Source organism: Microbacterium sp. MMO-35 (genome assembly GCF_037147555.1).
In the GTDB taxonomy this organism is placed as follows: Bacteria; Actinomycetota; Actinomycetes; order Actinomycetales; family Microbacteriaceae; genus Microbacterium.
Genome location: NZ_JBBCVH010000006.1, coordinates 1 through 223,281, shown reverse-complemented (window position 1 = coordinate 223,281; position 223,281 = coordinate 1). Strand labels below are relative to the sequence as shown.

Here is a 223,281-nt window from a genome sequence, read left to right as displayed (position 1 = left end):
CACCGTTTCCACGGTGTAACGGTCGGGAGCATCATCCGTCATCAGCGTCGCAGGCAGCGACCCGACAAGAATGGAATCCAGACCCAGCAATTCGGGGCTCTTCCCCGCGATCTTTGATTGTGTACTCATGAACGGACGTTACGCCCCCAACCTGTGCGGGCTCACAGGCGTAACAGAATCGGCGTGAGGTTCGTCGGTCCCGGGGGCCTGGTCGGTGCAGCCGGCCGCAATGCTGGGACCGTATTCGTCGCGCTGTTGTAGAAGACGTTCTCAACAGCCGCCGCTGCCCTCCCCGCAACGACCTCCGTTTCGCGGGAAGCTACGGTGACGGCCATCAGACGATGTCCGCACGCTCGCCCCCCACCAGGCTCGCGTCTGCGACCGAGAGCCACTGGTGTAAGAATTCGACAGCTCGCGTGAGACAAGTCGCCGCTCAAGGTCGACCTGTCCTGCGCGAGATTACGCGCTCTTCACGTCTCAGCTCACGACAACTCCCGTGAGATCGAACAGTCGCCCACCCGAAGCCGCGCCGCCCCCTCCCGCTCGCCCCCTCACGACGCGGCGGGGTGCTGCTTCCAGGTCTCTGCGGCCGGAGCAGGGGCCGGAGAGGAGAGCGCCCGCGCCTTCAGGGTCTCGAACTCCGCCTCGGTGATCGTGCCTTCGTCGCGGAGCGCCTTGACCCGGGAGATCTCCTCGGCGGGCGTGCTCGCGTGGGGCATCCGGCGCAGGAAGTCGTCGGTGGCGCGCCACCGCTGCTCCGCCTCCCGGTTCGCGCGGGCCTGCATGCCCGGTCCGCGGAAGATCAGGTACGCGAGCAGCGCCACGAGCGGGACGAAGACGAGTCCGATCACCCACAGCGCTTTCGCGACGCCGCCGAGCGTGTGGTCCCGGAACAGGTCGGCGACCACCGCGAACAGCGCGAACAGGTAGGCGGCGAACGCGACGATCGCGAACATCGTCCAGGTCAGCGACCAGAAGCCGTCGTAGCCGTACAGCATCATGACGACACCTCGGTCTCGCTGTCGGCCCGGCCGTCCTGGGGGCGGACGACGAGGACGGGGGAGTGCGCGTGGCGGACGCAGGCGGCGCTGACCGAGCCGAGCAGGAGACCGACGAAACCGCCGTGCCCGCGGTTGCCGACGACGAGCATCTCGCAGCTCCGGCTCATCTCGATCAGCGTCGCCGCCGGCATGCCGCCGACGACGGTGCGCGTCAGGCGAGAGGGCGGGGTGTCGCCGAAGGCGCGGTCGATCGTCGTGGACAGCGTGTCCTCCGCGACGATCTCGGGCGTCCACTCCACCACGAGCTCCGCGCCGGTGATCGACGAGTAGTACCAGGTGGTGACGGCTTCGAGGGGGACGTCGAGCGCGTCCGCGAGGCGGGCGGCGTAGCGCAGGGCCGCGACGGAGGATTCCGATCCGTCGATGCCGACGATGATCCGGTGGGTGTCGATGGTGTCCATGACCCGAGGCTCCTCCCTGCCGGCGTCCCCCGGCGGGACGAAAGTCACCCGGAGCCGGAGCCGGAGCCGGAGCCGGAGCCGGAGCCGGAGCCGGAGCCGGGGTCGAGGCCCGTGGGCGGGCGCGACCGGGCGGCGCGCTCAGCCCTCCGCGTGAGGCTCAGCCCTCCGCGTGAGGCTCAGCCCTCCGCGTGAAGAGCAAGGGGGCGGACGACGAGGACGGGGGAGTGCGCGTGGCGGACGCAGGCGGCACTGACCGAGCCGAGCAGGAGACCGACGAAACCGCCGTGCCCGCGATCGCCGACGACGAGCATCTCGCAGGCCCGGCTCATCTCGATCAGTGTCCGCGCCGGAGGTCCTGCAGCCACGGTGCGGACGAGACGGGCGGGCGGAGCATCTCCGAAGGCGCGGCCGACGGCGTCGGCCAGAGTGTCCTTCGCGTCCTCGTCGGGCGTCCACTCCATCATGACCCTGGCCTCCGTCGCCGACGAGTAGTGCCAGGTCGTCACGGCCTCCAGCGGCAGGTCCAGGGCGTCGGCGATCCGCGCGGCGTAGCGCAAGGCGGCGACGGAGGAGTCCGATCCGTCGACGCCGACGATGATCCGGTTCGCGATCGTGTCCATGACCCCTACGTTCCCTCGGTGCGCACGCGGACGTCGGGACGAAAGTCACCCCGGTCCGCCCCCGCGATCCGGGCTCGGCCCTGCGCGCTCGGATCGCTTCTCGGCGTCCAGCCGCTCCAGCACCTCCCGCTGCCCGGCGAGCAGGCGCAGCTGCTCCTGCTGCAGATTGGTGAGATAGGTGAGGGTGCGGTGATCCGCCTCCGCCTTCGCATCCTGCTGGGACTGGATGACGTTCTGGCCGACCATGATCACCGGCAGCAGGACGAGCTGCAGGAAGTTCTGCGAGATCCAGGCGATGAGCGTGATCATGCTCGTCGTCACGATCCACGACGGGAACAACGACCGCAGCCCCGGGGAGAACGCGACGAGGATCGCGGGCAGGGAGAGCAGGGAGAGCAGGGCGAACGCGTAGGCCGACCACATGGATCCCATCACGGCCGTGATCCTCACGGCGAGGCGGGTGTTGAAGCGGGTGACGGCCGACGTCGGCGCGGCGCGGAGTTCGGCCGGGTGCACCACGTACGCGTTCGGCGCCGGCCGGCCTCCGTCCGAGCTCATCCCGGCCTCCTGTCGGTCCGCCGTCATCGTGCGTCAGTCCGCGTCCTCGACGTCGAAGTCGAAGACGAGGCGGGCGGGCACGGACCCGTCCAGCACCTCCTGCATCGACGTGGCCGCCGTGGACAGATCTCGCGTCTGGGCGACGACGGTCGTGCGTCCGAGCGCGTGCAGCCGGAAGACCTCGGCGAGATCCGCCCTGGTGCCGACGATGGATCCGATGATCTCGATGCCGTTCAGCACCGTGTCGAAGACCGGGAACGTCAGGCTGCCGTCCTTCGGCAGGGACACGAGCACGAGCCGCCCGCCGCGGGCGAGGGCCCGGTACGACTGGTCGAACACGGCGGGGGCGACGGCGAGCACGATGCACGCGTCCGCGCCTCCGAGGGCTCTGATCGCCTCCACGGGATCCGACTTCGCGGCGTCGACGACGTGGTCGGCGCCGAGCATCGTGGCGAGCTTCAGCTTCTCCTCGCTCACGTCCACGGCGATCACCTCCGCCCCGACCAGCCGCGCGTACTGGATCGCGAGATGGCCGAGCCCGCCGATCCCGAACACCGCGACGCGCTCGGACGGGGTCACCCGCGCGGCCTTGATCGCCGCATAGGTGGTCACGCCCGCGCAGGTGAGCGGGGCGGCATCGAGGGAGGTCACCGATTCGGGGACGGGCACCGCGAAGCGGGCGTCGACGACCGCGTACTCGGCGTGCGCGCCGTTCACCGCGTACCCGGTGTTCTTCTGCGCGAGGCAGAGGTTCTCGCGCCCGGTCACGCAGTACCGGCAGGATCCGCACGCGGATCCGAGCCAGGCCAGCGCGACCCGCGTGCCGATCGCGGGGGCGGAGACGCCCGCGCCGAGCCCGTCGACGCGGCCGATGCCCTCGTGCCCGGGGATGAAGGGCAGCGACGGCTTGACCGGCCAGTCGCCGTGCGCCGCATGGATGTCGGTGTGACAGAGGCCGCTCATCTCGATGCGCACGAGCACCTGGCCGGGGCCGGGGACGGGCACGGGCACCTCCTGCACCGCGATGGGCTCCGTGAACGACGAGACGACCGCGGCGCGCATCGTCGCGGCCGGCGTCCGCGCCCCGGCCACCGCAGCCGCGGGGGCCGGGGAGGCTGCGGGCGCGCGTTCGCCGCGTGCGTCCTCCGCGCCGCGGGCGGCCTCGGCACCGCGGGCGTCGGCCTCCGCACCGCGGACGGACGGCTCCGGCGCCGTCGCGCCCTCCGCCGTCGCGCCCTTCGTGCGTCCGAACCCGCCCAGCGGGACGACCTCCTCCAGCCGAGGCACCCGCACGTTCCAGTCGAGATCCCGCCGGATCCGCCGGCGCAGCGCATCCGCGGCCGTAGGCTCCCCGTGCGTGAGGAAGACCTGTGCGGGGGCCTCGGGTGCGGTGCGCATCCACTCGACGATCTGGCCCGCATCCGCGTGCGCCGACATCATCTCGAGCGAGTGCACCTCGGCGAGGATGGGGATGTCCTGCCCGTAGATGCGCAGGGTGCGCTCGCCGCGCTGCAGTGCGTCGCCGCGTGTGCCGCCCGCCTGGAATCCGGTCAGGACGATCGCGTTGCGCGGATCCGGTCCGTACGAGGCGAGGTGGTGCAGGATCCGTCCGCCCTCGAGCATGCCGCTCGCGGAGATGATGATCGCGGGGCCGCCGCGGGTGTTGAGCGCCTTGGAGTCCTCGACGCTGCGCACCAGGGTCGCCGTCTCGTACATGCGGCGGAACTCGTCGGGTGCGATGCGGTGCTCCTCCGGATGACGGGCGTACATCTCGGCCGCGCTGACCGCCATGGGGCTGTTCAGGAACAGCGGCACCTGCGGGATCCGCCCGGCGGTGCGCAGACGGCTGAGGTGCAGCAGCAGCGACTCCGCCCGGCCGATCGCGAAGGCGGGCAGCAGCACGACCCCGCCGCGGGCGCAGACCCGGGTGATGATGTCGGCGAGCGCCTCCTCCGCGTCCACGCCGGGGTGCGTCCGGTCGCCGTACGTCGACTCCGCCACGAGGACGTCGGTCGCCTCGAGCGCACGCGGCGGTCGCATCAGCGGATCGTCGGTGCGCCCGAGATCGCCGGTGAAGTGCACGCGGGTGCCGTCCACCTCCAGCAGCACCTGCGCCGCGCCCAGGATGTGCCCCGCCGGGACGAACGAGACGCGGGCGTCGCCGACCTCGACGACGGCGTCGAACGGATGCGGGGCGAAGTGCTCGAGCGCCGCCATCGCGTCGCTCTCGGTGTACAGGGGCAGAGGGTGCGCATGCTTCGAGCTGTGCCGGCGCTCCGCGTAGGAGGCCTGCTCCTCCTGCAGCCGGCCGCTGTCCGGCAGTACGAGGGTGCTGAGTTCGGCCGTGCCGGTGGTGCTGTGGATCTCGCCGTCGAACCCGTCGCGCACGAGCGCCGGCAGGTAGCCGGTGTGATCCAGATGCGCGTGCGTGACGACGACGGCGTCGATGCTCGACGGTTCCACGGGGAAGCGCGCCCAGTTCCGCTCCCGCAGGGACTTGTACCCCTGGAACAGCCCGCAGTCGATCAGGATCCGGCTCCGTCCCGTGTCGACGAGGTAGCGGGATCCGGTGACCGTGTCGGTCGCTCCGAGGAATGTCAGCGTTGCGCTCATGCAGGCGAGACAACACCCCGCGGGCCGCCAGGACCGGGACTTTGGTCACCCGGTGAGCCGTCGTTCACGGGCGGGACCGGATCCGGGTGCCGAGGATCCCCGCCACGACGTCCTCCGCATGTTCGAGCGGCCCGATGACCGCGGACCTGCCGGTGGCCAGCGCGAACTCCGACGCCGCCTCGACCTTCGGCCCCATCGAGCCGGAAGGCAGATCGAGTGCGGTGGCCGTGGCGGGGGTGAGCTCGGGCAGCACGGTCGCCTCCGGCGATCCGTAGTCGGCGATCACCCCGGGGACGTCGGTGAGGATGGCCAGGAGCTCGGCGTCCAGCTGCTGCGCGATCAGCGCGGCGGTGCGGTCCTTGTCGATGACCGCGTCGATCGTCCGGAGGCCGCCGGCGTCCTCGATGACCGGCACGCCGCCTCCGCCGCCCAGGACCACCGTCCTTCCGGCGCCGAGCAGGGTGCGGGCGTCGTCGAGCTCGAGGATCCTCCGCGGGCGCGGTGAGGGGACGACGCGACGCCACCCGCCGCCGTCGGCGGCGATGCTCCATCCGTGCGTCTTCGCCAGGGCTCGTGCCCTGCGCTCGTCGTACACGGCGCCGATGAGCTTCTCGGGGCGGTGCATCTCGGGATCCTCGGGGTCGACGAGGACATGGGTGACGAGGGTGGACACCGGCCTGGTCGTCCCGGCGCTGCGCAGGGCCACCTGCAGCAGCGAGCCGATCATGCCCTGGGTCGCCGCGCTGAGCAGCCCCAGCGGGTAGGGCGCGCCGAGCGCCGGATCCTCGGCGGACTCGCGTGCGAGGAGCCCCACCTGGGGTCCGTTGCCATGCACCAGTACGAGCTCGTGAGCGTCGGCCAGGCGCGCGAGGGCCGGAGCCACGGCGGCGAGGCGCGCCGACTGCGCGGACGCCTCCGGGCGCTCGCCGCGGTGCAGCAGCGCGTTGCCGCCGAGCGCGACCACCAGCCTCATCGCTCCTCGATCCCCGGCGCGCCCTCGGCGAGGCTGTGCAGCATCACGGCGGCGATGGTGTGGCGCCGGTTCTCCGCCTGGTCGAACACCAGGGATGCGGACGAGCGGAACACCTCGTCGCTGACCTCCATGCCCTCGAGGCCGGTGAGGCGGAACAGCTGGTCGCCCAGCGCCGACCGGCGGTCGTGGGTCGAGGGCAGGCAGTGCAGGAAGCGGACGTCGGGGTTCCCGCTGCGCTCGAGGAGCGGGCGGTCGACGCGGTAGGGACGGAGCAGGCGGATCCTGTCCTCCCAGGCGCCGCGGTCCTCGCCCATGCTCAGCCACACGTCGGCGTAGACGAAGTCGGCATCCCTGATCGCGTCGCCGACGTCCTCGGTGATGAGGATCCGCCCTCCGGACTGCGCCGCGCGCTCCTGGGCGATCGCGACGATCCCGGGCTCGGGGGAGAGGGATCCGGGACAGGCGATCCGCAGATCCATCCCGCGCATCGCCCCGCTGACGAGCAGGCTGTGCACGACGTTGTCCCTGCCGTCGCCCGCGAAGCACACCCGGGCGGGCGGCCCGGCGGGATCATGATGCTCCTCGATCGTGAGCAGATCGGCGAGCGCCTGCGTCGGGTGCCAGGTGTCGGTGAGCGCGTTCCACACGGGCACGCCGGCGTGGTTCGCGAGCGTCTCGACGGAGCCCTGGGCGAAGCCCCGGAACGCGATCGCGTCGTAGTAGCGCCCCAGCACGCGGCCGGTGTCCTCGACGGATTCGCTGTCGCCCAGATGGCTGCTCGCGGGGTCGATGTACGTGCAGTGCGCGCCGAGGGCGTACGCCGCCGTCTCGAACGCCGCCCTCGTGCGTGTCGAGGGCTTCTCGAACAGCAGCGCGATCAGGCGGCCGGCGAGGCGCGGGGCGAGACCCGTGCGCCCGGCCGCCTTCACCGTGCGGGCCAGGGACAGGAGCGTCTCCACCTCCGCGGCGGACAGGTCGCTGTCCTTGCGGAGGTGACGAGGGGCGTCCGGCGCCGTCGTCGCGTTCACAGCCCGGCCGAATCGCGCTGGATCGGGCACGACATGCATCGGGATCCGCCTCGGCCCCGCCCGAGCTCGCTGCCGCCGATCGTGATCACCTCGATCCCGTTCCGCCGGAGCATCGTGTTGGTCGCGACGTTGCGGTCGTACCCGATCACGACGCCCGGTGCGACGGCGAGGAAGTTGTTCGCGTCGTCCCACTGCTCGCGCTCGGCGGCGCGGGCGTCCTGCTCCGTCGTGAGCAGGCGCAGCCCCTCCACGCCGAGGGCCTCGCCGAGCAGGTGGCGAAGCGGGAGCGCCGGGCCGATCGCCAGACGGTCGTCGCCCTCATCGGGCGAGATCATGTGGCCGTCCAGCCGGGCGGGGTCCAGCGCCGAGGACAGGATGAACGTGCGCTCGTCGAGCATCGTCATGAGGGTGTCGAGGTGCATCATGGCGTGCGCCCGGGGGATCGGGACGGCGATGACGCGACGCGCCTGACCGGAGCGGAAGAGCTCCTGCGCCAGGATCTCCACCGCTGCCGGGGCCGTTCGCTCGCCCATCCCGATGAGGACGACGCCGTGACCGAGCACGTGCACGTCGCCCCCCTCGAGAGGGGCGAGAGCCCGGAGCCCGTCGTCGTAGCGGTTGATCATGGGCTGCCGGAACAGCGGGTGGTAGTCGTAGATGATCCTCGCGTTCTCCGTCTCGCGGGTGCGCGCGGCGCGAGCCATCACGGTCACCGCGACGCCTCGATACACCCAGGCGGAGCTGTCGCGCGGGAACAGGGTGTTCGGCAGCGGCGGGAGCAGGAACCCGCTGCGCTCCCGCGTCTGCCACAGCAGGCTGTCCGTCGGCGCGATCTCGAGCTCGTCGAAGGCGATGCCGCCGATCATCATCTCGGCGAGGGCGGCCGCGGGCTGCGCCTGCAGTCGCTCGCGCACCAGCGGGGCGAGGGCGGGGCCGAAGCGCTCCGGCGTGCAGAGCGTGCCCAGGAGATCCGTCCGTGCGGCCGGGACCGCGAGCGCCTCGGCCAGGAGCGTCTGGAACTCGTGGACGACCACGCCGTGCGAGCGCAGGACCTCCGCGAACGCATCGTGCTCGGCACGGGCGCGCGTGCCCCACAGCACGTCGTCAAAGAGCAGCTCCCGGCAGTTGCCGGGGGTGAGCCGGTCGAGCTCGCGTCCGGGGCGGTGCACGATCACCTGACGGAGGACGCCGACCTCCGAGTGCACGCCGAGCTCGGCCGCGGCGATGCTCTCGCGTACCGGGGACGGGGAGACGGCGGGGACGCTCATGAGCGCGCTCCTCGTGCGATGGACGCGGACAGCTCGGAGGAGTGCGCGCGCTGGACGTCGTCGGGGATCCCGTGCTCCCAGGGATCCGGATCCACGGCGCCGTGACGCCGATGGGACGCCTTCATCCAGATGTACAGCGGAACGCCGAGCAGGAACGCGACAGCGCCGTAGAAGGAGGCCTCCGCGCCCGTGCCGATGAGGGACCAGAACGAGAAGGCGAGCGCGAGCACCGTGACCACGAGATCCCTGCCCAGATGAGGCCAGGAGACCGCGCGAGCCTTGGTGACGAGCCAGTACAGCTGCGCCGCCGCCGAGAAGAGGTAGGGGACCACCACGGTGAAGACCGTCAGCAGCACGACCATCGTGAACACCTGGGCGAAGCTCGTGTACGCGAGGACGGTGAGGGCGGTCGCGAGCACGGTCGAGGAGATGATCCCCACGAGCGGCATCCCGCGGTGCTCGCGCCCGAACACGCTCGGGAAGAGCCCTTCCCGAGCCGCGGCCTGCGGCATCTCGCCCACGATGAAGGTCCAGCCCACCAGGCAGCCGAGTCCCGAGACGATCGCGACGACCGCGATGACCTGGCCCGCCCACGTTCCGGAGAAGATCGCATCCGCGGCGTCGCTGAACGGAGCGGTCGACGTCCGCAGGCGCGCGTTGCTGACGGTGCCGAACACCGCGAGTGTGCCGAGGATGTAGACGATGCCGCTGATCAGGGTGCCGTAGACTGTCGCCCGGGGGACGTTGCGCTCCGGGTCGCGCACGCGACCGGCGGCGACCGATGCCGTTTCCATGCCGATGAACGCGAACAGGGCGATGGCTCCTGCGCCGGCCAGAGCCGACCAGCCGTCGGCGCCGGAGGAGTTGAAGGACCCGAAGTTCGCCGGGTTCAGGAAGAACAGCCCGAGCACGGCGATCGCGGCGAGCGGAACGATCTTCAGGACGGTGAAGACCACCTGCGCCCCGCCCATGCTGCGCAGTCCCATCGCGTTGATGGCGACCGGGATCCAGAGGCACGCGACCGCGATGACGATCGACCAGCCGATCTGATGGTCGGTGTTGACGAAGACTTCGACGTAGCCGGTGAGCGCGACGACGATCGCGGCGTTGCCCGCCCACGCGCTCAGCCAGTACGACCACGCGTTGAGGAAGCCCGCGAACTCGCCGAACGCCTCTCTGGCGTAGACGTAGGGTCCGCCGGATCCGGGGACGCGGGCCGTCAGCCGGCCGAAGACGATCGCGAGGGCGATCGCGCCGACCGTGACCAGCACGAAGGCGACGAGGCTGATGGGGCCGTACGCGGCGAGGGCCGAGGGAAGGCCGAAGACGCCGGTGCCGATCACCGAGCCGATGACGAGTGCGGATGCAGCGGGAAGACCGAGCTGCTTCGCCGAGGGGGAAGATGACGTGTCCATGGCCGCGATCGTCGCGCCGCGGACCGGCGCGATCCGGGTCCAAGGTCCCGCGGGGCGCTCTCGACGTCCCGGGAAGGGGATCTCAGGCGGGCAGCGGCACGGACCACCGCACCCGGGTGCCGCCCTCGGTGCGGTTCTCGACGACGCAGCGTCCGCCGTGCCGCTCCGCGCGTGCCTCGAGGTTCGCGGTGCCGCTGCGGGGGGCGTTCTCGGGCAGGCCGACGCCGTCGTCCTCGACGGTCACGACGACGTCGGTCTCCGAGACGAGCACCGCGACGGAGGCCGAGTGCGCGCGGGCGTGCCGGGTCACGTTCGCGAGGGACTCCCGGATCACGGCGGTCAGGTCGTCGGCGAGCGCCCCCGTGACGAGGAGGTCGACGGGCCCCGCGAACGTCATCCGCGGTCGCGGCGTCGCGCCCGAGACGAGCGCGAGCAGCCGTCCGCGCAGTCCCGGACCCGTGGTCGCCTGCGTCCGCAGCGCGAAGATCGCGGTGCGGATGTCGGTGATGGTCGCGTCCAGCTCCTCGATGTGCCGTTCCAGCGCCTCGGCCTGCGCGGGGTGCGCCGCCGCGAGGGCCTGGAGACCGAGGGCGGTCGCGAACAGCCGCTGGATCACGTGGTCGTGCAGGTCGCGGGCGATGCGACTGCGGTCCTCGACGAGGTCGAGCCGCTGGCGCTGCTCCCTGGCCCGCGCCAGGGACACGGCGATGCCCGCCTGCGAGGCGAAGTCCGAGATCGTGTCGAGCTCCATGCGGGTGTACGTGGAGCTGCTGCGGGAGACGCAGAGCGCACCGACCGCGTCGCCGCCGACGACCAGAGGCACCGCGACCGTGTGCCCGAACGGCCGGACGACGGCGTCCGCGGGATCCGGCAGATGCTCCACGATCAGCCGGCCCTCGGCGATCGCCCGCGCGGCGAGGGCGCCGGCCGCGGGGTAGTGGGTCCCCTCGATGGCGGCGCCGCCCGCGCCGCGCGCGATGTCGATGCGCAGACGGTCGTCGTCACCGGGGGTGATGATCGCGACGAGCTCGGTCGGCACGACGGTGGCCACGGCCTCGGCGACGATCGCGAGGGCATCGCCGGCGTCGGGTGAGAGCAGGGCGGCGGTCACCCCCGACAGCGCGGTGCCCAGCCGCTCGCGCCGGCGGGTCTCCGCGAACAGGCGCGCGTTCTCGATGGCGACGCCCGCGGTCGTCGCCAGGGCCTCGATGATCTCCTGGTCGTCGGCGGAGAAGAGGTCCTTCTCCGGATCCGTCAGATACAGGTTTCCGAAGGTCCGGCCCCTGATGCGGATCGGCACTCCCAGGAAGGCGTCCATCGGCGGATGGTGCTCCGGGAAGCCGACGGATCGCGGATCGTCCGCGATCCGCGGGATCCGGATGGTCTTGCCCTCCTCGATCACGGCGCCGAGCAGTCCGTGTCCCGCCGGCGGCGCTCCGATTTCCTGCACGACCTCGGAGGGGATGCCCTCGTGGATGAAGCGTTCGAGGAGCCCCTCGTCGTCGATCACGCCGAGGGCGCCGTAGCGGGCGCCGACGAGTTCGATCGCCGCCCCGACGATCCTGCGCAGCACCGCGTCGAGGTCGAGGTCCTCGCTCACCACGCGCGTGGCGCTGAGCAGTGCGCGCAGCCGCCCCTGGGCCGTGAGCACGTGCTGGGCGCGCGACATCAGATCCGCGATGGTCTTCTCGAGCTCCAGCCGAGGCACATCGGGGAACGTGATCGGGTCGTCATCCATGGGCTTCCCAGCGCTTGACGCTTCGAGTGTACGCGTGGCCCGCGGGACTTTCGACCCTCCGGGGGCGCAGCGCCGCGCGGAGGGTGAGAGCGTGCACTCCCGCACCCGACGAAAGGAACTCTCATGGCCATCCACACCGACACCGACCTCGACGTGCAGACGCTCGTGATGGACGAACTCGATTGGACACCCGATGTGGACGCCGCAGGAATCGGCGTCGCCGTGGTGGACGGGATCGTCACCCTCTCGGGCGAGGTCGGCAGCTATGTCGAACGCCTCGCAGCCAAGAAGGCCGCTCGGCGCGTGCGCGGGGTGCGGACCGTCGTCGACGATCTCACCGTGCACCCGAAGTCGGCGTGGCCCGTCACCGAGACCGACGTCGCGAAGGAGGTCGAGCGTGCGCTGCGCGCGGCGAGCAATGTGCCGCAGAGCGTGAAGGCGGACGTGCAGGGGCACAGCGTCACGCTCAGCGGAGAGGTCGACTGGGACTTCCAGCGCCATGCGGCCAAGCGCGCGGTGCAGCACCTGCGGGGCGTCGCGTCGGTCATCAGCAGGATCCAGATCGCCGCGCGGCCCTCGGGGACGGACACGGAGGAGCGGATCCGCAACGCGCTCACCCGCAACGCCCAGCTCGACGGACAGACGATCCACGTCGCCGTCCACGGGAACAAGGTCACGCTCACCGGAACGGTGAAGTCGTGGACCGAGCGTCAGCAGGCGGGCAACGCCGCCTGGGCATCCCCGCACGTCACCGACGTGGACAACCAGATCATGGTCCGCGCGTTCTGAGCATCGTGCGGGTCCGGGGCGGGCGTGCCCCGGACCCGCGTCCCCGGCGGAGAGCGGAGGAGTGACCCGTGTTCATCGACAGACAGGACGCCGGACGGCGGCTGGGCGCGGCGCTGCGGCACGCCGACGTCCGGGCCTCGGTCGTGCTCGGGCTTCCGCGTGGCGGCGTCCCCGTCGCCGCGGAGGTCGCCGCCGCGCTCGACCTGCCGCTCGACGTGATCGTCGTCCGCAAGCTCGGCCTGCCGACGCATCCGGAGGTGGCGATGGGGTCGATCGGCGAAGACGGAGTCCGCCTGCTCGATCCGGGCCTGATCCGGGACGCGGGCGTGAGCCGCGCGCAGCTCGACGACGTCGAGAGCCGCGAACGAGAGACCCTGGACCGTCGCGCTCGGCTGCTGCGCGGGGGCGCGGCCCGCCGCGACCTGACGGGTCAGGCCGTGCTCATCGTCGACGACGGCATCGCCACCGGGGCCACGGCGTCCGCGGCCTGCCTGGTCGCCCGTCGGCTCGGCGCCGCACAGGTGGTGGTGGCCGCGCCCGTCGGCGCACCCGACGCCGCGCGACGCATCGTCGGCGCGGACCGGGTCTTCTGCCTGGAGCAGCCCGAGGACTTCCGGGCCGTCGGCGCCTCGTACCGCCGATTCGATCAGACGACCGACGACGAGGTCGTCCGCCTTCTCGCACGAACAGGGACAGCATCATGACCGCCAGAGACGACCTCATCGACGACATCCGGGACCTCGCCCATCCGCTCGCTCGGGAAGGAGCGCTGGACGCTCTGGTCGACCGGGCACGAGGGCGACGCTTCGTCGCGATCGGCGAGGCCTCGCACGGCACGGGCGAGTTCTACCGGTGGCGCGCCCTCCTCACCCGTCGGCTGATCGAGGAGGCCGGGATCACCTGGATCGGCGTCGAGGGCGACTGGCCGGACTGCTGGCGGATCGACCGCTGGGTGCGCGGCCTCGCCGAGACCGACCGCGACGCCCGTGGAGTGCTGGCGACCTTCGACCGATGGCCGACCTGGATGTGGGCGAACACCGAGGTCGCCGACTTCCTCGACGGGCTCCACGAGCTCAACGCCTCCCGCCCGGCCGAGAACAGGGTCGGGTTCTACGGCCTCGACGTCTACTCGCTGTGGGACTCGCTGCAGCGGATCATGGCCTGGCTCGCGGTGAACGAACCCGACGCGCTGCCGGTGGCCGCGAGGGCATGGCGGTGCTTCGCGCCGTTCGACGAGGACCCGCACCGCTACGCCTGGGGCACCCGGCTGGTGCCGGCCTCCTGCGAGGACGACGTCGTCGAGCTCCTCACCGAGGTGCGCCGCCGTGCGATCGGCGACGGGGAGGAGGCGTTCGATGCGCGCCAGAACGCGTCGATCGTCGTCGAAGCCGAACGCTACTACCGCGAGATGGTGCGGACGGACCGCGGATCCTGGAACATCCGGGATCTGCACATGATGGACACGATCGACCGGCTGGCCGCGCATGAGGGACGGGCGTCCCGCGGGGTGATCTGGGCGCACAACACCCATGTGGGCGATGCGCGCGCCACCAGCATGGCCGCGGCCGGGCTGCTGAACATCGGCCAGCTGCTCCGCGAGCGGCACGGCGCCGACCAGGTGCTGCTCATCGGCATGGCCTCGCACTCCGGCACGGTGACGGCGGCGCGAGAGTGGGGCGTCGCCGAGGAGCGGATGCCGGTTCCGATCGCGCGGGCGGACAGCCACGAGGGACTCCTCCACGACGCGCTCGGCTCCCCCGCGGTCCTCGACTTCGGTGCCGAGCGGACTCGCGCCTGGCTGTCGCACGGCGCCGGTCATCGTGCCATCGGCGTCGTCTACGACCCGGCCCGCGAGCGCGGCAACTACGTCCCGACCGCCATGGGCGCGCGCTACGACGCGCTGCTCTGGTTCGAGCAGACGCACGCCCTCCTGCCCCTTCACCACGAGAGGCGCCCCGAGGAGGTCGAGTACGAGACGGAGCCGACCGGCTTCTGACGCCGCTCGGCGTCCGCTCACTGCGACTCGTGCTTCACGGCCCGGCCCGTCATCCGCGTGATCCGGAACCGCAGCGGCACGTCCCGCTCTCCGCCCGGCCAGGGCGAGACGCGCGCGACGAGCGCCGCGGCCTCCTCCGGTGCGGGGCGGGAGAGCGGTCCGCTCATCAGCACGCTCCAGGCCGCGCGCCCGAGGCTGTCCAGGTGGTCCACTTCGAACGACACGGTCGCGCCCGCGTCGGCGAGGACGCTGAGCGCCCCGTCGGATCCGGTCCGCAGGAGGAGATCGTGCCCGGAGACGGCATAGTTCATCGGGATGATCTCGACCACTCCTTCCCGCACATATCCCGCGCGGCCGACCGTGGTCGCCGTGAGCAGGTCGTAGCAGCGCTGCTCGCTGAGCACGTGGATCATGATCTTCTCCCTTCGGTGGACGGGCTCCCGTCAGCCGCCCTTCCCGCCAGCGTCCCCGATGCGCCGACGCCCGACCGTGACCTTCGTCCCGTCGTCCTCCGCGCCCGTCAGAAGCCGATCACCAGGGAGCCGGCCGCCCGCCCGCTCCGCAGCTCATCGATCGCCGCGCCCGTGTCGGCGAACGCGTACCGGGTGACTCTCGGCGTCAGCCGGAGGCTCTGCGCCAGGCGGAGGAATGCGGCGCCGTCGGCGCGCGTGTTCGCGGTGACCGTGCGCAGGTCCCGCTCCTGGAAGAGATCGCGGGCGTAGTCCATGGCGGGGATCGCGGTCATGTGGATCCCGGCCAGCACCACCGTGCCGCCGGGGCGCGTCGCCTCGAGGGCGAGCGGCACGAGCTCTCCGGCCGGCGCGAACACGATCGCCGCATCCACAGGGGTGGGCGGAACGGCCGTCGCATCCCCGACGAACACGGCGCCCACGCGCCGCGCCAGCTCCCGGTTGCGCTCGCCGCGTGTCATCGCGAGCACGCGCGCGCCCTGGGCGATCGCGAGCTGGGCCGTCAGGTGCGCACTGGATCCGAATCCGTAGATCCCCAGATCGCCGCCCGGCGGCAGGTTCGCGCGCGTCAGCGCGCGATAGCCGATGATGCCCGCGCAGAGCAGCGGCGCGATCTGCCTCGGATCGGCGTCCTGCGGCAGCCGGTAGAGGAAGGACTCGGGCGCCGTGAGGTACTCCGCGAATCCGCCGTCGGCATCCCATCCGGTGTACTGCGAGGCGGGGCAGAGGTTCTCGCGCCCCTCTCGGCACCACCGGCAGGTGCCGCAGGTCCGGCGCAGCCACGCGGCCCCGACGCGGTCGCCGGGGTGCAGCGCGCGCACGGCGGCTCCTGCCGCGACCACCGTGCCGACGACCTGGTGCCCGGGGACCACCCCGGGGCGGTGCGGCGGGATCTCCCGGTCGATGACGTGCAGGTCGGTGCGACACACGCCGCACGCCTCCACGGCGATCAGCACCTCGTCCGCTCCGGGGGACGGGACGCGCCGGGTCGTGGACGTCAGGGTTCCGGCGGCATCACTGGTCGCCCACACGCGCATCTCGGCGGAGGGCGCCGGGGCGGGCGCTGCGCGGAGCGAGGATCCGTTCACGCGCCGGCCCGGCTCTCAGCCACGATCCGTCTCGTCGTCGTCGGTGTGCATGATCAGCACGGGGCAGTGCGCGTGCGAGGCGCAGGAGGCGCTCACGGAGCCGAGCAGCAGGCCGGCGAATCCGCCGCGGCCGCGGCTTCCGAGCACGAGCATGCCGGCCGTCTCGCTGAGATCGATCAGCGTCCGTGCGGGCGGCCCGGACAGCACCGTCCGGGTGAGCGCGTCCGGCGGGGCGTCGCCGAACGCGGCGACGACCGACTGATCCAGGATCTGCTGCGCGTCCTGCTCCGGCTGCCACTCGATGACGAGCTCCGCGCCGGTCATGGGCGGGTAGGTCCAGGTCGTGACGGCTTCGAGCGGCGCGTGCAGCGCCTGGGCCAGCCGTGCGGCGTACTTCAGGGCGGCGATGGACGACGGCGAGCCGTCCACCCCGACGATGATCCGATCCATGTCCATGCGTTCAGCGTCACCGCTGCGGCTGCCCGGACGCGGGACGAAAGTCACATGGCTCGGCCGGGATCGGAGGGCTCGGGTCTGATCCGCAGGTCGTCGACCAGTGCGCGTACGCCGCGCACCCGCCGCACCGCCTCTCGTGCGGCGACCTTCTCGGCCTCCGAGCCGACCTCTCCCGAGAGCGTGACGGCGCCGTCGCGCACGAAGACGCCCACATCGACGGGATCGACCTCGTGAGCCCACTCGAGCTCGTCGGCGATGTCCTCCTTGATGTCGAGGTCCGCCCTGCGCGTCGCGTCCATGCGTCTTCCCCTCGAGTCGCCCGTGGCCTCCGGTCTGCGCCCCGGGGCGTTCACCGGTGCGTCGGCTCCGGCGCGTGCGCCGAGAGCTGAGCGGTGACGAGCTCGGTCAGATCGATCGGCTGCGTGGGCGGAAGCACCACGTCGGAGGGGCCGATCGGCGAGTTCGGGCGACGGAACCCGGCGCGGTTCATGATGCACCCGCGGTCGCCGGGGCTTCCGTGCCCTCGGTGCCGTCGCGGACGATCAGGACGGGGCAGTGGGCGTGCGCGGCGCACGCCGCGGACACCGACCCGAGCAGGAGCCCGGCGAACCCGCCGTGCCCTCGACTGCCCAGCACCAGCATGCCCGCGCGTCTGCTCAGCCCGATCAGGACGCCCGCGGCGGGGCCGAGCAGCACGGTCCGCTTCAGCGGTGGCGGCTCGGCGCCGAACGCCTGCTCGACGGCGGCGTCGAGGACGGATCTCGCGTCGTCCTTCGGCGACCACGAAGGCACCAGGTAGGTGTCCGCGAACGGCGGGGAGGACCAGGTGGTGACCGCCTCGAGCGGGGCGCCGAGCGCGTCGGCGATGCGCGCCGCGTACTGCAGCGCGGCGATCGACGACGCGGACCCGTCCACGCCGACGATCACCCGGTCGGCAGCAGCGTTCTCATCGTTCATGTCCCCACTGTCCCCGGCCGGATCCGGACCGATCGGGACGAAAGTCATACGGATCGGATCGGATCGATCGGTCCGCACGCCGCGCGGGCCGCGCGCGGAGGCCGTCGTGCTCCGGGTGACTTTGGTCCCGGCTCCGATGGCGTGCTGCTGCGAACGTGAGCGGAGGAGATGGGAGAGGACCCTCATGAACGGCAATCGCTTCGCAGAACGCACCATCATCGTGACCGGCGCAGGATCCGGCATCGGACGGGCGACCGCCCTCCGCCTCGCGAGCGAAGGAGCGCGGATCGTCGGCGTCGATGCGTCCCGCACCCGCTTGCAGGAGCTCGAGCGCGAGCTCGGGGACCGGGTCGCGACGGTCGACGGCGATCTCCTCCAGCAGCTCACGGTGGATCGTGCGATCGCCGCGGCGCGCGGCAGGATCGACGGGCTGGCCAACGTCGCCGGGATCATGGACGGATTCGAGCCCACGGCCGAGATCGACGACGCGACCTGGGAGCGCGTCATCGGCGTCAACGTCACCGGCATGATGCGGATGACCCGTGCGGTGCTGCCCGCGATGCTCGCCGCCGGTCGGGGCGCGATCGTCAATGTGGGCTCCGAGGCCGGGCAGCGGGGGTCGGCGGCGGGAACGCCATACACGGTGTCGAAGCACGCGGTGAACGGATTCACGAAGAGCACGGCGTTCTTCTACACGCCCCGCGGCGTGCGGTGCAACGCCGTCGCGCCGGGCCCGGTCGCGACCAACATCGAGGCCGCCTTCCGCTCGACCCTGGCGCAGGAGCGCCTGGGGCCGGTGATGCAGGCGACACTCCCGCCCGTCGCGCAGCCGGAGGCTCTCGCCGCGGCCATCGCGTGGCTGCTCAGCGACGACGCCTCGGATGTGTCCGGAGCGATCATCCCCGTCGACGGAGGGTGGGCGGCCATCTGATCCGGGTGCATGATGGCCTTGGCGAGCATGGACGCGGGGAAGGGGAGTCCCGATGAGCAGTGTGTTCCTCGTCGACGATCACGAGATCGTGCGGCAGGGGCTGGCGGGCGTGATCGAGGGTCAGGCCGATCTGACCGTGGCCGGCGAAGCGGGCAGCGCCCGCGATGCGCTCGCGCGGATCGCGGCGACGCAGCCCGACGTGGCGGTCCTCGACGTCCGCCTTCCGGATGGGAACGGGATCGACCTGTGCCGGCAGATCCGGCAGGATCAGCCGCGGGTGCAGTGCCTGATCCTCACGGCCTATGACGACGACGATGCGATGTTCGCGGCGGTGGTGGCGGGTGCGGCCGGCTACCTCCTGAAGAGCGTCCGCGCGGCGGAACTGCTCGAGGCGATCCGCGGCGTCGCGGCGGGCCGGAGGCTGCTGCACCCCAGCGCCGAGCGCACGGCGATGCAGCGGATGCGCGACGCCCCCGGAGAGGATCCGCGTTTCGGATCCCTGGGGCTGCGGGAGCGGCAGATCCTCGCGCTGATCGCGGACGGGCTGACCAATCGGCAGATCGGCGAGCGGCTGGGGCTTGCGGAGAAGACCGTCAAGAACTACGTCTCCGGGCTCCTCAGCAAGCTGGGTCTGGATCACCGCACGCAGGCGGCGGTGTTCGAGATCGAGCGGGGCCGCCACCGCGACGACTAGAGCGCGGCGTCGGAGCCCCAGCCCTCCTGCTTCTCGACTCAGCCCTCCTGCTCCTCGTGGCGCACGATGAGGACGGGGCAGTGCGCGTGCGCCGCGCAGGCCGCGCTCACGGATCCGAGCAGCAGCCCGGTGAAGCCGCCGCGGCCCCGCGTGCCCAGCACCAGCATCTCCGCATGGCGGCTCTCCGCGATGAGCACGGACGCAGGCGGGCCGGCGACCACCCGGGTCGTCAGGCCGGCCGGACGGCCCTCCGTGAAGGCGCGCGCGATCACCGCGTCGAGATGCGCTGCCGTCTCCTTCTCCGGAGAGCGGCCCGGTGTCGGATACAGGTCGATCAACGCGGCGTAGTCCCAGGTCATGACGGCGCGGATCGGACGACCGAGCGCACCGGCGAGCGTCACGGCGTAGCGGAGGGCGTCGACGGAGGACGCCGATCCGTCGACGCCGACGAGGATCGGAAGGTCAGCGGTGGTGTTCATGCCCTTCACCCTTGCCCGCCGCGCGGACGGCGGAAGGGACGAAGGTCACATGCGCGCCACGGAGGAGCGCGCCCTAGAGGGACGAGGATCGCCGCCCGAGCCGGTGCTAGCCCTTGTTGTCCGCGAGCAGCAGCACGCCGCCGAGGCCGATCATCATGCCGCCGCCGGTGCCGCGGACCGCGGCGAGCCGGCGGGGCGACCGTGCGAACCACGACCGCGCCGCCCCGGCGATCAGCGCCCACGTCGCATCGCAGGCGAAGGCGATGACGGTGAAGATCAGTCCCAGGATCATCATCTGCACCGGTACGGAGCCGGCGTGGAAGTCGACGAACTGCGGCAGGGCGGCGACGAAGAACACGATGGTCTTGGGGTTGGTGGCGCCGACGACGAACCCCTGCCGCAGCATCGCGAACGTGGACAGGCGGCGCGGACCGGTCTGGGACGCGTCCGCGAAGCCGTCGCGACGGTGGCGGATGGCCTGGATCCCGAGGTAGGCCAGGTAGAGCGCGCCGAGCACCTTGACCGCCGTGAAGAGGGCCACGGACTGGGCGACGATGGATCCCACCCCGAACGCCACAGCGGTGATCGGGACGAGGCTCCCGAGCTCGTTGCCCAGCACGCTCCAGAGCCCGGCGCTGCGACCCCAGGCGAGGGAGCGTCCGATGACGAACAGCACGCTCGGCCCCGGGATGGCGATGAGCACCAGCGAGGTGAGCGTGAAGGCGACGAGGGCTTCGGTGTGCGGCACGTGAAGAACCTAGTCCCCCGCGGGTCCGGGCGCCAGAGGCCGTCCACCGCGGCGGCCGGGGCACCCGGCTACGATGACGCCGTGACCGACGAGACCTCCCGGATCCACACGCTCGGCATCATCGGCGCCGGCCGCATCGGCAGCGTGCTCGCCCGGCTCGCGGTCGCGGCCGGATACCGGGTGCTGGTCGCGGGATCGTCGGATGCGGCTCGGATCGCGCGCAGGGCAGGTGCGCTCGGGGCGACGGCCGTCGACGTCCCGGAACTCGCCCGCGAGGCGGATGCGGTGCTCCTGACCCTGCCGCTCGGCCGGTACACGGCGCTGCCGGCGGAGCTGCTGCGCGGCATGCTCGTGATCGATGCGATGAACTACTGGTGGGGCTCGGACGGGCTCCGCGACGACCTCGACGACCCGCGCACGTCCACGAGCGAGATCGTGCAGCGGTTCCTGGCGGGCTCCCGCGTCGTGAAGGCGTTCAATCACATGGGCTATCAGGACGTCGAGGACGAGGCCCGCCCCGCAAGAGCCCCGGGGCGCAAGGCGATCGCCGTCGCCGGCGACGACCCGGCGGACGTGGCGCAGGTCGCCCGGCTGGTCGACGACCTCGGGTTCGACCCCGTGGTGGCCGGCGCCCTCGCTGCGGGCATCATGCTGGAACCCGGCGCGGAGGCGTTCGGCGCCGATGTCGACGCGACGGAGCTGCGGGCGATGCTGGAGCGCTTCTGGAGCTCGCAGCGCGGCCTCGTCGTCGCGAGGGCGCGCGGCACGGGATAGCGGTATTCTGCCCGGCCCCCGCCCCAGTAGTCTCTTTCTCGTGAGCACGGAGTGGACGCGTCGGGTCCTCGTCGTGGAAGACCAGTCCGCTCTGCGCGTGCTCCTCTGCGATCTGCTCCAGCGGCACGGGTTCGAGACAGCGGCGGCCGCCGACGCGGCGACGGCGACGCAGCTGTTCACGGAGTTCGACCCCGATGCGCTCCTGACCGACATCGACCTGGGCTCCCGTCCCTCGGGCGCCGAGCTCGCCGCGATGCTCGCCGAGCTCGCGCCGCATCTCGCGATCGTCTTCCTCAGCAGCTATCCGCGCGCCGCCGCCGGAGCCACCGCGATGGGCATCCCGCGCGCCCTGTTCGTCCCGAAGCAGACCCTCGACTCACCGCGGACGCTCATCGACGCGCTCGAGCAGGCGCTGTCGACGCAGCCCGTGCCGGACGCGGGCTCCGTGCTCTCGCGTGAGGGACTCGGCGCCCTCACCCGGCACCAGCTCGACGTGCTGGCGATGATCGCCCGGGGCTGGTCGAACGATCGCATCGCGACGGAGACCGGATCCACCGTGCGCGCCGTCGAGCGATCGATCAGCCGGATCTTCGACAGGCTCGGCGTCACCGGGGATCCCACCGTGAATCCGCGCGTGGCTGCCGCGGCGACCTACCTCGCCGCGTTCGGCCCCTCGCGATGAGAGGCCTTCTCGCCGCGGTGCACGGATCCCTCCGCGGCGGACGCTTCCTCACGATCTGGTCTTTCGTCGCGACCCTGCCCCTCTCCGCGACCGTGATGGCCCCCTTCGGCGCGGGCGTCGATGCGCCCAGCGCCTGGCCGGCGACCGCCGTGACGTGGCTGTGCTTCGCCGGCGCGCTGGGCGTGGTCGCGCTCGTGGAGCGACGCCTGCACCGGCCCCGCGCACGCGTCGTCGCCGTCGTCGGAGTGCTGCTCTGCAGCGGGCTGAGGCCGATCGTGCAGGATCTGTGGACCGCTGCCTCGGAGCTGCCGACGCCGCCGGCCTGGCAGCTCCCGTTCCGCATCGCGACGAACGTCCTGGTGTGGACGGTCGTGCTCGTCGTCGTGGCCGTGCTGGAGGCGGCGTTCCGCGGTCTGCGCAGCACCAACCGGCTGCTCGGCTCCGTCGCCGCCGAACTCGTGCAGGCGGAGGCGCGGTCTCGCGACTTCGCCGAACGGGCGCACCGGATCGCCCTCGCAGCGGCCACCCGCCTCCGCGCCGGGATCGTGGCCCTCGGCGCCGACGACGGCACCGCCGCGGCCGTCCGTCGTCTCGGTGCGGAGGGCTTCCGGACGTGGAGCCATCGGCTGCGCACGCTGGCCGACGAACCCGACGGATCGCCGGCGCCCCCGGGCCGGGGCGACGGCGCCGTCCCCGGCCCCGAGACGCGCGGGCGCGGGGCGGGATACCGGCTGCCCGCGACGGGCGTCGTCGTGCTGCTGTACGGCGCCACGATGCTGCCCTATGCCCTGCGCAGCCAGAGCGCGACCGAGCTGCTGCTCGGCGTCCTCGTGCTCGTCGGCGGCGGACTCGCCATCGACGCGGGATCGCGCTGCCGTGCCCTGGCCCGACGGCGCGCGGCGCGGTCCGCGGCCTTCCTGGCGCTGTCCGCGGTCCTGGGGATCGCGCTCTCGGCCCTCGCGGTCGCGCACGGGGCGCCGGTCGGGACCGCGGTCGTGCCGGCCGTCGTCTACTTCGCCTATGCGCTCTTCGCCGGGCTCTGCGCCGGGGCGCTGCATGCGCAGCGCCGCGAGCGGCGCCGGCTCTCGGGCGCGATCCGGAGCGCGCAGCGGACCGCGCGGGAGGGCACCCGGACGGCGCGGGAAGGACTGCGCCGCTCGGCGGAGCTGCTGCACCGGGACGGGCAGGGCGGCTGCGCCGTGTTCGCCCTGGCCCACCCGGATCCGACCCGGGCCGAGGTCGCCGGACTGCAGCAGGCCCTCGACGAGACGGTCTCGCGGATGGAGGCGATCCTGTCGGCCGGCGGTGCGGCAGGCGATCCCGGTGCGGAGCTGACCGCGCTGTTCGGCACCTGGGGGCGGGTGATGGACCTGCGGGTCGAGGAGTCGGAGGCGGCTCGGACCGCATGCGGCTCGGCCCCCTGGGCGGCGCGCGACGCCTACGACGTCATCGCCGAAGGGCTTCTGAACGCCGTGAAGCACGGCGTCGAGCGCCGCGCCGAGATCTCGCTCGACGTCATCGCCACCGGCGCCGGACCGCACCTGCGGGTGCGGGTGCGGTCGTTCGGGGCCGTGGTTCCCGGCGCGCAGCTGCGACCGGCCTCGCGGATGCGGGACCTCGATGCACGGCTGCTTCGCGCACCCGGCGGGGCCGTCCTGGAGGCCGTCCTCGCCCTGCCGCACAGTGCTGTCGTGTCAGCCGAACATCCTGCGGAGGCCCCTCGGCGGCGACCGTAATATCGGCGGCGGATCACCCGGACGCACCCGCTCCGGGGTCCGCGACGCGAAACGGACGCCCCCGTGAACGACCTGCACGAGCTCATCCCGCTGGCGGTCGGGATGTCGCTGTCCCCGCTCCCGATCGTCGCGATCGTGGCGATCGTGCTCGCACCGCGCGGGCGCAGCTCCGCCCCGGCCTTCACGGCCTCGTTCACGCTCGTGTCCCTCGTGCCGATCGCGATCGGGGCGATCGCCTCCGCGCACGTCTCCGCCGCCACCTCGGGCAGCCGGGTCGTCTCACTCGTGGTGTCGATCCTCGTCGCCGCGGGGTTCGCCGTGTTCGCGGCGCTGAGCTGGCGGTCGCGTCCCCGCAACGGCGAGCCCGCGGTGGCGCCCCGCTGGCTCGCCGCGATCGACGCCGTCACGCCGGCGCGGGCCGCGGGGCTCGGTGTGGTCATGGCGGCCGTGAACTCCAAGAACGTGCCCCTGGGGCTTAAGGGCGGCGCCCTCATCGGCGAGGCCCACCTGCCGGTCTGGGGGAGCGCGGCCCTCTGCCTCTTTCTCGCGCTCGTCGCGTCGTCGCTGCTGATCGTCCCCGCCCTCGTCGAGCTCGGCGGCTCACCCCGCGTCCGCTCCGCGCTGCAGGGTCTGAAGGGGCAGCTGATCGCGCACAACGCGGCGATGATGACGGTCGTGTTCGCGCTGCTCGCCGCCGACGAGGTGGCCCAGATCGTGCACCGGCTCACCAGTTGACCTCGTACGTCCCGTCCCCATGACCCCCGAGAGAGAAGGATCCATGTCGCACCAGGAACCCACCCCGTCCGCCGCGTCCGGCGACACCTCTGCCGTCGTGGCTCCCGCGGGGACCTTCCGGGGCGCCGCCGCCGGCGGCGTCCGCTCCTGGCGGGGCATCCGCTACGCGGTGGCGCCCGTCGGAGGGCTGAGATGGCGGGACCCGATCGCCGCGGAGCCGGTGGAGGGGGAGAGCGATGCCACCGTCTACGGTCCCGCGTGCCCGCAGAGCGCGAACCCGTCGGTACCGCTCGGCGACGACGTGGTGCTCGACGAGGACTGCCTCGTGCTGAACGTGTGGGCACCCGAAGGGGCGACGGCGCCGCTTCCCGTCATGGTCTGGCTGCACGGCGGCGCCTACACCTTCGGCTCCTCCAGCCAGCCGCTCTTCGACGCGACGTCGCTCGTGCGCACCGGCGACGTGGTCGTGGTGACCGTGAACTACCGGCTCGGGGCGTTCGGATTCCTCGACCTCGCCGGGCTCCTCCCGCACGGCGGGTTCGACCGCAACCTCGCCCTCAAGGACGTGCTGCTGGCGCTGCGCTGGGTGCAGGACAACGTCGCCTCCTTCGGGGGCGATCCGGATCGGGTGACGGTCTTCGGCGAGTCCGCCGGTGGCGGGCTCGTCACGACGCTGCTCGCCACCCCTTCCGCCGCGGGGCTCTTCCATCGCGCGATCGCGCAGTCGTCTCCCGCCTCGAGCATGTACGGCGTCGACCGTGCGCGCGACGTGGCGGAGCGCTTCGCCGCCGAGCTGGGCATCGATCCCTCGGATCCGTCCGCCGCGGACGCGCTGCGCGCGGTGCCGGCGGAGGACGTCGTGACCGCCGGGATGGCCGTCTACGCCGCCATCCCCGATGTGGCCCCCGGAACCCTGGCCTTCGCCCCGGTCGTCGACGGCGCCCTCCTCCCCGAGGCCCCGGTCACGGTGCTGCACGACGGCCGGGGGCTCCCGGTGCCCCTCATGATCGGGACGAACAAGGACGAGGCCGCCCTCTTCAAGTTCATGAAGTCGCCGCTGATCCCGATCACGGACGACCGGATCCGTCAGATGTTCGCGGACATGGCCGCCGACAACCCCGGCCTCGACATGCCCTCGGCGGCCCAGGTGCAGACCGCCTACGAGGACGTCCGGCAGCGCGCGATGGGACTCGGAATCGCCCGGGACATCGGCTTCCGCATGCCGACGCTGTGGATCGCCGAAGGGCACAGCGCGGTCTCCGACGTCTGGCTGTACCGCTTCGACCACGCCGCGCCCTTCCTGCGGCTGATCGGTCTCGGCGCCACCCACGCCACCGAGCTCCCCTACCTGTGGGGCAACCTGAGCGGCGGACCGAAGGATCCGACGTTCCGCCTCGGCGGGCGCCGCGTCGCCGAGGCGATCTCCGCGCGCATGCAGCAGCGGTGGACCGCGTTCGCGCACGGCCGCAATCCGGACGCGGCCGACGCGCCGGCGTGGCCCGCGTACTCCGTCGACGGCGCGGGCGGCGCCAGGGCGACTCTCGTGATCGAACGGCAGGACGCGATCGTCGACGACCTCGACGGTGCGCTGCGCCCCGCCTGGGGCGACCAGGTCCTCGACTTCCGCTGATCGGCCGGCCGGCGCATCCGCCCGGCGACATCTCCCGCATCTCCTCCCGTTCTCTCCGGCACCCTCCCCACTCCTAGGAGCCTCATGTCCGACGACTGCCTCGCCGCCCTCCCCGCGAGCCGCGCCCACCTGTCCTCCGCGATCTCCGCCGCCGGCCACGGGATCGCGCCCGCGCACTACGCCGCCGACTCCGCCGCCGGATCCGCGGCCGACCTGCTCGTCGTCGGCCGCATCTTGACGGGCGATCCGCTGGCGCCGGCGGCCGAGGCGATGGCCGTGTCCGGCGGGCGCATCATCGCGCTCGGATCCGCCGCCGACCTCGACGGGCTGACCGGCCCCGCCACGACCGTCCTGTCGCCCGACGGCGTGGTCATCCCCGGCCTCATCGAGCCGCACGCCCACATCTGGGTGTCGCTCATGACGCTGGACTGGACCGACGTCTCCCACGTCGCCTGCCCCGGGTTCGACGACGTGATCGCCGCCCTGAAGGTCGCGGCCGCCACGACGGCACCCGGCCAGTACGTGCTCGCCAAGCTATTCGACCCCAGCCTCTATCCGGGCGAGCCCGCGCTCACCCGGGACATGCTCGACCGCGTCGCGGCCGATCGTCCCGTCGTCGTGCTCAACGCGTCGATGCACTTCGCCTACGCCAACAGCGCCGCGCTCGCCGCGGCGGACATCTCCGACGACACCCCGGCGCCCGCCGGCGGCACGCTCGAGAAGATCGACGGGCGCCTGACCGGGATCGTCGGCGAGGCGCCGGCCGTGACGATGCTGCTGGCGGGCCTGCCGCGCCCCGACGCCGCCGATGTCGCGCGCGGCGTCCGCCGGCTCCTCACGGAGTTCGCGAGCCAGGGCGTCACCTCGGTCCGGGAGGCGATGACGGGCACCCTCGCCGGAGTCAGCGAGATCGCGCTGCTGCACCAGCTCAACGGCGCGCGGCGGCTGCCCGCCCGGGTCTCCACCGCGCAGTTCTCGGCGCTCGCCGGATACACGACGCCCGCCGAGGTCGCCGCCGCCTGGAAGGCCGCGGGCGTGACGCCGTTCAGCGGGGACGAGATGGTCCGCGCCGACGCGTGGAAGCTCGTCGCCGACGGATCCAACCAGGGCCGCTCCGGCTACTTCCTGCAGCCGTACCTCGGCGAGACCGCGGGAGGTCACGCGAACTGGACTCCCGAGGGGCTGCGCCAGGCGATGCGCGCGGGGCTCGACGACGGGTGGCAGCTGATGATCCACACCAACGGCGACGCCGCGGTCGAGCTCGCGCTGGAGGCCGCGGAGGAGCTCCTGCCCGGCACCGATCCGCACCTGCGGCACCGCTTCGAGCACGCCTCCGTGACGACCGACGATCAGCTCGCGCGGATGGCCTCCGCGGGGATCTCGCCGAGCTTCCTGATGGACCACGTCTACTACTGGGGTGCCGCGTTCCGCGACACGATCCTCGGCGCCGACCGCGCCGCACGCCTGGACCGCGTGGCCTCCGCCTACCGGGCGGGGCTGCGTCCGAGCCTGCACTCCGACTACAACGTGACGAAGGTGCACCCGCTGCACAGCGCGCAGACGGCGGTGCTGCGCCGCCTCGAGGCGGACGGGTCGGTGCTCGGACCCGACGAGTGCGCCACGCCCGAGCAGGCGCTCGCGGCGATCACCACCCACGCCGCCTGGCAGATCCACGCCGACGACCGCGGAGTCCTGCGCCCCGGCATGCGGGCCGATTTCGCCGTCGTCGACGCGGACCCGTGGACGACCGATCCGGCCGGCTGGGACGCGATCGACGTGCACGCCACCTACATCGACGGCGCCGTCGCCTTCTCCTCCTGACCCCTCGCGCAGAGAGCCCCCACGACATGAACGACACCGCCACCGCCGACGTCGCCCGCACGGCGTCGCGCCTCGCCGTCCCCCTCCTGGGCGTCCTGGCCGCCGTCCAGGGTGCCGCACCCAACATCGCCGCCACCGCGCTCGTCGGCGCCAGCCGCGGCCTCGACATGGTCGGCGGCCAGCAGGCGCTCGGCGCGTCGATGCAGACCCTCGCGATCGCGGCCTCCGTCATCACGACGGGGCTGCTCGCCGACCGGATCGGGCGCCGCAGGATGCTCGTCGCGGCGCTGCTGGCGAGCACCGCAGGTCAGGTCCTCGTCGCCGTCGCCCCGACGGCGCTCGTCTACATCGTCGGGCAGGCGGTCTCCGGCATCGGGCTCGGAGCCGTCTACGCCGCCGCCTTCGCGTACATCCAGGTGCTCGCGGCCCCCGGCCGGCTCCCCGCGGCCGTCGCCGCCTTCGCCGCCGTCGCCGGGGCCGCCGGCGTCGTGTTCACCTTCTCCGGCGGACTCCTCGCCGGCGCGGACTGGCGCCTCGCCTTCCTGCTCGTCCCTCTGCTCTCGGCTCTCGCCGTCCCGGCGGTCCTGATGCTGCTCCCCGCGGTCGCGCCGAGCGTCACGGAGCGGCGCGACGTGTGGGGGCAGCTCCTGCTCATGGCAGGGATGGTGGTCTTCCTGTACGGCGTCTCACAGCTGGCCTCGTCGCTGACGAACCCGGTCACCTGGGCCGTGATGGCCGCCGGGATCCTGCTGCTGGCCGCCTTCGCGTGGTCGCAGACGCGCGTGCGCCACCCGTTCTTCCCGGTGTTCCTCTTCCGGCGCCCGCTCTTCCTCGGTGCTCTGTGCGCGGGGTTCGTCTTCAACTTCGGCGTCGCCGCGGCCTTCCTCCAGCTCACGAACCTCTGGCAGTACGTGCTCGGGCTCACCCCCGCCGCGGTCGCGGTCTGGCAGCTGCCGGTGTCGGTCACCTCGATCGTCGGAGCGGTGATCCTCGGGCGCCTGATGACCCGCGGGATGACCCCGCAAGCCTCTCTGATGCTGGGCGGGCTGCTCGCCGCGGCCGGCTTCGTCGCCGCCGCCCTCGCGCGGAACGCCGACACCCCGCTCGCCTTCGTACCCGCGGGCGTGCTCGTCGCGTTCGGCGTCACCGCGGCGTCGCTCCCGTACGGCACGCTGATCCTCAGCGAGGCCCCGGCGGAGTTCTACGGCCCCGTCACGAGCGCGCGCACCACGTTCGGGCAGCTCTTCTACTCGCTCGGCACCGCGCTGTCGACGGTCGCGGTCACGCAGCTCACGATCTCCGGGATCACCGCGCGCCTGCACGCTGCCGGGATGTCGGCCTCCGATGTCGAGTCGGCGCTGGGCAGCGTCGGGGCCTATGCGAAGGACGGCACGCGCCCCGCGCCGCAGGTGTTCGAGGCCGCGACAGCCGCCTACCGCGACGGGTTCGGGGTGCTGATGACCGCGATCGCCGTGCTCGCCGCGATCGTGGCGCTCATCGGCGCACGACTGATCGCGCGGGGCGGACGCTCCGGGACCGCCGCCGGATGACCTCGCGACACGGTCCCCGATCCAGGATCCCGTTCCCCTCCCCTCACCGGCTTTCCCTCTCGGCGCACGCGGATCCCGTCAGCGGATCCCCTCAGCGGATCTCCTCGGGCTCCCCGGGCGGCGCTGCGCGCAGCGAACGCTCCAGTGCCGTGCGTGCGGCGGCGCTCACGGTCGGTGACGTGACGAGGAAGATCCGCCGCTCGAACACCGCGTCCTCGACGTCGACCGTGGCGACCGCATCCAGGTGCGCGGGCAGGGCCAGTTCGGGCACCAGCGCGGCGCCGAACCCCGCCGCGACATAGGCGGCGACCACGGCGTAGTCGTCGCTGCGCATCGCGATCCGCGGAGTGAACCCCGCCTTCTCCGCCGCGCGGGCGAGTGCCGCGTCGACGGGGTCGGCCTCGGTCGCGCCGGCGATCCACTCCTCCTCGCTCAGGTCGGCGAGCGGGGCGCCGGTGCGCCCCGCGAGGGGATGCTCCGGCGGCACGATGATCGAGAGCCGCTCCCGGCGCACCGGCGTCATCCGGAAGCCGGGCGGCAGCACCGTCGGCCGGCCCGGGGAGTCGTAGACGATCGCGGCGTCCAGGCGGAGGCCGACGATCGCCGCCATCAGCGGATCGAGCTCCGCTTCGCTCACGTCCGGGTCGAATCCCGCGTCCTGCAGCGCCCGCACCACCCGGGGGAGCAGTCGCGCTCCGGCGGACGGGAACACCCCGATCGCGATGCGCCGCCGGCCCGCGGCGATGTGCGCCCGCACCTCGTCGACGGCGCGCTGCGCCCGATCCAGGAGCGCCACGGCGTGCGGCAGCAGCGACTCGCCCACCTCGGAGAGCTTCGTGCCGCCGGATCCGCTCTCCACGACCGGTGCACCGAGTTCGCGCTCCAGGCCCTTGAGGTGATGCGCGACCGTGGGCTGGCTCCAGTGCAGCACCTCGGCGGCACGGAGGATCGAGCCCTGCGCGGACACCGCCTGCAGAGCCCGCAGCTGTCTCAGATCCAGCATGGATGCTCCATAGAGAGTATTGAGGATTGCAGATTTCTCGCTATTCCTCATCGTATCCCTCGCCTCGAAGATCGAAGAGTGAACGCAACGACCCCCTACGCCGACGCCATCCGCACACTCGCCGACCGCGACCTGCAGCGGCTCAACGTGCCCGGACATGCGGCGGATCCCGCGGCCGCTCCGCTGCTCGCCGGCTTCTTCGGCGAGGACGTGCTGCGCTATGACGTGGAGCCCCTCCTCGACGGCATCGACAAGGGGACCCCGAATCCGCTCGAGGAGGCCCGCGCGCAGGCGGCGCGCGCCTGGGGTGCCCGGCGCACCTGGTTCCTCACCAACGGCGCTTCGGAGGCGAACCGGATGACCGCGCTCGCGCTCTCCGCGTTCCGCACGCCCGACGAGATCGTGGTCGCGCAGCGCAGCGCGCACTCGAGCTTCTTCGACGGCATCATCCTCGGCGGGCTCGACCCGCGGTTCGTGCAGCCGACGATCGACGAGCACCACGGCATCAACCACGGGGTGACCCCCTCCGCGATGCGCGAGGCGCTGCACGGCGCGGAGGCGAAGGCGGCGTACATCATCAGCCCGAGCTACTTCGGCGCGGTCGCGGATGTCGAGGGCATCGCCGAGGTCTGCCACGAAGCCGGCGTGCCGCTGATCGTCGACGCGGCCTGGGCCGCCCATTTCGGCTTCCACCCCGACCTGCCCGCCAACCCGATCGCCCTGGGCGCGGACGTGATGGTGTCGTCGACCCACAAGATGGGCGGAAGCCTCACCCAGTCGGCCATGCTGCACCTCGCCGACGGGCCGTACGCCGACGAGCTCGAACCGCTCATCGACCGCGCGTTCATGTTCACCCAGTCCACGAGCGCCAGCTCGCTGCTGCTCGCCTCGCTCGACCTCGCCAGGGCGACGCTCGAGGACGGCCACGACCGCATCGCGGCATCCCTCGCCGCCGCCGCGGAGCTCCGCGACGCGGTGCGCGCGACCGGACGGTTCCCGATCGTGAGCGACGGTTTCGGAGCCTTCCCCGACATCGTCGACCACGACCCGCTGCGCGTGTCGATCGACGTGGGCGCGGCCGGGCTGCACGGCCACACGGTGCGCGAGGAGCTCCTGCGGAACGCCGGGATCATGACCGAGATCTCCACCGGCTCCTGCATCGTCGCCTTCATCGGCCCCGGCACGACCCCCGACGCGGCGCGGTTCGTCGCGGCGCTCGAGGCGCTGCAGCCGATCGGCGCGCTCGCCGCGCGCGGCGACGCCGGCTCCGTCGCGCTGCCCACGCCCGGCGCCGCCGTGATGCGCCCGCGCGACGCCGCCTTCGCCCACACCGAGATCGTCCCGGCCGCCGAGGCCGTCGGCCGCGTCTCGGCGGATTCGCTGGCCGCCTACCCGCCCGGAATCCCGAACGTGCTGCCCGGGGAGGTGCTGACCGCAGAGACGATCGCGTTCCTGCGGGGCATCGCCGCCACGCCCGGCGGCTACGTCCGCGGCGCGGCGGACGCGTTCGTCGACGGCGTGCGCGTGGTCGTGCAGGACCAGGGCTAGACCCGCCGATCGGGCACCCGTCCGCGACCCTCCGCAGGGTCGATGCGGAGCCCTGGCGTTCGCCGGGTCTACCGTGGGTGCACCCCCCGATCGGCACGAGGAGGCCCAGGGTCACCGGATCCTGAGCCGAGCGAGCGGGCGGCGAGCGACGGTGCCGCCGCCCCGAGAGGACAAGAGGTGTCATGACGTCGATCGCCCAGCAGCTGCTCCGGCGCAAGCCGATCCCCCGAGAATCCGCGGACTCCCCGCTCAGACGCACGATCGGTCTCTTCCCGCTCATGGCGATCGGCATCAGCGCCACGATCGGCACGGGAATCTTCTTCATCATGTCGCAGGCGGTGCCGCTGGCCGGACCCGCGGTCGTGTGGTCGTTCGCCATCGCCGGCATCGTCGCCGGCCTCACCGCGCTCTGCTACGCGGAGCTCGCCGGGGCGGTGCCGGTGTCCGGATCCACCTACTCCTATGCTTTCGCGACGCTGGGCGAGGGCACCGCGATGATCGTCGGCGCCTGCCTGCTGCTCGAGTACGCGGTCTCCGCCGCTGCGGTGGCGGTGGGCTGGTCGCAGTACGTCAACGAGCTCATCGGCAACCTGTTCGGCTGGCACCTGCCCGCCGCGCTCAGCAACGCGCCCGAAGAGGGCGGCGTCGTGAACCTGCCCGCCGTGATCCTGATCGCGCTCTGCGCCGTCCTGCTGGTGCGCGGCACGAAGGAGTCCGTCATCACCAACGCGATCATGGTGTGCATCAAGATCGGCGTGCTGCTCTTCTTCATCGCCGTGGGGGTGACCGGGTGGAACTCCGATCACTTCGCGGACTTCGCCCCCTACGGGATCAGCGGCATCGCGGCCGGCGCCGGCGTGATCTTCTTCTCCTTCGTCGGGCTCGACGCCGTCTCGACCGCGGGCGAGGAAGCGAAGAACCCCAAGCGCAACCTTCCGCTCGCGATCATCGGAGCGCTGCTCGTCGTCATCGCGCTGTACATCGGCGTCGCGCTGGTCGGCATCGGCGCCCAGGATCCGAAAAGGTTCGAGAACCAGGAGGCGGGCCTCGCCGAGATCCTCACCCACGTCATCGGAAGTTCCTGGCCCGGCACGGTGCTCGCCGCGGGGGCCGTGATCTCGATCTTCAGCGTCACCCTGGTCACCCTCTACGGCCAGACCAGGATCCTGTTCGCGATGGCCCGGGACGGCATGGTCCCGAAGGTGTTCGCGAAGGTGAACGAGCGCACCCGCACCCCCATCCAGAACACCGTCATCGTCTCGGCCGTGGTCGCCGTGCTCGCCGGAGTGATCCCGATCAACTTCCTCGCCGAGATGACGAGCATCGGCACCCTCGCCGCGTTCCTGGTGGTGTCGGTCGGCCTGATCATCCTCCGCGTGCGCGAGCCCCACCTGGAGCGCGGCTTCAAGGTCCCGCTGTACCCGATCACGCCGATCCTCTCGATCCTCGGCTGCATCTGGATCATCACGCAGCTGCGGCCCATCACGATCGCGGTGTTCGCGATCTGGGTCGTCGTGTTCCTGGTGTTCTACTTCTTCTACGGGCGACGGCGCTCGGTCCTGGAGCCCGGGAACGACCTGGGTGATCCGGACGTGCCGCTCACCGCGGTGGTGCGCCAGCCCGGCATCCGGGATCGGAGTGGATCATGACCCTCCTCGTCGGCGTCGACACGGGCCGCCGCTCGACCGCCGTGCTCGCGCTCGCCGCGCAGCTGGCGAACTCCCTGGACACCGATCTCGTCGTCGCGGCGGTCGTCGCGTCGCCGTGGCCGCCGTCGCGGGCGAGCGTCGACCACGAGTGGCGCGCGCATGACCGCGCCGCTGCGGAGCAGGTGCTCGACCATGCCGCGAGCGTGCTCGGGGGCGAGGTCTCGGCGCGCTTCGTGGTGCACGAGGCGGCGTCGTCCCGGCGCGGTCTGCTCGAGCTGGCGGGCGAGGAGTCCCCCGACGCGATCGTGCTCGGCTCCTCGTCGCGCGGCGAGCACGGGCGGATCTCGCTCGGCGCCGTGTCCGAGGCGCTGCTGCACGCCTCGCCGGTGCCGGTCGCCGTCGCCCCCGTCGGCTATCGCGCCGCGCTCGACTCCCGGATCGTCCGCCTGACCGCGGGTTACGGAGGAACGGAGGCCGCGGAGGATCTGGTCCTCGGGGCGGCGTCGATCGCCGCGCGGGCCGGCGGAAGCCTGCGGATCGTGTCGTTCGCGGTGCGACCGGAGGCCGAGACCGGCATCCTCGCGGGCGCCGGGGGACGGGCTGAGGATCCGGTGCTCGTCGAGTGGGTGGAGCTCATCCGGTCCCACGCCTCGGCGATCATCGACGAGATCGAGGAGCTGGATCCGCGTCCGCGGGTCGAGGAGGCGGTGATCGGAATCGGCGAGTCGTGGGCGGCGGCGATCGACGACATCGGCTGGACCGACGGCGATCTGCTCGTGGTGGGGTCGAGCGGCCTGAACCCGCTCGCCCGGGTCTTCCTCGGATCCCACGGTGCGAAGATCGTGCGCAACGCCGGCGTTCCGGTGCTCGTGGTGCCGCGCTCCGCGGCCTGGCCCTGAGATCGTCGGGCCTGCCGCTCAACGGGCCCCGGGTCTCGCGGCACGGTCGAGCAGGAGCGCCTGCTCGACCGTGTTCGCGGTGAGCCCGGCGGCCCGTTCGAGCTCCCGGCCCGCCTCCGCCGTCCGCCCGAGCCGCAGCAGCAGGTCGCCGCGCACGGCGTGCAGCAGGTGGTAGTCGTCGATCGCCCCGCCTGCGACGACCGCATCGACGAGCTCGAGTCCCGCCGCGGGGCCGTGCAGCTCGGCCACGGCGACCGCACGATTGAGCTCGACGATCGGCGAGGGGAACCGCGCGGCGAGCACGGCGTAGAGGCCCGCGATCCGTCGCCAGTCGGTTTGCGGCTGCGTCGGCGCCATCGCGTGCGCGGCGGCGATCGCCGCCTGCAGCGCATACCGGCCGGGCGGCCGCCCGCGATCGCGGGCGAGCGTGTGGGCGCGGGCGAGGGCGGCATAGCCGCGCCGGATCAGCAGGCGGTCCCACCGGGTGCGGTCCTGGTCGCGCAGCAGCACGGGGCAACCGGCAGCGTCGTACCGGGCGCGCAGCCGGGACGCCTGCAGCTCGAGCAGCGCCGCGAGGCCCGCGACCTCCGGTTCGGCGGGGAGCAGCCCGCTGAGGACGCGCGCGAGCCGCAGCGCCTCGGTGCAGAGATCGATCCGCATCCAGTCGTCCCCGGCCGTCGCCGCGTACCCCTCGTTGAACACGAGATAGACGACCTCGAGCACGGCATCGAGACGCTCGGCGAGCTCCGCACCGCTCGGCACCTCGTAGGGGATGTGCTCGTCCCGGATGGTCTTCTTCGCGCGCGAGATGCGGCGCACGATCGTCGGGGTGGCGGTCACGTACGCCCGGGCGATCTCGTCGGTCGTCAGCCCGCCGACCATGCGCAGCGTGAGCGCGACCTGCGAGGTGCGGGGGAGCGCCGGATGGCAGGCCGTGAACAGCATCCGCAGCAGGTCGTCGGAGATCTCCTCGTCGACGGCCGCGGCGGGATCGGACGAGCCCGTGTCGAGGGAGGAGAGGATCTCGCCCTCCAGCAGCGGCAGCTTGCGCGCGAGCGTCGAATCCCGGCGGATCCGGTCGATCGCCCGCCGCTTCGCCGTGACGGTGAGCCACGCGCCGGGATTGGCCGGCACGCCGTCGCGGGGCCACTGCTCCAGCGCCGCGACGTGCGCGTCCTGCGCCAGATCCTCGGCCAGGGTCATGTCGCCCACGAGGCGCGTCAGCACGGCCACGAGCTGCGGCCACTCGATCCGCCACGCCGCGTCGACCGCGCGCGGGACCGCGCGGTCGACGGGCGGGTCGGACGCCGTCATTCGCCGTCGAGCTCGCGCAGCTCGAGGGCCATCGTCCACTCGGGGCCGTGGATGCGCAGGAACCGCGTGCCCCATTCGACGGCCTCGTCGCGGGTCCGCGTCTGCAGCAGGCAGTAGCCGCCCACCATCTCCTTCGACTCGGTGAACGGCCCGTCGACGACGGTCACGGCCCCTCCGGCGAGCCGGAGCACGGCCCCTTCCTCGGGGGGACGGAGACCGGCCGTGTCCAGGAGCACGCCCGCCTTGGTCATCTCCTCGAGCAGGTGGCCCATCTCCTCCTCGAGCCGGGCGTCGGGCGCCCAGTCGGCGGGCAGTTCGTCGATGTCGGGACGGATCAGCAGCAGGTATCGCATGGTCCGATCCTCTCTCAGGCCACGCCGTAGCGCAGGTAGGTCGCACCGGCCGCGAACGAGCGGGACTCCTCGAGTCTCAGGTCGAGCTCGGTGCCCGCGGGGAACAGCGGCGTGCCGCCGCCGATCACGACCGGGTGCACGACGACGCGGAACTCGTCGATCAGGCCCAGCTCGAGGAAGGAGTGCACGAGCTTCGGGCTCGCGTAGATCGCGATCGTCCCCCCGGACTGCTCCTTCAGGGCGCCGAACTCCTCGGCGAGGTTCCCGCGCACGAGCCGGGTGTTGTTCCAGTCGGCCGACTCGAGCGTGGTCGACACCACGATCTTCTCGACCGCGTTGACCCACTCCGCGTGCTCGCGCTCCACCGGCGTGCTCTCCGCGGTCGGCTGGGTGCTCCAGTACCCGTACATCCCGAGATAGGTCTCCCGGCCGTAGACGGGCAGGTCGAAGTCCTCCTGGATGTGCTGCGCGTAGGCGGAGAGCTCCGCGTCGTACGCGCGGTTCGTCCACTCGAACCCCATCCCCTTGCCGCTGGACACGTACCCGTCGAGCGTCATGTGCTCGAATGCCACGATCTTGCGCATCTTCCTGTCCTTCCGTCGCGGGGCCGCCTTCCGGCCCCTTCACCTGTTCCGTCGAACGAGGCCATCGGATCCGGACACACGGGCGGGAATCTCTTCTCGCGGGCGGGCGCGTCGCCTCCGGTGACCGGCGACGGCGCGACCGAACTCAGGCTGGATTTCACAAAGCCCCCGGTTCTGCGGGTGAAATCGGCCGCGGGCACGGATCCGGCCTGAGTTGCGTCGAGTGCGGGGAGCCGCGCCGCGAAGCGGTCGGGCGGATTCCGGATCCGATCTCACGTTCCGGCCGTGGTGTGCGTCTTCAGAGCACAGACGGATACCAAGACGAGAGACTTCAGGGGGAGGGACATGAGACAGCCGTTCGAAGCAGTGGTGCAGCAGCACGGGGTCACCGTGCTGCGCGTCTGCCGGTCCCTGCTCGGGATCCACGACGCCGATGACGCCTGGTCGGAGACGTTCCTCGCCGCGATGCGCGCCTACCCGGGGCTCCCCGAGACCGCGAACGTCGAGGCGTGGCTCGTGACGATCGCCCGCCGCAAGTCGATCGACGTGCACCGGGCGGCCCGGCGAGCCCCGCTGCCCGTTGAGGAGCTGCCCGACGCGCCGAGTGCGCTCGGCATCCCCGGCGCGGGGGACGACGACCTGTGGGCGAGCGTCGCGGCGCTTCCGGGCAGGCAGCGGCAGGCGATCACCTACCGGTACCTCGCCGGGATGTCGTACGCCGAGATCGCGGCGATCCTCGGCGGGACGGTGGAGGCGGCGCGCCGCGCCGCCGCCGACGGCATGAAGACCCTCAGAAGGACCTATCCGGGCGTGAACCAGGAGGGAGCAAGACCATGAACGACCTGACGCACATCCCCGACGCCGACGCGGTCGGCGTCCTGCCGGCGTCCATCGACTCCGGCACGATGGCTGCGCTGCATCGTCGGCTGGAGGCCGCGGCGCAGACGGAAGGCCTCGTCGACGTCGCCTACACGACCGTCGACAGCCCGGTCGGGCCGCTGCTGCTCGCGGCGACCCCGCGGGGGCTCGTCCGCGTCGCCTATGCGATCGAGGACCACGACAGCGTGCTCGAAGACCTCGCGGTGCGGCTCAGCCCGCGCGTGCTCCGGGCGCCGAAGCGGCTCGACGCCGCCGCCCGCGAGCTCGACGAGTACTTCGCCCGCACCCGGGAGCGGTTCGACCTGGAGCTGGACCTGTCGCTCTCGCACGGCTTCCGGCAGCTGGTGCAGCGGCACCTCCCCGAGATCGGGTACGGGCAGACCCGCAGCTACAAGCAGATGGCCGAGCTCGTCGGCAATCCGAAGGCGGTGCGCGCCGTCGGCACCGCCTGCGCCACCAACCCGCTTCCCGTCGTCGTGCCGTGCCACAGGGTGCTGCGCACCGACGGCACGCTGGGCGGGTACATCGGAGGGCTCGAGGCGAAGACCGCCCTGCTCGCGCTGGAGGCCGCGGCATGAGCACGGCGACGGCCGAGGGGTGCGCGGCATGACGCTGTTCACCCCCGACATGGAGGCGCCCCGGGGCCCGGAGCGCCCCGGCCCCGGCGCCGTCCTGCTCCCGGGCTGGCTGACGCTCGATCAGCAGCAGTGGATCGTCGCCCGCTTCCGCGAATGGACGGCCGGACCCGTGCCGATCCGGGCCGCGAAGGTCCGCGGCCACGAGATGTCCGTGCGCACCGTCTGTCTCGGCTGGCACTGGCAGCCGTACCGCTACACGCGGGAGGCGACGGATGTGAACGGCGAGCGCGTGCTGCCGTTCCCCGACTGGATGGTGCGTTTGGGGCGCCGGGCGCTGGCCGATACGGGCCACTCGGATGAACAGGTGGCCGCGTACACCCCCGACACCGCGCTGGCGAACTTCTACGACGACGCCGCGCGCATGGGCATGCACCAGGACAGGGACGAGAAGTCCCTCGCCCCGATCGTGTTGCTGTCGATCGGCGACACCTGCACGTTCCGGTTCGGCAACACCGAGAACCGCGGCAGACCGTATACCGATCTGTCGCTGCGCTCGGGCGACCTCTTCGTCTTCGGTGGCGCATCGCGGCTCGCCTATCACGGCGTCACCCGGGTGCATCCCTCCACCGCGCCCGAGGGATGCGGCCTCGACAGCGGCCGCATCAACATCACCATGCGGATGACGGGACTCTCCGGCTGACCGTGGCCGGGCACGGGTCGGCGGAGCCGGCCGAGGGCGGCCGCCGGGGCTGACCCGCGCCGGCGTCAGTCCAGCGGGCGGCTCACGCCGAGCAGCAGGGCGGGGAGGGTGTGGCGCACGTAGCTCGACTCCGGGAACGACTTCTCGTTGCCGCCGGACAGGATCCACGACTCGAAGGAGCGCTCGTAGGTCAGGATCACGACCCGCACGCCCAGCGCGGGCTGCCACTCGAATCGGCGGCCGATCCGCGCGAGCAGCAGCTCGAAGGCCTCGAGGAGTGCGGGCAGGAACGCGCGCTCCGACTCGATCACGTCCTCGCTGCGTGCTCCGGTCGACGCCGCGAGCTGTCGTTCGCGGAGCCGGATCGTGAGCGAGCTCCAGTCGAGGGGGCGGGCGCGGGCGAGCGCGGCGGAGATCGCGACCTCCGGCGCCTCGTCCGGATGCTCATCCGGATCGAAGGACTCGGCGGCCGAGCGCACGCGCTGGGCGCACTCCTCGAGCAGCTCGTGATCGACGGCGTGCAGGAGATCGCGATCGCCCGGGAACAGCGTCCGGAAGGCGCCGTCGCCCAGGCCGGCTTCACGGCGCAGCTGGGCGGTCAGCGCCGGAAGGGATCCGTCCCAGGTCGGGAGCATGATCCGCGCCAGGGTGATCACGCGGGCGCGGCTCTGCCGGCGCGATGCGTTCACGCGCGACGAGTGCTCTTCGGTTGCCATCTCGGATCCGTCCTCTCCCTGATCGAGGGTAGCGGCGTCCGGTATGCCCGAGGTCCGGCCCCGGGGCGTCGGCGGCTGCGAGAGGATGGTGACGTGAGCTACGACGCGGAGGAGACCGTCTTCGCACAGGCGGGACGGCGGATCCGGCTCGAGACGAACGCGCAGTTCGACGCGCTGCTCGGGGCGTTCGAGGCCGCGGTCCCCGCGCTGCCGGAGGAGCAGGCCCTGGCCGAGGTGCGCGGCGGCGACTGGGCGGGGTTCGTGCGCGGGCTGCAGTGGGAGGCGCCGAGCGGGTTCGTCCGGGTCTGGACGTCGCGCCCCGATGCGCTCATGCAGCACGCCGGCGGCGGTGCGCGCAGCGCGGTCTGGCTGATCGCGCACCACGGGATCGCCGCGCGGCTGTTCCGGCACGACCCCGGCACGATGCTCTACGCGCCGCTGCGCATCGAGATGCACACCTCCGCCGCCGCGGGCACCACGCTGAGTTTCGAGGCGCCCGGCGCGCGGCTCGCCGGCTTCGGCGTCAACAAGATCACGCAGGCCGGCGCCGAGCTCGACCGCGCCCTCGGCGACCTCATCGAGGAGCTCGGGCTGCCCCGCCCGGCCGCGCTGCGGCGCTGATCGGGGCCGCCGAGCGGCGGCGCCGGCAGCACGTCGCCGGGCGCATCTGCCTCCTGCGCGGAACGCGATCAGCGCCGCGGATCCACCATCGTCATTCCCGCGACCGTCGCCCGGTCGAAGGCGGGCAGCAGCGCCGCGGCCTCTTCGAGGCCGATGGTGCGCTCGATGAGGCGCTGCGGGGCCAGACGCCCCTCGCCGATCAGCGCCATCATCGCGGGATAGTCGGCTGCGGCCATGCCGTGGCTGCCGAGCAGGTCGAGCTCCCAGCCGATCACGCGGTCCATGGGCACGCGGGGATGTCCGTCGACCGGGGGGAGCAGGCCGATCTGCACGTGCCTGCCGCGCCGGCGCAGCGAGTGGATCGCGTCGGCGAGGGTCTGCTCGCTGCCGACCGCATCCACGGAGATCTGGCTGCCTCCGCCGGTCAGCGCGGCGACGGCGGCCGGGATGTCTGTGCCGTCGGCGAGCAGTGCGTGCTCGGCTCCGACCTCGCGCGCCACGGCGAGCGCTTCGGGATTGCGGTCGACGGCGATCACCCGTGCGCCGAGCGCCCGTGCGATCATCACCGTGCTCAGGCCGACCCCGCCGGCCCCGACGACCGTGACCCACTCGCCCTCGCGCACCCTGGCGCGGCCCACGACGGCGCGGAAGGCCGTGGCGAACCGGCAGCCGAGGCTCGCCGCCGTGGCGAAGTCGACGTCGTCGGGAACGGCGACGAGGTTCACGTCGGCGGCATGGAGGGCGACGACCTCGGCGAAGGAGCCCCAGTGCGTGAAGCCGGGCTGCTGCTGATCGGGGCACACCTGAGCGTTGCCGGAGAGGCACCACTCGCAGCGCCCGCAGCCGCACACGAACGGCACGGTCACGCGGTCGCCGATCCGCCAGCGCGCGACCTGCGGCCCGACGGCGACGACGACGCCCGCGAGCTCGTGCCCCGGCACATGAGGGAGGGCGATGTCGTCGTGCCCGGCCCAGGCGTGCCAGTCGCTCCGGCACATCCCCGTGGCCGAGACCTGCACGAGAACGCCGTCTGCGGGAACCTGCGGTTCCGGGACCTCTCTCACCTCGGGCTGGGATCGGATCGCATCGAAGACGACTGCACGCATGCCCTCATCCTGTCAGGCTCGCGCGCGGCGCCGGGGCTCGCCCGAGCGGACGCGGCCTGACGCCGCTCAGGCCCGCCGGTACGCCGAGGCCATCGGGCAGTCGAACGGATCCCGCGCGGCCAGGCCCACCCGGTTCAGGTAGTCGATGACGATCGCGTAGGAGCGCCAGAGCGAGGTCTCGGTGTAGGGCACGTCGTGCGTGGCGCAGTAGTCGCGGACGATCTCGCGGGCCCGGCCCAGGTTCAGCCGCGACATGTTCGGGAAGAGGTGGTGCTCGACCTGGTGGTTCAGGCCGCCCATCAGCACGGTCGCCCACCAGCCGCCGCGGATGTTGCGCGACGTGCGCACCTGCTTGCTGAAGAAGTCCAGCCGTGCGTCCGGTGCGATCACGGCCATCCCCTTGTGGTTGGGGGCGAACGACGCCCCCATGTAGACGCCGAAGACCGCCAGCATCACTCCGAGGAAGGCGAACGCCATGCCGAGCGGGAGCAGCAGGAAGATCGGGGTCAGCACCAGCGCGAAGCGCGCGGCGACCATGCCGATCTCCGCCCAGCGGGCCTTCACCGGTCCGCGGCCGACGAGGTGCCGGAAGCTGAGGACGTGGAGGTTCAGGCCCTCCAGGGTCAGCAGCGGGAAGAACAGCCAGCCCTGCCGCAGCGTGATCAGCCGTCGGAGCCCGCGGGCCTGGACCGCGTCCTCCTCCAGGAAGGAGATCGTGTCGACCTCGATGTCGGGATCCTTGCCGACCCGGTTCGGGTTGGCATGATGCCGGCTGTGCTTGGAGTCCCACCAGGAGTAGCTCATGCCGACGACCGCGGCCAGCACGCGTGCCAGCCGGTCGTTCGCGGGCCCGGTGGAGAGGATCTGCCGATGCGCGGCCTCGTGCGCGAGGAAGGCGACCTGGGTGAACAGGATCCCGAGCGCTGCGGCCATGAGCAGCTGGAACCAGCTGTCGCCGAGCAGCACGAATCCGGTGGCGACCCCGGCGAAGGCGAACGCGATCGCGGCCCCGACCATCGCATAGAACCAGGGCGTCCGCCGCAGCAGGCCGGTCTCCCGCACCACCTGGGACACCTCGACGAAGGCGCGGGCGACCGGAGGGAAATCCCCCTGCGTGGCGTACGTCTGCCGGACGGGGCCGAGGCGGGAGGGGGGAGTGCCGACGGATGCGAGGGTCATGCGCGCCTAACGGGTCTCCGGCCGGAGCCGGGGCGGAAGCCAAGGGCGGGCGCCGATCGCTGGTGCTCACGCTACGCGGGGGCATATGCGTCGTGGAGCATGGGTCGCGGCGCAGGCCGCGGGCATTCCTCAGTCGCGCGGGCGCCCGGGTGACAGGGTGAGCCCCACGGACCCTTTCGGGGCGGATCCGGCAGGACGCGCACAGCAGTCGTCGTCGCACGGCTCGGGATCCCGCTCGCCGGTCAGCGCGGACAGGGGCGTCGCGCAGCAGGCGTCGCCGCGCCACGCCTCGATGCCCTCGCGCACGGCGAAGCCCGCGATCACGAGCGCGGCGACGGAGTCCGCCCAGGCCCAGCCGAGCAGGCTGTTCAGCAGCAGCCCGGCCAGGAGCGCGGCGGACAGGTACGAGCAGATCAGCGTCTGCTTCGAGTCGGCGATCGCGGACGCGGATCCCAGTTCGCGCCCGGTGCGTCGCTCGAACCAGCTGAGGAACGGCATCACCGCGAGGCTGAGGGCGGCGAGCGCGATGCCGATCGGCGAGTGCGCGGCCTCCCGGAGCCCGAACAGGGAGAGCCCGGCAGCCACGACCACGTACGCGGCGAGGCCGAAGAAGGAGATCGCGATGATCCGCAGGGCGGCCTTCTCGCGCCGCTGCGGATCCGGCGCGGCGAACTGCCAGGCCACCGCGGCGGCGGAGAGCACCTCGACGATCGAGTCCAGCCCGAACCCGATCAGCGCCGCGGAGGACGCCGCGCCTCCGGCGGCCAAGGCGATGACCGCCTCGACGACGTTCCAGGTGATGGTGATCGCGACCACGATCCGGATGCGCCGGCGCAGCACCGCGACACGGCCGGGCGCGACCGCGAGCGTCATGAGGCGGAGCCCGTCGCGCAGCAGCCGGGGACGGTGCAGGCCGGATCGAGACACGGCACGTCCTCGTCGACGGCGAGCGTCGTCTCCACCAGCGCGGTGAGCGCGGCGGCGAGATGCGGGTCGGCGATCTCGTAGCGCGTCCGGCGTCCCTCCGGCTCGGCGACGACGATGCCGCAGCCGCGCAGGCACGACAGGTGGTTCGACACGTTCGTGCGGGTGAGGTCGAGATCCCGCGCGAGCTGCGCGGGATAGCCGGGCGCCTCGAGGAGCGAGAGGAGGATCCGGGAGCGCGTGGGGTCGGCCAGGGCCCGGCCGAGCCGGTTCATGACGTCCACTCGAGTCGCGATGGTCAGCACACACTGACTATACAGCGAATGCTGACCAATCTTCTCCGCAGTCCTTCCGCGGCGCACCGGGGAGCGGGATTTACCGCATGTTCACAGCGGGCGCGCCCGGCGAAACGCCCCGGAAACATAGCGCGCGTCGGCCCGAAACGCGCCGGTGGGAGTCTGACTCCACCCGACGCTGCAGGAGCGTTCTCACTGAGAGAGGAGCGGACCCATGGATCAGGGGAATACCGCCTTCGTTTTGATCTGTGCAGCCCTCGTGCTGCTCATGACGCCAGGTCTGGCGTTCTTCTACGGCGGCCTCGTCAAGGCCAAGAGCGTCATCAGCATGATGATGCTGAGCTTCGGTGCGATCGGCCTCATCGGCGTGCTGTGGGTCATCTACGGCTACGCGATCGCCTTCCCCGGCAACCACGGCACGGTCGCGCCGTGGGCCATCGACTGGTCGTCGATCGGGCTCTCCAACCTGCTCGAGGTCCCCAAGGACGCCGCCTACCCGCCGCTCGCGTTCGTCGCCTTCCAGGCCACCTTCGCGATCATCACGGTCGCCCTCATCTCCGGCGCCATCGCCGACCGCGCGAAGTTCGGATCCTGGATGGTCTTCGCCGCCATCTGGGCGACCGTCGTCTACTTCCCCGTCGCGAGCTGGGTCTTCAACTTCGGCCTGAACAAGGACGGCTCCTTCGCCTACGGCGGCTGGGTCACGCACGGCCTGCAGGACATGCTGGGGGTCGGTGCGATCGACTTCGCGGGCGGTACCGCGGTGCACATCAACGCGGGAGCCGCGGCCCTCGCCCTCGCTCTCGTGCTCGGCAAGCGCCTCGGCTTCCAGAAGGGCGCCGACGTGCCCCACAACCCGCCGTTCGTGCTGCTGGGCGCGGGCCTGCTGTGGTTCGGCTGGTTCGGGTTCAACGCCGGCTCCGAGCTCGCCGCCGACGGCACGGCCGCCGTCGCCTTCGTGAACACGATCGCCGCCCCCGCCGCCGCGCTGCTGAGCTGGCTGCTGATGGAGAAGATCCGCAACGGCAAGCCGACCTCGGTCGGGGCCGCCTCCGGTGCGGTCGCCGGCCTCGTCGCCATCACGCCGGCCTGCGCATCGCTGACGCCGATCTGGGCGGTCGTGCTCGGACTCCTCGCGGGCGTCGTCTGCCAGCTCGCGATCGATCTGAAGTTCAAGCTCGGCTTCGACGACTCCCTCGACGTGGTCGGCATCCACCTCGTCGGCGGCATCATCGGCACGCTCTACCTCGGCGTCTTCGCCAACGGCACGGGCCTCATCTACAGCGGCAGCTTCGCGCAGCTCGCGGCGCAGGCGCTCGCGGCCGGTGCGGTGCTGGTGTACTCCTTCGTCCTGGCCTATGGCATCGGGTTCGTGATCGAGAAGACCCTCGGCTTCCGTGTGAAGGACGAGGACGAGATCGCGGGCCTCGACACCGTGGTGCACGGCGAAGAGGGCTACGTCCTCACCGGCGCGAAGGCCTGAACCCGGTGGCTGCGACGACCTTCGCTCCGGGGCCGGCCCCGACCAGGCTCACGCGCCTGCGGGACCTGCCCCGGCGAGGGCTCGTCGCGGGCGGCGGGCACGTGCGCGAGATCTGCGGCACCTGGGGCGCCAACGGCGAGCTGCACTGGATGCTGCAGCTCGTCGAGCTGCGCGGACCGGAAGGGATCCTGCACCTGCCGCCGGATGCGGCGCATGTGCTGGCCGGAATCGGCGGGCCGCAGGTCGGGATCGGGCCGGGAGCCGCCGTGGGCCTGCGCAAGGAGCGGGTGATGCACTACGCAGGGGCCTTCCTCGAGCTGCACCGCCCCCGGCTGCGCGCGGCGGAGCTCAGCCGGGTGCTGGTGCTGTCCTCGGCGCCGGCGCGCGCGACTCCGTCGCTGGTGTTCTCCGATCTGCACGGCACGACCCCGTTGCCCGCCGACGTGCGCGCGCTGGTCGTGCGATCGGGAAGGGTGAGCGCAGGAGGCAGCACCGCGACGGCGATGGAGGCGCTGGTGCTGCCGGATGAGACGAGGGGCGACGGCGCGGTTGTCCCCGGACCCGGGGCCGTCGCCGACGACGCCCGGGTCCTCCTGGTCGTCGGCTGACGGCCGCGGGCGGATCCGATCCCTGCGGATCCGCCCGCGAGGCGATCAGCGCCGCAACGCGGCGATGATGGCGAGGTGGTCGCTGCGTCCGGCCGCGGCGGTCTTCGCCGCCGCCTCGGCGAAGCCGCGCTGGAAGACGTGGTCGATCCGCACGGCGGGGAACGAGGCGGGCCAGGTGAACGACGGCGCGAGACCGCCGAAGCGCGCCTCGCCGAGTTCGCGGGAGATCGACGCGAGTGCCGGATCCGTCGAGACGGCGTTGAAGTCGCCGAGCGCGACGACGCGCGGGGTGCGGTCATCGCGGATCCGCTCGCCCAGCGCGGACAGCATGCCGTCGCGTGCGCTCTGCGCGCCGGGGCGCAGCGATGCGGCGTGCACGACGTAGACGCTCACCGGTCCGCTCGGCGCTTCCACGGTCACCCGCAGGGCCCGCTTCCACCCCAGCCCGAGGTCGAGCGCCTCCTGATCGACGATCGGGTACCTGCTCCACACGCCCACGGTGCCCACGCGGTACGCGTGCGGGTAGGCGTCGGCGAGCTCGTCCGCGATCGCCGCACCCGAGTCGGCGTCCAGCTCGGTGAACGCGAGGAGCTGCGCCCCGTCGGCGGCCAGTGTCCGCGCCGAGGCCGCCCCGGTGCCGGATCCGGCCTCGACGTTCTGCGTGGCGACGAGCAGTCCGTCTCCCGCTCCGGGGCCGCCCTGCCAGGGCACGGGCAGGAATCCCCACAGTGCGACGGTCCAGGCGACGACGGGGACCGCGGCGATCCAGGCGGTCCGCGGACGCACGAGCAGCGCGCCGACTACCAGAGGGACGAGCGCGAACCCGAGCCAGGGCAGCACGACGGCGATCGCGGTGCCGAGAGGGCCGGGGACCGCGCCGAGCAGCACGATCGCCACCAGCGCGACGGCGGTCACCAGCAGCGCGACGATCGCGCCCCGGCGGGGTGCGGTGCGCCGGGCCCCGACCGGATCCCTCGTCGCCTGGCTCATGGAACCATCCTTCCGGCATCGATCTGGGGATCGGCTGACGGCGCCGATGCCGCGGTGTCGGCGGGCGCGCGCAGAATGGATCCGACCCCGATCGTGCGAGGAGCGTCATGGATCCGTTCTGGAACGCGGGCAGCCGGCGCCGCCGGCAGCAGCCGGTCGTCGCCGTACACCCGGCGGACGACGCCCCGGGGCCGGGCGGGGACTGGCCGCGGAACATCCCCGCCGTCGCCCAGGTGCTGCGGGACGGCATCGAGCTGGATCCCGGCATCACGTTCCTCGTGGGCGAGAACGGCAGCGGCAAATCGACCATCGTGGAGGGCATCGCGATCGCGTACGGGCTGTCGCCCGAGGGCGGATCCCGGCAGGCGCGGCATCGCACCCGACCCACGGAGTCGCCGCTGTCGGACTGGCTCCGGATCCAGCGCGGCGTCGGAGCCGACCGGTGGGGCTTCTTCCTGCGCGCCGAGACGATGCACTCCTTCTACACCTACCTCGAGGAGAACCCGTCGACGGGTCTGCCCGACGTGCCGTTCCACGAGATGAGCCACGGCGAGTCGTTCCTCGCACTGCTCGGATCCCGGTTCAAGGACCCGGGGTTCTACTGCCTCGACGAACCCGAGGCGGCGCTCTCGTTCTCGTCGACGCTGAGCCTCATCGCCGTGCTGCGCCGCATCGCCGACGAGGGCGGTCAGGTGCTCTGCGCCACGCACTCGCCCGTGCTCGCCGCGCTTCCCGGCGCGACGATCCTCGAGGTCGGCGCGTGGGGCCTCCGCCCGGCGGCCTGGGAGGATCTGGAGCTCGTGCAGCACTGGCGCTCGTTCCTCGACGCGCCTGCGCGGTACACCCGGCACCTGCTCGACTGAGCGGGTGCCGCCGGGGCTTGGGGGCTCCGCCAGGGGCGGGGCGGCTCGTTCTGCCGTGTGTGACGATCAGCACAGGGTGTGACGATCGGCACACGTGTCGACCTGGATCCGTGTGCTGATCGGCGCGAGGTGTGCTGATCGTCACAGCCGAGCCGAGCCGAGCCGAGCCGAGCCGAGCCGAGCCGAGCCGAGCCGAGCCGGCGCCGGGGGTCGGCGGCCGGACGCGGCGGTGTCCGGGAGGGGCGCCGGGCGCGCTCAGAACGCCCGGGTGAGCTTCTCCGGGTTGCACACCTGGCGGAGCCCGTGGATGAGTCCGTCGTCGCCGAACTCGAGCGTGAGCACGTCGGTGCGGTCGGGGCGCAGGAACGCGATCGCCGGCTCGCCGTTGATGTCGAGCCGCTGCACGGAGAACGGCAGCGCGGGGTCGGCGATCGCCTTCTGCAGCACGCCGACGAGGAAGCGCCGCACATGATCGGCGCCGAAGATCGGGTTGCGTGCGGCGCTGACCCTGCCGCCCCCGTCGTTCCAGAGGATCGCGTCGTCCGCGAGCAGGGCGAGCACCCCCGAGACGTCGCCGTACTCGACGGCGGCGAGCAGCGCGCCGAGGGCGGCAGGATCCGCGGCGCGGGTCGTCGCCGGGTCGTCCGCAAGGCGCAGCCGGCGCTCGCCGCGCGAGATGAGCTGCCGCACCGCGGCCGGCGTCCGCTCCAGGATCCGCCCGATCTCCCCGGCCGTCATGCCGAACGCGCGGTGCAGGACGACGGCCGCACGCGCGTCGGGCGCCAGCTGCTCCGCCATGTGCAGCAGGGCGAGGGAGAGCAGTTCCCGGTCGGCGACCGCGTCCTCGGGCAGCCGCGAGGTCGCGACGGGCTCCGGCAGCCACGGGCCGACGTACTCCTCCCGCACGGCGGCGAGGGCGCGCACCCGATCGATCGAGCGCCGCACGCACACGGTCGTGAGCCACGCGGGCCACGACCGCACGCGTCCCGCGGACCCGGATCCGGAGGGCTCGGATCCCTCGCTGCGCTCCTGCTGCAGGGCCTCGATCGCGACTTCGGACACGACGTCCTCGGCGTGACCGTAGTCGCCGAGCATGCGGTAGGCGATGCCGATCAGGCGCCCCCGCTCGGCCTGCCACGCGCGGGTGGCGGGCGAGACGAGGGTCATGCGCTCACGGTACCGTCCTGGCGTCGCACCGCGCTCACACGATCGGGTGCTTGCCGTCGATCGGCGGCACCATGCGGGTGGCGATCGCGACGCGGTTCCACACGTTGATCGTGCAGATCGCCAGCACGAGGGCGCCGAGCTCGCCCTCGTCGAAGTGCTGCGCCGCCGCATCCCAGATCTCGTCCGTCACGGTGTCGGGTCCGAGCCGCGTGACCGCGTCGGTCAGCGCGAGCGCGGCGAGCTCCTTCTCCTCGAAGAAGCCCTGGGCGTGCTGCCAGGCGCCCACCGCGTGCAGGGTGCGCTGCGGGATCCCGCGCCTGGCGCCCTCGGTCGCGTGCATGTCGACGCAGAACCCGCATCCGTTGAGGATCGAGGCGCGCAGCTTGATCAGCTCGTACAGCCGGGGCTCCACGCTCTTGCGGGAGTACGCCTCCAGTCCGAGCACCGCGGCGTAGCCGAGCTTGTTGGTGCGGCCCATGTCGATCCTGGTCATCGTCGTTCCTCTCGTCGCCGGCGCCGGCGACGGATCTCGTCGCCGGGCGTGCGGCTCTCATCAGGGATGTCGGATCCGGGCGCGGAAGTGTGACAGGGGCCGGTGACCGCCGTGGATCCGGGCCGGGCGGATCCGGGCCGGGCTGATCCGGGTCCCGGCGACGATCCGCGGGCCGTCACGATCAGCACACGGTGCGACGATCAGCACACGCGTTGACGGGGATCCGTGTGCCGATCGTCACAGCGTGTGCTGATCGTCACGCTCCGGGGGCGAGACGGCAGGACGGGGCGGATCCGCGCCGTGGTGTCGGGACCCCGGCGTACGATCGCCGGGTGAGCTTCTCCGGTTGGATCGTGACGCCCGTGGGGCTGCTCGAGGTGCACAGCGACGGCGTCGCGGTGCGGCGGGTGACGTGGCCGCGCCCGGGGTTCGGAGCGCCCGCGGCTGCCGGTGCGACCGGGGGAGCGGCGCGGGATCCGCTGCTCGCCGAGGCGCTCGCCCAGCTCGAGGCGTACTTCGCCGGCGCGCTCTCGGCCTTTGACGTGCCGTTCGATCTCGGGGCGCAGCCCGACGTCACGAACGCGGTGCTGCACGCGCTGTACGACGGCGTCCGGCATGGCGAGACCGTCACCTACGGCGAGCTCGCCGAGCGCAGCGGCACCTCCGTGCCCGCGCGCGCGATCGGATCCATCATGGGGGCCAACCCGATCCCGATCATCGTGCCCTGTCACCGCGTGGTCGCGAGCGACGGACTCGGCGGCTACTCCGGCGGGACCCCGGGCGAAGGCCTGCGGACGAAGCGCTGGCTGCTGGAGCACGAGGGGGCGCTGCCGCAGGCGCTGTTCTGAGACCGGCGTCCGACGCGCCGGCCCCGTCCCCGGCGGACCGGATCCCCGTCCCGCCTGCCACGATCAGCACACGATGCGACGATCAGCACACGGATTCTTCGGATCCGTGTGCTGATCGTCACGGGCTGTGCTGATCGTCGCAGCCTGGGCGTCAGTGCGGGTGTCAGCGCAGGGCGTCCCGGCCGGACGAGCTCACTGTGCGACGAAGAACGGGATCGCGCCGGTGAGGATCCCGACGGCGAGCATCACGAGCGAGACCACGAGAGCGCGCCACAGCACCTTGCGGTGGTGGTCGCCCAGGTTCACGCTCGCGAGCGACACGAGCAGCAGGATCGCGGGAACGAGCGGGCTCTGCAGGTGCACGGGCTGGCCGGTGATCGACGCGCGGGCCATCTCGACCGGGTCGATGCCGAAGTGCGCGGCGCTCTGCGACAGCACCGGCAGGATCCCGAAGTAGAACGCGTCGTTCGACATGAAGAACGTGAACGGGATCGACAGGACGCCCGTGATCGGCGCGAGGAACGGGCCGAGCGACGGCGGCAGCACGTTCGTGATCCAGTTCGCCATCGCGTCGACCATGCCGGTGCCGGTCAGGACGCCGACGAGCACGCCGGCCGCGATCACCATCGACACCACGCCGACGATGCTCGGCGCATGGGCGACGATCTCGGACGCCTGGTCCTTGAGCTTGCGGAAGTTCACGAGCAGCGCCACCGCTGCGCCGACCATGAACACGTAGGGCAGGGGCATGATGTCGATGACGAGCAGCACCATCACCGCGACGGTGAGCACGAGGTTGAACCAGATCAGTCGCGGCCGCAGGGTCGCGCGGTTCGGGTCGAGCATGGTGTCCGCCATCGCCGTGTCGGCCGGGTCGACGCCCACCGCGGCGACCGGCCCGTGGCCGCCGGCGACGGTGACGATGTTGCCGGTGCGCAGCGACGCACGGGCGCCCGGCTTGGCGTCGGCGCCCCGGAAGATGGCCGGCACGGCGGCGAGCAGGCCGCCGTCGGCGGTGCCGGTCAGGCGGCTCTCGTCGAGAGCGCCGAGGCGGCGCCGCTCCTGCAGGCCGAGCATCCAGGCGAACCCGAGCGCGACGACCAGTCCCACGCCCAGCGAGGGCAGCATCGGCACGAACACGTCGGTCGGCTGCAGGCCCAGCGCCGTGGCCGCGCGCACCGTGGGACCGCCCCACGGCACGATGTTGAGCGTGCCGTTCATGAGGCCCGCGACGCAGGTGAGCACCACGGGGCTCATGCCCAGACGCAGGTAGATCGGCAGCATCGCCGAGGTCGTGATGATGAAGGTCGTGGATCCGTCTCCGTCCAGCGACACGGCGCCGGCGAGCAGCGCCGTGCCGATGATGACCTTGGCCGGGTCGTCGCCCAGCACGCGGGTGATCACCCGGATGAGCGGGTCGAACAGGCCGACGTCGATCATGATGCCGAAGAACATGATCGCGAACATCAGCAGCGCCGCGGTCGGGGCCATCTTGCCGATCGAGTCGAGGATCATGTCGCCGAGTCCCAGCCCTGCGCCGGCGAAGAGCCCGAACACCGTGGGCACGAGGATGAGCGCGACCATGGGCGTGAGGCGCTTGGTCATGATCAGGGTCATGAAGACCAGCACCATCGTGAAGCCGAGGATCACGAGCACCCATTCCGGGGGCGCGAACGCGATGTCGTAGGAGGGCTTGTCGTCGGCCGCGGCGAGCAGGCCGGTGAGAACCGTGGTCATGAGGTGACTCCTTCGTCATCCGTCTGTCGTCGTCGACGGACTCCGCCGAGACTAGGGAGGGCGCGCGCAGCGGATCCGATATCCCGCATTCCCGTGCGTTGTGCGCGTAGCGTGACTTCTGCGCATATTGCTCAACGAGGAGGACGGATGCCCCGCCGACGCCGGATGCGGTTCGCCACGCGGACGCTGCTGCTGCAGTTCGCGACGGTCGTCCTCGTCGTGGCGCTGTGCACCGGCGTCTATCTGATCCTGGCCGCCCAGCAGCTGCGCGCCGAAGCCGAGTCCTCCGCGCTGGGGATCGCCCGCACCCTGGCCGAGGATCCGGAGATCCGCACGGCCGTCGTGACCGCATCCGACGACCCGGGCACCCCGCGGGCCGAAGAGCTGCGGGACGGCTCCCTGCAGCGCATCGCGACCGCCACGGCCGCCCGCACCGGAGCGCTGTTCGTCGTCATCGCCGACGATCACGGGATCCGGCTCGCGCACCCGGATCCGGCTCGCCTGGGCGAAGAGGTGAGCACGCCGTTCCAGCGGGTGCTGGCGGGGCACGAGGTGGTCGAGTGGGACACCGGCACCCTCGGCGAATCGGCGCGCGCCAAGGTCCCGGTGCGCGACGCCGCCGGAACGCCGGTCGGAGAGGTCAGCGTCGGCTTCGCGCGCGCGGGGGTGTTCGACGACCTGCCGCCGCTGCTCGCGGTCATCGGCCTGGCGGCGGCCGGGTCGCTGCTGCTCGCGGGGATCGGTGCACTGCTGCTGCGCCGGCGGTGGGAGCGGCTCACCCTCGGGGTGCAGCCGGAGGAGCTCGTCGCCCTCGTCCAGAACCAGACGGCGGTGCTGAACGGGGTGGACGACGGCGTGCTCGCGATCGACGCCGAGGGGATCGTGCGGGTGTGCAACGCCGCCGCCGAGCGCCTCCTCGCGGTCCGGCAGGCGGTCGGCCGCCCTCTGGCCGGGATCGGGCTGCCCGATGCGGTGCGCGACGCCGTCTCGGGCGGACGCGCGCTGTCGGAGGCGGTGCTCGGCGACCGGGTGCTCTACCTCGACACGCGGCCCGTGGAGCGGGACGGCCGGCCCCTCGGCACGGTGGCGGTGATCCGCGACCGCACCGAGCTCGTCGCGCTGTCGGAGCGGCTGGAGACCGTGCGGACCATGACGGCCGCGCTGCGCGTGCAGCGGCACGAGTTCGCGAACCGGATCCACGTCGCCGCGGGACTGCTCGACGCCGCCCGCGTGCAGGAGGCGCGCGACTTCCTCGCCGAGCTCGCCGAGCGCGGTTCCGTCGACTTCCCCGTCCCCGGCATCGCCCGGCTCCGGGATCCCTTCCTGCGGTCGTTCCTCGGGGCGAAGGCGCTCGAGGCGAGCGAGCGCGGGGTGACGCTGCGCATCGCGGAGGACACCCAGCTGCTCGGAGCGGTGGGGGAGGCCGAGGACGTCGCGGCGGTGCTCGGCAACCTCGTGGACAACGCCGTGGGCGCCGCGGTCGCGGGCGTCGCCCCGCGCTGGGTCGAGGTCGGCGCGTTCGACGATCGCGACGCGCTCGTCGTCACCGTGGCCGATTCCGGTGCCGGCCTCGACGGCCGGCCCGAGGCCGGATCCGCGGACGGGAACGGGGCGGACACGGCGGGCTCCGCTGACGCCGATGGCGTGCCCGACGAGGCCGGCCCGGTGCACGGGCACGGCCTGGGCCTGCCGCTGTCGCGGGAGATCGCCCGGCGCGGAGGCGGCGACCTGTGGGTCATCGACCGCGGCGGCGACGACCACGGCGCGGTCTTCGCGGCGCGGCTCGTCGGCGTCGTCGCCGCACCCGGCACCGCGCCGCACGACCGGGCGGAGACCGGCCGGCCCCAGGAGGAGGACAGATGACGGACCCCATCCGCACGCTCGTGCTCGACGACGACTTCCGCGTCGGCCGGCTGCATCAGGCGATCGTCGAGGAGCACGCCGGCTACCTGGCGCTGGAGCCGGTGCGCACGATCGCCGAGGCCAGGGCGGCCGTCCGCGATCTCGCACCGGATCTGATCCTCGCGGACGTGTACCTGCCCGACGGCGACGGGATCGGGCTCGTCCGCGAGGCGGGGGTCGACGCGATCCACATCTCCGCCGCCGACGACGCGGCCACCGTGCGGCGCGCGCTGCGCTCGGGTGCGCACGCCTATCTGATCAAGCCGTTCGAGCGGCGCACCCTGGCCGCCGCGCTGGACCGCTACGCGCGCTACCGCAACCTGCTCGCGGGTGACCGCGCGGTGCAGCAGAAGGAGCTGGACCGCGCGCTCGCAATCCTGCACGGGTCGGCGGACCAGGTCTCGACCTCGCGCTCGGCGACCGAGCAGCTCGTGCTCGCGGCGCTCGGGGAGGACGAGGCGTCGGCGGCCGAGATCGGCGAGCGCGTCGGGATCTCGCGGGCGACGGCGCAGCGGCACCTCGCGGCGCTCGCCGAGCGCGACGCCGTCGAGGTGCGGCTCCGCTATGGCGCCGCCGGGCGCCCGGAGCACCGCTATACGGTGCGGCGCTGAGCGGCACGGCACGGCACGGCATCCGGCAGCGGGCACGGCTCCGCTGCGGCCGGTCGCGAGCCGGTGGGTCAGCCGCGGCCGAAGAGCGCGCCGCCGTTCACCTGCAGGATCTGGCCCGTGGTCCAGCCGCCCTCGGGGCCAGCGAGGTACGAGACCGCCCCGGCGACCTCGTCGGGCGTGCCGGCGCGGTTCATCGGCACCTGGGCGAGCCGGGACGCGACGATGTCGGGCGTGCGCCGGCCGTCCCAGAAGCCGGTGTCGGGCACGTAGCCCGGTGCCACGGCGTTCACCGTGACGCCCTCGGGGGCGAGGTCGGCGGCGAGGCCCATCATCCAGCCGTGGATCGCCGCCTTGGCCGCGCCGTAGCCGTTCGCGCCGCGCAGCGCGGCGATCGAGCTGATCGAGATGATGCGTCCGCCCGGACGGACGAGGCGTGGCAGCAGGGCCTCGGTGAGCAGCACCGCGGTCAGCACGTTCAGCCGCAGGTTCGCCTCGTAGTTCGCGGCGATGCCGGCGAGCCCCTCGCCGCGATCCAGGACGTTGCCGCCGGCGTTGTTGAGCAGCACGGCGACGGACCCCTCGACCTCGGCCGCGGCCCGCTCGACCTGGGCGGGATCCTGCAGATCGGCCGCGATCGTCCGCACGGCGGCTGCCGGGGTCTGCTCGCGGATCCGTGCGGACGCGGCGTCGAGCACGGCGGTGCGGCGCCCGATCAGCGTCAGGTCGAAGCCGTCCCGGGCCAGCCGCAGCGCCGAGGCGAGGCCGATGCCGGTACCGCCTCCGCTGACGACGGCGAGTGGACGAGGGGATCCGGGGAACGACGACGGGGTGCTCATGGATCCAGCCTAGGTCGCCGACCCGCGACGGGGTCCGGTCCGGTAGCCTTCCTGGCGTGACGACCGAGCCGAGCCCGACCGAACGAGTCGGCCGGCGGAGCTGGGCCGGTGCGCTCCTCGTGATGGTCGCCTGGTGGGGCACGACGTACGGATTCGGGTCCGTTCCGATCCCCGCCCTGCAGCCGGGGTGGTTCCCGCAGCTCGGCGTCGTGGTCACCAACGGGCTCAGTCTCGCGGTGGCGTGGGGCGTCGCGGCGCTCGTGCACCGGGCCGGATGGTGGGGCAGCCTGCCGCTGCGCCGGATCGCCGGGTGGGGCGGCGGCCGGATTGACGCCCTGTGGTGGCTCGCGCCGGTGCTGGCGGTCCAGCTCTCCTACATCTGGATCGGCAGGCAGGGCGTTCCCGGGATCGCGGGCTCCGCGGGGACCCTCCTCAGCGTCGCGGCGGGGATGCTCGCCGTGGGGATCTCGGAGGAGACGGCGTCGCGCGGGCTCGCGCTCGGGGCGGTGGCCCGGCGGCCGTGGCTCGGGGTGGCCGTGACGTCGCTCGTGTTCGGGCTCTGGCATCTCGGGAACGGCCTGTTCTTCGGCCGGAGCGTCGACGAGACGTGGTGGCAGGTGCTGGGGGCCGCGACCTTCGGCGTCTGCTTCGCGGGCGCCCGGCTGCTGATCGGGTCGATCTGGCCCCTCGCCTTCCTGCACGCCCTGGGCGACTGGACCCAGGTGCTCTCGCCGGGGGCCGCGCCGGTCTGGTATCAGATCGCGGTGATGGTGTTCGAGCTCGTCTGGGGCGTCGCGCTCACCGCGGTCGCGGTGCGCCGCGGTCTTCATCGCTCCCCGTGACGGGGCGCTCGCCGCGGATAGCATGGCCACGATGAACGACGTGCCCCCGATCGCCGCGCGGCTGAGCCGGATGATCCAGCTGCCGACCGTGTCCGCCGAGCTGGAGACGCGCGGATCCGCGCCGTTCGAGGACTTCGTGGCGCTCCTCGCCGAGCTCTATCCCCGGGTGCACTCCGACCTCGTGCTCGAGCGGCACACCGAGTTCGGACTGCTCTACCGCTGGGCCGGACGCCGGGAGGCGGTCGACGGACCGCTCGTGCTCATGGCGCACTACGACGTCGTCCCCGTGGACGAGTCCGATGACTGGACCCATCCGCCGTTCGCCGGGGTGATCGAGAACGGATCCGTCTACGGGCGCGGCGCGCTCGATGACAAGGGCCCGCTCGTCGTCATCCTGGACGCGGTGGAGAACCTCCTCGCCGAGGGGTTCGTCCCGGCCCGCGACGTGTACCTGTCCTTCGGGGGCAACGAGGAGACCTACGGGTCCGCGGCCATCGCCATCGCCGCCGCGTTCCAGGAGCGCGGCATCGTGCCGTGGCTGGTCGTGGACGAGGGCGGTGCGGTCGTGGACGCCCCGCTGCCGTTCGTTCCGGGCCGGGCCGCGATGATCGGCGTGGGGGAGAAGGGCATCATGACGGTGCGCCTGACGGCGCGCGGCGACGGCGGGCACGCCTCCGCCCCGCCGAACCGCACCGCGGTGCGCCGCATCGCGCGGGCGGTGGAGCGGCTCGGGCCCGGCACGTTCCGTCCCCGCACGCCGCAGGCCGTCTCCCGCATGCTCACGCAGCTCGCGGGCTCCGCCACCGGGCCCGCGCGGCTGCTGCTGCGCGTCCTCGGTGCGCTCCCGCCGCTGTCGGCGCGCGTGTTCGCCGCGCTGGGCGGCGAGGCGGCGGCCCTCGTGCGCACGACCGTGGCGCCCACGATGCAGTCCGGCGGCACGGCGGCGAACGTGCTGCCGTCGCAGGCGACGGCGACGGTGAATCTGCGCATCGCCCTCGGCGAGACGGTGCAGAGCGCGGCGGCGCGGGTGCGCCGGCGCATCGCGGATCCGCGGGTCTCGGTCGAGGTGCTCGAGGGCAGCGACCCCTCGCCCGAATCGCCCACGGACAACGCGCCGTTCGCGCTGCTCGCCGACGCGCTCGCCGTCTCGCACCCCGGCGTGCCCGCTGTGCCGTACGTGATGATGGCGGCGACCGACTCCCGTCACTTCCACCGCTTCGCGCCGGCCGTTTACCGGTTCGCCCCGCTGGAGATGTCGAACGCGCAGCGCGCCGCGATCCACGGCGTCGACGAGAGCGTCGAGATCGCGGCGCTCGAGCGCGGGGAGCGGTTCCACCGGGCGCTCATCGAGCGGTTACAGTGAGCTGACCCGTTCGCGGTCGCCGCGCCCGCCGAGGCGACCGTGTCAGCTCCCGCCACCCCGGCGTGAGACCCCTGAAGGAGCCGCGATGTCGCGCACCGTCACCGGAGCGGCCCTGGCCGCCGTCGTCGGATTCCTCGCCTTCGTCGAGTTCACCAGCGGCGTGCTGCAGGGCTACTACACGCCCATGCTGACCGACATCGCGCGGCATCTGCAGATCCACGACGCCGACGTGAACTGGTTCGAGGGCGCGCAGCTGATGCTGTCCGCCCTCGTGGTGCCGGCCTTCGCGAAGCTCGGCGACATGTTCGGCCGCAAGCGCATGCTGCTCGTCTCCACGGCGATCACGGCGGTCGCGGCGTTCGTGCTGCCGTTCACGAGCACCTTCGGCGTCTACCTCGTCGCCTGGGCGTTCATGGGTTTCTACGTGGTCTGGCTGCCGCTCGAGATCGCGCTCATCTGGTCGCGCGCCCGGCGCAGCGAGGGCAGCTCGGCGATCACGGCGAAGGCGGCGGGGATCCTCGTCGCCTCCCTCGAGGGCGGGGCGATCATCGGCGCGCTGGCGGGCGGGGCGCTCGTCGACAAGCTGCCGCTGCCGGTCGTGCTGCTGGTGCCCGCGTTCCTCATCGCCGCCTGCTTCTTCGTCATCCTGTTCGGGGTGAAGGAATCGCCCGAGAAGACCGGCGGGGTATTCGACACGGTCGGGCTCGTGCTCATCTCCCTCGCGCTCATCGGCCTCACCGGCGGGCTCAGCCTGCTGCGGCTGCCCGGCGGCGTCGCGAACCCGCTGTCCTGGATCGTCATCGTCGTCGGTCTCGCCCTCGTCGTGCCGTTCGCCCTCTGGGAGCTGCGGCAGTCGGATCCGCTCATCGACGTGCGGATGTTCCGCAGCCCGGCGCTCGGACCGGTGTTCCTCACGGCGGGCCTCTTCGGGGTCAGCGTGCTCGGCGCGCAGGCCCCGCTGTCGACGTTCGCCCGCACGGATCCGAGCGCCTACGGCTACGGCCTGGGCACCACCGGCTTCCAGACCTCGCTCATCATCGGGCTCTACCTCATCGCGATGATCGGGGGCGCGCTGCTGTTCCCCGTCGTAGCCCGCCTCGCCACTCCCCGGATCACCCTGATCGGCGCCTCGCTGCTGGTGGCGATCGGGTTCCTGCTGTTCCTGCCGTTCCACGGCGCCTACCTGCAGGTCGTCGCGAACATGATGATCGCCGGGATCGGATCCGGAGCCCTCGTGGCCGCCCTGCCCGCCGCGGCGGCCTCGGCTGCCCCGCACACCCAGACCGGCGTCGCGACCGGGCTCACCAACTCCGTGAAGACCGTGGGCGGCGCGATCGCATCCTGCGTGTTCGGCATCGCGCTGATGCACGCGGTCGCCGGCGGCGCGGGAGGCGGCGAAGGCACCGCGGGATCGTTCTCCGGCTACGTCACCGTCTGGATCGTGTGCGGAGTGACGGCGCTCGCCGCGGCGGTGCTGCTGCTGTTCGTGCCGAAGCAGGCGTTCACCGACCGCGCGGGCCAGCCCCAGGACGACGCGGGGGTGGCCGCAGGCTGACGCCCCGGCCTCCCCGCGCCGGCGCCTCCTAGCGGTCGCCGCGGGACAGCCGCGACGGCCACCACACGGCCCGGCCGACATCGTGCACGAGGGCGGGCACGAGCAGCGAGCGCACCACGAAGGTGTCCAGCAGCACGCCGAACGCGACGATGAAGGCGAGCTGGGCGAGGAACAGGATCGGGATCACCGCGAGCGCCGCGAACGTCGTCGCGAGCACGAGCCCCGCCGAGGTGATCACCCCGCCGGTGATCGCGAGCCCGCGCCGCACGCCCTCCCGGGTGCCGTGCGTGCGGGACTCCTCACGCACCCTCGTCATGAGGAAGATGTTGTAGTCGATCCCGAGCGCGACGAGGAAGACGAAGCCGTAGAGCGGAACGGCCGGATCCGCGCCGGGGAAGTGGAAGATCCCGTTGAACACGAGCGCGGACACGCCCATCGCAGTGCCGAACGAGAGCACGGTGGTGACGATCAGCAGCACCGGGGCGACGATCGCGCGCAGCAGCAGCATCAGGATCAGCATGATCACGACGAGGATCACCGGGATGATCAGCGTGCGGTCCCGCAGCGAGGCGTCGTCGGTGTCCACGGCCGTCGCGGTCACTCCGCCGACCAGGGCGCCCGTGCCGTCGAGCGAGGAGCGCAGCCGTCGCACGGTGTCCTCCGCGGTGGCGGAGTCCGCGGCCGCGGTGAGCGTTCCCTGCAGCAGCACGTCCCCGTCGATCACCGTCGGGTCGGGTGCCGGAGTGCCCGGCCTCCCCACCGGCTGAATGCCGTCCGCGGTCACCGGCGCGGTGCCGCTCACCGAGTCCTTCGCGGTCACGGTGACGCCGTCGATGCCCTTGTCGGCGAGCAGCACGTCCGCCGTGCGCTGCAGGGAGTCCTTCGCGACGAGGACCTGGACGGGACTGCCGGATCCGCCGGGGAAGTGCGCACCCAGCGCCTTCTGCCCGTCGCGCGCCTGGGAGGAGCCGAGCACGAGGTCGGACTGCGGCACGCCGGAGGCGTCGAGCTGCAGCACGCCGAGCGTCCCGATCGCGAGCACCAGCGTCGTCGCGATCCAGATGATCCGCGAACGACGGCGGATGAGCTCGGAGAGCCGCGCCCACACGCCGCCGGCGGGCAGGCCGTCCTCCGCGGCGACGGCCTCGGGGTCGAAGCGCGGACGACGCGGCCAGAACGCGGCCCGGCCGAACGCCATGAGCAGGGCGGGCAGCAGGGTGAGCGCCGAGAGCATCGCGAACACGATCCCGATCGCCGCGACCGGGCCGAGCGCACTGTTCGACCGGAGGTCGCTCAGCAGCAGGCACAGCAGTCCGGCGATCACCGTGCCGCCGGAGGCCAGGATCGGCTCGAACGCCCCCTTCCAGGCCAGGAGCACGGCTCGGCCGCGATCGTGCTCGATCCGCAGCGCCTCGCGGAACCGCGACACGAACAGCAGCGCGTAGTCGGTCGCCGCGCCGATCACGAGGATGAACAGGATCCCCTGGGTCTGTCCGCTGAGCAGCAGCACGCCCCACTTCGCGAGCCACCACACCAGCAGGAGCGCCGTGCACAGGGCGAACATGCTCGTCGCGAGCACGACGACCGGCAGCAGCAGGGAGCGGTAGACGAGCACGAGGATGACCAGCACCGCAGCGAGGGCGACGCCCAGCAGGATCCCGTCGATTCCGGCGAACGCGGCGACGAGGTCGGCGCTGAAGCCGGCGGGCCCGGTCACGTACACCGTCACCCCCGCCGGGGCCGCCTTGTCGAGGTGGGTGCGGATCTCGGACACGACGTCGCCGAGGTCGGCATCGGAGCGGATCGGCACGAACGCCTGCACCGCCTTCCCGTCCTCGGAGGGGAGGGCGGGGGAGATGTCGTCGCCGACGCCGGCGATGTCCGTCGTGGCCGCGACCGCATCCGCCAGCGTCGTGAGCTGCGCGTCGGTGAGCTTCGCGTCCGACACCGCCACGATGATCGCGGGGATCTGGTCGGATCCGGCGAAGCGGGTCTGCAGCTCCTGCACCCGTGCGGAGTCGGAGGACGACGGGAGGTAGGCGGTGCGGTCGTTCGAGGAGACCTCGTCGACCTTCCCGAACAGCGGCCCGCCGAACGACGCGGCGGCCAGCCAGCCCAGGATGATCAGGGCCGGCAACAGGATCCGCAGCGTTCGGCGGGTGCGCTGCGGGCGGGTGGCGTGCTGCGGGGCGGTCATCGTGGATCCTTCCGTCTCCGGAAGAGTAGATCGAATTCGCTAGCTTGGCAAGTAATACCCCTGGCGTGAAAAGAGATCGACTGTACGATGACGGAATGACCGATCGACGCGACGAAGCCGAGGAGCGCCCGGTCGCGCCCCGCGGCGGAGCGTCGACGGGGGACGGCGTCGAGGCCGCCGCCGTCTACGACATCGAGGCGAGCGACCCGACGGGGATGCTCCTCGATCGCGGTGGCGTCGACGAGAACGCGATCCGTCAGATCACCCGCCTGATGACCGCCCTCGGCGAGCTGCGCGATGCGGAGCAGCGCCTGGCCGAGGCATCACGGCGGTACATGAAGCTGAACGAGACCGACATGCGGGCGCTGCACTACCTCATCGTGTGCGCGAACACGGGCGCGGTCGCGACGCCGGGCGGGATCGCCCAGCATCTCAGCATCTCGACCGCATCGACGACGAAACTGCTGGATCGGCTCGAGCGGGCGGGGCACGTCACCCGCGCCGCCCACCCGACGGACCGGCGGGCGCTCGCGATCTCGATCGCTCCCGAGACCCAGCGAGCGGCGATGGAGACGGTCGGACGGCAGCAGGCGCGCCGCTTCCACTCCGCGGCGCGCCTGACCGAGGCGGAACGGGACGTCGTCATCCGGTTCCTGCAGGACATGACCCACGAGCTCCGGCTCGACGGCGTCGAGTGGGCGCTCCCGGACGCCGACGACCGCTGACCCCGGACGCCGCCGGGGCCGGCGATCGGCGGGGCTCAGGCCTGGCTCTGTCCGGCGGAGAACATCCAGTCGACGCCGAAGCGGTCGGTGAGCATGCCGAACTGGTCGCCCCACGGCGCCGGGCCGAACTCCTGGGTGACGGTCGCCCCGTCTGCGAGCTTGTCCCACGCGGCGCGGATCTCGGCCTCGTCGGTGCCGCTCAGCGAGACGGAGACGCCCTGCGGAGCCTTGTACTCGAAGTGCGCGGGGGTGTCGGACGCCATCAGCACGAGGCCGCCGGGGGTGGTCAGCATCGAGTGCATGACCAGCGCCTGCTCGGCCTCGTCCTGGACCATGCCGGGCATGTCGCCGAAGGTCATCACCTGCAGGTCGCCGCCGAGGGCCTGCTGGTAGAACTCCATCGCGGCACGGGCATCGCCGCGGAACGAGATGTACGGGTTGAGGATGGTCATGGTGGTGCCTCCCTGCTCGGGTCTGCGGCACCGCACCGGCGCCGCACTCAGTCTGAGCCCGACCTCCGACATCGGCAACGGTGTGTCGTGGATCGGCTCTCGCCGAGTCGCCTTCCGGCTCGATCCTTCGAGCGCGGCGGCGGTTCCCTCCGGGCCGGCCGTGGCGGCCTCGCCCGGCTCGAGGCCCGAGGTCCGTCAGGATCCGGGGCCCGAGGCCCGTCAGGATCCGGGGATCAATCCGCGTCCCGCGGCGGGTTGTGCAGGATCTCGAGGCGGATGCCGTTGTCGTCCTCGACGAAGGACGCGTAGTAGCGCGCGGTGAAGCGCGGATACTCCTTGGGGTCCCGCACGGGCGTCCAGCCGGCGCCGAGGGCGATCGCGTGCAGACGGTCGACCTCGGCGCGCGAGTCGACGGCGAACGCGAGGTGCTGCCAGCCGACGCGGCCGTGCTCGTGCGGGCCGTCCGCGTTCTCGCGGGCCGGGTAGAGCAGGATCTCGGGTTGGCCGTCCTGGCGCCAGTAGGCGTGGTCCTCGGCGTCGTACGCCCGGGTGTAGCCCAGGGCGGTCAGCACCGGATGGAACTGCGCCGAGGCGCTGGGGACGTGGTCGACGCTGATGCCGAGATGATCGAGAGAAGCCATGCCCCCAGCATCGCGGACGCCGCCGACATCGGCCAGCGGGCTCGGTGCCGCCGAGCCTCGGCCGTCTGACTGCACGGGTTGGCGACGACTGCACGGGTCGCTCGCGCGAAGAAGCCGTGCATTCGGCAGGATCGGGTGCGTTTCGGGGAGCGCCGTGGCCCGCAGCCGAGCATGCCGCTCAGTCTTCGACGGACTCCCGCGGCGGGTTGTGCACGAACTCGAGCCGGATCCCGTTGTCGTCCTCGACGAAAGAGGCGTAGTACCGGTCGGAGAAGCGCGTGAAGACCTTCGGCGCTCGCACCGTCGTCCACCCCGCGCCGACCGCGACCGCGTGCAGTCGCTCCACCTCCGCGCGCGAGTCCACGCCGAACGCGAGGTGCTGCCACCCGATCCGGCCGTACCGATGCGGCTCGCCTCCGGGCTCCGGCGCGCGGTAGAGGATCAGCTCGACGTCGCCCTCGCGGTACCAGGCGATGCCGCCCTCCATCTCGCCGTCCTCCGCGATGCAGCCCAGCGCCGTGAGCACGGGATCCCACTGGGCGAACGCCCGGTCGAGGTCTTCCACGGTGAGGCCGAGGTGATCGATGAGGGGCATGCGTCCAGTCTGCCCGACGCTTTCGGCGCGGCAGGGTGCGGACGCGGTTGCGCACCGATCCTCCGGGCGTGCGACAGACTGTCGCCATGACCGCCGTCACCCTCGTCCGTGCCCCCGAGCTGTCCGACGTCGCGCAGTACGCGTACGCCGCGACCGCGCCGCAGAACGCGCGGCTGATCTTCCTCGCCGGCGCCTGCCCGATCGAGCAGGACGGCTCCACGGCGGCGGTCGGCGACCCTGCCGGACAGGCGAGGAAGTGCATCGAGAACCTCGAGACCGCGCTCGCCGCGGCCGGAGCGGTGCTCGCCGACGTGATCAGCACCCGCGTGCTCGTCGCTTCGACCGACCGCGCGGAGCTGAGGACGGCGTGGGCGGTCGTGCGCGATGCCTTCGGCGCTCACGAGGTGCCGAGCACCCTGATGGGAGTCACCGTGCTGGGCTACGACGACCAGCTCGTCGAGATCGAAGCCGTGGCCGCCGTCGTCGACAGGGCCTGAGTCGCCCGCGGTGCGGATGACGCGGCCCCGAGACGCGGCTCAGTGCGGGGCGTGGTACTCGGCCTCGCCGCGCTTCCAGTAGCCCTTCACGACGGCCTGGGCCGGGTCCACGCCCCAGCGCTCGAGCAGGGCGCGGCCCGGCTTCACGATCGACGACTCCGCGGCGACGAAGACGAACGGGGCCGTACCCGGGCGGTCCTCCGCGACGAGCGACTCCAGGAACGCGGCGAGCGCGATGCCGGCGGGGGCGCTGCCCCGATGGATCCACTCGACGGGCACGGCGGCGTCGAGCGCGAGCTCGTGCTCGGGCCCGCGCACCTCGATCGCGATGCGGGCCGGGGCGCCGGCGGGGACCCGCGCGGCGAATCGTCGGATCGCGGGGATCGCGGTCTCGTCGCCGGCGAGCAGCCAGCCGTCGGGCTCGCCCTCCAGGACCATCGAGCCACGGGGTCCGCCGACCCCGACGGTCGAGCCCAGGGGAGCGTTCGCCGCCCAGGGGGCGGCGATGCCCTGATCGCCGTGCACGGCGAACTCGACCTCGAGCCAGTCCTCGCCCCAGGCGAGCGGCGTGTACTCGCGGCTCGGCGCGGCGCGCAGCTCCTCGACCGAGTCGGCCGGGCGATCGGCGAAGAACAGTCGCATGTGGTCGTCCGCGCCCAGGGAATCGAAGCCGGCGAGGTCGGATCCGGTGAGGCGCACGCGCACGAAATCGGGGGCGATCCACTCGCGGGCGGCGAGGGTCAGGGTGCGGAAGCGCAGTTCGAGGGGGCGACGCTCCAGGGCGAAGCCGGATTTCGCGTTGGTCATAAGGTAAGGCTAACCTGTGTGAGACCTCAGGTTGAAGTTAGGTAAACCTAACCTTTCTCCCGGAGCCATTCACACAGCACATCCCGCAGAACAGGAGCATCTCCATGTCCGTGCCTCGGATCCTCACCGCCACCGCGCTCGGCCTCGCCGCCGTCGTCGCCCTCGCCGGCTGCGCCTCCGGCCCCGCTTCCGCGCCCACGGAGAGCGCGAAGGCGAGCACCGTGACCGTCGAGGACAACAACGGGAAGCACACGATCGCCACGCCGCCGGCGTCGGTCGTCGCCACCGACAACCGCACGTTCCAGACGCTCGCGGACTGGGGCATCCCGGTCACCGCCGCGGCCGTGTCCCTCATGCCGGAGACGGTCTCCTACGTCAAGGACAAGAGCATCGTCGACCTCGGCACCCACATGGAGCCCGACCTCGAGGCGGTCGTCGCCGTGGCGCCGGACGTCATCGTCAACGGGCAGCGCTTCACCCAGCACCACGACAAGCTCGCCGCCCTCGTCCCCGATGCGACGATCCTCGAGCTCGACCCGCGCGACGGCAAGCCGTTCGACGCCGAGCTGAAGCGTCAGGTGACGGTGCTGGGCGAGGTCTTCGGCAAGCAGAAGGAGGCGAAGAAGCTGGTCTCCGACTTCGAGGCGGCCGCGGAGCGCGCCAAGAAGGCCTACGACGGATCCGGCGTGATGGCGGTCACCACCTCGGGCGGCAAGATCGGCTACCTCGCGCCGACCGTCGGCCGCACGCTCGGCCCGGTGTTCGACATCCTCGGTCTCACGCCCGCCCTGCAGGTGGAGGGCGCGGACGACAACCACAAGGGCGACGACATCTCGGTCGAGGCGATCGCCGCGTCGAACCCGTCCTGGATCCTCGTGATGGACCGCGACGCGGTGTTCGCGAAGGACGACCCCTCCTACGTGCAGGCCGCCGACATCCTGGAGAAGAACCAGGCGCTCGCCTCGGTCACCGCGATCCAGCAGAAGCACGTCGTCTACATGCCCACCGACACCTACCTCAACGAGGGCATCCAGACGTACACGACGTTCCTGAACTCCTTCGCCGACGCTCTGGAGAAGAGCGCGAAGAAGAGCTGACCGACGCAGGAGAAAGCGCATGCTGACTCTTCGCCCGCGCGCGACGGCCGGCCGGACCCTGCGTCCGGTCGGCCGTCGGGCGCGGCTCTTCGACCCCGCGCTGCTCGTCGGAGCCGTCGTCGTCGCGGGCCTGCTGGTCCTGTCGCTGTTCGTCGGCGTCTACGACGTGACCGGATCCGCCGACGGCGCAGAGATGTTCGCGATCACGCGCATCCCGCGCACGACCGCGCTCGTGCTCGCGGGCGCCTCGATGGCGATGGCGGGCCTCGTGATGCAGATGCTCACGCAGAACCGCTTCGTCGAGCCGACCACCACCGGCACGACGGAGTGGGCCGGGCTCGGCCTGCTCGCTGTCTCGATCCTCGTCCCGCATCCGAGCATCCCGCTGCGCATGCTCGGGGCGGTCCTCTGCGCCTTCGCCGGCACCCTGGTGTTCTTCGCGTTCCTGCGGCGGGTGTCGCTGCGCTCCTCGCTCATCGTGCCGATCGTCGGGATCATGCTGGGCGCGGTGGTCGGATCCGTCTCGACCTATCTCGCCCTCGCGACCGACACGCTGCAGACGCTCGGGGTGTGGTTCGCCGGCAGCTTCACGTCGGTGCTGCGGGGGCAGTACGAGCTGCTCTGGATCGTGGCGGTCGTCGGGGCGGTCGTCTTCGTCGTCGCCGACCGCTTCACGCTCGCGGGGCTGGGGGAGGAGATCGCGACGAACGCGGGCCTGAACCACGGCCGGGTCGTGCTGCTCGGCACGGTGCTCATCGCCGCGACCACGGGCGTGGTGACCGTGGTCGTCGGCAACCTGCCCTTCGTGGGGCTCATCGTGCCGAACGTGGTGTCGATGATCCGCGGCGACGACCTGCGCAGCAACCTGCCCTGGGTGTGCCTGCTGGGCGTGGGCCTCGTCACCGTGTGCGACCTCATCGGACGCACGATCATCATGCCGTTCGAGGTGCCGGTGTCGCTGGTGCTGGGCCTCGTCGGAGCCGCGGTGTTCATCGTGCTGATCCTGAGACAGCGTCCCCGTGGCTGAGGTGCTGGCCGCTGTGCCGGCGCGAACCGCAGCGGCGGCAGGGCGCACGTCGGGTGCGTTCCCGACCGCGGGGGCGAGGCGACGGTACGTCCTGGTGATCGCCGTGCTCACCCTGCTCGCCGCGGCGTCGCTGATCGGGCTGCTCGTGCACGGCAACCCCGTGCCGTTCGGCACCGCCGGCTTCTGGCGCATCGTTCAGCTGCGGGTCACGAGCGTGCTGGTGATCCTGGTGGTCGCGATCGCGCAGGCCACGGCGACCGTGGCGTTCCAGACGGCGGCGAACAACCGCATCGTGACCCCCTCGATCATGGGGTTCGAGTCGCTCTACACGGCGGTGCAGACCACGGCCGTGTTCGTCCTCGGCGCGGCCGGGGTCACCGCGCTCCAGGGCGTCCCGCAGTTCGCGCTGCAGGTCGTGCTGATGACCGGGTTCGCCGTCGCGCTCTACGGATGGCTGCTCTCGGGGCGGCACGGCAGCATGCACGTGATGCTGCTGATCGGGATCGTGATCGGCGGCGGGCTCGGCGCGGTGTCGACGTTCATGCAGCGGCTGCTGACCCCGAGCGAGTTCGACGTGCTCGCCGCCCGCCTGTTCGGCAGCGTGGCGAACGCCGACGCGTCCTACCTGCCGCTCGCGATCCCGCTGTGCCTCGCCGCGTCCACCCTGCTGTTCACGCGTGCGCGCCGGCTGAACGTGCTGGCGCTGGGCCCCGACGCCGCCAACGCCCTGGGCGTCGGCCATCGCCGCGAGCAGCTCCGGGTGCTGCTCCTCGTCGCCGTGCTGATGGCCACCTCGACCGCGCTGGTCGGGCCGATGACGTTCCTCGGCTTCCTCGTGGCGACCCTCGCGTACCAATGGGCTGACACCCACGACCACCGGCTCGTGCTTCCCGTGGCGGTGCTCACCGCCGTCGTCGTGCTGGGCGGCGCGTACTTCGTGCTGAAGCACGTCTTCTCGGCGCAGGGAGCCGTCTCCATCATCATCGAGCTGGTCGGCGGATCCGTCTTCCTGCTCGTCCTCCTCAGGAAGGGCCGTCTATGAACGCCGCCGACGGAACCGCGAGACCGAATCCGGCTCCCGAGACCGACGATGAGATCGTGGGTCTCGGGACGCGGGTTCGGTCTCGCGAGCATGCGGAGGGGACCGGATCCGGGATCTCGATCGCGGGGGTGCGCAAGCGCTACGGCGACGAGGTCGCGATCGGCCCGGTCGACCTGGAGATCCCGGCCGGGGGCGTGACCGCGCTGATCGGCCCGAACGGCGCCGGGAAGTCGACGCTGCTCACGATGATCGGGCGGCTGCTCGGGATGGACGAGGGATCCATTCGGATCTCGGGCTTCGACGTGGGCACCACGCGGTCGAAGGACCTGGCCACGGTCGTGTCGATCCTGCGCCAGGAGAACCACTTCGTCACCCGGCTCACCGTGCGCCAGCTCGTGGGCTTCGGCCGGTTCCCGCACTCGCGCGGCCGGCTCACGCGCGCGGACGAGGAGGTCGTGAGCAGGGCGATCGACTTCCTCGAACTGGGCGAGCTGGAGAAGCGCTACCTGGACGAGCTCTCCGGAGGGCAGCGGCAGCGCGCCTATGTCGCGATGGTGCTCGCGCAGGACACGGGAACCGTGCTGCTGGACGAACCGCTCAACAACCTCGACATGAAGCACGCCGTGCGCATGATGCGGCACCTGCAGCGCATCTCGGACGAGCTCGGCAAGAGCGTCGTCGTGGTGCTGCACGACATCAACTTCGCCGCCCGCTACGCCGACCGGATCTGCGCCATGAAGGACGGCGAGGTCGTCGCGTTCGGCCCGGTCGCCGACATCATGCGCGGCGACGTGCTCACCGACGTGTTCGAGACCCCCGTCAGCGTGATCGACGGGCCGGACGGGCCGCTCGCCGTCTGGCACTGAGCCGTCCTGACGCCCGGGGGGTCAGCGGGCGACAGTCGCTGCGGTCCCCGGCGTGCGACGATCAGCACACCTCGTCGCGATCGGCACACGGATCCGGCGCTCTCCTGCGCTGATCGTCACAGCGTGTGCCGATCGTCGCAGGACCGGGCGACGGCGCAGCGCGGGATCAGGAAGGCGCGGACGCCCGGGGTCAGCGGGTGCGGTGGTCCTCGGGAGCGAGGCGCGGGCCGCGGCGGGGCTCGGCCGCGCCGCTCAGACGGATGAGCCGCACGACCCGCTGCCGGTGGCCGGCCCACGGCGCGAGCAGCGCCAGCATGCCGTCGTCGTCGGTCCGATGACCGGTGAGCGCGAAGCCGACCTCGTGGGCGAGGTGGTAGTCGCCCACGCTCACGGCGTCGGGATCGCCGAGGGCGCGGATCCGGGTCTCGGCGGCGGTCCAGGGCCCGATCCCGGGCAGGCTCGTCAGCGCGGCGTCGCGGGCGGCGCCGTCGCCGGCGGCGAGCACGGCGCGTTCGAGGCCGGGCGCGCGCTCGGCCGCCCGCACGAGGGTGCGGGACTGCGGCGGCTGCACGCCGGCGCGATGCCAGGCCCAGGAGGGGATCCGGCGCCAGCCCTCGGCATCGGGGGCGACCGTCATGGGGCGCGGGACGGGGCCCGGCGCAGGGTCGCCGAAGCGCGTGACGAGCAGACGCCAGGCGCCGTACGCCTGCAGGCCGGTGACCTTCTGCTCGAGGATCACGCCGCTGAGCGCGTCGAACACGGCGCCGGTGCGCGTGAGGCGCAGACCGGGGTTGCGCCGCGCGGTCGCGGCGATCAGGGGATGCGCGGACGGGTCGAACCCTTCCGGGTCGTCGAGTGCTCCGCACAGTGCGGGCAGGAGGTCGAGGGCGGCGTCGGCCCCGGGCCCCCAGGCGCTCGCGCGCACCTCGCCCGACGCCGGTCGCAGCGCGAGCGTGGCGATCCCGGCCGTAGTGCGCAGCGCGAGCCAGATCACGGATCCGTCGCGGACGACCGTGGGGTCCTTCGGCCCGCGCCGCAGGATGCCGACCGTCTCGTGCAGATCGAGCGGCGCGCGCGGGCGGTACGAGGTCTCCCGCATCGTCCACGCGCGCGGGGCGGGATCCGCGGCGAGGGTCATGGGAACACCCTAGATCCGGCGGCCGACAGGGGCGCTCAGGATCCGGATCCTCGGGGCGTTTGCCGATCGCGCCGGAGCCGTCGAGCGCACGAGAAGTCGCCGAGTGCACCGGACCTCTGCGTCGAAAAGCCGTGCGGTCGTCAGGATCCCGTGCGGTCGGCGGGATCCCGCGGGACCGCCCGGTTCAGAACCGGTCGGGGGAGGGGGTGCCCACGCCGTAGCGGATCGCGACGTCGGCGTGGCGGTCGAAGCGGTAGCCGACGCCGCGGACGGTGCGCACGATGTCCTCGTAGCGGCCGAGCTTGGCGCGCAGCCGGCGCACGTGCACGTCGATGGTGCGCTCGCCGGGGGCCTCCTCGTCGGAGGTCTGCCACAGCGCCCCGACGAGCTCGCTGCGCTCGATCGTCGAGCCCTCGCGCAGCACGAGGTACTGCAGCAGCTCGAACTCCTTGTACGTGAACGCGGCCGAGTCGCCGTCGATCAGCACGCGCTTGCGGGAGATGTCGACGACGACGCCGCCGCCGTCCTCCGGCTCGCGCTCCTCGGCCTCCGCCTTGGAGCGGGCGATCGCGCCGGGCTCGTGCAGCGCGAGGCGCACGACGTCGAGGTCGCGCCCGCCGGTGCCCTGCGGGGCGAGGGCGACCGTGGCGTGGGTCTCGGCGTCGGGGGCGAGCTCGGCGAGGGTGCGGCGCAGCGCGTCGACGAGCAGCGGGAGGCTCACGCCGTTCGTGGCGGCCTTGAGCTCGTCGATGCCGACGTAGAGGGCGAAGCCGCGCGGCGAGCGGGCCGGCGGGGCGTCGACCGTGGGGGCCGGGGCGTCGATCTGGGTGCGCGGCACGGCGTGCAGACGCGGGGCGGCGACGGGGGCGGCGGTGACGGGACGCTCGAGGAGGGCGGTGTTCGACATGATGATGGGTCCTTGAAAGGAAGGAGTCGGTCGGAGACTCGGAGAGTGTTGCGAAGAGACCGGCGAGCCGGAGGAACGAGCACGCGGATGGGTGCTCGAGACTCAGCCCGCGAAGATCACGACGAGCGAGTCAGACAGAGTTCTGTGGCTTCAGCGACACATTCGGCAACACATGCCAACGCAACCGGGCATCATCATCCCGGTCGTCCCGTTCGCCTCCTGGGCGGACATGGGGCGTGCGTTGGTGGTCATGGGGCCGATTATTACCGACGGTGACCAACAATGTCAAAACGAGCCGCCTCCGCGCGTCGGCGGTTAGCGTGGGACGGTGGCGATCTCTTCAGACTCGGATCGGTTCGTGCTCACCCGCGAGGACGACGCGTCGCGCTACACGCTCACGCGCGACGGCGTGCTGGTGAGCGTGCTCGACTACCGTGACGACGGGCGCACCATGGCGCTGACGAGGGCCTTCACGATCCCGTCTTTCCGCGGATCCGGCTATGCCGCGGTGCTCGTCGCGGGGGCCGTCGACGACATCGCGCACCGCGGCGACCGACGCATCGACGCGGTCTGTTGGTACGTCGCGGACTGGTTCGACGCGCATCCCGAGCGGGCCGATCTGCTGCGCGTGCGCTGAGCCTTATCGCCCCGCGCGGCGTGTGTGACGTTGTGTTACGCGGACGGCTTCGACCCGTCGTCGCGGCTCTGCGGCCGCCTCCCGGCACGCCTCGGGCGCAATGTCGGACCCCGTCCGTAGCGTTGAGGGCATGAAGATCCTGCACACCTCGGACTGGCACATCGGCCGGACCTTCCACGGGCACGCCACCCTGGAAGCGCTCGCCGAGGTGCTCGCCGCGCTGGTCGCGCAGGTGCGGGAGAACGACGTCGATGTGGTCGTCGTCGCCGGCGACGTGTTCGATTCAGCGACCCCGTCCGCCCCCGCCTACACGCTGCTCACCGACACGCTCGTCGCCCTGCACGCCACGGGCGCGCGGGTGATCGTGACCAGCGGCAACCACGACTCCGCGGCCCGGCTGGGCTTCCAGGCGCGACTGCTGCGCGAGGGGATCCATGTCGTCACGGATCCGACTGGCATCGGCGAGCCGATCACGATCGAGGACGCGGACGGACCCGTGCGGTTCTTCGGCATCCCGTACCTCGAGCCCGCGATCGTCCGGCAGCATGCCGCCTTCCAGAAGCCCGCCTTCCAGAAGCCCGCCTTCCAGAAGCCCGCCCTTCAGAAGCCCGCGTCGCCGCAGCCTGCCGGCGCGACCGAGGACGACGGGCGGCCGCTGCGGACGCAGGCGCAGACGCTCGCGCGCGCGATGGGCCTCGTGCGCGCCGGGATGGCGGAGCACCCCGGCCGCACGGTCGTGATCGCGCACTGCTTCGCCGCCGGTGTCGACGCGACCACGGGGCTCGAACGCGAGATCCGCCAGGGCGGCATCGACATGGTGCCGGTGTCGTTGTTCGAGGGCGTCGACTACGTGGCGCTCGGGCACATCCACGGGCGGCAGGCGCTCACCGATCGTGTGCGGTACGCCGGGGCGCCCCTGCACTACAGCTTCGGCGAGCAGCACAAGCCCCGCGGCTCGTGGCTCATCGAGCTCGCGGCGGACGGCGCCGTCGACGCGCGATGGCTGGAGCTGCCCGTGCCGCGCCGGCTCGTGACGCTGACCGGATCCTTCGCGGACATCCTCTCGCCGGAGAACGTCGCGGCGCACGCCGACGACTGGGTGTGCGCGGTCTACACCGACGACCTGCCGCAGACCGAGCCCATGCGCCGCCTGCGCGAGAGGTTCCCGTTCTGCGCGCTCGTGCAGCACGAGCCCCTGCGCACGGCCGCGGTCGAGGAGCGCTCCTACACCGAACGGCTGCGCACCGCGGCGACCGACGAGGAGCGCATCGACGCCTTCCTCGCCCATGTGCGCGGCGGCACCGGGGCGAGCCCGCAGGAGCAGGAGCTGATCCGCGAGGTGCTCGACGACCGCACGCGGGCGGAGGCGCTCGTCTAGTGCAGCTGCATCGTCTCGAGATCGAGGGCTTCGGCCCGTTCCTGCGGCGTCAGACGATCGACTTCGACGCGTTCGCCGCGGACGGCGTCTTCCTCATCGGCGGTCGCACGGGGGCGGGCAAGTCGAGCATCCTGGACGCGGTCTGCTTCGGTCTCTACGGCAACGTGCCCCGCTACGAGGGCGGTGAGAAGCGCCTGCGCAGCGATCACTGCGAACCCGCGGATCCGACCGAGGTCGTCGTGGAGTTCAGCACCGTCTCCGGCCGATACCGGGTCACGCGCTCGCCCGAGTACCAGCGCCCCGCCAAGCGCGGCGGCGGTCTGACCAAGCAGGCGTCGGCGGTGGCGCTCGACGAGCTCGTCGGCGGGGAGTGGATCGGCCGGGCCGCGCGCGAGGTCGACGTCGCGCACGCGCTCGACGAGATCCTGCAGCTGAACCTCCAGCAGTTCCTCCAGGTGATCCTGCTCGCGCAGGGGCGGTTCGCGCGGTTCCTGCTCGCCGACAGCCGGGAACGCCAGTCGCTGCTGCGGCGTCTCTTCGGCACCGGCCGGTTCGAGGACTATCAGAATCGTTTCGACGACCGCCGTCGCGCGTCGGAGCAGGCGCTCGGCGCGGGTCGGGCGAGCGTGAGCGCTCGCGTCGAGCAGGCCGAGAAGCTCGTCGCGGAGAACGGGCTGCAGGGCGCCGATCAGAGCGGCCTCGAGGGGGAAGCGGACCTTCCGGGGAGCGAGTCTGTGGCCTCCTCGCTCGACGAGCGGCTGGGGGCCCTGGGCCGGGCCAGGGCGCGGGCCGACTACCGCGAGGAGCAGCGCCGTCAGGAGCGCGACCTCGCCGAGGCCGCCCACCGCGCGGCGACCGCCGCGCTCGCCTCGGCCCGTGAGGAGAAGCAGGCGCAGACGGAGCGGGATCGTGCCCGCGCCGCGCTCGTCGTGCTCGACGCTGCCGCCGACCGGATCGCCGCGGATCGGCGCACGCTCGACGACGCCCGGGCTGCGGAGGCGCTGCGCCCTGTGCTGAGCGCGGCGGAGCGCACCGCCGCCGCCTCGGCCGCTGCGGCCGCCGCGGAGGCCGCAGCCCGCGACTCCTGGCGGGCGTGCGCCGCGGCCGATGCCGAGGCGCCGGGCGGCTCCGCCGCGGATGCGCTGCGTACGTGGGCCTCCGACCTCACCCGATCCAGCGGCGCCTGGCAGCAGGCGGCCGAGGCGGAGGCGCAGCTCGATGCGCACGAGGCCGCGGTGACGGCCGGGGCACGCGAGGCCGAGGCGATCGCCGGCGAGCAGGAGCTCCGCGATCGGGAACGCGCGGCGCTGCCCGAGGCGATCGAGGTGCTGACCGCGGAGCGCGACGACCTGCGGCGGCGGGCCGACCGCCGGGCCGACCTCGATGCCGTGGTGGCACAGGCCGAAGCCCGACTGCAGGGCGCCCGGGACGTCGCCGCGCTCACCGAGGCGCGGAACGACGCGGAGCGGATCGTCGCCGATCGTGAGCAGGAGGCCGCAGCGGCCTTCGCGCACGCCGCGGACCTGCGGCGCCGTCGCGATGCGGGGATGGCGGGGGAGCTCGCCGAGGCCCTGCGCCCGGGCGAGGCCTGCAGCGTCTGCGGATCCACGGAGCACCCGGCCCCGGCCGTGCACGCGGATCCGGTCTCGCAGGGCGACGTCGCCGAGGCCACGGAAGCGCGGGAGCGCGCCGCCGAGCTCGTGCGCGCGGCCACGAAGGCGCTGGCCGCACGGGACGCCGACCTGGCCGCCGCCACCGTACGCGCCGACGGGCGCACCGTGGAGACGGCGGAGTCCGAGCTCGCGGCGGCGCGCGCGGAGCGGGATGCCGCCGCTGCCGCGGAGACGGCCCGTGCGGACGCGGACCAGCGCCTCGTCGAGCTGCGGAGCTCTGCCGACCGCCTCGAGACGACGATCGCCGGGCTGTCCGCCCGTCACGCGGAGGCGAGTGAGCGCCTCGCCCTTGCCCGTCAGGTGCTCGCCTCCGCCCAGGAGTCCGTCGCACAGGCGCGGGGCGCCTTCACCACCGTCGCCGCGCGGCTCGACGACGCGGCCGTCCGCATCGCCGCCGCGCAGGCACTCGCGGCGGCGATCGCGGAGCGCGAATCCCGGTCCGAGGCGGCCTCGGTCGCGCGTGCCGAGCAGCAGGAGGCGTTGATCGCGTCGCCCTTCGACGACGCCACGGCCGTCGGAGCCGCGCTGCGCAGCCCCGCGGATCAGGCCGCGCTCGAGGAGCGGATCACGGCGCACGCCGCCGAGCGCACGAAGGAGCGGGCGATCCTGCTCGACCTGGAGCTGCGCACTCTTCCCGACGAGCCGATCGACCTCGCGCCGTACGAGCGCGCAGAGGCCGATGCGCGCGCGGCCTGGACGTCGGCGGTGGATGAGGCGAGCAGATCCCGCGTCACCGCCGCACAGCTCGGATCCCTGATCGAGTCCGCCGCGGCCGAGCACGCGCGCGGCGCCGCAGCGGCGCAGGAGCACGAGGTCCTGCAGCAGCTCGCCGACGCCGTCGCCGGTCGCGGGGCGAACACGTATCGGATGAACCTGGAGACCTTCGTGCTCGCCGCCGAGCTCGAGGAAATCGTCGCGGCCGCGAATCTGCGCCTCGCGGACATGTCCTCCGGGCGCTACCAGCTGCAGCACAGCGACGCCCGCGCCGCGCGCGGCGCCGCGTCCGGCCTCGGCATCGTGGTGTTCGACGCGTTCACCGGCCAGACCCGGCCCGCCCAGTCGCTCTCCGGCGGCGAGACGTTCCTCGGCTCGCTCGCCCTCGCCCTCGGGCTGGCGGAGGTCGTCACCGCCCGTGCGGGCGGCATCCAGCTCGACACCCTGTTCATCGACGAGGGCTTCGGATCCCTCGACGGGGAGACGCTCGACGTGGCCATGCGCACGCTCGACGAGCTGCGCGCGGGAGGCCGCACGGTCGGCGTCATCAGCCACGTCGAGGCGATGCAGGAGCAGATCCCGGCGCAGATCACCGTCCGCACGACCCCCGACGGGCCGAGCGTGATCGAGTCCTGAGCCGCCGCGAACCTGCCGCTCAGACCAGTTCGTACACCGTCGCGTTCGCCATGCCGCCACCCTCGCACATCGTCTGCAGGCCGTAGCGGATCCCGTTCTGGCGCATGTGGTGCAGCAGGGTCGTGGCCAGGCGCGCGCCGGATCCGCCGAGGGGATGCCCGAGGGCGATCGCCCCGCCGCGCGGATTGACGAGAGCAGGATCCGCTCCGGTCTCCGCGAGCCAGGCGAGCACGACCGGGGCGAAGGCCTCGTTCACCTCGAAGGCGCCGATGTCGCCGATGCCGAGGCCGGCGCGCTCCAGCACCTTCGCCGTGGCCGGGATGGGACCGGTGAGCATGAGGATCGGATCCGATCCGACGACGGCGACGCTGTGCACGCGGGCGAGGGGGACCAGCCCGAGCTCGGCGGCGCGGGCGCTCGTCATCATGAGCACGGCGGCCGCGCCGTCGGAGATCTGCGAGGCGCTGCCGGCGGTCACCACCCCGCCCTCGAGGAACGGCGTCGGGAGCGTCGCCAGCCGTTCGACCGAGGAGTCGGCGCGGATGCCCTGATCGGTCGCGACCATTCCCGTGGCCGTCGCCACGGGGACGATCTCGTCCGCGAACAGTGCGGCGGCGGTCGCCGCCGCCGCCCGCTGGTGCGAGCGCACCGAGAACTCGTCGAGGTCGGTGCGCGTGAGGCCCCACTTCTGCGCGATGAGCTCGGCGCCCACACCCTGGTTGCCCAGATCCGGATAGCGCTCGTGCATGAGCGGACCGTAGGGGTCCTGACCCGCGACGCTGGAGAACATCGGCACGCGGGACATGACCTCGACGCCACCCGCGACCACGATGTCGGCGTAGCCGGCGATGATCGCGGCGGCGGCGCTCTGGATCGCCTGCTGCGACGAGCCGCACTGCCGGTCGATGGTCATTCCCGGCACCTGCTCGGGCAATCCCGCGGCGAGGGCGGCGTTGCGCCCCACGTTGAACGACTGCTCCCCGACCTGCGACACGCAGCCCCAGATCACGTCGTCGACGAGATCCGGATCCACTCCGGTCTCGGCGAGCACCGCACGGATCGGGTGGGTGGAGAGGTCGACCGGATGCACGACGCTGAAGACCCCGCGCTCGGGCTTGCCGATCCCGACCGCGGTGCGGCGCGCGGCGACGATGACCGCGTCTCTGCTGCTCATGGATCCATTGTCCCTCCGCGCGCGCCGGCGCGGTTCCCCCGGGGTGGTGCGCTCGCGCAGCGACCCGGGCTCACTCCACGGTGACCGACTTCGCGAGGTTGCGCGGCTTGTCGACGTCGTGCCCCAGCAGCACCGCGGCGTGGTAGGCGAGCAGCTGGGTCGGGACGGTCAGCAGGATCGGATCCAGCTCGGGCTCGTTCTTCGGCACGACGATCGTGCGCACGTCGAGGTGCGCGAGATCGACACCCGGGTGCGTGATCGCGATGAGCGGCCCCTTGCGCGCGAGGATCTGCTCGGCGGCGGCGAGGTTGCGGTCGGTCAGCTCGTCCTCCGGGATCACCGCGACCGTCGGCATGTGCGGGTCGATGAGGGCGAGCGGGCCGTGCTTGAGCTCGCTCGCCTGATACGCCTCCGCGTGGATGTAGCTGATCTCCTTGAGCTTCTGCGCGCCCTCCCGCGCGACCGGGAACCCCCGCACGCGGCCGATGTAGAACGCGCTCTGCGCCTTCGCGACCTCTTCGGCGACGACGGAGATCCGCTCGGCGCCGTCGAGGATCTCCCGGATCTGCTCCGGGATGCGCTGCAGGCCGCGCAGGATGCGCTGGCCGTCCGCGTGGGAGAGATCGTGGAGCCGCCCCAGGTGCAGCGCGAGCAGCGCGAAGGACAGCGCCATGTTCGTGAGCGCCTTGGTCGAGGCGACGGAGATCTCCGGTCCCGCGTGCAGGTAGATGCCGCCATCGACCGTGCGGGCGATGGTCGAGCCCACGACGTTGACCACGCCGATCACGCGTCCGCCCTTGCGCTTGATCTCCTCGACGGCGAAGGCCGTGTCGGCGGTCTCGCCGCTCTGGCTCACCGCGACGTAGAGCGTGTCCGACTCGATGATCGGCTGGCGGTACCGGAACTCCGACGCGGCCTCCGCGTCAGCCGGGATGCGTGCGAGGTCCTCGATGAGCTGGGCGCCCAGCTGGCCCACGTAGTACGCGGATCCGCATCCGAGGATCTTGATCCGGCGGAAGCCGCGCAGCTCCCGCGGGTCGAGTCCGAGGCCGTCCAGGCGGGCGGTGGCGAACTTCTCGTCCAGCCGGCCGCGCAGCACGGTGGCGGCGGCCTCGGGCTGCTCGTGGATCTCCTTGAGCATGTAGTGCTGGTAGCCGCTGAGCTCGAGGTCCTCGGCGGCGACGCTGATCTCGACCGGCTCCGAGCTGGTCGGGCTGTTGCCGCGGTCGAAGGTCCGGAATCCGGTCGCCGTCACGGTCGCCAGCTCGCCGTCGTTGAGGTGCACGACCTGGTTGGTGTGCCGCACGAGGGCGGCCACGTCGCTGGCCACGAGCATCTCCTTGTCGCCGATGCCGATGATCAGCGGGGATCCGCTGCGGGCCAGGACGATCCGCTCCGGGTGCTGCTCGTCCAGCACCGCGAGGGCGTAGGTGCCGGTGATCCGGGTGAGGGCCGCGAGCACGGCCTCCTCGAGGGTCGGCGCGTCGGACTGCGCGATGAGGTGGGCGATGACCTCGGTGTCGGTGTCGCTGCTCAGCTCGACGCCGGACTGCGCGAGCTGGGCGCGCAGGGCTGCCGCGTTGTCGACGATGCCGTTGTGCACCACGCTGATCCGGCCGTCCTGGCTGCGCTGCGGGTGCGCGTTCCGCTCGACCGCGGGGCCGTGCGTCGCCCAGCGGGTGTGACCGATGCCCGCGGTGCCGGTGAGGCGCTTGGGGAGCGCGGCCTCGAGCTCGCGCACCCGGCCGACCCGGCGCACCGAGGTGGTGCCCTTGCTCCCGAGCACGGCGATGCCGGCCGAGTCGTAGCCGCGGTACTCGAGGCGCGTGAGGCCTTCGACGAGGACGGGCGCGGCGGCCTGGTGGCCGATGTATCCGACGATTCCGCACATGATGGAGCTCCTCAGGAGGGGGAAGGGGACGGGGACGTGCTCAGCCGTAGACGATGCGGCGCAGCTGCCGCTCGGAGAGCTCCGGAGCCGCGACGCGACGGTCGCGCAGCTCCGCGGCGATGAGGGCGAAGGCCTCCGCGTTGCGCGTGCCGTAGAGCTGGAGCTCGGCGTGGCGGCGCCGCACGAAGGCTTCGACGGTCTCGTCGTGCCAGGCGAGCACGTCGTCGACGACCCGCGCGGCGACGCTCGCCGGCAGACCGGTCGATGCCGCGATCCGCTGGATCAGGTCATCGTCGGTCATGTCACGAGTATGCGGATCCGGAGCGGGAACGACAAGAATCTGCCCGAATTCGGGCAGAAAGTTCTTCCTCGGTGTCAGAGTCCGAGGCTGCGGGCGATGAGCATGAGCTGCACCTCGGTCGTGCCCTCGCCGACTTCGAGGATCTTCGAGTCGCGGTAGTGGCGGGCCACCCGGTACTCGTTCATGAAGCCGTTGCCGCCGAACACCTGGGTGGCGTCGCGGGCGTTGTCCATCGCGGCCTCGCCGGCGACGAGCTTCGCGATCGCGGCCTCCTGCTTGAACGGCTTGCCGGCGAGCAGGAGCGCCGCCGCGTGGTAGTACGCGCGGCGGGCCACCTGGGCGCGCGCCTCCATGCGGGCGATCTTGAAGGCGATCGCCTGGTGACCGCCGATGTGCGTGCCGAACGCCTGACGCTCCTTGGCGTAGCGCACCGCGTCGTCGACGCAGCCCTGGGCGGCGCCGACCGCGAGGGCGGCGATGGCGATCCGGCCCTCGTCGAGGATCCGCAGGAAGTTGGCGTAGCCGCGGCCGCGCTCGCCGAGCAGGTTCTCCGCGGGCACCCGCACGTCCTGGAACGAGAGCGCGTGCGTGTCCGAGGCGTTCCAGCCGACCTTGTCATAGGGCGGGGCGACATCGAAGCCCGGCGTGCCCGAGGGCACGATGATCGTGGAGATCTCCTTGCCGCGCTCGGTCTCGCCCGTGACCGCGGTGACCGTGACGAACGCGGTGATGTCGGTGCCCGAGTTGGTGATGAACTGCTTCGAGCCGTTGACGACCCACTCCGGGCCGTCGAGTCGCGCGGTCGTCCGCGTGCGGCCCGCGTCGCTGCCGGCGTCGGGCTCGGTCAGGCCGAACGCGCCGAGGGCGGTGCCGGCCGCGAGCGAGGGCAGCCAGCGCTGCTTCTGCTCCTCGGTGCCGAAGCGGAAGATCGGCATGGCGCCGAGCGAGACGCCGGCCTCGAGCGTGATGGCGACGCTCTGATCGACCTTCGCGAGCTCCTCGAGCGCGAGGCAGAGGGCGAAGTAGTCGCCGCCCATGCCGCCGTACTCCTCGGGGAAGGGCAGTCCGAACAGGCCCATCTCGGCCATGCCGGCGACGACCTCGTAGGGGAAGCTGTGCTCGCGGTCGTGCTGCGCCGAGACCCGCGCCACCACCTGCTCGGCGAAGTCGCGGACGGTCGCCGCGAGCTCGCGGTACTCCTCGGGAAGCTCCGACGGGATCGCTTCGGACATGGATCCGCTCCTCAGTGAACGATCGATAACTGAAACAAAGGTTAGCGGGCGTTCACTCGACTGTCCAGGATCGATATCCTTGCCGGATGACCACCGCAAGGGCGCAGGGGAAGGCGCGTACCCGGCAGCGCTTCCTCGATGCCGCGGCGCATCTCTTCGCGGACCGCGGCTTCCACGCGGTCTCGATCGGCGAGCTCGGCACCGCCGTCGGGGTCAGCGGCCCCGCTCTCTACCGCCATTTCGCGAGCAAGGACGCAATGCTCGAGGAGATCCTGCTCGGGACGAGCGAGTTCCTCCTGCGGGGCGGGCAGGAGATCCTGGCGGCGACGCCCGGATCCGATCGGGAGCTGCTCGACGCGCTGATCGACTTCCACCTGACGTTCGCGCTGACCCATCGGGACGTGATCCGGGTGCAGGATCGCGAGCTGGGCACGCTGCCGGCCGCGGCGAACCGGCAGGTGCGCAAGCTGCAGCGGCAGTATCTGACCCTGTGGTCCGAGGTCGTCGCGCGGCTCCGCCCCGAGGTCGCCCCCGCCGATCGGCAGGTGACGATGCACGCGGTGTTCGGCCTGCTGAACTCGACCGCGCACAACACGGTCGCGGGCTCCGCGAACGAGCGCAGGATCCTCACGGAGGCCGCGCGGCAGGTGCTGCTCGGCGCCTGAGGGCCGGGACTCAGCGGCGCAGCGACAGCTCGGCGCAGCCGGTGACGATGCGTGCGTAGCCGAGCACGAGCTCGCGGGCGCGCCGCGGGCCCGCCGACCGGTTGCCGCTGATGATGTGCAGCTCGTAGGCGTCTTCGAGCGAGACGAAGTTCTGCGCCAGATCGATGATGGGCCCGGCGAGGCGGAAGTGCCCCTGCGCGACGCCGAGCTGCAGCGTGGCGAAGTAGAGCGCCACCTGCCGGTCGTACAGGGCCTGCAGCAGCGGGCCCATCGCGGCGCTGCCGCGGCGGAACAGATCGATGTCGTGCATCGCGATGACGAGGGCGTCGTCCTCGCTCTTCGGAATGCCCGCGTCGATCATCACGGCGAGCTGCTCGCGGGCGTCGTCGATGTCGGCCAGCGCCTGCAGGCGGGTCGTGTAGAACCGGTCGCACGCCCAGGTGTACACGTCGTTGATGAGCTGGTCGAGATCGTTGAAGTGGTAGTGCACCGTGCCCGTCGACACGCCGGCGCGCTCGGCGACGTCCTGGATGCGGAGGTTCGCGATGCCGCGGTCGCGGATCGCGTCGAGGGTCGCGAGGATCAGCTGATCGCGACGCTCCGGGGTCTTCTTCGCGCTTGCCATGCGCCCATCCTTGCAGGGCGACGGGGTCGGCCGGCATGTCCTGCACGGATCCGCCTGTCCGACACGCAATTGACTCGCCAGTCAGAAAATTGAGTTCAAGGATTGACTTAACGGGGGATCTGTTTTTGACTGAGCCGTCAGTTGTCCACGGACGGAAGGCTCGATGATGAGCGATGGACTGCAGGAAGAGCTCGGCGAGGCCGCCGGCGCGAGGGGGGCGAAGGCGTCGGGGATCGTCCCCGACGCCGGGAAGTACGAACAGCAGCTCTCCCGGGGGCTGACCTTCAAGGAGAACATCCTGATCACGCTGTCGGCGGTGACGCCCGCGTCGAGCGTGTTCATCATCGTGCCGGCGATCATCAACGGCATCGGCGGGGCCTCGGCCCTCGCCTTCCTCATCGGCGCCCTCGTCGGCGTCTTCGTCGCGCTCTGCTATGCCGAGCTCTCCAGCGCGTTCCCGATCACGGGCGGCGAGTACGCGTTCGTCGCGCGCACGCTCGGCAAGCCCTGGGGCTTCGGCCTCTTCCTGCTGAACCTGGTCAGCGGCGTGCTCATCATCGGCGTGATCGCCTCGGGTGCGGGCCAGTACCTCGGCGTCCTCTCGAACGCGCTCGGCGGCGGTTGGGTCGGGATCGTCGTGATCCTGGTGACCACCGTGATCGCGTGCCTCGGGATCAAGACCAACGCGTGGGTCACCGGTGTCTTCCTCATCCTGGAGATCGGTGCGCTGGTCGTGCTCACGGTCGTCGGCTTCCTGCACGTGAGCCAGCCGATCTCGACGCTGTGGACCGTGACCACGAGCGGCCCGGGCGGCACGCTCGTCAGCGCCTCCGCCGGACTCGTGGTCTCGTACACCGCGACCGCGCTGTTCGCGTTCAACGGCTACGGCGCCGCCGTCTACTACGCCGAGGAGACGAAGAACGCGCGCTCCACGATCGGCCGGGCGATCCTGTGGTCGCTCGTCATCGCCGTCGTCGCCGAGATCGTCCCCACCATCGCCGTGCTGCTCGGGTCGAAGGATCTGGCCGCCCTCGTCGCCTCTCCCGCCCCGATGACCCAGTTCCTCACCGAGCGCGCCGGTCCGGTCGTCAACACCCTGGTCAGCGTCGGTATCGCGATCGCCGTGATCAACGCCGTGCTCGCGATCATCCTGCAGTTCGGGCGCACCCTGTTCTCCTCCGCGCGCGACCGCTCCTGGCCCGACGTCATCAACCGTCCGCTGGGCCGGATCCACCCGAGGCTGCGCACCCCCGTGGTCGCGACGATCATCGTCGGAGTGATCGCGGCGCTCTGCCTCTGGCTCGTCCCGTTCTCCGTGCTGCTGGTCGCGACGAGCGCCGGCATCGTCATCCTCTACGCCCTCGTCGGCCTCGCCGCGTTCGTCGGACGGATCAACCACACCACCGACGCCGCCGAGTACCGGATGCCGATGTGGCCGGTCGCGCCGATCCTGATGACCCTCGCGACCCTCGGGATCCTCGTGATGAGCCTCATCGCCGACTGGATGCCGGTCGCGGTCGCCGTCGGGATCTTCGCCGTCGGCCTGCTCTACTACGCGCTCTACCTGCGGGGGAAGCCGGACCGCTGGACCCTGCCGCTGCCCGCGGACGAGGAGCTCGAGGACGAGGTGCGCGGATGAGCCGGGCCCGCGCGCGCGACCTTGGACTGATCCGCGGGGGTGTTCCCGGCCGGGACAACGCCATCACCGACGTCCCGGGCGTCGAGGTCGGCTACCGCACGCTCATCGAGGACCGCGGGCCGGTGGCGGTGCGCACGGGGGTCACCGCGATCCTGCCGCGCGGGCGGGCCGGCGCGGCGGATCCGGTGGCCGCCGGAGTGCACTCCCTGAACGGCAACGGCGAGATGACCGGATCCGTGTGGATCGCGGAATCCGGCAGCCTCGGCAGTCCGGTGCTGATCACCAACACGCACTCGGTCGGGGCCGCGCACGAGGGCGCGATCCGCTGGATGCTCGACGCCGTCCCCGGGGCGGCGGACCAGTGGCTCCTGCCGGTCGTCGCGGAGACCTGGGACGGGCGGCTCAACGACATCAACGGGCTGCACGTCCGGCCGGAGCACGCCGTGGGCGCGCTGGAGGCGGCGCGACCCGGGCCCGTGGACGAGGGGGCGGTCGGCGGCGGCACGGGCATGATCTGCTACGGCTTCAAGGGCGGATCCGGCACGGCGTCGCGCCGGGTGGCGCTGGGCGACGCCGAGTACACGGTCGGGGTGTTCCTGCAGGCGAACTTCGGCGAGATGTCGGAGCTGACCGTGCAGGGCGTGCGCGTCGGGCCGGTGCTCAAGGCCGAGGCGTCCGCGGCGGCGGGGTCGCCCCCTGCGGCCGCGCCCGTCCCGCCGCCGCAGGGGGCGGGCAGCGTGATCGTGGTCGTGGCGACCGATGCGCCGCTGCTGCCGGGCCAGTGCACGGCGATGGCACGGCGCGTCTCGCTCGGCCTCGCCCGCACGGGGACCGCGGGCTCGCACTTCTCCGGCGACATCTTCCTCGCCTTCTCGACGGCGAACGCGGGAGCGCTCGCGAGCCGCTTCCCCGCCGAGGAGGAGGCGGTCGTGCTCGACGACCTGCGCGCCGTGCCCTGGGGGCGGATGGACGCGCTCTACACCGCCGTGGTCGAGGCGACCGAGGAGGCGGTGCTCAACGTGCTGGTCGCGGGCGAGGACATGGTCGGCCACAAGCAGAGCGTCCCGGGCCTGCCGATCGAGCGGGTGCGGGAGCTGCTGGCGGGGCGAGCGGGGTAGGGATGCGGGCGGTCCTGCGCTCCGGGGGACGTCCGTCCGGACGTCCTACCGGCCGAGGATCGCCCTGGCCTGGCGGAGCACGGGCTCGTCGACCATGCGCCCCTCGAAGCGGAACACCCCGGGCCGCAGCGCGGCCTCGGCGAGGACGCGCTCGGCCCAGTCCGTCTCCGCGGGGGTGGGCGCGTAGGCCCCGCGGATCACCGCCGCCTGGCCGGGGTGGATGCAGGCCGTCGCGTCGAAGCCGCTCGCGGCGGCGTCGAGCGCCTCGGCGCGGAGCCCCTCGACGTCGGCGATGTCGAGGTGGACGGAGTCGACCGCGGCACGCCCCGCCGCCTTCGCCGCGAGCAGCACGCGGGAGCGGGCGTGCCGGGCGACGTCGCGGTAGCCGCCGGGATCCCGTTCGCCCTGACCGAACCGGCTGGATCGGCCGGACATGCTCGCGATGAGGTCCTCCGCACCCCACATCAGCCCGATCGCGGCCGGGTGCGCGGCGATCTCCTCGGCGTGGACCACCCCGCGTGCGGTCTCGCACAGTGCCAGGACCCGGTGGCCCGCGGCGTGCAGGGCGTCGAGGTCGGCGGCGGACTCGGCCTTGGCGAGCATCGCGGTGCGATAGCCGGTGCCGGCGAGGGCGGCCAGGTCGAGCGCGTGATCCGCCGTTCCCGCCGGGTTCACCCGGACGATCGTGCGCTCCGGATCCAGCGCCGAGGCGGCGACGCGCTCGCGGGCGGCGGGCTTGTCGGCGGGGGCGACCGCGTCCTCGAGATCGAGGATCACGGTGTCGGCCGCCGCGAGCGCCTTCTCGTAGCGGTCGTCGCGGTCCGCCGGGCAGAACAGCAGGGCGGGGCCGCGCAGGATCCCGGACATCAGGCGGGATCCGTCGGCAGGCACCGCATGAGCGTGGAACGGGTCGCGAGCGCGACGACCGTGCCGTCCTGATTGCGCATGGTGTGCGCGAACTCGATGATCCCCTGTCCGGGGCGCGACGACGAGAGCCGCTTCGAGACGATGCGCGTCTCGGCGTAGAGCGTGTCGCCGACGCGCACCGGGGCAGGGAACGAGACCTCCGAGAAGCCGAGGTTCGCCACGATCGTTCCCATCGTGAGCTGCGCGACCGAGAGCCCGACCAGCGTGGAGAGCGTGAACATGCTGTTCACGAGGCGCTCGCCGAACTCGGTGCCCGCGCTCCACGCCGCATCCAGGTGCAGCGCCTGGGTGTTCATGGTCAGCGTGGTGAAGAGGACGTTGTCGGCCTCGGTGACGGTACGGCCGGGGCGGTGCAGGTAGACCGCATCCTCCTCGAACTCCTCGAAGTACAGCCCGCGCTGCTCGATGCGCTTCTCGGTCACGTCCCCGCTCCTTCCGCTCCCTGTGCCTCGCCGGGCTCGCCGGCCGGAGGAGCCGGCTCGATCACGGCGAGCGTCTGCCCGCGCGCCACGGTGTCGCCCTGCGCGGCGTGCAGCGCGACGGTGCCGGCGACCCCGGCGCGCAGCACGTGCTCCATCTTCATGGCCTCGACCACGAGCACCGGATCCCCCTCCTCGACGTGCGCCCCGTCCTCGACGTGCACGAGCACCACCGTGCCCGGCATCGGCGAGTCGAGATGCGGCACGCTCGCCGCCTCGGCGGCCCCGCCGCGTGCGGCCCGCTCGACCGCGACGTCGAAGACGGCGCCCGCGTGCGCGATTGCGACCCGCCCGGCTCCCGCCCGGAGCGCCGCGACCGTGCGCGTCACGCCGTCGATCGTGATCGTGCGGCGCAGGTCGCCCGCATCGCGGATCGCGGCGGGGACCGGGGCGGATGCGTCGACGGCGACCGCGAGGGAGGACCCGGATCCGGTCACGAGCACCTCGGCGCGGCGCTCGCCGCAGACCAGGGCGTAGCGCCGGGGGGCGGGCGGCCCGAGCCGCCAGCCGTCGCGGCGCGCCCAGGGGCCGCTCGGGACGTGGACGGTGCCGGTCGCGGGGGATCCGTCCAGGAGCAGTGCGGCCTCCGCGAGCACCCGCTCGTCCGCCGTCGCGAAGGCGAGGTCGTCGAACCGCCGTGCGATCAGGCCGGTGTCGAGCTCGCCGGCAGCGGCCTCGGGCAGCTCCAGCAGTGCCCGCACGAACTCGACGTTCGTGGGGAAGCCGAAGACCGCGGTCTCGTCGAGCGCGCGCACGAGCCGCCGCCGCGCCTCGTCGCGGTCGGCGCCCGTCGCGATGATCTTCGCGAGCATCGGGTCGTAGTCGATCGAGACGTCCAGGCCGTCCTCGATCGCCGTGTCGACGCGGATCCCCTCCCCGGCGGGATGGATCACGCGCGTGACGCGCCCGCCGGTCGGCAGGAACCCGGCGGCCGGATCCTCCGCGTACACCCGCGCCTCGATCGAATGCCCGCGCAGCACGACGTCGTCCTGCGCGAAGGCGAGCCGCTCGCCGGCCGCGATGAGCAGCTGCTGCTCGACGAGATCGAGTCCGGTGACCTGCTCGGTCACCGGGTGCTCGACCTGCAGGCGCGTGTTCATCTCCATGAAGAAGAACTCGTCCGGCCGGGTCGCCTCGACGATGAACTCGACCGTGCCGGCGCCCCGGTAGTCGACGCTGCGCGCGGTCTCGCACGCGGCGGCGCCGATCGCGGCCCGGGTGGCCGCGTCGAGCAGGGGAGAGGGTGCCTCCTCGATGACCTTCTGGTGCCGCCGCTGCAGCGAGCACTCGCGCTCGCCGAGGTGCACCACGCTCCCGTGCGCGTCGGCGAGGACCTGCACCTCGATGTGCCGCGGCGTGCTGAGGTAGCGCTCCAGGAACAGCGCGTCGTCGCCGAAGCTCGCGGCGGCCTCGCGGCGGGCCGCGGCGATCGCGTCGGCGAGGTGCGCCGCGTCGTCGACCACGTGCATGCCCTTGCCGCCGCCGCCCGCCGAGGGCTTGATGAGCAGCGGGTAGCCGATCCCCGCGGCCGCTTCGATGAGGTCGGCGTCGGTGAGGCCCGGCCGGGCGATCCCGGGCACCGTCGGGACGTCGCGCTCGGCCACGGCGAGTTTTGCCGTGATCTTGTCGCCCATCGTGCGGATCGCCTCCGCGGTCGGACCGATGAACACGATCCCCGCCGCGTCGCACGCCTCGGCGAACGCCGCGTTCTCGGCGAGGAAGCCGTACCCCGGGTGGATCGCCTGGGCTCCGGTGGACCGGGCGGCGGCGATCACGGCGTCGATCGACAGGTAGCTCTGCGCCGCAGGGGCCGGGCCGATCCGCACCGCGACGTCCGCGAGCGCGACGTGGCGGGATCCGGCGTCGGCGTCGCTGTACACGGCGACCGAGCGGATGCCGAGCCGGCGCAGCGTCGCGATGACGCGGCAGGCGATCTCGCCGCGGTTGGCGATGAGGACGGTGTCGAACACTCCGACAGGCTCAGTGCGGCGCATCTCACTCACATCCGGAAGATTCCGTAGCCGGGCGCCTCGGTCGAGGGCGCCCGCGTGACGACGTCGAGCGCGAGGCCCAGCACGTCGCGGGTCTGACCGGGCTCGATGATCCCGTCGTCCCAGAGTCGGGCGGTGGAGTAGTACGGGCTGCCCTGCTCCTCGTAGGCGGCGCGGATCGGAGCCTGGAACTCCGCCTCCTCCGCGGCCGACCAGGATCCGCCCGCGGCCTCGATCTGATCGCGGCGCACGGTCGACAGCACCGATGCGGCCTGCGGTCCGCCCATGACCGAGACGCGCGCGCCCGGCCAGAGCCAGAGGAAGCGGGGGGAGTACGCCCGTCCGCACATCGAGTAGGTGCCGGCGCCGAAGGATCCGCCGACGACGACCGTGAGCTTCGGCACCGAGGCCGTCGCGACCGCGTTGACCATCTTCGCGCCGTGCTTCGCGATGCCGTTCGCCTCGTACTCCCGGCCCACCATGAACCCGGTGATGTTCTGCAGGAAGACCAACGGGGTGCGGCGCTGCTCGCAGAGCTGGATGAAGTGCGCGCCCTTGAGCGCCGACTCCCCGAACAGCACGCCGTTGTTCGCGATGATCCCGACGCGGTGCCCGTGGATCCGCGCGAACGCGGTCACCAGCGTCGTGCCGTACTCGGGCTTGAACTCGGTGAACTCGCCGCCGTCGACGATGCCGCGGATGATCGCGCGGGCGTCGTAGGGGACGGTGAGCTCGACCGGGACGACGTCGAGCAGGTCGACCGGGGGCGGATCCGCGATCGCGGCGGACGGCCCTTCGAGCCCTTCGCGGGCACCCCGGGGCCAGGCCTCGGGATCCGCGCGCGCCGGCGACGGCGGCAGCGTGGCGACGATGTCGCGGACGATGCGCAGCGCGTCCTCGTCGTCCTCGGCGAGGTGGTCGGCGACGCCGGAGACCCGGGTGTGCACCTCGCCGCCCCCGAGGTCCTCCGCGGAGACGACCTCGCCCGTCGCCGCCTTCACGAGCGGCGGGCCGCCGAGGAAGATCGTGCCCTGGTTCCGCACGATCACGGTCTCATCGCTCATGGCCGGCACGTAGGCGCCGCCGGCGGTCGATGACCCCATCACCGCGGAGATCTGCGGGATGCCGTCGCGGGACATCCTGGCCTGGTTGTAGAAGATGCGGCCGAAGTGATCGCGATCGGGGAACACCTCGTCCTGCAGGGGCAGGAACGCGCCGCCCGAGTCGACGAGGTACACGCAGGGCAGCCGGTTCTCCGCGGCGATCTCCTGCGCGCGCAGGTGCTTCTTGACCGTGATCGGGTAGTAGGTGCCGCCCTTGACGGTGGCGTCGTTCGCGACGACCATGACGTGCCGGCCGTGGATCAGCCCGATCCCCGCGATCACGCCGCCGGACGGGGCGTCGCCGCCGTAGAGCCCGTAGCCCGCGAGGGGCGCGACCTCCAGGAACGGGCTGCCGGTGTCGAGCAGGTGGTCCACCCGGTCCCGGGCGAGCAGCTTGCCGCGCTCGGTGTGCCGGATCCGGGACTTCTCCGGTCCGCCGAGGGCGGCCTCGGCGCGACGCGCGCGCAGTTCGTCGACGAGCTCCCGGTAGGTCGGAGCCGGGGCGCTCGGCGCGGATGAATCGGACACAGCACCCTCCATTGGGCGACGACGGGACGTGATTCAGATTAGCGAGCGTTAACTGAAATGTCCACGGGTGCTCCGGGCGTCCGATGCGCGCCGGGTCCGTGCGCGATCGACGGAGTCTCGCACCGTCGCGACCGCGCCGACCGGGTTCAGACCCCGTACTCGTCCCGGATCCGGTCGCGCAGCTGCACGCTGCAGGCGGCGACGGTCTCGTCCCAGACGGTGGTCGCGCCGTCCTGGGCGGTGTCGGAGATCGCGCGCAGCACGCGGATCGGAACGCCGAACTGGTCGGCGACCCAGACGTAGGCGTAGGTCTCCATGTCCACGAGCACGCCGCCGAGGCCCCGGATCCGCTCGACGACCGCGACGTCGTCGACGAAGCTGTCGCCGGTCGCGATGATCAGCCCGTCGCGCCCTGTCGCGACGCGCGGCGGCAGGGAGACGTGCTGCCCGACCACCCCGTCCAGATCCTGGACGTCGTGCTGGATCGCCGCGGTGATCTCGTAGACGCCTCCGGGAAGCTCCGGATCCACGCCGCCGGCGGTGCCGACGACGACGATCTCCTCGTACCCGGCCGCATCCAGCGCACGCGTGAGGCCGTAGGCGGCCTTGAGCTTGCCCGGGCCCGTGACGAGGCGCTCGAAGCCCTCCAGCGACTCGGGGAAGGCCTGCAGTTCGGACGCGAGGGCGGCGACGAGGAGTCTCATGCCTCCATCCTCGCAGGCGCGGCACAGGCGGGCGGCGGCGTTCACACGCAGGAAACGTGGCCGTTGGATACTGGATCCCACGACCGAAGGAGCAGCATGACCCTGCAGCAGGACATCGCCACAGACCTCGGGGTGCGCCCCGACGTCGACCCCGCGGCGGAGATCGATCGCCGGATCGGCTTCCTCGTCGACTACCTCCGGCACACCGGCGCCAAGGGGTACGTGCTGGGGATCTCGGGCGGGCAGGACTCGACGCTCGCCGGCCGGCTCGCGCAGCTCGCCGTCGAGAGGGTGCGCGCCGAAGGGGGCGAGGCGACGTTCATCGCGGTGCGCCTGCCCTACCGGGTGCAGCACGACGCCGACGACGCGAGCGCGGCGATGGCGTTCATCGCCGCCGACGAGGGGGTCGAGGTCAACATCGAGCACGGCGTCGACGGTCTGGAGAACGACCTCGAGGCGGCCGGCCTGGAGGACGTCGCCGACTTCCACCGCGGCAACATCAAGGCGCGCCTGCGGATGGTCACCCAGTACGCGATCGCCGGGCAGCGCGGCCTGCTCGTGATCGGCACGGACCACGCCGCCGAGGCGGTGACCGGGTTCTTCACGAAGTTCGGCGACGGCGCATGCGACCTCACGCCGCTCGCAGGACTGACCAAGAGGCAGGGCCGGTCCCTGCTGCTCGCGCTCGGCGCCCCGGACCGCCTGGCCTACAAGGTGCCCACCGCCGACCTCCTCGACGGGACGCCGGGCCGCGCCGACGAGGACGAGCTGGGACTGACCTACGAGCAGATCGACGACTTCCTGGAGGGGCGAGAGGTCGCCGCCGACGTGGCGCAGCGCATCGAGGCGCGCTACCTCGCGACCTCGCACAAGCGCCGTCAGCCGGTCACCCCCGACGACACCTGGTGGCGCTGAGCCGGGCCGTGGTCCTCCGTCGCGCCGACGGGAACCTGATCGGGTGATGTCCGCGGCCCCGTCTAGGGTCGAAGCGACGGCCTGATCGGCCGCCACCCGAAGACAGGAGCCCTCGTGCGCGTGATCACCCCCTCCGGATCCGACCGGAAGCGCGTGATCTGGAGTGCCACGGATCTGAAGCTCGCGGCGGAGTGCGAGTTCGCCTGGGCCCGGTCGCTGGATGCGAAGCTCGGGCGCATCGACGCCGTCGAGGATCCGGAGGATGCGACCCTCGCCAGGGCCGCCGCCCTGGGGGATGCGCACGAACTCGTGGTGCTGGACGACGACGTGGCCCGGTACGGGAGGTCGGTCGACGGCGGACCCGGCGTGGTCGAGCTGCCCAAGGTGTCGTCGAGCGATGCGGAGGGGCTCGCCGGCGTCGTCGCCGACACGATCGGCGCGCTGCGGTCGGAGGCGACGGTGATCTATCAGGCCGCCTTCTCCACGCCCGAGTTCGTGGGATTCGCCGACTTCCTCCTCCGCGACCCCGACGGGCGCTGGCGCGTGCAGGACTCCAAGCTCGCCCGCACCGCCCGCGCCACGGCGCTCATGCAGCTGGCGGCCTACGTCGACCAGCTCGACCGGCTGGGCATCCCGCGGTCGGACGAGGTCGATCTGATCCTCGGCGATCACCGCATCTCGACGCACGCCGTGCGCGACGTGCTGCCGCTGTTCCACGTGCGCCGGGCCCGGCTCCGGGCCCTCATCGCCGACCGCGGCATCGAGCAGGGCGCCGCCGGCGCGCCGCTCGCCTGGGGCGATGACCGTGGCGACCTGCAGGTCGTGGCCTGCGGACGCTGCGCGACGTGCGAGATCGAGGTCGTCGCGCATCGGGATCTGCTGCTCGTCGCCCGCATGCGGCCGGTGCAGCGCGCTCGCCTCCGCGCCGCGGGGATCGCGACGGTCGACGACCTCGCCGCGGCCGGATCCGCGCCCGACGGGATGAGCTCCGAGACGTTCGAGGCGTTGCGCGCCCAGGCCCGGCTGCAGCTCGCGGCGATGGCCGCCGAGAGCGCCGCCGCGCAGCCGGGAACGGAGGACGCGCACCCCGTGCCGCCGTTCGAGGTCGTCTCCGCGGCGGCGATCGGCATGATGCCGCGCCCCAGCCGGGGCGACCTGTTCTTCGACTTCGAGGGCGACCCGCTCTACACCGAACCGGGCCGGGGAGGACACGCGGCCGACGGGCGCTGGGGGCTGGACTACCTCTTCGGCTGGGTCGACGACGCGGAGCAGTACTCCGCGCTGTGGGCGCACGACTTCGCGGCGGAGAAGCAGGCGCTGCTCGACTTCCTCGACTTCGTGGCCGTGCGCCGGGCGGCGCATCCCGACATGCACATCTACCACTACGCGCCCTACGAGACGTCCCATCTGCAGAACATGGCGGAGCGGTACGGGGTCGGCGAGGCCGACGTGGACCGTCTGCTGCGCGAGGGCGTCTTCGTCGATCTGTATCCGCTGGTGCTGCGCACGGTGCGGATCGGATCCCGGTCGTACTCGATCAAGAAGCTCGAGCCGCTGTACATGGGCGAGGAGGTGCGCACCAGCGACGTGCAGAAGGGCGACGACTCGATCGTGCAGTACGTGCAGGCGCGGGGGCTCGCGGCCGCCGGCCGCACGGCCGAGGCCGACGCGATCCTCGCGGACCTGGCCGACTACAACCGCTACGACTGCGTCTCGACCCGGCGGCTGCGCAACTGGCTCGTGGGGCTCGCCCGGGAGGCCGGGGTGCTGCCCGCCCCTCCCGATGAGCCCGAGACGCGCGCCTACGAGCCCGCGCCGCTCTCGCTCGCGCTGCAGGCCGAGGGGCACCGCGTGCAGGAGGCCGCGCGAGAGGCGGGGCTCACCGGCGCCGAGCTCGAGCAGGCCGGGCAGCCGCACCGGGTCGCGGCCGCCGCGATCGACTACTTCCCCCGGGAGGCGAAGAGCTTCTGGATCTCGCACTTCCAGCGTCTGCGCGAGCCGGTGACCCTGTGGGAGTCCACGCGCGACGTGCTGCGGGTGGATCCGGGGCGTTCGGCGGTCGTGCAGGACTGGGGACAGGAGGAGGGCGCCCGTGCGGTCACCCGTCTCATCGACCTGCACGGCGAGCTCGCCCCCGGCAGCACGCTGGGCGTGGGCGGCAGTCCGTTCGCGCTGTACGCGTCGCCGCCGCCGTTCTTCGGAGAGTTCCCCTCGCGCGTGATCCACGTTCCGCACGAGGTCGAGATCGTCGAGGTGCGCGACGACGGATACCGGATCCGCGAGCGCTCGATCGGTGGGCAGACGTGGGACGAGCTGCCGCTCGCGCTCACGCCCGCCGCCCCGCCCCGCGTGAACTCGCTGCAGGCGACGATCGAGGAGTGGGCGGCGGCCGTGCTCGACGCCGCGCCCGCGTTCCCGCACGACGCCGCGACGGACGTCCTGCTGCGAGCGGTGCCGCGCACGGTGTCGGGGGCGCCGATCCCCGCGATGGACGGCGATGCCGCCGAGACGGGGGAACCGCGCCCGGAGGCCGCCGACGTGATCGTGCGCGGAGTGCTCGACCTCGATCGCAGCTACCTGGCCGTGCAGGGCCCTCCGGGGACGGGCAAGACCTTCACGGCGGCGCGGGTGATCGCCCGGCTCGTGAACGAGCACGGCTACCGGATCGGCGTGGTCGCCCAGTCGCATGCGATCGTGGAGCACCTGCTCGACCGGGTCGTCGCCGCGGGGGTCTCGCCGGCGCAGGTCGCCAAGGCGCCGAAGGATCCGGAGGCGGATCCCGTGTTCACGCCGATCCGCAAGGACGGGATGGCGGGGTATCTCGCCGAGCAGCACGCCGCCGGACTCGGCTGCGTCGTGGGCGGGACCGCCTGGGACTTCTCGAACACCCGGCGTGTGCAGCACGGGGAACTGGATCTGCTCGTCGTCGACGAAGCGGGCCAGTTCTCCCTCGCCTCGACGATCGCCGTGGCCGCGTCCGCGCAGCGCCTCCTCCTGCTCGGCGATCCGCAGCAGCTCCCGCAGGTGAGCCAGGGGACGCACCCCGAGCCGGTGGACACCTCGGCCCTGGGGTGGGTCATGCACGATCGGGCCGTCATCGACCCGGCGCACGGATCCTTCCTCGCGCGGTCCTGGCGCATGCACCCCGCCGTGGCGGATCCCGTGTCGCACCTCTCCTACGCGGGGGCGCTCGCCTCCGCGCCGGGTGCCGAGCTGCGCACGGTCGAGGGGCTGGAGCCGGGGCTGCACGTGCGGCCGATCCGGCACCGCGGCAACGCCACGCAGTCGCCCGAAGAGGCGGCCGAGGTGGTGCGCATCGTCGGCGAGCTGGTCGGACGCGCCTACGTCGACGGGATGGTGGCCGCGGCTCCCCGGCCCCTCGAGGAGACGGACATCATCGTCGTCGCGCCGTACAACGCCCAGAAGCAGCTCATCCTCGATGAGCTTGCGGCCGCGGGATTCCCGGATGTGGCCGTGGGCACGGTCGACAACTTCCAGGGCCGGGAGGCCGTGGTCTCGATCACCTCGCTCGCGGCATCGAGCGGCCGCGACGCCCCGCGCGGACCGGAGTTCCTCCTGCTGCAGAACCGGCTCAACGTCGCGATCTCCCGAGCGATGGTGGCCGCCTTCCTGGTGCACTCGCCCGCCCTTCTGGACGACCTGCCGTGGACCCCGGAGGGCGTGGCGCGCCTGAGCGCGTTCGCTCACCTCGTCGGGGCGGATCGGGAGGAGGATCCCGCGGCCGACGAGGCCGGGGCTGCCGTGGGCGGCCTCGTCACGACCGGAGCGCAGGGATCAGCCGGTGCACTCTGAGGCCGAGATCGCCTGCGCATCCGCGGCCTGGGTCTGGTTCCCGCGCGACAGCGAGCAGGAGAGGTCCGAGCTGCAGCTGGTCCGCTACCCGTCGCGGTTCGGCGGCGGCGTCCGCGGATCGCAGGTCGCGTCGGGCCCTGGACCCGGCTGAGGTGCTGGATCTCGCGGTCGCGCGCACGCGCGCCTGGGGGGAGGGACGGCTCGTGTTCTGGACGAACGCGGCCGACAGTCCCGACCTGGAGGACGAGCTGCGCCGACGCGGCGCCTTGCATGACGACACGGTGACCGTGTTCGCCCGCCCGATCCCGGGAGAGCCGATCCCGGTGCCCGACGACATCGACACCGTGATCGTGCGGACTCTCGCAGACGTGCGTGACGTGGATGCGGTGAGCGTCCCGGTGTGGGACCAGCTCCCCCTGGACGAACAGGGGCTCGCCGAGCAGCTCGACGAGGTGACGGCGGAGCTCGCGGCCGGGACCGGCGCCAGGGTGCTGGCCCGCATCGACGGCCGCCCGGCCGGCACCGCCGGCTGCACGGTCGCCGACGGCTTCCTGCGGCTCTGGGGTGCGGCGACGCTGCCCGGCTTCCGCGGCCGGGGCGCGTATCGCGCCGTGCTCGCCGAACGGCTGCGCCTCGGTGCGGAACTCGGTGCGACCACCGCGCTCGTCAAGGGGCGGGTCGCGACGTCCGCCCCGATCCTGGCGCGCTGCGGGTTCGTCCCTTACGGCGAGGACCGCTCCTACGTGCTGACGGTGTGACGGCGGGACTCAGACCGTGCCGTACAGGCGGTCGCCGGCGTCGCCGAGGCCGGGCACGATGTAGCCCTTCTCGTTGAGGCGCTCGTCGAGGGCGCCCAGCACGAGCGTGACGTTGCGGTCGCCCACGAGGCTCTCGATCGCGGCGACGCCCTCCGGCGTGCCCAGCAGGCAGATCGCCGTGACGTCGTCGGCGCCGCGGTCGAAGAGGAACTGGATCGCGGCGGCGAGGGATCCGCCGGTCGCGAGCATCGGGTCGATCGCGAAGCACTGGCGTCCGCTGAGGTCCTCGGGCAGCCGCTCGGCGTAGGTCGTCGGCTCGAAGGTCTCCTCGTCGCGGACCATGCCGAGGAAGCCGACCTCGGCGGTCGGGAGCAGCTTGACCAGGCCTTCGAGCATGCCGAGTCCGGCGCGCAGGATCGGCACGACGATCGGCCGCGGCTCCGAGATCTTCACGCCCATCGTCGTCGTGACCGGGGTGGTGATTTCGATCGGGCTCACCCGCACGTTGCGCGTCGCCTCGTAGGCGAGCAGTGTCACGAGCTCCTCGGTGAGCTGGCGGAACACCGGCGACGGGGTGCGCGCGTCGCGCAGCACCGACAGCTTGTGGGTGATCAGGGGGTGGTCGGCCACGTGAACGCGCATGATTACAGGGTACTGGCGTTTCCGGTTCCGTCGATCGGCAGGGCCGGCCGGCCCGGACCGGCGGAGTGATGTGCCCGGACCGAGCCCTAGGCTGGGCGCATGGCAGATCCGGATCCGCGGGCGGCGGAGGCGACGGCGATGGACCGTGCGCTCGTGCTCGCGGCCGAGGCCGCCGCGGCGGGGGAGATCCCGGTCGGCGCCGTCGTCCTGGACGGAGAGGGGCGGATCCTCGGTGAGGGGCGCAACGACCGGGAGGAGACGGCCGATCCCACCGGTCATGCCGAGATCGTCGCCCTGCGGGCCGCGGCAGCGGCCGGCGGATCCTGGAACCTCGCGGGCTGCACGCTGGTCGTCACGATGGAGCCGTGCGTGATGTGCGCCGGCGCCATCCTGCAGTCCCGGATCGGGCGGGTCGTGTTCGGCGCCTGGGACGACAAGGCGGGTGCCGCGGGTTCGCTGTACGACGTGCTGCGCGACCGTCGGCTGCCGTACCGCGCCGAGGTCGTCGGCGGGGTCCGCGAAGCCGAGGCCGCCGACCAGCTGCGCGCGTTCTTCGCCGAGCGGCGCTGAAGCGAGCGGAGCGAGCGCTTTTCGGGGTCGTCGAGCGACGACGGCGGAGCCGACCGAGACGAAACGCGGTTCTCGCGGTTCTCGCGGATCGCCGCGTTCCGTCTCGCTCGCTTCGCGTGCTCGCTCAACGACCCCGGTAGGGGTTCTGCGGGCTCAGCGGCCCCGGGGCCGGGCCGCGAGGCGCGCGAGGCGCTCCACCGCGAAGAGGTAGGCCTGGGCGCGACGGTCGAAGTAGCCGCGGTGCCGCACGCCGCGCTCGTCGACCTCCGTGCGGGAGGCATGGCCCTCGGTCGCCTCGCCGGTCTCGTCGCCGGCTCCGGGGATCGGGCCGCCGTCCGACGAGTACACGATCGCGCCCTCGATGTCCCGCGGGTCGACCGGGTGCGCCCCGAGCCGGCCCAGGGGAGCGGTGGCGTCGCTCGAGGCCTCGGTCGCGTAGAACGAGAACGACCGCGCCGACACGGCGTCGGCCACGGCGTCGGCGGCCATCCGCGTCATCCCCGCCGAGGCGATCGAGAACGCCATCGACACGGGGCCCGCCCCGTCCAGCAGGACGAGCTCGCCGAACAGCGTCGACGAGTAGGAGTACGCGAGCACCGCGATCCGGGCGGCCGGATGCTCATGGTGCAGGTGCACGAGATCGCCCGCCAGGCGCGCGGCGCCGACGGTGGCGTGCCTCGTCGCCAGGGCGGACAGGTGCGTGCCGGAGTCGTAGCCGAACCAGGCGACGGTCGCGATCCGCCCCGATCCGCCGCGCAGCAGGCTCGCACGGATCGTGTCGGCGCAGAGCGCCTGCGTGATCTCCGCCCACGCGGGGAACGCGGCGAGGTCGGTGTCGATGCTGTGCAGCACGACGGCGATGAGATCGGCCGCACCGAGGTCGCCGAACGCGACGGCGGCGCGCGGCTCCTCGCCCTCGAAGAACAGCGAGATCAGGCGGGCCTGCGGATCCGCCTGCAGGACGTCCCGGACGTGCTGCAGCTTCTGCCGCGCATCGGCCGACAGCGACGGGTCGGCCAGCGCCTCGGCGAGCGGGTCGACCATGGTGGATCCGCGCGGTCAGTCCGCCGAGCGCAGCACGAAGGCGTCGGTGGAGGGCGAGGGATCCAGCGCAGGCCGGTAGATGTCCGGCTCGAGGTAGATGACCCGTGCCGCGGGCACGGCCGCGCGGATGCGGCTCTCGATCGCGTCGATGTCATCGGCCGCGGCGCGGACGGTCTTGTCCGAGGTGAGCGCGATCTTGGCGGCGACGAGCAGTTCGTCGGGGCCGAGGTAGAGGGTCTTGATGTGGATGAGCTTCTCGACCTCGTCGCCCGCGTGGATCGCGTCCACGATGCGGTCGTGGTCCGCGTCGTTCGCTCCCTCGCCGACGAGCAGGCTCTTCGTCTCGACGCCGAGCACGATCGCGATGAGCACGAGCAGCAGGCCGATCATCAGGGTGCCCAGGGCGTCGAAGACCGGGTTGTGCGTGATGAGCGTGAGGCCGACCCCGAGCAGGGCGAACAGCAGACCGGCCAGGGCGCCGGTGTCCTCGAGCAGCACGACGGGCAGCTCGGGCGCCTTCGCGCGACGGATGAACGAGATCCACGACTGCCCGGCCGGGCGCACGTGGTTGCTCTCCTTGATCGCGGTGCGCAGGGAGAACGACTCGAGCACGATCGAGACGATGAGCACGGCGAGCGGCAGCCACCACCAGGTGCGATCGATCTCGTGGGGTTCGACGAGCTTCTGCACGCCCTCGTAGATCGCGAAGACACCGCCGACGGAGAACAGGATGATCGACACGACGAAGGCGTAGACGTAGCGCTCGCGGCCGTACCCGAACGGGTGCTCGCGGTCGGCGCCGCGCCGGGCCTTGCGCCCGCCGAGCATGAGCAGCAGCTGGTTGCCGGAGTCGGCGACCGAGTGGATCGCCTCGGCGAGCATCGACGCGGATCCGGAGAGCAGCCAGGCGATGAGCTTCGCGAGCGCGATGCCCATGTTCGCGAGGAACGCCGCCAGGATCGCCTTGCCGCCACCGGATGCACTCATGCCACGAGTCTAAAGCGGCGGCGTGGGTTGCGCCGCCGCCTCGTAGGATGGCGGCATGGTCGAAGCGCTCCCCTCTGTCGCGTTCCTCGGTGCCGGATCGATGGGGGGTGCGATCCTGCGCGGCGTCGTCGCGAGCGGGATCCCCGTCGACGGCGGCATCACCGCCACCAACCGCACCGCGGCGCGCGCGGCGGAGCTCGACGGGCTCGCGGGCGTGCGCTCGATCGCGCTCGAGCAGGAGGCGTCCGGCAACGCGGTCGCCGCCTCGGCGCGCATCGTCGTGGTCGGGGTGAAGCCCGCGATGGTGCCGGACCTGCTCGACGAGATCGCCCCGCATCTGCGCGAGGACGCGATCGTGGTGAGCATCGCCGCCGGTGTCACGCTGGCGACGTTCGCCGCGCACCTGCCCGCCGGGACGCGCGTGCTGCGCTCGATGCCGAACACCCCCGCCACCGTGGGCCGTGCGGTCACCGGCCTCGCCGCGGCCGCCGACGTCACCCCGGAGGAGCGCGCGCTCGTGCGCCGCCTGTTCGAGACCGTCGGATCCGTGATCGAGGTCGAGGAGTCGCAGATCGATCCGCTCTCCACGATCTCCGGATCCGGTCCCGCCTATGTGTTCCTGCTGATCGAGGAGCTCACGAAGGCCGCGATCGGCAAGGGCTTCGCCGAGTCGGAGGCCCGCCTCATGGCCGAGCAGACGTTCATCGGCGCCACCGCCCTGCTCGAGGCCTCGGGCGAGGACCCCGCCGAGCTGCGCCGCCGCGTGACGAGCCCGAAGGGCACGACCGAGCGCGCCGTCGCGGTGCTGCAGGAGGCCGACCTCGCCGCGCTGTTCGCCCGGGCCACCGACGCCGCTCTCGCCCGGGCTCGCGAGCTCGCCGCCGGCGCCTGAGCAGGCGAACAGGGCAGCGACCGACGCGAGACATCGCTTCCCGCTTGAGACACCGCGACAGGCGCGATGTCTCAAGCGGAACACGGTGTCTCAGGGATCCGCCGTGAGACGCTCGCTCAGCCCTCGCTCGAGACCTCGGCGAGCACCTCGGGCCAGCGGCGGTCCAGGATCCGGCCGCCCAGGGTCGTCCCCGCCCAGATCGCCAGCCCGCCGAACACCAGCGCGCAGGCGAGGCTCAGCCAGCCGAGCCAGGGCGTCCAGATCGCGGCGATCGCGAGCCCGAACGCCGGGCCGCCGATGATGAGGCTCAGCGGCGCGATGATGAGCATCGCGAGCATCGACTGCACGCCGCCCGAGGACCCGCGTCCGAACGGGTTCGCCTCCGGCGCCGGGGCACGACCGGGCAGGAAGGCGCCCGTCCAGACGCCGGCGGCGGCCGAGACGGCGCCCAGCCCGAGGGCGGCGCCGAGGCTCGCCGGCACGAGATCCATGCGCCCGGCCAGCATGCTCGCCGCCACGCACAGCACGACGGTGATCGGGACGGCGATGATGCCGAACCCGAGCACGCGCCCCGCCCGATCCGCCCTCCCCGGCACGCCGGTGTGGATGTGCAGGGCGATCGCATCGTTGTCGTAGGCGATCCCCAGCTGCAGGACCGTGCCGATGAGCAGGGCGTTGATCGCGGGGACGAGGATCGTTCCGTCGCTGAGCGCGAAGGATCCCGTGCCCCGTCCGTTCATGAGCGCCATCCCGATCAGCAGCGCCGGCAGCAGCAGCATCATCACGGTGTTGATGACCTGACGCGGATCGCGGCGCGCGTAGCGCATGGTGCGGGCGGCGATCGCGCCGACGGCGGACGCCGGCAGGACGCGGTCCAGCAGGCCGCCGGAGCGCACCCGCCCGCCGCCGCGGCTCTGGACCGGGGCGACCAGGCGCGCGGCGAGCAGTCCGCGCGCGGCGAACCACAGCGCGACCACGCACGCCAGCGCGACCAGCAGGCGCAGTCCCGCACCCGCGAGGTCGCCGGCCGCGAGCGCCGCGGAGACGCCGAACACGGCGCCCAGCGGCGTCCACCCCGCGGCGTCGGCGATCACCGGCAGGAGCGCGGAGGGATCGGAGAGCTGGGCGAACGCGCGGATCATCACGTTGATGAGCAGCCCCGAGCAGGCCACCACGAGCACCGCCACCGTGACCACCAGATCCCGCATCCGCCGGCCCGCCAGCCAGCCTGCGAGCAGGCCGCTGACCACGCGGGCGCCCAGCACGCAGGTGGCGAGCGCGACCGGGATCAGCACCACGGCGGAGATCAGGGCGAGCGGGCTCACCGACCAGCCCACGAGCATGAGCAGCAGGGCAAGGGTCGTGCCGATGCCGCCGATCGTGGTGATCCCGGCGACCACGAGCCCCGGCAGCAGGGAGCGCGCCGTGACCGGCAGCAGCGCGAACCGCTCGGGCGCGAGCGTGTCGTCGGCGCTGACCACGATCGATCCGATCCACCACACCAGCACGATCGCGGATCCCACGACCACGAGCGTGCGCACCGCGGCGTCGGGGGCGGCGATGCGCAGGGCCACCAGTCCGGCCGCGAGGGCAGCGAGCAGCCCCAGCGCCACCATCGCGGACACGATGACCGAGACGATCAGCCACGGGTTGCGGCCGAACTGGTGCCCCAGCTGCCGCCAGCGCAGTCCTACGAGGAGCGCAACCATGCGAGCGTCTCCGATCCGAGCTCGTGTGCGCCGACCAGGGAGAGGAAGCGCTGCTGCAGGGTCTCGCCGGCGCGCACCTCGTCGAGGGTGCCGTTGGCGAGCAGCCGGCCCTCGGCGACGATCGCGACGCGGTCGCACAGCGACTCCACCAGTTCCATCACGTGGCTGGAGAGCACCACGGTGCCGCCTCCGGCCACGAACGAGCGCAGGATCTGCCGGATGGTCTCGCCCGAGACCGGGTCGACCGCCTCGAGCGGCTCGTCCAGGATCAGCAGCCGGGGAGCGTGGATGAGCGCGCACGCGAGCCCGATCTTCTTGCGCATGCCGGCGGAGTAGTCGACCACGAGGGTGGTGCCGGCGTCGGCGAGTCCGAGCGCCGCGAGCAGCTCGCCGGCGCGGGCGGTGACGTCCGCCTCGCTCATGCCGCGGAGCAGGCCGGTGTAGCGCAGCAGCTCGGCGCCGGTGAGGCGGTCGAGCATCCGCACGCCGTCGGGGAGCACCCCCATGCGCCCCTTCGCGGCCGCGGGATCCCGCCAGACGTCCGCGCCCAGCACCTGCGCCGAGCCCGCGTCGGGGCGCAGCAGGCCGGTGGTCATCGCGAGGGTCGTGGTCTTGCCCGCGCCGTTCGGGCCGAGCAACCCCAGCATGGATCCGGCGGGGACGTCGAGCCAGAGGTCGTCGACGGCGACCTTCTGCCCGAACTGCTTGCGCAGGCCCTGCAGCGAGAGCACCGGTGGTGCGGCGGTGGGGGCGGTGGAGTCGATCATGCCTCCATCCGACCATGCCGTCAGAGCTCGCGGCATCCGCCGCGAGGCGGATATCCCCGCCGCGCACCCTCCCTCCCGCCCTCCCGCGCGCTCCCCTCCCGCGCCCTCCCTCCCGCGCCCTCCCTCCCTCCCGCTCTCTCCCGCGAAACCGATCCTGCATCCCGAGACAGCGGATGAGAACGTCGGTCTCGGGACGAGAGTTCGGTTTCGCGGTCGCCGGAGGGGCAGCGCGCCGGAGGGGCAGCGCGGGAGGGGGCGCGGCGGAGGGGCCCGCGGGAGGGGGCGCGGCGGAGGGGCAGCGCGGCGGAGGGGCAGCGCGGCGGAGAGGGGGCGCGGCGCCGAGAGGGGGCGCGGCGCGGCGGAGGGGGCTCGGAGGGGCGTCAGCGGTCCAGCGAAGAGAACCGCTCGATGTCGCTGTTCGTGCCGGAGACGATGACGAGGTCGTGGTTCGTGACCACGGTGTCGGCCTCGGCGTAGCGGAACGGCTTGCCCGGGCTCTTCACCCCGACCACGGTCACGTTGTATTTGCTGCGCACGCCGGACTGGTTCAGCGGCACGCCCCGGATGAACTTGGGTGGGTACATCTTGGCCAGCGCGAAGTCGTCGTCGAAGCGGATGAAGTCGAGCATGCGCCCGCTGACGAGGTGCGCGACGCGCTCCCCGGCCTCGCGCTCGGGGTACACCACGTGGTTGGCGCCCACGCGGGCGAGGATCTTTCCGTGCGACTGCGAGACCGCCTTCGCCCAGATCTGCGGCACCTTGAGATCGACGAGGTTGGCCGTGATGAGCACAGAGGCCTCGATGGACGAGCCGACCGCGACCACGGCGACCTGGAAGTCCTGGGCGCCGATCTGGCGCAGGGCGTCGATGTTGCGGGTGTCGGCCTGGACCGCGTGCGTGACGCGCTCCGACCACTTCTGCACGAGTTCGAGGTTGGTGTCGATCGCGAGCACCTCGCGGTCGAGCCGGTCCAGCTCGCCGGCGCACGCGGCGCCGAACCGGCCGAGCCCGATCACGAGCACCGGAGCGTCGTTGCGCAGCACTTCAACCAACGATGGGCCTTTCCACGGGCAGCGAGTAGAGCTGCGTCCGGCTGGTCGCGGCCACGGCCGCGGCCAGAGTCACTGTACCAACGCGCCCCATGAAGATCGTGGCGGCGAGGATGTAGGTCGCGGGATCCGGGAGGTTCCCGGTGACGCCGGTGGACAGTCCCACCGTGCCGAACGCGGAGACCACGTCGAAGAGCACCTCGTCCACGGAGAACTTCGTGATCTGGCTGATCGCGATGGTCGAGACCGCGACGATCGTGGCCCCCCACGCGACGACGCTGAGCGCGACGCGCTGCACGTCGGAGGGGATCCGGCGGCCGAACGCCTGCACGGAGGGCCGGCCCTTGGCCTCGCTGACCACGGCCAGCGCGAGCACGGCGAGGGTCGTGACCTTGATGCCGCCCGCGGTGGACGCGGAGCCGCCGCCGACGAACATGAGCATCGACGCGGCCAGCATCGAGGATCCGTTCAGATCGCCCATGTCCACGACGTTGAAGCCGCCCGAGCGCGTCATGGCGGAGAGGAAGAACGCCTGGAACGTCGTGTCGCCGGCGTCCATGGATCCGAAGGTCTTCGGGTTGTCGAACTCGAGGAGCAGGAACACCGCGGCGCCGATGACGAAGAGCACGACCGTGGTGATGATCGTGAGCTTGCTGTGCAGCGACCACCGTCGCACGTGCCAGCGCTGGCGGGCGAGGGTGTAGATCACGGGGAAGCCGAGGCTGCCGAGGAAGACCCCGAGCATGAGCACCGTGAGCACGTAGTAGTTCTGCGCGAACGGCGCGAGGCCGCCCGGGTTCGGGGTGAACCCGGTGTTCGTGAACGCCATCGCGGAGTAGAACGGCGCCTCCCAGAGGGCCGTGACCGGATCCACGCCCGCGGTGAGCAGGGCGGGGTAGAGCAGCACCATGAGGCCGGCCTCGATCGCGAACGCCGAGATCGCCACCGTGCGCAGCAGCGCGCCGACCTCGCCGAGGCGCACGGTCTGGCTCTCGTTCACCGGGCCGCCGTGCGCGCGCATCGGGTTGGTGTCGCCGGCGGCGATGAGCTTGGCGCGCAGGCCGAGGCGCTTGGAGATCACCAGGCCCATCACGCTCGCGAGCGTCAGCACGCCGAGGCCGCCGATGTTGACACCGACGAAGATCACGCCGAGGCCGAAGCCCGACCAGTGCGTCGCCATGTCGACGGTGGACAGGCCCGTGACGCAGATCGTGGAGACGGCGGTGAAGAGCGCGTCGGCGAGCGGGGTCACGGTGCGATCCGCGCTCGCGATGGGCAGCGAGAGCAGCGCGGTGGTGATCAGGATGAGCGCCGAGAACACGACGATCGCGAATCGTGACGGGGAGGACGTCGTGAGGGTCTTGACGATCCGGACGATGCGGCGGGCGATCTCGGAGAAGGATCGCGCGGGGATGCTGCGCGCCATGGTGCGGCCCCTCCGATCCTCCGTCCGCCAAGCCTTCGTCATGGTACTCCGCCTCCGGCGCGGCTACTGTGAAGGCATGACCGACATCTTCGACGTGATCGCCGACGGCACGAGACGGGACATCCTTCAGCTCCTGCGCCAGCGGTCCGAAGAAGGGGATGCGGGCACCAGCGTGACCCAGATCGTGAGCGAGCTCGGGATCAGCCAGCCGACGGTCTCGAAGCACCTCAAGGTGCTGCGCGACGCGGAGCTGGTCACCGTCCGTGAGGACGGACAGCGCCGGTTCTACAGCATCGAGGCGGCGCCGCTGGAAGAGGTGGACGACTGGCTCGTGCCGTTCCTCGCCGACGCCTACGGCGACTCGGCCCCCGACATCTCCGGCCTCGCCGCCGTGCCGCCGCTGTCGGACGGCGCCGCGCACGCGGCCGAGGTCGTCGGCCGTGCCGCGGCCAGTGCCAAGCACGTCGTGCAGACGGCGCTCAAGCGGCTCGGGGCCTGATCCGGCCGGCCGGGAGGCGGCCGAGCGGATCGCGCGGTCCGGCACAGGCCGAGCATCGGTGGGTCACAGCTGTCACACGGGTTTACAGCCGTCTCCATCAGCCCCTACAGTTGTCGCATCCCGCCGCACAGGGCGTGCCGCGGGCCGAGGGGGGTAGATGGGGATGCCCGAACCGATTCCGGATGTGCGCTTCCTGACGGTCGCCGAGGTGGCCGCGATCATGCGCGTGTCCAAGATGACGGTGTACCGGCTGGTGCACGCGGGCGAACTGCCGGCGATCCGCTTCGGACGCAGCTACCGCGTGCCCGAGTCCGCGGTCACGGCGGCGCTGCACAACCCGGTCGCCGATGCCGGCTGACGCCGTCGAGGGAGCTCCCGCACGCGATGCGTCGGGCGACCGCGGCGCGGTGCGCTAGACTGTTCCGAGGCATTTTTCCATGCCCCGATCCCGGGCGTCGTCCGTGTGCGACGCCCAGCCCCTGACGTAGTGAGGTTTCCGTGGGTTCTGTCATCAAGAAGCGCCGCAAGCGCATGGCGAAGAAGAAGCACCGCAAGCTGCTTCGCAAGACTCGCCACCAGCGCCGCAACAAGAAGTAAGCGGCTGCGCCGATACGGCCGGTCAGTCATCGACCGGAGGTCGTTGACGCGCAAGTCACTGAGCGCCCCCGATCGTTCCGATCGCCGGGGCGCTTCGTGCATTCCGGGCCCGGGGCGACCCGACGCGCCGGCGCGCCGCCGGGTCTGGAAGAATCGGATCCATGAAGACGATCACCGTCGCCCAGCTGGCCGAGCGCGCCGACACGCCCCTCATCGACGTGCGCGAGCGCAGTGAGTTCGCCTCGGGCCACGTGCCCGGCGCCGTGAACCTGCCCATGTCGGAGATCGGCGATCTGCTGCACGAGCTGCCCGACGGCGCCTTCGACGTCATCTGCCAGCTCGGCGGACGCTCGGCGCGCGTCGTCGAGGCGCTCGAGGCGCGCGGCTACGACGTCACGAACGTCGAGGGCGGCACGGCAGAGTGGATCGCCGAGGGGCGCGAGGTCGAGTTCCCGGCGGAGGATCCCCGGCCGTGATCGCACTGACCCTGATCGGCAAGCCCGACTGCCACCTCTGCGAGGTGGCCTCGGACGTGGTCGACGCGGTCGTCGCGGAGCTGCCGGACGCGCTCGCCGAGGACATGGAGATCACCGAGCTCTCCATCCTCGACGACCCGGCGCTGTACGAGAAGTACTGGGAGAAGATCCCGGTCCTGCTCATCGACGGCGAGGTGCACGGCCACTGGCGGATCTCGCCCGACCGGCTGCGCGAGGCGCTCGCCGCGCGGGCGGACGCTCGCTGAGAGCACCGAGGGACCGGGATCCGCGGATCCGGGACCACCGGCGGGAGCCGCGAGCGGAGGGCGCGTCGGCGAGCGCGCAAGGACAGCAGAGAGACAGCGAAGAGGAAGAGTGCAGCGATGGCCCTGCGGCATGTGGTGACCTGGAAGATGGCGACCGAGGATCCGGCGCAGCGCGCCGAGCACGCGGCGGGGATCGTCGCGCGGCTGCAGGGGCTCGTCGGCGTCGTGCCGTCGATCCGTGCGCTGTCGACCGGGGTGAACGCGCTCGAGATCGACGGGAACTGGGACGTCACGCTCGTCGCGGACTTCGACGACGCCGCGGGCCTCGACGCCTATCAGGTGCATCCGGCGCACCAGGAGGTCGTCAGCTACGTGCGCTCGGTCGCGGGCGGACGCTCCGCCGTGGACTTCGAGATCTGATCCGGTCGCGGGATCCCGGAGACAGCGTCTCGGATCCCAGATGATCCGCCGGGCGCGCCGCGGCCGCGGAGGCGCGGGATTCCGCGGCGACGGGCGCGCCGATACCGAACCGAGACACCCGCGCGCCCCGTTCCGTTACCCGGCAGTAACACGAGCGTGTCAAGATTGTCGGCAACCCGCACCAGGACGCCCGCGTCCTCGACACAGGAGTCGCACATGGAACGTCGCTCGAAGCTCGCCTACGGACTCGCCCTCGCGGCGGCCGCCACCCTCACCCTCGCCGGGTGCTCGACCGGGGCGTCGTCCGACCCGACCGCGAGCGCGGCCGGGGGCACGGACTACGGCCTGATCACCGCCGGCACCCTCACGGTCTGCTCGGACATCCCCTACAAGCCCTTCGAGTACGAGGAGACGGCCGGCTCCGGCCAGTACACCGGCTTCGACGTCGACCTGCTCACCGCGATCGGCGACAAGCTCGGCCTCAAGACGCAGTTCCAGGTCACCAACTTCGACACGCTGCAGTCGGGCACCGCGCTGCTCGCCGGACAGTGCGACATGGGCGCCTCGGCGATGACCATCACCGAGGACCGCAAGAAGAACATCGACTTCTCCGACGGCTACTACGACTCGCTGCAGTCGCTGCTCGTGAAGACCTCCTCCGGCATCAAGGACATCAACGGCCTGAGCGGCAAGAACGTCGGCGTGCAGCAGGGCACGACCGGAGAGAACTACGCGAAGGAGCACGCCAAGGGCGCGAACCTCGTGCAGTTCTCCGACGACGGCGTGCTGTGGCCGGCGCTGCAGGGCGGTCAGGTCGACGCGATCCTGCAGGACCTCCCGGTCAACGTGCAGCACGAGAAGGACGACCCCTCCTACAAGGTCGTCGAGACCTACAAGACCGACGAGCAGTACGGCTTCGCGTTCGCGAAGGGCAAGAACGAGGCCCTGCGCAAGGCGGTCAACGAGCAGCTGAAGGCGCTCAAGGACAACGGCGAGTACCAGAAGATCTACGACAAGTACTTCACCGCGAAGTGACCGGGGTCTGATCAACGCCGATGGCCCTGAAGAAACGGACCCGCACGCGGGTCTATCACTACACCGTCTACGCGGTGATCATCGCGCTCATCATCTGGGCCGTGATCGCCACCGACTGGCCCACGGTCGCGAAGCAGTTCGCGAATCCCGAGGTCGCCATGAAGCTGCTCCCGGGCATCATCACGGTCGGCTTGAAGAACACCGTCCTCTTCACGATCTACTCGTTCTTCGGCGGCTTGATCCTCGCGGTCGTGCTCGCCCTGATGAAGCTGAGCGACATCCCGCCGTTCCGCTGGGCGGCGACCGTGTGGATCGAGTTCTTCCGCGGCATCCCCGCGCTGATCACGATCTTCGGCTTCGGGATCATGCTGCCGATCGCGACGAAGGTCACGATCCCCGGGGCGCCGGTGGGCGCCGCGGTGCTCGGCCTCATCGTGGTGTCGTCGGCCTATATGGCCGAGACGATCCGCGCGGGGATCCAGGCGGTGCCGAAGGGACAGACGGAGGCCGCACGATCGCTGGGCATGTCCTCCGGCCGCACGATGTTCTTCATCGTGCTGCCGCAGGGCTTCCGGATCATCATCCCGCCGCTCACGAACGAGTTCGTGCTGCTGCTCAAGGACACCTCGCTGTTCTTCGTGATCGGTGCGACCCCGCTCACCTATGAGCTGACGACCTTCGCCCGCAACGGGCTGTCCACCTATGCGAACGCCACGCCGCTGGTCATGGCGGCGCTGCTGTACCTGATCGTGACGCTGCCGTTGACGCGGCTGACGGCCTGGCTCGAGCGACGGATGGCGAGGGAACGATGAGCACCGACCTGATCAATCTGAGCGCCCCCGCGATCGACATCCAGGGCCTCATCAAGCACTACGGCGACAACGAGGTGCTCAAGGGCATCGACCTGACGGTGAACGCCGGCGAGGTCGTCTGCGTGATCGGCCCCTCCGGATCCGGCAAGTCGACGCTGCTGCGCTCGGTGAACATGCTCGAGGAGCCGACCGGCGGGAAGATCGTGATCGAGGGGATCGACATCACGGATCCCGACATCGACATCGATCGGGTGCGCGCGCGCATCGGCATGGTGTTCCAGAGCTTCAACCTGTTCCCGCACATGAGCGTGCTGGGCAATCTCACGATCGCCCAGCGTCAGGTGAAGAAGCGCGGCAAGGCCGAGGCGGAGAAGGTCGCCCAGGAGATGCTGGAGCGGGTGGGCATGGGCCACAAGGCCGACGCCTATCCGAGCCACCTCTCCGGCGGTCAGCAGCAGCGCGTGGCGATCGCGCGCTCGCTGTGCATGAATCCCGACATGATGCTCTTCGACGAGCCGACCTCGGCGCTCGACCCCGAGCTCGTGGGCGAGGTGCTGCAGGTCATGCGCACGCTCGCCGACGAGGGCATGACGATGATGGTCGTCACCCACGAGATGGGCTTCGCCCGGGAGGTCGGCTCTCGGCTGATCTTCATGGACGGCGGGCACATCCTCGAGGAGGGCGACCCTCGCGAGGTGCTGGCCAACCCCCAGCACCAGCGCACGAAGGACTTCCTGGCGCGCGTGCTCTGACGCCGCCGAGCGGAGCCCCGAGCCCGCCGGCGCATCCGGACTCCTGTCCCGGTGCGCCGGCGGGCTCGTCGCGTCGGCGGGGGATCTTATCCGGGGCCGCGCGTGTTCATAGGCTCCTCCAAGCTCCGGCAAAGCGCGCGTACCGATGACGCCGAGCGGGCACCGATTACGATGAGTGGTCGCCACCGCCCGGGGGCGGGAGAGCGAAGGTCCCCATGCTGCGCTGGCTGCTGGAGCTCGACCTCGTCGACGGCCCGGTGCCGTGGACGATCTGGATCCTCGCCGCCGCCGGCGCGGTCGCGCTGCTGATCCGTCCGCTGCGGCGGCGCTGGATCGTGCGGGCCGGGATCGGGATCCCGCTCGGGGCGCTCGTGGGATGGTTCCTGGTGGTGTGGGCCGACGTGACCAAGGCGTTCGAGCTGCCGATGCCTCCGGATGTGAAGTGGTGGACCACGGGCGGATTCGCCCTGCTGGCCCTGTCGATCGTGAGCCTCTGGCGGTCGCGCTGGTGGCAGAAGGCGATCGGGATCCTCACCATCGTCACCTCCGTCCTGTCGATGTTCCTCGGCATCAACCTGGCCTTCGGGCTGGATCGCTCCCTCGGCGAGATCCTCGGGGTGAACACCCTGGCCTCGGCCGGAGGGTTCGCCGCGCCCCTGACGACCCCCGCCCCGACGACGCCGCTCTCCGAGACATGGCACGCACCGGCGGGCATGCGCAAGAGCGGGGAGACACGGGTGCTCTCCGGCGACCTCAAGATCCCGTCGACGGGCGGGTTCGTCCCCCGGGACGCGAGCATCTACCTTCCCCCCGCCGCGCTCGTCAAGGATCCGCCGGCGCTGCCCGTGATGGTGCTCATGATGGGCCTTCCCGGCAGCCCCAACCCGCGCGCCGTCGCGGGGGTGCTCAACGGCTTCGCCGCCAAGCACCAGGGCCTCGCGCCGATCGTCATCGTCGCCGACCAGCTGGGCTCGCAGACGCAGAACCCCGGCTGCGTGGACTCGAAGGCGTTCGGCGGCGTCGAGACCTACTTCAACACCGACATCCCGAACTGGATCCGCACGCATCTGCGGGTGCTTCCCGATGCGAAGGACTGGACGATCGCGGGCTACTCGAACGGCGGCGCCTGTTCCTTCATCTACGGCGCCCGTCACCCCGAGATCTGGGGGAACATCGCCAACACCTCCGGCGAGCCGTGGGCCGGCTTCGCCGACCCCGCCTCGGTGCTCAAGCCGGTGTACGGAGGAGACCAGGCCGCGTTCGACGCGAACAAGCCCGAGGCGATCCTCCGGGAGCACCCCGGTGCATACGCCGACCACTGGGCGGTCTTCTCCGCCGGCGCGCTGGACAAGAAGTACGGCCCGGCGAACCGGACCTCGGCCGATCTGGCCGAGGCGGCGGGATTCCGCACGACCTTCCATCTCATCCCGAACGCGACGCACAGCGGACCCGGTCTGTACGGAGGCCTCGCCGAGGCGTTCTCGGTACTGTATCCCCGGTGGGGATTGGCGGCAGGATGAGGATCTCGGTGGCACAGACTGCGGGCGCCGTTTCGCGCCGCGTCGCCGGCTACGTCCGGCGGCATCCGTTCGCCGTGGCGCTGAGCGCCCTGCTCGTGATCACGGGCCTGTCCTTCGGCACGCTGTGGGGGAGGCACCCCGCAGGACTCGGCGTCAGCCCCCTCGTGCTCGGCAGGGAGCGGCAGTGGTGGACGCCGCTCACGGCGCTGCTCGTCCCGAACTCCTGGGGCGGGCTGCTGCTGTCGCTGCTGCTCGCGCTCACCCTGCTCGCCTATGCGGAGCGCCTCATGGGCACGCGACGGGTCATGATGTCGTTCCTCGTGACCGGGGTGCTGGGCGTGCTGCTCGGCGCCGGGATCCAGTCCCTGGCCTGGTCCTGGGGGCAGGTGTGGGCGCGCGTCGACTCCCGCGGCGTGGTGTTCGACCCCGCGATCGGCATCCTCGGCGCGATCCTGGCCGGCAGCGCCTTCGCCCCCGCGCTCTACCGGCGCCGGATCCGCCTGATCGGTCTCTCGCTGCTGGTCACGTTCACGCTCTACGGCGGTGACGCGGACAGCGTGTACCGGCTCCTCGCCGCCCTGACCGGCCTGCTCCTGGGGCTGCTGCTCACGAGCGGCGCCCCACGCCCCGTCGTCTATCGCAGCTCCTTCGGGGAGACCAGGACGCTGATCGCCGCGATGGTCGCGGTCACCGGCCTCGGCCCCCTGATCGTGCTGCTCACCGGTGTCGGGATCGGGCCCCTCGCACCCGTCGTGGCGGGCCTGCGCGGCGTCGACATCTCGGGCATCACCGACGCGTGCGCACGCAACAACGCCTCCGCCCACTGCGTCGCGGGCGTCACGACCGCCTTCGCCGCCGGCACCGGCGTGGTGCTCATGAGCCTGGTGCCGCTGCTGCTCAGCCTCATCGCGGCATGGGGGCTGCGATCCGGGCGCCGGGCCGCCTGGTTCCTCGCGATCGGCGTGAACACGGTGATGGCGCTGCTCACGGGCATCAGCCTGGTGGTGCGCTCGATCCGGAACCCGACCGACGTGGTCGAGATCGATCGGCAGTTCCCCGGATTCTCGGTGCTCGCGATCCTCGTCCCGGTGGGCATGTGCATCCTGCTGGCGATCACGCACCGCCGGTTCGCCGTGCGCGCGTCGCGTGTCGCCGTCCGGCGGTTCGCGGTGACCATCGGCATCGCGTTCGCGGTGCTGGCGACGACGAACATGATCCTGGTGACGGTGGTCTCGCACTCGCCGTCGTTCTGGTCGTCGCTCGCGACCACGCTGCGCCGCTTCCTGCCCACGATCATCGGTCATCCGGGCGGCCACAGCCCGCTCACCGGGCTCGCCCTGGTGCTGCACCGCGACGTCGGCGCACTGTTCTGGATCATCTTCGCCCTCGCTCTGCTCCCGCTGCTGCGGGCCCGTTCGCGCAGCACCGCCGACGAGGCGGAGCGCTTCCGCACCCAGCTCCGCGAGACCGACGGCGGCACCCTCGGCTTCCTCGGCACCTGGGAGGGCAACGAGCACTGGTTCACGGCGGACGGCCGGGGTGCGGTCGCGTACCGGGTGGTGAACGACATCGCGATCGCCGTGGGCGATCCCGTCTGCACCCCGGGCGACGCGGCGCAGACCGTGCGGGGATTCCTCGACTTCTGCGACGCGAACGCGTGGACGCCGGTCTTCTACAGCACGCACGACGAGTTCGTGCCGACCTTCCGCGCGCTGGGGTGGCGGAGCATCTCGGTCGCCGAGGAGACCGTGGTGCCGCTCGATCGCTTCGAGCTCACCGGCAAGGTGTGGACGAAGGTCCGCCAGCCGTACAACCGCGGCCAGCGCGACGGCCTCACCACCCTCTGGACGACCTGGGAGCAGCTGCCGGCGGGACTCGTGGCCCAGCTCGACGCACTCAGCGAGCAGTGGATCGCCGAGAAGGCGCTGCCCGAGATGCGGTTCACGCTGGGCGGCGTCGAGGAGCTGAAGGATCCCGACGTCGAGATCCTGCTCGCGATCGGCCCCGAGGGAGAGCTGCAGGCGGTGACCAGCTGGATGCCGGTGTGGCGCGAGGGCGAGCTGATCGGACGCACCCTGGACTTCATGCGCCGCGCGGACGGGGCGATGCCGGGCGTGATGGAGTTCGCGATCGCCTCGGCGGCCCTGCACATGAAGGAGCAGGGACTCGCGGTGATGAGCCTGTCCGGCGCTCCGCTCGCGCAGACCGTGGAGGCGGATGCCGACGCGGACCGCGACACGATCACCCGCCTGCTGGGCTGGCTCAGCCGCGTGCTGGAGCCCGCGTACGGATTCGCCTCGCTGCTGCGCTACAAGGGGAAGTTCAACCCGGAGTACCGGCCCATGCACCTGTTCTACGCCGACAACGGGCAGCTGCCCGCGATCGGCCTCGCGATCGGCCGCGCCTACCTGCCCGACGCATCGCCCGCCGAGTACGTCGCGCTGGCCCGGTCGCTGGCCGGCTGAGACCCGCTCACCGCCGTCGTCATCCGCGTCGCGCCTGAACCCGTGCAGGGCGGTGCCTTCCCGTCGCAGAAAGTGTCGTTGTCGTCCGCTCGGAACGACACCTTCTGCGACGGGAGCAGACCTCATCCGCCGTCTCCGACGCGCCGGTGGCACGCGGAGCGGACGGGACGGTGCGGCTAGGCCGCGGTGCCGCCCCGGCGCACCGCCACGGGCTCGGCGTCGACCGCGAGCCCGACCCGGTCGCCGTACGCGGGACGGATCCGCGCGGCGTGCTGCACGCGCACCAGCGCGCCGTCCTCGGTGCGCACGAGTGTGCGCCGCATGCTGCCGAGGAACATGCTCTCCTCGACGGATCCGGTCACCGCCGCGTCGGAGGCATCCACCAGGCGCACGTTCTCGGGGCGCAGCAGCACGTCGACCTCGCCGGTCGCGGGCGTCTGCAGCGGGAGGTCGTTGCCCCAGACGCGCACGCTCGCGCCGTCGGCGATCCCTCGGACCACACTGGAGAGCCCGACGAACGCGGCGACGTGCGCGGTCGCCGGACGCAGGTACAGCTCCTCGGGGGTGCCGATCTGGTCGATCCTGCCCGCATCCATCACGGCGATCCGGTCGGAGACGCTGAGCGCCTCCTCCTGGTCGTGGGTGACGAAGACCGTGGTGATCCCGAGCCGCAACTGGAGCCGGCGGATCTCGTCCCGCAGCTGCACGCGCACCTTCGCGTCGAGGGCGGACAGCGGCTCGTCCAGCAGCAGCACCCGAGGCTCGGTGACGAGGGCGCGGGCCAGGGCGACGCGCTGCTGCTGCCCGCCGGAGAGCTGATGCGGGAACTTGTCGGCGTGGGCCTCGAGCCCCACCAGGGCGAGCGCGTCGAGCGCCCGCCTGCGCGCCTCGGCGGTGGGCACCTTGCGCCGGCGCAGTCCGAACGCGGTGTTGTCGACGACGCGCAGGTGCGGGAACAGCGAGTACGACTGGAAAACCATGCCCAGATCGCGCTTGTTCGTGGGGACGCCGGAGACGTCCTTCCCGCCGAGCAGCACGGCTCCGCCGTCGGCGCTCTCGAGCCCCGCGAGCACGCGCAGCAGCGTGGTCTTGCCGCATCCCGACGGTCCGAGGAGCGAGACGAACTCGCCGGGCGCGATGTCGAGGTCGATGCCGTGCAGCACCGTCGTGCGGCCATAGCTCTTCACGATGCCGTCGAACTGCACGCGCGTGCCGTCGGCGCGATCGGCGAGCAGGGAGTTGTCCGCCGTGCGGGGGAGCGCGGTGTCGCTCATGAGTCGGCCTTTCCGGAGCGGCCGCGCGCGGCGCGTCCGATGATGAGGAGCAGGAGGAAGCTGAAGGTGAGGGCCATCAGGGCGAACATCGCCGGAGCCCAGCCGTCCTGCTTCTGCACGACGACGAGCGCGGTCTGCAGCACCTCCCGGTTCAGCAGGGAGGCGATCGTGTACTCGCCGAGCACGACGGCGATCGACAGCAGGGACGCGGCGAGGAGGCCCTGGCGCAGGTTCGGCGCCAGCACGCGCAGCACGACCGTGAACCAGCCGGCGCCCAGCGAGCGGGCCGCCTCGGCGAGGGTCGTCAGATCGACGGCGTCGATCGAGGCCTGGATGGAGCGGTAGGCGAACGGCAGCACGGTGATGCCGTAGGCGAACGCGAGCGTCCAGGCGCCGGTGCCGAGCGAGCGCCCGATCTGCAGGTAGATCGGGGTGAGGCCGACGACGAGCACGATCGCGGGGATCGAGATGGGCAGCAGCACCGCGAACTCGAACACGGGGCGCAGGCGGGGGAAGCGCAGGTTGACGAGGATCATCGTCGGCGTGAGGAGCAGCAGCACGATGAGCACCGTCACGACCGCGAGGATCAGCGAGTTGCCGAGGCCCGTCCAGATCGGCTGATAGATCGAGGCCTGGGCCGGATCCCCCAGAGCCGCCCAGTGCGCGACGGTGAAGGCGCCGGTGTCGGGGGCGCGGAAGGTGTACGCGAGCGTCGCCGCCAGCGGGATCAGGAAGAACAGCCCGACCACGATCCCGATGATCCAGCGGGTAGCGGCGGAGGGGCCGAGCCGGTTCACGACTGCCACCTCGCCGCTCGGCGCGCCACCAGGGAGTACAGCCACATCACGATCCCGACGACGACGATCATGCCGAGCGCGAGGGCTCCGGCGAGGTTCTCCCGGCCCAGCACGGTCTCGCTCGTGAGCGCGGCGCGGATCTGCAGGGGCACGATCTGGGCGCCCTGGCTGGCGAGGGCGGCCGCGGTCGCGTAGGACGAGAAGGCGTTCGCGAACAGCAGGAGGAAGCTCGCCAGGAAGGCGGGGGCGAGCACCGGGATCCCGATCCGCAGCCAGAAGCTCGCGCGCGTGCCGCCGAGGGTGAGGTTGGCCTCGGCCCACTGCGGCTTGAGCGCCGAGAGCGCCGGCATGAACGTGATGACCATGAGCGGGATCTGGAAGTAGAGGTAGGGCAGGATCAGTCCGGGCAGCTCGTAGATCCACGGGCCCTGGGCGTAGAGGGAGATCCCGACGTCCTTGAGGAGCTGGGTGATCACCCCCTGCAGGCCGATCGAGGCGATGAACATGAAGGCGAGCATCACGCCGCCGGTCTGGGCGAGGACGCCGGAGGCGGCATCCACGACCGTGCGCACCGCGCCGGCGGGATTCATGTCGAGGAGCGCGTAGCAGACCAGCGCGCCGGCGATCGCTCCGATCGCGGCGGTGAGCAGCGAGAGGCCCGCAGAGTTCGCGAACGTGAGGAGCACGGTGGGATCCCCGAGCGCGGAGAGGTTGCTCCAGGTGAAGGATCCGTCCCGGGTGAAGAACCCGGTCGCCACGGCCAGCAGCGTGGGCAGGGCGAGGAAGATCAGCAGGTAGGCGGCGAACGGCACCAGGCCGACGGCCGCGAGGACGGACGACCCGCGCCGGGCCGAAGCACGAGGCTTCGACCCGGCGCGGGGTGCGGCCGGAGCCGCGGTGGCGGTGGAGGTCACTGGACCGCCGCTGCCCACTTCTCGCCGAGCAGCTTGCCGGCTGCGGTGCTCTGCGCCTCGGTCGGCACGACGGTCTCCTTGGGGGCGGCGGGCAGCGCGGCCGCGAGGGTCTTGTCGATCGTCCCGGCCTTGGTCATGGCGTCCGCGCGGACCGGGCGGGCGCCGCCCTTCAGCCACAGGTTCTGGCCCTCGTCGCTGTAGAGGAACTCCTGCCAGAGGCGCGCGGCGGCCGGGTGCGGGGCCGCCTTGTTGATCGCCTGGTTGTAGTAGCCGGCGTAGCCGGTGCCGGGCAGGACGACGGTCTTCCAGTTCTTGTTGTCCTTGACGTGCGCCGCGTTCAGGTAGTCCCAGTCGAAGACGACGGGGGTCTCGCCGCTCGCGACCGTCGCCGTCGTCACGTCGACCTTGAGCAGGTTGCCGGCCTTCTGCAGATCGGCGAAGAAGTCGACGCCCTTCTGGTAGTCGTCCAGCGTTCCACCGGACTGCACCGTGGCGAGGCCGACCGCGGCGAACGCGGCGCCCGCCTGGGTGGGGTCGCCGTTGAGTGCCACGGCGCCCTTGTACTCGGACTTCTTGAGGTCGGCGAGCGTCTTGGGCTCGGGGAACTTCGAGGAGTCGTAGCCGATCGACATGTACCCGCCGTAGTCGCCGGTGAACAGGCCCGTCTTCTCCTTGAGGTTCTCGGGGATGTCCTCCCACGTCGAGACCTTGTAGGCGGCGAACTTGTCGGTGTTCTGCAGCGTGACGGTGAGACCGAGGTCGAAGACGTCGGGGGCCGTGTCGAGCCCCTCGTTGGTCTTCGCCGCCTGGATCTCCTCGGCGCTGGACGCGTCGGGGGAGGCCTCGTTGATCGTGATCTTCGGGTACTTCTTCTTGAACGCGTCGAGGATCTCGCCGTAGTTGGCCCAGTCGTGGGGCAGCGCGATCACGTTGAGCTTGCCCTCGGCCTCGGCCGCCTTCTCGAGGTCGGCCAGGGTTCCGAAGTCCTTGAGGGACGTGGCGGTGGCGGCCTTGGCGCCGGTGCCGGCGGAGCCGCTGGGGTCGGCCGAAGCGGATCCGGAGCAGGCGGAGAGCAGGAGCGCGGCGCTGGCGGCCAGCGCGATGCCGGCGCCGATGCGCGCACGACGGGTGCTGATGGGCATGATTTCCTCTCGGTGTCCGGCGCGGGCGCCGGTTCGGGTCGAGAGGGAATGTACGGCGGCCGGGTTACCGGCATCACGGAGACGGATGAACGCGTCGTGAACGGCGGGGATCCGATCCGCCTCGCCCGCGCGCCGGCGGCTTCCGTCGTGGTGTCCTGGCTGGTTGGATCGGAGTATGGATCTTCCCGACGTGATCGAGCTCGACGGCGCCACCCTCATCCGCATCGACGCGCCGGAGGACGTCGCCTGCTGGACCGCGGGCGTCGAGGGCGGCGACGGCGGATGGACGGTGAGCATCGTCGTCGAGCCGGCCGAGGCGCCGAGCGCGGAGGCGACGGAGACGGCGCAGGGCGTGGTGGACGAGTTCGGCGCGCTCAGCGAGGCCGCCATCCGCTATCTGGTCGAGGAGCTGCAGGATCCGGGACTGTCCGCGGCGGATCGGGCGCTGCTCGCGGCCGAGGAGCCGCCGTTCGGCGCTCCGGAGGCGGTGGTCTGGCAGGACGGCACCTGGATGATGCGCTTCGCCGAGAGCGGCCTGGAGATCGGCGAGGAGTACGGCATCGGCGTGATGTTCGCCGGCCGCACCCCTGTCGCGATCGAGGACCTGTCGGACCCCGACGAGGTCTGAACGGTCCGAGCCGTGATCGTTGCGCGAGCACGGCCGCAGGCCGCGCGAGACGAGACGCGGTGATGCTGCGCGATTGCCGCGTTTCGTCTCAGTCGCCTTCGGCGTCTTCGCTCAACGACCCCGGGGGGCGGGCGCGGCGTACTTGAAGCCGCGATGGGAGCCGGTGAATCCGAGCCGCTCGTAGAAGCGATGCGCGTCCACCCGCTGCGCATCCGACGTGAGCTGAACGAGGGGGCTGCCCAGCTCGGCGGTCGCGACGTCCATCACCCACCGCATCAGCGCGGATCCGACGCCGCCCGAGCGCAGCTGCGAGCTCACCCGCACGGCCTCGACCAGCAGGCGGGTGGATCCCTGACGGGACATCCCGGGGATGCGCGTGAGCTGGAAGGTGCCGACCACCGTCCCGTCGTGCTCGGCGACGAGCAGATCGTTGGATCCGTCGGCCAGCACCGACTCCAGGCCCGCCCGGTAGGCGGGGAGGTCGTCGTCGGAGGCGGTGTCGCCGCGCGCCGCGCTGATCGCGTCGTCGGCGAGCAGCGCGACGATCGCAGCGGTGTCGTCGGGGCGAGCACGGCGCAGGGTCACGACACCGATCCCGGTCTGGATCGGCACGGGCAGGGTGAGGTCGGCGAGCATGTCTCGATCCTGTCACGGGCGCCCGGCGGGCGCCGCGCGGGGCTCCGGCGTGCGGCGCGGACCCGGCGGGCGCCGCCCTGTCCGCTTCGCACGGAGAAAAGCGCTTCGCTCGGACGGAATCGCGGAATCCATCCGAGCGAAGCGCACATCTCCGAGCCTGGCGCCCGGTGCGGGGCCTTAGGCCTGGGCGGGCGCGGGCTCCTCGTCGGCCTCCGCGACGGCGTCGACGCCGGCCTCCTTGCGCTGCTCCGCGGTGATCGGGGCGGGCGCTGCGGTGAGCGGGTCGAAGCCGTTGCCGGTCTTCGGGAATGCGATGACCTCGCGGATCGACTCGGTCTTGGAGAGGTGCTGCAGCACGCGGTCCATGCCGAGCGCGATGCCGCCGTGCGGGGGAGCGCCGAACTTGAACGCGTCGAGCAGGAAGCCGAACTGCTCCTGGGCGACCTCGTCCGAGATGCCCATGACCTCGAAGACGCGCTTCTGCACGTCCTCGCGGTGGATGCGGATGGATCCGCCGCCGAGCTCGGAGCCGTTGCAGACGATGTCGTACGCGTAGGCGAGGGCGGATCCGGGGTCGGTGTCGAAGGTCGCCTCGAACTCCGGCTTGGGGCCGGTGAAGGCGTGGTGCACGGCGGTCCAGGCGCCCGCGCCGACGGCGACGTCGCCCGAGGCGACGGCGTCGGCCGCCGGCTCGAACATCGGGGCGTCGACGACCCAGGTGAACGCGAACACGTCGGGGTCGAGCAGACCCAGACGGCGCCCGATCTCGACGCGCGCGGCCCCGAGCAGGGCGCGGGAGTCCTTCGCGGATCCGGCGGCGAAGAAGGCGCAGTCGCCCGGTGCCGCGCCGACGAGCGCGGCGAGACCCGCCTGCTCCGTCTCGCTGAGGTTCTTCGCGACGGGTCCGCCGAGCGTGCCGTCCTCGTTGAACAGGACGTACGCGAGCCCGCGGGCGCCGCGCTGCTTGGCCCAGTCCTGCCAGGCGTCGAGGGCCTTGCGCGGCTGCGAGGCGCCGCCGGGCATGACGACCGCGCCCACGTAGTCGGCCTGGAACACGCGGAACGTGGTCTCGGAGAAGTACTCGGTCGCCTCGACGAGCTCGAGCCCGAAGCGCAGGTCGGGCTTGTCGGATCCGTACTTCGCCATCGCGTCCGCGTAGGTCGTGCGCGGCAGCGGCGTCTCCACCTCGACGCCGATGGTGGCCCACATCGCGCGGATGACGGCCTCCATCATCTCGATGACGTCCTCCTGATCGACGAAGGCCATCTCGATGTCGAGCTGGGTGAACTCGGGCTGACGGTCGGCGCGGAAGTCCTCGTCCCGGTAGCAGCGCGCGATCTGGAAGTACTTCTCGACGCCGCCGACCATGAGCAGCTGCTTGAACAGCTGCGGGCTCTGGGGCAGGGCGTACCAGCTGCCGGGGTGCAGGCGCGCGGGCACGACGAAGTCACGGGCGCCCTCGGGGGTGGAGCGGGTGAGGGTCGGGGTCTCCACCTCGGTGAACTCGCGCTCGTGCAGCACGTCGCGCAGCGCCTTGTAGACCTTCGAGCGCAGCTGCAGCGGCGCGATCGAGGCCGGGCGGCGCAGGTCGAGGTAGCGGTGCTTGAAGCGCACGTCCTCGCCGACCGGGTCGGCCTCGGCGAGGCCCGAAGACACCTGGAAGGGCAGCGGCGCCGACTCGTTGAGCACGACGACGTCCTGCACCACGATCTCGATCTCGCCGGAAGGCAGGTTCGGGTTCTCGTTGCCCGCGGGGCGGCGCGAGACCTCGCCGGTCACCTGCAGCACGAACTCGCTGCGCAGCGGGCGCGCCGTCTCCTCGTCGCGGATGACCACCTGGGCGATGCCGGTGGCATCGCGCAGATCGATGAAGGCGACTCCTCCGTGGTCACGACGGCGATCGACCCACCCCGCGAGGGTGACGGTCTGACCGATGTGCTCGGCTCGCAGTGAGCCTGCCGTGTGGGTGCGAAGCACGGATTACGCCTCCAACTAGGGAAAAGGGATCCCCGTCATTCTACGGGGACGGGCCGGATGCCTCGTGGGGAGGCGATGCGGATCACTAGACTCGCGGCAGCACCACCCCTCGACCGATCCCCTGGAAGGCGCTCCCCATGCACATCCTCCCCACCGAAGACCCCACCGACGCGGCCGGCAACATCTACGCGGGGCTGTTCTCCGGCACCACCAGCATCTTCGCGCTGATCTTCTACGTCATCGTCGTGATCGCGCTGTGGAAGGTCTTCACCAAGGCCGGACACCCCGGGATCCTCGCCATCATCCCGATCGTCAACCTGATCTTCCTGATCAAGATCGCCGGGATGAGCGGCTGGTTCGTGCTGCTCTACCTCATCCCGATCGTCAACATCGTCATGTCGATCATCGTGGCGATCAAGCTGGGCAAGAACTTCGGCAAGGGCGGGGCCTTCTCGTTCTTCCTGCTGTGGCTGTTCTCGTTCATCGGTTACTTCATCATCGGGTTCGGATCCGCCCAGTACCGTCGCGTCTGAGCGAGGACCTCGCATACCGATGGCCGCGGAAAGACTGCACCTCGTCCGGCACGGCGAGGTCTTCAACCCCGACCACGTGCTCTACGGGCGTCTTCCCGGCTATCACCTGAGCGAGGCCGGTCGGCGGATGGCGCAGGCCGCCGCCGACCACCTCGCCGGGCTGGACCGGCCCGTCTCGGCGCTGCGCTGCTCGCCGCTCGAGCGCACCCAGGAGTCGGCGGAGCCCTTCACGGCCGCCTTCGGCCTCGCGCCACGGCTCGACGATCGCATCATCGAGCCGTGGAACGTGTTCGAGGGCACGCGGATGCGCCGTGCCCTGATGAACCCCTGGAACTGGCGGCACCTGCGCCGTCCGTCGGTGCCGAGCTGGGGCGAGCCCTACGCGTCGATCGCGGACCGGATGCGCGCCGCGATGGACGAGGCCTGGCACGAGGCGCCCGGTGGCGACGTGGTGTTCGTGTCGCACCAGGCGCCGATCTGGATCACGCACCTGTCGGTCGCCGGGCTCCCGCTGCGGCACGACCCCCGCACGCGGCGCTGCGCGCTGTCGAGCATCACCTCGTTCGAGCGCGTCGGCGACGTGTGGCGCGAGGTCGACTACGCCGAGCCCGCCCCGGCCGGCATCGACCTCGGCGCGGTCTGAGGCCCCGCTTGTCGAGTCGTCCCCCTCACCACGGCCTATGGCTCGTGGTGAGGGGGACGACTCAATGGGTGAGCGCGTCGCGTACGGCGATGACCCCGCGCAGCGTCTCCTCGTGCGAGGTGCTCAGCGGGGACAGGCCGAGCCGGATCCCGTCGGGGAACCGGAAGTCGGGGATGACCCCCTCGCCCCAGAGCTCCTGCGTGACCGGCTGGAAGTCGGGGTGGCCGATCGTGACGTGGCCGCCGCGCAGGGCGCTGTCGCGTGGGCTGAGCAGCCGCACGCCGAGCGGGACGAGGAGCTCGTCCGCGGCGCGCACCGCGAAGTCGGTGAGCGAGACCGACTTCGTGCGCACCGCCTCGATGCCCGCCTCGGCGATGAGATCGAGCATCGCCTGCATGGCGAGCATGCTCGTCACCGGCGGCGTGCCGCTGAGCAGCTGCCGGATGCCCGGGGTCGGCGCGTACTGCGGGCCCATCGCGAAGATGTCGGCGGCGCTCCACCAGCCCTGGATCGGCTGACGGATGTGCGGCTGCAGGTCTCGGCGCACGTAGGCGAAGGCCGGGGAGCCGGGTCCGCCGTTGAGGTATTTGTACGTGCAGCCGACGGCCAGATCGGCGCCGCTGTCGTCGAGCCGCACCGGGACGGATCCCGCCGAGTGGCACAGGTCCCAGAGGATCAGGCCGCCCGCCTCGTGCACCCGCGCCGTGATCGCCGCCATGTCCGCCAGGGCGCCGGAGCGGTAGTCGACGTGGCTGAGCACGACCAGCGCGGTGCGCTGCGACAGCACCGGCGCGAGGTCGTCGACCGTGACGCCGTGCACCGGATCCGGCTGCACCCACACGAGCTCCATGCCCAGCTCGGCCGCGACGCCGGCGGCGATGAAGCGATCGGTCGGGAAGTTGCCCTCTTCGATCACGATCTCGGTGCGGCCCTCGCCGGCCGCCGCGGCACCCGCGCGGATGAGCTTGTAGAGCACCACGCTCGTCGAGTCCGCGACGATCGTCTGCCCGGCGGCGGCGCCCAGGGCGACCTCGGCGATCCGGTCGCCCAGCCGCTCCGGCAGGTCCATCCACTGCTCGTCCCAGGAGCGGATGAGGCGCGTGCCCCAGTCCTCGCGGACGAATGCCGCGAGCCGCTCCGGGACGACGGCGAGCGGCCGCCCCAGCGAGTTGCCGTCGAGGTACGCCTGCACGCCCGGCGCCTCCACGAACGCGTCGAGGTGCGCCCGCAGCGGATCGGCGGCGTCGAGGGCGCGCGCCGCCGCGAGCAGCTCCGCGGTGGTGTCGGCGGGGGCGGTGGGGTCGCTCATCGGGTGCCTTCCGTTTCGGCGGGTTCGAGGGGGACGGGTTCGAGGTGGACCGGTTCGACGTCGAACGGGTCGGCGTCGCGGGCGGGCAGGAGGAACCGCCGGCCGGCGGTCGCCGCGACGGGCACCAGCGCGCGGATCAGCGCGGCGCCGCGGATGCCGGCCTCGCGCAGCGCGCCGACCTCGGCGGGGTTCAGATCGACCGGGGTGTCGCCGTTGCCCATGTCCGTGCCGTAGCGCACGGTGCCGCCGTGCGCGTGGAAGCGGCGCACGTTGTCGATCGCGATCTCGCGCGCCTCGCCCTCGTGGATGCCGAGAGTGGAGATCCAGGCGATCCGTCCCGCCTGGCGGGCCACCTCGTCATCGCTCAGCCGCTCGGTGAAGGGGGCGTGCGCGAGGGCGCGGACGCCCAGCCGCGGCATCCGCTGGGCCTCGCCCGGCCCCTCGGCGTGCGCGACGACCGGCAGCCCCGCCTCGTCGGCGGCGCGGACGATGCCGGCCACGAGCTCGTCGCTGAAGACCGGCCCCGCCGTGCTGTTGCTCGCGATCTTGATGACGGAGGCTCCGGCCGCCTTCATCTCGGCGACGGCGGCGACGGCGCCGTCGAGGTCGTCCAGTTCGCGCACGGATCCGGCGGGCGCCCAGGAGCGATCCGAGGGGTAGCCGCCGGCGGGGGTCAGGAACGCACCCGCGTAGGAGATCGCGATGCCGTGCGGGTCATGACCGAAGCGCTCCGAGACCGCGCCGGCGATCCGCGCGATCTGCACCGGATCCGACCCGAGGTCGAGGCCGCGCCCGAGCCTGCTGGATTCGAGCAGGCCGACGTCCACGAGCTGCAGGTGCACGTGATGATCGGTGAACCCGCCGATGGAGAGGGCTTCCGCCATCGGTCACCGCCCGATCTCGGTGCGCACCGCGTACAGCTCGGGGAAGAAGGTGAGATCGAGGGCGCGCTGCAGGAAGTCGACCCCGCTGGATCCGCCGGTGCCGACCTTGCGGCCGATCGTGCGCGTGACGGTGCGCAGATGCCGGAAGCGCCAGAACTGGAAGTTGTCCTCGACGTCGACGAGCTCCTCGCACGCCTCGTACAGGTCCCAGTGCTCGTGCGGGTTCTCGTAGATCGCGGTGAGCACCGGCACGAGCGACTCGTGCATGCGATACGGCTGCCGCACGTCGCGCTCGAGGATCTCGGCGGGGACCGGCAGCCCCCGTCGCGCGGCGAGCCGGAGGAACTCGTCGTAGAGCGTCGGGCGCTCCCACTCCGCGGTCAGCATCGCGAGGTTCTCGGCGTGATCGCGGAACACCCCGAGCATCCGCTCGTTCTTGTTGCCGAGGGCGAACTCGACGGCGCGGTACTGCACCGACTGGAAGCCGGAGGAGTTGCCGAGGTCGCCGCGGAACTCCGCGTACTCGGTGGGGGTCAGGGTGGCGAGCACGGACCACTGCTGGGTGAGCACCTCCTGGATGTGCTTCACCCGGGCCATGTGCTTGAGCGCCGACCGCAGGTCGTCCTCGGCGAGCCGGTCGCGGGCGGTGCCGAGCTCGTGCAGCACGAGCTTGAGCCACAGCTCGGTGGTCTGGTGCTGGATGATGAACAGCATCTCGTCGTGGTGCTGCGGCACGCTGACCGGATGCTGTGCGCCGAGGAGCCGGTCGAGGTCGAGATAGGAGCCGTAGGTCATCCGATCCTTCAGATCGGTGACGATGCCCTCTTCGAGCGCGCGTTCGTTGTCCGCCACCGGCGACCTCCTCGTCGTGTACGTCTCCAGTATTTCATCGGCGCTTCGGAAGCGTCTGTGATCGGAGCCATCGCCCCGCCCCCCTGATCCGTCTCGCTGCACGTGCCATCGGCTGCGCGAGTGTGCAGGCGAGGACCTCCGCCCGTGTTCGTTCTCGCCCGCGCTTGTCTCCGCCCGCGGTCATGCGGCGGCCGTGCGGGCGGAGTCCTCTTCGGTCGTGTCCTGCGCCACGAACATGACCCGCGGCGGCGGCGCGTCCGAGTACTCGACGCCGGCGGGGGTCGTCCAGACGATGGTCCCGTCCCGGCGCTGGCGCGCAGTCCAGCGCCACCTCGCGTCGACGTCCGGGTGCTTGAGGGCATGGTGGGTGGCGCAGAGGCACGCGAGGTTGGTGATCGCGGTGGGGCCGCCGCGGGCGTGGTCGTAGGTGTGATCGATCTCGCACCTGCGCGCGGGTCTGCGGCAGCCAGGGAACCGGCAGGTGCGATCTCGGGCGCGGAGATGGCGCCGCATCGCCGCGGTCGGCTGATAGGCGGTGGTGCGGGTGATCATCCCCGCGTCGTCGAGGTGCAGTCGTCGCCAGGAGGCGGCGGACGCGGCGAGGTCGCGCGCGAGATCGGCGTCTACCGGGCCGTGGGCGTCGAGCTCGGCGAGGCGGTCGTCGATCCCCGCGAGGGTGGCGGCGCTGACGGTGACCTGCACCGTCGGGCGGATGCTCTCGAGGATGTCGGCGTCGTGGTCGACGCGGCCGGTGAGGAGGCGCAGCAGGATCCGGTCGCAGCGCACCTGATCCAGGGTGCGTGCGTCGCCCAGCGGATCGGGGTCCGCGCCGTCCTGCTTCGCCGCGCGGAGGATCGCATGGCCCTCCTGCGTGACCAGGTCGTACGCGGAGTGGATGAGCACAGCGGGGCCCGTGACGTGCAGGCTCGCCTGTCCGCGGCCCTCGTCGGTCACCGTGACGAGCCGCTGATCCTGTGCGCGGTCGTGCTGCTCCTGCACGGTCGCGGGCGCGAGGGCGGCGACGACGCTCTCGGCGAAGGCCTTCGTGCGCGCGCGGGTCTCCGCGGAGGCGTAGGGGACGACCGCCGTCTCGTAGGCGGCCGCCACGGCATCGTCCCCGGCGGGGAGATCGCGCGCGGCCTCGACGATCACGTCGGCGTGCGCCAGCGTGAGCGCACCGGCGGCGAGGGCTTCACGCGTGCCAGGGAGGCGCTCCTGCAGGGTGTGCGCATTGGCGAGCTGCTTCGCAGCGGCGTAGGCGGTGATGCGCAGCCCCGCGGAGAGCTCGCTGATCATGGATCGTTCGGCCTGCTCGAAACCGTCCTGCCCCGGGCGGATCTCAACGAGGAGCAGCCGCACCCGTTCGGCCAGCCTCTCCGCCTTCCTGGCCTGCAGCCGGGAGATCTCGCGGTCGATCTGCGCGCACTCCTCGACCAGCGCCGCGCTACGGCGAAGCGTGTGGTCGAGGGTGGGTTCCATGGTTCCAATCTAGAACGCAGCATCGATGCTGGAGGGGGGAAGAGGGGATCTGTGGACAACCGGTTTCGTACATCCGTATGACGGATCGAATCGCGGATCCACGGGGTCGCGCGGGCGTCGCTAGGCTGTCCCGTGACAGCGCCTAGGGTTCCGGGGTCCGCCCGACTGGTCCGAGCGGCGCCACGTCGGGCCTTCGTGGGCCCGACGTCATCTGAACGGACAAAAGCCTGGAGGAACCACGTCCGTCGCGCCCGCGCCGGACCGAAGGTTCCCATGTCGCTCGTCGCTCTCGTCCTCGTCTTCTCCGCCGCCATCGCCCACGCGGGCTGGAACGTGCTCGCGCACGGCGTCAGCCGCGCCGGCTACCCCTTCCTGTGGTGGGGCGCCGTCTCCAGCACGCTCGTCTGGATCGGCGTCGTGCCGTTCACCGGCGGCATCGGCACGGGGGACGTCGGCGGCTTCGTGCTGGGCGTGCTGGTCTCGAGCGTGCTGCACGTGACCTACATGGTCGTGCTGCAGCACGGCTACCGCGTCGGCAACCTCTCGACCGTGTACGCGACGGCGCGCGGGACGGGGCCGTTCCTCTCGGTCATCATCGCGATGACCCTGTTCGGCGAGCGGCCCGCGCCGGTCGCCCTCGTCGGCGTCGCGGTCGTGATCATCGGGATCGTGGCGATCGGCTTCGTGGACCGGGCGGGCTCTCCGGCCCCGGCGATCCCGGATCCGCTGCCGGCACCCGGACGACGCCGCATCGACCCGGGGCTGCTCTTCGGCCTCCTCACCGGAGTCACGATCGCCGTCTACACGATCTGGGACGCCTTCGTGGTGCGGGCGCACGGCCTCTCGCCGGTCGCGTTCATGGTCGGCACCGCCGCGATGCAGATCCCGTTCTACTCGTTCGCGGTGCGCGGGCGCTGGGCGGCGCTCGCCGCGTTCGGACGCCTCGGATGGCGCCGGATCCTGGCCTTCGGGATCCTCTCGCCGCTCTCGTACATCCTCGTGCTGCAGGCGATCCGCATCGCTCCCGTGGCGCTCGTCGCGCCGCTGCGCGAGGTGAGCGTGGTGCTGGTGAGCCTGTTCGGGGCGTTCGTGCTGCGCGAGGGGCGCCCGGCCTGGCGGGTGGGGGCCGCGGCGATCGTCGTGGCCGGGATCGCGCTGCTGGCGGTGTGAGCGCGCTGCCCGGGACCCGGGGGTCGTCAGGGGTGCGCGGGCCCGCAGCGGACGGCTCAGCCGCCCACGGCGCGCAGGTACTGCCCGTCGGAGGAGATGCCGGATCCGGAGACCGTGAACCGCACGATGCGGGAGAGATAGCGGTCCTCGCTGGCCTCGAAGATGCGCCCGTCGGCGTCGCGCGAGGTGCGGCTGAGGCGCAGGATCGGGGCGCCAGGAACGACCTCCAGCAGCGCCGCATCCTGCTCGTCCGCGGCGACGGCGTCGATCTCGTGCTGCAGGCCCACGATCGGGTGGCCCTGCGATGCCAGGAATTCGGTGATCGAGATCGCATCGGTGTCGACGCTGAACAGCAGGCGGCCGACCTCTTCCGTGTAGAAGAGCCGCTCGAGCATCGTGGGGCGGTCGTCGAGGAAGCGCAGTCGCACGACGCTCACGATGGTGTCATCGGGATCCACCCCGAGGGACTGAGCCTTCTCGGGTCCGGCTCGGCGCAGGCTCAGCTCCTGGGTGCGGGCGCCCGGGCGGGCGCCGAGCTCGCGGGCCCAGCGCGTGAACGGCACCGACACGTCCACGGCCTGGGTCGCCTTGCGCTCCACGACGCGCGCGGGCCTTCCGCGCGCGGTCTCGATGAGCCCCTCGGCGCGGAGCGCGGCCAGCGCGTTGCGGATCGGGCCCCGCGAGGTGCTCCAGCGCTCGGCGAGCTCCGCTTCCGTCGGCACCGCGTCGCCGGGGCGGAGGCGGCCGGAGGCGATCCGGGCGCGCAGATCGTCGGCGATCTGGGTGTAGACAACCTCGGGCACATAGGCATACTACTTCGTCGCCTCGGTGAGCGCACCCTCGTTCCAGCAGTGTTCATGCAGGCGAATCGCGGGTGAACAGTCGGGGAACAGTGCCGAGGTAGGTATACATCTCGGCCGTGAGCTTGAGAGAGTCTTCGAGGATCCCCTCCGCACCAGAACCCGAAAGGTCCTCATGAAGCTTCGCGCTCTCACCGTCGCAGCCGGCGCCGCCGTGCTCGCCCTCGGCCTCGCCGCATGTTCTGGCGCCGCCGGCGCCGCCACCGGCACCGACGCGCCCGCTGCTGCAAACGGCGGCTACGCCGTCGACGCGAACACCCTCGTCTTCGGCGTCGTGCCCGACTCGGTCGACACCCAGACCAACTACCAGCCCCTCATGGACTACATCGCCAAGGAGACCGGCAAGAAGGTCGAGTACCACGAGTCCACCGACTACGCGGCGCTCATCGAGGCGGCCGTCGCCGGCAAGGTCGACGTCGCCTCCTTCTCCGGCTTCACCTACATCACGGCCACCAACGCCGGCGCGAAGCTCACCCCGATCTCCTCGATCGTCACCAAGCAGGGGCAGGAGCCGGGCTACTACTCCGAGGCCATCGTGCCGAAGGGCTCCTCGATCACCTCCATCAAGGACTTCAAGGGCAAGAAGGTCTGCTTCGTCGACCCGTCCTCGACCTCGGGCTACCTGTTCCCGAGCTACAACCTGCTCAAGGACGGCATCGACCCCAAGACGGACGTCACCCCGGTCTTCGCAGGCAAGCACGACGTCAGCGTGCAGAAGGTCGGCGAGGGCACGGAGTGCGAGGCGGGCTTCGCCGAGGACTCCGAGGTCGCCAAGAGCGACAAGGTCACCGTCGTCGACAAGACGATGGTCCCCGGTGCTCCGCTGGTCTACAGCTCGGCGCTGCCGAAGGAGACCGCCGACAAGGTCGTGACCGCCCTCAAGGAGGTCACCATCGACGACATCGTCAAGGCCGGCATCAAGGGCGCGGACAGCGACGCGTTCAAGGCCACCTTCTACGCGACCAAGCCGGTCGACGACAAGTACTACGACATCATCCGCGACATCTGCGACAAGACCAAGGCCGACCAGTGCAAGAAGTGATCTGACCGATCACGCCCCCGAACGGGGTCGTCGAGCGACACGTCGACTCGCGCTGCTCGTTCGGTGCAGGTCTTCGCGAGACGGAACGCGGTCGGATGCGAGAGCACCGCGTTCCGTCTCGGTCGCCGTTCCCGCGTCCTCGCTCAACGACCCCGTACACACCCAGGAGCGCAACATCATGAGCACGGCAACCACGGAGCCGGTCATCCGCCTCTCCGGCGTCACCAAGCGGTTCGGCGCCACCACCGCCCTCACGGGCGCCGACCTGGAGGTCGCGCGCGGCGAGATCGTCGTGCTCCTCGGTCTGTCCGGATCCGGCAAGTCGACGCTGCTGCGCCACCTCGACGGCCTCGAGACCCCGACCTCCGGCACCGTCGAGGTGCTCGGATCGGCCGTCCCGACGCTGAAGGGGAAGGCGCTGCGCGGCCTCCGCAGCCGGGTCGGCTTCATCTTCCAGCAGTTCGAGCTGGTGCCCTCGCTGACCGTGCTGGAGAACGTGCTGACCGGATCCCTCTCGTCCGTGCGCGGTCCGCGCCTCGGGCTCTGGGGCTATTCGAGGGATGCGAAGCTGCGCGCCCTCGGCCACCTCGAGCGCGTGGGCCTGCTGGAGCGCGCCTACCAGCGCAGCGACACCCTCTCCGGCGGCCAGCAGCAGCGCGTCGCGATCGCCCGCGCGCTCATGCAGCGCCCCGAGATCCTGCTCGCCGACGAGCCCGTCGCCTCGCTCGACCCGGAGTCGAGCGACCAGGTCATGGCGCTCATCCGCGAGATCGCCGCGGACCAGGGCCTCACCGTGGTGTGCAGCCTGCACCAGGTCGACCTCGCGATCAGCTGGGCGGACCGCATCGTCGGGCTGCGCCACGGCGAGGTCGTCCTGAACACCTCCACCACCGGCCTCAGCAAGGCCGAGGTCATGGAGATCTACGGCCGGGTCGCCACCACCACGGCCGACCTCACCGCCGTGACCACCGAGCTCATCGCGCAGGGCATCGCGACGCCCGCCGACGCGGCGACAGGCGCGGCGGCCGTGGCGTCGGCCGCCGCCGGGGCGCAGGCATGACCGCGGTCGCCTCCCCGCGCCGCGAGGGCTACGTCGGCGGCCTGCTGTCCCGGGCGCCGCGGCCCCGGATCTCGCCGGAGCGCATCGCCGCATCGCTCGTGCTCGTCGTGCTCGCCGGGCTCGGCGTCGCCTCGCTCGTGCAGAGCGGCTTCTCGCTCTCCGGCGTCCTGTCGAGCTGGGGCAACGCGCAGCGCTTCATGACCCGTGTGGGAGCCCTGACCTTCCCTGCGCCCCTCGATCTGCTCTGGCTGATCGCGCTCACCGTCGGGCTGGTGCTGGTCGGCACGCTCGTCGCCGCCGCGCTCTCGGTGCCGATCGCCTACCTCGCCGCGGCGAACACCACGCCCGGACCGGTCTGGCGCGGCATCGCCCGCTTCATCGGCGTGCTCACCCGCTCGATCCCCGACGTCGTGCTGGCCATGGCGTTCGTGCTGATGTTCTCGCTGGGGACCCTCCCCGGCATCCTCGCGATCGGGATCCACTCGATCGGCATGATCTCGAAGATGTTCGCCGACGCCATTGAGCAGATCGACGAGGGGCCGCGCCTCGCGATCCGCGCAGCCGGGGGCACGAAGCTGCAGCAGTTCACCGCGGGGGTCCTCCCGCAGGTGCTGCCCAGCTGGGTCGCGACCGTCCTGCACCGCAACGACATCAACCTGCGCGGCAGCGTCGTCCTCGGCTACGTCGGCGTCGCGGGCCTGGGCCTGGAGATGTCCTACGCGTTCAAGGCGCTCAACTACGGACGCGGTCTCGGGATCGCCCTCGTGATCTTCGTGCTCTGCGTCGTCATGGAGATCGTCTCCAGCGCCGTGCGCGGGGCGATGCTCGGCGAGACCGCGCAGACGCGCTCGTGGATCGACCGGATCCTGCATCCGCGTCTGGGCCGGCGCGCCGGTGCCGTGAGCGCCACAGCCCCCGCTGCGAAGCCGGCCTGGGCGGCGACGCCGGAGACCGCCGTGCGGCGCCCGTGGACCCGCGAGCGCCGCCGCAACGCGATCGCCGGCGGGATCGCCGTCGCGATCGTGATCGGCAGCCTCCTCGTGTGCCGGATCCAGTGGAGCGATCTCATCACGGTGTGGGCGAGGATCCCCGAGACCGCGGCGAAGTTCTGGCCGCCCGACTTCGGCAACTACGACACCGCCGTCATGCTCGGCGCCATGCGCGACACGATCGCGATCGCGCTCGCCGCCACCGTGCTGACCCTGCTGCCCTCGCTGCTGCTCGGATCCTTCGCGGCGCGCAACGTCGCCCCGAACGGCACGGTGCGCGGCACCGCCCGGTTCCTGCTCGTCGGCATCCGCGGGATCCCGGAGCTCATCCTCGCGATCGTGCTCATCGTCGTCACCGGCCTCGGCCCCACGGCGGGCATCGTGGCCCTCGCGATCGGCGGCATCGGGCTGCTCGGCAAGCTCGTGGCGGACTCGTTCGAGGAGGTCGACCGGGGACCCGAGAGGGCCCTGCGCGCCGTCGGTGCCACACGGCTCCAGACCTACACGGCCGCGACCGTGCCGCAGGGCACCCGCGCGCTCATCGGGCACAGCTTCTACATGCTCGACACCAACATTCGCGCGGCGACGATCCTCGGCATCGTCGGCGGCGGCGGCGTGGGCTACTACCTGCTGAACGCCGGGCAGGGCTCGCGCTACGAGGTGGTCACGGCGATCGTGCTGATGATCCTCGCCACGGTGCTCGTGGTCGAGGGGCTCGCGATGTGGATGCGGAGGGTGTTCCGATGACGGCTTCTTCCCCCGACCGGTTCGACGTCGCGATCGTCGGATCCGGCATCGTCGGCCTCGGCGCGGCGTACGCGGCCGTGCGGCGAGGGCTGCGCGTCGTGGTCGTGGACCGCACCGAGCGCCCCGTGGGCGCGACGATCCGCAACTTCGGACACCTCTGCATCGGCGCGCAGGACGGCCCCGCGCGCGCCTACGGCGAGGCGTCCCGCGGGATCTGGCTCCGCCTCGCGGCAGAGGCCGGATTCTGGGCCCGGGAGAGCGGCACCCTCGTCGTCGCCCGGGCGGAGGACGAGCGGGCGCTGCTGGAGGAGGCGGCCGGGGCCGAGGCCGGAGGCGGCATCCGTCTGCTCTCGCCCGCCGAGGTGACCGCGCTCGCCCCGGTGCGCCCCGACGTCGTGCAGGGCGGCGCGCTCGTGGCGGGCGACCTGCAGGTGAACCCGCGGGAGGCCGCCGGCGCGATCGTGCGGCACCTCGCGGCGCTCGGCGTCGAGTTCCGCTTCCGCACCGCGGTCACCGAGGTCGGCACGGGGCTCGTGCGCACGACCCGTGGCGACATCGCGGCGAGCGACGTGGTCGTGGCCGTGAACCACGACGTCGACCAGTTGCTGCCCGCCCTCGCCGAGCGCGCGGGCGTGATCCGCTGCGCGCTGGACATGATGCGCGTCGCGGCCGATCTCCCCGCGCCGCTGCAGGCGCCCCTGCTCACCGGCTGGTCGCTCGTGCGCTACCGCCGGTTCGCCGGCCTCGGCTCGGCGACGGTGCTGCGCGAGCGGCTGCACGCCGAGCGCCCGGAGCTGGCCGCACTCGATCTGAACCAGATGTACACGCAGCTCCCCGACGGCACGCTGCTGCTCGGCGACTCGCACCACAAGGCGGTGCAGCCCGATCCGTTCCAGCCCGAGGCCGCGTTCGACGCGTTCCTCGCCGAGGCGCGTGAGCTCTTCGACGTCGGCGGGATCCGCGTGATCGAGCGCTGGCAGGGCGTGTACGCCGCCGCGGGGGAGGAGTTCCTCATCGAGGAGGCCGCCCCGCGGGTGCTCGCGCTCGCCGCGACCACGGGCATCGGCATGACCACGGGTCTCGGTCTCGCCGAGATCGAGACCGCCCGCGCGTTCGGCTGGGCTGGATCCGGATCCGGATCCGACGACACCGGCAGGTCCGTCGCGGACGCCGCACAGAACCCCGCCATCGTCGGCGGCGCAGGAACGACCGCCATCGTCGGCGGCATCGCACAGGAGGAGAACGCATGAACCCGCACACCCCGATCGAACTGGTCGTGCTCGACATGGCAGGCACCACCGTGCTCGACGACGGCATCGTGGAGCAGGCGTTCCAGCGCGCCGCCGAGCGCACCGGGGTCGCTTCCCGGATCGGCGGGGAAGCGGCGCTGCAGTACGTGCGCGACACCATGGGGCAGTCGAAGATCGACGTGTTCACGCACCTCGCCGACGGGGATGTCGAGACGGCGGAGCGCGCCACCGCGCAGTTCGAGGCCGCCTACGCCGAGATCGTGGCGGAGCAGGGCGTGACCGGGATCCCCGGTGCGGCCGACGCCATCCGGGCGCTGCGGGCCGCGGGCCTGAAGGTCTGGCTGACCACGGGGTTCGCCCCGATCACCCGTGACGCGCTCCTGGATGCTCTGGGCTGGCGCGACCTCGTCGACGGGGTGCTCAGCCCGGTCGACGCGGGGCGCGGCCGCCCGGCTCCCGACCTCGTGCTCACCGCGCTGCTGCGCGCCGGCGCGTCGTCGGTGCAGGCTGTGGCCGTCGCCGGCGACACCGTGAGCGACGTGCAGTCGGGCCGCCGCGCCGGTGCGGGTTTTGTCGCCGGGGTGCTGACCGGTGCGCACGATGCCGCCGCGCTCGCGGCCGCGGGTCCGGACGCCGTGCTGCCCGACGTCACCGCGCTCGCCGCCGCGCTCGTCGAACGCGGGCTCGTGCCCGGCCTCGCGGCGGAGCCCCCGGCATCCGCCACGCTCGCGCCGGAGCCCGCCGTCGCGCCGATCGCGGCCGGCTGACATGCGCGCGGCGCTGGTCCGCCCCGCCGAAGAGGTGCACCGGCACGACGTGCCGCTGCGGCCCTCCGCCGTCGCCATGGCCTGGCTCGGCGTCGGGCTGCCGCACGAGGTGCTCGCCGTGCCGGGCGTCGCCCTGGCCCCGCACGACGTGCTCGTCGCGGTGGAGATGTCGACGATCTGCGGATCCGACATCCACACCGTGCAGGGGCGCAGGCATGCGCCCACGCCCCTCGTCCTCGGGCACGAGAGCGTCGGCCGCATCATCGCCATCGGGGACGAGGGCGCGCGCGCCGTGGACGGCGGGGAGCTGCACGTCGGCGACCGTGTGGTGTGGTCGGTCACGGTCTCGTGCGGACACTGCGACCGCTGCCTCGTCGGCCTGACCCAGAAGTGCCGCACGCTCGCGAAGTACGGCCACGCGCGCATCGAGCCGCGCTGGGAGCTCACCGGCGGGTTCGCCGGACACGTGCACCTGCGGGCCGGCACCGCGATCGTGCGGGTGCCGGAGGCGCTGCCGGCCGCCGCCCTCGCCCCGGTCTCGTGCGCGACGGCGACCGCGTGGGCCGGGATCGCCCGGGGCGCGGCGCTGCGCGGGCGAGGACGGCCGGATCCGTTCCCCACGGCTGCGGAGGACGCGGCCGTGCTCGCGTGCGAACGCGTGCTCGTGCTCGGTGCGGGGCTGGTCGGGCTGACCGCCGCGGTGATCGCGGCGGACATGGGCGGACAGGTGCGGATCGCGGATCCCGATCCCGCGCGCCGGGCGTTCGCCGAGCGCTTCGGCCTCACCGCGCTCGCCCCGGAGGACGTCGCTGAGGAGGGCGCCGACCTGGTGATCGAGGCCTCGGGGCATGCCGTGCGCGCCGCGCTCGACGCCGTCGACGTGGGCGGTGCGGTGGTGCTGCTGGGCAGCGTGTTCCCTGCGGATCCGGTGCCGCTCGACGCCGAGCGCATCGTGCGCGGTCTCGTCGCGGTCGCCGGGGTGCACAACTACACCGGCGCCGAGCTGCACGCCGCCGCCGCCTTCATGGCGGGGCCCGGGCGCGCGCACCCGTTCGCCGACGCCGTGGGCGCCGTGCATCCGCTCGCGGCGGTCGACGGCGCGCTGGCGGAGGCGGGGGCGCCCGGCGCTCCGCTGCGGGTCGGGCTCACCCCGCGCTGAGCGCGGTCCGCGGGGGTGCCTGGCGCCATGCCCCCGGGCCGGCTCAGGCCGCTCACCGGGAACGTCCGCGACGCGTCCGCGCCCGCGACGCATCCCCGTCCGGGCCGTGCCAGGCTTGAGGGGTGAACTCCCAGGAACCGCGGCAGCAGCCCGCTCTCGGTGTGCTGCTGGTCGTCGGATCCTGCCTGTCGCTGCCGTTCGGCGCGGCCGTCGCGACCACGATCTTCCCGGAGCTCGGCTCCTGGGGCGTCACCGGGCTGCGCGTGCTCATCGCCGCGATCGTGGTGCTCGTCATCGCGCGCCCGCGCCTGCGTCGATGGAACCGGGCGCAGTGGACCGCCGCCCTCCTGTTCGGCGTCTCGATCGCCGCGATGAACGGCACCTACTACGCCGCCATCGACCGTATTCCGCTCGGACCCGCGGTCGCGATCGAGTTCCTCGGCCCGCTCGTGCTGGCGGCGGTGCTGACCCGGCGCCTCGCCGACGCGGTCTGGGTGGGGATCGCTCTGCTCGGCATGGCGCTGCTCGGGCTCGACGGGCTCACGGGAGCGGCGGCGCTCGATCCCTGGGGCGTGCTGTTCGCGCTCATCGCGGCCGGGTTCTGGGTGATGTACATCCGGATGAGCACGCGCGTGGGCGCGCTCACCACGGGAACCGAGGGCCTCGCGGTCGCGCTCGCGGTCGGTGCCGTGCTGCTGCTGCCCTTCGGGGTGCCCGCGGCCGTGACCGCGGTCGCGGATCCTCGCGTGCTGGGACTGGCTGCGCTCACCGCGCTGCTCGCCTCGGTCATCCCCTACATCCTCGAGCTCGCGGCACTGCGCCGCCTGCCGCAGCGGATCTTCGGGATCCTGCTCAGCCTCGAGCCGGTCTTCGCGACGCTCGCCGGGCTGCTCGTCCTGGGGCAGCAGGCCTCGCCGCTGCGGCTCGCAGCGATCGCGCTGGTCGTGATCGCGAGCATCGGCGTCACGGCGGGAGCGCGGCGGCGGCGCGGCGCGGGCCCCGACGAGGAACCGCCCTCCCCGCTCACCGGATCCATCCCCGTGGTGCCGGACTGACCCCGGAGGCTCCTTCGTCACACGCGACGGGCGCGGGCGGGCCCGGCGTAGCCTCGGGAGCATGAGCGCGCTCACCGACCTCCTCGGCATCCGCATCCCCGTCGTCCTCGGCCCGTTCGGCGGACTCAGCTCGATCCCGCTCACCGCCGCGGTCAGCGCGGCCGGCGGGCTCGGCTCGTACGGGCTCTACGGGTACGACGGAGACCGGATCCGCTCCACGATCGCCGGGATCCGAGCGGCGACCTCGGCGCCGTTCGCGGTGAACATCTGGCTGCCCACCGGCGACGAGGTGGAACCGGGGGCGCAGCACGACGCCGACGCGGCCGCGCTCGCCCCCTTCTTCGCCGAGGTCGGGGTCGAGCCGCCCGCGCGTCCGGAGCGCTATCTGCCGCCGGTCGACGAGCAGGTGGAGGCGATCCTGGAGGCGGCTCCCGCCGTGCTCAGCGTCGTCTTCGGGGCGCCGTCGGCCGCGCTGGTCGCCGAGGCGCACCGCCGTGGAATCCGGGTGGTGGGCACGGCCACGACGGTCGCGGAGGCGGTCGCGCTCGCGGACGCCGGGGCGGACGCCGTCGTCGCGACGGGCGCCGAGGCCGCGGGGCATCGCGTGTCGTTCCTGCGTCCCGCGGAGGAGTCGCTCGTCGGGCTGTTCTCCCTGCTGCCCCAGGTCGTCGACGCCGTCGACGTGCCGGTGATCGCGGCCGGGGGGATCGCGGACCGGCGCGGGGTCGCCGCCGCGTTCGCCCTCGGCGCGCAGGGTGTGCAGGTCGGCACCGCCTTCCTCGCCGTCGCGGAGTCGGCCGCGAACGCGGCGCACCGGGCGGCGATCCGCTCGACGTCGGCGGAGGAGACCGTGCTCACCCGGGCGATGAGCGGGCGGCTCGCCCGCGGGGCGCGCAACCGCGCGGTCGCCGAGATCGAGGCGGCCGGATCCATCGCCCCGTTCCCGGCGCAGAACTGGATCACGGGACGCTTCCGCGCTCCGGCCGGGGAGCAGGGGAGGGGCGAGCTGCAGTCGCTCTGGATGGGCCAGTCGGCGCCGCTGGCCCGGTACGGCACGGCGGCGGAGGCGTTCGCCGAGCTCGCCGCGGGCGTGCCGAGCGCCTGACCTGCGCCGGGCGGCCGCGCGCAGAGGGCCCTGAGGCGACCGTGCCTCAGAGGATGACGGTCGAGCGGCCGTGCACGATCACCCGGTCGTCGGCGTGCCACTGCACCGCGCGCGCCAGCACCAGACGCTCCACGTCGGCGCCGCGGCTCTGCAGCTCGGCGGCGGACTCCGCGTGCGTGACGCGCGTCACGTCCTGCTCGATGATCGGGCCCTCGTCGAGGTCGGCCGTGGCGTAGTGCGCCGTGGCGCCGATGAGCTTCACGCCGCGCTCCTTGGCCCGGGCGTACGGGTTCGCGCCGATGAACGCCGGCAGGAAGGAGTGGTGGATGTTGATCACCGGAGCGCCGAGGGAACCGATGAACTCGTCGGTGAGGATCTGCATGTAGCGCGCGAGCACGACCAGATCCACGTTGCCCTGCAGCAGCTCGAGCTGGCGCCGCTCCATCTCCGCCTTGTCGCCCGAGGGGATGTGCACGAACGGCACGCCGAACGAGCGCACCGATTCCGCGAGATCCGGATGGTTCGAGACGACCATGGTGATGTCGATGTCGAGCTGTCCGCGCTGGGTGCGCCAGAGCAGCTCCATCAGGCAGTGGTCGTACTTGGAGACGAAGATCGCCACCCGCTTGCGCTTGGACGCGTCGTGCAGCGACCAGTCCATGCCGAAGCGCTCGGCCACGGCGCCCAGGTCGGCCTCGAGGGCCGGACGGGCGGCGGCGAGCCCGTCGCGGTGGATCACGGTGCGCTGGAAGAAGCGCCCGCCCTCGGCGTCGGTCGAGTGCTGATCGAGGGAGATGATGTTCACCTCGTGCGCGGCGAGGACGCCCGCGACGGCGGCGACGATGCCGGGCTGATCGGCGCACGCGATGAGCAGTCGTGCGGTGTCGGGCTGCGCCATGACGGGTCTCCTTGCAAGGGGGTGTGCGTCGATTCTGCCGTGCGGACGGACCCGAGGCGAATCGCCGGGCGGACGCGACGGCGGGGACCCGGGCACGAGGCCCGGATCCCCGCCGAGAGGGATCCGTCAGGAGCGCGTGGTGCGGGCGCGTCGCCGGATCAGGGCGAGCGCGGCGCCGGCGAGGATCAGCAGTCCGGCCGCGATCGCCGGGACGACCGCGAGCGCGCCGCCCGTGCTGGCGAGGGATCCCGCTGCCGTTCCGGTGCCGTGCGACCCGCTGTCGGATCCGGTCGAGCCCGGGCCGGCCGACGGCGTCGGCGTGGGCGTCGGCGTCGGCGTGGTGCCGGGGTCGGGCGTCGAGTCGTCGAACACCGAAAGCGCGATGACCTGGTTCGAGGCCGTGCCGAACGGGGCCGACGACGCGGCCGCAGCCCGTGCTGTGGGGCTCGTCGCGTCCCAGGTGCGGCCCGGTGTCGTCGCCGCGGCCGTGTCGTCCAGGCCCAGCACGAGTCCGGAGTAGCGGTTCACGAGCCGGATCGATCCGGTGGCCTCACCGCTGGCGGGGTCGGTGTTCGGGACGACGAACCACTGCTGCCCGACACCGGCCGATGCCTGATCGGTGAGCGTGAGACCCGCGCCCCAGGCGCGCCCGGCGGTCGTGGACGCGTCGACGCCCAGCAGCGCGCCGCCCTGGGTCGCGACGGTGTACGCGCCGTCCCCCGTCGCCGCGAACGTCCACGCGCCGTGCCCGCGGTCCACGGTGTCCGCGGACGTCAGCGCCGTGCCGTCGCCGGAGACCGCGAGCTTGCGCCCGTCGGCGTTGGCGATCGTGTAGGCCTTCGTCGTGTCGACGGCGGCGGCCGGCGAGACCGAGGGCCCCGCGTCGATCGTGATGTTCGCGAGCTGCGCATAGGCGTCGCCCATGCAGCCGAACGAGCAGTACGAGCGGAACGACTTGCCCACGATCGCCGAGCTCGTCTTGTTGGCCGGGTCGACGAACCAGCGGTACCAGGAGGCCGTCGTGTACGCGGATCCGCTGTCGCCCAGGCGGAACCACTTCTGCGTCGCGAGGTTCTTCGTGGCGTAGAACTCCTGCGGCGCGTTGCCCGACTGGTCGGGGTTCTGCGGCTGGCCGATGTACAGCCCGAGGTACGCGTCGTAGGTGACGTCCATCACGAACAGCGGCGACGTCGCGGGCATCTGCCCCTTCTTGATCTGCTGCTGCGCGGTGCCGGGGGTGTTCGGGTCGTACTCCTCGTCGGTGGGGGTGTAACCCGTCTCGCTGTCGTCGGCGACGGGGACCATGTTGCTCTCCTTGCCGGAGATGCCGGGCTGGGTCCAGGTGCCGTCGTACCACTTCTGCCAGGTGCCGGTCGCCATCTTCCCGGAGATCGGGGCGCGGGCGACGTGCTCGTAGAACGCGACCCAGCCGCCGGTCTTGTTCACGATGCGGGAGCCGTAGAACGCGTAGAAGTAGCCGGAGGCGTAGTCGACGTAGAGGCGGGGATCGCCGTCGCCGTACGAGTAGGTCTGCTGCGGGAACGCCGTGGTGTCGCCGCGGGTGGTGCTGTACGGCGAGGTGATCGCGTGGCCGGGGATCGTCCAGGTCCTGCCCTGATCGGTCGAGACCGCGTAGTCGATGGCGTCGTAGTGCAGCCCGTCGCCGAAGGGCTGGGGGGTGAACTCGTTGTGCACGAGGCCGTACCAGTCGCCCGAGTCGGGGTCGACCCACATCTGCGTGATGTCGCAGTAGTTCGGCTGGGTGTAGCTGGATCCGGCCGGCGCCTTGGTCGAGTCCACGCCGGTGGGGCTCGCGTTGCAGAAGTCGGTGGTGTCGGGGTTGGTGCCGGCGGCGTTGAGCGCGTCGTCGGGCTTGGCGGTGTCGAAGTCCGTTCCGGTGTACCAGTTCCACTGCCGGATGTCGCCGTTGCTGCCGTCCGGCTCGTTGTAGTAGTTCGCGTGCGACTCGCCGAAGTGGAACGTGCCGTCCTTGTCGATGAACGGGCTCGCGGGGGTGTCGTCCGGATACTGCCAGGTGCTGTCGTCGACCGAGTCGGTGGTCACGGTCGCGGCGGCGGGCTTGGGCGTCGGTGTCGGCGTGGGGGTGGGGGTGGGGGTGGGCGTGGTGATCGGGTCGGTCGTGTACACGACGATCTCCGAGGCCGAGGCGTTGTTCGACCCGTTCACCGCATCCAGGACCTTGAACTCGACGTAGCGCGCCGACACGGGCTGGGCGAACGCCACGTACTGGATCTGCGTGCCGCTGGTGGGCTGCGAGAAGGTCGCGGTGCCGGCGAGCGACCATCCGCTGTTCTTGCCGTCCTTCGCGACGTCGGCGTCGTTCGTGGTCAGCACCTGCACGTTCTTGACCGGGCCGTTGCCCTGCACCTTGACGGAGTAGCCGAGCCCGGTGAGCGCGTGCTGCGCGCCGATGTCGAACGTGAGGTAGTGCGGCATCGGGTCCGGCGCGCCGCCGTTGTAGTCCGAGGCCCACTGGGTCGAGTAGTCGCCGTCGAACGCCCCCTTCGCGGTGCCGTCGAGCGAGGGCGGGGCGGGGTAGGGCGCCGATTCGGAGTCGACGTCGAGGAGGGTGTAGCCCGTGTCGGGGATCGCGGCGCCGGCAGGCGGGGCGGGGTCGGCGTGCGCCGGAGAGAGGGAGCCGAGGCCCAGCGCGGTCGCGGCGATCGCGAGGGCGACGCCGCCGGCGACGGCACCGCCTGATCGGCGCGGGAGGGACAGGATCTGTGGAGGCATCGGTCTTCCTTGCTGCATCGTCGAGGCGGGGAGAACAGGGGACACGGTACGCCTAAGTTATCGCTAACATCAAGTCCTTTCCGCTTAATCAGCGGACCTGATCCGTGCGATGGATATCGCAAACATGCGGATGATGGATGTCAGGATGCCGGGTCCTCACGGGGAGTGCGGGCGACGGGACCCCGGGCGCTCCAGCGCCCTGACCGGGCGCGGCGCAGGCGGGGAGCTCCGCGAGGCGGGGCCCAGTTGCGCGGGCGGCGGTCAGCGGCGCGGCGCGGCGGTCGACGGCGCGGGGTGACGGTCGACGGCGCGGGGCGACGGGCGGACGGTGCGGGGCTCAGTTGCGCGGGCGACGGTCAACGGCGCGGGGCGGCGGTCGAGCGGCGCACCACGAGCTGCGGCGTGATCGACTCCGCCGGGGGCACCGCTCCCGGGTGGGCGATCGCGTGCAGCAGATGCTCGACGGCGATGCGCCCCACGTCGCCGAAGGGCTGGGCGACGGTCGTGAGCGCGGGGGAGCAGAACTCCGCGAGCGGGATGTCGTCCACCCCGACGATCGACACGTCGTCCGGGATCCGGCGGCCGAGCTCGGCGAACGCCCGCGCGAGGCCGAACGCCATCTCGTCGCTCGCCACGAACACCGCGGTGACCTCCGGGATGCGCGCCAGGATCTGCCCGGCACGGTGCCCAGAGGCGGGGGACCAGTCCCCGAGGATCTCGGGCGGGGCCTCCCGGCCGGCGTCTGCGAGGGCCTCCCGCCAGCCCTGGGTGCGGCTGGACGCGTCGAGCCACTGCTGCGGTCCCGCGACGTGCCAGACGGTCTCGTGGCCGAGATCCAGCAGATGGCGGGTCGCGATCCGGCCGACTTCGCGCTGGTCGACCGCGACCACCTGGGTCGATGCGGTGCGCGACCCGTCGATGGTGATCGTCGGAACCGCGCGGGTGAGCTCGTCGATCGCCCGCGACGTCGCGATCAGGGGGAGCGCGAGCACGATCCCCTCCACGCCCTGGTCGGCGAGGCGCGACATGGCCAGCTCGATCTCGCCGGCATCGAGCGACGGCGTCGTGACCGAGTTCACGATGTACCCCGCCTCGGACGCGGTCGTCTCGATGCCGACCGTGACCGCGGTGCGCGAGTAGAAGCCGGTCCGCAGCGAGACGACGCCGATCGCCCTGCTCCGCCCGGAAGACAGCGCGCGGGCGGCGTTGTTGCGCCGATAGCCGAGCTGGTCCACGGCCGCGAGCACCTTGGCGCGGGTCTCGGGCTGCACGCTCGGATTGCCGCTCAGAGTGCGCGACACGGTCTGCGCCGACACCCCGGCCAGGCGCGCGACGTCGGCCATCCCGGGGGCGCGGCGGGGATCCGGCGTCGCTGGGGTCGTCATGAGATCCGATCGTGGGGCGGAGGCGCGGGCGTCGTCCCGGCACACGTGCATGATAGCGATCACTCGGACGGTCTCGGAGTGCCGCCATCGGCGGGATTAGCCTGGTGGGGTGACCTCACCTGACTCCGGCGCCGGGCTCGGCGCGCTGCTCGGACGGGCGCGCGCTGCGCTCGCCGAGGTGCCGCGGGAATCCCTCGGACGCGAGAGGACGTCGCGTTGGCGGGCGCCGCGGATCGTCCGCGCCGGATCCGCCTGGCACGTCGGCGTGCTGCTCCTCGCCGACGATGCGGTGTTCGCGACGGCGGAGGTGCTGCGCGCCGCCGCCCCGGTGCGCCGGGGGTATGCGGCGGAATCGGCCCGGGCCCGGGCGGAGCGCCGCGCGGAGGCCTCCCGCGGCGGATTCCGCGACGGCGAGACCGTGCACGTGGGCTGGACGGCGATCGATCTGGACGCGGTCGAAGCCGGGGTATCCTCCGGTCCGCTCGCCCTGCGGGACGGCGTGCCGTCGGTGCGCTGGTCTGCGGCGGGAGGCTACATGCCGCTGGAGGCATATCTGGACGAGCGGATCGCCCTGCTGCGCGACGGCGCCTGACGCGGACCCGGCCGCGCTCTCGCGAGACCGCATCTCCGCGTCGAGACTGCGCGAATCAACTGCGGTCTCGCCACGGAGATTCGGTCTCGTCGCCCCGTTGCCGTCTCGTGGCCCGTCGGCGCGGCCGGTCGGACCCTCCGGCGGAATGCGCATCGGGCCGGACCGTGGGGGTGGCCGGGGGATCGCTCGGGCGGCGCGGATAACGCGTCAGTGGCCTCGGCGGCGGTCCAGGGCTCGGGCGCCGAAGCGATGCAGGATCCGGGCGGGTTCGGTGACGACGGATTCGAGCACCGCCTCCTGGACGGTGTGGAACGCGTCGGGGTCGAAATAGCCCGTGGTGCGGTAGAAAACCATCCGGTCGGCGAAGTCCCGCGGCGAGGGCTCGGGGTGGAACTGCGTCGCATACAGGTCGGCGCCCACGCGGTACGCCTGCACCGGGCAGGTGTCGTTGCCGGCGAGCAGCACGGCGCCGGGCGGCGGGGCGACGGAGCCCTCCTTGTGCGCGGTGAACGCGTGGAACACGGGGCCGGCCGGCCCGAACAGCGGATCGGTCGCACCCTCGGACGTCGTGCGGATCTCCGCTGCGGCGGCCTCCTCCGGGGTGCCGTTGCCGACGGTCCCGCCGAGCAGCCGCGTCACCACGCCGATCCCGAAGCAGGTGAAGAACGCGGTCGTCGTCCCCTCGATCGCGCGCTCGGCGATCCGCTCGAGATCCGCCTCCACGCGCCGCTGCGTCGCCGACTTGCGGGCATCGGTGACGTTGAACGGGGATCCGCCGATCACGAAACCCGCGTAGCGGTCGAAGACGTCGTCGGGCAGCGCCGTCGTGGTGAGGTCGACGCGATCCAGTGCCTCGGCGTCGACGCCGAGGGCGACGCGGAAGGAGGCGCGCTCCGCCGTGGCCGCATCCAGCTCAGGGCGCACGCCGACGTACAGAAGCGAGGCCATCCCTGGATTCTAGGGGAGGGGGACGGGGCGTCGAAGTCCGGATGCAATGGTCGGGAATAGGATCCGCCACCGTGCGTTGAAGTTGACAGCACAACGCTCAAGTTTGAGAGGAAGCGAAATGCCCAACGACTTCACCGACGCGGGTTCGGGTTCGTTCGACGACTTCCTCGCCCGTTACCTGGCGGGCGAGCAGGCTCGTGAGACGCGCTCGATCGACCTCAGCCGGTTCCTCACCGTCCGCACCCAGCGCATCCTGCAGCGCGCCGGCCGATTCGCCCTCGGGCGCGGCCAGACCGAGCTCGACGCGCTGCACGTGCTGCGCACCGTCGTCGAGGACGACGCCGTGGCCGAGGCGATCCGCAACATCGGCGTGACCGCGCAGACGATCGTCGACGCCGTCGAGGCGCGACTGCCCGCGCCGGCCGGCGCCTCGGACGTGGACGCGGCGACCATCACCCCCAGCGCCAGCCGGGCGCTCTTCCACGCCTACCAGGTGGCGCGCTCGTCCGGCGCGACCTACATCGAGCCGGAGCACGTCTTCTTTGCCCTCGTGCTCGGACAGGACGCCCCCGCCGGGCAGATCCTGGCGCGCGCCGGGGTCACGGCGGAGGCGCTCACCCAGGGGATGCGCGAGACCGTCACCGCGGGAGCGGCCCCGGAGGCCGACGCCGCGGCGGACGCCTCCGAGACGCCGATGCTCGACCGCTTCGGCCTGGACCTCACGGCACGAGCCCGTGCCGGCGAGCTGGATCCCGTGATCGGGCGCGCCGCCGAGATCGAGCAGACCATCGAGATCCTCAGCCGCCGCACCAAGAACAACCCGGTGCTGATCGGCGAGGCGGGCGTCGGCAAGACCGCGATCGTCGAGGGGCTGGCGCGTGCGATCGTCGACGACGCCGTGCCCGCGCAGCTCAAGGACCGCCGCGTCGTGGCGCTCGACCTGCCCGCGATGCTCGCCGGCACCCGCTACCGGGGCGACTTCGAAGAGCGTCTCACCCAGACCATGGACGAGATCGCCGCGCACAAGGGCGAGATCATCGTCTTCATCGACGAGGTGCACACGGTCGTGGGCGCGGGCGGATCGGGGGAGGGCGGCGGCATGGACGCCGGCAACATCCTCAAGCCGCGCCTCGCCCGGGGCGACCTGCACCTGGTCGGCGCGACGACCCTCGCCGAGTACCGGCGCATCGAGAAGGATCCGGCTCTCGAGCGCCGCTTCCAGCCGGTGAAAGTCGCCGAGCCTTCGATCGAGGACGCCGTGCGGATCCTGGAGGGTCTGAAGCCCGCCTACGAGCAGCACCACGCCGTGACCTACACCGACGACGCGATCCGCGCCGCGGTCGAGCTCGGCGCCCGCTACCTGCCCGACCGCGTGCTGCCGGACAAGGCCATCGACCTGATCGACCAGGCCGGAGCGCGACTGCGACTGCGGCTCGGCCTCGTCACCGACGTCGCCGCGCTGTTCGCCGAGCTCGCCGACCTGGAGGCGCGCAAGAACGCGGCCGTCGGTGCCGAGCACTACGAGGAGGCCTCGCGCATCCGCGACGAGATCGCCGCGGTGCAGGCGCGGATCGACGACGCCGGTGCACCGGTGGCCGACGCCGCGGACGCGGTCGTCGACGAGGCGGAGATCGCCGCGGTGATCGCCCGCGCGACGGGGATCCCGGTCAGCCGGGTCTCGGAGAGCGAGCGCGAGCGGCTGGGCGACCTCGAGGCCGACCTGCACGCCCGCGTGATCGGGCAGGACGACGCGGTCACCGCCGTGGCGCGGGCCGTGCGCCGCAGCCGCACCGGCATGGGCGATGCCCGTCGGCCGGTCGGATCCTTCCTGTTCCTGGGCCCCACCGGCGTCGGCAAGACCGAGCTGGCCAAGGCGCTCGCCGATCGCCTCTTCGACGACGAGACCGCCGTGATCCGCTTCGACATGAGCGAGTTCGGCGAGCGGCACACCGTGTCGCGGCTCGTCGGCGCCCCTCCGGGATACGTCGGCTACGACGAGGCGGGACAGCTCACCGAGCGCGTGCGGCGCAACCCGTACTCGATCGTGCTGTTCGACGAGATCGAGAAGGCGCACCCCGACGTGTTCAACCTGCTGCTGCAGGTGCTCGACGACGGCCGTCTCACCGACGGCCAGGGACGCACGGTCGACTTCCGCAACACGGTGATCGTGATGACGTCGAACATCGGCTCGGAGTTCCTGGCTTCGCGCTCCGGCGCGCTCGGGTTCGTCGCATCGCAGGATGCGTCCGCCAACGGGTTCGCCTCGCAGGACGACCTGCGTGCGCGGGTCATGGGCAAGCTGCGCGAAGGCATGCGGCCGGAGTTCCTGAACCGCATCGACGAGATCGTGCTGTTCTCCAAGCTCGGACGCGAAGAGCTGGGGCGCATCGTCCGGCTGCTGCTGGAGGCGACCGCCCGCCGCCTCGGCGGCCGCGAGGTGGTGCTCGACGTCACCGACGCCGCGGTGGCCTGGCTCGGCGAGCACGGCTACGAGCCGGAGTACGGGGCGCGGCCGCTGCGTCGCCTGATCCAGCGCGAGGTCGACGACCGCATCGCGGACCTGTTCGTCTCGGGCGAGCTGAGCGACGGCGGACGCGTGCAGGTGGACGCGGCCGGCGGCGATCTCCGGGTGACGTCCGCGACCGGGCTCGCGCGGGCGGCCTGATCCGCGTGACGAGGACTCATAACGGCCGGGCTCCCGCGGATCCCGGCCGTTGTGCAGGGAGCACCCGCATTATGCAGGGAGGACACGACGGCGGGCGGGTGGCCTGCCCGGAAAATCGCGGAACGACGGGTCGCCGATGGCGAACCACGGCTGCCGGCCCTGCACAATGCGCGGGCTCCCTGCACAACGGCGCGGCGGACGGCCGGAGGCCGACGTCCGAGCGGGCGTCAGCGGGAGGAGTTCGCCGTCCGCCCGCGCACGACCCCGACGAACGCCTCGATGTCGGGAGTCGTCGCCCCCTTCGGCCAGGCGAGCAGCACCGGCGAGACGGGCGCGCCGCGCAGGATCCGGAAGTCCACGTCCTTACGGTGGTGCAGCCGGGCCAGCGACATCGGGGCGACGAGGATCCCGACGCCGGCGGCGATGGTCTCGACCGCGTCCTGGATCGTCTCGAGCGGGGGGATCCGGGACGGGGAGGTCGGGAGATCCAGATCTCCCAGCACGTCCTCGTGCGTGGTGAGCAGCGTCTCGGCCTCCAGGTCGGCGGGCGCGAGCTCGTCGGCGGCGAGCAGGTGCGATTCCGAGGAGGCGATCACGACCGGCAGCTCCTCGTACAGCGGGATCGCGTGCATGTCCTCGTCGTCGAAGGGGGCGCGTACGAGGGCGAGGTCGACGATCCCGTCGGTGAGGGCCGCCCGCTGCGTCGGGAACGCGATCGGCACGAGCTCGAGCGCGACGTGCGGCATCCGGTCGTTCCAGGTGTCGATCCACCGTCCGGGCGTCGCCCCGGGCACGGCACCGAGGCGCAGCGTGCGCGGTTCCTCGGGGGTCGGGGCTGGCGCGTCGAAGACGACCTTCTCGGTCTTCTTCGCCGGCCGCTGCGGGGCGCCCTTCGCGGTGCCCTTGCCGGCCTTCCCGGCGTTCCGGCCGCCGGCGGTACTGCGGGCGCCGCCCTTGGCGGAGCGCACCGCGGGTTTGCGTCCGGAAGCGCCTCGCCTGCTCATGCGTTCAGCGTACCGGCGACCGCGTCGCGCCGCCGCTGCGGGGCACGTCGGGGAATCGCGGCGCGACACGCGCGAAATGCGTGCACGGGAATAGATCCGGCGCGCACGAGGTTGCAGATGTATCCGGGGAAAGTCCCGGGCACGGGAGGTTTTCGTGGGTAAGAACTACGTCGACATCGAGGACGGCCGTGGAGGCACGCTGCGCTACCGCAAGCACGCCAACGGCCGTGGTCTGATCGCGCACGGTGCCAAGGTGCACCCGCAGGCGATCGTGGAGGCCGGCGCCTATGTCGAACCGGGTGCGAAGGTCGGGGCCGGTGCGCACGTCGCACGCGGCGCCTGGATCGAGCCCGAGGCGATCGTGGGCGTCAACGCCCGGATCGAGGCCCACGCCCACATCGGGCAGGGGGCCGTGATCGGAGACGGCGCCACGATCGGCGTGCGCACCGAGGTCGGCACCGGCGCGCACATCGCGCGCGGTGCGAAGATCGGCGACGACGAGACGGTCGCCGCCGGCATGAATCTGAACACCGACCGCAAGGGCCTCTGGCTCGCGGCCTGATCATCACGGTCGGCCGCCGGGTCGGCCGCTGCGGACTGTACGCGAAGACGCGCATCCCCGAGGGGTTGCGCGTCTTCGCGTAGCGGCCTGTGACGATCAGCACACGCTGTGACGATCAGCACACGGATCCAGCCGGATCCTGTGCCGATCGTGACACTGCGTGCCGATCGTGACGGCACCGGCCCGAGCAGCAGCAGCACCAGCGCCAGCACCAGGCCGGTGCGCGGTCAGCGCTGGCAGTTCGGGCACCAGAACGTGCGGCGCTCTTCCGTCGGATCGGCGCCCAGCTCGCCCGTGCGGATCGGCGTCCCGCAGCGCCGGCACGGACGGCGTGCGCGTCCGTACACCCACGTGGTGCGCCCGGGCAGCGCGACGCCCGTGAAGGTGCGGTCGGGGCGGTCGCGGTTGGCGCGGATCGTGCGCGCTCCCAGATCGAGCAGCGCTGCGGCGTCCACCTCCGTCGCGGGTCGCGTGGGCAGGACGCCCCGCAGGAACAGCAGCTCGGCGGCGTACTCGTTGCCGAACCCCGCGACGTTGCGCTGATCCAGCAGGGCGACGTGGACCGGCCTCGGATCCGCCCCCAGACGGCGCGCGGCCTCGGCCGGATCCCAGTCGTCGGCCAGCGGGTCGGGTCCCAGGTGCCCGACGAGCTCCTCCTCGCGGGCGGTGGGGACGAGCGCGAGCATCGACACCTCGAACCCCACGGCCTCGACATCCGCCGTGCCGACGATCGCCCGCGCCGTGTGCGCCGGCGCCCGCCAGCGCTCGCCGGGCCGGTACAGGTGCCAGGCGCCGTCCATGCGCAGGTGCGAGCGGAGCGTCCGGTCGCCGATGCGCATGAGGATGTGCTTGCCGCGGGGCGCCACGGCGTGCACCACCGATCCGGTGAGATCGGCGTCGGCGAGCTGCGGCACCCGCAGGTCGAACCGCGTGATCGTTCCGCCCCGCAGCGCGTGGTCGAGGCGCGCAGCCGCGCGGTAGACGGTGTCGCCCTCAGGCACCCTGCGCCGCCTCGATCGCGTCGGGATCCGCGGCCGCGGCGCGGTCGGTGAGCGCTCGGGCGAGCATCGTGGATCCGGCGACGGCCCCGGGCATCGTGACGACGGCGCCCAGCGGGATCATGAAGCAGAGCTGCGTGGCGACGCCGAAGCCGAGCACCCGCGCCCTGCCCGTCGCGAGGAGGCGTGCGCGATCGCCACGGCTCAGGCCGCGGGCGTCGAAGGCGCGCGCGGTGAGCTCCCGGGCGAGCAGGCGCCCGGACAGCAGCACGCCGACGACCGTGGCGAGCACCCCGCCCACGACCGGGACGAACCCGAGGGTCAGGGTCAGCAGGGCGATCAGGACGCCGAGCACGACGAGGCGCAGCCCTTCGCCGACGGTCGACCAGAAACCCGTCTCGCCGGTCGGCTCGGCACCGCCGAGGCTGCGCTCCACCTCGCGCCAGATGCGCTGGTAGAACGGGTCGCCGATCGTCAGCGTGAGGGCGGTGAAGAGGAGCCCGGACAGCACGGCGCCGGCGACGAACAGCACGACGCCGAGGGCGATGCGCAGCGCATCCCGCCAGCCGGCGATCCAGCCTTCGGCGAACGGCGTCAGCCAGGCGGTGATCGGGCCGAGCGAGAAGCCGAGGGGGATCAGCAGGGCCGCGAGCAGGAGGGCGCTGATCGCTGCGGGGATGAGTCCGAGGGCGAGCAGTCGCGGCCGGGTGCGCCAGAGGGCGAATCCGCGCAGCAGGGTTCCGACGCCGGCGGCGAACTCGTGGATCATGCCCCCAGGGTAGGCGCGACCGGGCGCGGTCACAGCGCCTTGCGCAGGGTGACACCGCGCGGGGTGGCGACGAAGCCGGCCTCCTGCAGCAGCCGGCTGAGCCGGGCGCCGGTCCCCGGTCCGTCGGCCCCGCGCTCGTACAGCCCGACGCCGTTCGCCTTCTCGACCGTGAGGGTCTCCAGCCGTCTGGCACGGGCGGTCGCCGCGAGGTCGGCCGCCGCCGCGCGCAGGTCGTCCTCGTCGTCGGTGAAGACGAGGACCGTCTTCCCGCCGCGCTCGAGGTAGAGCACCAGGGCTCCGTCGACGAGGACCACGAGAGCCCCGGCCTTGCGTCCGGGACGGTGCGAGACGTCGTCCAGCCGCGGCCAGCCCAGGGCGGCGCCATAGGGGCTCGCCGGATCCGTGGCCGCGAGCGTCCGCGCGGTGCGCGGCGGGGGATCGGCGAGGCCCGCGAAGGTGCGCAGCCGGTCGATCGTGGCGGAGGCGGCGAACTGCGCCGCGCCGAGCTTCTCGATCACGTAGCCGCGGCGGCAGTGCCCCGCCTCCTCGAACCCTGCGAGCACCCGGTACGCCTGTGCGAACCCTCCGGGCATCCCCTCCGCCTGCACCGACCCGCGGGTGACCACGCCGTAGCGGTCCAGCAGGAGTCCCGCCGAGACCGTGGCCCGGCGAGCCGGATCCGTCTCCGCCTCCGGCAGCAGCGACCAGCGTCCGCCCACCGACAGCGGACGCGGGGCGGCGGAGGGGCGGGCCAGCGACATCCCGTGGAACGTGCGCGTGCGCGGGGCGCGGCGCGCGACCTTGTGCGCCTGGCTCCCGCCGCTCACCAGCGTGCGGATCGGCGCGAAGGTGTCGTTCGTGACGTGGCCCGCCCACGCGAGGTTCCACAGCGCCTCCACGACGGAGGCCTCGTTCTCGGCCCCCGTGGACTCCCGCAGCTGTGCGGCGAAGTAGGCCCCGCCGGAGGAGAGCGCGGCCAGCAGCTGCGCCTCGAGGGATCCGGGCTCCGGCGTCTCCTCGGGGAACGGCACGGTGAAGGGGGCGAGGTCGGCGGGGTGCAGCGACACCCAGCCGTCGCGGCCGGGCAGGGCGCCGTGGCCCGCCCAGACGACCTCGCCGGCGCTGGTCAGCTCGTCGAGCATCGCCGGCGCGTAGTCGCGCACGCGCTGCGGCAGGATCAGCGACTCCCAGGCGCTCGCCGGGATGGGCATGCCCGCGAGCTGCTCGATCACCGTCGCCACCCCGTCGATGCCCTCGAGCGGACGGGCCACGTGCTGCCACTCGGGCAGGAACCGCGCGAACGCGGTCGGCGGCACGGGCTCGACGCTGCCGCGGATCGCGGCGAGGGAGCGCATCCGCAGCCGGCGCAGCACCTCGGTGTCGCACCATTCGGTCTCGTCGGGGCCGGCGGACTCCTGCGGGCCGGAGGATCCGGGCGGCTCGGAGTCCCGGCCAGCGGCGGAAGGGTCGGGCAGGAAGTACCCGCTCGTGACGCGCCCGTCGGCCTCGAGGCGCTGCAGCGTCTGGCGCACGATCGCGGTGCCGAGGCCGAACCGCCGGGCGACGGCCGAGCCGAGGAACGGGCCGTGCGTGCGTGCGTGCCGGGCGACGAGGTCGCCCAGCGGATCGGCGACCGGCTCCAGGAACGCCACGGGGATCCCGACGGGCAGCGGCACGCCCAGCGCGTCGCGCAGACGCCCCGCATCCTCGATGGCGGCGACGCGCCGGATCCCGCCGACGGTCACCTCGATGGCGCGGCGGGCCTCGATCAGCGTCGCGAGGTGCGCCGCAGCCGCGGCATCCGTCGAAGCGCCCGGCGCGTCCGGGTCGGGTTCGAGCCGGTCTGCGACCTCCTCCGCGTCCAGCGGGCCGAGGAGGCGCAGCAGATCGGCCACGCCCTCGACCCCGCGTGCGCGACGGGACGGATCCAGGCGCTGCGCCTCGCGCTCGAACTGCGCGATCACGTCCGGATCCAGCAGCTCGCGCAGTTCGACGGTGCCGAGCAGCTCTCCCAGCAGCGCCGGATCCACCGACAGCGCCGCAGCTCGGCGCTCCGCGAGCGGAGAGTCGCCCTCGTACATGAACGCGCCGACGTAGCCGAAGAGCAGATCGCGCGCGAAGGGCGACGGCTGCGCGGTCTGCACCTCGACGAGCCGGATGCGCCGCTCGGCGATGCCGGACGCGAGGCGCCGCAGCGAGGGGAGGTCGTACACGTCCTGCAGCACCTCGCGCAGGGTCTCCAGGATGATCGGGAACGTCGGGTGCCTGCGGGCCACCTCGAGCAGCTGCGCGGCGCGCTGCCGCTGCTGCCACAGCGGGCTGCGTCGGTTCGGATTCATCCGGGGCATGAGCAGCGCCCGCGCGGCCGACTCGCGGAACCGGGAGGCGAAGAGGGCGGATCCGCCCACCTCGTCGGTCACGATCCGCTCGAGCTCGTCGGGCTCGAAGACGAACAATTCGGCTCCGGGCGGCTCGGCGTCGGCGTCGGGCACGCGCACGATGATGCCGTCGTCGCTCGCCACCGCAGAGCCCTCGACGCCCAGGCGCTCGCGGATCCGCGCGTTCACCGCGAGGGCCCACGGCGCGTGCACGGTCTGCCCGTAGGGGGAGTGCAGGATCACGCGCCAGTCGCCGATCTCATCGCGGCTGCGCTCGACGGTGAGCGCCCGGTCGGTGGGCAGCGTGCCCGTCGCCTCCTTCTGCTCATTGAGGTGCGCGAGCAGGTTGTCCTGCGCGTGCACGTCGAGCCCCGCGGCGGCAAGCCGCTCCCTGGCCTTCGCCTCCGGGGCGCCGTGCACCTCGCGGTTGAAGACGCCGAGGGCCTCGCCAAGCTCGAACGGGCGGCCGAGGCCGTCGCCGTGCCAGAACGGCACCTTGCCGGGCTGACCGTAGGCGGGGATGACGTTGACCCGGTCGTGGGTGATCTCGGCGATCCGCCAGCTCGTGGTGCCGAGCGTGAAGACGTCGCCCACGCGGGACTCGTAGACCATCTCCTCGTCGAGCTCGCCCACGCGCGCCCCCGTGGTCTCGCCGGCGACGAACACGCCGAACAGCCCGCGGTCGGGGATCGTGCCGCCGCTCGTGACCGCGATCCGCTGCGCGCCGGGACGCCCGGTCAGGGTGCCCGCATCGCGGTCCCACACCAGGCGCGGACGCAGCTCGGCGAACTCGTCGGAGGGGAACCGGCCGGCCAGCAGGTCGAGGGTCGCCTCGTACGCCGAACGGGGGAGCGCGGCGAACGGCGCGCTCCGGCGCACCGTGTCGAACCACTGCTCGACGTCCAGTGGTTCCAGCGCGCACGCGGCGACGGTCTGCTGGGCGAGGATGTCGAGGGGGTTCCGGGGCACGCTGATCGCCTCGATCTGCCCGGCGAGCATGCGCTCGGTGACGATCGCGGTGTGCAGCACGTCGCCCCGGTGCTTGGGGAACAGCGACGCCCGGCTGATCTCGCCGACCTGGTGCCCGGCGCGGCCCACACGCTGCAGGCCGGATGCGGCGGACGGGGGCGCCTCCACCTGGATCACGAGGTCGACGGCACCCATGTCGATCCCGAGCTCGAGGCTGCTCGTCGCCACGACGCAGCGCAGCACGCCCGCCTTGAGCTCCTCCTCGACGAGCGCACGCTGCTCCTTCGAGACGGATCCGTGGTGCGCCTTGGCGAGCACCGGGTCGGCTCCCGCCGTCGATCCCGCCTGCGCCATCATCGCGGCGGGGACCATGGCCGCCGGCAGGTCGAGCCCGATCCGCTCGCTGTAGATCTCGTTCAGGCGTCCCGTGAGCCGTTCGGCGAGGCGCCTCGAGTTGGCGAACACGATCGTCGACCGGTTCTGCAGGATCTTGTCGACGATCGCCTCTTCGACGTGCGGCCAGACGGATCCCGTCATCTCCGTGTTCTCGCCGAACGCGTCGGCGCCGCCGGCCGACTGGTCGATCCGCTCCGCGCCGGACGGTCGCGGGGTCTCGTCGGCGCCCGGGGGCGGGGGCGGGTTGAGCATGTCCTCGATCGGCACGACGACCTGCAGGTCGAAGGTCTTGGACGCCGGGGGCGCCACGATCTCGACGGGCTGCGCTCCGCCGAGGAACCGGGCGACCTCGTCGATCGGGCGCACCGTCGCCGACAGGCCGATCCGCTGCACCGGGCGGTAGGGCACGCCGGCCTCGGCGTCGGCCGTCCGCCGCAGCTGGTCGAGCCGCTCCAGGCTCACCGCGAGGTGGGCGCCGCGCTTGGTCGCCGCGACCGCGTGCACCTCGTCGATGATGACCGTGTGCACGTCGCGCAGGGTGTCGCCGGCGCGGCTCGTGAGCATGAGGTAGAGAGATTCGGGCGTGGTGATGAGGATGTCCGGCGGATCCACGACGAGCCGACGCCGGTCCGACGAGGTCGTGTCGCCCGAGCGCACGCCCACCGTCACCGCGGGCGCGGGGACCCCGAGCCGCCGCGCGGACTGCCCGATGCCGATGAGGGGCGAGCGCAGGTTGCGCTCCACGTCGACGCCCAGGGCCTTGAGCGGCGAGATGTAGAGGATCCGGGTGCGGCCGGGCCTGTCGGCGTCGGCCTTCCGACGCCCCTTGCCGGTCCTCGCCGCGGCGGGGGCGACGGTCTCGGCCGCCGCGGCTTCGGCCGTGCGCTCGCGGAACACCCGGTCGATCGCCCAGAGGAACGCCGAAAGCGTCTTGCCGGATCCGGTCGGAGCGACCACGAGCGCGTTACGGCCGCTCGAGATCGCTTCCCATGCTCCGGCCTGCGCGGCGGTGGGCGCGGTGAACGCCCCGCGGAACCAGTCCTGGGTCGCGGGGGTGAAGCGGTCGAGCACATCGCTCATCCGTCCATCTTCGCCGGTGCCGCCGACATCGGGCGCGGAGAGGGGTGTCCGGGCAGCGAACTCCGCTCCGTCGCAGCGCCGTCCACGGCCGGCATCGCTCCGCGATCGGACTGTCGCGGATCGCCAAGCCCGAGGTCGGCGCACGGTGCGAGCATGGTTCCATGGCCGTGCACACAACGAACTACACGAGGACGTTCATCGAGGTGGCCGAGGACTGCCCGACCGATCACGCCCAGGAGCCGCCCGCGGGCCCTGCGACGACCGCGGCGAGGGTCCCCACGATCGCCGCGCTGCACTACCGCATGATCGCGGAGCACCCCTTCGAGCACACCTCGGACGACGTCGTCTTCTCCACCTGGGCGCTGCGCCGCGGGCTGGATCCGGCCGACGCCGAGGCCCGGGCGGCGTTCTTCGCGAAGGGCCAGGCCTGCCTGCGCGCCTCCCCGCTGGGCAAGCGGTACGGCTGGGGCGTGCTCAGCGACGCCGAGGGGCGGGTCGCCCTGGTGCCGCGCGAGTCCGAGGAGTACGCCCTGCTCGCGGCGGATCCGGAGCTCGGGCACACCCGCGCGATGCGGTCGAGGCGCGCCTGATCGGCGGCCGCGCTCAGCGCTCGTTCGGGATGACGATCCACAGCACGAGGTAGACCCACAGCGGGAGCCCCGCGAAGACCATCGCGATGATCGCGATGATGCGCACGAGCGCGACGGGCATGCCGAAGCGGCGGGCGAGGCCGGCGCACACGCCGGCGATGAAACGGCCCTTGCGGGGGCGGACGAGGTCGCTCATGGCCCCATCCTGCCCCCGCCGCCTGGGCGGCTCCTGGATCAGGGCAGGCGGTTCGCGATGGCGAGGTTGGCGCGCAGCTCCTCGGCGTTCTGCCGCGTGACGTAGGCCGGGCGGTCTCGTTCGAGGCGCCACGACTCGCTCAGCGGGCCGGCGCTCACGGTGTCGAAGCCGAGGCGGTCGTAGAGATCGGTCACGAAGGCGACCGCGGCGGCGTCGTCGCCCGCGGTGCCGAGGGCGCGCCGGTCGGGCGTGCCCGCCGGGGATCCGGTGGTCAGGATCTCCTCGGCCCGGATCTGGTTGAACGCCTTCACGACGGTCGATTCGCGCAGGTGGGCCTGCACCAGCTGGGAGGTGGTGGTCTCGCCGCGGTCGAGGGCCTCGATGCGACCGTCCCGCTCGAAGTAGTAGTTGTTCGTGTCGAGCACGAGCTTCCCGGCGAGCGGGGCCGCGGGGACGTCCTTCAGGGCCTTGAGCGGAACCGTGACGACGGCGACGTCGGCGGCCTCGGCGGCCCCGGTCGCGGTGGACGCCGTCACGTGCGGGCCGAGCCGTGCCACGAGCCCGGCGAGCGTCTCCGGGCCGCGCGAGTTCGCGATCACGACGTCGTAGCCGAGGCCGGCGAAGGCCTCCGCGAGCGCGCTGCCGATGTGTCCTGCACCGATGATTCCGATCGTTGTCATGACGTCCGCAACAGCGCGCTCCCGCGGTCGCATTCCCGACGCGCCGGAACCGCGAGGCCGTGCGCCCGGCCGGACCAGGGAGAGGGCCGGGCCGGGCGCGCGCGGGGACCGCGGGGCGCCGGGTCAGGTGCCGAGCGCCACCTCGGAGAGCACGCCCTCCGCATCGAGCTCGAGCGTCAGATCCAGGTCCAGCCGCCGCAGGAAGGCGTCGTCGTGGCTGACGATCAGCACGGCCCCGCGGTAGGCGCGCAGCGCCTGCACGACCTGGTCGACCGTGTCGAGATCGAGGTTGTTGGTCGGCTCGTCCAGCACCACGAGGTGCGGGGCGGGATCCCCGAGCAGCAGCGCCGCGAGGGCGACCCGGAAGCGTTCGCCGCCGGAGAGCGCCCCGACCGGCCGGTCCATCGCCGCACCCCGGATGAGGAACCGCGCGAGCCGGTTCCGCAGCTCCTTGTCCGGGATCTCCGGGGCGCGGGCGGCGACGTTCTCGACGACCGTGGCCCGGTCGTCGAGGCCGTCGATCCGCTGCGGCAGGTATCCGATGCGGTCGGTGTGGCGTGCGCAATTCAGGCCAGAAGCCGCGGGAGTCCCGGAATCGGCCGTTTCGGTCGTCGTGTCGGAGAGCGAGCCTGAATTCGGTACGGCTCCGAGCGGTACTTTCGGCACGGCGCCAGGTTTCGGCGCGGGATTGCCGCCCGGTTCCGGCTCTGCTGAGAGCGGAGCCGGGGTCGTGGTGCCGGCGCCGTCGACCAGCCGGCGCAGCAGCGTCGTCTTGCCGACGCCGTTGCGGCCGATCAGTGCGACCCGCTCGGGGCCCTGGATCGTCCAGGACCGCTCGCCGTCGCCGATCGTGGCGATGCGCCGGGCCCGGGAGACCTCCGGATCCGGCAGCTCGATCTTCATCGCGGCGTCGTCGCGGATCCGCCGGCCGGCCTCGTCGAGCGCGGCCCGCGCCGCACCCTCCTTCTCGGCGACCTCGGTGCGCAGGCGTCCCGCCGACACCTCGGCGGCCATCCTCCGGCCGTGCGCGACGATCTTCGGCACGCGCTTCTCATGCTCGGCCTTGTTCGCCATGCGGGCGCGCGTGGCGAGCTTGGTCTCGGCCTCGATGCGCTGCCTCTTCTCCTTCTTGAACGCCTGCTTGGCGTCCTTCTCGGCCTGCCGTGCCGCATCCTGCTCGGCGTCCAGCCAGGCGCGCCAGGCGGAATAGGGGCCGCCGAAGACGCTGAGCTCGTGCCCGTACAGCTCGGCGGTGTCGTCCATGAGCTCGAGCAGCGCGACGTCGTGGCTGACGACGACGAGCGTGCCCCGCCACGATCGCACCATCTCGCCGAGCCGGGCCCGCGCGTCCCGGTCGAGGTTGTTCGTCGGCTCGTCGAGCAGCGTGATCGGCGCCCGGCGCGCCCGTATCCCGGCGATCGCGACCAGCACGGCCTCGCCACCGGAGAGCTCGCCCACGGTGCGGTCGAGGAACGACGGATCGAGCCCCGCCTCGGCCAGGGCGGCCGCGGCGCGGGCCTCGACGTCCCAGTCGTCACCGACCTCGTCGAAGCGGGCGGGGTCGACGTCGCCCGCCGCGATGGCGCGGACCGCGTCGAGCGCCGCGGCGACGCCGAGCAGCTCGGCGACCCGGGCGTGCGTGTCGAGCGTGAGGCGCTGCGGCAGGTACGCCACGTCGCCGGTCGCGGCGATCCGCCCCGACGTCGGGGCGAGCTCCCCGGCGATCAGCCGGAGCAGCGTGGACTTGCCGGATCCGTTGCGGCCGACGAGGCCGGTGCGGCCGGCGCCGAACGCGCCGGACACGGCGTCGAGCGCGGTGGATCCGTCGGGCCAGCGGAACGTGACGCGGTCGAGCACGACCGCGGAGGAAGGGGTGGGTGATGACATGGGGCGGCTCCCGGAAGATGTTCGGGTGCGCTGATGCCGGAGGATCCTGAGCCGGTCGCGGAGGGGACGTCCCGGAGAGCGGTCCCGGCTCTCGGGGCAGGTCGCCGGAAGACCGGAGACGCCTGCGCCGAAGCGGCGTGGGCAGGAAGGAGTGTCGGATCAGCGCGTGGATGGAACGCGGAGACGACGACTCAGATCAAGGGACTTCCTTACACGGCGGACAGGACCCGGACGACGATACCGGGCCCCCGAGGATCGTGCAACCCGGGCGTGTCGCGGCTCGGCGGCGCTACGTGCCGGCAGGTTCCCGGATACGGATCCTCCGAGAGACGGATGCCGGGCGGCCCGGCCGGACCTAGCCTGGGGGGATGGTGGAGCAGAGGCCGGGCTCGGGCGAGACGATGCGGCGGATGGGACTCGGCGTCGGGCTCGCGATCAGCATGGGCGTCGGGGTGGCGCTCGGATCCGCGCTGCACAACATGGGCACCGGCATCGCGCTCGGCCTCGTGATCGGCGCCGCCGTCATGGTGCTGTTCACCTGGGCGGGCACGCGCATGCAGCGGGACGAGCAGCGTCGGCGCAGCGAGGCGGACGCCGCGGACCGGGCGGACGAGGATCCGGATCAGCCGTCCGCGGGAGCGGGCTCGGCCGAAGACTGAAGGCTCTCCAGCCAGCCGTCGAGGAACCGGCGGACGTCGGCCAGCTCCTCCTCGGACACGCTGTGCGTGAGTCCCGGGTACACGCGTCCGGTCAGCTCGGCGTGATCCGGCAGCCACTGCGCGGTGTGCACGATGAGCGCGGGCGGGATGACGTCGTCGCGCGAGCCGCGTCCCCAGAACACCGGGGTGCGCCGCTCGCGCAGCGCGGAGTCGCCGGGCAGCTCCCCAGGGGCCGCGTAGCCGCTGAGGTTCACGACCGCGGCGATGCGATCCGGATCCCGGCGGGCCGCCTGCAGCGCGACGGAGGCGCCCTGGGAGAACCCGAGCAGCGCGATGGACGGCGCGTCGGCGGCCTCGGCGTCGAGCCAGCGCAGCACGGCGTCGGCGGCGGCGGTCACGGAGGCCGGATCGCGGCGCTCCAGCTCGTCGATCGGATACCAGGAGCGCCCGGGCATCGGCCACGGCGCGGGGTGCGGGGCGGGGACCGAGGCCACGGCCGCGCCCTCGGGGAGGAACGGCACGAGCGAGAACAGGTCGCGCTCATCGGATCCGTAGCCGTGCAGCAGCACCAGCAGCGGGAGCGCCTCGCCCTGGCGGGCCCAGCGCACCGCGGTGCGATCGATCTCGACGGTTTCGGCCATGCGTCCATCCTGCCTCAGGGATCCGACCTCGCCCCGCGGGATCCGTGAGAGACCGGATTCTGTGTGACACACCGTCCCCGCCGTGGTGCCTCACACAGAATCCGGTGTTTCGTCCATCGCGCTCACGGGTCCTCGTGACGCGCTGGTAGAAAGGGACCATGGCGGTACGCACACCCGACCCCGATCCGGCCGACGACGACGGCCTCCCCGACGCGCTCGCGGGAGGGCTCCCGTCGGGGCTCGACGGTCTGGGCGCCTCCGGCGGGGCGAACCCCGGCTGGCTGACCGACTTCGAGCTCGCCCAGGCCCGGCGCCGGCTACCGATGCTCTACGTCGAGGCGGTGCCGGTGCGCACCGACGGATCCGGCATGGTGACCGACATCGGGATCCTCCTGCGTGCGACGCCGCTCGGCGAGATCACGCGCACCATCGTCTCCGGCCGCGTGCGGTACGGCGAGACCGTGCGGGACGCGCTGTTCCGGCACCTGGAGAACGACCTGGGTCCGATGGCGTTCCCGATGCTGCCGCCCTCGCCCGCGCCGTTCACGGTCGCCGAGTACTTCCCGCTCCCGGGTGTGAGCGCCTATCACGACGACCGCCAGCACGCCGTGTCACTGGCGTTCGTCGTGCCCGTGACGGGCACGTGCGAGCCGCGTCAGGACGCGCTCGAGGTGACCTGGTTCAGCCCCGAGGAGGCGGCGAGCGATGCGCTCGCCGCCGAGATGGAGGGCGGCCGGGGCACGCTCATCCGCCAGGCGCTCGCGCACCTCGGCCTGCTGCGCTGACCCGGGCCTGCGCTGACCCGGGCCCGCTGTGCTGACCCGGGCCTGCTGTGCTGACCCGGGCCTGCTGCGCTGCCCCGGGGCCTCAGCGGCTGGTCTCCTCGGCGACGAGGGCGACGAGGGCGTCGATGTCGGCCTCGGTCGTGTCGAAGCCGCACATCCAGCGCACCTCGTTGCGCGCCGCGTCCCAGTCGTAGAACCGGAAGGTCTCGCGCAACCGGTCGGCGACGCCGTCGGGCAGGGTCGCGAAGACCCCGTTCGACTGGGTCCGCTGCGTGAAGCCGACGCCCTGGATGGATCCGTCGGCGATCCCGGCCTCGAGCGCGGCGCGCAGCCGCTGCGCCATGGCGTTCGCGTGGCGGGCGTTGCGCAGGTACAGGTCGCCTTCGAGTAGCGCGATGAGCTGCGCCGACACGAAGCGCATCTTCGAGGCGAGCTGCATGTTGAACTTGCGGGAGTAGGCGAGGCCGTCGGCGGCGCCCGGGGTGAGCACCACGATCGCCTCGCCGAGCATCGCGCCGTTCTTGGTGCCGCCGAAGCTCAGCACGTCCACGCCGGCATCGCGCGTGAAGGCGCGCAGCGGCAGGTCGAGCGCCGCGGCGGCGTTGGAGAGCCGGGCGCCGTCGAGGTGCAGCTTTATGCCGCGCTCGTGCGCGTGATCGGCGAGGGCGCGGATCTCCTCGGCGGTGTAGAGCGTGCCGACCTCGGTCGACTGGGTGATGGAGACGACCAGCGGCTGGGCGCGGTGCTCGTCGCCCCAGCCCCACGCCTCGCGGTCGACGAGCTCGGGGGTGAGCTTGCCGTCGTCGGTCGGCACGGCCAGGATCTTGAACCCGCCGATGCGCTCGGGGGCGCCGCCCTCGTCGACGTTGATGTGCGCGGTCGTGGCCGAGATCACGGCGCCCCAGCGCGGCAGCATGGCCTGCAGACCGGTGACGTTCGCGCCGGTGCCGTTGAAGACCGGGAAGGCCTCGACGCCCTCGCCGAAGTGGTGCCGGAAGACCTCCTGCAACCGCTCGGTGTACAGATCCTCGCCGTACGCGATCTGGTGGCCGCCGTTGGCCGCCGTGATCGCCGCGAGCACCTCGGGGTGGATGCCGGAGTAGTTGTCGGATGCGAAGCCCCGGATCGCGGGGTCGTGCTCGATGTTCACCGCACAAGTCTATTCGGCGGGGCCGCGCGCGATGGTCCGCCGGACCCGCGCCGGACCCGCGCCGGAGCCGCCCGGCGGCCGGGCTCGGGTTCCGGATGTCGGCGGTCCGTCCTACGCTCTGATCCATGAGGAGCACGGTCGCCTCCCGGGCGTTCGCCGGAGTGCTCGTCAACACGCTGATCGCCAACGTGACGACGAGCTTCCTCTGGTTCGCGCTCACGTTCTGGGTCTACATCGAGACGCGGTCCGTGCTCGCCACGGGCATCATCGGCGGCGCCTACATGCTCTTCATCGCGTTCTTCGCGATGGTCTTCGGCACGATCGTCGACCGGCACCGCAAGCACACCGTCATGCTGCTGTCGAGCGTGGTCTCGGCCGCGGCGTTCCTCGTCGCCGGGGGGATCTACCTCGCGCGGCCGGAGTCGTCGCTGCTGGATCTGGGCGGACTGTGGTTCTGGCTGTTCTCCGGTGTGATCCTGTTCGGCGGTGTGATCGAGCAGCTCCGCAACATCGCCCTGTCGACGACCGTGACCCTGCTCGTGCCCGAGGAGAGGCACGCCAACGCCAACGGTCTCGTCGGCACGGTGCAGGGGGTCGCCTTCCTGGTGACCAGCGTGTTCTCCGGACTGTCGGTCGGATTCCTGGGCATGGGGTGGACCCTGGTGATCGCGATCGCCGCCATGGCGCTCACCCTCGTGCACCTGCTCTTCCTGCGGATCCCGGAGGAGCGCCCGCAGCCCGATCCCGGCGGCGCCGGGGCCCTCGATCTCCGCGGCAGCGCGCGGGCGATCCGGCAGGCGCCGGGGCTGTTCGCCCTCATCGTCTTCTCGACGTTCAACAACCTCATCGGCGGCGTCTACCTGGCGCTCATGGATCCGTACGGCCTCACCCTGTTCGACGCGCAGACGTGGGGCTTCGCCCTGGCGTTCTCCTCGACGGGATTCCTCATCGGCGGCGCCCTCGTGGCGAAGTTCGGGCTCGGGGCGAAGCCGATGCGCACTCTGCTGCTGCTGGTCATGGCGATGGGCCTGCTCGGCGCGGTCTTCATGCTGCGGGAGTGGTGGCCGCTGTACGTGGTCGGCATGTGGATCTACATGGCGCTGGTGCCGCCGGTGGAAGCGGCGGAGCAGACGGTGATCCAGAAGGTCGTGCCCTTCGAACGGCAGGGCAGGGTGTTCGGCGTCGCGGCGGCCATGGAGGCGGCTGCCGCGCCGATCACCGCCTTCCTCATCGCCCCGCTCGCGGAGTTCCTCGTCATCCCCTACATGGACGGGGATGCGGGCCGAGAGCAGTGGGGGTGGCTGCTCGGCGAGGGTCACGCGCGCGGCATCGCCCTCATCTGCCTCTGGGCCGGCCTGATCATGGTGGTGGTCGCCGGACTCGCGTTCCTCACGCGGTCGTATCGCCGCCTCACCGCCCTCTATGCGCAGGCGCCCGCGCAGGTGCTCCCCGTTGCGGGCCCGGCCGACGAGGGCGAGGCGCCCGCACAGGCGCTCCCCGGCGCGGGGCCGGTCGACGAGGGCGAGGCGCCCGCGCCCGTGGAGGCCGAGGAGCGCGGCCGGCACGGACCCTGAGCAGCACGGCGCGGAAGCACGGGATCCGCAGTCCCGGGCGCGGTGCCTTGACCGGATCCGCTCCGATACGGGAGCATGCCGGAGTGAGCCAGCCCGCCGACCCCATCCCCGAGGACTCGTCGCAACCGATCCTCTCGGCCGAGCGGCTCAAGGCGTTCGTGGACGCGGTCGTCGCGATCGCCATGACCCTGCTCATCCTGCCGCTCATGGAGAACGTCACGGAGCTGGGGCGGGAGGGGAAGACGACGCTGGAATATCTGCAGGAGGAGCAGGGACCCCTGTGGAGCTTCGCCCTGAGCTTCCTCATCATCGCCCTGCTGTGGATCAACCATCATCGCGTCTTCGACCGGGTCGAACGGGTCCGGATCCCGCTCGTCTGGCTGCAGGTCGGGTGGATGTTCACCATCGTCTGCCTGCCGGTGAGCACGGCGATGCTCGGGGCGATGCCCACGGACAGCACGCAGAAGATCGTCTACATCGGCTCTCTGCTCATGTCGTCCCTGTTCATGGTCGCGACGCGCGTGTACCTCTGGAGGCATCCGGCGCTGCATCGGATCGCGCCCGGGTCGCTGCGACGAGGCATCGTCGCCGAGATCGTCACGGCGACGATGTTCGCGATCTCGTTGATCGTCTCCATCTGCGTTCCCGCGATCGGGTACTCGGCGCTGTTCCTGCTCGTGCTGTCGGGCCCGATCCAGGCGCTCGTCGCCCGGCGTCAGCGCTCGTCCTGAACCGTCCCCCGCGGGGCGCAGGACGAGCCGGTAGGCGTCAGGCCACGTCGATGACGCGGTCGTTCAGCGCGGCCGCATCCTCGTCCCAGAGGGCGACGATCCGTTGCGCGACGGCGTCGATCGCGTCGTCCAGGCCGCGCACGCGCAGCACCACCGCGGCCGCGTGCAGCGGCTGCTCGTCGTCTCTGGCGGCCTTCGCGAAGCCCTGGGCGACGGCGCGGGTCCACGACTCGCTCGCCGCCTTCACCGCGGCGTAGTTGGCGCCCCCGGCGAGCGGCCGGGCGACGGCGGTGGAGGAGATGATCGCGAACCGTCCGGCATCGGAGGCGCGGAGGTCGGCGTCGAATGCGCGGCTCGTGACCCGCACGGCGGTGAACGCCTGCTCGAGAGCGCGATAGTCCTCCTCGGTCTGCCCGGCGAGGCCGCCGCCGCCGCGCCAGCCGCCGACCAGCGGGACGAGCCCGTCGACGTGCTCGCCGTCGGCCGCCAGGCGCTCGGCGAGGGAGGCGACCTCCGCCTCGTTCGTCAGCGAGCAGCGCTCGATGCGGATCGACCCGGGCCCGGCGGGGTCGCCGGAGTGCAGCGCCGCCGCGAGCGCGTCGAGCTTGACCTGATCCCGCCCGACGGCGACGACGCGCGCCCCGGCGCTCCGCAGCGCGCGGGCGATCGCGAGGCCGGACGGGCTCGTGGCGCCGGCGAGAAGTACGGTGCGTCCTGCGACGGTCATGCGGTGCTCCTGGTGATCGGCTCGGCGTGCGGGAGGAAGACGGATGGCGGGGGCTCCCGGGTCGATTCTGCATCCCCGGGAGATCCCCCGCCATCCCTGCGGGACTCCGGTCAGTCGTCGGTGCCGCGGATCCCCACGGTCGACTCGATGACCGGCTTCATCTTCTTGTCGAGCGTCTCGAAGAACATCGACAGCGGGAACTCGTCGTCCAGCACCGCGTCGGTGTAGCCCTTGGGGGCGCCGGCGAGGATCTCGTCCGACAGGCCGCGGGCCCACTGCGAGGCCGGGTGCGGGGTGAGCGTGCCGCGGACCAGCTCGTAGGCGGCGAGCCAGTGCGCCGTCTTCGGGCGGTCGATCGAGTGCCAGTACAGGTCGTCGATCGCGTCGCCCAGGGCCACGACCGCGTCCGGGACGTTCTCCCAGTCGAAGGCGAGGGCCGTGTCGGTCCAGTGCAGCACGCCGCGCTGGTGCAGCCACGCGAACAGCAGCTGACCGCCGACGGCGTCGTAGTTGCGCGTCCGGGTGCCCGTGATGGCGAACCGGAAGATGCGGTCGAAGATCACCGCGTACTGCACGAGGTGCGCGTAGTCGTGCATCTCCTGCTCGGTGGCGGTGAGCTGCTCACCGGCGGCGATGCGGGCGTCGAACGCGCGCTCGATCTTGACCGACTCGCGGAACGCGGTCATGTCGCAACGCATCTCCTCGAGCGAGTAGAGGAAGAACGGCATCCGCTGCTTGATCATGAACGGGTCGAACGGCAGGTCGCCGCGCATGTGGGTGCGGTCGTGGATGATGTCCCACATCACGAACGTCTTCTCGGCGAGCTCCTGGTCGTCGAGCATCGCCGCGGCCCGCTCGGGCAGCTCCAGGTTCGTGATCTCGCTCGCGGCGCGCACGACGCGGCGGTAGCGGGCGGCTTCGCGGTCCTGGAAGATCGCGCCCCACGTGAAGGAGGGGATCTCGCGCATCGCGACGGTCTCGGGGAAGAGCACGGCCGAGTTCGTGTCGTAGCCGGGCGTGAAGTCCACCAGGCGCAGCGAGACGAAGAGCTTGTTGCCGTAGTCGCCGGCCTCGAGGTCGGCGATGAACTCCGGCCAGATCGTCTCGACGATGAGCGCCTCGACGAGGCGGTCGCTGGAGCCGTTCTGCGTGTACATGGGGAACACGACGAGGTGGCGGATGCCGTCGACGCGGTGCTGCTGGGGCTGGAACGCCATGAGCGAGTCGAGGAAGTCGGGAACGCCGAAGCCCTCGGCGGCCCAGCGCTCGAAGTCCACGACGGACGCGGCGAGGTAGTCGGCGTCGTGCGGGAAGGCAGGGGCGAGGGCGCGGATGCCGGCGACGATCGCGGCGACGTGCGTGCGGGCGGCCTCGTGGTCGTCCGCGTTCGGGACGGAGCCGTCCTTGATCTGCAGCGGGCGGATCGCGATCGCCGCGTCCTTGAGGAGCTTCCAGGCGGCGGACTGCTCCGCGACCGAGGCGTCCTCGACGACCTCGGGCTCGCCGATGAGAGCGTTGCGGGACGTGGTGGTGAGGGACATCGGGACCTCCGATCGAGGACTCGCAGGAAATATTCCTGCAGAATGGACTGAACTCAGGATATTATTCCAGATATGGACGATCCTGTCGACCTCGCGATCCTCGCCGCCCTCTCCCGGGACGGGCGGGCCACGCTCGCCCAGCTCTCCGATGCCGCGGGACTCTCGGTGTCCGCCGTGCAGTCCCGGCTGAAGCGGCTGGAATCGCGGGGGGCGATCGCCGGCTACCGCCCCGTGATCGACGCGGAGTCCGTCGGCAAGCCGCTGTCGGCGTTCATCGAGATCACGCCCCTCGATCCCGCCCAGCCCGACAACGCGCCGGAGCTGCTCGAGCACCTCGACGCGATCGAGGCGTGCCACTCGATCGCCGGCGATGCGGCGTACATGCTGTTCGTCCGGGTCGCCTCGCCGCGCGCTCTGGAGCAGCTCGTGCGCGACATCCGCCTTGCGGCGAACGTCAGCACGCGGACGACCGTCGTGCTGCAGACGTTCTACGAGCACCGTCCGATCGTGCCGGCCGCGGGCTGAGTCCGGCCCGGTCTCGCGTCGCCCGGCCACCCAATTCAGGCTGCACCCGCGCTGCGAAGCGGATCCGGGCCGATCTGACCCCTTCCGCAGAGGCCCGGCCTGATTTGTGCACGCCCGATCGCTGAGCGAGGACGCGGTGCCTCCTCGCGCCGGATCCGCGCCGGGCCGGATCCGGACCGCAGACGCCCACGGCCTGCCGAGGATCCGCGCCGGGCCGGATCCTCCCCATAGGCTGGGAGACGTGGGCGAAGCGAGGATCCAGGGCAGCACGGCGCATGAGATCGCCGACTCGATCCGCGCCCTGATCGGCGCCGGCCGACTCGCACCGGGGGAGGGCCTGCCGACGGTGCGCGCGCTGGCCGATGCGCTCGGCGTGAACCGGAACACGGTCGCCGCCGCCTATCGGGCGCTCGCGCGTGCGGGAGCCGTGGAGAGCCGCGGGCGCGGGGGCACCGTGGTGACCGAACTGCTGCGCACCGAGGAGGAGGGCTTCGCGGCCGAGACCGTGCTGCGCGACCTCGGCAGCGGCAACCCGGATCCCGATCTGCTGCCGCTGCCGGTGCTCGCCGAGGTCGACCTGCGCACCCCCGCGCTCTACGGCGACGCGCTCATCGACGAGGGGCTGCGCACCTGGGCGACGGCCTGGCTGGCCGAGGCGCGGCCCGGTCGGTTCGAGCTGTCCGTCACCTCGGGCGCCGTCGACGCGCTGGAGCGGCTGCTCGTCGCCTCCCTCGCGCACGGCGACGTGGTCGGCCTCGAGGATCCGTGCTTCCTCTCCAGCATCAACGTCGTCAAGCTCGGCGGCTACCGTCCGTTCGGGATCCCCCTCGACGAGGAGGGGATGACCGTCGCGGGCCTCCGCGCCGCGATCGACGCCGGAGCCCGCACCGTGGTGTGCACCCCCCGCGCGCACAACCCCACCGGGATCAGCCTCAGTGCGGCGCGCGCCGCGGAGCTGCGGGCCGTGTTCGCGGAGGCGCCGCACGTGCTCATCATCGAGGACGACCACTACTCGCTGCTCTCGCGACGGCCCTACCACTCCGTGATCCCCGAGGGGCATCCGCGCTGGGCGCTCGTGCGCTCGATGTCGAAGTTCCTCGGCCCTGACCTGCGCCTCGCGCTGCTGGCCAGCGACGCCGACACCGCGGCGCAGCTGCGCACGCGGCTCTCGCCGGGCAAGACCTGGGTGAGCCGGATCCTGCAGCGCGTCGCCGTCGGCATGCTCGACCATCCGGAGACCCCGGCGGCGCTGGAGCGTGCCGGGGCCCACTACGCCGAGCGCGGCGACGCCCTGCGCGCCCTGCTGCGCGAGCGCGGCATCACGGTGCGCGGCGACGACGGGCTCAACGTCTGGGTCGAGTGCGGAGTGGACGCGCGTGCCGTGTCGGAGGCGATGATGCGCCGCGGCTGGCTGGTGCGCACGGGCGGCGGGTTCCTGCTCGAGCCGGACGAGGCCTCGCCGCAGATCCGGCTCACGGCGCACACGCTCGACGACGCCGAGCTGCGCGTGCTCGCCGACGACCTCCGCGCCGCGATCTCCGACGCCCGCCGGCGCTGACCGGATCCGGCTTCGCCGGCGAGGTTGCGCCCCCCGCGCTGGCGAGCCCGGGCCCCCGCTGGCGAGCCCGGACCCCCGCCGTGACGCTGGCTCCCACCCGCGAGACCGAACGCGGATCCCGAGACCGACGAGGGGAACGTCGGTCTCGACACGAGGGTTCGGTCTCACGGTTTCGCGGGCGCGCCGTCTCGGGCGCGCGCGTGTGGGCGGACGGGCGGACGGGCGGGCGAGACCGAACGCGCGTGCCGAGACCGACGATGGGAACGTCGGTCTCGGCACGAAGGTTCGGTCTCGTGGTTTCACGGGCGGGCGGTCTCGGGCGGGCGGACGGGCCGGCGGGCGCGCGGTCTCGGGTGGGCGGACGGGCAGGCGGCTGTGCGGACGGGCGGGCGAGACCGAACGCGGGTCTCGAGACCGACGATGGAAACGTCGGTCTCGAAACGAGGGTTCGGTCTCACGGTTTCGCGCCCGCGGCCGCGGGCGCGGGGGCGCGCGCGTGCGGACGGTCGGGCGGACGGGCGCGGCCGCGGGGGCGCGCGCGTGCGCGTGCGGACGGTCGGGCGGACGGGGGCGCGCGCGGACGGTCGGGTGCGCCGTCTCGGGCGCGCCGTCTCGGGTCGCGGACGGACGGAGGTGCGGCCGGCGGGGGCGCCACAACCGCCGCCGCTAGGATTCCGGGGTGGCGAACCGCAAGACCAAGAACCGCAAGACCAAGAAGACCGTGCCCGCCTCTGCGCGCCCGGCGACGCACTCCCGCTCCGGAAACCCGGCCAAGCGCCCGGTCGAGCAGCTGCGGCCGGTCACCCTCGGCGACTGGATCGGGGCGGCGCGTCCGCGCACCCTGCCGCTCGCGATCGCGCCCGTGCTCGTCGGCACGGGGGCCGCGCGGCTGGGCGATCCGCAGTTCCACTGGGTGATCGCGCTCGCGTGCCTCGCGGTGGCCGTGTGCCTGCAGATCGGCGTGAATTTCACGAACGACTACAGCGACGGGGTGCGCGGCACCGATGCGCACCGGGTCGGCCCGGCCCGGCTCACCGCCTCGGGCCGGGTGAGCGCGAAGAGCGTGCTGTACACCGGTCTCGCTTTCTTCGGGCTCGCGGCGATCGCGGGGCTCGGGATCGTGGTCCGCACGCAGCAGTGGTGGATGATCGCCGTCGGCGTCGTGTGCATCGTCGCCGCCTGGTTCTACACCGGCGGCAAGCGCCCCTATGGCTACAACGCGCTCGGCGAGGTCTTCGTCTTCGTCTTCTTCGGCCTCGTCGCGACGCTCGGCACCACCTGGGTGCAGTCGCTCAGGCTCCCCCAGGAGGCGTGGATCGGAGCGGTGGCGGTCGGCCTGTTCGCCTGCGCGGTGCTGCTGGCCAACAACCTCCGCGACATCGACCAGGACCGCGTGGTCGGCAAGCGCACGCTGACCGTCGTGATCGGTCGACGCGCCACCCAGATCCTCTACACGCTGTTCGTGATCCTGCCGTTCCTGGCGCTCGTGCTGCTCGCGCTGTTCTACCCCGTGGCGTGGATCGGCCTGCTCGCGCTGCTCGCGGTCCTGCCCGCGGTCGTGATCGTCTGGGCGTACCGGCAGCCCGCCGAGCTGGTGATCGCGCTCGCCCTCACCTCGCTCGGCACGCTGATCTACGCCGGTGCGCTGTTCTGGGCGTTCATCGCGACGGCGGTCTGAGCGCGGGGCGGAGCACGGAAGGCGGCCTGCGCGCACCGGCGACCGCGCCGCGACGGGCGGCGCCCCCAGCCCGCGCCCACCAGGCGCATAGAGTCCTTTCGTAAGATTCCGAGCATGCCTCTGAGTTCGTCGCGCCCGTCCGCGCCCCTCGAGACTGCCGCCGATCGCCCCCGCGTCCGTCGCATCCGGCGCCCGCGGGCCCTGACGGCGGGCGCCCTGGTGCTCGGCGCCGCCCTCGTCGCCGGTCTCGCCGGCTGCGCGAGCGATCCCGTCGCCGACCAGTACCGCAACGGCGACAACAAGGGCTACATCGGATCCGACGGCATGCGCGTCGAGGAGATCAAGCCGGCCGACCGCAGCAAGCCGGTCGCGTTCGCGGGCACGCTCGAGAACGGCAAGAAGTTCCGCAGCGCGGACATCGCGGGCGACGTCGCCGTCGTCAACTTCTGGTACGCCGCGTGCGGACCGTGCCGGGTCGAGGCGAAGGACCTCGAGTCCGTCTGGCAGAAGTTCGACGGGAAGGGCGTCTCCTTCGTCGGCGTCAACACGTACGACCAGCCCGGCACGGCGCAGTCCTTCAACGAGAAGTACGGCGTCACCTACCCGAGCATCATCGACGTCAACACCGGCGACGCGAAATACGCCTTCGCCGAGGTCACGTCGATCCAGGCCACGCCCACGACGCTCGTCCTCGACAAGCAGGGCCGCGTCGCGGCACGCGTGATCGGCCCGATCGGATCCGCGTCGATCCTGGAGACCCTCGTACAGGACGCCCTGAATGAGAAGTGACGCCCGGGAAGCGACCCCCCAGTCGTGAACATCGACGCCATCGTCGGGACCGGTGCGCTCTGGGCGGCGCTGCCCGTCGCCATGCTCGCGGGGCTCCTGTCGTTCCTCTCGCCCTGCGTGCTGCCGCTCGTGCCCGGCTACCTCGGCTTCGTCGGGGGAGCGGTGGGCGGTTCCGCCCCGCGGCAGGACGGCACGACGGCGGCGCCCACCCGGCGCCAGATGGTCCTCGGGGTGCTGCTGTTCATCCTCGGCTTCACGCTCGTCTTCGTGCTGTTCGCGGTCGTCGGCGGTGCGGCGAGCATGTTCTTCCTGCGCTGGGGCGACCTCATCACGCGGATCCTCGGCGCGGTCATCATCGCGATGGGCCTCGTCTTCATCGGCTTGTTCGGGTTCGCCCAGCGCACCATGCGGATGAACGTCTCCGGTCGAGCCGGGCTCATCGGCGCCCCGCTGCTCGGCATCGCGCTCGGCCTGGGCTGGAGCCCGTGCATGGGCCCGACCCTCTCGGCGATCGTGGCGCTCTCCTGGAGCGTGGGAGGCACGGGCCGGGCCGCCCTGCTCGGAGTCGCCTACTCGCTCGGCCTCGGGATCCCGTTCCTGCTCGTCGCCCTCGGCTTCGGATGGGCGACGCGGTCGCTGTCGTTCCTACGCCGGCACGTGCGCGCGGTCAACGTCGTCGGCGGCGCGCTGCTCATCGTGCTGGGCCTGCTCATGGTGACCGGCGTCTGGAAGGCGATCATGTCGAGCATCGGGGCGGTGATCGGCAGTGTCGAACTCCCGCTCTGACCTGACCGCCTCCGATGCCCCCGCAACGGCGGAGGAATCCGAGACCGTGCCCCGCCGTGAGCCTCAGGGACCGAGAGTGAAGAACCCGAAGAAGAAGAAGCCCGGCGCCGGCGGATCGACCGATCCGCTGCGCCCCAGCGACCACATCGACGGATCCGGAGACGCCGGCGGGGACGGCGTCGAGTCGCCGCGACTGAGCGTCGTGGGCTGGCTGCGCTGGGGCTGGCGGCAACTGACCAGCATGCGCACCGCGCTCGTGCTGCTGCTCATCCTCGCCATCGCCGCGATCCCGGGCTCGATCTTCCCGCAGCGGATGGCGGATCCGAACGGCGTCACGCAGTACAAGGTCGACCATCCGGATCTGTTCCCGATCATGGACTCGATGCAGCTGTTCGACGTCTATCTGTCGGCGTGGTTCTCGGCGATCTACCTGCTGCTGTTCCTCTCCCTGGTCGGGTGCGTGATCCCGCGGATCAAGCACCACCTGAAGGCGCTCCGCTCCCGCCCTCCCCGCACTCCCGCACGCCTGTCGCGACTGGACGACCACCGCGAGGCCACCCGCACCGTCAACGGGACCGACGCGAAGGCCGCCGCGGCCGAGGCGATCACGATCGCGGAGAAGCAGCTGCGGGCGCTGCGCTACCGCGTGCAGCGGTACGACGACGCACGCGGGTTCTCGGTGTCGGCGGAGCGCGGCTACGCCCGTGAGACCGGCAACCTGCTCTTCCACCTCGCCCTCGTCGGCGTGCTGGTCTCGGTCGGCGTGGGCGGCAGCTTCGCCTACACCGGTCAGCGCGTGGTCGTGCAGGGCACGAGCTTCGTGAACACGCTGCTCGACTACTCCTCCATGAACCGCGGCCGGTTCGTCTCCGACGACGCGCTGGCGCCCTACCGGATGCGGCTCGACTCGTTCGACGTCACCTACCAGCCCTTCGAGCAGGGCAAGCCCTCCTCGGGGCAGGCCGGCGACTTCTCCGCGAACGTCACCGTGTCGGAGCCGGGGCAGTCCTCGCACAAGGCCGCGGTGCAGGTGAACCATCCGCTCGGCATCGCGGGAGACCGCGTCTACCTGCTCGGCAACGGCTACGCCCCCACGATCACCGTCAAGAACGCGAAGGGCGAGGTCGTCTACCACGACTCGGTCCCGTTCCTGCCGCAGAACAACAGCACGATGATGTCGATCGGGATCGTCAAGGTCACCGACGGACTGCCGGAGCAGCTCGGACTGCAGGGCTTCTTCTACCCGACCTCCGCGCAGCTGGCCAGCGGCGCGCTCACCTCGGTGTACCCGGCGCTCGTGAACCCCACCCTGACCCTCAACGTGTTCGCGGGCGACCTCGGCATCGACGACGGCACCCCGCGCTCGGTCTACGTGCTCGACACCGCGGGGATGACCCAGCTCACCGGCGGCAAGACCGGCGTGAAGTCGATCGAGCTGGGCCCAGGGGAGACCACCGACCTGCCGAACGGCATGGGCACGATCACCTTCGAGAACGAGGCGCCGCAGGGGGCGAAGGACTACGCGCAGTCGGTCAAGCGCTACGTCTCGCTGCAGATCCATCACGACCCGTCCGAGCAGTGGGTGCTCGGCTTCGCGGCGCTCGCCGTGCTCGGCCTGGTGCTGGCGCTGTTCGTGCCGCGCCGCCGGATGTGGGTCAAGGCCGTGGTCGTCGACGGCGCCGTGCGCCTGGAGTACGCCGGCCTCGCCCGGGGGGAGGATCCGACCCTGGCTGCCGCCGTGGAAGACCTCCGCGACGGGCACGCGCGCCTGCTCGACGCCGCGGGGACGACCGCGGCGAGCCCGGCGGTCGACGACGGGACGGACTCGGCGACCGCTTCCGAGCCCGATGACAGCGGACGCTCCGACCAGTTCGGCGACCGGTAGTGGAAAGTAGGCTGACACCATGAACTTCGACTCGATGTCGATCCTGACGATCTGGACCGCCGTCGCGATCTACGCCGCCGCCTTCATCGCGTACGCGTTCGACCTGGCCCGGCGCTCGCAGGTCGCGGCCGACGCGAAGGCCGTGGCGCCGGAGCGCGAGCTCGTCGGGGCGTCGGTGGGGGGACCCACCGGCGGCGCGGGGAAGGCAGGCGCCGCGGCGTCCCGGACGGGGTCCGCCGGCGACGGCGGCACCGCCCCGACGCGTTTCGTGATGGCGCGCATCGGCACCGCCCTCACCACGCTGGGCTTCCTCTTCCACCTCGCCGGCGTCGTGCTGCGCGGCATCGCGGCCGGCCGGGTGCCGTGGTCGAACATGTACGAGTTCGCGATGACCGGCACGCTCCTGATCATCGCGGTCTACATCGCCGTGAACATCTGGTTCGACCTGAAGTACCTGGGCACGTTCATCGTCGGCCTCGTCGTGGTGCTGCTGGGCGGCGCCGCGACGGGCTTCTACACGCAGGTCGTGCCGCTGGCGGATCCGCTGAAGAGCGTCTGGCTCGTCATCCACGTCTTCGTCGCCTCGCTCGGCACGGCGTTCTTCGCGCTGGCCTTCGCGCTCAGCGTGTTCCAGCTCATGCAGGCGCGTCGCGAGTCGCGCATCCTCGCCGAGGTCGCGAAGCCGGGCCCGCGCTTCCTGGCGACGCTGCCGACGGCCGATCGGCTGGAGAGCCTCGCCTACCGCTTCGCGACCGTCGGCTTCATCCTGTGGACCTTCACGCTGATCGCCGGATCCATCTGGGCCAACGACGCCTGGGGCCGCTACTGGGGCTTCGACACCAAGGAGACCTGGACCTTCATCATCTGGGTGCTGTACGCCGGATACATCCACGCGCGCGCGACGCGCGGCTGGCGCGGCTCCCGTTCGGCGTGGCTCTCGATCGTCGGCTTCGCGGCGGTGCTGTTCAACTTCACCATCGTGAACCTGTTCTTCAAGGGGCTGCACGTCTACTCGGGCCTGAGCTGAGCCGCCCGGTCGGGCCCGCGAACCCCGTGATGGTCTTCCTCGTCCTTCGCCCTGCCCCCGCCGCGGATCCGCACCGCGGTCGGCGGGCGTGCCCGCCGGGACGGAGACGACGGTGACCGCGCGACGGGCCCGCCTGCGACCCGGCGCGGTGGCGGTCGTCGCCCTGGTGATCGTCGCCGCGGCCATCGTGGCGACCGGGGTCCTGCCCGTCGCGGACGCCGAGGCGCTGGGCGCCCGCACGGCACCGGTGCTCGGCTTCGTGATCGCGATCACGATCGTCGCAGAGCTCGCGCGCCACGCCGCGGTGTTCGACGTCGTCGCGCAGCACCTCGCCCGATGGGGACGCGGCCGGGTGATCGCGCTCTGGGCCGCGGTGATCCTCCTCGCGGTGGTCAGCACGATCTTCCTCTCACTGGACACGACCGCCGTGATCGTCACACCGGTCGTGGTGCTGCTCGCGCAGGGCGTCGGCGTCTCGCCCCTGCCCTTCGCGCTGGCCACCGTGTGGCTCGCGAACACGGCGTCGCTGCTGCTGCCCGTCTCGAACCTCACGAACCTGCTCGCGGCGCCGACGATCGGATCGGATCCGGCCGCCTTCCTGGCGCTGAGCTGGGCGCCGGCGCTCGCGGGGGTGCTCGTGCCCGTCGTGATCCTCACCGTCGCGAACCGGCGCGCGCTGTTCGGCACGTACCCGGCTCCGCCGCAGGCGCAGCCGGCGGACCGCGTGCTGCTCCTGGCATCGGCCGCCGTGCTCGTCGCGCTGCTGCCGCTGCTCGCGCTCGTGCGCGACGTGTGGATCCCCGCGACGGCGGCGGCGCTCATCCTCGTCGTCCTGTTCGCGTTCCGCCGGCGCAGGGCGCTGCGTCTCTCGCTGGTGCCGTGGCAGGCGCTCGGCCTCGCCGCCGCGCTCTTCGTGATCGTCGAGGCCGCGCACGTCCGCGGCCTGGCTGCGCTGCTCTCGCCGCTCGCCGCGACCGGGCACGGACCGCTCGAGCTGCTGCGCATGGCGGGCCTCGGCGCCCTCGCCGCGAACGGCATCGACAACCTCCCCGCCTATCTCGTGCTCGAGCCGATCGCCTCGCACGACCCGGTCGCGCTCATGGCGCTGCTCATCGGCGTCAACCTGGGTCCGCTGGTGACGCCCTGGGCCTCGCTCGCCATCCTGCTCTGGCACCACCGGATCACCGCGCTCGGACTGTCGGTGCCCTGGGGCCGCTTCGCCCTGTGGGGCCTCGGCGGCGCGACGGCCACGGTGATCGCGGCGACGCTCGCGCTCGCTGCCGTGTCGGGGACCGCGGGGTCGTGAGCCGCCGGCCGGTCGGGCCCAGGATCCCCGCGCGCCGGCGTTCTCGGCGTCGATATGCTGTGACACAACCTCGGAGGACGGCGGCGCAGCGGTGACCATACGGATCGGGATCGTCGAGGACCACCCGGCGATGATGCTGGGCACGGTCGCGATCGTGAACGCCCAGTCCGGGATGAGGGTCGTCGCCGCAGCCGGGTCGGCGCGGGAGGTGCTCGCGCAGTCGCAGAACCTGCACGTGGTGCTGCTCGATCTCGCGCTCGGCGACGGCTCCACGCCGGCCGCCAACACCCGCCGGCTCACGGAGGCGGGCGCGAGGGTCCTCGCCTACACGTCCGGCGATCGGCCGCAGCTGGTGCGCGAGGCCGCGCAGGCCGGCGCGGTCGGGATGATCCGCAAGACGGAGCCGGTGAAGGCGATCGTCGACGGCATCAGGGCGGCCTTCCGCGGCGAGGTGGTCGTCGGTGCGGACTGGGCGGCCGCGATCGAAGGCGACCGGCTCCTGGTGGATGCGCGGCTCACTGCCCGCGAGGCGGAGGTCCTGGCGCTGTACGCGTCGGGCGCGACCGCCGATCAGGTCGCCGAGATGCTGTTCCTGTCGCGCGAGACCGTGACGGAGCACATCAGCAACATCCGCAAGAAGTACCTCGCGGTCGACCGGCAGGCGCCCACCAAGGTCGACCTGTTCCGCCGCGCCGTCGAGGACGGACTGGTCGAGGCGCGGTGACCGTCTCGCCGTCGTTCGTCGGCATCGGGAGCAGATCCGCCGATCGGCGTCTCGGAGGAACCCGCTCCGCCGGTTCCGGCTCTCCGGGGAGCAGCACCGATCCCGACACCGCTGTCTCAGACGGGCGCGTCGCGCACATCGACCGGCTGCTGGGGTGGGTCCTCGCGCTCTGCGGGGTGGTGATCGTGCTCGCCGCGGGATCCCGGGTGCGGCTGACGCCGGCCCAGTTCGCGCCCTGGTGGGCGGCGCTGGCCTTCGGGACCGTCGGGATCCTGCTGGTGCTCGTGGTGACGGGCCGGATCCTGCCGAACCCGTGGCTGCGCGTGCTGTGGATCTCGGCCGTCGTGGCGACCGTGGCCGCCCAGGCGACGGTGTTCGCGGGGTACACGGGCGGCGATCCCGACACCCTTCGCCCCTGGGTGTGGGCGCTCGAGCCGATCATGATGTGCTTCGTCGCGCTGCTCGCTCGATGGCCGGTCGTGCTCGGCTACATCGTGCTGAGCCCCCTGCTGCCGATGCTGTCCGGCGCGGTGTTCCTCGGGCGGATCCCGCACGAGGCGATGCTGCAGGCGCCGGTGCACCTCGGCAACGGCGCGTTCGTCGCGATCATCTACGGCATCCGCGCCGGACTCCTCGAGCGGGAGCGCGTGGCCGAGCGCAACCGGCGCATCTCCGAACGGCGGGCGCAGGCGCGGTCCGTGGCGGAACGGCAGCAGGTGCTGGCGCGGATCGTGCACGACGAGGTGCTGTCCACGCTGATCGCGGCGACCCGGCTGCCGGGCGAGCCCGTGCCGGAGCTGCGCGTCGCCGCACGCACGGCGCTGCAGGCGCTGGAGCGGGCCGCCGCGGGACCCGGAGCATCGGCCGAGATCGCGGTGCCCGAGGCGGTCGAGCGCCTCGTGGCGGCGGCCCGGCGCTGCGCTCCGGGGGCCGAGGTGCGGATCGGCGCCGTGCGCGGCGCGGAGGCCGAGGCGGTGCCGAGTGCGATGCTCGACGCGGCCGCCGCCGCGATGTCGGAGGCTCTGCGCAACAGCGTGGTGCACGCCCCGGGGTCGCGGCTGCGCGTGCGCGGCCGGCTCGACGCCGCGAGGCTGAGCCTGACGATCGCCGACGACGGGCCCGGGTTCGACGAGGGCGCGATCCCCGAGGAGCGGCTCGGGGTGCGCGAGAGCATCCTCGGCCGGATGCGGGCGCTTCCCGGGGGGACCGCCTCGGTGCGCGCCGACGCCGCAGGAACCGTCGTGGAGCTGGGGTGGCGGAGGTGAGCCCGGGGTCGGCGGCTCTGGGGCTCTCCACGCGGACGGCGCGGATCGCCCTGGTCCTGGTCTGGGCGACAGGACTCGTCCAGGCGCTGCTGGCGGGACGGTTCTCGGTGCTCGGCGGGGCGATCGGCGTGCTCAGCTACGCGCTCCCGCTGCTGGGCGCGATCCTGGTGACCTCGCGCCGGCCCGGGCCGCTGTCGCGGGGCGCGGCACTGGTGGTGCTGGGCGGCGTGCTGTTCGTCGCGCTGTCGGTGCTCGCCTTCCTCGACGTCACGGATCGGGGGGCGAGCGAGATCTGGCTGTTCAGCGCCAACTCCTACCTGGCGGCGCTGCTCATCATCCGCCGCAACACACTCGCCGGCGTGGCGGGCGCCGTCGGCGTCCTCGCCTTCGTCGTCGTCTGGGGCACCGCCACCGGCCAGCGTCCGGAGGACCTCGTCGAACTGGTCGCCCCCGGGATGAGCGCGGCGCTCATCGGCGCGCTGTGGGCGGGCGTGCTCGCGGTCGCGGTGCGCCGGGAGCGCGCGGCGGCGGTGCGGGCGGAACGGGAGCAGCGCGAGGCGCGGGCGGCCGAGGCGGTCGCGTCCGCGTCGCGCAGCGAGGTCGCGGACATCCTGCGGCTCGCGGGGCCGCCGCTCTCCGATCTCATCGCCGGCCGGATGATCGACGCCGGGTTCCTGCGCGAGCTCACGGTCGTGGAGGGCGCGATCAGGGATCGCATCCGGGCCGCCGACCTGGCCCACCCGCGGCTGGAGCGCGCCATCGCCGGCGCGCGGGCGCGGGGCGCGCACGTCGTGCTGCTGGGCGCCGAGGGGGCGGGCGGTCGCCCCCTGCCGGATGCACTGGCCGATGCCATCATCGATGTCGTCGAGGCGTCCGCCGGGATCACGATCCAGGCGCGCGGAGAGCGTCCGGGCGGGATCGTCTCGATCCTCGCGCGTCTCGGTGACGGCCCGAGCGTGCGGATCCTGCTCGATGAGGCGGGTCAGCGGGTGAACGGCCAGATCATCGGCACGTAGAAGACGGCGACGACGAAGTACAGCAGCATCAGCGGCAGGCCGAAGCGGGCGTAGTCCCCGAAGCGGTATCCGCCGGGCTCCATGACCATGAGGTTCGCCGGTGTCGCGACCGGGGTCAGCAGCGCGGCGGCGCCGGCGACCGTGAGCCCCATCAGGAAGGGCAGGGGCGAGAGGTGCATGGTCGAGGCGAGCGCGACCGCGACCGGAGCAACGATCAGCACCGTGGCCGTGTTGCTGATGAGCTGGCCGAGCACGAGCGTGATGAGCACGATCACCGCGAGCGCCGCTGTCGGCCCTGCGCCGCTCAGCAAGGTCCCGAGACCGTCGGCGATGAGCGCGGCCGCTCCCGTGGTCTGGAACGCCGTGGACATCGGGATCATGCCGGCGACGAGCACCACCGTGGTCCAGGAGATGGAGCGGTAGGCGCGGGTGACGCTGACCACGCGGGTGAGCACGAGGGCGAGCGCGGCGAGCAGCCCCGCGACCGCGGCCGGCACGATCCCCGTTGCCAGCAGGACGATCATCGCCCCGAGGATCACCGCCGCCCGCGTGGCGCCCGCCCCGAGGGGCACGGCCCGACGCAGGGTCGCCGGGTCGTCCACGACGAGCACCTCGTCGCTGCCGGAGGTGTGCCGGTGCAGATCGTCCCAGGTGCCGTCGAGCAGCAGCGCGTCGCCCGCCTGCACGTCGGCCCCGTGGTCGGACAGCGTGTCCTCGCCGCGCTTGACGCCGAGGATCACGAGATCGCCGCTCGGCGTGCACATGCCGGGGAACACGTGCAGGCCGATCAGCGGTGAGCGCGGGGGAACGACGACCTCGGTGACGCCCCGGCCGGAGGTCATCAGCGCACGCTCGGCGTCGATCGCGTACTCGGCGCGCAGCGTGGCGGCCAGCTGCTCGAGATCCACGGGAACGGACTTCGGGGTGCGGTGCGGCAGCAGCCGTTTCCCCAGGAGCAGGATGATCGCCAGCGTTCCTATGACGAGGGGCAGCCCCGCCAGGGCGAACTCGAAGAAACCGAACCCGCGCCCGCCGGACTCCTCGGCCAGCTCGGAGACGATGATGTTCACCGGAGTCCCGGTGAGGGCCAGCATGGATCCGGCGTGCGCCGAGAACGCCAGCGGGATGAGCAGCTGCGACGGGCTGAGCCGTGCGCGGGCGGCCACCACCACGACGAGCGGGAGCAGGGCGGCGACCGCGCCGTTGACGCTGATCACCGCGGTCACGACGGCGACGAGCAGCCCGATCGTGAGCAGCAGGGACCGCTGCCGGGTGCTCGCCCGGCTGATCACCTGCTGCCCCGCCCAGGCGACGATGCCGGTCGATTCCAGCGACTCGCTGACCACGAACAGCGAGGCGATGAAGAGCACCGTCGGATCGCCGAAGCCGGCCAGCGCCTGCGGGAGGCTCAGCACGCCGGTGAGGTACAGCGCGAGGGACACCGCGATCGCGATGGCGCCGAGCGGGATCCGGTTGGAGACGAAGGCCACGACGGCCACGACCAGGATGATCAGGGTGACGATGATCGGATCCATTCGCCTCACCCTAGGTGCCCCGCCGAGCCGGACCAACCCCCAGGTCTGGGGGGCGGGGTTGCACCCGGCCCGGCGCCTCGGAATCATCGGTTCTGTGCCGAATGCCCGCCCCTCCTGCGGGGGACGCGGCACCGCAGGGTCGTCGCCGCGACCGGGCGGATCCGTCGGCCTCGAGAGCAGCTGAGAGAGGTGCGCGACGTGACTCTGCGCCGAGATCCCCGACCGCTCGTCCGTCACGGCCGACCCGCGGACCGCCGATCATGAGCGCCGCCGACGCCGCGGCGCTGAAGAAGGCGAACTCGTCCAGCGGCTTCCTGAACTGGATCGAGAAGGTCGGCAACAAGGTGCCCGACCCGACGATCATGTTCCTGTACCTGATCGCCTTCATCGCGGTCCTCAGCTGGATCCTCAGCTGGGTCGGGGTCTCGGTGACGGATCAGGTGGCCACGCCGGTGTCGACCGGCGAGTTCGAGCAGCTGAACGATCAGTTCGGCAGCCACTGGATGATCTACGACACGTCCACCGGCGAGCCGGCGGTGATCCCGAAGTACATCGTCGAGACCCGCACCTTCGCGGTGCAGAACCTCCTCTCCATCGAGGGCCTGCGCTTCTTCTTCACCTCCTTCGTCGACAACTTCGCCGCCTTCAGCGTCGTCGCGACCGTGCTGATCGCGATGGCGGGCGTCGGCGTCGCCGAGCACGCCGGCCTCATGGGCGCTCTCATCCGCCGCGTCGTGAAGGTCGCCCCGCGCCGCTGGCTCGCGGTCATCCTGCTGTTCGTGGGCGTGCTCTCCTCGGTCGCCACCGATGCCGGCTACCTGATCCTGGTGCCCCTGGCCGCCGCGGCGTTCCTCACCGTCGGGCGCCATCCGCTCGCGGGTCTCGCGGGTGCGTTCGCCGCGGTCGGCGCCGCGTTCGGCGCGAACATCCTCATCACGCCGAGCGACAGCATGCTCACCGAGGTCACGAACGGCGTGCTGACGGCCGCCGGGATGAAGCCGATCGCGGTCACGCACAACCTGTACTTCGGCATCGTCTCCACCTTCCTGCTCACGATCGTCGCCCTGCTGGTGACGATGTTCGTGACCGAGAAGCGGCTGGGGACCTACGACCGGACCGAGATGACGATCGTCGACGACGCGGACGGCATCGACCACGACGCCGAGGCGCGCGGGCTGAAGTTCTCCGGCCTGGCACTGCTGGGGTTCGTGCTGGTGATCCTCGCCCTCACGCTCCCGCCGGGCGCGCCGCTGCGGGCACCGCAGACGGGCGACGTCGCCGGCACCAGTCCGTTCATGGCCAGCCTCGTGTTCATCATCTCCCTGGCGTTCCTCGTCTGCGGTGTCGCCTACGGCTACGGGGCGAAGACGCTGCGGGGCGGATCCGCCGCCGTCGGCGCGATCGCCAAGACGTTCGGCTCGCTCGGCGGGCTGCTCGTGATGTTCCTGATGATCGCCCAGTTCATCGCCCTGTTCAACTGGACGAACCTGCCCACCGTCGCGGCCATCGCCGCCGCGGAGGCGCTGCAGACCGCGCAGGTGCCGGCGATCGTGCTGCTGATCGCGTTCATCCTGGTGATCCTGATCCTGGACTTCATCCTCCCGGGCCTGGTGCCCAAGTGGGTGATCTTCGCGCCGGTGTTCATCCCGATCTTCGCGTCCCTGAACGTGGCGCCGCAGACGCTGCTCGCGGCCTATCGCGTCGGCGACTCCCCGGTCAACGTGCTCACCCCGCTCATGGTCTATCTGCCGTTCATGGTGACGGTGGCGCAGCGCTACAAGAAGGACGCGGGCATCGGCACGATCATCGCGCTGATGATCCCGTACGCGCTGTGGATGCTCGTCTCGTGGGCGGCGCTGTACATCGTCTGGTTCCTCCTCGGCATCCCGTGGGGACCGGGCTCACCCGTCCAGATGTGACCGCGTCGACCGCATGACCCCGATGGCCCGAAGGATGAAGGAGCAGAACCCATGACCCGAAGCCCGAACAAGCTCATCCCCGCCGGCTTCCGCACCGTCCCCGGGCTCGACGCGCTCGACGCGGCCGTGGTGACCGCGGGTCCGCCCGCCGCGGACGCGCAGGCGCTCGGCGTGGGCGTCACGAGCGACGGCGCCGTGCCGCCCGAGCTCGGCTTCGACCGTGCGGCGCTCGCCGATGCCGGCTTCGAGGCGAAGGCCGGATCCGTCCTCGTGCTGCCGCAGGCGGCAGGCCCCGACCTCATCGCCGTGGGACTCGGCCCGAGCGCGGAGCTGAATGCGGCCGTGCTGCGCGATGCGGCGGCGGCTTTCGTGCGGGCCGCGGCGACCCGCGCCCGGCTCGCGCTGCGTCTCGCCGCGATCGGCCCCGTGGCCGCGGCCGACGCGGTGCGGGCCCTCGCCGAGGGCGCGCTGCTGGGCCGCTACCGCTACACGGAGCTGAGCGCGACGTCGAAGCACGTCGCGCTCGAGGCGCTGTCGCTCGAGGTGCCGGGGGCGGATGCCGCGGATCAGGCGCTTGCGGCCGCCGTGACCTCGGCGCGTGCGGCGATCGTCGCGCGCGATCTGGCGAACACCCCGCCCGGGCACCTGACCGCCACCGATCTGGGCGACATCGCGGTCGCCCTGGGCGAGCGCTTCGGGTTCGCCGTCGAGCTCTTCGACAAGCAGGCGCTCATCGAGCTCGGCTGCGGCGGGCTGCTCGGCGTCAACCAGGGCTCGGTGGAGGAGCCCCGGATGATCCGGCTGGAGTACGCGCCGGAAGGGGCGACGCGACACCTGGGCTTGGTCGGCAAGGGCATCATGTACGACTCCGGCGGTATCAGCCTGAAGCCGAGCGACCCGATGCACCTGCTCATGAAGATGGACATGGGCGGGGCCGCCGCCGTGCTGGGCGCGTTCACGGGCCTGCGCGACGCCGGGGTCGATGTGCGCGTCACGGGCTGGCTCATGTGCACCGACAACATGCCCTCGGGGACCGCGTACAAGCTGGGCGACGTGCTCACGGCGCGCGGCGGCACCACGGTCGAGGTGAAGAACACCGACGCCGAGGGGCGCCTGGTGATGATGGACGCGCTGGTGCTCGCGAACGAGGCCGAGGTCGACGCGATCGTCGACATCGCGACCCTCACGGGGGCGGCACTCGTCTCGCTCGGACCGGCGACGGCCCCGGTGTTCGGCAACGACCAGCGCATGATCGATGCGGTGCGCGACGCGGCCGCGGCGGTCGACGAGCCGGTGTGGCAGCTCCCGCTCGAGAAGAAGTACCGACCGCAGCTCGACTCGGCGATCGCCGACATCGCCAACCTGGGCGGGCCCTTCGCCGGCGCCACCACCGCCGCGCTGTTCCTCGCGCACTTCGCCGGCGACACCCCCTGGGCGCACCTGGACATCGCCGGGACCATGCAGACCGAGAAGGACGACTCCTGGCGCACCGCCGGCGCCACCGGCTTCGGTGCGCGGATCCTGCTCGAGACCGCCCGTGCGTTCGGCACGGAGCAGGGCGCATGACCCCTCCCGCAGCGCCGAGGCCGCCCGGATCCTGACTGGAGCGGGTCTGCTTCCCTCCCCAGGGCAGGCCCGCTCCGCCGATCCCCGGATCCTGCAGCTGCAGGATCCGGCCCGCGTGCCGCAGGGCGACCGTCGCGCGCAGCGGGGTGACGGGGTTATCGTCGCTGCATGTGCCGGAACATCCGCTGTCTCCACAACTTCGAGCCTCCGACCAGCGATGACGAGGTGCGCGAAGCCGCCCTCCAGTTCGTCCGGAAGGTGAGCGGCTCCACGCATCCGTCCCGGGCGAACACGCCGGCGTTCGAGCAGGCGATCGATGAGATCGCGCAGGCCACCCGTCGCATGCTGGATCAGCTCGTGACCACCGCGCCGCCCAAGAACCGCGAGGCCGAGGCGGTCAAGGGCAGGCAGCGTCACGAGAAGCGCATGGAGCGCGAGGTCAGGATCCGCACGGCGACGCCCTGAGATCGCCGCTCAGGCCGTGCGTCCGCACGGCGAGACGCCGAGTCGGCCGGCAGCGATGCGCGCGCTCCTCGTGATCCGGGCCCTGCGTGACATACGCTCGACGCGGAGCACGACACGAGGGGGCACCATGCGCAGACGTCAGGTCACGATCATCACGGGGGAGCCGGGCGCGTCGGCCGGAGGGTGGAAGATCGAGCCGTTCACCTTCGGTCTCGTCGGCGCCCTGGGCGTCCTCGTCGCCCTGCTGATCGGCGCGATCGTCGGGCAGCTCTCGACCGTGCTGGTCTACATCGGGATCGCGCTGTTCCTCGCCCTCGGACTCGACCCGATCGTGCGGCTGATCGAGCGGAAGCTCCCGCGCGGGGCCGCGGTGGCGATCGTGGTGGTCGTGGTGGTGCTCCTGTTCGCGGGCGTCCTGCTGGCGATCGTGCCGATCGTGGTGCAGCAGATCGCGCACCTCATCGAGACCGGTCCGAAGATGATCGACGACCTGCTGAACAGCGCCTGGTACACGCAGCTCGCCGCCCAGTACGGCGACTCGTTCAGCCAGGCCGTGGACGGGATCGCCAACTTCTTCAAGGATCCGGGCAACCTCACCAAGATCGGCGGCGGCGTGCTCGCGGTCGGCGCGGGCATCGCCGGCGGGTTCACCGGCTTCACGATCGTGCTGATCCTGACCCTGTACTTCATGGCCTCGCTGCGCGGGATGAAGCGCACCGCGGCCCGGTTCGTCCCGGCCTACCGTCGTGCCCGGTTCACCGAGATCGTCGAGGACGTGTCCGGCGCGGTCGGCCGCTACGTGATCGGTCAGGCGAGCCTGGCGCTCATCAACGGCGTGCTGAGCCTGATCTTCCTCACGATCATCGGGGCGCCGCTGCCGGCGCTGCTCGCCCTGATCGCGTTCATCGGCTCGCTCATCCCGCTCGTGGGGACGCTGTCCGGATCCATCATCAACTCGCTCATCTGCCTGTTCGTCTCGCCCCTGACCGCGCTGATCGCGTTCGCGTACTACCTCGTCTACATGCAGATCGAGGCCTACGTCATCAGCCCGCGCATCATGAGCAGGGCGGTGGCGGTGCCGGGCGCGCTCGTCGTGATCGCGGCCGTCGGCGGCGGCGCGCTCGGCGGGATCCTCGGGGCGCTCGTCGCGATCCCGGTCGCCGCGAGCGCGATCATCATCATCCAGAAGGTGGTGTTCCCCGCGCAGGACGCGAAGGTCGTCCCGCCGGATGAGGCGCGCACGGCCTGAGCCGGCTTCACTGACCGCGAGACCGATCCTCCGTCCCGAGACCGCACGATTCTTGCGCGGTCTCGGGACGGAGGATCGGTCTCGCGGCTCAAGGCCGGGGGCAGGCGGCGGTCAGGCCGCGAGGGCGAGGACCGCCTTCGCGCTCGTGGTGCGCCGGGCCGTCACGGCCAGGGTCGTCGCGATCAGCGCCAGCACGGTCCAGACCAGGAGCGCCGCGATGGCCGAGCCGGTGCCGTCGCCGCCGAGCAGACCCGTCGCCGCAGGGGACGTGGGCAGGAACCCGGCGATCGTGGCGAGCCAGCCGGGCAGCGTCGAGATGATCCCCGCGCCGAGCGCGGCCACGCCGATGATCGCCGCGAGCCATCGCCCGATCCCGCCGAGCACGGCGACGAGCGCCTGGTTCACCGCGGCGAAGGCCACGCCCGCCAGCACGGCGACGCCGGTGAAGCCCCACCAGCGCGACGGGTCGTACTTCGCCACGACCTCGACCACGAGCGCCACCAGCAGGCCCTGACCCGCACCGAGGGCGGCGGCCGGGGCGAACGCGCGCAGCGCGAGCAGGGCCGAAGGGCGGCGCGAGGTGAGCGCCCGCGCGGTGAAGGCGCGCATCACGAGGAACGACACGAGACCGCCGAACCACAGCACCACGGCCGCCAGCAGCGGGATCGCGGTGGGGCCGAACATGCCGCCCGAGGTGTCGGCCTTGACCGGATCCGCGACGACCTCGGCGAGCGAGGACGCCTGGCTGTCGGTGCGCTTCGGCAGCGAATCCGCCGCCTGGTGCAGACCCGAGGCGAGGCCCGACGTGCCGGTCGCGAGGGATCCGATGCCGGTGCTGAGCTGGGATGCGCCGTCGGCGAGCTGCGTCGCCCCGGACTGCAGCCCCGTGGCGCCGGTGGCGAGGTTCCCCGCACCGGTCGCGCTCTGAGAGGTGCCGTCGGCGAGCTGGCCGAGTCCTGCGGACAGCTGGTTGATGCCGTCGGCGGCGGTGCGGAACTGGCCCGCGACGGTGGCGGTGGCTGCGGTGTCGAACTGGGAGAGCGCGGTGACCGAGGCAGTGGCGTAGCCGCTGGCGGTGCCGGCGGACGTAGCCGCTGTCTGGGCTTGGTCGAACGCCGTCTTGATCTGCTCGCACACGCTCGACGGGAGGGCGCTGTTCGGCGGCGCGCACTGCGCGAGGAGGTTGCCCAACGAGGTCGCAACGGTGAGAGCGTCGTCTCCGGCCTGCTTCGCGTTGCTCGCGGTCGCCGCCGCGACTCCGCTGACGTCGGCCGGTACGAGCCCCTGCGCCTGCAGTGCGTCTGCGCCCTGTGCGAGCTGTGCACCCGCCTGGTTCGCACCGGTCTGCGCGGATGTGATGCCGTTCGCGATCGTGCCGAGGCCGTTCGAGAGCTGGGACGCGCCGTCGGCGAGCTGGCCCGCCCCGTCGGCGAGCTTGGTCGCGCCGTCGGGTAGTGCGGCGGCACCGGTCGCGGCCGACTTCGCGCCGTTCGCGAGCTGGTCGGCGCCGTCGGCGGCCTGACCGATCTTGTCGCCCAGGGTGCTGAACCCGACGAGCACGTTCTGCAGGGTGCTCTTCGAGATCGTCGTGCCCATGGTCGCCGCGGCCGTGGCGGCGATCTGGTTCGCGATGAGGCCGTCCGCGGCGCGCGCCTGCGGTGCCGTCGTGACCGAGATGGTCGCCTGCTCCGCCGAGGCCCCCGGATCCTGGATCGCGCTGCCGCCCGAGACCGCGGCGGCGGAGAAGTCCTTGGGGATCCGCACGACGGCCTGGTAGGTGCCGTCCTTGAGCCCCGCGGCCGCGTCCTTCTCGTTGGAGACGACCCAGGTGAGGTTCTCGTCCTTCGCACCGGTGCCCTTCACGAGACCCGCGGAGAGCTGACGGCCGAGGGGCGCGAGCTGCCCGTCGACCTTCACGGGCTCGTCGTCGTTCACGATCGCCGCCGTCATGGTGTCGAGATGCTGCGTCGGATCCTGGAGGGCGGCGACGAGCACTCCGCCCAGCACGGCGGGCAGCAGCAGCACGCCGATGAGGGTGAGCGCCGTGATCGGCTTGTGCGTGCGGGCGCGTTCGATCAGCGCGGACAGACGGGAGGTCATGCGGTCACCTCGTCGAGGTCGGTGGCGGGCGCGTCGGGGTCGAGGAGCGCTGGCGCCGCGGCGGGCGGGTGGTCCAGATCACGCGTGTGCGGATCCGTCCACCCGGCGTCGGTCAGCAGCCGGGTGGCCGCGGAGGCGTCGGCGGCGGTGGCGACGACGGCGAGAGCCCCGCGTCCCGCCGCGTCCCGCAGCATGGCTGCGGCCTGCTCGCCCTGCGCGAGGGTGAGGCGATCGGCGCCGTCGATCACGACGAGCGAGGTGCGCCCGCGCAGCGCCTCGCGCAGCTCGTGCAGCGGATCCGGCGCATCGGCCGCCGCGTGCGTCGTGTCGTCGACGAGCACCAGGCCGACATGCGCGCGCACCCAGGCGGCGCGTCCCGGCAGCAGGTGCCCGGCCACGCGCAGAAGGCCCTCGGAGGGGAGGCGTCCGGCGAGCGCCAGCGCCACGGCCCGGCGCACCGCGTCGTCCCGTCCGGTGAGCACGAGTGCCGAGCCCGACGGCACGCGCAGGTCGAGCTTCTCGACCGCACCCGGGACGGTCACGCCGTCGGCGGCGACCACCGAGTCGTCCCCCGGCCAGTCGGCGAGATGCCGTTCGCGCTCGACGGCCTCGCCCTCGATGTCGACGCTCGGCAGGATCCGCTCGAGCCACGCGGGGATCTCCCACGCGCGCTCGCCGAGGATCGCCATGAGCGCCGGGATCAGGGTCATCCGCACGAGGAAGGCGTCGATCGCGATGCCCGCGGCGAGTCCCAGCGCGATCGGCTTGAGCGAGGAGTCGCCCTCGGGCACGAAGGCCACGAACACGGCGAACATGATGAGCCCGGCGGCGGTGACGACCTTCGCGGAGCCGGTGAAGCCCCCGCGCACGGCGCGCAGCGCGGCGGCCCGGCGCTCGGCGCGGTCGGGGCTGCGGGAACCCGCGTCGTGCACATAGTCCTCGCGCATCCGCGAGACCAGGAACACCTGGTAGTCCATGGCCAGGCCGAACAGCACGCCCATGAGGATGATCGGCATGAAGCTGATGATCGGACCGACCCGGGCGACGTGCAGGGCGTCGGCGAACCAGCCCCACTCGAAGACCGCGGAGACCACGCCGAACGCGGCCACGATCGAGAGCAGGTAGCCGAGCGCCGCGGTGACGGGCACCCAGATCGAGCGGAACACGATCGTCAGCAGCACGAGCGACAGGCCGATCACGAAGATGCCGAACGGCAGGAGCGCCGCGCCGAGCTGGTCGGAGATGTCGATCGCGACGGCGGTGAACCCGGTCACCTTCACGTCGATGCCGAACTTCTTGAGCCACTCGTCGTGATGCGAGCGCAGCTCGCGCACGAGGTCGGCGGTCGCGGGGGCGTCCGGCGCGGTGGTGGGGATCACCTGGACGATGCCGGTGTCGGCGGTCTCGTTCGGGGTCGCGAGGGCGATCTCGGCGACGCCCGGGAGCTTGCCGACCGCGTCGCCCAGATCGTTCATCAGCCCGACCGGATCGTTCGAGGTGACGATCGTGCCGGTGAGGATGAGCGGCCCGTTGAAGCCGGGGCCGAAGTGCTCGGCGGTGAGGTCGTAGTTCTCGCGGGCCTCGGATCCCTTCGGTTGCACGCCGGAGTTCGGCAGGGCCAGGGCGAGGCTCGCGGCGGGGACGGCGACGACGCCGAGTCCGAGCACGATCGCGATCGCGACGAGCACGGGGTGCTTCGTGACGCCGCCCACCCAGCGCTCCGAGAAGCGGCGGCGCGCGGTCGCGTCCTGCTGGCCCTTGCGCGGGCGACGCGGCCGGACGGGGCGGCCCACGACGCGCCCCTTCAGGAAGCCGAGGATGGCCGGGGTGAGGGTCACCGCGATCAGCACCGCGATCAGCACCGCCACGGCGGCGGCGATCCCCATCGTGGTGAGGAACGGGATGCCGGCGAAGCCGAGCCCGATCAGCGCGATGAGCACCGTGATCCCGGCGAACACCACCGCGGATCCGGCCGTGCCCGTGGCCCGCGAGGCCGACTCCTCCGGATCCACGCCGGCGCGCACCTGATCCTGATGTCGCGCCATGATGAACAGGGCGTAGTCGATCCCGACGGCGAGTCCGAGCATGAGCGCGAGCAGCGGCGTCGTCGAGGACACCGGGGCGAAGGCGGTGGCGGCGAAGATCGCGGCCATCGAGACGCCGACGCCGAGCATCGCGGTGAGCAGCGGCATGCCCGCGACCACGAAGGAGCGGAACGCGACGATCAGCACGAGGAGGGCAACGACCAGCCCGACGCCCTCGGTGATCGAGATCGCCGGGATCGACATCGAGAACAGGTCGCCGCCGATGACCGCCCTGGATCCCTTCGGCAGCTCCTTCTCGAGGTCGCTCACGGCCGTGCGCAGCGTGTCCTTGGTGGCTGCGGACACGTCGGAGGCCTGGCCGTCGAACTGCAGGCGCACGATCGCGGCCGAGCTGTCGTCGCTCACCATCCCGGTGACGTGCGTGTCGTAGGGGCTCGTCGCGGCGAGGACGCCGTGGACCTTTCCGAGGTCGGTGACCGTCTGCTCGATCGGATCCCGGTAGTCGGCGGCGGTGACCCGGTCGCCGGGTGCGGCCACGACGATGAACTGGGCGCTCGTGCCGCTCACCTGGGGGAAGGTGCGCTCGAGCTGCTCGAGACCGGCCTGGGATTCGGTGCCGGGGATCGTGAAGGAGTTGTCGGTGCCCTTGCCGAGCGCCAGGGCGGCGCCGCCGGCGATGCCCAGCACCAGCAGCCAGGCGACGAGCACGCGCCAGGGGTGGCGGAACGACCAGCGTCCGAGCGAGGAGAGCAGAGTCGACACGGTTCCTCCGGAGGGAGTTCAGGCGGGTTCGATACACTGATGTATTCGATACGTGAATGTATCGTAGAACGACGGCACCGGGATAATCTGTGCGCGGGATGTGAATCGCGCACAGCGGCGCGACGACGGAGGTGCAGATGACCGGCAATGCGACCAGGAGCCGGGAGAACACGCGGGCGCGGCTGCTCGAAGCAGCGGCGCTGGTGTTCGCCGAAGAGGGACTGGACGGGGCGACCGTCGAGGCGGTGTGCGAACGCGCCGGCTTCACGCGCGGTGCGTTCTACTCGAACTTCGAGTCGAAGGACGAGCTGTTCCTCGAGCTGGCCGGATCCGTGTCGGCCGAACGGCTCACCGCCGTGCGCGCGCGGGTGAACGAGCTGAACGAGGCCGGCGCGCTCGCCCAGGACTGCGACGCCACCACGCTCGTGCAGCAGGTCATGGACACCGGCAGCGACGACCGCCTGGGTGTGATGCTGCTCAGCGAGATCCGGCTGAGGGCGCTCCGCGACCACGCCTGGGGCCGGGCCTATCTCAAGCAGGAGCAGGAGATGGTCGACGGCATCGCGCGGATCATCGACGACATCGTCGCGACCGGCACGATGTCGCTGCGGGTCGAGCCGGAGGTCGCGGCCCGCATGCTGCTCGTCGTCTGGGAGGGCATGACCGTGCGGGGGGCGATGGCGGGCCAGGACGACGCCCAGCTGCGCCGCACCGGGAGCGTCGAGCTCGGACGGCTGGTGTCCCTGCTGCTCGGCTGAGACCCGGGTGTGGGGCGGCTCAGCGCGGATCCGCGTCCAGCAGCGCGTGGCAGCGGGTGAGCCGCGCGAGCCACCAGTCCCGGCGGGCGGCCGGAGCCTCCAGGCGGGCCAGGGCGGTCGCATCGGGCGTCACCCGGGCGGCGGACACGACCCCGCCGTGCGGGCGGGCATCGGCGACGTCGTCGGCGAAGAGCGACGCCGTGCCGAGGCCGCAGTCGTAGTCGAGCGCCGGCAGCGCCGCGGCCAGTGCCGCCCCGAGGGACAGGCCGACCGCCGTGTCCAGCGCGCTCGAGACGACGACGGGCAGCCCTGCCTCCGCGACGATGTCGAGGGCCCGGCGGATGCCGCCGAGCGGCTGCGCCTTGATCACCAGCAGATCGGCCGCCCCCGCGCGGGCGACCGCGAGGGGGTCCTCCGCCCTGCGCACGCTCTCGTCCGCGGCGATCGGGATGTCGAGATAGCGGATCCGCTCGCGCAGCTCGACGAGCTCGTCGACGCCCGCGCACGGCTGCTCGGCGTACTCCAGGTCGAACGGGGCCAGGGCGTGGATCGCGCGCTCGGCCTCGTCGACGTTCCAGCCGGCGTTCGCATCGATCCGGATCCGCCCCTCCGGTCCCATCTCCGCCCGCACGGCGCGCACGCGGGCGACGTCGTCGGAGAGCCCCTGCCCCGCCTCGGCCACCTTGACCTTCGCGGTGCGGCAGCCGTCGAAGCGCGCGAGCACATCGGGCACCCGTTCCGCGGGCACGGCGGGGATCGTGGCGTTCACCCGGATCTCGTCGCGCACGGCGTCGGGGCGGGGGTGCCAGGCGTCCGCGATCGCGGCGGCCAGCCAGGTGGACGCCTCGGCGTCGTCGTACTCGGCGAACGGCGAGAACTCGGCCCAGCCCTGCGGCCCCTCGAACAGCAGCGCCTCGCGGACGTCCACCCCGCGGAAGCGCGTGTGCATCGGGAGCGCGACCACCCGTGCGGTCTCGAGGATCTCGGCGAGCGGGGGGACGTCGGTCATGCCCCCATCATGCACCCGTCGGCGTCGCCGGCGCGGGTGCGGCAGCTCGACGGCGCGGGCTCCGCCGCTCCGTCCGTGACGATCGGCACACCATGTGACGATCAGCACACGAATCGCCCGGATCCCTGTGCTGATCGTCACCGCGTGTGCCGATCGTGGCGGCCCTCGTCGGTCGCGGAGGAGGTCGGCCCGCGGATCCGGCCAGCGGGCTCGGGCCGTCGCCCGGCGCGGCTCAGCCGAGCCGCTTCTGCAGTTCGGCCATGCGCGCCGTCAGGGTGAATCCGAGGCGCGCGTTGACCGCGAGCATGTGCGCGTTCGACTCCGCGTTGAACGTGTAGACGTGAGGCGTCTGCGGGGAGTGCTGTTGCAGGGCGCGCAGGTTCTCGAGCTTGATGCGCAGGCCGATCCCGTGTCCGCGGTCCTCGCGACGCACCAGGGTGCCCCATTGATAGGCGTTCCCGTCATCCTCCGAGACGACGAGCTGCGTGTACCCGGCGACCCGACCGTCCGGTGCGATCGCGATCGTGCCGAACGAGGTGCGGTGCTGCGCCGCCTGCAGCGCCTCGTCCGCGCGGAAGTCCTGCACGTCGGCGGATGCGGCGTCGATGTCGAGATCACCCGTGGGCGCCTCGGTGTCCAGGCTGGCGTCCAGGGCCGCCCACTCGGCCACGAACTCCTCCGGGACCGGTCCGACCCAGCTGCGGATCCGGTACCCCTCCGCCGGGGCCTCGGCGACCAGTGCTGCGATGGCCTCGTCCGCGATCGGCAGGTCGAGCCGGTTCTGCAGGTCGCCGAGCGCGACGTCGTATCCGTGGCGGCGGGCGAACTCCCGATTCGCCGCGCCGGTGCCATCCGCGGGCAGGGACGCCGGCCAGAAGATGTCGGCGCGCATCGTGGTGCGACCCGCTCGTCCCGCCTCGTCCTCGAGCGCGGCGAGGAGCGCGGATCCGATGCCGCGGCGGCGGTGCTGCGGCGGGACGTTCACGCCGACGGCGGCGACGTGCCGATTGTCCTTGAGCGTCAGGGCGAGCGAGGCGGATCCGACGACGACGCCCTCTTCCACCGCGACGTACGCCCGGCGGCTGGACCGGGCGGACTCCTGCTGCAGCTCGGCGCGGCTCTCCTCGCGGGACCAGACCGTCGCGTCCTCGCCGAGATCGGCCCGGCGGGCGGCCGCATACGCGTCCCACCAGGCGTCCACCGCCGCGTGGTCGTAGGGGTCGACGGGGCGGATCTCGATCGTCATGCCTCCACGCTACGGGAGTGCGACAGACAGGATCGTGCGATTGACAATAGTGTGTGAGACACACTATGGTGTTGACCATGAACGACGAGGAGTTCGACGGGCACCTGCAGGAGCTGCGGCGCGGCACGATCGTGCTCGCGAGCCTGCGGCTGCTGCGCGAGCCCGGATACGGCTACGGCCTGCTCGAGCAGCTGAGCGCCGCCGGATTCCCCACCGACTCGAACACGCTCTACCCCCTGCTGCGCCGCCTCGAGAAGCAGGGATACCTCGTGAGCGAGTGGAACACCGAGGAGGCGCGCCCGCGCAAGTTCTACCGCACCTCCGACGCCGGGCTGCGCCTGGCCGACACCCTCAGCCGCGACGTGCAGGCGATCGCCGCCGCCGCGAAGAAGCTTCCCTGACCTCCTGGAGGAGAACATCATGGACACCGACACGTCGCTCGTCGAGCGATACGTGACCGCGGTCGCGCGGTCCGTCCCCGCCGCCGATCGGGCGGAGGTCTCCGCCGAGCTGCGCGCGTCGATCGCCGACGAGGTCGAGGGCCGCATCGCCGCCGGCGAGGAGCCCGCCGCGGCCGAGTACGCCGTGATCGCCGAGCTCGGGGATCCAATCGCCTACGCCGCGTCGCTCTCCGGCCGCCCGCTCGTGCTGATCGGGCCGCGCTACTACGCCGCGTGGCTCCGGCTGCTGCGCCTGCTGCTCATCATCGTCGTGCCCGTCGCCGCGCTCATCGCGGGGCTCGTCCGGGCGATCGGGGGAGGCGACGTGGGCGCGGTGATCGGATCCATGATCCCGGCGATCATCATGTCCGGCGTGCAGGTCGCGTTCTGGACGACCCTGGTCCTCGCCGTGCTGGAGCGGGTGGGATCCACCGGCGACACGGTGCTCGACTGGACGCCCGACAAGCTGCCGCGCACGGTGATCCCCACCGCGCGGCTCTCGGATCTGATCGGCATCGCCGTCATGACCGTGCTGCTCGTCGGCTCCGTCGTCTGGGACCGGACCATCGGCTGGGGTGACCAGCACGTCCACGTCCTGGCGCCGGGACTGTGGCCGTGGGTGATGATCGCGTGGTTCGGGCTGCTCGCGATCGGTCTGGTCGTCGAGGCGATCGTCGCCGTGCGGGGGCGCTGGAGCGCACCGCTCGCGGCGGTGAGCATCGCGGCGAGCATGGTCGCGATGATCGGCGCGATCATGCTGGTCTGGCGCGGTGCGGTGATCGCCCCCGACCTGATGGCGCGGATGCAGGCCGCGAGCACCCCGACGGCGGACATCGTGCAGATCGTGAACATCTCGATCACGGCGGTGCTGGGCGGGATCCTCATCGGCCTGCTGTTCGACGCCTACCGCAAGCTCGGTCTCGCCCGGGAGGTATGAGCGGTCCGCTGCGGGCGACAGCCGGAATAGGCTGGATCCGTGACTGACAAGCTCGTCTCCGACCTGTTCGATCCGGCTGAGTGGACGCTCGCCCCGGGCACGGGGGAGTACACCGACATCACGGCGCACGTCTCGAACGACGGGCGGATCGCCCGCATCGCCTTCGACCGGCCCGAGGTGCGCAACGCCTTCCGCCCGCACACGGTGGACGAGCTCTACCGCGCGCTCGACGAGGCGCGGCAGGACCCCCGGATCGGCGTCGTGCTGCTCACCGGCAACGGACCGAGCCCGAAGGACGGCGGCTGGGCGTTCTGCTCGGGCGGCGACCAGCGGATCCGCGGGCGGGACGGCTACAAGTACTCCGAGGACGAGACCGCGGTGCCGGCCGAGCAGCAGGCTCGGGCCGGTCGCCTGCACATCCTCGAGGTGCAGCGGCTCATCCGGTTCATGCCCAAGGTCGTCATCGCGGTCGTGCCCGGCTGGGCGGCCGGAGGCGGGCACTCGCTGCACGTGGTCTGCGACCTGACGATCGCGAGCGCCGAGCACGGCCGGTTCAAGCAGACCGATGCGGATGTCGGATCCTTCGACGCCGGCTACGGATCCGCGTACATGGCCCGTCAGACCGGGCAGAAGTTCGCCCGCGAGGTGTTCTTCCTCGCCGAGGAGTACTCCGCCGAGCGGGCGATGCAGGCGGGGGCCGTGAACCGCGTCGTGCCGCACGCCGAGCTCGAGCGCGAGGCCATCGCGATGGCCCGCACGATCCTCACCAAGTCGCCCACGGCGATCCGCATGCTGAAGTTCGCCTTCAACGCCGTCGACGACGGACTGGTCGGGCAGCAGGTCTTCGCCGGCGAGGCCACCCGCCTCGCCTACGGCACCGACGAGGCCGTCGAAGGACGCGACTCCTTCCTCGAGAAGCGCGAACCGGACTGGTCGCCGTACCCCTGGCACTTCTGATTCTCCGCGAGAAACCACGTCCCGCACGAGACGTCACGCGGGGACGGGATTCTCACGCGGGATCCGGTTTCTCGAAGATCGAATCGTAGGCCCTCGCACGGATCCGGGAAGGCGGTGCGCATGAGACTCGAGGCTCTCGACGGCGGGGACGCCGGTGCGGTGAGCGCCGCCCTCGCGGCGGCTCTCGACGGCACCCGGCCGCTGGCGCTCGGCTTCACGCCCGGAGCCGGCGACGTGGTACCGGAGGGAACGGCGGCGGTCATCGCCACCTCGGGTTCCACCGGGGTGCCCAAGCGCGTCGTGCTGTCCGCGGCGGCCCTGCGGGCGAGCGCCGCGGCGACGGCGCGGCGGATCGGATCCGGGCAGTGGCTGCTCGCCCTGTCGGCGGGATACGTCGCCGGCCTCCAGGTGCTCGTGCGGGCGCACCTCGCCGGCACCGAGCCGGCGCTGCTGGAGGGACGGTTCACCCCCGCGTCGTTCGTCGCCGCCGGCGACGGCCTCGGGCCGGGTCCCCGGTACACCTCGCTGGTGCCCGCGCAGCTCGCGACGCTCCTGGACGCGGCGGGGGATCCCGACGTGCGCCGCGTCCTCCGCTCCTTCGAGGCGGTGCTCATCGGCGGCCAGGCGCTCCCGCCCGCGCTCCGCGAACGCGCGGCGGATCTCGGTGTGCGCATCGTGCGCACCTATGGCTCGAGCGAGACCGCGGGCGGTTGCGTCTACGACGGGGTGCCGCTGGACGGCGTGCGCGTCGCGGCGGTCGACGGCGAGATCCGCCTGAGCGGGCCGACCCTCGCGGACGGCTACCTGCGGGACGACGAGCTCACGGCGCGCACGTTCGTCGCCGATGCGACCGGCGCGCGCTGGTACCGCACCGGTGACGCGGGGACCGTCGCCGACGGCCGCGTCGCCGTCACCGGCAGGATCGACAACGTCATCGTCTCGGGCGGCGTCAACGTCTCGCTGGACCGGGTCGAACGGGCGGTCCGCACGGTGCCCGGTCTCGAGGGTGCGGTCGTCGTCGCGGTGGACGACGCCCGGTGGGGGCAGGGTTCCGCCATCGTCGCCGCCCGCGCCGCCGACCCCGCCGCGCCGGCCGCTTCCGGCCCGGTCGCGCGGGGAGCCCTCCTCGCCGCCGCCCGGGACCGGGTGGCGGACGAGGTCGGGGCCGCCGCGCGCCCCGGCCGGCTCCTGCTCCTGGACGAGCTCCCGTTGCTCTCCTCGGGCAAGCCCGACCGGCGCGCGATCGCCGCGCTCGCCGCAGCGCACGCCGTGGCGGATACATCTCCCGGCGGATGACCGCGCCGGATCCGGTCGCGTACCGTGAGGGGGTGTTCCGCAGCATCCCGCGTTTCTGGCTCGTGTTCGACATCGTCGGCAGCGCCATCGGCCTGCTGCTCACCCTGCCGCTGACGTACACGTTCGAAGCGGGCACGATGAGCCGCTGGATCCCGGACGGCCCGGCATCGCTGCTGCTGGTGCTGCTGGTGGCGGTGATCCTGTGGGGCGCGGCGGCGATCAGCCGGCTCTCCCCGGTGCTCGCGCTGATCGTCGCGTGGGCCGGCGCCGTGCTGCAGATGGCGTGCGGCTTCTCGCCGGGGGCGTACAACCTCGCGATCCTCGCCGTGGTGTTCGCGACCTCGGCGTGGGGCTCGGTGCGACTGCTGTGGATCGGCGGGGCCTCCGCCCTGGGCGGCGGGCTCCTCGCGGGCGGCTACATGTCGCTCATCAACGAGCAGTCCCTCGTCCAGGACCCCCAGACCGGCCTGCGCGTGGCGCTGGTCGCCGTGCTGCTCGGCACCGTGTCCGTGCTCACCCTGGTGATGGCGTGGGGCGCGGGTCTGCTGTGGCGGGTCGTGCTGCGGGGCCGGAGCACCCGAGACGCGCAGGTGCGCGCCGAGGCGGTCGCGGCGGCCGAGCAGGAGCGGGTGCGGATCGCCCGCGACATGCACGATGTGGTCGCCCACTCGCTCGCGGTCGTGATCGCGCAGTCCGACGGCGCGCGGTACGCCGCGGCGGCCGACCCGGCGCAGGCGACCGCCGCGCTGACCACGATCGGGCAGACCGCGCGGGCCGCCCTCTCCGACGTGCGACTGCTGCTCGCGCAGCTGCGGCACAGCGAGGGGCAGGGGCCGCAGCCCACCCTCGCCGACCTCGAGACGCTGTACGCGCAGGTGCGCGCTGCGGGCATCGAGCCGCGCGTCACCGTCGACCCGATGCCGCCCGGGGAACCTCCGGCCGGCATCCAGCTCGCCGTCTACCGCATCCTGCAGGAGGCGCTGACGAACGCGATCCGGCACGGCTCGGGCGACGTCGACGTCTGGCTCGGCTGGCACGCCGACGGCGTGCAGATCACGGTCCGCAACGGCGTGCCCGCGACGCCGCGGCAGGCGCACGCGGAGCGCGGCCACGGCCTCATCGGCATGCGCGAGCGCGCGCAGCTCGTCGGCGGAACGCTCACCGCGGAGCACGAGGCGGCGGGCTTCGTGGTCCGTGCGGCGCTGCCGATCGGCACCGCTCCCGCGTGACCGCAGGATCGGGTCGCCCCGGCCCTGGCGCGAGGAGCCGGGGGAGCAACGATGACAGACTCTTGTCAGAGGCGCGGCGACTCCGCGCGGAACGAGGAGGCAGGATGATCCGGGTCGTGCTGGTCGACGACCAGGCGCTGTTCCGCGCCGGAATACGCATGCTCGTCGCGTCCCAGCCCGATCTCGAGGTGGTCGGAGAGGCGGGCGACGGCCAGGAGGCGATCCAGGTCGTCCGCGAGACGCGTCCGGACGTGGTCATGATGGACATCCGGATGCCCGTGATGGACGGACTGACGGCGACGGCGCACATCCTGGAGCAGGCGGATCCGCCCCGCATCGTGATGCTCACGACGTTCGACCTCGACGAGGCCGCGGCGCGCGCGATCCGTCAGGGCGCGAGCGGGTTCCTCCTCAAGGACGCGGATCCGGAGTTCCTGCTGGCCGCGATCCGCACCGTGCACTCCGGGTCCAGCGTGATCGCCGCCTCGGCCACCCGCGACCTGTTCGCGCACTTCGCCGCCCCCGCGCAGGCGCCGGTGCCGCCCAGCTACGACGACCTCACCGAGCGGGAGAAGGAGATCTTCGCGCTCGCCGCCCGCGGGTTGTCCAACGCGGAGATCGCCGCGCGCGAGTTCCTGTCCGAGGCGACGGTGAAGACGCACATCAGCCGCATCCTCACCAAGCTGGCGCTGCGCGATCGCGTGCAGCTCGTGGTGTTCGCGTTCGAGCACGGCCTGAACTGACGCCGCGTGCGCCGCGCGTCACTCCTCGGGGTGCAGCAGCTCCCGCAGGGCGCGGGCCGCGCGGGTCGGGTTCGCCCGCCACACCACGCCCAGGCGCGAGCGCACATCGGCGGCATCGATCGGGATCGCGCGGATGCCCTCCCAGCGCCGGCATGTCGCGGCGCTGACGACGCCGACCCCGAGCCCGCGCACGGCGAGCTTCTCCACGGCGGAAGGCGTGGACACCTCCCAGTGCGGCGCTCCCGCTCCGGGGCGCCCGGACAGCAGCGCGTCGAGCGCGGCACGGTCGCCGGTGCCCTCGGGCAGTGCGATGAGGTCCATGCCGACGAGCTCCGCGGGGCGGATCGCGCGCCGCGCGGCCCAAGGGTGGGACGGGGAGACCACGGCGACCATCGGATCGTCGAACACCACCGCGGAGCCCAGATCCGCCGGCGGCTGCTCGGCCCAGGCCGCCAGCGCGAGGTCGATCTCGCCGCGCCGGACCGCGTCGATCAGCCGTGCCGAGGTGTCCTCGCGCAGTCGCAGCTCGAGGCCGGGGTGCGCGGCGCTGATCTCGGCGAGGGCGTCGTAGAACCGCGGCCAGGTGAGGCCGAACACCGTGCCGACGCGCAGGGATCCGAGCAGCAGCCCGCGCAGGTCGGCCGCCGTCGCGCCGATCTCGCCGATCGCCTCGAGCGCGGCGCGGATCGCGGGCATCAGGCGCTCGCCCTCCTGGGTGAGGGCGACGCGGCGGGAGGTGCGGTCGAACAGCGCGACGCCGAGCTCGCGTTCGAGCTTCTGCACCTGCGTGCTCACGCCGGACTGACTGACCCGTACGCGCTCCGCGGCCGCGGTGAAGGAACCCGTCTCGACGACGGCCAGGACGTAGCGCAGCTGATGAAGTTCCATCTCTGAGACAGATGATAGCGATGGGAATCAGCTGTTGGACGGATGAATTCCGATCGCCCAGGCTGAAGAGGACGAAAGGAAGACCATGACCCTCACCGCCAGCACGACCCCGGCCGAGCCGACCGTCCCCGTCCCCGTCCGTCTCGACATCGACACGGTCGCGCCGCGCTTCTCCCGCGCGCTCGCGGGCCTCGACGCCGCGATGGTGCGCGAGCTCGACGCGGCGGGCATCGACGCCCGGCTGCGCGAGCTGGTGCGCCTGCGGGCTTCGCAGATCAACGGCTGCAGCTACTGCGTCGACCTGCACGCCGGCGACGCCGCGAAGGCCGGAGACACCGCCGCCCGCATCGCCGCGGTCGCCGTGTGGCAGGAGTCGCCGTTCTTCACCGCCCGCGAGCGCGCCGCGTTCGCGCTCACCGAGAGCATCACGCGTCTCTCCGAGACCCACGTGCCGGATGGGGACTGGGCCGCCGCGGCCACGCGCTTCTCGCCGGAGGAGCTCGGCGCGCTCGTCTCGCTCATCGTCGTGATCAACGCCTGGAACGCCGTCGGGGTCTCGACCCACGCCTGGACGGGGTCGATGTAGGCGAAGCGCGGGCGCCGCTGGGCGCCTGCTCGCGGAGCCGCAGGGCGCAGATCATCCTTGCGATGTACGGGGATGGATCCGCAGAGCGACGCGACGGGAGGGGCCGGATCCCTAGCGTCGAAGACATGGAGATCACGACCAGCGACCTGGGACTCGCAGCCCGCGTCCAGCACCTCACCAAGACCTACGGATCCGGCGAGGGCGCGGTGCGTGCCCTCGACGATGTCAGCGTCGGCATCCGCCGCGGCCAGTTCACCGCGATCATGGGTGCCTCCGGCTCGGGCAAGTCCACGCTGATGCACATCATGGCGGGCCTGGACACGCCGACCCGCGGGCGCGCCTGGATCGGCGACACGGAGATCAGCGGACTCGGCGACCTGGACCTCACGATCCTGCGCCGCAGGCGCGTCGGCTTCATCTTCCAGGCGTTCAACCTCGTGCCCACCCTGGACGCGCTCGGCAACATCCTGCTGCCGTTCGAGCTCGACGGACGTCGCCCCTCCGCGATCGAGCGGGCGCGGATCGACTCCCTCGTCGAGATCCTCGGCATCGGGCCGCGGCTCCGGCACCGCCCGCACCAGCTCTCCGGCGGCCAGCAGCAGCGCGTGGCCATCGCGCGGGCCCTGGCGACGGCGCCCGATCTCGTCTTCGCCGACGAGCCCACGGGCAACCTCGACTCCGCGTCGGGGCGCGAGGTGCTGCAGCTGCTGTCGACCGCGAGCCGCGAGCAGGGCCAGTCGATCGCGATGGTCACGCACGACGCGGTCGCCGCGAGCTACGCCGACCGGGTGCTGTTCCTCGGCGACGGCCGCATCGTCGCCGACCACCCGCGCCGCAGCGCCGACGAGATCGCGGGGCTCATGCTCTCCGGCGGCGCACCGGTCGCCGCAGCACGCACGGAGGTGCCGGCATGACCGCCGTCGCTCCGACCCTGCTGGAGACGCCGCTGAGCCCCTCGCGGATCGCGTTCCTGCGCGAGCGCGGGATGGGTTCGAGCGTGTTCGTCGCGGCGCTCACCGCGGCGTTCGGCGTCATCCTCGTCGACACCACGGGTTTCCTCGGCGCACTGCTGCAGAGCGACCCGACGATCGGGGACAGCAAGACCCTCGCGTACGTCGTGCAGATCCTGTCGGTGCTGCTCACCGCGGTCGCCATGTACGTGGCCGCGATCGTCACCGCCAACACGTTCTCGACGATCGTCGCCGGGCGCACCCGCCGCATCGCGCTGCTGCGCCTCATCGGCGCCTCAGCCCGGGCGCAGCGCACGGAGGTCGCGGGGCAGGGGCTCGCGGTCGGGATCATCGGGGCGATCCTCGGACTGATCGGCGGGGTGCTGCTGAGCTGGGCCGGGATCGCGGTCGGGTCCTCCTTCTTCGCCCATGCGCCGGTCGGGTTCTCGCCCCTGCAGCCGACCGTGCTGATCCCGGCCGTCGGCGTCGCGCTGACCACGTGGCTCGCCGCCTGGGCGGGGTCCCGCCGGGTGCTCACGGTGACGCCGCTGCAGGCGCTCGCGGGATCGGCCGAGCGCAGCGTCGAGGAGACCGGCACGGTCTCCTCCCGCCACCTGGGCGCCATCACGATGTTCGTGCTGGGCGGCGCCCTGCTCGCGGGCGGCGTCGTGTACGGACTGACCTCGCCGCTCGGCGTGGTGGTCGCGTTCTTCGGCGGCGTGTTCTCGTTCACGGGGCTCGCCATCGGCGCGGTGCTCATCATGCCGCCCGTGCTGCGGCTCGTGGGGCGCCTGTTCGGACGCAGCGCCACCGCGCGCCTCGCCGCGGAGAACGCACTGCGTCACCCCGAGCGCTCCAGCCGGATGGCGATCGGGGTGGTGATGGGCGTGACCCTCGTCACGATGTTCGCCGTGGCGATGGAGTCGGCCAAGGCACTGGTGGTGCGCTCGAGCGCGGAGAAGCTGCCGCCCGAGTACTTCGCCCCGTTCGACGTGTTCGGCACGGTGATGATGGTGCTCGTCGCAGTGTCGGCGGTGATCGCCGCGGTCGGGCTGGTCAACCTGCTGACGATCGGGGTGGTGCAGCGGCGGCGCGAGCTCGGCCTGCTGCGGGCGATCGGGCTGAGCAGCCGTCAGGTGCGCCGGATGGTGCTGCTGGAGGCGGCGCACGTGACGATCGCGGCGACCGCGACGGGTCTCGTGCTGGGCGTCGCCTACGGCTGGATCGCGGCCCAGTCGCTGCTCGGATCCGTGCCCTCGATGCCCGACTTCCATCCGGCGGGGCTCATCCCGCCCGTGATCCCGTGGGTGCCGGTGGTCGCGATCGTCGTGGCGACGGCCGTGCTCACGCTCGTGGCGTCGGTCGCGCCCACCCGGCTCGCGACCCGCGTCGCGCCGGTCGAGGCCCTCGCCGCCGACTGAAGCGCGGCAAGGATCAGGCAGGGCTGCGGGTGCTCCCCGCGGCCCTGTCCCAGCCCCGCGCGAGACGGCGGATCCGCCATCCGCGCCACTGCCACGCCGCCCACAGCACGGGCAGCAGCACGAGCGACCCCGGGCCGCCGAAGACGAGTCGGTCGCGCCAGAGCGCGCGCCCGCCGGGCAGAGCCGAGACGGCCATGCGGTGGTCCCAGACGTCGAGCGAGGAGAGCGGCCCGGTGAGCGGGATCCCGCTGTCGCGCAGGATGCGCACGGTCTCGCCTCGGTGCTCGCGGACCTCGTCGTAGGCGCTGATGAGCTGCGTGCCGACCGGGATCAAGCCGAACAGCCGCAGCCGCACCGCGGTGTGCAGCAGGGAGCCCTCGTCGGCGTGCGTGAGCGGCTCGACCACGATCACGGGGGCATAGAGGGCCGTGAGCACGGCGGGCGAGTGGAGGCAGGCCCAGGCGGCGTCCGCACTCGCCCGGATCCGGAACTTCAGCTGCACCTGCCGCAGCTTCGGGCTTGCCGTCGTCATCGCGGTGCCACCGCCGCCCGGCGATCCGCGGCCGTGATCTCGCGGCGGGTCCAGACCAGCAGGAACCGCTCGTCGTAGCGGCGCGAGCAGCGCGCGCACGACGACGCCCGGGTGGGGCGCCGATGCCGGTACGTCGTGTGCCCGGTCGGGCAGCGACCGACCCAGGGGGCCAGATCGGTCGCGGTCTCACCGTGGTGCGTGGTCCCGCCCACGTACCCCAGCGCGCGCGCCGTCCGCTTCCAGGCGGCCCCGTGCGCGGCCTGATGGCCGGCGAGGGCGTGCGCCACCTCATGCAGGAGCACCTGGTGGATCTCGTCGTCGTCGAACCGTGCCGCCAGATAGCGGGAGACGGTGATCCGCTTGTCGCGGTAGTTGCAGGCGCCCGCGCGGCGCTTGGCGTTGTCGAAACCGAACGACCAGGTCGGATCCAGATGCAGCCGGATCAGGGCCTCGCCCCAGATCCGCACTCGTTCCAACTCGGCCATGCACTCACGTTAGGCGATGCCGCCGACATCCGGGCGCGCTCCCCGGCGCGGTGCAGCGAACGGCAGGGGTGGGCCGTTGTGCAGGGAGGCCGGGCTGTTGTGCAGGGAGGGCGGGGTGTTGTGCAGGGAGGGCGGGGTGTTGTGCAGGGAGGGCGGGGTGTTGTGCAGGGAGGGCGGGGTGTTGTGCGGGGAGGGCGGGGTGTTGTGCAGGGAGGGCGGGGTGTTGTGCGGGGAGGGCGGGGTGTTGTGCAGGGAGGGCGGGGTGTTGTGCAGGGAGGGCGGGCCGTTGTGCAGGGACGCCGGTCTCACTCCCTGCAGCGACCGGCGGAAGTCCGCGGCGGACCGGATGGCGTGACGAGCGCCGACGGGTCGTGACCCTGCGGAACGCCGGACGCTCCCTGCAGAATGCCGGATGCTCCCTGCAGAATGCCGGACGCTCCCTGCGGAACGCCGGATGCTCCCTGCGGAACGCCGGACGCTCTCTGCGGAACGCCGGATGCTCCCTGCGGAACGCCGGACGCTCTCTGCGGAACGCCGGATGCTCCCTGCGGAACGCCGGACGCTCCCTGCAGAACGCCGAGGATCAGCCGTTGACGGCCACCGGATCCTGATGCCGCTCGACGGTCTCGATCGCGAGCAGTGCGGCCTCGAGCTCGGCGTCGGCGGCCCCGGCCTCGCGGCGGAGGAACAGGGTGCGCTTGAAGCTCTCCCTCGCCTGCTCGAACTCGCCGGCCTCGAAGGCGTTGCGTCCGCGGTGCTGATGCGCGAACGCCGCGATCGGCACCCAGCCCTGGCCCTCCGCCTCGGCGACGCAGGTCGCGAGCTCATGGTCGGCCGCGCCGTGCATGCGGCGGTACTGCAGCACGGTCGCATGCAGGACGCGAGCGCGCAGGAGGTCCTTCCGGGTGCCCGCCATGCGCGCCTGCCGCACGGTCTCCGCGGCGAGGACGAGCGCGTCGTCGAGGCGGCCGAGCACCTTGAGCAGCCACACCCGCTCGAGCATCGAGGGGAGGCTGCGCTGATCCCCGAGCTCGTCGAGACGCTCCTCGCACTCGGACGGATCCACGAGCTCGCGCAGTGAGTCCGGGTCGTATCCCTTGATGTAGCCCACGCGCCGCCCTCCTGTACCGCTCGCCGTGCCTTCCAGTCTGCCTGCGGATCGCGAGCATCCGCGAAGGCCCCGGGGCGTGCCGTGAGAAACCGGTCGGCGACGTGCGCAACGGACCCGGTCCGGTCGCATCGGCCGGGTCAGCGCAGGAAGAGGCCAGCGTCGGGCCGGGGCGAGGCGACCGCCGTCGCGTCGGTGACGATCGCCGCGTCCTTCGCGAACGCCGTGACCTCGGCGCCGTGCGCGAGCTTGGCCGGATGGGGGCCCGCGGCGAGGATGCGCGGCAGTGCGTCGGCGGGCAGGGGAGCGGCCGATGCCGCGAGCACGAGGTTGCCGAACCGGCGGCCCTTCAGGATCTGCGCGTCGGCGAGGATCGCGACCTCGGGCAGGACCGTGCGGATCGTGGCGACCTGGCGGCGCGCGAAGGCGAGCCCCGGACCGTCGGCGACGTTCACCAGGAGCACGCCGGCGGGCGCGAGCAGGGCCGCCAGCTCGGCGTAGAACTCGACGCTGGTGAGGTGCGCGGGCGTCTGCGCGCCGGAGTACACGTCGGCGACCACGAGGTCGACGGTCCCGACGAGGGCGGGCGGCAGCCGCCGCACGCCCTCGCGGGCGTCGCCGATGCGGATGCGGATCGCGGCCCCGCGCGGCAGCGGGAGATGCTCGCGCACGAGCTCGACGAGCGGGGCCTCCAGCTCGATGACCTGCTGCCGCGAGCCGGGGCGCGTGGCGGCGATGTAGCGGGGGATGGTCAGCGCCCCCGCACCCAGGTGCACGGCCGTGATGGCCTCCCCCGGAGAGCCGAGCTGGTCGATCAGCGCTCCCATCCGCACGATGTACTCGAAGTGCAGGTGCGTCGGATCCGCGGGATCCACGTGCGACTGCGGCGTCTCGTCGATGAGCAGCTCGTACCCGCCGCCGAACTCCGCGGGCACCACCCGCGCGATCCCGCCGGAGCCGAGCCGGGCCGACGGATGCTCGGTGTCCTTCGCGCGCGCTCTGCCCATGCCACGAGGGTATTCCGTGCCCGCCATCGCTTGCACCTGGTTTGTTAGTAGTGGATGCTTAAATGCGGCGCGCCGGCGCCGACGGATTCGACGAGGAGACCTTCATGACCACCGAGCACGCCCCCGCCGGAGCCGACGAGCTCGCCCGCCTCGCCAACGGGGTGCTGTGGCCGGGATTCCTCGGCGCCGAGCTGCCGGATTGGCTGGCCGCGGAGCTGCGGGACGGCCTCGCGGGCGTCGTCTACTTCGCGCAGAACCTCTCGCCGCACCTCGATCGGCTGAGCGCCGCGATCCACGAGGCCAATCCGCGCGCGCTCATCGGCGTCGACGAGGAGGGCGGCAGCGTCACCCGGCTCGAAACGCTCGCCGGGTCGACGGCGCCGGGGGCCGCGCAGCTCGGCGCGCTCGACGACCTCGCCGCCACCCGGGCGACCGGAGCGGAGCTCGCCCGCCGGGTCCGCGAGGCCGGCGCCGACGTGCTGATCGGGCCGGTCGCGGACGTCAACACGGATCCGCGCAACCCGGTCATTGGCGTGCGCGCGTTCGGCGCGCAGACCGCACTCGTGTCCCGCCATGCCGCCGCCGAGGTCGAGGGCATCCAGGGCACCGGGGTCGCGGCGTGCGTCAAGCACTTCCCCGGGCACGGAGACACGGCGCTCGACTCGCACCACGACCTGCCCCGGATCACCGGGGATCCCGTCGAGTTCGACCGGGTGCACATCGAGCCGTTCCGCGCCGCGATCGCGGCCGGGGCGCGTTCGGTGATGACCGCCCACATCGTGGTCCCGGCGTGGGGCGAGGAGCCGGCCACCCTCAACCCGCGCGTGCTGGGGATGCTCCGGGCCGAGGGGTTCGACGGCGTGATCGTGACCGACGCGCTCGACATGGCCGCGATCCGCGAATCGGTGGGGATCGGCGGGGGAGCGGTCCGCGCGCTCGCCGCCGGGGCGGATCTGCTCTGCGTCGGCAACCCGACGAACCCCGGCGACGCCGCCGCGCCCGACCAGGACCAGCGGGACTTCCACGCCGCGAGGGACGCGATCGTGCAGGCGCTCGCCGACGGCACGCTGAGCGTGCAGCGCGTCGCCGAGGCGGCCGCGCGCGTCGCCCGCCTCGCCGACGAGCTCGCCGCCGAGCGCACGGGCTCGTCCGCGGCCGAGCCCGTCGACCTGGGCGGGATCGTGGCCCGCTCGCTCACGGTGCAGGGCGACCTCGGCTCCCCGGCCGCGGGGCTCGTGGTCCTCGACGCCCGCCGCAGGGCCACCCTCGCGGTCGACAGCGCCGCGTCGTACGTCGTCGAGGCGCTGGCGGAGGGGGAGTGGTCGCGGCGGATCGACACCGAGCGCGCGACCGCCGACGAGGTCGCCGCCGCGATCGCCGGGGCCCGGTCGGCCGCCGCGGGCGGCGGATCCCGGATCGTCGTGCTCGTCGACCGCATCGACACCGACCCGTCGCAGCGCGGGTTCGTGGCCGCGGTCGGCGAGGCGGCGCCGGACGCGGTCGTCGTGAACGTGGGGCTGCCCGGGACCGGATCCGGTCTCGCGGTGATCGACGTGCGGGCCAGCAGCAGCCTCGGCGCCCAGGCCGCTCGCGCCCTGCTGGTCGGCCGGGCGGACTGAGTCCCGAACGCGACTCTGAACCCGGGCGCGCTCGCGGTTATACCCTCGTTGAGGCGGAAGGTCAAGAATCGCGCTGGACATGTTGCGATTTCGGGCCTATAGTGGATATTTGCGCCTCGCTCCCTCCTGCCCTCATATGGTGGTCGGCAGAAACTCCGTACGTCCTCGCTCCTCTCGGAGCGCTTTCGCGTGCGGTGATCGCGAGAGCGGCGCACTCCACCTGACGACGAGGAATCGAGACGCCCTTCGGGGCTCACGGAGGTTATTCCCTTGGCTGCTGCTCGCAACGCATCCACTCCCACCACCATCAAGAACGGACGCGGCGCATCCCGCCTCTCGTTCGCCAAGATCTCCGACACGCTGACGGTCCCCGACCTGCTCGCCCTGCAGACCGAGTCCTTCGACTGGCTCGTGGGCAACGAGGCCTGGCGCACGCGCGTCGCGGAGGCCACCAAGGCCGGCCGCAAGGACATCGCCACCGCCAGCGGCCTCGAGGAGATCTTCGAGGAGATCTCCCCGATCGAGGACCTGAGCGAGACCATGCAGCTCTCGTTCACGAACCCGTACCTGGAGCCCGAGAAGTACTCCATCGAGGAGTGCAAGGAGCGCGGCAAGACGTACGCGGCCCCGCTCTACGTCGAGGCCGAGTTCATGAACCACCAGACCGGTGAGATCAAGACCCAGACGGTCTTCATGGGCGACTTCCCGCTGCAGACCGCCAAGGGCACGTTCATCATCAACGGCACCGAGCGCGTCGTCGTGTCGCAGCTCGTCCGCTCCCCGGGCGTCTACTTCGACAAGACCGCCGACAAGACGAGCGACAAGGACATCGTGTCCGCCCGCGTCATCCCGTCCCGCGGCGCCTGGCTCGAGTTCGAGATCGACAAGCGCGACCAGGTCGGCGTGCGCATCGACCGCAAGCGCAAGCAGTCCGTCACGGTCTTCCTCAAGGCGCTGGGCATGACCAGCGAGGAGATCCTCGCCGAGTTCGCCGGCTTCGCCTCGATCGAGGAGACGCTCGCGAAGGACACGATCCTCACCAAGGAGGACGCGCTCCGCGACATCTACCGCAAGCTGCGTCCGGGCGAGCAGGTGGCCGCCGAGGCCGCTCGCGCGCTGCTGGACAACTTCTACTTCAACGCGAAGCGCTACGACCTCGCCAAGGTCGGCCGCTACAAGATCAACCAGAAGCTGGGCCTCGACCTGCCGCTGGACGAGTCCGTCCTCACGGTCAAGGACGTCGTCGAGACGATCAAGTACCTGGTGCGCATCCACGCCGGCGTCGAGACCTTCGAGGGGATCCGCGGCGGCAAGAAGGCCGAGATCCGTCTCGCGACCGACGACATCGACAACTTCGGCAACCGCCGGATCCGCGCCGTCGGTGAGCTCATCCAGAACCAGGTCCGCACCGGTCTGTCCCGCATGGAGCGCGTCGTCCGCGAGCGCATGACCACGCAGGACATCGAGGCGATCACCCCGCAGACCCTGATCAACGTGCGTCCCGTCGTGGCCGCGATCAAGGAGTTCTTCGGCACCTCGCAGCTGTCGCAGTTCATGGATCAGAACAACCCGCTCGCGGGCCTGACCCACAAGCGCCGCCTCTCGGCCCTCGGCCCCGGTGGCCTCAGCCGCGACCGCGCCGGCGTCGAGGTGCGCGACGTGCACCCCTCGCACTACGGCCGCATGTGCCCGATCGAGACCCCGGAAGGCCCGAACATCGGTCTGATCGGCTCGCTCGCCACGTTCGCGCGGATCAACTCGTTCGGCTTCATCGAGACGCCGTACCGCAAGGTCGAGGGTGGCAAGGTCACCGAGCACATCGACTACCTGACCGCCGCCGAGGAGGTCGACTTCAACATCGCGCAGGCGAACGCCCCGCTCGATGCGGACGGCCGCTTCACCGAGGCGCACGTCCTGGCCCGCCCCAAGGGCGGATCCGGTGAGGTCGACATGTTCCTCCCCGAGGAGATCGGCTACATCGACGTCTCCCCGCGCCAGATGGTGTCGGTCGCGACCTCGCTCGTGCCGTTCCTCGAGCACGACGACGCGCAGCGCGCGCTCATGGGCGCCAACATGCAGCGCCAGGCCGTGCCGCTGCTCCGTTCCGAGTCGCCGTTCGTCGGCACCGGTATGGAGGGCTACGCCGCCATCGACGCCGGTGACGTGATCACCGCCGACAAGGCCGGCGTGGTCTCCGAGGTCTCCGCGGACCGCGTCGTGGTCATGCTCGACGAGGGCGGCACGCAGGAGTACTACCTGCGCAAGTTCGACCGCTCGAACCACGGCACCTCGTACAACCAGAAGGTCGTCGTCTCGGCCGGTGAGCGCGTCGAGGTCGGCGAGGTCATCGCCGACGGCCCCGCCACGGAGAACGGCGAGCTCGCGCTCGGCAAGAACCTCCTCGTCGCGTTCATGACCTGGGAGGGTCACAACTTCGAGGACGCGATCATCCTCAGCCAGGACCTGGTGAAGGACGACACCCTCTCCTCGATCCACATCGAGGAGTACGAGGTCGACTCGCGCGACACGAAGCTCGGCAAGGAGGAGATCACCCGTGACCTCCCCAACGTCAGCCCGGAGCTCCTGAAGGACCTCGACGAGCGCGGCATCATCCGCATCGGCGCCGAGGTCCGCCCCGGCGACATCCTCGTCGGAAAGGTCACCCCGAAGGGCGAGACCGAGCTGTCGGCCGAGGAGCGCCTGCTCCGCGCGATCTTCAACGAGAAGAGCCGCGAGGTGCGCGACACCTCCCTGAAGGTGCCGCACGGCGAGCAGGGAACGGTCATCGCGGTCAAGGAGTTCAACGCCGAGGACGGCGACGACGAGCTCGGCTCCGGCGTCAACCGCCGCGTCGTGGTCTTCATCGCCCAGAAGCGCAAGATCACCGAGGGCGACAAGCTCGCCGGCCGCCACGGCAACAAGGGTGTCATCGCGAAGATCCTGCCGGTCGAGGACATGCCGTTCCTCGCCGACGGCACGCCGGTCGACGTCATCCTGAACCCGCTCGGCATCCCGGGCCGCATGAACTTCGGCCAGGTGCTGGAGACCCACCTCGGGTGGATCTCGAAGCAGGGCTGGAAGATCGAGGGCAACCCGGAGTGGGCGGCGCAGCTGCCCGAGGACGCGTTCGACGTGGCCCCCGGCACCAAGGTCGCGACCCCGGTGTTCGACGGCGCCCACCAGGAGGAGATCGAGGGTCTCCTCGACTCGACGCTGCCGACCCGTGACGGCGTGCGCCTGATCGACTCGTCCGGCAAGACCACCCTGTTCGACGGCCGCTCCGGCGAGCCGTTCCCGGGGCAGATCTCCGTGGGCTACATGTACATCCTGAAGCTCCACCACCTGGTCGACGACAAGATCCACGCGCGTTCGACGGGCCCCTACTCGATGATCACCCAGCAGCCGCTCGGCGGTAAGGCCCAGTTCGGCGGCCAGCGCTTCGGTGAGATGGAGGTGTGGGCGCTCGAGGCCTACGGCGCCGCGTACGCGCTGCAGGAGCTCCTCACGATCAAGTCCGACGACATCCTCGGCCGCGTCAAGGTCTACGAGGCGATCGTCAAGGGCGAGAACATCCAGGAGCCGGGTATCCCGGAGTCGTTCAAGGTGCTCATGAAGGAGATGCAGTCGCTCTGCCTGAACGTCGAGGTCCTCTCGGCCGACGGCACCGCGGTCAACCTCCGCGACACCGACGACGAGGCCTTCCGCGCCGCCGAGGAGCTGGGGATCAACATCTCCAGCCGCTTCGAGTCCGCGTCCATCGACGAGATCTGAGCCCTCGGGGGATCCGGATCCGCTCCGGGTCCCCCGAGGCCCTGACTTTTTCTTAAGAGAATTTCGACACAGGAGAACTAGTGCTCGACGCAACAACCTTCGATGAGCTTCGCATCGGCCTCGCCACCGCAGACGACATCCGCAAGTGGTCGTACGGTGAGGTCAAGAAGCCCGAGACCATCAACTACCGCACGCTGAAGCCGGAGAAGGACGGCCTCTTCGGCGAGCAGATCTTCGGCCCGTCCCGCGACTGGGAGTGCGCCTGCGGCAAGTACAAGCGCGTCCGCTTCAAGGGCATCGTCTGCGAGCGCTGCGGCGTGGAGGTCACCAAGAGCTCCGTCCGCCGCGAGCGCATGGGCCACATCGAGCTCGCCGCGCCCGTCACCCACATCTGGTACTTCAAGGGCGTGCCCTCGCGCCTCGGCTACCTGCTGGACATGGCGCCGAAGGACCTCGAGAAGGTCATCTACTTCGCCGCCTACATGGTCATCTCGGTGGACGAGGACGCGCGCCATCGCGACCTGGCGACCCAGGAGAACAACATCCGCCTCGAGCTGAAGACGCTCGGCGACCGCCGCGACGCCAAGATCGCGGAGCGCCTGGCCAAGCTGGAGACCGAGCTCGCGGCCCTCGAGGCCGAGGGCGCCAAGGCCGACGCCAAGAAGAAGGTGAAGGACGCCGCCGAGAAGGAGATGTCCCTCATCCGCAAGGGCGCCGACGAGGCGATCGTCAAGCTCGAGCGCGTGTGGGAGGACTTCCGCACCCTCGAGGTCGGGGCCCTGCGTCCCGAGGACGACGTGTTCCACGAGCTGCAGGACCGGTTCGGCCAGTACTTCGAGGCGCACATGGGCGCCGAGGCGATCCAGCGCCGCCTCGCGGCCTTCGACCTCGCCGCCGAGTCGGAGAAGCTGCACCTGCAGATCTCCGAGGGCAAGGGTCAGCGCAAGATCCGCGCGATCAAGCGCCTCAAGGTCGTCAACTCGTTCCTGGAGACCGGCATGAGCCCGGCCGCCATGGTGCTCGACGTCGTGCCGGTGATCCCGCCGGAGCTGCGCCCGATGGTGCAGCTGGACGGTGGCCGCTTCGCGACCAGCGACCTGAACGACCTGTACCGCCGCGTGATCAACCGCAACAACCGTCTTCGTCGTCTGATCGACCTCGGCGCCCCCGAGATCATCGTCAACAACGAGAAGCGCATGCTGCAGGAGGCCGTCGACGCGCTGTTCGACAACGGCCGCCGCGGCCGTCCCGTCACGGGCACCGGCAACCGCGCCCTGAAGTCCCTCAGCGACATGCTGAAGGGCAAGCAGGGTCGCTTCCGTCAGAACCTGCTCGGCAAGCGCGTGGACTACTCGGGCCGTTCGGTCATCATCGTCGGCCCGCAGCTCAAGCTGCACCAGTGCGGTCTGCCGAAGACGATGGCGATCGAGCTGTTCAAGCCGTTCGTGATCAAGCGCCTGATCGACCTCGGTCACTCGCAGAACATCAAGGCCGCCAAGCGCGCCGTCGAGCGCATGCGTCCCGAGGTCTGGGACGTGCTCGAGGAGATCATCCGCGAGCGCCCCGTGCTGCTGAACCGCGCCCCCACCCTGCACCGCCTGGGCATCCAGGCCTTCGAGCCTCAGCTCGTCGAGGGCAAGGCCATCCAGCTGCACCCGCTCGTGTGCGCGGCGTTCAACGCCGACTTCGACGGTGACCAGATGGCCGTGCACCTGCCGCTGTCGGTCGAGGCCCAGGCCGAGGCCCGCGTGCTGATGCTCGCCTCGAACAACATCCTCAAGCCGTCCGACGGCCGCCCGGTCACCCTGCCCTCGCAGGACATGATCATCGGTCTGCACCACCTGACCACGGTCAAGTCCGGTGCGCTCGGCGAGGGTCGTGCGTTCGGCTCGGTGGGCGAGGCGATCCTCGCGAAGGACGAGGGCACCCTCGACCTGCAGGCGAAGGTCCGCATCCGCATCCCGGGTCTCACGTTCCTCGAGGGCGAGGCCCCCGAGGGCTACGACGCCCACGGTCTCGTGGACGCGTCGCTCGGCCAGGCGATCTTCAACGACACCCTGCCGAAGGGCTACCCGTTCGTGCGCGAGGTCGCCGACAAGGGCAAGCTGTCGCAGATCGTCAACAAGCTCGCCGAGGAGTACCCCAAGGTCGAGACCGCCGCGTCGCTGGACCGCATCAAGGACGCCGGCTTCTACTGGGCCACGCGTTCGGGTGTGACCGTCGCGCTCAGCGACGTCGTCACCCCGCCGAACAAGGCGGAGATCGTCGCGGGCTACGAGAAGCAGGCCGAGAAGATCCAGGCGCAGTACGACAAGGGTCTGACCACCGATGCCGAGCGTCGTCAGGAGCTCGTCGAGCTCTGGACGAAGGCGACCAACGAGGTCCAGGCCGAGATGCAGGCGAACTTCCCGGAGGACAACACCATCAACCGCATGGTGTCCTCGGGAGCGCGTGGTAACTGGCTGCAGATCCGTAACATCGCCGGTATGCGCGGCCTGGTGAACAACACCAAGGGTGAGTTCATCCCGCGTCCGATCATCTCCTCGTACCGCGAGGGCCTGTCGGTGGCGGAGTACTTCATCGCCACGCACGGTACCCGTAAGGGTCTCGCCGACACCGCTCTGCGTACGGCCGACTCGGGCTACCTGACCCGTCGTCTGGTCGACGTCTCGCAGGACGTCATCATCCGTGAGGACGACTGCGGCACGTCGAAGGGCCTGGAGCTGCCGATCGCCGCGCCGAACAGCGCCGGCGAGCTGGTGCGCGACGCGAACGTGGAGAACTCCGTGTTCGCCCGTACGCTCGCGTCCGACGTGGTGAACGCGGCCGGAGAGGTCGTCGCGACCGCCGGTGAGGACGTCGGCGACGTGCTCATCGACAAGCTGGTCGCGGCCGGCGTGGAGTCGATCAAGGTCCGCTCCGTGCTGACCTGCGACTCGGCCGTCGGCGTCTGCGCGCAGTGCTACGGCCGCTCGCTGGCCACCGGCAAGACGGTGGACATCGGCGAGGCCGTCGGCATCATCGCGGCCCAGTCGATCGGTGAGCCCGGTACCCAGCTGACGATGCGTACCTTCCACCTCGCCTCCGCGGGTGACATCACGCAGGGTCTGCCCCGTGTGCAGGAGCTCTTCGAGGCCCGTACCCCGAAGGGCGCCACCCCGATCGCCGAGGCCGACGGCCGAATCACGATCGAGGAGACCGACAAGTCGAAGAAGGTCATCCTCACGCCCGACAACGGCGACGAGGAAGTGGTCTACCCGGTGCTGAAGCGTGCGACGCTCCTCGTCGAGGACGGCCAGCACGTCTCGGTCGGCGACCCCCTGCAGGTCGGCACGCTCGACCCCAAGGAGGTCATGCGCGTCATGGGCGCCCGCGAGGTGCAGCGCTACCTCGTCAGCGGCGTGCAGGACGTGTACCGCTCCCAGGGTGTGCCGATCCACGACAAGCACATCGAGGTCATCGTGCGCCAGATGCTGCGCAAGGTCACCGTCGTCGACCACGGCGACACGACCCTGCTGCCCGGTGAGATGCTCGACGCCCGTCGTTACCAGGACGTCAACCGCGAGGCCGTCGCGGCGGGCAAGCGCCCGGCGTCCGGTCGCCCGGAGCTGATGGGTATCACGAAGGCGTCGCTCGCGACCGAGTCGTGGCTGTCGGCCGCGTCCTTCCAGGAGACGACCCGCGTGCTCACGCAGGCCGCCATGGAGGGCAAGAGCGACCCGCTGGTCGGCCTCAAGGAGAACGTCATCATCGGAAAGCTGATCCCTGCGGGGACCGGCCTGCGCCGCTACCGCGACATCACGGTGGAGGCGACCGAGGAGGCCAAGAGCGAGCGCTACCCGAACCGGATCTTCGCATCCGACGGCGCGTACGCCGAGGGCGACTTCGGCTACGTCGACTTCGACGCGTTCTCGACCGACGACATCACTCCCGGCACCTACAACTGATCGAGGCGAGAGCCTGATCGCTTGACGAAGACCCCCGGATCCGCACGGATCCGGGGGTCTTCGCGTATCCGGGTCCGGGCTTCCGTTCTCGCTCCGGTCGCAGAAGATGTCGTTCCGACCGCGTCTCAGCGACATCTTCCGCGACCGGAGCGAGACGGGGGAGGGTCAGGATCCGAAGATGCTCGCCACGATGCTCGAGGTGTAGCCGGCGGGCGCGAGGTTCGAGTAGCGGGTGTCGATCAGGACGTCGTCGCGCCAGAACAGGGTGCGTCCGTCGGTGACCGGGTAGGTCGGATCCGGCCACTCCTTCTCGCAGCGCGTGCCCTGGGATGGGGTGTAGCAGCTGAAGCCCTCGGTCTTCACGAGCCCGTTCAGCATGTCCAGCGCCTCGCCGCGGTACTTGCGGGAGATCGTCGTCGTGATGCTCGTCGTATCGGCCTTCGGATCCGCCCAGATGCAGATGAGGCTGCCGTCGGCTTGCACACCGCTCGGCCCGAACGCCGGCGAGTTCAGCGGAGTGTCGCCCAGCTGCGACAGCACATCCGCGGAGAGGAGCGCCTTGCAGTCGGCCGGCAGGGCTGCCGAGGTCGCCGAAGGGCTCGGCGACGGGGAGGTCTTCTGCGGCGTCGGCGTGCTCGAGCCCGAGGTCGAGCCGCTCGTCGCGCCGCCGCCCGTGGGCGAGCTCCCCGGGGCGGTCGGGGAACAGGCGGTGAGCGCTGCGGCAAGGCTGAGGGCGGCGAGCACGACCGCGACGCTGCGAGTCTCCATGGCGCAAGGATAGGCCTCGCGATGCCGGCGACGCCGCAGCGACGGAACGGCGGCGGGCGTGTGCCGCGCGCCGGAGTAGCCTTGGGGGGATTTACCGGGAGAGGGGGCGGCATGACCGAGCACCGGGTGGTGATCCTGGGGGAGGCCCGGATCGATGAGATCCGCGACCCCGGCGGAATGCGCGAGGGCGTGGGCGGGGACGCGATCGACCTCGCGAGCGCCCTGCTCGGGCACGGGCTTTCCCTCACCGTCGTCGCGCCCGTCGGCGAGGACGCCGATGGCGAGCGCATCCGTGACGTGCTGAACGATCGCGGAGTGCGGCTCGTCGCGGTGCCGGCGCCGGAGGGCACGCTGCGGCGTGCGCTGGTGCGCGACCGCAGCGGCGCCGAGATCGAGGTGCGCCGCGAGGAGCGCGCCTTCGCCGACACGCGGCGCTCGCTCGCGGCCGAGGCGGAGGCCGACGTGGTCGTCGATCTCCGTCAGGGCATCGCGAGCACGATCGTCGAGGAGCGGGACGAGGTGCTGCGCGCTCTGGGGCTGACCGATCCCGGGGCGCACGCCGACGCGGGCGCTCCCGCCGGCGCGTCGACCGACGCGGACGCCCATGCCCCGGTCGACACGACGCACCTGCCGGAACCCGAGGAGGGAGCCTCCGCCGCGCCCGATTCCGAGGACTCGGCGGAGCGGGTCGAGGCGGAGGCCGCGGGGACGCACTCTCCGGCCGGAGAGGCGGACGGGATCCTCGCCTCGCCGCCGCCATCCGTGCCGCTGCTTCCGGCGCCGATCGTGGCGGGCACCGCGCGCCATGCGCCGGTGCGGCTGCTTCCGGATCCTCCCGTGGCGCACGCACCCGCGCCCGACTGGCACGGACTCGAAGCGCGCATCTCCCGCATCGCCACCTGACGGCGGCGCAGGGGCGGACTTCCCGCACCGAGTGCACGGGAAGCCGCCGAGTGCACGACGTGTTCGCGCGAATTCCCCGTGCACTCGGCACGAAGCCGCGCACTCGGCGAGCTGGGCGCGTCCTCAGATCGCGGAACGGGTGCTCCACCGCCCGGAACTGGCCGCGCGCGTCCATCCGGGGTGCGTGAGCCGACGCGTCGGCACGCGGCGATCCCTCGATTTCTCCCGAACGGATCCGCCGGGTATGCTTGATCTTCGCGCCCCCGGTCGGCTGAAGAAGCGGGGCGGGCGTGCATTGGCAAGTTGCCCGAGCGGCCAAAGGGAGCTGACTGTAAATCAGCCGCGTTATGCTTCGGGGGTTCGAATCCCTCACTTGCCACCCATGATGGAAGGCCCTCGCGATGCGAGGGCCTTCCGGCGTTTCCGCGGGGCGGACGGCGGTCAGGAGCCCGGTGCGGGGCGGCTGAAGAGATTGACCAGGTTCCCGTCCGGGTCGCGGAAGAGGACGGACCGGTTTCCCCATGGCATCGTGGTCGGCTCGAGCACGACGTCGTCGAGCACGTCCCGCAGTCGTGCGAACTCCTGGTCGACATCATCGACGAGGAACTCGACGATGACCGAGTCGTTGCGGCCTGGATGAGGGGCGCGGTCGCCCAGCATGGCGACCGTCGCGGTGCTTCCGATCGCCAGGGTTCCGCTCGTGGTGCGCAACTCGGCGAAGACCGGCGCGGGCCGCGCCGCGGTCGCCCCGGTCACCTCCTGGTAGAAGGCCGCGAGCCGGTCGACGTCGTCGGTGATGATGCGGATCGATGCGAGATCCAAGGCTGTCCCTTCCGTCGCGCCCGTGCAGCCCGACGAGTCGATCCTGCAGGGGGCCACCGACATCGCCGCCCGAGCCCCGGCCTTCCTAGACTGGTCTTCATGCGTGCCCTCACCGAAGACCAGATCCGGGCCTCGTTCCGCAACGCCGAGCCCGACGAGGTCGCCGAGATCGCGATGCCGCACGACCTGCTCCTCGCGGAATGGGACTACCTCGACTTCTTCGCCTGGCGGGACCCGATCGCGTCCCGCAGCGGCTACATCCTGATCGAGCAGGACGGCGAGGCCGTCGGGATCGTCCTGCGCGCGGCGGATCCGTCGCGTGTGCGCTCCGGCATGTGCAACCTCTGCCACACGATGCAGCCGGGCAACCAGGTCGCCCTGTTCGCCGCGCGCAGGGCCGGGGCGGAGGGGCGGAAGGGATCCGTCGTGGGCACGTACATCTGCGCCGACCTCTCCTGCCACGAGAGCGTGCGGCTCGCTCCGCCGCTCGCACCGAACGAGATCCGCGCGGAGCGGCTCGCCGACCGGCGTCTGGACGGCACGCATCGACGCGTCTACTCCTTCGTCGCATCGGTCCTCGGCGACAGCTGATCCTGAGGCTCATGCATTCTGATACTCAGTGCCACGCTGCGGCCTCGCGCAGGTAGGCTGATCGGGCGGCCAGCGCCGCACGATCGCCGCCGATCCCGAGGGAGTCCGATGTCCGAGCCGCTGCTCTACCGTGTTGAGGACGGGCTCGCCCGGATCACCCTGAACCGCCCCCAGCGGCTCAACGCCTTCAACGCCGATCTCGCGCACGCCTGGGCCGAGGCGACCGCCGCGGCCGTGCGCGACAGCGCCGTGGGAGCGATCCTGATCGAGGGGGAAGGGCGCGCGTTCTGCGCGGGCGGCGACGTCATCGACATGGCCACCGGCATGGGCGGTTCCGCCGACATCCAGCGCCTCGCCGACGTGATCCACTCCGGTATCGCCTCCCTGGTCTCCTCGTCGGTGCCGGTCGTGGCCGCGGCGCACGGCACGACCGCGGGCGGCGGGCTGGGGATCCTGCTCGCGAGCGACTACGCGGTCGTCGGATCCGACTCGCGCTTCGGCAGCCTCTACGCCAACATCGGCCTCACACCCGATCTCTCGGTCAGTGCGCAGCTGGCCGCCGCGGTCGGCGAACGGCGCGCGCTGCAGCTCCTGCTCACCGATCGCATGCTGACCGCCGCGGAGGCCGTGGAGTGGGGCATCGCGGCGGAAGCGGTGGGGGAGGGCGATGCGGCGGCGATCGCCGCGGCGGTCCGCGCCCGCGCCGAGGAGATCGCGCGCTTCTGGCTCGCCGGGGCGTTCGGCGCGTACGGGCAGGCCAAGCGTCTCGTGCGCTCCCGCCCCGAGCGCACCTTCGCCGGGCAGTTGGACGAGGAGGCGCGCAGCATCGCCGCCGCTTTCGACGGTGCCGAGGCGCAGGGCCTGATCGCTGCGTTCGCGAGTCGCTCGGCCGCACGCTGACACCTCGCTCCGCACAACAGCCGCGAGCGAGCGGTTCTCCACCGTCTCCGCCGCGTCCCCGGTCACCTCCGCCCGGCATGCGAGGATGAAGGCACGACAGACGGGGGATCCCATGGCGAACACGACGACGCCGGCGAAGTCCGGCCCGAACACGTCCCTGCTCATCCGCGGGGCCATCTGGATCGCGATCGGCGCGCTCATCGCGGCTGCGCTGGTGTGCGTGATCTGGGTGCTGATCGGCGACCAGCAGGGCCTCATCGGCCGGGCCTTCCTGACGATCCTGCTGCTCGCGGGATTCGCGGCGATCGCGATCCTCGAGGCCAGCCTCGCCCCGAACCGCGAGGACTGGCTCGCCCTGCTGAGCATGATCTCGTGGATCCTCGCCCTGCTCGTAGGCGCGGTCAAGATCTGGCTGCCCGACGACGACATCCCGTTCGCCTACTTCACCGGGCTGGAGCGCTTCTTCCAGCTCGTGCTCGTGGTCGGCATCCTGCAGCTCGCCCTGCTGCATGTGCGCCTGTTCCAGAAGGCGGCGGCCCGTCATGAGACCGCGTTCACCCGGGCGATCGTCTGGGTCACCTACGCCTTCCTCGCGGGCCTGGTGGCGATGCTGGTGTTCTACCTGACGTTCCCGCACACGTTCCACTACGACGAGCTGTACTGGCGGATCGTCGTCGCGCTCACGATCCTCACCGCCGTCGGGACGATGCTGATCCCGCTGCTGAACGCCCTGTTCGCTCCGAAGCGGCCCGCTCCCGCTACGGCGGTCGGCGGGGGCTACGGGACGCCCGCCGCGGTCGCCCCGCTCGTGGGCCAGCCGCAGCCGTGGCCGACGTTCGCCGACGGTCGTACCCCGCTGCCGATGCTTCCCGACGGAGCTCCCGACTGGAACGCCTACTACACGGGCGTGCCGTCTCCGGGTGCGACGATCCCCGGGCAGCTCCCGCAGCCCCCGGCGTCCGCGGCTGCTCCCGCCGGATTCCCGGCGATCGCCACCGTCGCCTCGCCCCCGACGGACCCGCTGTCCGGCGGGCACGGCCTGAACGACGCGAGGCCGTCGGGCGTGGATCGCCCGAGCGAGATGACCGGGTTCCCGCAGGCTCCGCCGGCGCCGCCGTCCGCACCCTCGTCGGCATCGTGAGCGCCGTCGAACTCCGCGAGCTCGCGGTCGACATCGCCCGGGAGGCGGGAGAGCTCGCGCGCCGACGACGCGACGAGGGCGTCTCGATCGCCGCGAGCAAGTCGACGCTCGCCGACATCGTCACCGAGGCCGACCGCGAGGTGGAGTCGCTGATCCGCGCCCGTCTCGCGGCGGAGCGTCCCGGCGACGGATTCCTCGGTGAGGAGTCCGGAGCAGGCGAGGGCACCACCGGCATCACCTGGGTCGTGGATCCGATCGACGGCACGGTCAACTACGCGTCCGGCATCCCGCTGTGGGCCGTGAGCATCGCCGCGGTCGAGGGCGGAAGCGACCCCGACACCTGGACCGCGCTCGCCGGCGTGGTGCGGTCGCCTGTGGTCGGCGAGACGTTCTCGGCGGCGCGCGGCGAGGGTGCGCACGTGAACGGGGCGCGGCTGCGCGTCGCCGAGCCCGGCCCGGCCGGCGCGCTGCTGGCGACGGGCTTCGGGTACGACCCGAGCACGCATGCCGGCGACCTCGCCGTCGTCGGGCGGGTGATGCCGATCGCGCGCGATCTGCGCCGAGGCGGAAGTGCGGCCACCGACCTCGCCTACGTCGCCGCCGGTCGTCTCGACGGCTACTTCGAGCGCGGACTCTCGCCGTGGGACTACGCGGCCGGTGCCCTGCTGGTGCAGGAGGCGGGCGGGGTGTTCCTTCGTCCCGAGGGGCGTGATGTGGCTCGCCGGCTGAATCTCGCGGGCGGCGCCGGTGTCGTCGAGCAGCTGCGGCGCCGGATCCTCGAGACCGCCTGAGCGGCCGGCATTGGCGCGGGACACGCCCGTGTGACGCGGGAGCCGCGCCGATTCGGTAGCGCGCGGATTCTTTGGTATTCTCGTCTGGTTGCCCGCTCGCGGGCGGCACGCCCCGATAGCTCAGTGGCAGAGCACTTCCATGGTAAGGAAGGGGTCGTCAGTTCAATCCTGACTCGGGGCTCGCAGTATCCATCGGATGCCGTGCGGCAGGGTAGCTCAGTTGGTGAGAGCGCACGACTCATAATCGTGAGGTCGCGGGTTCAAGCCCCGCTCCTGCTACATCGCCCCTCTCCTAGTCTCGACTGGGAAGAGGGGTTTTTTGCGTTAACCAGGGATTTGGCGAGTGTAGCCGAAGGTGTAGCCGATCACGCCAGCCCAGCGAATCTGAACTGCTTCCGCCCGAACTTCGGTTGCACGTACGTGACACCATGCAGCCGAACCAGCGCCCGCTTCTCATATGCGCGGACGATCCGAGGCTCCACCAACAGCTCTTCGGCAATCGCATCCGGGGCCGGATCCAGCCCCTCAGCGACGATGTACTCCTCCGGGACGATCAACAGGAGGGCCGCGTAGTAGTCGGCGTCCTCCTCGAACTTCGGATTGCCGAAGCACTCATGCCCGTAGTAGACATGCCCAAGCTCGTGTGCGAGGACGCAACGCCGTTCGATGTACGTCAACTCGAAGTCGTACACCACGACGTTGTTCTCCGCGTCGTAGAACCCACGCTCCGGCCCATCGATGTGTGCGACATGCACGCTCACGCCCAGCTGCGCTGCATGGGCGATCAGTTCTTGCATCTCACTCCTTCGGCGGGGTCCGCGGGTTCGTGTCAGCCGCCGCCTTCACTGGTGCCTTCACATGCCCGATGTAGGTCACGTTGTCCTCGGCCGTCACGGTAGCGGCATCGGCCGACATTGCCCGCCGTCGCAGGGCTGCACTGATCCGATCCATCACGTCAGCCGGCGTGAGGTCCGTGGCGTTGGCCAGCGTGATGAACTGCGCCACCTTGATCCCCTGATCCCCAGAGAGCAGCTTCTGCACCGTGAAGCGAGACATGCCAGCGGCCTCGGCCAGTTGCGTCTGGTTCATGCCGCTCTCGCGTGCAGCCGCCAAGAGTGCGTTGGCGACAATCGGGTTGATGGTCTCATTCGGGATGTTCACACCAACCAGGCTAGGCACTCCAGGCGGCCAAACCTAAACAAATTTGCCAGTGTGGGTTGACATGTGCCAGAACAGCCATCAAACTACCTGTATGGACACCCAGAGAAGAAGCGCCGGAGTAGCGGAGAACGTTCGCGCAGCGATCGTCGACTCCGGTGTTCCGATCAGTGATGTTGCGGAAGCCGTCAACGTCACCGTTCCCGACCTCGAGTCGCGCCTTGAGCACGACGACCTCGATGTCGCGGATCTGGTGCGCGTTGGCGGCTTCCTTTCTGTTTCCCCGTCGAGCTTCCTGGAGGCCCACGCATGACCGCTCCCGTCCTCGACAAGCTCGCCTACTCGATCCCGAACTTCGCGAAGGCGGTCGACCTGTCGATCGAGAAGGTTCGTCAGCACATCGAACGCGGTGAGCTGGTTCCTTCCTACGTCGACTCGAAGCCGCTCATCATGCGGGATGAAGCGCCCTGAGTTTGTTGGAGACTCCTGACCTTGGAAACGAGGATGGGGTTATGCCGAAAGAGCAGACATCAGGGAAGCCGACGACGCGTCGGTATTCGCCGGAGGAG

Annotated in this window: 210 protein-coding genes and 3 tRNA genes (1 of these 213 only partly in view); 115 read left to right on the top strand and 98 right to left on the bottom strand. The window is 72.1% G+C overall.

The window, feature by feature from the left end:
* The 11 genes from WFJ01_RS14305 to WFJ01_RS14255 all read right to left on the bottom strand — a co-directional run.
* Positions 1-129 carry the start of a hypothetical protein gene (locus WFJ01_RS14305; RefSeq protein ID WP_336629426.1) on the bottom strand. It extends 387 nt beyond the left edge of the window, so only the first 129 of its 516 coding nucleotides appear in the window; it begins with the start codon at positions 127-129; its stop codon lies beyond the left edge, outside the window.
* 422 nt (positions 130-551) lie between these two features.
* Positions 552-1,001 (bottom strand): SHOCT domain-containing protein, encoded by a 450-nt coding sequence (locus WFJ01_RS14300; protein ID WP_336629425.1) that lies wholly within the window; start codon positions 999-1,001, stop codon positions 552-554.
* Complete coding sequence (locus tag WFJ01_RS14295; RefSeq protein WP_336629424.1) at positions 998-1,462, bottom strand: universal stress protein; 465 nt, start codon at positions 1,460-1,462, stop codon at positions 998-1,000. The genes WFJ01_RS14300 and WFJ01_RS14295 overlap by 4 nt, the downstream gene beginning before the upstream one ends.
* 176 nt (positions 1,463-1,638) lie before the next feature.
* Positions 1,639-2,082 (bottom strand): universal stress protein, encoded by a 444-nt coding sequence (locus WFJ01_RS14290; RefSeq protein ID WP_336629423.1) that lies wholly within the window; start codon positions 2,080-2,082, stop codon positions 1,639-1,641.
* A gap of 45 nt (positions 2,083-2,127) precedes the next feature.
* Complete coding sequence (locus WFJ01_RS14285) at positions 2,128-2,640, bottom strand: hypothetical protein (RefSeq protein ID WP_336629422.1); 513 nt, start codon at positions 2,638-2,640, stop codon at positions 2,128-2,130.
* A 33-nt stretch (positions 2,641-2,673) separates the two neighbouring features.
* Positions 2,674-5,253, bottom strand: coding sequence for a zinc-binding dehydrogenase (locus WFJ01_RS14280; RefSeq protein ID WP_336629421.1), 2,580 nt, complete (start codon positions 5,251-5,253; stop codon positions 2,674-2,676).
* Positions 5,254-5,317: 64 nt separating this feature from the next.
* On the bottom strand, positions 5,318-6,226 hold the full coding sequence (locus WFJ01_RS14275; RefSeq protein WP_336629420.1) for an amino acid kinase family protein: 909 nt from the start codon (positions 6,224-6,226) through the stop codon (positions 5,318-5,320).
* Positions 6,223-7,254 (bottom strand): ornithine carbamoyltransferase, encoded by a 1,032-nt coding sequence (argF, locus tag WFJ01_RS14270; RefSeq protein WP_336629419.1) that lies wholly within the window; start codon positions 7,252-7,254, stop codon positions 6,223-6,225. Before argF ends, WFJ01_RS14275 begins: the two co-directional genes overlap by 4 nt.
* Positions 7,251-8,522 (bottom strand): arginine deiminase, encoded by a 1,272-nt coding sequence (locus WFJ01_RS14265; protein WP_336629418.1) that lies wholly within the window; start codon positions 8,520-8,522, stop codon positions 7,251-7,253. Before WFJ01_RS14265 ends, argF begins: the two co-directional genes overlap by 4 nt.
* Positions 8,519-9,937, bottom strand: coding sequence for an amino acid permease (locus WFJ01_RS14260; RefSeq protein WP_336629417.1), 1,419 nt, complete (start codon positions 9,935-9,937; stop codon positions 8,519-8,521). The genes WFJ01_RS14265 and WFJ01_RS14260 overlap by 4 nt, the downstream gene beginning before the upstream one ends.
* A gap of 82 nt (positions 9,938-10,019) precedes the next feature.
* Positions 10,020-11,675: a GAF domain-containing sensor histidine kinase gene (locus WFJ01_RS14255; RefSeq protein ID WP_336629416.1), complete on the bottom strand. Its 1,656-nt coding sequence runs from the start codon at positions 11,673-11,675 to the stop codon at positions 10,020-10,022.
* Between the two features lie 123 nt (positions 11,676-11,798).
* Here WFJ01_RS14255 and WFJ01_RS14250 point away from each other — a divergent pair, with 123 nt between their 5' ends.
* The 3 genes from WFJ01_RS14250 (at position 11,799) to WFJ01_RS14240 (ending at position 14,460) form a co-directional block, all read left to right on the top strand.
* Entirely contained in the window at positions 11,799-12,464 is a 666-nt protein-coding gene (locus tag WFJ01_RS14250) for a BON domain-containing protein (protein WP_251439009.1), read from the top strand.
* Positions 12,465-12,532: 68 nt separating this feature from the next.
* On the top strand, positions 12,533-13,168 hold the full coding sequence (locus WFJ01_RS14245; RefSeq protein ID WP_336629415.1) for a phosphoribosyltransferase: 636 nt from the start codon (positions 12,533-12,535) through the stop codon (positions 13,166-13,168).
* Positions 13,165-14,460 carry an erythromycin esterase family protein gene (locus WFJ01_RS14240; RefSeq protein WP_336629414.1) on the top strand — a complete coding sequence of 432 codons (1,296 nt, stop codon included), beginning with the start codon at positions 13,165-13,167 and terminating at the stop codon, positions 14,458-14,460. Before WFJ01_RS14245 ends, WFJ01_RS14240 begins: the two co-directional genes overlap by 4 nt.
* Positions 14,461-14,477: 17 nt before the next feature.
* Here WFJ01_RS14240 and WFJ01_RS14235 read toward each other — a convergent pair whose 3' ends face one another.
* From WFJ01_RS14235 to WFJ01_RS14210, 6 genes are all read right to left on the bottom strand, one after another.
* The gene (locus tag WFJ01_RS14235; protein ID WP_251439003.1) at positions 14,478-14,873 is read right to left on the bottom strand and encodes a pyridoxamine 5'-phosphate oxidase family protein; all 396 of its coding nucleotides are present in this window, start codon (positions 14,871-14,873) and stop codon (positions 14,478-14,480) included.
* Between the two features lie 107 nt (positions 14,874-14,980).
* Entirely contained in the window at positions 14,981-16,018 is a 1,038-nt protein-coding gene (locus WFJ01_RS14230; protein ID WP_336629413.1) for a zinc-binding alcohol dehydrogenase family protein, read from the bottom strand.
* A 15-nt stretch (positions 16,019-16,033) separates the two neighbouring features.
* Complete coding sequence (locus WFJ01_RS14225; protein WP_336629412.1) at positions 16,034-16,474, bottom strand: universal stress protein; 441 nt, start codon at positions 16,472-16,474, stop codon at positions 16,034-16,036.
* A 44-nt stretch (positions 16,475-16,518) separates the two neighbouring features.
* On the bottom strand, positions 16,519-16,773 hold the full coding sequence (locus WFJ01_RS14220) for a BON domain-containing protein (RefSeq protein WP_336629411.1): 255 nt from the start codon (positions 16,771-16,773) through the stop codon (positions 16,519-16,521).
* Positions 16,774-16,823: 50 nt separating this feature from the next.
* On the bottom strand, positions 16,824-16,964 hold the full coding sequence (locus WFJ01_RS14215; protein ID WP_336629410.1) for a hypothetical protein: 141 nt from the start codon (positions 16,962-16,964) through the stop codon (positions 16,824-16,826).
* Positions 16,961-17,431 (bottom strand): universal stress protein, encoded by a 471-nt coding sequence (locus WFJ01_RS14210; RefSeq protein ID WP_336629409.1) that lies wholly within the window; start codon positions 17,429-17,431, stop codon positions 16,961-16,963. The genes WFJ01_RS14215 and WFJ01_RS14210 overlap by 4 nt, the downstream gene beginning before the upstream one ends.
* 184 nt (positions 17,432-17,615) lie before the next feature.
* Here WFJ01_RS14210 and WFJ01_RS14205 point away from each other — a divergent pair, with 184 nt between their 5' ends.
* The gene (locus tag WFJ01_RS14205; protein WP_292885682.1) at positions 17,616-18,362 is read left to right on the top strand and encodes an SDR family NAD(P)-dependent oxidoreductase; all 747 of its coding nucleotides are present in this window, start codon (positions 17,616-17,618) and stop codon (positions 18,360-18,362) included.
* A gap of 52 nt (positions 18,363-18,414) precedes the next feature.
* On the top strand, positions 18,415-19,056 hold the full coding sequence (locus WFJ01_RS14200; protein ID WP_251438989.1) for a response regulator: 642 nt from the start codon (positions 18,415-18,417) through the stop codon (positions 19,054-19,056).
* Positions 19,057-19,094: 38 nt separating this feature from the next.
* Here WFJ01_RS14200 and WFJ01_RS14195 read toward each other — a convergent pair whose 3' ends face one another.
* Together WFJ01_RS14195 and WFJ01_RS14190 are read right to left on the bottom strand one after the other, a co-directional pair.
* Positions 19,095-19,535, bottom strand: a complete 441-nt coding sequence (locus WFJ01_RS14195; RefSeq protein WP_295033635.1) for a universal stress protein — start codon at positions 19,533-19,535, stop codon at positions 19,095-19,097.
* A gap of 106 nt (positions 19,536-19,641) precedes the next feature.
* Entirely contained in the window at positions 19,642-20,283 is a 642-nt protein-coding gene (locus WFJ01_RS14190; RefSeq protein WP_251438986.1) for a LysE family translocator, read from the bottom strand.
* Between the two features lie 81 nt (positions 20,284-20,364).
* On the opposite strand from WFJ01_RS14190, the gene WFJ01_RS14185 reads away from it, so the two are divergent.
* The 7 genes from WFJ01_RS14185 (at position 20,365) to WFJ01_RS14155 (ending at position 29,211) form a co-directional block, all read left to right on the top strand.
* Positions 20,365-21,057, top strand: coding sequence for an NADPH-dependent F420 reductase (locus tag WFJ01_RS14185; protein WP_336629408.1), 693 nt, complete (start codon positions 20,365-20,367; stop codon positions 21,055-21,057).
* 40 nt (positions 21,058-21,097) lie between these two features.
* Positions 21,098-21,739, top strand: coding sequence for a response regulator (locus WFJ01_RS14180; RefSeq protein WP_251438982.1), 642 nt, complete (start codon positions 21,098-21,100; stop codon positions 21,737-21,739).
* A complete protein-coding gene (locus WFJ01_RS14175; RefSeq protein WP_336629407.1) occupies positions 21,736-23,475 on the top strand; it encodes a hypothetical protein in 1,740 nt (579 codons plus the stop codon). Before WFJ01_RS14180 ends, WFJ01_RS14175 begins: the two co-directional genes overlap by 4 nt.
* A gap of 63 nt (positions 23,476-23,538) precedes the next feature.
* On the top strand, positions 23,539-24,210 hold the full coding sequence (locus tag WFJ01_RS14170) for a GAP family protein (protein ID WP_336629406.1): 672 nt from the start codon (positions 23,539-23,541) through the stop codon (positions 24,208-24,210).
* A gap of 43 nt (positions 24,211-24,253) precedes the next feature.
* Positions 24,254-25,840: a carboxylesterase/lipase family protein gene (locus tag WFJ01_RS14165; RefSeq protein WP_336629405.1), complete on the top strand. Its 1,587-nt coding sequence runs from the start codon at positions 24,254-24,256 to the stop codon at positions 25,838-25,840.
* A gap of 84 nt (positions 25,841-25,924) precedes the next feature.
* Entirely contained in the window at positions 25,925-27,661 is a 1,737-nt protein-coding gene (locus WFJ01_RS14160) for an amidohydrolase (RefSeq protein WP_336629404.1), read from the top strand.
* 26 nt (positions 27,662-27,687) lie between these two features.
* A complete protein-coding gene (locus tag WFJ01_RS14155; RefSeq protein ID WP_336629403.1) occupies positions 27,688-29,211 on the top strand; it encodes an MFS transporter in 1,524 nt (507 codons plus the stop codon).
* Between the two features lie 91 nt (positions 29,212-29,302).
* Here the strand turns inward: WFJ01_RS14155 and WFJ01_RS14150 are convergent, their stop codons facing one another.
* A complete protein-coding gene (locus WFJ01_RS14150; protein WP_336629402.1) occupies positions 29,303-30,214 on the bottom strand; it encodes a LysR family transcriptional regulator in 912 nt (303 codons plus the stop codon).
* Positions 30,215-30,292: 78 nt separating this feature from the next.
* Here WFJ01_RS14150 and WFJ01_RS14145 point away from each other — a divergent pair, with 78 nt between their 5' ends.
* From WFJ01_RS14145 to WFJ01_RS14135, 3 genes are all read left to right on the top strand, one after another.
* A complete protein-coding gene (locus WFJ01_RS14145; RefSeq protein ID WP_336629401.1) occupies positions 30,293-31,762 on the top strand; it encodes an aminotransferase class I/II-fold pyridoxal phosphate-dependent enzyme in 1,470 nt (489 codons plus the stop codon).
* Between the two features lie 182 nt (positions 31,763-31,944).
* The gene (locus WFJ01_RS14140; protein WP_336629400.1) at positions 31,945-33,411 is read left to right on the top strand and encodes an amino acid permease; all 1,467 of its coding nucleotides are present in this window, start codon (positions 31,945-31,947) and stop codon (positions 33,409-33,411) included.
* Entirely contained in the window at positions 33,408-34,310 is a 903-nt protein-coding gene (locus tag WFJ01_RS14135; protein ID WP_336629399.1) for a universal stress protein, read from the top strand. Before WFJ01_RS14140 ends, WFJ01_RS14135 begins: the two co-directional genes overlap by 4 nt.
* Positions 34,311-34,328: 18 nt before the next feature.
* Here the strand turns inward: WFJ01_RS14135 and WFJ01_RS14130 are convergent, their stop codons facing one another.
* Genes WFJ01_RS14130 through WFJ01_RS14120 form a run of 3 tightly spaced genes read right to left on the bottom strand, consistent with a single transcriptional unit; the run spans position 34,329 to position 36,561 of the window.
* The gene (locus WFJ01_RS14130) at positions 34,329-35,624 is read right to left on the bottom strand and encodes an RNA polymerase sigma factor (RefSeq protein WP_336629398.1); all 1,296 of its coding nucleotides are present in this window, start codon (positions 35,622-35,624) and stop codon (positions 34,329-34,331) included.
* Positions 35,621-35,977, bottom strand: a complete 357-nt coding sequence (locus WFJ01_RS14125; protein WP_292885637.1) for a YciI family protein — start codon at positions 35,975-35,977, stop codon at positions 35,621-35,623. The genes WFJ01_RS14130 and WFJ01_RS14125 overlap by 4 nt, the downstream gene beginning before the upstream one ends.
* 14 nt (positions 35,978-35,991) lie before the next feature.
* Complete coding sequence (locus WFJ01_RS14120; RefSeq protein WP_336629397.1) at positions 35,992-36,561, bottom strand: dihydrofolate reductase family protein; 570 nt, start codon at positions 36,559-36,561, stop codon at positions 35,992-35,994.
* A 345-nt stretch (positions 36,562-36,906) separates the two neighbouring features.
* Between WFJ01_RS14120 and WFJ01_RS14115 the strand changes: the two genes are divergently transcribed.
* Genes WFJ01_RS14115 through WFJ01_RS14105 form a run of 3 tightly spaced genes read left to right on the top strand, consistent with a single transcriptional unit; the run spans position 36,907 to position 38,718 of the window.
* Complete coding sequence (locus tag WFJ01_RS14115) at positions 36,907-37,398, top strand: RNA polymerase sigma factor (RefSeq protein WP_336629396.1); 492 nt, start codon at positions 36,907-36,909, stop codon at positions 37,396-37,398.
* Entirely contained in the window at positions 37,395-38,018 is a 624-nt protein-coding gene (locus WFJ01_RS14110; protein ID WP_442928052.1) for a methylated-DNA--[protein]-cysteine S-methyltransferase, read from the top strand. The genes WFJ01_RS14115 and WFJ01_RS14110 overlap by 4 nt, the downstream gene beginning before the upstream one ends.
* A 28-nt stretch (positions 38,019-38,046) precedes the next feature.
* On the top strand, positions 38,047-38,718 hold the full coding sequence (locus tag WFJ01_RS14105; RefSeq protein ID WP_336629395.1) for an alpha-ketoglutarate-dependent dioxygenase AlkB family protein: 672 nt from the start codon (positions 38,047-38,049) through the stop codon (positions 38,716-38,718).
* Between the two features lie 65 nt (positions 38,719-38,783).
* On the opposite strand, the gene WFJ01_RS14100 is transcribed toward WFJ01_RS14105, so the two are convergent.
* Complete coding sequence (locus WFJ01_RS14100) at positions 38,784-39,434, bottom strand: hypothetical protein (RefSeq protein WP_292885601.1); 651 nt, start codon at positions 39,432-39,434, stop codon at positions 38,784-38,786.
* Positions 39,435-39,527: 93 nt separating this feature from the next.
* On the opposite strand from WFJ01_RS14100, the gene WFJ01_RS14095 reads away from it, so the two are divergent.
* Positions 39,528-40,055, top strand: coding sequence for a hypothetical protein (locus tag WFJ01_RS14095; RefSeq protein ID WP_336629394.1), 528 nt, complete (start codon positions 39,528-39,530; stop codon positions 40,053-40,055).
* 68 nt (positions 40,056-40,123) lie between these two features.
* Here the strand turns inward: WFJ01_RS14095 and WFJ01_RS14090 are convergent, their stop codons facing one another.
* The 4 genes from WFJ01_RS14090 to cmtR form a co-directional block, all read right to left on the bottom strand.
* Positions 40,124-41,161, bottom strand: a complete 1,038-nt coding sequence (locus WFJ01_RS14090; RefSeq protein WP_336629393.1) for a zinc-dependent alcohol dehydrogenase family protein — start codon at positions 41,159-41,161, stop codon at positions 40,124-40,126.
* A gap of 66 nt (positions 41,162-41,227) precedes the next feature.
* Positions 41,228-42,340 carry a fatty acid desaturase family protein gene (locus tag WFJ01_RS14085; RefSeq protein WP_336629392.1) on the bottom strand — a complete coding sequence of 371 codons (1,113 nt, stop codon included), beginning with the start codon at positions 42,338-42,340 and terminating at the stop codon, positions 41,228-41,230.
* 129 nt (positions 42,341-42,469) lie between these two features.
* Positions 42,470-43,213, bottom strand: a complete 744-nt coding sequence (locus tag WFJ01_RS14080; RefSeq protein ID WP_336629429.1) for a cation transporter — start codon at positions 43,211-43,213, stop codon at positions 42,470-42,472.
* Complete coding sequence (gene cmtR, locus WFJ01_RS14075) at positions 43,210-43,569, bottom strand: Cd(II)/Pb(II)-sensing metalloregulatory transcriptional regulator CmtR (RefSeq protein WP_336629391.1); 360 nt, start codon at positions 43,567-43,569, stop codon at positions 43,210-43,212. The genes WFJ01_RS14080 and cmtR overlap by 4 nt, the downstream gene beginning before the upstream one ends.
* 205 nt (positions 43,570-43,774) lie before the next feature.
* Between cmtR and WFJ01_RS14070 the strand changes: the two genes are divergently transcribed.
* Entirely contained in the window at positions 43,775-45,043 is a 1,269-nt protein-coding gene (locus tag WFJ01_RS14070; protein ID WP_251438946.1) for an ammonium transporter, read from the top strand.
* A 5-nt stretch (positions 45,044-45,048) separates the two neighbouring features.
* Complete coding sequence (locus tag WFJ01_RS14065; RefSeq protein WP_336629390.1) at positions 45,049-45,651, top strand: hypothetical protein; 603 nt, start codon at positions 45,049-45,051, stop codon at positions 45,649-45,651.
* 45 nt (positions 45,652-45,696) lie between these two features.
* Here WFJ01_RS14065 and WFJ01_RS14060 read toward each other — a convergent pair whose 3' ends face one another.
* Entirely contained in the window at positions 45,697-46,641 is a 945-nt protein-coding gene (locus tag WFJ01_RS14060) for an endonuclease/exonuclease/phosphatase family protein (RefSeq protein ID WP_336629389.1), read from the bottom strand.
* Positions 46,642-46,748: 107 nt separating this feature from the next.
* Here WFJ01_RS14060 and WFJ01_RS14055 point away from each other — a divergent pair, with 107 nt between their 5' ends.
* A complete protein-coding gene (locus WFJ01_RS14055) occupies positions 46,749-47,504 on the top strand; it encodes an AAA family ATPase (RefSeq protein ID WP_336629388.1) in 756 nt (251 codons plus the stop codon).
* Between the two features lie 255 nt (positions 47,505-47,759).
* Here WFJ01_RS14055 and WFJ01_RS14050 read toward each other — a convergent pair whose 3' ends face one another.
* A complete protein-coding gene (locus WFJ01_RS14050) occupies positions 47,760-48,671 on the bottom strand; it encodes a sigma factor-like helix-turn-helix DNA-binding protein (RefSeq protein WP_336629387.1) in 912 nt (303 codons plus the stop codon).
* 34 nt (positions 48,672-48,705) lie between these two features.
* Positions 48,706-49,164 carry a carboxymuconolactone decarboxylase family protein gene (locus tag WFJ01_RS14045; RefSeq protein ID WP_292885564.1) on the bottom strand — a complete coding sequence of 153 codons (459 nt, stop codon included), beginning with the start codon at positions 49,162-49,164 and terminating at the stop codon, positions 48,706-48,708.
* A 332-nt stretch (positions 49,165-49,496) separates the two neighbouring features.
* Between WFJ01_RS14045 and WFJ01_RS14040 the strand changes: the two genes are divergently transcribed.
* Positions 49,497-50,012 carry a methylated-DNA--[protein]-cysteine S-methyltransferase gene (locus tag WFJ01_RS14040; protein ID WP_336629386.1) on the top strand — a complete coding sequence of 172 codons (516 nt, stop codon included), beginning with the start codon at positions 49,497-49,499 and terminating at the stop codon, positions 50,010-50,012.
* Between the two features lie 192 nt (positions 50,013-50,204).
* Here WFJ01_RS14040 and WFJ01_RS14035 read toward each other — a convergent pair whose 3' ends face one another.
* The gene (locus tag WFJ01_RS14035; protein ID WP_336629385.1) at positions 50,205-51,749 is read right to left on the bottom strand and encodes a CitMHS family transporter; all 1,545 of its coding nucleotides are present in this window, start codon (positions 51,747-51,749) and stop codon (positions 50,205-50,207) included.
* A gap of 147 nt (positions 51,750-51,896) precedes the next feature.
* Between WFJ01_RS14035 and WFJ01_RS14030 the strand changes: the two genes are divergently transcribed.
* On the top strand, positions 51,897-53,612 hold the full coding sequence (locus WFJ01_RS14030; RefSeq protein WP_336629384.1) for a sensor histidine kinase: 1,716 nt from the start codon (positions 51,897-51,899) through the stop codon (positions 53,610-53,612).
* Entirely contained in the window at positions 53,609-54,262 is a 654-nt protein-coding gene (locus WFJ01_RS14025; protein WP_251438929.1) for a response regulator, read from the top strand. The genes WFJ01_RS14030 and WFJ01_RS14025 overlap by 4 nt, the downstream gene beginning before the upstream one ends.
* A gap of 68 nt (positions 54,263-54,330) precedes the next feature.
* On the opposite strand, the gene WFJ01_RS14020 is transcribed toward WFJ01_RS14025, so the two are convergent.
* Positions 54,331-55,098: an SDR family NAD(P)-dependent oxidoreductase gene (locus WFJ01_RS14020; RefSeq protein ID WP_251438928.1), complete on the bottom strand. Its 768-nt coding sequence runs from the start codon at positions 55,096-55,098 to the stop codon at positions 54,331-54,333.
* Between the two features lie 56 nt (positions 55,099-55,154).
* Between WFJ01_RS14020 and WFJ01_RS14015 the strand changes: the two genes are divergently transcribed.
* The 3 genes from WFJ01_RS14015 to WFJ01_RS14005 all read left to right on the top strand — a co-directional run bounded on the left by WFJ01_RS14015 (position 55,155) and on the right by WFJ01_RS14005 (position 58,858).
* Positions 55,155-55,940, top strand: coding sequence for a CPBP family intramembrane glutamic endopeptidase (locus tag WFJ01_RS14015; RefSeq protein WP_336629383.1), 786 nt, complete (start codon positions 55,155-55,157; stop codon positions 55,938-55,940).
* A gap of 31 nt (positions 55,941-55,971) precedes the next feature.
* Positions 55,972-57,303, top strand: a complete 1,332-nt coding sequence (locus WFJ01_RS14010; RefSeq protein WP_336629382.1) for a M20/M25/M40 family metallo-hydrolase — start codon at positions 55,972-55,974, stop codon at positions 57,301-57,303.
* An 85-nt stretch (positions 57,304-57,388) separates the two neighbouring features.
* A complete protein-coding gene (locus WFJ01_RS14005; protein WP_336629381.1) occupies positions 57,389-58,858 on the top strand; it encodes an MFS transporter in 1,470 nt (489 codons plus the stop codon).
* A gap of 28 nt (positions 58,859-58,886) precedes the next feature.
* Here the strand turns inward: WFJ01_RS14005 and WFJ01_RS14000 are convergent, their stop codons facing one another.
* Positions 58,887-61,055: an MMPL family transporter gene (locus WFJ01_RS14000; RefSeq protein ID WP_336629380.1), complete on the bottom strand. Its 2,169-nt coding sequence runs from the start codon at positions 61,053-61,055 to the stop codon at positions 58,887-58,889.
* A 95-nt stretch (positions 61,056-61,150) separates the two neighbouring features.
* On the opposite strand from WFJ01_RS14000, the gene WFJ01_RS13995 reads away from it, so the two are divergent.
* On the top strand, positions 61,151-61,780 hold the full coding sequence (locus tag WFJ01_RS13995) for a MarR family winged helix-turn-helix transcriptional regulator (protein ID WP_336629379.1): 630 nt from the start codon (positions 61,151-61,153) through the stop codon (positions 61,778-61,780).
* A gap of 35 nt (positions 61,781-61,815) precedes the next feature.
* Here WFJ01_RS13995 and WFJ01_RS13990 read toward each other — a convergent pair whose 3' ends face one another.
* The 3 genes from WFJ01_RS13990 to WFJ01_RS13980 all read right to left on the bottom strand — a co-directional run bounded on the left by WFJ01_RS13990 (position 61,816) and on the right by WFJ01_RS13980 (position 63,468).
* Positions 61,816-62,232, bottom strand: a complete 417-nt coding sequence (locus WFJ01_RS13990) for a VOC family protein (protein ID WP_251438923.1) — start codon at positions 62,230-62,232, stop codon at positions 61,816-61,818.
* 233 nt (positions 62,233-62,465) lie between these two features.
* Positions 62,466-62,873, bottom strand: coding sequence for a VOC family protein (locus tag WFJ01_RS13985; RefSeq protein ID WP_336629378.1), 408 nt, complete (start codon positions 62,871-62,873; stop codon positions 62,466-62,468).
* Positions 62,874-63,051: 178 nt separating this feature from the next.
* Entirely contained in the window at positions 63,052-63,468 is a 417-nt protein-coding gene (locus WFJ01_RS13980; protein ID WP_336629377.1) for a VOC family protein, read from the bottom strand.
* 86 nt (positions 63,469-63,554) lie between these two features.
* On the opposite strand from WFJ01_RS13980, the gene WFJ01_RS13975 reads away from it, so the two are divergent.
* The gene (locus WFJ01_RS13975) at positions 63,555-63,965 is read left to right on the top strand and encodes a Rid family hydrolase (protein ID WP_292885526.1); all 411 of its coding nucleotides are present in this window, start codon (positions 63,555-63,557) and stop codon (positions 63,963-63,965) included.
* A gap of 39 nt (positions 63,966-64,004) precedes the next feature.
* Here the strand turns inward: WFJ01_RS13975 and WFJ01_RS13970 are convergent, their stop codons facing one another.
* Positions 64,005-64,772 carry a siderophore-interacting protein gene (locus WFJ01_RS13970; protein WP_336629376.1) on the bottom strand — a complete coding sequence of 256 codons (768 nt, stop codon included), beginning with the start codon at positions 64,770-64,772 and terminating at the stop codon, positions 64,005-64,007.
* A 104-nt stretch (positions 64,773-64,876) separates the two neighbouring features.
* Here WFJ01_RS13970 and WFJ01_RS13965 point away from each other — a divergent pair, with 104 nt between their 5' ends.
* Genes WFJ01_RS13965 through WFJ01_RS13950 form a run of 4 tightly spaced genes read left to right on the top strand, consistent with a single transcriptional unit; the run spans position 64,877 to position 68,804 of the window.
* Positions 64,877-65,869, top strand: a complete 993-nt coding sequence (locus tag WFJ01_RS13965) for a siderophore ABC transporter substrate-binding protein (RefSeq protein ID WP_292885520.1) — start codon at positions 64,877-64,879, stop codon at positions 65,867-65,869.
* A 19-nt stretch (positions 65,870-65,888) separates the two neighbouring features.
* Complete coding sequence (locus tag WFJ01_RS13960; protein WP_336629375.1) at positions 65,889-66,896, top strand: ABC transporter permease; 1,008 nt, start codon at positions 65,889-65,891, stop codon at positions 66,894-66,896.
* Positions 66,889-67,938, top strand: coding sequence for an iron chelate uptake ABC transporter family permease subunit (locus tag WFJ01_RS13955; RefSeq protein ID WP_336629374.1), 1,050 nt, complete (start codon positions 66,889-66,891; stop codon positions 67,936-67,938). The genes WFJ01_RS13960 and WFJ01_RS13955 overlap by 8 nt, the downstream gene beginning before the upstream one ends.
* A complete protein-coding gene (locus WFJ01_RS13950; protein WP_336629373.1) occupies positions 67,935-68,804 on the top strand; it encodes an iron ABC transporter ATP-binding protein in 870 nt (289 codons plus the stop codon). Before WFJ01_RS13955 ends, WFJ01_RS13950 begins: the two co-directional genes overlap by 4 nt.
* 190 nt (positions 68,805-68,994) lie before the next feature.
* Here the strand turns inward: WFJ01_RS13950 and WFJ01_RS13945 are convergent, their stop codons facing one another.
* Both WFJ01_RS13945 and WFJ01_RS13940 read right to left on the bottom strand, forming a co-directional pair.
* Positions 68,995-69,942 (bottom strand): DNA-3-methyladenine glycosylase family protein, encoded by a 948-nt coding sequence (locus WFJ01_RS13945; RefSeq protein WP_336629372.1) that lies wholly within the window; start codon positions 69,940-69,942, stop codon positions 68,995-68,997.
* A gap of 184 nt (positions 69,943-70,126) precedes the next feature.
* The gene (locus WFJ01_RS13940) at positions 70,127-70,849 is read right to left on the bottom strand and encodes a winged helix-turn-helix domain-containing protein (protein WP_336629371.1); all 723 of its coding nucleotides are present in this window, start codon (positions 70,847-70,849) and stop codon (positions 70,127-70,129) included.
* A 328-nt stretch (positions 70,850-71,177) separates the two neighbouring features.
* On the opposite strand from WFJ01_RS13940, the gene WFJ01_RS13935 reads away from it, so the two are divergent.
* The 3 genes from WFJ01_RS13935 to WFJ01_RS13925 all read left to right on the top strand — a co-directional run bounded on the left by WFJ01_RS13935 (position 71,178) and on the right by WFJ01_RS13925 (position 75,887).
* A complete protein-coding gene (locus WFJ01_RS13935) occupies positions 71,178-71,486 on the top strand; it encodes a GNAT family N-acetyltransferase (RefSeq protein WP_295035426.1) in 309 nt (102 codons plus the stop codon).
* 130 nt (positions 71,487-71,616) lie between these two features.
* The gene (locus WFJ01_RS13930) at positions 71,617-72,864 is read left to right on the top strand and encodes an exonuclease SbcCD subunit D (protein WP_336629370.1); all 1,248 of its coding nucleotides are present in this window, start codon (positions 71,617-71,619) and stop codon (positions 72,862-72,864) included.
* Entirely contained in the window at positions 72,864-75,887 is a 3,024-nt protein-coding gene (locus tag WFJ01_RS13925) for an SMC family ATPase (protein ID WP_336629369.1), read from the top strand. Before WFJ01_RS13930 ends, WFJ01_RS13925 begins: the two co-directional genes overlap by 1 nt.
* Positions 75,888-75,906: 19 nt before the next feature.
* On the opposite strand, the gene WFJ01_RS13920 is transcribed toward WFJ01_RS13925, so the two are convergent.
* The 4 genes from WFJ01_RS13920 to WFJ01_RS13905 form a co-directional block, all read right to left on the bottom strand.
* Positions 75,907-77,061 (bottom strand): thiolase family protein, encoded by a 1,155-nt coding sequence (locus WFJ01_RS13920; protein WP_336629368.1) that lies wholly within the window; start codon positions 77,059-77,061, stop codon positions 75,907-75,909.
* Between the two features lie 70 nt (positions 77,062-77,131).
* Entirely contained in the window at positions 77,132-78,952 is a 1,821-nt protein-coding gene (glmS, locus tag WFJ01_RS13915) for a glutamine--fructose-6-phosphate transaminase (isomerizing) (protein WP_295034480.1), read from the bottom strand.
* Between the two features lie 40 nt (positions 78,953-78,992).
* Positions 78,993-79,253, bottom strand: coding sequence for a hypothetical protein (locus WFJ01_RS13910; RefSeq protein WP_292885488.1), 261 nt, complete (start codon positions 79,251-79,253; stop codon positions 78,993-78,995).
* A 74-nt stretch (positions 79,254-79,327) separates the two neighbouring features.
* Entirely contained in the window at positions 79,328-80,485 is a 1,158-nt protein-coding gene (locus WFJ01_RS13905) for an acyl-CoA dehydrogenase family protein (RefSeq protein WP_336629367.1), read from the bottom strand.
* A gap of 86 nt (positions 80,486-80,571) precedes the next feature.
* Here WFJ01_RS13905 and WFJ01_RS13900 point away from each other — a divergent pair, with 86 nt between their 5' ends.
* Positions 80,572-81,150 (top strand): TetR/AcrR family transcriptional regulator, encoded by a 579-nt coding sequence (locus WFJ01_RS13900; RefSeq protein WP_292885483.1) that lies wholly within the window; start codon positions 80,572-80,574, stop codon positions 81,148-81,150.
* A 10-nt stretch (positions 81,151-81,160) separates the two neighbouring features.
* Here WFJ01_RS13900 and WFJ01_RS13895 read toward each other — a convergent pair whose 3' ends face one another.
* Complete coding sequence (locus WFJ01_RS13895; protein WP_251438884.1) at positions 81,161-81,775, bottom strand: TetR/AcrR family transcriptional regulator; 615 nt, start codon at positions 81,773-81,775, stop codon at positions 81,161-81,163.
* A gap of 166 nt (positions 81,776-81,941) precedes the next feature.
* On the opposite strand from WFJ01_RS13895, the gene WFJ01_RS13890 reads away from it, so the two are divergent.
* Both WFJ01_RS13890 and WFJ01_RS13885 read left to right on the top strand, forming a co-directional pair.
* Positions 81,942-83,414 carry an APC family permease gene (locus WFJ01_RS13890; protein WP_336629366.1) on the top strand — a complete coding sequence of 491 codons (1,473 nt, stop codon included), beginning with the start codon at positions 81,942-81,944 and terminating at the stop codon, positions 83,412-83,414.
* Positions 83,411-84,532, top strand: a complete 1,122-nt coding sequence (locus WFJ01_RS13885; protein ID WP_336629365.1) for a DmpA family aminopeptidase — start codon at positions 83,411-83,413, stop codon at positions 84,530-84,532. The genes WFJ01_RS13890 and WFJ01_RS13885 overlap by 4 nt, the downstream gene beginning before the upstream one ends.
* Positions 84,533-84,577: 45 nt before the next feature.
* Here the strand turns inward: WFJ01_RS13885 and WFJ01_RS13880 are convergent, their stop codons facing one another.
* From WFJ01_RS13880 to WFJ01_RS13860, 5 genes are all read right to left on the bottom strand, one after another.
* The gene (locus WFJ01_RS13880; RefSeq protein ID WP_336629428.1) at positions 84,578-85,399 is read right to left on the bottom strand and encodes an HpcH/HpaI aldolase/citrate lyase family protein; all 822 of its coding nucleotides are present in this window, start codon (positions 85,397-85,399) and stop codon (positions 84,578-84,580) included.
* Positions 85,399-85,881 (bottom strand): MaoC family dehydratase, encoded by a 483-nt coding sequence (locus WFJ01_RS13875; RefSeq protein ID WP_295035285.1) that lies wholly within the window; start codon positions 85,879-85,881, stop codon positions 85,399-85,401. The genes WFJ01_RS13880 and WFJ01_RS13875 overlap by 1 nt, the downstream gene beginning before the upstream one ends.
* Positions 85,878-87,932 (bottom strand): ATP-binding protein, encoded by a 2,055-nt coding sequence (locus WFJ01_RS13870; protein WP_336629364.1) that lies wholly within the window; start codon positions 87,930-87,932, stop codon positions 85,878-85,880. Before WFJ01_RS13870 ends, WFJ01_RS13875 begins: the two co-directional genes overlap by 4 nt.
* 5 nt (positions 87,933-87,937) lie before the next feature.
* Complete coding sequence (locus tag WFJ01_RS13865) at positions 87,938-89,572, bottom strand: carboxyl transferase domain-containing protein (protein ID WP_442928051.1); 1,635 nt, start codon at positions 89,570-89,572, stop codon at positions 87,938-87,940.
* Between the two features lie 134 nt (positions 89,573-89,706).
* Positions 89,707-90,264 (bottom strand): phosphorylase family protein, encoded by a 558-nt coding sequence (locus WFJ01_RS13860; RefSeq protein ID WP_251438874.1) that lies wholly within the window; start codon positions 90,262-90,264, stop codon positions 89,707-89,709.
* Positions 90,265-90,360: 96 nt separating this feature from the next.
* Here WFJ01_RS13860 and nadE point away from each other — a divergent pair, with 96 nt between their 5' ends.
* From nadE to WFJ01_RS13840, 4 genes are all read left to right on the top strand, one after another.
* Complete coding sequence (gene nadE, locus WFJ01_RS13855) at positions 90,361-91,179, top strand: ammonia-dependent NAD(+) synthetase (RefSeq protein WP_336629363.1); 819 nt, start codon at positions 90,361-90,363, stop codon at positions 91,177-91,179.
* Positions 91,180-91,293: 114 nt separating this feature from the next.
* Positions 91,294-94,992, top strand: coding sequence for a TM0106 family RecB-like putative nuclease (locus tag WFJ01_RS13850; RefSeq protein WP_336629362.1), 3,699 nt, complete (start codon positions 91,294-91,296; stop codon positions 94,990-94,992).
* Entirely contained in the window at positions 94,982-95,143 is a 162-nt protein-coding gene (locus WFJ01_RS13845; RefSeq protein ID WP_336629361.1) for a hypothetical protein, read from the top strand. The genes WFJ01_RS13850 and WFJ01_RS13845 overlap by 11 nt, the downstream gene beginning before the upstream one ends.
* Before the next feature lies 1 nt (position 95,144).
* Positions 95,145-95,750 (top strand): GNAT family N-acetyltransferase, encoded by a 606-nt coding sequence (locus WFJ01_RS13840; RefSeq protein WP_336629360.1) that lies wholly within the window; start codon positions 95,145-95,147, stop codon positions 95,748-95,750.
* Positions 95,751-95,759: 9 nt separating this feature from the next.
* On the opposite strand, the gene upp is transcribed toward WFJ01_RS13840, so the two are convergent.
* Positions 95,760-96,392 carry a uracil phosphoribosyltransferase gene (upp, locus tag WFJ01_RS13835; RefSeq protein WP_336629359.1) on the bottom strand — a complete coding sequence of 211 codons (633 nt, stop codon included), beginning with the start codon at positions 96,390-96,392 and terminating at the stop codon, positions 95,760-95,762.
* Positions 96,393-96,491: 99 nt separating this feature from the next.
* On the opposite strand from upp, the gene WFJ01_RS13830 reads away from it, so the two are divergent.
* Positions 96,492-96,962 carry a nucleoside deaminase gene (locus tag WFJ01_RS13830; RefSeq protein ID WP_251438865.1) on the top strand — a complete coding sequence of 157 codons (471 nt, stop codon included), beginning with the start codon at positions 96,492-96,494 and terminating at the stop codon, positions 96,960-96,962.
* 153 nt (positions 96,963-97,115) lie between these two features.
* Here the strand turns inward: WFJ01_RS13830 and WFJ01_RS13825 are convergent, their stop codons facing one another.
* Both WFJ01_RS13825 and WFJ01_RS13820 read right to left on the bottom strand, forming a co-directional pair.
* Positions 97,116-98,006, bottom strand: a complete 891-nt coding sequence (locus WFJ01_RS13825; protein WP_336629358.1) for an alpha/beta hydrolase — start codon at positions 98,004-98,006, stop codon at positions 97,116-97,118.
* 15 nt (positions 98,007-98,021) lie between these two features.
* On the bottom strand, positions 98,022-98,993 hold the full coding sequence (locus WFJ01_RS13820; RefSeq protein WP_292885446.1) for a cation diffusion facilitator family transporter: 972 nt from the start codon (positions 98,991-98,993) through the stop codon (positions 98,022-98,024).
* A 55-nt stretch (positions 98,994-99,048) separates the two neighbouring features.
* Here WFJ01_RS13820 and proC point away from each other — a divergent pair, with 55 nt between their 5' ends.
* Complete coding sequence (proC, locus tag WFJ01_RS13815; protein ID WP_292885443.1) at positions 99,049-99,885, top strand: pyrroline-5-carboxylate reductase; 837 nt, start codon at positions 99,049-99,051, stop codon at positions 99,883-99,885.
* A 116-nt stretch (positions 99,886-100,001) separates the two neighbouring features.
* Here proC and WFJ01_RS13810 read toward each other — a convergent pair whose 3' ends face one another.
* The 4 genes from WFJ01_RS13810 to WFJ01_RS13795 all read right to left on the bottom strand — a co-directional run bounded on the left by WFJ01_RS13810 (position 100,002) and on the right by WFJ01_RS13795 (position 104,836).
* Positions 100,002-101,594, bottom strand: coding sequence for a hypothetical protein (locus WFJ01_RS13810; protein ID WP_336629357.1), 1,593 nt, complete (start codon positions 101,592-101,594; stop codon positions 100,002-100,004).
* Complete coding sequence (locus tag WFJ01_RS13805; RefSeq protein WP_251438860.1) at positions 101,576-102,361, bottom strand: ABC transporter ATP-binding protein; 786 nt, start codon at positions 102,359-102,361, stop codon at positions 101,576-101,578. Before WFJ01_RS13805 ends, WFJ01_RS13810 begins: the two co-directional genes overlap by 19 nt.
* A gap of 380 nt (positions 102,362-102,741) precedes the next feature.
* Positions 102,742-103,413, bottom strand: a complete 672-nt coding sequence (locus WFJ01_RS13800) for a potassium channel family protein (protein ID WP_251438859.1) — start codon at positions 103,411-103,413, stop codon at positions 102,742-102,744.
* Positions 103,406-104,836 (bottom strand): TrkH family potassium uptake protein, encoded by a 1,431-nt coding sequence (locus tag WFJ01_RS13795; protein WP_292885433.1) that lies wholly within the window; start codon positions 104,834-104,836, stop codon positions 103,406-103,408. The genes WFJ01_RS13800 and WFJ01_RS13795 overlap by 8 nt, the downstream gene beginning before the upstream one ends.
* 76 nt (positions 104,837-104,912) lie before the next feature.
* On the opposite strand from WFJ01_RS13795, the gene WFJ01_RS13790 reads away from it, so the two are divergent.
* The 11 genes from WFJ01_RS13790 to WFJ01_RS13740 all read left to right on the top strand — a co-directional run bounded on the left by WFJ01_RS13790 (position 104,913) and on the right by WFJ01_RS13740 (position 113,678).
* A complete protein-coding gene (locus WFJ01_RS13790; RefSeq protein WP_292885430.1) occupies positions 104,913-105,335 on the top strand; it encodes an ArsR/SmtB family transcription factor in 423 nt (140 codons plus the stop codon).
* 163 nt (positions 105,336-105,498) lie between these two features.
* A complete protein-coding gene (locus WFJ01_RS13785) occupies positions 105,499-105,693 on the top strand; it encodes a helix-turn-helix domain-containing protein (RefSeq protein WP_292885427.1) in 195 nt (64 codons plus the stop codon).
* A 140-nt stretch (positions 105,694-105,833) separates the two neighbouring features.
* On the top strand, positions 105,834-105,932 hold the full coding sequence (locus WFJ01_RS13780) for a 30S ribosomal protein bS22 (protein ID WP_003792170.1): 99 nt from the start codon (positions 105,834-105,836) through the stop codon (positions 105,930-105,932).
* Positions 105,933-106,093: 161 nt separating this feature from the next.
* On the top strand, positions 106,094-106,408 hold the full coding sequence (locus WFJ01_RS13775) for a rhodanese-like domain-containing protein (protein WP_251438852.1): 315 nt from the start codon (positions 106,094-106,096) through the stop codon (positions 106,406-106,408).
* On the top strand, positions 106,405-106,674 hold the full coding sequence (locus tag WFJ01_RS13770) for a glutaredoxin family protein (protein ID WP_251438850.1): 270 nt from the start codon (positions 106,405-106,407) through the stop codon (positions 106,672-106,674). The genes WFJ01_RS13775 and WFJ01_RS13770 overlap by 4 nt, the downstream gene beginning before the upstream one ends.
* 117 nt (positions 106,675-106,791) lie before the next feature.
* Positions 106,792-107,094: a Dabb family protein gene (locus WFJ01_RS13765; protein ID WP_336629356.1), complete on the top strand. Its 303-nt coding sequence runs from the start codon at positions 106,792-106,794 to the stop codon at positions 107,092-107,094.
* 216 nt (positions 107,095-107,310) lie between these two features.
* Entirely contained in the window at positions 107,311-108,129 is an 819-nt protein-coding gene (locus WFJ01_RS13760; protein WP_251438848.1) for a basic amino acid ABC transporter substrate-binding protein, read from the top strand.
* Positions 108,130-108,149: 20 nt separating this feature from the next.
* Complete coding sequence (locus tag WFJ01_RS13755) at positions 108,150-108,941, top strand: amino acid ABC transporter permease (RefSeq protein ID WP_251438847.1); 792 nt, start codon at positions 108,150-108,152, stop codon at positions 108,939-108,941.
* Positions 108,938-109,693, top strand: coding sequence for an amino acid ABC transporter ATP-binding protein (locus WFJ01_RS13750; protein WP_336629355.1), 756 nt, complete (start codon positions 108,938-108,940; stop codon positions 109,691-109,693). The genes WFJ01_RS13755 and WFJ01_RS13750 overlap by 4 nt, the downstream gene beginning before the upstream one ends.
* 215 nt (positions 109,694-109,908) lie before the next feature.
* Positions 109,909-111,213 carry an alpha/beta hydrolase gene (locus WFJ01_RS13745; RefSeq protein ID WP_336629354.1) on the top strand — a complete coding sequence of 435 codons (1,305 nt, stop codon included), beginning with the start codon at positions 109,909-109,911 and terminating at the stop codon, positions 111,211-111,213.
* 8 nt (positions 111,214-111,221) lie between these two features.
* Complete coding sequence (locus WFJ01_RS13740; protein ID WP_336629353.1) at positions 111,222-113,678, top strand: bifunctional lysylphosphatidylglycerol flippase/synthetase MprF; 2,457 nt, start codon at positions 111,222-111,224, stop codon at positions 113,676-113,678.
* 176 nt (positions 113,679-113,854) lie between these two features.
* Here the strand turns inward: WFJ01_RS13740 and WFJ01_RS13735 are convergent, their stop codons facing one another.
* Genes WFJ01_RS13735 through WFJ01_RS13720 form a run of 4 tightly spaced genes read right to left on the bottom strand, consistent with a single transcriptional unit; the run spans position 113,855 to position 117,805 of the window.
* The gene (locus WFJ01_RS13735) at positions 113,855-114,952 is read right to left on the bottom strand and encodes an ABC transporter ATP-binding protein (protein WP_336629352.1); all 1,098 of its coding nucleotides are present in this window, start codon (positions 114,950-114,952) and stop codon (positions 113,855-113,857) included.
* Positions 114,949-115,749, bottom strand: coding sequence for an ABC transporter permease (locus WFJ01_RS13730; RefSeq protein WP_336629351.1), 801 nt, complete (start codon positions 115,747-115,749; stop codon positions 114,949-114,951). Before WFJ01_RS13730 ends, WFJ01_RS13735 begins: the two co-directional genes overlap by 4 nt.
* On the bottom strand, positions 115,746-116,663 hold the full coding sequence (locus WFJ01_RS13725) for an ABC transporter permease (protein ID WP_374208744.1): 918 nt from the start codon (positions 116,661-116,663) through the stop codon (positions 115,746-115,748). Before WFJ01_RS13725 ends, WFJ01_RS13730 begins: the two co-directional genes overlap by 4 nt.
* A complete protein-coding gene (locus tag WFJ01_RS13720) occupies positions 116,660-117,805 on the bottom strand; it encodes an ABC transporter substrate-binding protein (RefSeq protein ID WP_251438838.1) in 1,146 nt (381 codons plus the stop codon). The genes WFJ01_RS13725 and WFJ01_RS13720 overlap by 4 nt, the downstream gene beginning before the upstream one ends.
* Positions 117,806-117,980: 175 nt before the next feature.
* On the opposite strand from WFJ01_RS13720, the gene WFJ01_RS13715 reads away from it, so the two are divergent.
* Positions 117,981-118,433, top strand: a complete 453-nt coding sequence (locus WFJ01_RS13715; RefSeq protein ID WP_251438836.1) for a hypothetical protein — start codon at positions 117,981-117,983, stop codon at positions 118,431-118,433.
* 111 nt (positions 118,434-118,544) lie between these two features.
* Here the strand turns inward: WFJ01_RS13715 and WFJ01_RS13710 are convergent, their stop codons facing one another.
* Both WFJ01_RS13710 and aspS read right to left on the bottom strand, forming a co-directional pair.
* Positions 118,545-119,069, bottom strand: coding sequence for a GNAT family N-acetyltransferase (locus WFJ01_RS13710; RefSeq protein ID WP_292885401.1), 525 nt, complete (start codon positions 119,067-119,069; stop codon positions 118,545-118,547).
* A gap of 177 nt (positions 119,070-119,246) precedes the next feature.
* Positions 119,247-121,046, bottom strand: a complete 1,800-nt coding sequence (gene aspS / locus WFJ01_RS13705; protein ID WP_336629350.1) for an aspartate--tRNA ligase — start codon at positions 121,044-121,046, stop codon at positions 119,247-119,249.
* A 137-nt stretch (positions 121,047-121,183) separates the two neighbouring features.
* Here aspS and WFJ01_RS13700 point away from each other — a divergent pair, with 137 nt between their 5' ends.
* Positions 121,184-121,579 (top strand): DUF5684 domain-containing protein, encoded by a 396-nt coding sequence (locus tag WFJ01_RS13700; RefSeq protein WP_336629349.1) that lies wholly within the window; start codon positions 121,184-121,186, stop codon positions 121,577-121,579.
* A 19-nt stretch (positions 121,580-121,598) separates the two neighbouring features.
* Positions 121,599-122,222: a histidine phosphatase family protein gene (locus WFJ01_RS13695; protein WP_251438828.1), complete on the top strand. Its 624-nt coding sequence runs from the start codon at positions 121,599-121,601 to the stop codon at positions 122,220-122,222.
* Positions 122,223-122,283: 61 nt separating this feature from the next.
* Here the strand turns inward: WFJ01_RS13695 and WFJ01_RS13690 are convergent, their stop codons facing one another.
* From WFJ01_RS13690 to WFJ01_RS13675, 4 genes are all read right to left on the bottom strand, one after another.
* The gene (locus tag WFJ01_RS13690; protein ID WP_336629348.1) at positions 122,284-123,531 is read right to left on the bottom strand and encodes a kynureninase; all 1,248 of its coding nucleotides are present in this window, start codon (positions 123,529-123,531) and stop codon (positions 122,284-122,286) included.
* Positions 123,528-124,415 (bottom strand): amidohydrolase family protein, encoded by an 888-nt coding sequence (locus tag WFJ01_RS13685; RefSeq protein ID WP_336629347.1) that lies wholly within the window; start codon positions 124,413-124,415, stop codon positions 123,528-123,530. Before WFJ01_RS13685 ends, WFJ01_RS13690 begins: the two co-directional genes overlap by 4 nt.
* A gap of 3 nt (positions 124,416-124,418) precedes the next feature.
* Positions 124,419-125,210, bottom strand: coding sequence for a tryptophan 2,3-dioxygenase (locus tag WFJ01_RS13680; RefSeq protein WP_292885769.1), 792 nt, complete (start codon positions 125,208-125,210; stop codon positions 124,419-124,421).
* A gap of 237 nt (positions 125,211-125,447) precedes the next feature.
* Positions 125,448-126,746, bottom strand: a complete 1,299-nt coding sequence (locus tag WFJ01_RS13675; protein WP_336629346.1) for an HNH endonuclease signature motif containing protein — start codon at positions 126,744-126,746, stop codon at positions 125,448-125,450.
* A gap of 273 nt (positions 126,747-127,019) precedes the next feature.
* On the opposite strand from WFJ01_RS13675, the gene WFJ01_RS13670 reads away from it, so the two are divergent.
* Positions 127,020-127,916: an EamA family transporter gene (locus WFJ01_RS13670; protein WP_336629345.1), complete on the top strand. Its 897-nt coding sequence runs from the start codon at positions 127,020-127,022 to the stop codon at positions 127,914-127,916.
* A 56-nt stretch (positions 127,917-127,972) separates the two neighbouring features.
* Here WFJ01_RS13670 and WFJ01_RS13665 read toward each other — a convergent pair whose 3' ends face one another.
* Entirely contained in the window at positions 127,973-128,719 is a 747-nt protein-coding gene (locus WFJ01_RS13665) for a GntR family transcriptional regulator (protein WP_336629344.1), read from the bottom strand.
* Positions 128,720-128,891: 172 nt separating this feature from the next.
* Between WFJ01_RS13665 and WFJ01_RS13660 the strand changes: the two genes are divergently transcribed.
* The 8 genes from WFJ01_RS13660 (at position 128,892) to WFJ01_RS13625 (ending at position 137,950) form a co-directional block, all read left to right on the top strand.
* Positions 128,892-129,818, top strand: coding sequence for a phosphate/phosphite/phosphonate ABC transporter substrate-binding protein (locus WFJ01_RS13660; RefSeq protein ID WP_251438820.1), 927 nt, complete (start codon positions 128,892-128,894; stop codon positions 129,816-129,818).
* A gap of 178 nt (positions 129,819-129,996) precedes the next feature.
* Entirely contained in the window at positions 129,997-130,878 is an 882-nt protein-coding gene (gene phnC, locus WFJ01_RS13655) for a phosphonate ABC transporter ATP-binding protein (protein ID WP_295032869.1), read from the top strand.
* Positions 130,875-132,614, top strand: coding sequence for a phosphonate ABC transporter, permease protein PhnE (gene phnE / locus WFJ01_RS13650; protein WP_336629343.1), 1,740 nt, complete (start codon positions 130,875-130,877; stop codon positions 132,612-132,614). The genes phnC and phnE overlap by 4 nt, the downstream gene beginning before the upstream one ends.
* The gene (locus tag WFJ01_RS13645) at positions 132,611-133,864 is read left to right on the top strand and encodes a TIGR03364 family FAD-dependent oxidoreductase (RefSeq protein ID WP_336629342.1); all 1,254 of its coding nucleotides are present in this window, start codon (positions 132,611-132,613) and stop codon (positions 133,862-133,864) included. Before phnE ends, WFJ01_RS13645 begins: the two co-directional genes overlap by 4 nt.
* The gene (locus WFJ01_RS13640; RefSeq protein ID WP_336629341.1) at positions 133,861-134,631 is read left to right on the top strand and encodes a phosphonatase-like hydrolase; all 771 of its coding nucleotides are present in this window, start codon (positions 133,861-133,863) and stop codon (positions 134,629-134,631) included. The genes WFJ01_RS13645 and WFJ01_RS13640 overlap by 4 nt, the downstream gene beginning before the upstream one ends.
* Position 134,632: 1 nt before the next feature.
* Positions 134,633-135,790 (top strand): alcohol dehydrogenase catalytic domain-containing protein, encoded by a 1,158-nt coding sequence (locus WFJ01_RS13635; RefSeq protein ID WP_336629340.1) that lies wholly within the window; start codon positions 134,633-134,635, stop codon positions 135,788-135,790.
* 122 nt (positions 135,791-135,912) lie between these two features.
* Entirely contained in the window at positions 135,913-136,845 is a 933-nt protein-coding gene (locus WFJ01_RS13630; RefSeq protein WP_336629339.1) for an EamA family transporter, read from the top strand.
* 61 nt (positions 136,846-136,906) lie between these two features.
* Positions 136,907-137,950 carry an NAD(P)H-dependent flavin oxidoreductase gene (locus WFJ01_RS13625; protein ID WP_292885358.1) on the top strand — a complete coding sequence of 348 codons (1,044 nt, stop codon included), beginning with the start codon at positions 136,907-136,909 and terminating at the stop codon, positions 137,948-137,950.
* A 46-nt stretch (positions 137,951-137,996) separates the two neighbouring features.
* Here the strand turns inward: WFJ01_RS13625 and purU are convergent, their stop codons facing one another.
* The 3 genes from purU to WFJ01_RS13610 all read right to left on the bottom strand — a co-directional run bounded on the left by purU (position 137,997) and on the right by WFJ01_RS13610 (position 142,987).
* Positions 137,997-138,848: a formyltetrahydrofolate deformylase gene (gene purU, locus WFJ01_RS13620; protein ID WP_251438809.1), complete on the bottom strand. Its 852-nt coding sequence runs from the start codon at positions 138,846-138,848 to the stop codon at positions 137,997-137,999.
* Between the two features lie 126 nt (positions 138,849-138,974).
* Positions 138,975-141,602, bottom strand: coding sequence for a discoidin domain-containing protein (locus WFJ01_RS13615; RefSeq protein WP_336629338.1), 2,628 nt, complete (start codon positions 141,600-141,602; stop codon positions 138,975-138,977).
* Positions 141,603-141,958: 356 nt separating this feature from the next.
* Positions 141,959-142,987: a LacI family DNA-binding transcriptional regulator gene (locus WFJ01_RS13610; RefSeq protein WP_336629337.1), complete on the bottom strand. Its 1,029-nt coding sequence runs from the start codon at positions 142,985-142,987 to the stop codon at positions 141,959-141,961.
* A 109-nt stretch (positions 142,988-143,096) separates the two neighbouring features.
* Here WFJ01_RS13610 and WFJ01_RS13605 point away from each other — a divergent pair, with 109 nt between their 5' ends.
* On the top strand, positions 143,097-143,579 hold the full coding sequence (locus WFJ01_RS13605; protein ID WP_336629336.1) for a glutaminase: 483 nt from the start codon (positions 143,097-143,099) through the stop codon (positions 143,577-143,579).
* A 207-nt stretch (positions 143,580-143,786) separates the two neighbouring features.
* On the opposite strand, the gene WFJ01_RS13600 is transcribed toward WFJ01_RS13605, so the two are convergent.
* Positions 143,787-144,527 carry a glutamine amidotransferase-related protein gene (locus WFJ01_RS13600; protein ID WP_336629335.1) on the bottom strand — a complete coding sequence of 247 codons (741 nt, stop codon included), beginning with the start codon at positions 144,525-144,527 and terminating at the stop codon, positions 143,787-143,789.
* 118 nt (positions 144,528-144,645) lie between these two features.
* On the opposite strand from WFJ01_RS13600, the gene WFJ01_RS13595 reads away from it, so the two are divergent.
* Positions 144,646-147,192 carry an ATP-dependent Clp protease ATP-binding subunit gene (locus WFJ01_RS13595; RefSeq protein ID WP_336629334.1) on the top strand — a complete coding sequence of 849 codons (2,547 nt, stop codon included), beginning with the start codon at positions 144,646-144,648 and terminating at the stop codon, positions 147,190-147,192.
* A 227-nt stretch (positions 147,193-147,419) separates the two neighbouring features.
* On the opposite strand, the gene WFJ01_RS13590 is transcribed toward WFJ01_RS13595, so the two are convergent.
* Positions 147,420-148,196 (bottom strand): LysR family substrate-binding domain-containing protein, encoded by a 777-nt coding sequence (locus WFJ01_RS13590; protein ID WP_336629333.1) that lies wholly within the window; start codon positions 148,194-148,196, stop codon positions 147,420-147,422.
* Between the two features lie 154 nt (positions 148,197-148,350).
* On the opposite strand from WFJ01_RS13590, the gene WFJ01_RS13585 reads away from it, so the two are divergent.
* Positions 148,351-148,758: a transferase gene (locus tag WFJ01_RS13585; protein ID WP_251438797.1), complete on the top strand. Its 408-nt coding sequence runs from the start codon at positions 148,351-148,353 to the stop codon at positions 148,756-148,758.
* Positions 148,759-148,985: 227 nt separating this feature from the next.
* Here the strand turns inward: WFJ01_RS13585 and WFJ01_RS13580 are convergent, their stop codons facing one another.
* The 3 genes from WFJ01_RS13580 to WFJ01_RS13570 are packed head-to-tail and all read right to left on the bottom strand — an operon-like array spanning position 148,986 to position 155,348.
* Positions 148,986-149,759, bottom strand: coding sequence for a DNA-formamidopyrimidine glycosylase family protein (locus WFJ01_RS13580; RefSeq protein WP_336629332.1), 774 nt, complete (start codon positions 149,757-149,759; stop codon positions 148,986-148,988).
* Positions 149,752-150,525, bottom strand: a complete 774-nt coding sequence (locus tag WFJ01_RS13575) for an EI24 domain-containing protein (RefSeq protein ID WP_336629331.1) — start codon at positions 150,523-150,525, stop codon at positions 149,752-149,754. Before WFJ01_RS13575 ends, WFJ01_RS13580 begins: the two co-directional genes overlap by 8 nt.
* A 29-nt stretch (positions 150,526-150,554) precedes the next feature.
* On the bottom strand, positions 150,555-155,348 hold the full coding sequence (locus WFJ01_RS13570) for an ATP-dependent helicase (protein ID WP_336629330.1): 4,794 nt from the start codon (positions 155,346-155,348) through the stop codon (positions 150,555-150,557).
* A gap of 161 nt (positions 155,349-155,509) precedes the next feature.
* Here WFJ01_RS13570 and WFJ01_RS13565 point away from each other — a divergent pair, with 161 nt between their 5' ends.
* Entirely contained in the window at positions 155,510-155,938 is a 429-nt protein-coding gene (locus tag WFJ01_RS13565; protein WP_336629329.1) for a DUF6157 family protein, read from the top strand.
* 13 nt (positions 155,939-155,951) lie between these two features.
* Here the strand turns inward: WFJ01_RS13565 and WFJ01_RS13560 are convergent, their stop codons facing one another.
* The 3 genes from WFJ01_RS13560 to WFJ01_RS13550 all read right to left on the bottom strand — a co-directional run bounded on the left by WFJ01_RS13560 (position 155,952) and on the right by WFJ01_RS13550 (position 158,701).
* Complete coding sequence (locus tag WFJ01_RS13560; RefSeq protein ID WP_292885322.1) at positions 155,952-156,134, bottom strand: PspC domain-containing protein; 183 nt, start codon at positions 156,132-156,134, stop codon at positions 155,952-155,954.
* Positions 156,135-156,172: 38 nt separating this feature from the next.
* On the bottom strand, positions 156,173-156,814 hold the full coding sequence (locus WFJ01_RS13555; RefSeq protein WP_336629328.1) for an NADPH-dependent F420 reductase: 642 nt from the start codon (positions 156,812-156,814) through the stop codon (positions 156,173-156,175).
* Positions 156,815-156,937: 123 nt separating this feature from the next.
* A complete protein-coding gene (locus WFJ01_RS13550) occupies positions 156,938-158,701 on the bottom strand; it encodes an ABC-F family ATP-binding cassette domain-containing protein (RefSeq protein ID WP_336629327.1) in 1,764 nt (587 codons plus the stop codon).
* A 368-nt stretch (positions 158,702-159,069) separates the two neighbouring features.
* Here WFJ01_RS13550 and WFJ01_RS13545 point away from each other — a divergent pair, with 368 nt between their 5' ends.
* The gene (locus WFJ01_RS13545; protein WP_336629326.1) at positions 159,070-159,360 is read left to right on the top strand and encodes a hypothetical protein; all 291 of its coding nucleotides are present in this window, start codon (positions 159,070-159,072) and stop codon (positions 159,358-159,360) included.
* Here WFJ01_RS13545 and WFJ01_RS13540 read toward each other — a convergent pair.
* Positions 159,324-160,001 carry an alpha/beta hydrolase gene (locus WFJ01_RS13540; protein ID WP_336629325.1) on the bottom strand — a complete coding sequence of 226 codons (678 nt, stop codon included), beginning with the start codon at positions 159,999-160,001 and terminating at the stop codon, positions 159,324-159,326. The two genes, WFJ01_RS13545 and WFJ01_RS13540, sit on opposite strands and share 37 nt — an antisense overlap.
* 158 nt (positions 160,002-160,159) lie before the next feature.
* Between WFJ01_RS13540 and WFJ01_RS13535 the strand changes: the two genes are divergently transcribed.
* Positions 160,160-160,786, top strand: coding sequence for an NUDIX hydrolase family protein (locus tag WFJ01_RS13535; protein WP_251438787.1), 627 nt, complete (start codon positions 160,160-160,162; stop codon positions 160,784-160,786).
* 82 nt (positions 160,787-160,868) lie between these two features.
* On the opposite strand, the gene WFJ01_RS13530 is transcribed toward WFJ01_RS13535, so the two are convergent.
* A complete protein-coding gene (locus WFJ01_RS13530) occupies positions 160,869-161,936 on the bottom strand; it encodes a threonine aldolase family protein (protein ID WP_336629324.1) in 1,068 nt (355 codons plus the stop codon).
* 125 nt (positions 161,937-162,061) lie between these two features.
* Here WFJ01_RS13530 and WFJ01_RS13525 point away from each other — a divergent pair, with 125 nt between their 5' ends.
* Together WFJ01_RS13525 and WFJ01_RS13520 are read left to right on the top strand one after the other, a co-directional pair.
* Positions 162,062-163,510 (top strand): MFS transporter, encoded by a 1,449-nt coding sequence (locus WFJ01_RS13525; protein ID WP_336629323.1) that lies wholly within the window; start codon positions 162,062-162,064, stop codon positions 163,508-163,510.
* Between the two features lie 83 nt (positions 163,511-163,593).
* Positions 163,594-164,241: a TMEM175 family protein gene (locus WFJ01_RS13520; protein WP_292885300.1), complete on the top strand. Its 648-nt coding sequence runs from the start codon at positions 163,594-163,596 to the stop codon at positions 164,239-164,241.
* A 37-nt stretch (positions 164,242-164,278) separates the two neighbouring features.
* Here the strand turns inward: WFJ01_RS13520 and WFJ01_RS13515 are convergent, their stop codons facing one another.
* The gene (locus WFJ01_RS13515; RefSeq protein ID WP_292885297.1) at positions 164,279-164,968 is read right to left on the bottom strand and encodes an SDR family NAD(P)-dependent oxidoreductase; all 690 of its coding nucleotides are present in this window, start codon (positions 164,966-164,968) and stop codon (positions 164,279-164,281) included.
* Positions 164,969-165,078: 110 nt separating this feature from the next.
* Positions 165,079-166,509 carry a DUF6421 family protein gene (locus WFJ01_RS13510; RefSeq protein WP_336629322.1) on the bottom strand — a complete coding sequence of 477 codons (1,431 nt, stop codon included), beginning with the start codon at positions 166,507-166,509 and terminating at the stop codon, positions 165,079-165,081.
* Between the two features lie 72 nt (positions 166,510-166,581).
* On the opposite strand from WFJ01_RS13510, the gene WFJ01_RS13505 reads away from it, so the two are divergent.
* From WFJ01_RS13505 to WFJ01_RS13455, 11 genes are all read left to right on the top strand, one after another.
* On the top strand, positions 166,582-167,034 hold the full coding sequence (locus WFJ01_RS13505) for an Lrp/AsnC family transcriptional regulator (RefSeq protein WP_285813935.1): 453 nt from the start codon (positions 166,582-166,584) through the stop codon (positions 167,032-167,034).
* Positions 167,035-167,275: 241 nt separating this feature from the next.
* Positions 167,276-168,592: an aminotransferase class I/II-fold pyridoxal phosphate-dependent enzyme gene (locus WFJ01_RS13500; protein ID WP_336629321.1), complete on the top strand. Its 1,317-nt coding sequence runs from the start codon at positions 167,276-167,278 to the stop codon at positions 168,590-168,592.
* Between the two features lie 679 nt (positions 168,593-169,271).
* Entirely contained in the window at positions 169,272-170,270 is a 999-nt protein-coding gene (locus WFJ01_RS13495; protein ID WP_442928050.1) for a 1,4-dihydroxy-2-naphthoate polyprenyltransferase, read from the top strand.
* Positions 170,271-170,384: 114 nt separating this feature from the next.
* Positions 170,385-171,059, top strand: a complete 675-nt coding sequence (locus tag WFJ01_RS13490) for a TlpA family protein disulfide reductase (RefSeq protein ID WP_336629320.1) — start codon at positions 170,385-170,387, stop codon at positions 171,057-171,059.
* A gap of 24 nt (positions 171,060-171,083) precedes the next feature.
* Positions 171,084-171,845 (top strand): cytochrome c biogenesis CcdA family protein, encoded by a 762-nt coding sequence (locus tag WFJ01_RS13485; protein WP_251438779.1) that lies wholly within the window; start codon positions 171,084-171,086, stop codon positions 171,843-171,845.
* Positions 171,846-171,921: 76 nt separating this feature from the next.
* Entirely contained in the window at positions 171,922-173,730 is a 1,809-nt protein-coding gene (gene resB / locus WFJ01_RS13480) for a cytochrome c biogenesis protein ResB (protein WP_336629319.1), read from the top strand.
* Between the two features lie 19 nt (positions 173,731-173,749).
* Positions 173,750-174,757, top strand: coding sequence for a c-type cytochrome biogenesis protein CcsB (gene ccsB, locus WFJ01_RS13475; protein ID WP_336629318.1), 1,008 nt, complete (start codon positions 173,750-173,752; stop codon positions 174,755-174,757).
* Positions 174,758-174,869: 112 nt separating this feature from the next.
* On the top strand, positions 174,870-176,063 hold the full coding sequence (locus tag WFJ01_RS13470; protein ID WP_295034069.1) for an SLC13 family permease: 1,194 nt from the start codon (positions 174,870-174,872) through the stop codon (positions 176,061-176,063).
* Positions 176,064-176,154: 91 nt separating this feature from the next.
* Entirely contained in the window at positions 176,155-176,787 is a 633-nt protein-coding gene (locus WFJ01_RS13465) for a response regulator transcription factor (RefSeq protein WP_336629317.1), read from the top strand.
* Complete coding sequence (locus tag WFJ01_RS13460; protein WP_336629316.1) at positions 176,784-178,052, top strand: sensor histidine kinase; 1,269 nt, start codon at positions 176,784-176,786, stop codon at positions 178,050-178,052. The genes WFJ01_RS13465 and WFJ01_RS13460 overlap by 4 nt, the downstream gene beginning before the upstream one ends.
* The gene (locus WFJ01_RS13455; RefSeq protein WP_336629315.1) at positions 178,040-179,068 is read left to right on the top strand and encodes a hypothetical protein; all 1,029 of its coding nucleotides are present in this window, start codon (positions 178,040-178,042) and stop codon (positions 179,066-179,068) included. Before WFJ01_RS13460 ends, WFJ01_RS13455 begins: the two co-directional genes overlap by 13 nt.
* On the opposite strand, the gene WFJ01_RS13450 is transcribed toward WFJ01_RS13455, so the two are convergent.
* Positions 179,035-180,603: an SLC13 family permease gene (locus WFJ01_RS13450; protein ID WP_336629314.1), complete on the bottom strand. Its 1,569-nt coding sequence runs from the start codon at positions 180,601-180,603 to the stop codon at positions 179,035-179,037. The genes WFJ01_RS13455 and WFJ01_RS13450 overlap by 34 nt on opposite strands.
* A 260-nt stretch (positions 180,604-180,863) precedes the next feature.
* Here WFJ01_RS13450 and WFJ01_RS13445 point away from each other — a divergent pair, with 260 nt between their 5' ends.
* From WFJ01_RS13445 to WFJ01_RS13430, 4 genes are all read left to right on the top strand, one after another.
* Positions 180,864-182,522, top strand: coding sequence for an AbgT family transporter (locus WFJ01_RS13445; RefSeq protein WP_292885262.1), 1,659 nt, complete (start codon positions 180,864-180,866; stop codon positions 182,520-182,522).
* A 51-nt stretch (positions 182,523-182,573) separates the two neighbouring features.
* Positions 182,574-184,088, top strand: a complete 1,515-nt coding sequence (locus WFJ01_RS13440) for a leucyl aminopeptidase (protein WP_336629313.1) — start codon at positions 182,574-182,576, stop codon at positions 184,086-184,088.
* Between the two features lie 168 nt (positions 184,089-184,256).
* Complete coding sequence (locus WFJ01_RS13435; protein ID WP_251438769.1) at positions 184,257-184,553, top strand: DUF2277 domain-containing protein; 297 nt, start codon at positions 184,257-184,259, stop codon at positions 184,551-184,553.
* Positions 184,554-184,680: 127 nt separating this feature from the next.
* Positions 184,681-185,802 (top strand): AI-2E family transporter, encoded by a 1,122-nt coding sequence (locus WFJ01_RS13430; protein ID WP_251438768.1) that lies wholly within the window; start codon positions 184,681-184,683, stop codon positions 185,800-185,802.
* Between the two features lie 111 nt (positions 185,803-185,913).
* On the opposite strand, the gene WFJ01_RS13425 is transcribed toward WFJ01_RS13430, so the two are convergent.
* Both WFJ01_RS13425 and WFJ01_RS13420 read right to left on the bottom strand, forming a co-directional pair.
* On the bottom strand, positions 185,914-187,902 hold the full coding sequence (locus tag WFJ01_RS13425) for a YhgE/Pip domain-containing protein (RefSeq protein WP_336629312.1): 1,989 nt from the start codon (positions 187,900-187,902) through the stop codon (positions 185,914-185,916).
* Positions 187,899-190,709, bottom strand: a complete 2,811-nt coding sequence (locus tag WFJ01_RS13420) for an MMPL family transporter (RefSeq protein WP_336629311.1) — start codon at positions 190,707-190,709, stop codon at positions 187,899-187,901. The genes WFJ01_RS13425 and WFJ01_RS13420 overlap by 4 nt, the downstream gene beginning before the upstream one ends.
* A gap of 137 nt (positions 190,710-190,846) precedes the next feature.
* Here WFJ01_RS13420 and WFJ01_RS13415 point away from each other — a divergent pair, with 137 nt between their 5' ends.
* On the top strand, positions 190,847-191,467 hold the full coding sequence (locus WFJ01_RS13415; protein WP_251438765.1) for a TetR/AcrR family transcriptional regulator: 621 nt from the start codon (positions 190,847-190,849) through the stop codon (positions 191,465-191,467).
* Positions 191,468-191,486: 19 nt separating this feature from the next.
* On the opposite strand, the gene WFJ01_RS13410 is transcribed toward WFJ01_RS13415, so the two are convergent.
* Together WFJ01_RS13410 and WFJ01_RS13405 are read right to left on the bottom strand one after the other, a co-directional pair.
* The gene (locus WFJ01_RS13410) at positions 191,487-192,476 is read right to left on the bottom strand and encodes an o-succinylbenzoate synthase (RefSeq protein WP_336629310.1); all 990 of its coding nucleotides are present in this window, start codon (positions 192,474-192,476) and stop codon (positions 191,487-191,489) included.
* Positions 192,477-192,708: 232 nt separating this feature from the next.
* Positions 192,709-193,722 carry a GNAT family N-acetyltransferase gene (locus WFJ01_RS13405; protein WP_336629309.1) on the bottom strand — a complete coding sequence of 338 codons (1,014 nt, stop codon included), beginning with the start codon at positions 193,720-193,722 and terminating at the stop codon, positions 192,709-192,711.
* Between the two features lie 77 nt (positions 193,723-193,799).
* Here WFJ01_RS13405 and WFJ01_RS13400 point away from each other — a divergent pair, with 77 nt between their 5' ends.
* The 6 genes from WFJ01_RS13400 to WFJ01_RS13375 all read left to right on the top strand — a co-directional run bounded on the left by WFJ01_RS13400 (position 193,800) and on the right by WFJ01_RS13375 (position 199,324).
* Entirely contained in the window at positions 193,800-194,123 is a 324-nt protein-coding gene (locus WFJ01_RS13400) for a PadR family transcriptional regulator (RefSeq protein WP_251438762.1), read from the top strand.
* Between the two features lie 19 nt (positions 194,124-194,142).
* Positions 194,143-195,099 carry a permease prefix domain 1-containing protein gene (locus WFJ01_RS13395; RefSeq protein ID WP_336629308.1) on the top strand — a complete coding sequence of 319 codons (957 nt, stop codon included), beginning with the start codon at positions 194,143-194,145 and terminating at the stop codon, positions 195,097-195,099.
* A gap of 39 nt (positions 195,100-195,138) precedes the next feature.
* Positions 195,139-196,056: a 1,4-dihydroxy-2-naphthoyl-CoA synthase gene (locus WFJ01_RS13390; protein ID WP_336629307.1), complete on the top strand. Its 918-nt coding sequence runs from the start codon at positions 195,139-195,141 to the stop codon at positions 196,054-196,056.
* Between the two features lie 120 nt (positions 196,057-196,176).
* Entirely contained in the window at positions 196,177-197,352 is a 1,176-nt protein-coding gene (locus WFJ01_RS13385; RefSeq protein ID WP_336629306.1) for an AMP-binding protein, read from the top strand.
* Between the two features lie 32 nt (positions 197,353-197,384).
* Entirely contained in the window at positions 197,385-198,581 is a 1,197-nt protein-coding gene (locus tag WFJ01_RS13380; protein WP_295033206.1) for a sensor histidine kinase, read from the top strand.
* A gap of 104 nt (positions 198,582-198,685) precedes the next feature.
* The gene (locus tag WFJ01_RS13375; protein WP_251438757.1) at positions 198,686-199,324 is read left to right on the top strand and encodes a response regulator; all 639 of its coding nucleotides are present in this window, start codon (positions 198,686-198,688) and stop codon (positions 199,322-199,324) included.
* An 18-nt stretch (positions 199,325-199,342) separates the two neighbouring features.
* Here WFJ01_RS13375 and WFJ01_RS13370 read toward each other — a convergent pair whose 3' ends face one another.
* On the bottom strand, positions 199,343-200,212 hold the full coding sequence (locus WFJ01_RS13370) for a LysR family transcriptional regulator (RefSeq protein WP_251438756.1): 870 nt from the start codon (positions 200,210-200,212) through the stop codon (positions 199,343-199,345).
* Positions 200,213-200,297: 85 nt separating this feature from the next.
* Here WFJ01_RS13370 and WFJ01_RS13365 point away from each other — a divergent pair, with 85 nt between their 5' ends.
* From WFJ01_RS13365 to WFJ01_RS13355, 3 genes are all read left to right on the top strand, one after another.
* Positions 200,298-200,798, top strand: coding sequence for a carboxymuconolactone decarboxylase family protein (locus WFJ01_RS13365; RefSeq protein ID WP_336629305.1), 501 nt, complete (start codon positions 200,298-200,300; stop codon positions 200,796-200,798).
* A 125-nt stretch (positions 200,799-200,923) separates the two neighbouring features.
* On the top strand, positions 200,924-201,712 hold the full coding sequence (locus WFJ01_RS13360; protein ID WP_251438754.1) for an ABC transporter ATP-binding protein: 789 nt from the start codon (positions 200,924-200,926) through the stop codon (positions 201,710-201,712).
* A complete protein-coding gene (locus WFJ01_RS13355) occupies positions 201,709-203,169 on the top strand; it encodes an ABC transporter permease (RefSeq protein ID WP_336629304.1) in 1,461 nt (486 codons plus the stop codon). Before WFJ01_RS13360 ends, WFJ01_RS13355 begins: the two co-directional genes overlap by 4 nt.
* Before the next feature lie 13 nt (positions 203,170-203,182).
* Here WFJ01_RS13355 and WFJ01_RS13350 read toward each other — a convergent pair whose 3' ends face one another.
* The 5 genes from WFJ01_RS13350 to WFJ01_RS13330 form a co-directional block, all read right to left on the bottom strand.
* The gene (locus tag WFJ01_RS13350) at positions 203,183-203,701 is read right to left on the bottom strand and encodes a hypothetical protein (protein ID WP_251438752.1); all 519 of its coding nucleotides are present in this window, start codon (positions 203,699-203,701) and stop codon (positions 203,183-203,185) included.
* The gene (locus WFJ01_RS13345) at positions 203,698-204,186 is read right to left on the bottom strand and encodes a SprT-like domain-containing protein (protein WP_336629303.1); all 489 of its coding nucleotides are present in this window, start codon (positions 204,184-204,186) and stop codon (positions 203,698-203,700) included. The genes WFJ01_RS13350 and WFJ01_RS13345 overlap by 4 nt, the downstream gene beginning before the upstream one ends.
* A 9-nt stretch (positions 204,187-204,195) precedes the next feature.
* Positions 204,196-204,495, bottom strand: a complete 300-nt coding sequence (locus WFJ01_RS13340) for a hypothetical protein (RefSeq protein ID WP_336629302.1) — start codon at positions 204,493-204,495, stop codon at positions 204,196-204,198.
* 274 nt (positions 204,496-204,769) lie between these two features.
* A complete protein-coding gene (locus WFJ01_RS13335) occupies positions 204,770-205,297 on the bottom strand; it encodes a hypothetical protein (RefSeq protein ID WP_251438750.1) in 528 nt (175 codons plus the stop codon).
* A 137-nt stretch (positions 205,298-205,434) separates the two neighbouring features.
* The gene (locus WFJ01_RS13330) at positions 205,435-206,301 is read right to left on the bottom strand and encodes a spermidine synthase (protein WP_336629301.1); all 867 of its coding nucleotides are present in this window, start codon (positions 206,299-206,301) and stop codon (positions 205,435-205,437) included.
* Positions 206,302-206,405: 104 nt separating this feature from the next.
* Here WFJ01_RS13330 and WFJ01_RS13325 point away from each other — a divergent pair, with 104 nt between their 5' ends.
* The 3 genes from WFJ01_RS13325 to rpoC all read left to right on the top strand — a co-directional run bounded on the left by WFJ01_RS13325 (position 206,406) and on the right by rpoC (position 215,638).
* On the top strand, positions 206,406-207,920 hold the full coding sequence (locus tag WFJ01_RS13325) for a glycoside hydrolase family 3 N-terminal domain-containing protein (protein ID WP_336629300.1): 1,515 nt from the start codon (positions 206,406-206,408) through the stop codon (positions 207,918-207,920).
* Between the two features lie 270 nt (positions 207,921-208,190).
* Positions 208,191-211,691, top strand: coding sequence for a DNA-directed RNA polymerase subunit beta (gene rpoB, locus WFJ01_RS13320; RefSeq protein WP_251438747.1), 3,501 nt, complete (start codon positions 208,191-208,193; stop codon positions 211,689-211,691).
* 80 nt (positions 211,692-211,771) lie between these two features.
* Positions 211,772-215,638: a DNA-directed RNA polymerase subunit beta' gene (rpoC, locus tag WFJ01_RS13315; protein ID WP_336629299.1), complete on the top strand. Its 3,867-nt coding sequence runs from the start codon at positions 211,772-211,774 to the stop codon at positions 215,636-215,638.
* A 165-nt stretch (positions 215,639-215,803) separates the two neighbouring features.
* Here rpoC and WFJ01_RS13310 read toward each other — a convergent pair whose 3' ends face one another.
* A complete protein-coding gene (locus WFJ01_RS13310; RefSeq protein ID WP_336629298.1) occupies positions 215,804-216,406 on the bottom strand; it encodes a hypothetical protein in 603 nt (200 codons plus the stop codon).
* Positions 216,407-216,517: 111 nt separating this feature from the next.
* On the opposite strand from WFJ01_RS13310, the gene WFJ01_RS13305 reads away from it, so the two are divergent.
* Positions 216,518-217,309 carry a hypothetical protein gene (locus WFJ01_RS13305; RefSeq protein ID WP_336629297.1) on the top strand — a complete coding sequence of 264 codons (792 nt, stop codon included), beginning with the start codon at positions 216,518-216,520 and terminating at the stop codon, positions 217,307-217,309.
* Positions 217,310-217,606: 297 nt separating this feature from the next.
* Positions 217,607-217,688: transfer RNA gene (locus WFJ01_RS13300), tRNA-Tyr, on the top strand.
* Positions 217,689-217,750: 62 nt separating this feature from the next.
* On the opposite strand, the gene WFJ01_RS13295 is transcribed toward WFJ01_RS13300, so the two are convergent.
* On the bottom strand, positions 217,751-218,131 hold the full coding sequence (locus tag WFJ01_RS13295) for a VOC family protein (RefSeq protein WP_251438743.1): 381 nt from the start codon (positions 218,129-218,131) through the stop codon (positions 217,751-217,753).
* Between the two features lie 99 nt (positions 218,132-218,230).
* Here WFJ01_RS13295 and WFJ01_RS13290 point away from each other — a divergent pair, with 99 nt between their 5' ends.
* The 6 genes from WFJ01_RS13290 to WFJ01_RS13265 all read left to right on the top strand — a co-directional run bounded on the left by WFJ01_RS13290 (position 218,231) and on the right by WFJ01_RS13265 (position 221,833).
* Entirely contained in the window at positions 218,231-218,722 is a 492-nt protein-coding gene (locus tag WFJ01_RS13290; RefSeq protein WP_251438742.1) for an FBP domain-containing protein, read from the top strand.
* Positions 218,723-218,830: 108 nt separating this feature from the next.
* Positions 218,831-219,622: an enoyl-CoA hydratase/isomerase family protein gene (locus tag WFJ01_RS13285; protein ID WP_336629296.1), complete on the top strand. Its 792-nt coding sequence runs from the start codon at positions 218,831-218,833 to the stop codon at positions 219,620-219,622.
* 112 nt (positions 219,623-219,734) lie between these two features.
* The gene (locus WFJ01_RS13280; RefSeq protein ID WP_336629295.1) at positions 219,735-220,763 is read left to right on the top strand and encodes a hypothetical protein; all 1,029 of its coding nucleotides are present in this window, start codon (positions 219,735-219,737) and stop codon (positions 220,761-220,763) included.
* On the top strand, positions 220,757-221,554 hold the full coding sequence (locus tag WFJ01_RS13275) for an inositol monophosphatase family protein (protein WP_295035654.1): 798 nt from the start codon (positions 220,757-220,759) through the stop codon (positions 221,552-221,554). The genes WFJ01_RS13280 and WFJ01_RS13275 overlap by 7 nt, the downstream gene beginning before the upstream one ends.
* Before the next feature lie 109 nt (positions 221,555-221,663).
* Positions 221,664-221,735: transfer RNA gene (locus WFJ01_RS13270), tRNA-Thr, on the top strand.
* A 24-nt stretch (positions 221,736-221,759) separates the two neighbouring features.
* Positions 221,760-221,833 (top strand) — tRNA-Met (locus WFJ01_RS13265).
* Positions 221,834-221,919: 86 nt separating this feature from the next.
* Here WFJ01_RS13265 and WFJ01_RS13260 read toward each other — a convergent pair.
* Together WFJ01_RS13260 and WFJ01_RS13255 are read right to left on the bottom strand one after the other, a co-directional pair.
* Entirely contained in the window at positions 221,920-222,351 is a 432-nt protein-coding gene (locus tag WFJ01_RS13260) for an ImmA/IrrE family metallo-endopeptidase (RefSeq protein ID WP_336629294.1), read from the bottom strand.
* Position 222,352: 1 nt separating this feature from the next.
* Positions 222,353-222,715 (bottom strand): helix-turn-helix domain-containing protein, encoded by a 363-nt coding sequence (locus tag WFJ01_RS13255; protein ID WP_336629293.1) that lies wholly within the window; start codon positions 222,713-222,715, stop codon positions 222,353-222,355.
* A gap of 91 nt (positions 222,716-222,806) precedes the next feature.
* On the opposite strand from WFJ01_RS13255, the gene WFJ01_RS13250 reads away from it, so the two are divergent.
* Together WFJ01_RS13250 and WFJ01_RS13245 are read left to right on the top strand one after the other, a co-directional pair.
* The gene (locus tag WFJ01_RS13250) at positions 222,807-223,025 is read left to right on the top strand and encodes a hypothetical protein (protein ID WP_336629292.1); all 219 of its coding nucleotides are present in this window, start codon (positions 222,807-222,809) and stop codon (positions 223,023-223,025) included.
* A complete protein-coding gene (locus WFJ01_RS13245; RefSeq protein WP_336629291.1) occupies positions 223,022-223,183 on the top strand; it encodes a hypothetical protein in 162 nt (53 codons plus the stop codon). The genes WFJ01_RS13250 and WFJ01_RS13245 overlap by 4 nt, the downstream gene beginning before the upstream one ends.
* Positions 223,184-223,281: the final 98 nt, after the last annotated feature.

Excerpts from the sequence above, each read along its gene's own strand:
- WFJ01_RS13450 (WP_336629314.1), bottom strand. The coding sequence starts at position 180,603 with ATGGATCCGATCATCGTCACCCTGATCATCCTGGTCGTGGCCGTCGTG.
- WFJ01_RS14255 (WP_336629416.1), bottom strand. The coding sequence starts at position 11,675 with ATGGATGACGACCCGATCACGTTCCCCGATGTGCCTCGGCTGGAGCTC.
- WFJ01_RS13545 (WP_336629326.1), top strand. The coding sequence starts at position 159,070 with ATGGTGGAGCAGAGGCCGGGCTCGGGCGAGACGATGCGGCGGATGGGA.
- WFJ01_RS13435 (WP_251438769.1), top strand. The coding sequence starts at position 184,257 with ATGTGCCGGAACATCCGCTGTCTCCACAACTTCGAGCCTCCGACCAGC.
- WFJ01_RS13750 (WP_336629355.1), top strand. The coding sequence starts at position 108,938 with ATGAGCACCGACCTGATCAATCTGAGCGCCCCCGCGATCGACATCCAG.
- WFJ01_RS14010 (WP_336629382.1), top strand. The coding sequence starts at position 55,972 with ATGAACGACGTGCCCCCGATCGCCGCGCGGCTGAGCCGGATGATCCAG.
- WFJ01_RS14260 (WP_336629417.1), bottom strand. The coding sequence starts at position 9,937 with ATGGACACGTCATCTTCCCCCTCGGCGAAGCAGCTCGGTCTTCCCGCT.
- WFJ01_RS13345 (WP_336629303.1), bottom strand. The coding sequence starts at position 204,186 with ATGGCCGAGTTGGAACGAGTGCGGATCTGGGGCGAGGCCCTGATCCGG.
- phnE (WP_336629343.1), top strand. The coding sequence starts at position 130,875 with ATGACCGCGGTCGCCTCCCCGCGCCGCGAGGGCTACGTCGGCGGCCTG.
- WFJ01_RS13405 (WP_336629309.1), bottom strand. The coding sequence starts at position 193,722 with ATGACGATCGAGATCCGCCCCGTCGACCCCTACGACCACGCGGCGGTG.
- WFJ01_RS13385 (WP_336629306.1), top strand. The coding sequence starts at position 196,177 with ATGAGACTCGAGGCTCTCGACGGCGGGGACGCCGGTGCGGTGAGCGCC.
- WFJ01_RS13635 (WP_336629340.1), top strand. The coding sequence starts at position 134,633 with ATGCGCGCGGCGCTGGTCCGCCCCGCCGAAGAGGTGCACCGGCACGAC.
- WFJ01_RS13720 (WP_251438838.1), bottom strand. The coding sequence starts at position 117,805 with ATGCCCATCAGCACCCGTCGTGCGCGCATCGGCGCCGGCATCGCGCTG.
- WFJ01_RS14295 (WP_336629424.1), bottom strand. The coding sequence starts at position 1,462 with ATGGACACCATCGACACCCACCGGATCATCGTCGGCATCGACGGATCG.
- WFJ01_RS13600 (WP_336629335.1), bottom strand. The coding sequence starts at position 144,527 with ATGGCCTCGCTTCTGTACGTCGGCGTGCGCCCTGAGCTGGATGCGGCC.
- WFJ01_RS14060 (WP_336629389.1), bottom strand. The coding sequence starts at position 46,641 with ATGAGCCAGGCGACGAGGGATCCGGTCGGGGCCCGGCGCACCGCACCC.
- WFJ01_RS13825 (WP_336629358.1), bottom strand. The coding sequence starts at position 98,006 with ATGGTCGACCCGCTCGCCGAGGCGCTGGCCGACCCGTCGCTGTCGGCC.
- WFJ01_RS13430 (WP_251438768.1), top strand. The coding sequence starts at position 184,681 with ATGCGCAGACGTCAGGTCACGATCATCACGGGGGAGCCGGGCGCGTCG.
- WFJ01_RS14280 (WP_336629421.1), bottom strand. The coding sequence starts at position 5,253 with ATGAGCGCAACGCTGACATTCCTCGGAGCGACCGACACGGTCACCGGA.
- WFJ01_RS14080 (WP_336629429.1), bottom strand. The coding sequence starts at position 43,213 with ATGACGCTCGCGGTCGCGCCCGGCCGTGTCGCGGTGCTGCGCCGGCGC.
- WFJ01_RS13260 (WP_336629294.1), bottom strand. The coding sequence starts at position 222,351 with ATGCAAGAACTGATCGCCCATGCAGCGCAGCTGGGCGTGAGCGTGCAT.
- WFJ01_RS13645 (WP_336629342.1), top strand. The coding sequence starts at position 132,611 with ATGACGGCTTCTTCCCCCGACCGGTTCGACGTCGCGATCGTCGGATCC.
- WFJ01_RS13695 (WP_251438828.1), top strand. The coding sequence starts at position 121,599 with ATGGCCGCGGAAAGACTGCACCTCGTCCGGCACGGCGAGGTCTTCAAC.
- WFJ01_RS13745 (WP_336629354.1), top strand. The coding sequence starts at position 109,909 with ATGCTGCGCTGGCTGCTGGAGCTCGACCTCGTCGACGGCCCGGTGCCG.
- WFJ01_RS13965 (WP_292885520.1), top strand. The coding sequence starts at position 64,877 with ATGTCCGTGCCTCGGATCCTCACCGCCACCGCGCTCGGCCTCGCCGCC.
- WFJ01_RS13365 (WP_336629305.1), top strand. The coding sequence starts at position 200,298 with ATGACCCTCACCGCCAGCACGACCCCGGCCGAGCCGACCGTCCCCGTC.
- ccsB (WP_336629318.1), top strand. The coding sequence starts at position 173,750 with ATGAACTTCGACTCGATGTCGATCCTGACGATCTGGACCGCCGTCGCG.
- WFJ01_RS13880 (WP_336629428.1), bottom strand. The coding sequence starts at position 85,399 with ATGTCCGGGATCCTGCGCGGCCCCGCCCTGCTGTTCTGCCCGGCGGAC.
- WFJ01_RS13410 (WP_336629310.1), bottom strand. The coding sequence starts at position 192,476 with ATGACCGACGTCCCCCCGCTCGCCGAGATCCTCGAGACCGCACGGGTG.
- WFJ01_RS13640 (WP_336629341.1), top strand. The coding sequence starts at position 133,861 with ATGAACCCGCACACCCCGATCGAACTGGTCGTGCTCGACATGGCAGGC.
- WFJ01_RS13550 (WP_336629327.1), bottom strand. The coding sequence starts at position 158,701 with ATGTCATCACCCACCCCTTCCTCCGCGGTCGTGCTCGACCGCGTCACG.
- WFJ01_RS14150 (WP_336629402.1), bottom strand. The coding sequence starts at position 30,214 with ATGCTGGATCTGAGACAGCTGCGGGCTCTGCAGGCGGTGTCCGCGCAG.
- WFJ01_RS13820 (WP_292885446.1), bottom strand. The coding sequence starts at position 98,993 with ATGAGTGCATCCGGTGGCGGCAAGGCGATCCTGGCGGCGTTCCTCGCG.
- upp (WP_336629359.1), bottom strand. The coding sequence starts at position 96,392 with ATGCGCGTTCACGTGGCCGACCACCCCCTGATCACCCACAAGCTGTCG.
- WFJ01_RS13755 (WP_251438847.1), top strand. The coding sequence starts at position 108,150 with ATGGCCCTGAAGAAACGGACCCGCACGCGGGTCTATCACTACACCGTC.
- WFJ01_RS14070 (WP_251438946.1), top strand. The coding sequence starts at position 43,775 with ATGGATCAGGGGAATACCGCCTTCGTTTTGATCTGTGCAGCCCTCGTG.
- WFJ01_RS13970 (WP_336629376.1), bottom strand. The coding sequence starts at position 64,772 with ATGACCAACGCGAAATCCGGCTTCGCCCTGGAGCGTCGCCCCCTCGAA.
- WFJ01_RS13570 (WP_336629330.1), bottom strand. The coding sequence starts at position 155,348 with ATGAGCGATGTGCTCGACCGCTTCACCCCCGCGACCCAGGACTGGTTC.
- WFJ01_RS14165 (WP_336629405.1), top strand. The coding sequence starts at position 24,254 with ATGTCGCACCAGGAACCCACCCCGTCCGCCGCGTCCGGCGACACCTCT.
- WFJ01_RS13375 (WP_251438757.1), top strand. The coding sequence starts at position 198,686 with ATGATCCGGGTCGTGCTGGTCGACGACCAGGCGCTGTTCCGCGCCGGA.
- WFJ01_RS14220 (WP_336629411.1), bottom strand. The coding sequence starts at position 16,773 with ATGGACGCGACGCGCAGGGCGGACCTCGACATCAAGGAGGACATCGCC.
- WFJ01_RS13795 (WP_292885433.1), bottom strand. The coding sequence starts at position 104,836 with ATGGCGCGCAGCATCCCCGCGCGATCCTTCTCCGAGATCGCCCGCCGC.
- WFJ01_RS13685 (WP_336629347.1), bottom strand. The coding sequence starts at position 124,415 with ATGGCGGAAGCCCTCTCCATCGGCGGGTTCACCGATCATCACGTGCAC.
- proC (WP_292885443.1), top strand. The coding sequence starts at position 99,049 with ATGGTCGAAGCGCTCCCCTCTGTCGCGTTCCTCGGTGCCGGATCGATG.
- WFJ01_RS14275 (WP_336629420.1), bottom strand. The coding sequence starts at position 6,226 with ATGAGGCTGGTGGTCGCGCTCGGCGGCAACGCGCTGCTGCACCGCGGC.
- WFJ01_RS13995 (WP_336629379.1), top strand. The coding sequence starts at position 61,151 with ATGACCGATCGACGCGACGAAGCCGAGGAGCGCCCGGTCGCGCCCCGC.
- WFJ01_RS13765 (WP_336629356.1), top strand. The coding sequence starts at position 106,792 with ATGGCCCTGCGGCATGTGGTGACCTGGAAGATGGCGACCGAGGATCCG.
- WFJ01_RS13415 (WP_251438765.1), top strand. The coding sequence starts at position 190,847 with ATGACCGGCAATGCGACCAGGAGCCGGGAGAACACGCGGGCGCGGCTG.
- WFJ01_RS13250 (WP_336629292.1), top strand. The coding sequence starts at position 222,807 with ATGGACACCCAGAGAAGAAGCGCCGGAGTAGCGGAGAACGTTCGCGCA.
- WFJ01_RS13785 (WP_292885427.1), top strand. The coding sequence starts at position 105,499 with ATGCCCGAACCGATTCCGGATGTGCGCTTCCTGACGGTCGCCGAGGTG.
- WFJ01_RS14085 (WP_336629392.1), bottom strand. The coding sequence starts at position 42,340 with ATGACCCTCGCATCCGTCGGCACTCCCCCCTCCCGCCTCGGCCCCGTC.
- WFJ01_RS14250 (WP_251439009.1), top strand. The coding sequence starts at position 11,799 with ATGGCCATCCACACCGACACCGACCTCGACGTGCAGACGCTCGTGATG.
- WFJ01_RS13305 (WP_336629297.1), top strand. The coding sequence starts at position 216,518 with ATGACCGAGCACCGGGTGGTGATCCTGGGGGAGGCCCGGATCGATGAG.
- WFJ01_RS13595 (WP_336629334.1), top strand. The coding sequence starts at position 144,646 with ATGCCCAACGACTTCACCGACGCGGGTTCGGGTTCGTTCGACGACTTC.
- WFJ01_RS14300 (WP_336629425.1), bottom strand. The coding sequence starts at position 1,001 with ATGATGCTGTACGGCTACGACGGCTTCTGGTCGCTGACCTGGACGATG.
- WFJ01_RS14055 (WP_336629388.1), top strand. The coding sequence starts at position 46,749 with ATGGATCCGTTCTGGAACGCGGGCAGCCGGCGCCGCCGGCAGCAGCCG.
- WFJ01_RS14235 (WP_251439003.1), bottom strand. The coding sequence starts at position 14,873 with ATGATCCACGTGCTCAGCGAGCAGCGCTGCTACGACCTGCTCACGGCG.
- WFJ01_RS13245 (WP_336629291.1), top strand. The coding sequence starts at position 223,022 with ATGACCGCTCCCGTCCTCGACAAGCTCGCCTACTCGATCCCGAACTTC.
- WFJ01_RS14135 (WP_336629399.1), top strand. The coding sequence starts at position 33,408 with ATGACCCTCCTCGTCGGCGTCGACACGGGCCGCCGCTCGACCGCCGTG.
- WFJ01_RS13395 (WP_336629308.1), top strand. The coding sequence starts at position 194,143 with ATGGACACCGACACGTCGCTCGTCGAGCGATACGTGACCGCGGTCGCG.
- WFJ01_RS13885 (WP_336629365.1), top strand. The coding sequence starts at position 83,411 with ATGAGCCGGGCCCGCGCGCGCGACCTTGGACTGATCCGCGGGGGTGTT.
- WFJ01_RS13555 (WP_336629328.1), bottom strand. The coding sequence starts at position 156,814 with ATGACAACGATCGGAATCATCGGTGCAGGACACATCGGCAGCGCGCTC.
- WFJ01_RS14050 (WP_336629387.1), bottom strand. The coding sequence starts at position 48,671 with ATGACCCTCGTCTCGCCCGCCACCCGCGCGTGGCAGGCCGAGCGGGGG.
- WFJ01_RS14195 (WP_295033635.1), bottom strand. The coding sequence starts at position 19,535 with ATGAACACCACCGCTGACCTTCCGATCCTCGTCGGCGTCGACGGATCG.
- WFJ01_RS13900 (WP_292885483.1), top strand. The coding sequence starts at position 80,572 with ATGACCACCGCAAGGGCGCAGGGGAAGGCGCGTACCCGGCAGCGCTTC.
- WFJ01_RS14105 (WP_336629395.1), top strand. The coding sequence starts at position 38,047 with ATGACGCTGTTCACCCCCGACATGGAGGCGCCCCGGGGCCCGGAGCGC.
- WFJ01_RS14225 (WP_336629412.1), bottom strand. The coding sequence starts at position 16,474 with ATGGACATGGATCGGATCATCGTCGGGGTGGACGGCTCGCCGTCGTCC.
- WFJ01_RS14205 (WP_292885682.1), top strand. The coding sequence starts at position 17,616 with ATGAACGGCAATCGCTTCGCAGAACGCACCATCATCGTGACCGGCGCA.
- WFJ01_RS13535 (WP_251438787.1), top strand. The coding sequence starts at position 160,160 with ATGGCGGTACGCACACCCGACCCCGATCCGGCCGACGACGACGGCCTC.
- nadE (WP_336629363.1), top strand. The coding sequence starts at position 90,361 with ATGACCCTGCAGCAGGACATCGCCACAGACCTCGGGGTGCGCCCCGAC.
- WFJ01_RS13610 (WP_336629337.1), bottom strand. The coding sequence starts at position 142,987 with ATGACGACCCCAGCGACGCCGGATCCCCGCCGCGCCCCCGGGATGGCC.
- WFJ01_RS14160 (WP_336629404.1), top strand. The coding sequence starts at position 25,925 with ATGTCCGACGACTGCCTCGCCGCCCTCCCCGCGAGCCGCGCCCACCTG.
- WFJ01_RS13670 (WP_336629345.1), top strand. The coding sequence starts at position 127,020 with ATGTCGCTCGTCGCTCTCGTCCTCGTCTTCTCCGCCGCCATCGCCCAC.
- WFJ01_RS13710 (WP_292885401.1), bottom strand. The coding sequence starts at position 119,069 with ATGCTCGCCGACCTCACCCTGCCCGTGCCGATCCAGACCGGGATCGGT.
- WFJ01_RS13890 (WP_336629366.1), top strand. The coding sequence starts at position 81,942 with ATGAGCGATGGACTGCAGGAAGAGCTCGGCGAGGCCGCCGGCGCGAGG.
- purU (WP_251438809.1), bottom strand. The coding sequence starts at position 138,848 with ATGGCGCAGCCCGACACCGCACGACTGCTCATCGCGTGCGCCGATCAG.
- phnC (WP_295032869.1), top strand. The coding sequence starts at position 129,997 with ATGAGCACGGCAACCACGGAGCCGGTCATCCGCCTCTCCGGCGTCACC.
- WFJ01_RS13675 (WP_336629346.1), bottom strand. The coding sequence starts at position 126,746 with ATGGAACCCACCCTCGACCACACGCTTCGCCGTAGCGCGGCGCTGGTC.
- WFJ01_RS13810 (WP_336629357.1), bottom strand. The coding sequence starts at position 101,594 with ATGGTTGCGCTCCTCGTAGGACTGCGCTGGCGGCAGCTGGGGCACCAG.
- WFJ01_RS13280 (WP_336629295.1), top strand. The coding sequence starts at position 219,735 with ATGGCGAACACGACGACGCCGGCGAAGTCCGGCCCGAACACGTCCCTG.
- WFJ01_RS13760 (WP_251438848.1), top strand. The coding sequence starts at position 107,311 with ATGGAACGTCGCTCGAAGCTCGCCTACGGACTCGCCCTCGCGGCGGCC.
- WFJ01_RS13895 (WP_251438884.1), bottom strand. The coding sequence starts at position 81,775 with ATGGCAAGCGCGAAGAAGACCCCGGAGCGTCGCGATCAGCTGATCCTC.
- WFJ01_RS13285 (WP_336629296.1), top strand. The coding sequence starts at position 218,831 with ATGTCCGAGCCGCTGCTCTACCGTGTTGAGGACGGGCTCGCCCGGATC.
- WFJ01_RS13625 (WP_292885358.1), top strand. The coding sequence starts at position 136,907 with ATGAGCGCGCTCACCGACCTCCTCGGCATCCGCATCCCCGTCGTCCTC.
- WFJ01_RS13330 (WP_336629301.1), bottom strand. The coding sequence starts at position 206,301 with ATGGGCAGAGCGCGCGCGAAGGACACCGAGCATCCGTCGGCCCGGCTC.
- WFJ01_RS13830 (WP_251438865.1), top strand. The coding sequence starts at position 96,492 with ATGGCAGATCCGGATCCGCGGGCGGCGGAGGCGACGGCGATGGACCGT.
- WFJ01_RS13400 (WP_251438762.1), top strand. The coding sequence starts at position 193,800 with ATGAACGACGAGGAGTTCGACGGGCACCTGCAGGAGCTGCGGCGCGGC.
- WFJ01_RS13660 (WP_251438820.1), top strand. The coding sequence starts at position 128,892 with ATGAAGCTTCGCGCTCTCACCGTCGCAGCCGGCGCCGCCGTGCTCGCC.
- WFJ01_RS13870 (WP_336629364.1), bottom strand. The coding sequence starts at position 87,932 with ATGCGCCGCACTGAGCCTGTCGGAGTGTTCGACACCGTCCTCATCGCC.
- WFJ01_RS13940 (WP_336629371.1), bottom strand. The coding sequence starts at position 70,849 with ATGTCGAACACCGCCCTCCTCGAGCGTCCCGTCACCGCCGCCCCCGTC.
- WFJ01_RS14240 (WP_336629414.1), top strand. The coding sequence starts at position 13,165 with ATGACCGCCAGAGACGACCTCATCGACGACATCCGGGACCTCGCCCAT.
- WFJ01_RS13715 (WP_251438836.1), top strand. The coding sequence starts at position 117,981 with ATGGATCTTCCCGACGTGATCGAGCTCGACGGCGCCACCCTCATCCGC.
- WFJ01_RS14130 (WP_336629398.1), bottom strand. The coding sequence starts at position 35,624 with ATGACGGCGTCCGACCCGCCCGTCGACCGCGCGGTCCCGCGCGCGGTC.
- WFJ01_RS13905 (WP_336629367.1), bottom strand. The coding sequence starts at position 80,485 with ATGTCCGAAGCGATCCCGTCGGAGCTTCCCGAGGAGTACCGCGAGCTC.
- WFJ01_RS14035 (WP_336629385.1), bottom strand. The coding sequence starts at position 51,749 with ATGACCACGGTTCTCACCGGCCTGCTCGCCGCGGCCGACGACAAGCCC.
- WFJ01_RS13540 (WP_336629325.1), bottom strand. The coding sequence starts at position 160,001 with ATGGCCGAAACCGTCGAGATCGATCGCACCGCGGTGCGCTGGGCCCGC.
- WFJ01_RS14100 (WP_292885601.1), bottom strand. The coding sequence starts at position 39,434 with ATGGCAACCGAAGAGCACTCGTCGCGCGTGAACGCATCGCGCCGGCAG.
- WFJ01_RS13985 (WP_336629378.1), bottom strand. The coding sequence starts at position 62,873 with ATGGCTTCTCTCGATCATCTCGGCATCAGCGTCGACCACGTCCCCAGC.
- WFJ01_RS14005 (WP_336629381.1), top strand. The coding sequence starts at position 57,389 with ATGTCGCGCACCGTCACCGGAGCGGCCCTGGCCGCCGTCGTCGGATTC.
- WFJ01_RS14030 (WP_336629384.1), top strand. The coding sequence starts at position 51,897 with ATGCCCCGCCGACGCCGGATGCGGTTCGCCACGCGGACGCTGCTGCTG.
- WFJ01_RS14125 (WP_292885637.1), bottom strand. The coding sequence starts at position 35,977 with ATGCGATACCTGCTGCTGATCCGTCCCGACATCGACGAACTGCCCGCC.
- WFJ01_RS13350 (WP_251438752.1), bottom strand. The coding sequence starts at position 203,701 with ATGACGACGGCAAGCCCGAAGCTGCGGCAGGTGCAGCTGAAGTTCCGG.
- WFJ01_RS14020 (WP_251438928.1), bottom strand. The coding sequence starts at position 55,098 with ATGAGCACCCCGTCGTCGTTCCCCGGATCCCCTCGTCCACTCGCCGTC.
- WFJ01_RS13990 (WP_251438923.1), bottom strand. The coding sequence starts at position 62,232 with ATGACCATCCTCAACCCGTACATCTCGTTCCGCGGCGATGCCCGTGCC.
- WFJ01_RS13525 (WP_336629323.1), top strand. The coding sequence starts at position 162,062 with ATGAGGAGCACGGTCGCCTCCCGGGCGTTCGCCGGAGTGCTCGTCAAC.
- WFJ01_RS14200 (WP_251438989.1), top strand. The coding sequence starts at position 18,415 with ATGAGCAGTGTGTTCCTCGTCGACGATCACGAGATCGTGCGGCAGGGG.
- WFJ01_RS13290 (WP_251438742.1), top strand. The coding sequence starts at position 218,231 with ATGCGTGCCCTCACCGAAGACCAGATCCGGGCCTCGTTCCGCAACGCC.
- WFJ01_RS13790 (WP_292885430.1), top strand. The coding sequence starts at position 104,913 with ATGACCGACATCTTCGACGTGATCGCCGACGGCACGAGACGGGACATC.
- WFJ01_RS13510 (WP_336629322.1), bottom strand. The coding sequence starts at position 166,509 with ATGTCCCTCACCACCACGTCCCGCAACGCTCTCATCGGCGAGCCCGAG.
- WFJ01_RS14140 (WP_336629400.1), top strand. The coding sequence starts at position 31,945 with ATGACGTCGATCGCCCAGCAGCTGCTCCGGCGCAAGCCGATCCCCCGA.
- WFJ01_RS13680 (WP_292885769.1), bottom strand. The coding sequence starts at position 125,210 with ATGACCTACGGCTCCTATCTCGACCTCGACCGGCTCCTCGGCGCACAG.
- WFJ01_RS13735 (WP_336629352.1), bottom strand. The coding sequence starts at position 114,952 with ATGAGCGACACCGCGCTCCCCCGCACGGCGGACAACTCCCTGCTCGCC.
- WFJ01_RS14215 (WP_336629410.1), bottom strand. The coding sequence starts at position 16,964 with ATGAACCGCGCCGGGTTCCGTCGCCCGAACTCGCCGATCGGCCCCTCC.
- WFJ01_RS14155 (WP_336629403.1), top strand. The coding sequence starts at position 27,688 with ATGAACGACACCGCCACCGCCGACGTCGCCCGCACGGCGTCGCGCCTC.
- WFJ01_RS13355 (WP_336629304.1), top strand. The coding sequence starts at position 201,709 with ATGACCGCCGTCGCTCCGACCCTGCTGGAGACGCCGCTGAGCCCCTCG.
- WFJ01_RS13910 (WP_292885488.1), bottom strand. The coding sequence starts at position 79,253 with ATGACCGACGATGACCTGATCCAGCGGATCGCGGCATCGACCGGTCTG.
- WFJ01_RS13560 (WP_292885322.1), bottom strand. The coding sequence starts at position 156,134 with ATGAGCGACCTCGTCCGCCCCCGCAAGGGCCGTTTCATCGCCGGCGTG.
- WFJ01_RS14110 (WP_442928052.1), top strand. The coding sequence starts at position 37,395 with ATGAACGACCTGACGCACATCCCCGACGCCGACGCGGTCGGCGTCCTG.
- WFJ01_RS13775 (WP_251438852.1), top strand. The coding sequence starts at position 106,094 with ATGAAGACGATCACCGTCGCCCAGCTGGCCGAGCGCGCCGACACGCCC.
- WFJ01_RS14285 (WP_336629422.1), bottom strand. The coding sequence starts at position 2,640 with ATGAGCTCGGACGGAGGCCGGCCGGCGCCGAACGCGTACGTGGTGCAC.
- WFJ01_RS13615 (WP_336629338.1), bottom strand. The coding sequence starts at position 141,602 with ATGCCTCCACAGATCCTGTCCCTCCCGCGCCGATCAGGCGGTGCCGTC.
- WFJ01_RS13310 (WP_336629298.1), bottom strand. The coding sequence starts at position 216,406 with ATGGAGACTCGCAGCGTCGCGGTCGTGCTCGCCGCCCTCAGCCTTGCC.
- WFJ01_RS13920 (WP_336629368.1), bottom strand. The coding sequence starts at position 77,061 with ATGAGCAGCAGAGACGCGGTCATCGTCGCCGCGCGCCGCACCGCGGTC.
- WFJ01_RS14090 (WP_336629393.1), bottom strand. The coding sequence starts at position 41,161 with ATGCGTGCAGTCGTCTTCGATGCGATCCGATCCCAGCCCGAGGTGAGA.
- WFJ01_RS13370 (WP_251438756.1), bottom strand. The coding sequence starts at position 200,212 with ATGGAACTTCATCAGCTGCGCTACGTCCTGGCCGTCGTCGAGACGGGT.
- WFJ01_RS14000 (WP_336629380.1), bottom strand. The coding sequence starts at position 61,055 with ATGACCGCCCCGCAGCACGCCACCCGCCCGCAGCGCACCCGCCGAACG.
- WFJ01_RS13515 (WP_292885297.1), bottom strand. The coding sequence starts at position 164,968 with ATGACCGTCGCAGGACGCACCGTACTTCTCGCCGGCGCCACGAGCCCG.
- WFJ01_RS13980 (WP_336629377.1), bottom strand. The coding sequence starts at position 63,468 with ATGCCCCTCATCGATCACCTCGGCCTCACCGTGGAAGACCTCGACCGG.
- WFJ01_RS13950 (WP_336629373.1), top strand. The coding sequence starts at position 67,935 with ATGAACGCCGCCGACGGAACCGCGAGACCGAATCCGGCTCCCGAGACC.
- WFJ01_RS13690 (WP_336629348.1), bottom strand. The coding sequence starts at position 123,531 with ATGAGCGACCCCACCGCCCCCGCCGACACCACCGCGGAGCTGCTCGCG.
- WFJ01_RS13490 (WP_336629320.1), top strand. The coding sequence starts at position 170,385 with ATGCCTCTGAGTTCGTCGCGCCCGTCCGCGCCCCTCGAGACTGCCGCC.
- WFJ01_RS14045 (WP_292885564.1), bottom strand. The coding sequence starts at position 49,164 with ATGACCAGGATCGACATGGGCCGCACCAACAAGCTCGGCTACGCCGCG.
- WFJ01_RS13440 (WP_336629313.1), top strand. The coding sequence starts at position 182,574 with ATGACCCGAAGCCCGAACAAGCTCATCCCCGCCGGCTTCCGCACCGTC.
- WFJ01_RS13930 (WP_336629370.1), top strand. The coding sequence starts at position 71,617 with ATGAAGATCCTGCACACCTCGGACTGGCACATCGGCCGGACCTTCCAC.
- WFJ01_RS13960 (WP_336629375.1), top strand. The coding sequence starts at position 65,889 with ATGCTGACTCTTCGCCCGCGCGCGACGGCCGGCCGGACCCTGCGTCCG.
- WFJ01_RS13700 (WP_336629349.1), top strand. The coding sequence starts at position 121,184 with ATGCACATCCTCCCCACCGAAGACCCCACCGACGCGGCCGGCAACATC.
- WFJ01_RS13425 (WP_336629312.1), bottom strand. The coding sequence starts at position 187,902 with ATGACCTCCCGTCTGTCCGCGCTGATCGAACGCGCCCGCACGCACAAG.
- glmS (WP_295034480.1), bottom strand. The coding sequence starts at position 78,952 with ATGTGCGGAATCGTCGGATACATCGGCCACCAGGCCGCCGCGCCCGTC.
- WFJ01_RS14175 (WP_336629407.1), top strand. The coding sequence starts at position 21,736 with ATGAGAGGCCTTCTCGCCGCGGTGCACGGATCCCTCCGCGGCGGACGC.
- WFJ01_RS13945 (WP_336629372.1), bottom strand. The coding sequence starts at position 69,942 with ATGACCCTCGCCGCGGATCCCGCCCCGCGCGCGTGGACGATGCGGGAG.
- WFJ01_RS13360 (WP_251438754.1), top strand. The coding sequence starts at position 200,924 with ATGGAGATCACGACCAGCGACCTGGGACTCGCAGCCCGCGTCCAGCAC.
- WFJ01_RS14290 (WP_336629423.1), bottom strand. The coding sequence starts at position 2,082 with ATGGACACGATCGCGAACCGGATCATCGTCGGCGTCGACGGATCGGAC.
- WFJ01_RS13325 (WP_336629300.1), top strand. The coding sequence starts at position 206,406 with ATGACCACCGAGCACGCCCCCGCCGGAGCCGACGAGCTCGCCCGCCTC.
- WFJ01_RS14115 (WP_336629396.1), top strand. The coding sequence starts at position 36,907 with ATGAGACAGCCGTTCGAAGCAGTGGTGCAGCAGCACGGGGTCACCGTG.
- WFJ01_RS14210 (WP_336629409.1), bottom strand. The coding sequence starts at position 17,431 with ATGAACGATGAGAACGCTGCTGCCGACCGGGTGATCGTCGGCGTGGAC.
- WFJ01_RS13565 (WP_336629329.1), top strand. The coding sequence starts at position 155,510 with ATGGCCGTGCACACAACGAACTACACGAGGACGTTCATCGAGGTGGCC.
- WFJ01_RS14025 (WP_251438929.1), top strand. The coding sequence starts at position 53,609 with ATGACGGACCCCATCCGCACGCTCGTGCTCGACGACGACTTCCGCGTC.
- WFJ01_RS13865 (WP_442928051.1), bottom strand. The coding sequence starts at position 89,572 with ATGGAGGGTGCTGTGTCCGATTCATCCGCGCCGAGCGCCCCGGCTCCG.
- WFJ01_RS13505 (WP_285813935.1), top strand. The coding sequence starts at position 166,582 with ATGGACGATCCTGTCGACCTCGCGATCCTCGCCGCCCTCTCCCGGGAC.
- WFJ01_RS13590 (WP_336629333.1), bottom strand. The coding sequence starts at position 148,196 with ATGAGCAGGCGAGGCGCTTCCGGACGCAAACCCGCGGTGCGCTCCGCC.
- WFJ01_RS13975 (WP_292885526.1), top strand. The coding sequence starts at position 63,555 with ATGACCGCCGTCACCCTCGTCCGTGCCCCCGAGCTGTCCGACGTCGCG.
- WFJ01_RS13575 (WP_336629331.1), bottom strand. The coding sequence starts at position 150,525 with ATGATCCACGAGTTCGCCGCCGGCGTCGGAACCCTGCTGCGCGGATTC.
- WFJ01_RS14265 (WP_336629418.1), bottom strand. The coding sequence starts at position 8,522 with ATGAGCGTCCCCGCCGTCTCCCCGTCCCCGGTACGCGAGAGCATCGCC.
- WFJ01_RS14120 (WP_336629397.1), bottom strand. The coding sequence starts at position 36,561 with ATGCGCAAGATCGTGGCATTCGAGCACATGACGCTCGACGGGTACGTG.
- WFJ01_RS13860 (WP_251438874.1), bottom strand. The coding sequence starts at position 90,264 with ATGAGACTCCTCGTCGCCGCCCTCGCGTCCGAACTGCAGGCCTTCCCC.
- WFJ01_RS13445 (WP_292885262.1), top strand. The coding sequence starts at position 180,864 with ATGAGCGCCGCCGACGCCGCGGCGCTGAAGAAGGCGAACTCGTCCAGC.
- WFJ01_RS13805 (WP_251438860.1), bottom strand. The coding sequence starts at position 102,361 with ATGATCGACTCCACCGCCCCCACCGCCGCACCACCGGTGCTCTCGCTG.